The sequence below is a fragment of the Pseudomonas sp. B21-031 genome (assembly GCF_024748985.1).
Classification (GTDB): domain Bacteria; phylum Pseudomonadota; class Gammaproteobacteria; order Pseudomonadales; family Pseudomonadaceae; genus Aquipseudomonas; species Aquipseudomonas kermanshahensis.
The window spans coordinates 4,977,405-5,140,000 of the sequence record NZ_CP087181.1; the positions used below are offsets into that span (position 1 = coordinate 4,977,405).

General features: G+C 61.9%; 144 protein-coding genes, 2 tRNA genes, 3 rRNA genes and 6 pseudogenes (2 of these 155 cut by a window edge). 76 read left to right on the forward strand and 79 right to left on the reverse strand.

What is annotated here, in order from left to right:
* Positions 1–230, forward strand: the 3' end of a protein-coding gene (locus LOY53_RS22210) for a hypothetical protein (RefSeq protein ID WP_252825767.1). Its footprint begins 469 nt before the window's first position; the window shows 230 of its 699 coding nt (coding positions 470–699); its start codon lies beyond the left edge, outside the window; the stop codon is at positions 228–230.
* 57 nt (positions 231–287) lie between these two features.
* Here the strand turns inward: LOY53_RS22210 and LOY53_RS22215 are convergent, their stop codons facing one another.
* Entirely contained in the window at positions 288–1,484 is a 1,197-nt protein-coding gene (locus LOY53_RS22215) for a methionine gamma-lyase (RefSeq protein WP_252825769.1), read from the reverse strand.
* Positions 1,485–1,611: 127 nt separating this feature from the next.
* Here LOY53_RS22215 and LOY53_RS22220 point away from each other — a divergent pair, with 127 nt between their 5' ends.
* The 3 genes and pseudogenes from LOY53_RS22220 to LOY53_RS22235 all read left to right on the forward strand — a co-directional run bounded on the left by LOY53_RS22220 (position 1,612) and on the right by LOY53_RS22235 (position 4,827).
* The gene (locus LOY53_RS22220) at positions 1,612–2,091 is read left to right on the forward strand and encodes an Lrp/AsnC family transcriptional regulator (RefSeq protein ID WP_027595326.1); all 480 of its coding nucleotides are present in this window, start codon (positions 1,612–1,614) and stop codon (positions 2,089–2,091) included.
* Between the two features lie 112 nt (positions 2,092–2,203).
* Positions 2,204–4,567: pseudogene (locus LOY53_RS22230) on the forward strand (S-type pyocin domain-containing protein).
* The gene (locus tag LOY53_RS22235; protein WP_252825771.1) at positions 4,564–4,827 is read left to right on the forward strand and encodes a bacteriocin immunity protein; all 264 of its coding nucleotides are present in this window, start codon (positions 4,564–4,566) and stop codon (positions 4,825–4,827) included. Before LOY53_RS22230 ends, LOY53_RS22235 begins: the two are co-directional and overlap by 4 nt.
* Before the next feature lie 128 nt (positions 4,828–4,955).
* On the opposite strand, the gene cysN is transcribed toward LOY53_RS22235, so the two are convergent.
* The 3 genes from cysN to LOY53_RS22250 all read right to left on the reverse strand — a co-directional run bounded on the left by cysN (position 4,956) and on the right by LOY53_RS22250 (position 8,815).
* Positions 4,956–6,857, reverse strand: coding sequence for a sulfate adenylyltransferase subunit CysN (cysN, locus tag LOY53_RS22240; protein ID WP_085273976.1), 1,902 nt, complete (start codon positions 6,855–6,857; stop codon positions 4,956–4,958).
* A 15-nt stretch (positions 6,858–6,872) separates the two neighbouring features.
* Positions 6,873–7,790: a sulfate adenylyltransferase subunit CysD gene (gene cysD / locus LOY53_RS22245; protein ID WP_003251799.1), complete on the reverse strand. Its 918-nt coding sequence runs from the start codon at positions 7,788–7,790 to the stop codon at positions 6,873–6,875.
* Positions 7,791–8,056: 266 nt separating this feature from the next.
* Complete coding sequence (locus LOY53_RS22250; RefSeq protein ID WP_099455250.1) at positions 8,057–8,815, reverse strand: Nif3-like dinuclear metal center hexameric protein; 759 nt, start codon at positions 8,813–8,815, stop codon at positions 8,057–8,059.
* A 214-nt stretch (positions 8,816–9,029) separates the two neighbouring features.
* On the opposite strand from LOY53_RS22250, the gene algW reads away from it, so the two are divergent.
* The gene (algW, locus tag LOY53_RS22255) at positions 9,030–10,190 is read left to right on the forward strand and encodes a Do family serine endopeptidase AlgW (RefSeq protein ID WP_027595323.1); all 1,161 of its coding nucleotides are present in this window, start codon (positions 9,030–9,032) and stop codon (positions 10,188–10,190) included.
* A 116-nt stretch (positions 10,191–10,306) separates the two neighbouring features.
* Here the strand turns inward: algW and LOY53_RS22260 are convergent, their stop codons facing one another.
* The 4 genes from LOY53_RS22260 to LOY53_RS22275 all read right to left on the reverse strand — a co-directional run bounded on the left by LOY53_RS22260 (position 10,307) and on the right by LOY53_RS22275 (position 14,464).
* The gene (locus LOY53_RS22260) at positions 10,307–11,071 is read right to left on the reverse strand and encodes an amino acid ABC transporter ATP-binding protein (protein WP_003251792.1); all 765 of its coding nucleotides are present in this window, start codon (positions 11,069–11,071) and stop codon (positions 10,307–10,309) included.
* A 10-nt stretch (positions 11,072–11,081) separates the two neighbouring features.
* Positions 11,082–12,179: an amino acid ABC transporter permease gene (locus LOY53_RS22265; protein ID WP_027595322.1), complete on the reverse strand. Its 1,098-nt coding sequence runs from the start codon at positions 12,177–12,179 to the stop codon at positions 11,082–11,084.
* A gap of 10 nt (positions 12,180–12,189) precedes the next feature.
* A complete protein-coding gene (locus LOY53_RS22270) occupies positions 12,190–13,368 on the reverse strand; it encodes an amino acid ABC transporter permease (RefSeq protein WP_252825772.1) in 1,179 nt (392 codons plus the stop codon).
* Positions 13,369–13,435: 67 nt separating this feature from the next.
* Positions 13,436–14,464 carry an amino acid ABC transporter substrate-binding protein gene (locus LOY53_RS22275; protein ID WP_027595320.1) on the reverse strand — a complete coding sequence of 343 codons (1,029 nt, stop codon included), beginning with the start codon at positions 14,462–14,464 and terminating at the stop codon, positions 13,436–13,438.
* Between the two features lie 331 nt (positions 14,465–14,795).
* On the opposite strand from LOY53_RS22275, the gene LOY53_RS22280 reads away from it, so the two are divergent.
* Together LOY53_RS22280 and rhlB are read left to right on the forward strand one after the other, a co-directional pair.
* Entirely contained in the window at positions 14,796–15,452 is a 657-nt protein-coding gene (locus LOY53_RS22280) for an alpha/beta hydrolase (protein WP_252825773.1), read from the forward strand.
* Between the two features lie 101 nt (positions 15,453–15,553).
* The gene (gene rhlB / locus LOY53_RS22285) at positions 15,554–17,017 is read left to right on the forward strand and encodes an ATP-dependent RNA helicase RhlB (protein ID WP_252825774.1); all 1,464 of its coding nucleotides are present in this window, start codon (positions 15,554–15,556) and stop codon (positions 17,015–17,017) included.
* Between the two features lie 160 nt (positions 17,018–17,177).
* Here the strand turns inward: rhlB and moaE are convergent, their stop codons facing one another.
* From moaE to LOY53_RS22310, 5 genes are all read right to left on the reverse strand, one after another.
* Positions 17,178–17,624, reverse strand: a complete 447-nt coding sequence (gene moaE / locus LOY53_RS22290) for a molybdopterin synthase catalytic subunit MoaE (protein ID WP_252825775.1) — start codon at positions 17,622–17,624, stop codon at positions 17,178–17,180.
* A gap of 2 nt (positions 17,625–17,626) precedes the next feature.
* Positions 17,627–17,872 carry a molybdopterin converting factor subunit 1 gene (gene moaD, locus LOY53_RS22295; protein WP_252827460.1) on the reverse strand — a complete coding sequence of 82 codons (246 nt, stop codon included), beginning with the start codon at positions 17,870–17,872 and terminating at the stop codon, positions 17,627–17,629.
* A complete protein-coding gene (gene moaC, locus LOY53_RS22300; protein WP_027595315.1) occupies positions 17,872–18,342 on the reverse strand; it encodes a cyclic pyranopterin monophosphate synthase MoaC in 471 nt (156 codons plus the stop codon). Before moaC ends, moaD begins: the two co-directional genes overlap by 1 nt.
* Positions 18,343–18,463: 121 nt before the next feature.
* On the reverse strand, positions 18,464–19,858 hold the full coding sequence (locus LOY53_RS22305) for a PhoH family protein (RefSeq protein ID WP_027595314.1): 1,395 nt from the start codon (positions 19,856–19,858) through the stop codon (positions 18,464–18,466).
* A gap of 266 nt (positions 19,859–20,124) precedes the next feature.
* A complete protein-coding gene (locus LOY53_RS22310; protein WP_258703292.1) occupies positions 20,125–21,261 on the reverse strand; it encodes a polysaccharide deacetylase family protein in 1,137 nt (378 codons plus the stop codon).
* A gap of 136 nt (positions 21,262–21,397) precedes the next feature.
* On the opposite strand from LOY53_RS22310, the gene yaaA reads away from it, so the two are divergent.
* The 13 genes from yaaA to LOY53_RS22375 all read left to right on the forward strand — a co-directional run bounded on the left by yaaA (position 21,398) and on the right by LOY53_RS22375 (position 39,233).
* Entirely contained in the window at positions 21,398–22,177 is a 780-nt protein-coding gene (yaaA, locus tag LOY53_RS22315; RefSeq protein ID WP_252825777.1) for a peroxide stress protein YaaA, read from the forward strand.
* 830 nt (positions 22,178–23,007) lie between these two features.
* Complete coding sequence (locus tag LOY53_RS22320) at positions 23,008–24,324, forward strand: nucleotide sugar dehydrogenase (protein WP_027595311.1); 1,317 nt, start codon at positions 23,008–23,010, stop codon at positions 24,322–24,324.
* An 81-nt stretch (positions 24,325–24,405) separates the two neighbouring features.
* Positions 24,406–25,887 (forward strand): glycosyltransferase family 2 protein, encoded by a 1,482-nt coding sequence (locus LOY53_RS22325; protein ID WP_172960386.1) that lies wholly within the window; start codon positions 24,406–24,408, stop codon positions 25,885–25,887.
* Positions 25,888–25,923: 36 nt separating this feature from the next.
* A complete protein-coding gene (locus tag LOY53_RS22330; protein ID WP_252825778.1) occupies positions 25,924–27,090 on the forward strand; it encodes an alginate biosynthesis protein Alg44 in 1,167 nt (388 codons plus the stop codon).
* Between the two features lie 150 nt (positions 27,091–27,240).
* The gene (algK, locus tag LOY53_RS22335) at positions 27,241–28,635 is read left to right on the forward strand and encodes an alginate biosynthesis TPR repeat lipoprotein AlgK (RefSeq protein ID WP_252825780.1); all 1,395 of its coding nucleotides are present in this window, start codon (positions 27,241–27,243) and stop codon (positions 28,633–28,635) included.
* Positions 28,632–30,110, forward strand: coding sequence for an alginate export family protein (locus tag LOY53_RS22340; protein WP_085273971.1), 1,479 nt, complete (start codon positions 28,632–28,634; stop codon positions 30,108–30,110). Before algK ends, LOY53_RS22340 begins: the two co-directional genes overlap by 4 nt.
* 22 nt (positions 30,111–30,132) lie before the next feature.
* On the forward strand, positions 30,133–31,692 hold the full coding sequence (gene algG, locus LOY53_RS22345; protein ID WP_252825783.1) for a mannuronan 5-epimerase AlgG: 1,560 nt from the start codon (positions 30,133–30,135) through the stop codon (positions 31,690–31,692).
* A 13-nt stretch (positions 31,693–31,705) separates the two neighbouring features.
* Positions 31,706–33,145, forward strand: coding sequence for an alginate O-acetyltransferase (locus LOY53_RS22350; RefSeq protein WP_258703293.1), 1,440 nt, complete (start codon positions 31,706–31,708; stop codon positions 33,143–33,145).
* Between the two features lie 7 nt (positions 33,146–33,152).
* Complete coding sequence (locus LOY53_RS22355; RefSeq protein WP_252825785.1) at positions 33,153–34,256, forward strand: mannuronate-specific alginate lyase; 1,104 nt, start codon at positions 33,153–33,155, stop codon at positions 34,254–34,256.
* Between the two features lie 190 nt (positions 34,257–34,446).
* Positions 34,447–35,904, forward strand: coding sequence for an MBOAT family protein (locus LOY53_RS22360; RefSeq protein WP_258703294.1), 1,458 nt, complete (start codon positions 34,447–34,449; stop codon positions 35,902–35,904).
* A gap of 11 nt (positions 35,905–35,915) precedes the next feature.
* Positions 35,916–37,073, forward strand: a complete 1,158-nt coding sequence (locus tag LOY53_RS22365) for an alginate O-acetyltransferase (protein WP_099455265.1) — start codon at positions 35,916–35,918, stop codon at positions 37,071–37,073.
* Positions 37,074–37,093: 20 nt separating this feature from the next.
* Positions 37,094–37,741: an alginate O-acetyltransferase AlgF gene (locus LOY53_RS22370; protein WP_027595301.1), complete on the forward strand. Its 648-nt coding sequence runs from the start codon at positions 37,094–37,096 to the stop codon at positions 37,739–37,741.
* Positions 37,742–37,778: 37 nt separating this feature from the next.
* A complete protein-coding gene (locus tag LOY53_RS22375; RefSeq protein ID WP_099455266.1) occupies positions 37,779–39,233 on the forward strand; it encodes a mannose-1-phosphate guanylyltransferase/mannose-6-phosphate isomerase in 1,455 nt (484 codons plus the stop codon).
* A 59-nt stretch (positions 39,234–39,292) separates the two neighbouring features.
* On the opposite strand, the gene LOY53_RS22380 is transcribed toward LOY53_RS22375, so the two are convergent.
* A complete protein-coding gene (locus LOY53_RS22380; RefSeq protein ID WP_252825787.1) occupies positions 39,293–39,715 on the reverse strand; it encodes a hypothetical protein in 423 nt (140 codons plus the stop codon).
* 219 nt (positions 39,716–39,934) lie between these two features.
* A complete protein-coding gene (locus LOY53_RS22385) occupies positions 39,935–40,354 on the reverse strand; it encodes a hypothetical protein (RefSeq protein ID WP_099455267.1) in 420 nt (139 codons plus the stop codon).
* Between the two features lie 177 nt (positions 40,355–40,531).
* Here LOY53_RS22385 and LOY53_RS22390 point away from each other — a divergent pair, with 177 nt between their 5' ends.
* Positions 40,532–40,996, forward strand: coding sequence for a multidrug transporter (locus LOY53_RS22390; RefSeq protein WP_258703295.1), 465 nt, complete (start codon positions 40,532–40,534; stop codon positions 40,994–40,996).
* A gap of 89 nt (positions 40,997–41,085) precedes the next feature.
* Positions 41,086–41,910: an SDR family oxidoreductase gene (locus LOY53_RS22395; protein WP_252825788.1), complete on the forward strand. Its 825-nt coding sequence runs from the start codon at positions 41,086–41,088 to the stop codon at positions 41,908–41,910.
* Positions 41,911–42,041: 131 nt separating this feature from the next.
* Here LOY53_RS22395 and LOY53_RS22400 read toward each other — a convergent pair whose 3' ends face one another.
* The 4 genes from LOY53_RS22400 to LOY53_RS22415 form a co-directional block, all read right to left on the reverse strand.
* Complete coding sequence (locus tag LOY53_RS22400; protein ID WP_258703296.1) at positions 42,042–43,493, reverse strand: efflux transporter outer membrane subunit; 1,452 nt, start codon at positions 43,491–43,493, stop codon at positions 42,042–42,044.
* Positions 43,490–44,551, reverse strand: coding sequence for an HlyD family secretion protein (locus LOY53_RS22405; protein ID WP_186677812.1), 1,062 nt, complete (start codon positions 44,549–44,551; stop codon positions 43,490–43,492). Before LOY53_RS22405 ends, LOY53_RS22400 begins: the two co-directional genes overlap by 4 nt.
* A gap of 27 nt (positions 44,552–44,578) precedes the next feature.
* Entirely contained in the window at positions 44,579–46,120 is a 1,542-nt protein-coding gene (locus LOY53_RS22410; protein WP_252825790.1) for an MFS transporter, read from the reverse strand.
* Between the two features lie 114 nt (positions 46,121–46,234).
* Complete coding sequence (locus LOY53_RS22415) at positions 46,235–47,140, reverse strand: LysR family transcriptional regulator (RefSeq protein WP_252825791.1); 906 nt, start codon at positions 47,138–47,140, stop codon at positions 46,235–46,237.
* Positions 47,141–47,348: 208 nt separating this feature from the next.
* Between LOY53_RS22415 and LOY53_RS22420 the strand changes: the two genes are divergently transcribed.
* Together LOY53_RS22420 and LOY53_RS22425 are read left to right on the forward strand one after the other, a co-directional pair.
* Positions 47,349–47,804 carry a universal stress protein gene (locus LOY53_RS22420; protein ID WP_252825792.1) on the forward strand — a complete coding sequence of 152 codons (456 nt, stop codon included), beginning with the start codon at positions 47,349–47,351 and terminating at the stop codon, positions 47,802–47,804.
* 174 nt (positions 47,805–47,978) lie between these two features.
* Positions 47,979–48,227, forward strand: a pseudogene (locus tag LOY53_RS22425) (RHS repeat-associated core domain-containing protein); the annotation flags it as partial.
* Positions 48,228–48,593: 366 nt separating this feature from the next.
* Here LOY53_RS22425 and LOY53_RS22430 read toward each other — a convergent pair.
* Genes LOY53_RS22430 through LOY53_RS22445 form a run of 4 tightly spaced genes read right to left on the reverse strand, consistent with a single transcriptional unit; the run spans position 48,594 to position 53,373 of the window.
* The gene (locus LOY53_RS22430) at positions 48,594–49,454 is read right to left on the reverse strand and encodes an HlyD family secretion protein (protein WP_099455274.1); all 861 of its coding nucleotides are present in this window, start codon (positions 49,452–49,454) and stop codon (positions 48,594–48,596) included.
* A 10-nt stretch (positions 49,455–49,464) separates the two neighbouring features.
* On the reverse strand, positions 49,465–49,665 hold the full coding sequence (locus LOY53_RS22435; protein ID WP_027595286.1) for a DUF1656 domain-containing protein: 201 nt from the start codon (positions 49,663–49,665) through the stop codon (positions 49,465–49,467).
* Positions 49,666–49,669: 4 nt separating this feature from the next.
* Positions 49,670–51,847, reverse strand: coding sequence for an FUSC family protein (locus LOY53_RS22440; protein WP_258703297.1), 2,178 nt, complete (start codon positions 51,845–51,847; stop codon positions 49,670–49,672).
* Complete coding sequence (locus tag LOY53_RS22445) at positions 51,844–53,373, reverse strand: efflux transporter outer membrane subunit (protein WP_258703298.1); 1,530 nt, start codon at positions 53,371–53,373, stop codon at positions 51,844–51,846. The genes LOY53_RS22440 and LOY53_RS22445 overlap by 4 nt, the downstream gene beginning before the upstream one ends.
* A gap of 191 nt (positions 53,374–53,564) precedes the next feature.
* Between LOY53_RS22445 and LOY53_RS22450 the strand changes: the two genes are divergently transcribed.
* Positions 53,565–54,512 carry a LysR family transcriptional regulator gene (locus LOY53_RS22450; RefSeq protein ID WP_027595283.1) on the forward strand — a complete coding sequence of 316 codons (948 nt, stop codon included), beginning with the start codon at positions 53,565–53,567 and terminating at the stop codon, positions 54,510–54,512.
* 202 nt (positions 54,513–54,714) lie between these two features.
* Complete coding sequence (locus tag LOY53_RS22455) at positions 54,715–55,689, forward strand: D-glycerate dehydrogenase (protein WP_099455277.1); 975 nt, start codon at positions 54,715–54,717, stop codon at positions 55,687–55,689.
* A 9-nt stretch (positions 55,690–55,698) separates the two neighbouring features.
* On the opposite strand, the gene LOY53_RS22460 is transcribed toward LOY53_RS22455, so the two are convergent.
* Entirely contained in the window at positions 55,699–56,595 is an 897-nt protein-coding gene (locus LOY53_RS22460; RefSeq protein ID WP_252825798.1) for a DMT family transporter, read from the reverse strand.
* A gap of 257 nt (positions 56,596–56,852) precedes the next feature.
* Between LOY53_RS22460 and LOY53_RS22465 the strand changes: the two genes are divergently transcribed.
* A complete protein-coding gene (locus LOY53_RS22465; protein ID WP_258703299.1) occupies positions 56,853–57,728 on the forward strand; it encodes an AraC family transcriptional regulator in 876 nt (291 codons plus the stop codon).
* On the opposite strand, the gene LOY53_RS22470 is transcribed toward LOY53_RS22465, so the two are convergent.
* The 6 genes from LOY53_RS22470 to LOY53_RS22495 form a co-directional block, all read right to left on the reverse strand.
* Positions 57,725–60,115: a TonB-dependent receptor gene (locus LOY53_RS22470; RefSeq protein WP_258703300.1), complete on the reverse strand. Its 2,391-nt coding sequence runs from the start codon at positions 60,113–60,115 to the stop codon at positions 57,725–57,727. The two genes, LOY53_RS22465 and LOY53_RS22470, sit on opposite strands and share 4 nt — an antisense overlap.
* 151 nt (positions 60,116–60,266) lie before the next feature.
* Complete coding sequence (locus LOY53_RS22475; RefSeq protein ID WP_258703301.1) at positions 60,267–61,250, reverse strand: FecR domain-containing protein; 984 nt, start codon at positions 61,248–61,250, stop codon at positions 60,267–60,269.
* Positions 61,247–61,822, reverse strand: coding sequence for an RNA polymerase sigma factor (locus tag LOY53_RS22480; protein WP_252825805.1), 576 nt, complete (start codon positions 61,820–61,822; stop codon positions 61,247–61,249). Before LOY53_RS22480 ends, LOY53_RS22475 begins: the two co-directional genes overlap by 4 nt.
* Before the next feature lie 4 nt (positions 61,823–61,826).
* A complete protein-coding gene (locus LOY53_RS22485) occupies positions 61,827–62,153 on the reverse strand; it encodes a DUF3325 domain-containing protein (protein WP_258703302.1) in 327 nt (108 codons plus the stop codon).
* Positions 62,147–63,730 carry a PepSY domain-containing protein gene (locus LOY53_RS22490; RefSeq protein ID WP_252825807.1) on the reverse strand — a complete coding sequence of 528 codons (1,584 nt, stop codon included), beginning with the start codon at positions 63,728–63,730 and terminating at the stop codon, positions 62,147–62,149. The genes LOY53_RS22485 and LOY53_RS22490 overlap by 7 nt, the downstream gene beginning before the upstream one ends.
* Complete coding sequence (locus LOY53_RS22495) at positions 63,727–64,032, reverse strand: DUF3649 domain-containing protein (RefSeq protein WP_252825808.1); 306 nt, start codon at positions 64,030–64,032, stop codon at positions 63,727–63,729. Before LOY53_RS22495 ends, LOY53_RS22490 begins: the two co-directional genes overlap by 4 nt.
* Positions 64,033–64,228: 196 nt before the next feature.
* Here LOY53_RS22495 and LOY53_RS22500 point away from each other — a divergent pair, with 196 nt between their 5' ends.
* The 5 genes from LOY53_RS22500 (at position 64,229) to LOY53_RS22520 (ending at position 69,081) form a co-directional block, all read left to right on the forward strand.
* Positions 64,229–64,723 (forward strand): sigma-70 family RNA polymerase sigma factor, encoded by a 495-nt coding sequence (locus LOY53_RS22500; RefSeq protein ID WP_085273953.1) that lies wholly within the window; start codon positions 64,229–64,231, stop codon positions 64,721–64,723.
* Entirely contained in the window at positions 64,720–65,646 is a 927-nt protein-coding gene (locus LOY53_RS22505; protein WP_252825810.1) for a FecR domain-containing protein, read from the forward strand. Before LOY53_RS22500 ends, LOY53_RS22505 begins: the two co-directional genes overlap by 4 nt.
* A 169-nt stretch (positions 65,647–65,815) precedes the next feature.
* Complete coding sequence (gene fecA, locus LOY53_RS22510; RefSeq protein ID WP_258703303.1) at positions 65,816–68,140, forward strand: TonB-dependent Fe(3+) dicitrate receptor FecA; 2,325 nt, start codon at positions 65,816–65,818, stop codon at positions 68,138–68,140.
* A 180-nt stretch (positions 68,141–68,320) separates the two neighbouring features.
* Entirely contained in the window at positions 68,321–68,668 is a 348-nt protein-coding gene (locus LOY53_RS22515) for an HPF/RaiA family ribosome-associated protein (protein WP_027595269.1), read from the forward strand.
* Between the two features lie 122 nt (positions 68,669–68,790).
* Entirely contained in the window at positions 68,791–69,081 is a 291-nt protein-coding gene (locus LOY53_RS22520) for a DUF3509 domain-containing protein (RefSeq protein ID WP_027595268.1), read from the forward strand.
* Positions 69,082–69,084: 3 nt separating this feature from the next.
* Here the strand turns inward: LOY53_RS22520 and LOY53_RS22525 are convergent, their stop codons facing one another.
* The gene (locus LOY53_RS22525) at positions 69,085–69,555 is read right to left on the reverse strand and encodes a phosphate-starvation-inducible protein PsiE (RefSeq protein WP_027595267.1); all 471 of its coding nucleotides are present in this window, start codon (positions 69,553–69,555) and stop codon (positions 69,085–69,087) included.
* A gap of 232 nt (positions 69,556–69,787) precedes the next feature.
* Here LOY53_RS22525 and LOY53_RS22530 point away from each other — a divergent pair, with 232 nt between their 5' ends.
* Positions 69,788–70,048, forward strand: a complete 261-nt coding sequence (locus tag LOY53_RS22530) for a YebG family protein (protein ID WP_252825813.1) — start codon at positions 69,788–69,790, stop codon at positions 70,046–70,048.
* Positions 70,049–70,152: 104 nt separating this feature from the next.
* Here LOY53_RS22530 and LOY53_RS22535 read toward each other — a convergent pair whose 3' ends face one another.
* Positions 70,153–71,172 (reverse strand): Glu/Leu/Phe/Val dehydrogenase dimerization domain-containing protein, encoded by a 1,020-nt coding sequence (locus LOY53_RS22535; protein ID WP_252825815.1) that lies wholly within the window; start codon positions 71,170–71,172, stop codon positions 70,153–70,155.
* 124 nt (positions 71,173–71,296) lie between these two features.
* On the opposite strand from LOY53_RS22535, the gene LOY53_RS22540 reads away from it, so the two are divergent.
* Complete coding sequence (locus LOY53_RS22540; protein ID WP_252825816.1) at positions 71,297–72,103, forward strand: SirB1 family protein; 807 nt, start codon at positions 71,297–71,299, stop codon at positions 72,101–72,103.
* Here the strand turns inward: LOY53_RS22540 and maiA are convergent.
* From maiA to hmgA, 3 genes are read right to left on the reverse strand one after another with little or no spacing between them, the layout of a single operon-like run.
* The gene (maiA, locus tag LOY53_RS22545; protein ID WP_252825818.1) at positions 72,097–72,729 is read right to left on the reverse strand and encodes a maleylacetoacetate isomerase; all 633 of its coding nucleotides are present in this window, start codon (positions 72,727–72,729) and stop codon (positions 72,097–72,099) included. The two genes, LOY53_RS22540 and maiA, sit on opposite strands and share 7 nt — an antisense overlap.
* Positions 72,730–72,741: 12 nt before the next feature.
* Positions 72,742–74,034, reverse strand: a complete 1,293-nt coding sequence (gene fahA / locus LOY53_RS22550; protein WP_252825819.1) for a fumarylacetoacetase — start codon at positions 74,032–74,034, stop codon at positions 72,742–72,744.
* 3 nt (positions 74,035–74,037) lie between these two features.
* Positions 74,038–75,339 carry a homogentisate 1,2-dioxygenase gene (gene hmgA, locus LOY53_RS22555; protein ID WP_085273948.1) on the reverse strand — a complete coding sequence of 434 codons (1,302 nt, stop codon included), beginning with the start codon at positions 75,337–75,339 and terminating at the stop codon, positions 74,038–74,040.
* Between the two features lie 164 nt (positions 75,340–75,503).
* Here hmgA and LOY53_RS22560 point away from each other — a divergent pair, with 164 nt between their 5' ends.
* Complete coding sequence (locus LOY53_RS22560) at positions 75,504–76,316, forward strand: IclR family transcriptional regulator (RefSeq protein WP_258703304.1); 813 nt, start codon at positions 75,504–75,506, stop codon at positions 76,314–76,316.
* A gap of 409 nt (positions 76,317–76,725) precedes the next feature.
* On the opposite strand, the gene LOY53_RS22565 is transcribed toward LOY53_RS22560, so the two are convergent.
* From LOY53_RS22565 to LOY53_RS22575, 3 genes are all read right to left on the reverse strand, one after another.
* Complete coding sequence (locus LOY53_RS22565) at positions 76,726–77,622, reverse strand: alpha/beta fold hydrolase (RefSeq protein WP_252825822.1); 897 nt, start codon at positions 77,620–77,622, stop codon at positions 76,726–76,728.
* A 176-nt stretch (positions 77,623–77,798) separates the two neighbouring features.
* A complete protein-coding gene (locus LOY53_RS22570) occupies positions 77,799–78,485 on the reverse strand; it encodes an LrgB family protein (RefSeq protein ID WP_252825823.1) in 687 nt (228 codons plus the stop codon).
* On the reverse strand, positions 78,475–78,861 hold the full coding sequence (locus tag LOY53_RS22575) for a CidA/LrgA family protein (RefSeq protein ID WP_252825824.1): 387 nt from the start codon (positions 78,859–78,861) through the stop codon (positions 78,475–78,477). The genes LOY53_RS22570 and LOY53_RS22575 overlap by 11 nt, the downstream gene beginning before the upstream one ends.
* Before the next feature lie 97 nt (positions 78,862–78,958).
* Between LOY53_RS22575 and LOY53_RS22580 the strand changes: the two genes are divergently transcribed.
* Positions 78,959–79,846: a LysR family transcriptional regulator gene (locus tag LOY53_RS22580; protein WP_252825825.1), complete on the forward strand. Its 888-nt coding sequence runs from the start codon at positions 78,959–78,961 to the stop codon at positions 79,844–79,846.
* A gap of 15 nt (positions 79,847–79,861) precedes the next feature.
* Here the strand turns inward: LOY53_RS22580 and LOY53_RS22585 are convergent, their stop codons facing one another.
* Positions 79,862–80,317 (reverse strand): flavodoxin, encoded by a 456-nt coding sequence (locus LOY53_RS22585; RefSeq protein WP_099455297.1) that lies wholly within the window; start codon positions 80,315–80,317, stop codon positions 79,862–79,864.
* Between the two features lie 114 nt (positions 80,318–80,431).
* Here LOY53_RS22585 and LOY53_RS22590 point away from each other — a divergent pair, with 114 nt between their 5' ends.
* On the forward strand, positions 80,432–80,860 hold the full coding sequence (locus tag LOY53_RS22590; RefSeq protein WP_027595254.1) for a PAS domain S-box protein: 429 nt from the start codon (positions 80,432–80,434) through the stop codon (positions 80,858–80,860).
* A gap of 59 nt (positions 80,861–80,919) precedes the next feature.
* The gene (locus LOY53_RS22595) at positions 80,920–81,537 is read left to right on the forward strand and encodes a hypothetical protein (protein ID WP_027595253.1); all 618 of its coding nucleotides are present in this window, start codon (positions 80,920–80,922) and stop codon (positions 81,535–81,537) included.
* Here LOY53_RS22595 and LOY53_RS22600 read toward each other — a convergent pair.
* Positions 81,522–82,472 (reverse strand): MerR family transcriptional regulator, encoded by a 951-nt coding sequence (locus tag LOY53_RS22600; protein WP_258703305.1) that lies wholly within the window; start codon positions 82,470–82,472, stop codon positions 81,522–81,524. The two genes, LOY53_RS22595 and LOY53_RS22600, sit on opposite strands and share 16 nt — an antisense overlap.
* A gap of 218 nt (positions 82,473–82,690) precedes the next feature.
* On the opposite strand from LOY53_RS22600, the gene LOY53_RS22605 reads away from it, so the two are divergent.
* The 4 genes from LOY53_RS22605 to LOY53_RS22620 are packed head-to-tail and all read left to right on the forward strand — an operon-like array spanning position 82,691 to position 84,670.
* Positions 82,691–83,251, forward strand: a complete 561-nt coding sequence (locus LOY53_RS22605; RefSeq protein ID WP_099455299.1) for an antibiotic biosynthesis monooxygenase — start codon at positions 82,691–82,693, stop codon at positions 83,249–83,251.
* Between the two features lie 32 nt (positions 83,252–83,283).
* On the forward strand, positions 83,284–84,030 hold the full coding sequence (gene folM, locus LOY53_RS22610) for a dihydromonapterin reductase (protein ID WP_252825828.1): 747 nt from the start codon (positions 83,284–83,286) through the stop codon (positions 84,028–84,030).
* 9 nt (positions 84,031–84,039) lie between these two features.
* Positions 84,040–84,336, forward strand: a complete 297-nt coding sequence (locus LOY53_RS22615) for a DUF1244 domain-containing protein (RefSeq protein WP_252825830.1) — start codon at positions 84,040–84,042, stop codon at positions 84,334–84,336.
* Complete coding sequence (locus tag LOY53_RS22620; RefSeq protein ID WP_252825831.1) at positions 84,329–84,670, forward strand: HopJ type III effector protein; 342 nt, start codon at positions 84,329–84,331, stop codon at positions 84,668–84,670. The genes LOY53_RS22615 and LOY53_RS22620 overlap by 8 nt, the downstream gene beginning before the upstream one ends.
* 96 nt (positions 84,671–84,766) lie before the next feature.
* Here LOY53_RS22620 and LOY53_RS22625 read toward each other — a convergent pair whose 3' ends face one another.
* The 3 genes from LOY53_RS22625 to LOY53_RS22635 form a co-directional block, all read right to left on the reverse strand.
* Positions 84,767–85,675 (reverse strand): alpha/beta fold hydrolase, encoded by a 909-nt coding sequence (locus LOY53_RS22625; RefSeq protein WP_252825835.1) that lies wholly within the window; start codon positions 85,673–85,675, stop codon positions 84,767–84,769.
* A gap of 181 nt (positions 85,676–85,856) precedes the next feature.
* On the reverse strand, positions 85,857–87,068 hold the full coding sequence (fabV, locus tag LOY53_RS22630) for an enoyl-ACP reductase FabV (RefSeq protein ID WP_252825838.1): 1,212 nt from the start codon (positions 87,066–87,068) through the stop codon (positions 85,857–85,859).
* Positions 87,069–87,187: 119 nt separating this feature from the next.
* The gene (locus LOY53_RS22635; protein ID WP_252825840.1) at positions 87,188–88,051 is read right to left on the reverse strand and encodes a LysR substrate-binding domain-containing protein; all 864 of its coding nucleotides are present in this window, start codon (positions 88,049–88,051) and stop codon (positions 87,188–87,190) included.
* Between the two features lie 135 nt (positions 88,052–88,186).
* On the opposite strand from LOY53_RS22635, the gene LOY53_RS22640 reads away from it, so the two are divergent.
* The 4 genes from LOY53_RS22640 to LOY53_RS22655 are packed head-to-tail and all read left to right on the forward strand — an operon-like array spanning position 88,187 to position 92,336.
* Positions 88,187–89,227: an agmatine/peptidylarginine deiminase gene (locus tag LOY53_RS22640; protein WP_252825841.1), complete on the forward strand. Its 1,041-nt coding sequence runs from the start codon at positions 88,187–88,189 to the stop codon at positions 89,225–89,227.
* Entirely contained in the window at positions 89,224–90,120 is an 897-nt protein-coding gene (aguB, locus tag LOY53_RS22645) for an N-carbamoylputrescine amidase (RefSeq protein ID WP_027595243.1), read from the forward strand. The genes LOY53_RS22640 and aguB overlap by 4 nt, the downstream gene beginning before the upstream one ends.
* Before the next feature lie 2 nt (positions 90,121–90,122).
* A complete protein-coding gene (locus LOY53_RS22650) occupies positions 90,123–91,208 on the forward strand; it encodes an extracellular solute-binding protein (protein ID WP_252825843.1) in 1,086 nt (361 codons plus the stop codon).
* Positions 91,209–91,226: 18 nt separating this feature from the next.
* Positions 91,227–92,336 (forward strand): agmatine/peptidylarginine deiminase, encoded by a 1,110-nt coding sequence (locus LOY53_RS22655; protein ID WP_258703306.1) that lies wholly within the window; start codon positions 91,227–91,229, stop codon positions 92,334–92,336.
* Between the two features lie 22 nt (positions 92,337–92,358).
* Here the strand turns inward: LOY53_RS22655 and LOY53_RS22660 are convergent, their stop codons facing one another.
* Both LOY53_RS22660 and LOY53_RS22665 read right to left on the reverse strand, forming a co-directional pair.
* Positions 92,359–92,898 (reverse strand): cytochrome b/b6 domain-containing protein, encoded by a 540-nt coding sequence (locus tag LOY53_RS22660; RefSeq protein WP_252825846.1) that lies wholly within the window; start codon positions 92,896–92,898, stop codon positions 92,359–92,361.
* Positions 92,895–93,161: a PepSY domain-containing protein gene (locus LOY53_RS22665; RefSeq protein WP_258703307.1), complete on the reverse strand. Its 267-nt coding sequence runs from the start codon at positions 93,159–93,161 to the stop codon at positions 92,895–92,897. The genes LOY53_RS22660 and LOY53_RS22665 overlap by 4 nt, the downstream gene beginning before the upstream one ends.
* 210 nt (positions 93,162–93,371) lie before the next feature.
* On the opposite strand from LOY53_RS22665, the gene LOY53_RS22670 reads away from it, so the two are divergent.
* Complete coding sequence (locus LOY53_RS22670; protein WP_252825850.1) at positions 93,372–94,550, forward strand: acetyl-CoA C-acetyltransferase; 1,179 nt, start codon at positions 93,372–93,374, stop codon at positions 94,548–94,550.
* Between the two features lie 48 nt (positions 94,551–94,598).
* Here LOY53_RS22670 and LOY53_RS22675 read toward each other — a convergent pair whose 3' ends face one another.
* The gene (locus tag LOY53_RS22675) at positions 94,599–95,318 is read right to left on the reverse strand and encodes an SDR family oxidoreductase (protein ID WP_258703308.1); all 720 of its coding nucleotides are present in this window, start codon (positions 95,316–95,318) and stop codon (positions 94,599–94,601) included.
* 71 nt (positions 95,319–95,389) lie between these two features.
* Positions 95,390–96,436, reverse strand: a pseudogene (locus tag LOY53_RS22680) (5-methyltetrahydropteroyltriglutamate--homocysteine S-methyltransferase); the annotation flags it as partial.
* A gap of 341 nt (positions 96,437–96,777) precedes the next feature.
* On the opposite strand from LOY53_RS22680, the gene LOY53_RS22685 reads away from it, so the two are divergent.
* On the forward strand, positions 96,778–98,265 hold the full coding sequence (locus LOY53_RS22685) for a methylenetetrahydrofolate reductase C-terminal domain-containing protein (RefSeq protein ID WP_258703309.1): 1,488 nt from the start codon (positions 96,778–96,780) through the stop codon (positions 98,263–98,265).
* On the opposite strand, the gene yjiA is transcribed toward LOY53_RS22685, so the two are convergent.
* The 3 genes from yjiA to LOY53_RS22700 form a co-directional block, all read right to left on the reverse strand.
* Positions 98,225–99,202: a GTPase gene (gene yjiA, locus LOY53_RS22690; RefSeq protein ID WP_252825855.1), complete on the reverse strand. Its 978-nt coding sequence runs from the start codon at positions 99,200–99,202 to the stop codon at positions 98,225–98,227. The two genes, LOY53_RS22685 and yjiA, sit on opposite strands and share 41 nt — an antisense overlap.
* 78 nt (positions 99,203–99,280) lie before the next feature.
* Complete coding sequence (locus LOY53_RS22695; protein ID WP_027595234.1) at positions 99,281–99,478, reverse strand: YbdD/YjiX family protein; 198 nt, start codon at positions 99,476–99,478, stop codon at positions 99,281–99,283.
* 17 nt (positions 99,479–99,495) lie between these two features.
* Positions 99,496–101,562, reverse strand: coding sequence for a carbon starvation CstA family protein (locus LOY53_RS22700; RefSeq protein WP_012274172.1), 2,067 nt, complete (start codon positions 101,560–101,562; stop codon positions 99,496–99,498).
* Between the two features lie 164 nt (positions 101,563–101,726).
* Between LOY53_RS22700 and LOY53_RS22705 the strand changes: the two genes are divergently transcribed.
* Positions 101,727–102,089, forward strand: a complete 363-nt coding sequence (locus LOY53_RS22705; protein WP_099455305.1) for a PilZ domain-containing protein — start codon at positions 101,727–101,729, stop codon at positions 102,087–102,089.
* A gap of 265 nt (positions 102,090–102,354) precedes the next feature.
* Positions 102,355–103,872, forward strand: coding sequence for a nucleobase:cation symporter-2 family protein (locus tag LOY53_RS22710; protein WP_099430435.1), 1,518 nt, complete (start codon positions 102,355–102,357; stop codon positions 103,870–103,872).
* 85 nt (positions 103,873–103,957) lie between these two features.
* Here the strand turns inward: LOY53_RS22710 and radA are convergent, their stop codons facing one another.
* On the reverse strand, positions 103,958–105,328 hold the full coding sequence (gene radA / locus LOY53_RS22715; RefSeq protein ID WP_027595231.1) for a DNA repair protein RadA: 1,371 nt from the start codon (positions 105,326–105,328) through the stop codon (positions 103,958–103,960).
* A gap of 175 nt (positions 105,329–105,503) precedes the next feature.
* On the opposite strand from radA, the gene mscL reads away from it, so the two are divergent.
* Positions 105,504–105,923 (forward strand): large-conductance mechanosensitive channel protein MscL, encoded by a 420-nt coding sequence (gene mscL, locus LOY53_RS22720; RefSeq protein ID WP_027595230.1) that lies wholly within the window; start codon positions 105,504–105,506, stop codon positions 105,921–105,923.
* Positions 105,924–105,955: 32 nt separating this feature from the next.
* Here the strand turns inward: mscL and LOY53_RS22725 are convergent, their stop codons facing one another.
* Positions 105,956–106,732, reverse strand: a complete 777-nt coding sequence (locus LOY53_RS22725) for a ferredoxin--NADP reductase (protein ID WP_252825856.1) — start codon at positions 106,730–106,732, stop codon at positions 105,956–105,958.
* A gap of 213 nt (positions 106,733–106,945) precedes the next feature.
* Here LOY53_RS22725 and LOY53_RS22730 point away from each other — a divergent pair, with 213 nt between their 5' ends.
* Positions 106,946–107,653: an autoinducer binding domain-containing protein gene (locus tag LOY53_RS22730; RefSeq protein WP_252825858.1), complete on the forward strand. Its 708-nt coding sequence runs from the start codon at positions 106,946–106,948 to the stop codon at positions 107,651–107,653.
* Between the two features lie 96 nt (positions 107,654–107,749).
* A complete protein-coding gene (locus LOY53_RS22735; protein WP_099455307.1) occupies positions 107,750–108,874 on the forward strand; it encodes a methyltransferase in 1,125 nt (374 codons plus the stop codon).
* 155 nt (positions 108,875–109,029) lie between these two features.
* Here LOY53_RS22735 and LOY53_RS22740 read toward each other — a convergent pair whose 3' ends face one another.
* The 3 genes from LOY53_RS22740 to LOY53_RS22750 are packed head-to-tail and all read right to left on the reverse strand — an operon-like array spanning position 109,030 to position 111,642.
* Complete coding sequence (locus LOY53_RS22740) at positions 109,030–109,185, reverse strand: DUF2474 domain-containing protein (protein ID WP_081717522.1); 156 nt, start codon at positions 109,183–109,185, stop codon at positions 109,030–109,032.
* A gap of 9 nt (positions 109,186–109,194) precedes the next feature.
* A complete protein-coding gene (gene cydB / locus LOY53_RS22745) occupies positions 109,195–110,202 on the reverse strand; it encodes a cytochrome d ubiquinol oxidase subunit II (RefSeq protein WP_027595434.1) in 1,008 nt (335 codons plus the stop codon).
* 3 nt (positions 110,203–110,205) lie between these two features.
* Complete coding sequence (locus LOY53_RS22750; RefSeq protein ID WP_027595435.1) at positions 110,206–111,642, reverse strand: cytochrome ubiquinol oxidase subunit I; 1,437 nt, start codon at positions 111,640–111,642, stop codon at positions 110,206–110,208.
* A gap of 354 nt (positions 111,643–111,996) precedes the next feature.
* Between LOY53_RS22750 and LOY53_RS22755 the strand changes: the two genes are divergently transcribed.
* From LOY53_RS22755 to trmA, 3 genes are all read left to right on the forward strand, one after another.
* Complete coding sequence (locus LOY53_RS22755) at positions 111,997–113,217, forward strand: MFS transporter (RefSeq protein ID WP_027595436.1); 1,221 nt, start codon at positions 111,997–111,999, stop codon at positions 113,215–113,217.
* A 321-nt stretch (positions 113,218–113,538) separates the two neighbouring features.
* Positions 113,539–114,834: an NCS2 family permease gene (locus LOY53_RS22760; protein ID WP_085273929.1), complete on the forward strand. Its 1,296-nt coding sequence runs from the start codon at positions 113,539–113,541 to the stop codon at positions 114,832–114,834.
* Positions 114,831–115,916 (forward strand): tRNA (uridine(54)-C5)-methyltransferase TrmA, encoded by a 1,086-nt coding sequence (gene trmA / locus LOY53_RS22765; RefSeq protein ID WP_258703310.1) that lies wholly within the window; start codon positions 114,831–114,833, stop codon positions 115,914–115,916. The genes LOY53_RS22760 and trmA overlap by 4 nt, the downstream gene beginning before the upstream one ends.
* A 129-nt stretch (positions 115,917–116,045) precedes the next feature.
* Here trmA and pcaG read toward each other — a convergent pair whose 3' ends face one another.
* Positions 116,046–116,651: a protocatechuate 3,4-dioxygenase subunit alpha gene (gene pcaG, locus LOY53_RS22770; RefSeq protein ID WP_099430440.1), complete on the reverse strand. Its 606-nt coding sequence runs from the start codon at positions 116,649–116,651 to the stop codon at positions 116,046–116,048.
* Between the two features lie 10 nt (positions 116,652–116,661).
* A complete protein-coding gene (pcaH, locus tag LOY53_RS22775; RefSeq protein ID WP_027595440.1) occupies positions 116,662–117,381 on the reverse strand; it encodes a protocatechuate 3,4-dioxygenase subunit beta in 720 nt (239 codons plus the stop codon).
* A gap of 199 nt (positions 117,382–117,580) precedes the next feature.
* Here pcaH and LOY53_RS22780 point away from each other — a divergent pair, with 199 nt between their 5' ends.
* The 3 genes and pseudogenes from LOY53_RS22780 (at position 117,581) to LOY53_RS26960 (ending at position 120,571) form a co-directional block, all read left to right on the forward strand.
* Positions 117,581–118,468 (forward strand): neutral zinc metallopeptidase, encoded by an 888-nt coding sequence (locus LOY53_RS22780; RefSeq protein ID WP_027595441.1) that lies wholly within the window; start codon positions 117,581–117,583, stop codon positions 118,466–118,468.
* 318 nt (positions 118,469–118,786) lie between these two features.
* Positions 118,787–119,716, forward strand: a pseudogene (locus tag LOY53_RS26955) (methyl-accepting chemotaxis protein); the annotation flags it as partial.
* Positions 119,708–120,571: a methyl-accepting chemotaxis protein gene (locus LOY53_RS26960; protein ID WP_371098230.1), complete on the forward strand. Its 864-nt coding sequence runs from the start codon at positions 119,708–119,710 to the stop codon at positions 120,569–120,571. The pseudogene LOY53_RS26955 and the gene LOY53_RS26960, both read left to right, overlap by 9 nt.
* Positions 120,572–120,718: 147 nt before the next feature.
* Here LOY53_RS26960 and ggt read toward each other — a convergent pair whose 3' ends face one another.
* From ggt to LOY53_RS22800, 3 genes are all read right to left on the reverse strand, one after another.
* The gene (gene ggt, locus LOY53_RS22790; protein ID WP_258703311.1) at positions 120,719–122,386 is read right to left on the reverse strand and encodes a gamma-glutamyltransferase; all 1,668 of its coding nucleotides are present in this window, start codon (positions 122,384–122,386) and stop codon (positions 120,719–120,721) included.
* A gap of 117 nt (positions 122,387–122,503) precedes the next feature.
* The gene (locus LOY53_RS22795; protein ID WP_027595444.1) at positions 122,504–123,400 is read right to left on the reverse strand and encodes a LysR family transcriptional regulator; all 897 of its coding nucleotides are present in this window, start codon (positions 123,398–123,400) and stop codon (positions 122,504–122,506) included.
* A gap of 185 nt (positions 123,401–123,585) precedes the next feature.
* On the reverse strand, positions 123,586–124,176 hold the full coding sequence (locus LOY53_RS22800; protein WP_252825865.1) for an NAD(P)H-dependent oxidoreductase: 591 nt from the start codon (positions 124,174–124,176) through the stop codon (positions 123,586–123,588).
* Positions 124,177–124,371: 195 nt separating this feature from the next.
* Here LOY53_RS22800 and LOY53_RS22805 point away from each other — a divergent pair, with 195 nt between their 5' ends.
* Positions 124,372–124,686 carry a putative quinol monooxygenase gene (locus tag LOY53_RS22805; protein WP_252825867.1) on the forward strand — a complete coding sequence of 105 codons (315 nt, stop codon included), beginning with the start codon at positions 124,372–124,374 and terminating at the stop codon, positions 124,684–124,686.
* Here LOY53_RS22805 and LOY53_RS22810 read toward each other — a convergent pair.
* Positions 124,676–125,440: a sulfite exporter TauE/SafE family protein gene (locus tag LOY53_RS22810; RefSeq protein WP_252825869.1), complete on the reverse strand. Its 765-nt coding sequence runs from the start codon at positions 125,438–125,440 to the stop codon at positions 124,676–124,678. The genes LOY53_RS22805 and LOY53_RS22810 overlap by 11 nt on opposite strands.
* 77 nt (positions 125,441–125,517) lie before the next feature.
* Between LOY53_RS22810 and LOY53_RS22815 the strand changes: the two are divergent.
* From LOY53_RS22815 to LOY53_RS22845, 7 genes and pseudogenes are all read left to right on the forward strand, one after another.
* Positions 125,518–126,428, forward strand: a pseudogene (locus LOY53_RS22815) (LysR substrate-binding domain-containing protein).
* 78 nt (positions 126,429–126,506) lie between these two features.
* Positions 126,507–127,112: a CDP-alcohol phosphatidyltransferase family protein gene (locus LOY53_RS22820; RefSeq protein ID WP_252825871.1), complete on the forward strand. Its 606-nt coding sequence runs from the start codon at positions 126,507–126,509 to the stop codon at positions 127,110–127,112.
* Between the two features lie 30 nt (positions 127,113–127,142).
* Positions 127,143–128,900 carry a bifunctional alpha/beta hydrolase/class I SAM-dependent methyltransferase gene (locus tag LOY53_RS22825; protein ID WP_258703312.1) on the forward strand — a complete coding sequence of 586 codons (1,758 nt, stop codon included), beginning with the start codon at positions 127,143–127,145 and terminating at the stop codon, positions 128,898–128,900.
* Positions 128,897–130,219, forward strand: a complete 1,323-nt coding sequence (locus LOY53_RS22830) for a phosphatase PAP2/dual specificity phosphatase family protein (protein ID WP_258703313.1) — start codon at positions 128,897–128,899, stop codon at positions 130,217–130,219. Before LOY53_RS22825 ends, LOY53_RS22830 begins: the two co-directional genes overlap by 4 nt.
* Positions 130,216–130,647, forward strand: a complete 432-nt coding sequence (locus LOY53_RS22835) for a hypothetical protein (protein ID WP_252825874.1) — start codon at positions 130,216–130,218, stop codon at positions 130,645–130,647. Before LOY53_RS22830 ends, LOY53_RS22835 begins: the two co-directional genes overlap by 4 nt.
* A 10-nt stretch (positions 130,648–130,657) precedes the next feature.
* Positions 130,658–131,281 carry a lysophospholipid acyltransferase family protein gene (locus LOY53_RS22840; RefSeq protein ID WP_027595452.1) on the forward strand — a complete coding sequence of 208 codons (624 nt, stop codon included), beginning with the start codon at positions 130,658–130,660 and terminating at the stop codon, positions 131,279–131,281.
* A gap of 1 nt (position 131,282) precedes the next feature.
* Complete coding sequence (locus LOY53_RS22845; protein ID WP_027595453.1) at positions 131,283–132,215, forward strand: phosphatidate cytidylyltransferase; 933 nt, start codon at positions 131,283–131,285, stop codon at positions 132,213–132,215.
* A 34-nt stretch (positions 132,216–132,249) separates the two neighbouring features.
* Here the strand turns inward: LOY53_RS22845 and LOY53_RS22850 are convergent, their stop codons facing one another.
* Together LOY53_RS22850 and LOY53_RS22855 are read right to left on the reverse strand one after the other, a co-directional pair.
* A complete protein-coding gene (locus LOY53_RS22850) occupies positions 132,250–132,657 on the reverse strand; it encodes a type II toxin-antitoxin system HicB family antitoxin (protein WP_099430452.1) in 408 nt (135 codons plus the stop codon).
* A complete protein-coding gene (locus LOY53_RS22855) occupies positions 132,654–132,881 on the reverse strand; it encodes a type II toxin-antitoxin system HicA family toxin (RefSeq protein ID WP_099430453.1) in 228 nt (75 codons plus the stop codon). The genes LOY53_RS22850 and LOY53_RS22855 overlap by 4 nt, the downstream gene beginning before the upstream one ends.
* A gap of 275 nt (positions 132,882–133,156) precedes the next feature.
* Between LOY53_RS22855 and LOY53_RS22860 the strand changes: the two genes are divergently transcribed.
* Complete coding sequence (locus tag LOY53_RS22860; protein ID WP_003251579.1) at positions 133,157–133,501, forward strand: cupin domain-containing protein; 345 nt, start codon at positions 133,157–133,159, stop codon at positions 133,499–133,501.
* 334 nt (positions 133,502–133,835) lie between these two features.
* Here LOY53_RS22860 and mmsB read toward each other — a convergent pair whose 3' ends face one another.
* Both mmsB and LOY53_RS22870 read right to left on the reverse strand, forming a co-directional pair.
* On the reverse strand, positions 133,836–134,723 hold the full coding sequence (gene mmsB / locus LOY53_RS22865) for a 3-hydroxyisobutyrate dehydrogenase (protein ID WP_027595454.1): 888 nt from the start codon (positions 134,721–134,723) through the stop codon (positions 133,836–133,838).
* 10 nt (positions 134,724–134,733) lie between these two features.
* Positions 134,734–136,260: a CoA-acylating methylmalonate-semialdehyde dehydrogenase gene (locus tag LOY53_RS22870; RefSeq protein ID WP_085273919.1), complete on the reverse strand. Its 1,527-nt coding sequence runs from the start codon at positions 136,258–136,260 to the stop codon at positions 134,734–134,736.
* Between the two features lie 132 nt (positions 136,261–136,392).
* Between LOY53_RS22870 and LOY53_RS22875 the strand changes: the two genes are divergently transcribed.
* The 6 genes from LOY53_RS22875 (at position 136,393) to LOY53_RS22900 (ending at position 142,612) form a co-directional block, all read left to right on the forward strand.
* Positions 136,393–137,343, forward strand: coding sequence for a LysR family transcriptional regulator (locus LOY53_RS22875; RefSeq protein ID WP_258703314.1), 951 nt, complete (start codon positions 136,393–136,395; stop codon positions 137,341–137,343).
* An 808-nt stretch (positions 137,344–138,151) separates the two neighbouring features.
* A complete protein-coding gene (locus tag LOY53_RS22880; RefSeq protein ID WP_258703315.1) occupies positions 138,152–138,652 on the forward strand; it encodes a hypothetical protein in 501 nt (166 codons plus the stop codon).
* Positions 138,653–138,655: 3 nt separating this feature from the next.
* Positions 138,656–139,198 carry a hypothetical protein gene (locus tag LOY53_RS22885; protein WP_258703316.1) on the forward strand — a complete coding sequence of 181 codons (543 nt, stop codon included), beginning with the start codon at positions 138,656–138,658 and terminating at the stop codon, positions 139,196–139,198.
* A 398-nt stretch (positions 139,199–139,596) separates the two neighbouring features.
* Positions 139,597–140,247, forward strand: coding sequence for a hypothetical protein (locus tag LOY53_RS22890; protein WP_258703317.1), 651 nt, complete (start codon positions 139,597–139,599; stop codon positions 140,245–140,247).
* A gap of 640 nt (positions 140,248–140,887) precedes the next feature.
* A complete protein-coding gene (locus LOY53_RS22895) occupies positions 140,888–141,322 on the forward strand; it encodes a hypothetical protein (RefSeq protein ID WP_104962567.1) in 435 nt (144 codons plus the stop codon).
* A gap of 729 nt (positions 141,323–142,051) precedes the next feature.
* The gene (locus LOY53_RS22900; protein ID WP_258704184.1) at positions 142,052–142,612 is read left to right on the forward strand and encodes a recombinase family protein; all 561 of its coding nucleotides are present in this window, start codon (positions 142,052–142,054) and stop codon (positions 142,610–142,612) included.
* A gap of 296 nt (positions 142,613–142,908) precedes the next feature.
* Here the strand turns inward: LOY53_RS22900 and LOY53_RS22905 are convergent, their stop codons facing one another.
* Positions 142,909–143,718: a hypothetical protein gene (locus LOY53_RS22905; RefSeq protein ID WP_258703318.1), complete on the reverse strand. Its 810-nt coding sequence runs from the start codon at positions 143,716–143,718 to the stop codon at positions 142,909–142,911.
* 170 nt (positions 143,719–143,888) lie between these two features.
* Between LOY53_RS22905 and LOY53_RS22910 the strand changes: the two genes are divergently transcribed.
* Positions 143,889–144,011, forward strand: coding sequence for a hypothetical protein (locus LOY53_RS22910; protein WP_258704193.1), 123 nt, complete (start codon positions 143,889–143,891; stop codon positions 144,009–144,011).
* Between the two features lie 100 nt (positions 144,012–144,111).
* Here the strand turns inward: LOY53_RS22910 and LOY53_RS22915 are convergent, their stop codons facing one another.
* Positions 144,112–145,122 carry a hypothetical protein gene (locus LOY53_RS22915; protein WP_258703319.1) on the reverse strand — a complete coding sequence of 337 codons (1,011 nt, stop codon included), beginning with the start codon at positions 145,120–145,122 and terminating at the stop codon, positions 144,112–144,114.
* A gap of 158 nt (positions 145,123–145,280) precedes the next feature.
* On the reverse strand, positions 145,281–146,321 hold the full coding sequence (locus tag LOY53_RS22920; protein ID WP_258703320.1) for a tyrosine-type recombinase/integrase: 1,041 nt from the start codon (positions 146,319–146,321) through the stop codon (positions 145,281–145,283).
* Positions 146,322–146,679: 358 nt separating this feature from the next.
* Between LOY53_RS22920 and LOY53_RS22925 the strand changes: the two are divergent.
* Positions 146,680–146,817, forward strand: a pseudogene (locus tag LOY53_RS22925) (LysR family transcriptional regulator); the annotation flags it as partial.
* Between the two features lie 141 nt (positions 146,818–146,958).
* Here the strand turns inward: LOY53_RS22925 and LOY53_RS22930 are convergent.
* The 11 genes from LOY53_RS22930 to LOY53_RS22980 form a co-directional block, all read right to left on the reverse strand.
* Positions 146,959–147,447, reverse strand: a complete 489-nt coding sequence (locus LOY53_RS22930; RefSeq protein WP_099455320.1) for an OmpA family protein — start codon at positions 147,445–147,447, stop codon at positions 146,959–146,961.
* 4 nt (positions 147,448–147,451) lie between these two features.
* Positions 147,452–148,720, reverse strand: coding sequence for a diguanylate cyclase domain-containing protein (locus LOY53_RS22935; RefSeq protein WP_258703321.1), 1,269 nt, complete (start codon positions 148,718–148,720; stop codon positions 147,452–147,454).
* Complete coding sequence (locus LOY53_RS22940; RefSeq protein ID WP_099430460.1) at positions 148,717–149,283, reverse strand: YfiR family protein; 567 nt, start codon at positions 149,281–149,283, stop codon at positions 148,717–148,719. The genes LOY53_RS22935 and LOY53_RS22940 overlap by 4 nt, the downstream gene beginning before the upstream one ends.
* 78 nt (positions 149,284–149,361) lie before the next feature.
* Complete coding sequence (recD, locus tag LOY53_RS22945; RefSeq protein WP_258703322.1) at positions 149,362–151,437, reverse strand: exodeoxyribonuclease V subunit alpha; 2,076 nt, start codon at positions 151,435–151,437, stop codon at positions 149,362–149,364.
* Positions 151,434–155,111 carry an exodeoxyribonuclease V subunit beta gene (recB, locus tag LOY53_RS22950; RefSeq protein WP_258703323.1) on the reverse strand — a complete coding sequence of 1,226 codons (3,678 nt, stop codon included), beginning with the start codon at positions 155,109–155,111 and terminating at the stop codon, positions 151,434–151,436. Before recB ends, recD begins: the two co-directional genes overlap by 4 nt.
* Positions 155,108–158,590 carry an exodeoxyribonuclease V subunit gamma gene (gene recC / locus LOY53_RS22955; protein ID WP_258703324.1) on the reverse strand — a complete coding sequence of 1,161 codons (3,483 nt, stop codon included), beginning with the start codon at positions 158,588–158,590 and terminating at the stop codon, positions 155,108–155,110. The genes recB and recC overlap by 4 nt, the downstream gene beginning before the upstream one ends.
* A 147-nt stretch (positions 158,591–158,737) precedes the next feature.
* Positions 158,738–158,853 (reverse strand): 5S ribosomal RNA (gene rrf / locus LOY53_RS22960).
* Between the two features lie 128 nt (positions 158,854–158,981).
* Positions 158,982–161,874 (reverse strand): 23S ribosomal RNA (locus LOY53_RS22965).
* Positions 161,875–162,112: 238 nt separating this feature from the next.
* Positions 162,113–162,188, reverse strand: a tRNA-Ala gene (locus tag LOY53_RS22970).
* Positions 162,189–162,212: 24 nt separating this feature from the next.
* Positions 162,213–162,289: transfer RNA gene (locus LOY53_RS22975), tRNA-Ile, on the reverse strand.
* Between the two features lie 87 nt (positions 162,290–162,376).
* A 16S ribosomal RNA gene (locus tag LOY53_RS22980) occupies positions 162,377–162,596 on the reverse strand (it continues 1,317 nt past the right edge of the window).
* The 16S, 23S and 5S rRNA genes sit together here with 2 tRNA genes alongside, the layout of an rRNA operon.

Below are 162,596 nucleotides of genomic sequence, written 5' to 3' on the forward strand. Positions count from 1 at the left end.
CGCTCTTCGAGTTGCTGGATTGCGACAACATACCCATCACTTTCGCCAGCCTTGAAGACCAGGCAATTGTGCGTCTGGCCCCAGCAGGCCGGCAAACGCCCTTGATGTTGCGCACGTTCAAAGGTGTGCCTTACACCTATGTTTGCACGCAAGGCCAGTCTCCTCTTGAGTTGCGCCTGAATATTCTGGAAAGAAACGCCGCGTACCTCAACGACCCTGATGAAGTTTGATCTCCAGGCGTAAGGCCCTGACACGGCTATGCCAATGTCAGGGCCCCTACAGCCGCTTCAACTGCAAACCATCAGCGCCTGGCCAACATCCTCAAGCAGGTCCTCCACATCCTCGAGCCCCACCGACAAACGCACCAACCCCTCCGATATCCCGTGATGTGCCCGCTCCTTCGGCGTATAGCTGGAATGGGTCATGCTCGCCGGATGCTGCGCCAGCGACTCGGCATCGCCCAGGCTCACCGCCCGCGCGAACAGCTGCAGGGCATTCATGAAGCGCCGCCCGGCTTCGATGCCTCCCTTGAGCTCGAACGCGATCATGCCACCCGGCAGGCGCATCTGCCGCTGAGCGAGTTGGTACTGGGCAAACGAGGGCAGCCCTGGATAGTGGATAAACTCGACCTGCGGCTGGCGCGCGATAAACTCAGCCACCTGCTGTGCGTTGGCGCAATGGCGGTCCATGCGCAGCGCCAGGGTCTTGATACCGCGCATCAACAGCGAAGCGTCATGCGGCGACAGCACCGCGCCCGTCATGTCTTTGAGGCCTTCCAGGCGTATCCGGTCGATCAGCGCCTTGCGCCCCACCACCAGCCCTGCGGTGAGATCACCATGGCCGCTCAAGTACTTGGTGGCCGAATGCACCACCAGGTCGGCACCCATTTCCAGGGGCCGCTGCAAATAAGGCGTGCAGTAGGTGTTGTCGACCACGATATGCAAATCATGCCCACGGGCGGCGTCAGCCACCGCCGCGATATCGACCAGTTGCATGTTGGGGTTGGCGGGTGTTTCGAAGTAGATCATCCGTGTTTTGCTGGTGATCGCCGCCTTGAGTGCCTTGGTGTCGTTAAGGTCGACGTGACGGATTTTCACCCCAAACTCGCCAATGCCATGGTGCAGGAAGGCAAAGGTGCAGCCATACAACGTGCGCCCGACAATTAGCTCATCACCCGGCCGTAGCAGGGTCCAGATCGTCGAGGTAATGGCCCCCATCCCCGAAGCCAACGCCAGCCCGGCCTCCCCCCCTTCCAGCGACGCCATGCGCTGTTCCAGCAGGGCCAGCGTCGGGTTGGAAATACGGCTGTAGAAGTGCCCCGCTTCCTCCCCTGCAAAGCAGGCAGCGCCATATTCAACGGTGGGGAAGGCATAGGTCGCTGTTTGATACACCGGCGGCACAAGGGCGCCCCCATGGGAAAGCGGGTCATAACCATGATGGATGGCCCGCGTGGAAAAACCGGTGTTGTTATGGGAGTCGCGCATGGCAACAGCCTCTGGTGGTTTGTTATAAGCTTATGCCACCGAGCTGCCTGAGTTTTTCCAAAATAGCCCACGCAATCGAGCACTTTTTGGAACAAAAACAACAATTATTCGATCAGGAGGGCAAACCATGCCTTCGAGCCTCGACCGCACCGACCGCGCCCTGCTCGCTGCCCTGCAGGACAACGCCCGCCTTACCGTCTCCGAACTTGCCGACCAGGTAGCGCTGACCACCTCGCCTTGCTGGCGGAGGGTCAAATTGCTGGAAGATAACGGCTATATCACCGGGTACCAGGCCATTCTTTCCCCTAAGTCATTGGGGTTTGGCGTAACCGCTTTTGTCAGCATCATGATGGATTCACATACCAAAGACATGGCCTTGGCCTTTGAAAAGCGGTTGATGGAAATACCCGAAATCGTTGCCTGCCATAATATTTCCGGGCGCTATGACTTCTTGCTGGAAATACTGGCGCGGGACCTTGAATCGTTTGGGGAATTCACCCGGGAAGTACTGCAGCGGTTGCCGGGAGTTAAGGAAATTTATTCGAGCTTTTCGTACAAGGCAGTGAAAGAGAGGCGCGTGATTCCAGTGTCGGAGAAGCATATCTGATTCAGACCTTTCCGAACGGCAGGAAGGGTCCTACCGATGGATAGGCCGCAACTGACATACTGCACATTCAATACACGAAAAGCTTTGCCATGTAGTGATCAGGAGAACCTACATGGCACAGGACAAAACGTATTATCTCACCGAAGGGCTTTGGATTAGCGCCGCTGCCCCCACGGGTGCTGAACTCAGGTTAATGGGTGGCGGTGGAGGCGGACCAGGCGGAGGGGGCTGGGGGCTGAGTGAAGGCTACCCTCGCGGTACCAGCCCAACCAAAAATGATATTGCGCGGGTCATTTCAACACGGAGAGTGTTGACAGAGGAATATCAGATCATCGAGAAAGACCACGAAGAAAAATATACTCAAGAGATAAACCAGCTCCCAGAAACGATTGCCGCATTAAAAGCTCAAATCAGATCCGACGCGCAGAACACACCCAACCAATCTTTAAAAGCAATAGTTGAACAACAGGTTTTGACCTCACGTATCAGCCAGATGCGTGAGAACTACCTGCAGATTTAACCCGACGCAAATAGCTATTTTGGCGTACCCGCGTTCTATAAGCGCGGCGATTCAATGATGAGTCGATTTCTCGACCCTGGCTTCATCGAATCAACAACGGGTGAAGCCTTGGGTGTGGAATGGGCCACAAAACTGCAGAGGTCGTGGGACGGCGCCTATCGTTTACACCTGCTAGCCCAGAAGCATCAGTCGCTAGCGGATGAACTCAAAGGGCTGGCAGGACAGGTAGATCAAGAGGAGCTGACCCAGCAGCCTTTAGACCTGCTGAAGGTGATTGCGCGTAGAACAGCGCAGATTCACGTAGAGCGGCAAATTCACTTCGAATGTTTACCTAATGTTATTCAGCATGAGCTCGGGCAAACCGTCATTGGGGACGCGTACACACTCGCCCAAACGTTCAATGCTTACTTGGCCACCGCCTCTGCTCTGGTGCAGAGCAAACAATCGCAAATACCGCAGTACCCAGATCAAAATCCACGGATCAGCAGCCCTCTGTCGAAACCCCAACTGGAAGGGCTGTTACATCTTGTGGATGAGCAAAGATTGCGACGAGCTGGTCAGCGCTGGAAGGAATATCACCAGGCCCTTGCATTGAGCGAATCGATCAGGTTCCTCGATACCTTCACAAGTGCTACGCAGAATCTTAACCAGCGCGCGGCCGAGGTTGAACACTTACAAGCTCAGTTTGCAGCGCAACAGGCGGCGGCTGAAGAAGCCGCTCGGCTACAGGCTGAGGCTGAGCGCCTGGCTGCCGAGGAAGTGGTGAGGCAGCAAGCCGAAGCTGAGCGATTGGCCGCAGAAGAAGCGGCACGCCAGCAAGCCGAAACTGAGCGTTTAGCTGCCGAGGCGGAACGGCAGCAGCTCGAGAAGTTGCTCAAACGTATAAGTTACAACCACGAAGGCCGACTGGCGGCATCGGTCCCTGCAATCATCCCCATCGGTGCTGCAACGTTCGCAATCGCCGAGACCGCCTATACAGCGTTAGGGGCTGCAATATCTGCGGCTTTGACCAGGATTATTGCGGCTTCCACTCCCGCCCTAGCGGTGGGCTCCCTGGCAATGGCCTGGCCGTCGACGTTGGCCAACAGCGAACGTCACTACCTCATCAGCACGCCCCTCGCTAACCTTTCACCTCCGAACGGTCCGGATCTAGTCGCCCTTGCCCTCTCATCAACCAGTATCGATTTACCTTACCTTCTTGCTGGGGCCGAAGACCAACATGGGCTGGATCTCTACGTGGTACCTGGCGCTAAGCCAGTACCCGTTCGCGCCGCGACGTTCGACAGCGAGCGCCAGCTTTACAGCCTGGCACTGGAGAACCCTCAGCGAATTCTGACCTGGACCCCAGCCAGCGCACCGGGGGATGAACAGGGAAGCTCTACCAGTCTTCCACCGGCACCACCTGGGACTGTCGTTTACACCGGCAGCAGCCTTAATCCTGTAAGCACCGAGCAGGACGGTTATCCGGCTCTTGAGCTACTGGATCAAGAACGGCTGATCATCACCTTTCCGCTGGATTCGGGTTTGCCGCCTATTCTGGTGGTGTTCAAGAGTCCTCGATATGAACCGGGGGTGGTTAGTGGGGTAGGCTCAGATATCACCGAGGTTTGGCTTGGCCAGTCTAGCCGTGAAGAAGGAGCCCTCATCCCAACACGAATCGCTGCCCAACTCATAGGTAGGGAGTTCAATAATTTCAATGCTTTTCGGATGGAGTTCTGGAGGTCTGTCTCCCATGATGCAGAGTTATCCAAACAATTTTCACAACAAAACTTAAGCCGCATGAGAAATGGCAACGCCCCAATCACTCGAAAAACTGACGCATACGGTTTGCAAAGAAGCTTTATACTACACCACGTCAGCCCAATTGGAGAGGGTGGAGCAGTTTACGATGTTGACAACCTAAGAGTCGTCACACCGATAGCGCATCAAAAAATTCATTACGGTGACAAGTCATGATCTTAAAAAAAAGTTACAATGATTACACTGAAGCAGAGTTTATAGAATTTCTTGAAGATCTCTATCGCGCCAACGCCATTGAGCCTGACGAAACGCTAGCCCCATTACTAATCCACTTCTCAACCATTACCGAACACCCTAGCGGAACGGATTTAATCTATTGGCCAGACAGTGAAGCACAAGGTGAACTTCAAGCCGTGCTTAACATCATTAAGGACTGGCGCGCAGCTAACGGCAAGCCAGGATTTAAAGCAGAGTAAATCCAACACCCCGCTCATACGGGGTGTTACTCCTTAAAAATTAGTGCGTTCCAGACCTGTGAGATTTGCACGTCCGGACACAAACAAAAAACCCCGCCGAAGCGGGGTTTTTCATGCAGCCTCAGCGCTTAGATCGCGCCACGCTGACGCAGCACATCCAGCACCTGCTTAACGCCTTCATCGACACTGGTGTTCTGGGTATCGATCACCAGGTCAGCGTCCAGCGGCACATCGAACGGGAAGCTTTCACCCGGGATGTTGTCGCCACCGGCAGCATACAGGCCCTGCGGGTCGCGCTCGCGGCAGGCGATTGGCGAGGCCTGGACGTAAACGGTCACCAGGCGCTCCTTGCCGATCAGCGCCTTGGCCTGTTCGCGGCCTTCGGCATCCGGGGCGACGAAGGCGGCCAGGGTCAGCATGCCGGCTTCGTTGAACTGGCGCGCCACATGGGCGGCGCGGCGCCAGTTCTCGGTGCGGCCGGCGCGGTCCTGTGGCAGGCCCTTGTTCAGGTCGTGGCGCAGGTTCTGGCCATCGAGCACGTACACCGCACGGCCCATGTCGAACAGCTTGCGCTCCACGGCGTAGGCCAGGGTGCTCTTGCCAGCGCCGGACAGGCCGCTGAACAGCACGGTGGCCGGCTGCTGGCCGAAGCGCAGGGCGCGCTCTTCGGTGGACACGTGAGCCTGCTTGCCATGCTGGCCGGTGCTGCCGTGCGGCAGCACTGGCTGTGCGATGATCATGCCGGCACCAACGGTGCCGTTGGTCAGGCGGTCGATGACGATGAACGCACCGGTGGTGCGGTTGCTGTCATAGCCGTCCAGCGCGATGGCGCTGTCCAGGGACACCTTGACGCGACCGATCTCATTCAGCTGCAGCGCGCTGGCCGCATCCTTTTCGAGGGTGTTCACATCGACCTTGTGGGTGATGCTGGCGATCGAGCCCGGCACATAGCTGGTGGCGCGCTTGATGTCGTATTTCTTGCCCGGGAGCATGGGCTCTTCGGCCATCCACACCAGCATCGCGTCGAACTGGTCGGTCACCGGCGGGACGTTGTCGGCGTGCACCAACAGGTCGCCACGGGAGATGTCGATCTCGTCTTCCATGGTCAGGGTCACGGCCTGGCCTGGGCCGGCGTTTTCCAGCTCACCTTCGTAGGTGACGATGGACTTGACCCGGCTGCTCTTGCCCGACGGCAGCACGACGATTTCGTCGCCCTTGTGCACCACACCACTGGCGAGGGTGCCGGCAAAGCCGCGGAAGTTCAGGTTCGGACGGTTGACGTACTGCACCGGGAAGCGCAGGTCGGTGAAGTTGCGGTCGGCCGCGACTTCCACGGTCTCGAGGATTTCCATCAGCGCAGGGCCGGTGTACCACGGCGAACGCTCGCTGCGGTTGACCACGTTGTCGCCCTTGAGCGCCGACATCGGCACGAAGTGCAGGCTGCTCGGCGTCAGGTTGATGGCATCGGCGAACTTCAGGTAGTCAGCCTTGATGTCTTCGAACACGCCTTCGTCGAACCCTTTGAGGTCCATCTTGTTGACGGCGACGACGATGTGCTTGATGCCCAGCAACGAGGCGATGTAGCTGTGACGACGGGTCTGGGTCTGCACGCCATAGCGGGCATCGACCAGGATGATCGCCAGGTCACAGGTGGATGCACCGGTGGCCATGTTACGGGTGTACTGCTCGTGGCCCGGGGTGTCGGCAATGATGAACTTGCGCTTGGCGGTGGAGAAGTAGCGGTAGGCGACATCGATGGTGATGCCCTGCTCACGCTCGGCCTGCAGGCCGTCGACCAGCAGCGCCAGGTCGACTTCTTCGCCGGTGGTGCCGGACTTCTTCGAATCACGGGTGATGGCTTCGAGGTGGTCCTCGTAGATCATTTTCGAGTCGTGCAGCAGGCGCCCAATCAGGGTGCTCTTGCCGTCGTCGACGTTGCCGCAGGTCAGGAAACGCAGCAGTTCCTTGCGCTCGTGCTGGGCCAGGTAGGCGAGGATGTCCTCGCTGATCAGATCAGATTGGTGCGACATGGAGTAACCCTGAAATTAGAAGTAGCCTTGGCGTTTCTTGTCTTCCATGGAGCCGGCGCCATCGTGGTCGATGACACGGCCCTGGCGTTCGGACGTACGGGTCAGGAGCATTTCCTGAATGATGTCCGTCAGGGTCTCGGCTTCGGACTCGACAGCACCCGTCAGCGGGTAGCAACCGAGGGTACGGAAACGCACCTTCTTCTTGACGATGCGGGCCTTTTCTTCCTCGGAGAGGTGCTCGAGGATGCGCTCGTCGTCGATCATGATCAGGGTGCCGTTCTTCTCGATGACTTCACGCTCGGCGGCGAAGTACAGCGGCACGATCGGGATGCCTTCGAGGTAGATGTACTGCCAGATGTCCAGCTCGGTCCAGTTCGACAGCGGGAAGACGCGGATCGACTCGCCCTTGTTGACCTTGCCGTTATACACGTTCCACAGCTCGGGGCGCTGGTTCTTAGGGTCCCAGCGGTGTTTGCTGTCGCGGAACGAGTAGACGCGTTCCTTGGCGCGCGACTTCTCTTCGTCACGGCGGGCACCACCGAAGGCGGCGTCGAAACCATGCTTGTCCAGCGCCTGCTTGAGGCCCTGGGTCTTCATGATATCGGTGTGCTTGGAGCTGCCATGGGTGAAGGGGTTGATGCCCTGCGCCACACCCTCAGGGTTGACGTGGGTGATCAGCTCCAGGCCCATTTCCTCGACCATCTTGTCGCGGAAGCTGTACATCTCCTGGAATTTCCACTGGGTGTCGACGTGCATCACCGGGAACGGCAGCTTGCCCGGGAAGAAGGCCTTGCGCGCCAGGTGCAGCATCACGGCGGAATCCTTGCCGATCGAGTACAGCATCACCGGGTTGTCGAACTCGGCGGCCACCTCGCGGATGATGTGGATGCTCTCCGCCTCCAGCTGTTTCAAGTGCGTCAGTTTGTCGACCATGGCTACTCACGAAAAACGATCTTATGGACGGCCTGCGGGCCGTGTTCGAGCGAGCCACTTTATCACAGCGGCTGATTCTATTTAGGAGGCGGGCTAGATCGAAACAATCTAACGATATGACTGGGGGTTTGGGCTCTGGCTCCACCCCACCAGCCGTTGTAGGAGCAGCCTTGTGCTGCGAAGAGGCCAGTGGTGGCACTTTACCTGTACCGGCCTCTTCGCAGCGCAAGGCTGCTCCTACAGGGGCTGTGGGAGATTCGGAAGGGTTAGATCGGGTTCGGGCAATCGATGAACAGATGCTCCACGGCAAAGCGCCGGGCCAGGTAGTCGCCCAGGGCCTGCACGCCATAGCGCTCGGTGGCATGGTGCCCGGCGGCGATGAAGCTGACGCCGTTTTCGCGGGCACTGTGGAAGGTCTGTTCCGACGCCTCGCCACTGATGAACAAGTCGACCCCTGCGGCAATCGCGGTATCGATATACCCCTGCCCGCCCCCGGTGCACCAGCCCACGCGGCGGATCATCTGGTCGCCTTCAACCAGCAACGGCTCACGCCCCATCACCTCTTGCACCCGCCGGGCAAAATCCCGTGCGGTCATCGGCTCGGCCAGCGAACCGACCAAGCCGACCACTTTCGGGTTCTCAGGGTCCAGCGGCCCCTCGACGGTGATATCCAACTGGCGCGCCAGCTGCACGTTGTTGCCCACCTCCGGGTGTACATCCAGCGGCAGGTGGAACGCCAGCAGGCTGATGTCGTGCTTGAGCAGGGTTTTCAAACGGCGCTGCTTGATCCCCGTGATGCACGGGTTCTCGCCCTTCCAGAAGTAGCCATGGTGCACCAGCACCAGGTCGGCCTCGGCCTCGACCGCAGCATCCAGCAACGCTTGGCTGGCCGTGACACCGCTGACAATGCGGCTGACCTGCGGGCGGCCCTCGACTTGCAGCCCGTTGGGGCAATAATCCTGGATCTTCGCACTGCCCAGGTAGCGCTCGGCTTCCTCGACCAGGGTGTTCAGAGCGACGGCCATGAAAATCTCCTCGAAATCTGCGTTTTTGCCGGGTTCAACACCCGTATACTGGCGGCCATTATGAGCCGTCGCCGGCCTTGGGGAAACCGGCGTCAGCCGCCTGGGTGCAGGCCAGACAAGCCTTCGCCGATCAGCGGTTTCAGGTGTATGATCGCGCGCGCTCGCGCCCCGTGGCGCTGCTATCTGGCTCCCGCCCTACTCCCAGGATTCGTTCATGTTCAAGGCTCTGCGTTACTTTGGCTGGCCCCTGCTCACCGGTGTGTTGATCGCCATGCTGATCATCCAGCGCTTCCCGCAATGGGTCGGCCTGCCCAGCCAGGACGTCAACCTGCAGCAGGCCCCGCAAACCACCCGGATCATGCAGGGCCCGGTGTCGTATGCCGACGCCGTGACCCTGGCCGCACCGGCGGTGGTCAACCTGTACACCACCAAGGTGGTTAACAAGAGCGCCCATCCGCTGTTCGAAGACCCGCAGTTCCGCCGCTTCTTTGGCGATAACCTGCCCAAGCAGAAGCGCTGGGAGTCGAGCCTGGGCTCGGCGGTAATCATGAGCCCCGAGGGCTACCTGCTGACCAACAACCACGTCACCAGTGGCGCCGACCAGATCGTGGTAGCGCTCAAGGATGGCCGCGAAACCTTGGCCCGGGTGATCGGCAGCGACCCGGAAACCGACCTGGCGGTGCTGAAGATCGACTTGAAGAGCCTGCCGGCCATCACCATCGGCCGCTCCGACAACATCCACATCGGTGATGTCTCGCTGGCCATCGGCAACCCCTTTGGCGTCGGCCAAACCGTGACCATGGGCATCATCAGTGCCACCGGCCGTAACCAGCTGGGCCTGAACAACTACGAAGACTTCATCCAGACCGACGCGGCGATCAACCCGGGTAACTCCGGCGGTGCACTGGTCGATGCCAACGGCAACCTGATCGGCATCAACACGGCCATTTTCTCCAAGTCTGGCGGTTCCCAGGGCATTGGTTTCGCCATCCCGGTGAAGCTGGCATTGGAGGTGATGAAGTCGATCGTCGAACACGGCCAGGTGATCCGTGGCTGGCTGGGCATCGAAGTGCAGCCGCTGAGCCAGGAACTGGCTGAATCGTTCGGCATGCAGAATCGCCCAGGCATCGTCGTGGCGGGGATCTTCCGCGAAGGGCCGGCGCAAAAAGCCGGGCTGCAGCTGGGTGACGTGATCATGAGCATCAACGGTGAGCCGGCGGGTGACGGGCGCAAGTCGATGAACCAGGTGGCGCGGATCAAGCCCAACGAGAAGATCACCATCGAGGTGATGCGCAATGGGCAGCAGCTGAAGCTGGTTGCCGAGGTCGGGCTGCGGCCGCCGCCTGCTCCGGCGACGACGCAGGAAGAGAAGTAACACTGGGGGTGCTTTGCAGCCCATTCGCAGCGCAAGGCTGCTCCTACAAGGCAATGCGATCCCCCTGTAGGAGCAGCCTTGTGCTGCGAATGGGCCGCAAAGCGGCCCCAACAGCATCAATGCAAAATCTGGCTCAAGAACAACTTGGTCCGATCACTGCGCGGCCGGTCGAAGAAATCATCCGGCGCCGCCTGCTCCACAATCTCCCCCTTGTCCATGAAGATCACCCGGTTCGCCACGGTGCGGGCAAAGCCCATCTCGTGGGTGACACAGAGCATGGTCATACCATCCTCGGCCAGGCCCACCATGGTATCGAGCACTTCCTTGACCATCTCTGGGTCGAGCGCCGACGTCGGCTCGTCGAACAGCATGATCTTCGGTTTCATGCACAGCGCCCGGGCAATCGCCACGCGCTGCTGCTGGCCGCCCGACAACTGCCCCGGGTACTTGTGCGCCTGCTCAGGGATACGCACCCGCTCCAGATAATGCATGGCGATTTCCTCGGCCTTGCGCCGCGGCATCTTGCGCACCCACATCGGCGCCAATGTGCAGTTTTCCAGAATGCTCAGGTGCGGGAACAGGTTGAAGTGCTGGAACACCATGCCCACCTCACGGCGGATCGCCTCGATCTGCTTGAGGTCGTTGGTCAGCTCGACGCCATCGACGACGATGCGCCCCTGCTGGTGCTCTTCAAGCCGATTAAGGCAGCGGATGGTGGTCGACTTGCCCGACCCGGATGGCCCGCACAGCACGATGCGCTCGCCCTGGCGCACATTCAGGTTGATGTCCTTGAGCACATGGAACTGGCCGTACCATTTGTTCACACCCTGCATCTGGATGATGCCTTCGGGGCCAGCAGGCTGCTTGATCGCTTCACTCATTTCGAAACTCCTAACGCTTGTGGCCAGTGTCCAGCTTGCGCTCCAGGTGCATGGAGTAGCGGGACATACCGAAACAGAAAATCCAGAAAACCAGCGCAGCGAACACGTAGCCTTCGGTGGCCATGCCCAGCCAGGCTGGGTCAGCTGCCGCTTGCTTAACGCTGTTGAGCAGGTCGAACAGGCCGATGATGATGACCAGGCTGGTGTCCTTGAACAGGGCAATGAAGGTGTTGACGATGCCAGGGATCACCAGCTTCAGCGCCTGGGGCAGGATTACCAGGCCCATCGCCCGCCAGTAGCCCAGGCCCATGGCCGCAGCCGCTTCATATTGCCCCTTGGGGATGGCCTGCAGGCCACCGCGCACCACCTCGGCGATGTACGCCGACTGGAACAGGATCACGCCGATCATCGCCCGCAGCAGCTTGTCGAAGCTCATGCCTTCGGGCAGGAACAGCGGCAACATCACCGAGGACATGAACAGCACGGTGATCAACGGCACGCCGCGCCAGAACTCGATGAAGGTCACGCAGACCACTTTCACCGCCGGCATCCGCGAACGCCGCCCCAATGCCAGCAGGATGCCCAGCGGTAACGCACCGACGATACCCACGGTGGCGATCACCAGGGTCAGCATCAACCCGCCCCACTGGCTGGTTGGCACGCTTTCCAGGCCCAGGTAGCCGCCATGCAGCAGCGTGTAGGCAAGGACCGGGTACAGCACCAGGAAACCCAGGCCATACACGGCTTTGCGCGGGAAGCGCTTGATGAACAGCGGCGCGGCGCCGAGCACGGCCAGCCACACGGTCAGGTCCACGCGCCAGCGCAGTTCTGTCGGGTAGTAGCCGTACATGAACTGGCCAAAGCGCTGCTGCACGAACACCCAGCAGGCGCCCTCCTTGGTGCAGTCTGCGCGGGTGGTGCCGACCCAGTTGGCATCGATCAGCGCCCACTGCAGCAAAGGCGGTACAATCAGCCACACCAAATAAAGGGCGAACAAGGTCAGCAGGGTATTGAGCCAGCTAGAGAACAGGTTGGCACGCATCCATGCGAGCACGCCGACGGTCTTCACCGGTGGCGGCATGTCAGGTTTGAAAACGTGAGCATTCACAGGCGTATCCTCACCGCTCGATCAGCGCAATGCGCTTGTTGTACCAGTTCATCAGCAGCGAAATGCTGATGCTGATGGCGAGATAGACACTCATGGTGATGGCAATCACCTCGATGGCCTGGCCGGTCTGGTTGAGCACCGTACCGGCGAACAGCGAGACCATCTCTGGGTAGCCGATACCGGCCGCCAGCGACGAGTTCTTCGCCAGGTTCAGGTACTGGCTGGTCAGCGGCGGAATGATCACCCGCAGTGCCTGGGGAATGATCACCTTGCGCAGGGTCGGGCCCTCGCGCAGGCCCAGCGAACGCGCAGCTTCAGTTTGGCCATGGCTGACCGAACGGATGCCAGAGCGCACGATTTCGGCAATGAACGCCGCGGTATAGATCGTCAGCGCCAGGGTCAATGCCAGCAGTTCGGGGATCAGCACCCAGCCACCGACGAAGTTGAAGCCCTTCAACTGCGGCACTTCCCAGTGCACGGGGCTGCCGAACAGCAGCACGCAGAGGCCAGGGATGGCAATGAACAGCGCCAGCCCCACCCAAAACTTGTGAAACGGCTCACCGGTCTCGTTGAAGCGTTTGTTGGCCACACGCACCATCACCACGATGGCCGTGATCGCCAGCGCCAGGGCAATGACAAACGGCCAGAAGCCATCGGCCATCGAGGCGCCGGGCATGTTCAGGCCCCGGTTGCTGATGAAGAACAGGTCGTTGATATTGATGCTGCCCCGCGGCCCTGGCAGGGTCAGGAACACCGCGAAATACCAGAACAGAATCTGCAGCAAAGGCGGAATGTTGCGGAAGGTCTCCACATACACGGTCGCCAGTTTGTTGATCATCCAGTTCGGTGACAGCCGTGCCACACCAATGATGAACCCCAAAACGGTCGCCAGGATGACGCCGATGAACGTCACCAGCAGCGTGTTGAGCAGGCCGATGACGAACACCCGCGCGTAGCTGTCGGATTCCACATAAGGGATCAGGTGCTGAGCGATGCCGAAGCCGGCACTGCGGTCGAGGAAGTCGAAGCCCGAGGTGATGCCCCGGTGTTGCAGGTTGGTTTGCGTGTTGTGGAACAGGTACCAGCCCAGGCCCACCACGAAGACGATCGTGAGAACCTGGAACAACCACGCGCGCACACGCGGATCGTTCAGGGATAGCCCCTTTTGTGCGCCGATTCGATTTTGCATGAAGTGCCCCGGACAGTAGGGATTCGAACAGCCTGCGGCGGCGGGATGCCGCCGCAGGGTGCAGCCATCAGCGCACAGGTGGCGCGTACTGGATGCCGCCGTTGTTCCACAGGGCGTTCATGCCACGGTCGATCTTCAAGTCAGTGCTCTGGCCCAGGTTCTTCTCGAACACTTCGCCATAGTTGCCAACTTGCTTGACGATCTGGACTACCCAATCTTTGGGCAGCTTGAGGTCTTTGCCGTACTCGCCGTCAGCGCCAAGCAGGCGGGCGTTGTCCGGGTTCTTGGTGGATTTGGCCTCGGCCTCGACATTCTTCGAGGTGATGCCGGCCTCTTCGGCGTTGAGCATGGCGAACAGGGTCCACTTGACGATGCTGAACCATTCTTCGTCGCCCTTGCGTACCACCGGGCCCAGCGGTTCCTTGGAAATGGTTTCCGGCAGCACCACGTAGTCGGTCGGCGCGGCCAGCTTGGAGCGCTGGGCGAACAGCTGCGACTTGTCCGAGGTCAGCACGTCGCAACGGCCCGATTCCAGCGACTTGGCGCTTTCGTCGGAGGTGTCGAAGGTGATCGGGGTGTACTTCAGGTTATTGGCGCGGAAGTAGTCGGAAACGTTCAGTTCGGTGGTGGTACCGGCCTGGATGCAGATGGTCGCGCCATCGAGCTCTTTGGCACTGGAAACCCCCAGCTTCTTGTTGACCAGGAAGCCGACGCCGTCATAGTAGGTGACACCGGCGAACACCAGGCCCATGCCGGCATCGCGCGAGCTGGTCCAGGTGGTGTTGCGCGACAGCACGTCGACTTCGCCGGACTGCAGCGCAGTGAAGCGTTCCTTGGCGTTGAGCTGGCTGAACTTGACCTTGGTCGCATCGCCGAACACGGCGGCAGCGACGGCGCGGCAGACATCGGCGTCGATACCGACGATCTTGCCTTGCGCATCAGGTACCGAGAAGCCTGGAAGACCGTCGCTCACGCCACACTGGACGAAGCCCTTCTTCTTTACCGCATCAAGCGTGGCGCCGGCCTGGGCGGTTGTCACAGCGCCCAGCGCAGCGGCAGCGGTCAGGACTGCCAGGGTGGTTTTCAACATCTTCATTCACAACCTCCAAATCGCTCTTGTTGTACCGAGCCGGAATTGCACCGCACCCTTTTGAGGCGTATCCGACCCGTGTTGGCTTGTTATTGGGTCAATGGCGCAATGGGCTGTTCTATGACAGCCTTCACGTGCAAAGGGTGTTACCGTCACGGCCTGGCCCTTGCATCGGATGATTCATAGCAAACGGCGTACCACAGTTGACGGCTAAAGCGTTTAAGCGCTCGTCAAGTAGGGAAAGTTGTATCGTTGCGACATTCTTTTTCCGACAATCATTTGCAGCGCCTTCTTTTTACGCACACGAAAACAAGACACGCACACTTTCGGAGCAGTCATGACCAACCCGCTGATTCTCGAACCGCAGAAAACCGCCGACGCCTGTGTGATCTGGTTGCACGGCCTGGGCGCCGACCGTTACGACTTCCTACCGGTTGCCGAATTCATGCAGGAACGACTGCTCAGTACCCGGTTCATCATGCCCCAGGCCCCTACCCGCCCAGTCACCATCAATGGCGGCTATGCCATGCCCAGCTGGTATGACATCAAGGCCATGACCCCGGCGCGTGCCATCGACGAGGCGCAACTGGAGGAATCGGCCGAACAGGTGATCGCCCTGATCAAGGCCGAACAGGCCAAGGGCATCAATCTGTCGCGGATTTTCCTGGCCGGCTTCTCCCAGGGCGGCGCCGTGGTGCTGCACACTGCCTATATAAAGTGGCAAGAGGCCTTGGGCGGGGTGATCGCGCTGTCCACCTACGCGCCAACCTTCAACGATGCCCACGAACTCAGCGCCTGCCAGCAACGCACCCCGGCCCTGTGCCTGCATGGCGTGCACGACCCGGTGGTGATCCCTTCGATGGGGCGCACGGCCTTCGAATACCTGAATACCTGGGGTGTTGCCGCCCAATGGCACGAATACCCGATGGAGCATGAAGTGGCCATCGAGGAACTGAGCGACATCCACGACTGGTTGAGCAAGCAATTGCAATAAGCCAGGCTCGCCCGTCGTTGTGGGCGTATTCCGCTACGCCGTGTCCAGTTCTTGCTTTACACTGCCCGGCGTACATTCCTTAACCAGTTGATGAGACGATCGTGCTCAAGGCACTTAAAAAAATATTCGGCAAAGGAGACGCCGCGCCTCAGGCCGTCGATCCCGCTGCCAGCGTGAAAACGCCCGCGCCTGCTCCCGCTGCTGTGGCTCAGCCCCAGTCTCAGCCAGCGCCTCAGCCGGCCCCGACACCCGCCGACGCCAGCCCTGAGGCCCAAGCGCCTGCCGCGGCCGATAGACCGGCCAAGGAAAAACCGCGCCGCGAACGCAAGCCAAAGCCGCAGGCCAGCCTGTGGAAGCTGGAAGATTTCGTGGTTGAGCCGCAGGAAGGTAAAACCCGCTTCCACGATTTCAAGCTGTCCAGTGAAGTGATGCACGCGATCCACGACCTGGGATTCCCCTATTGCACGCCGATCCAGGCGCAGGTATTGGGTTACACCCTGCGTGGCCAAGACGCGATCGGCCGAGCCCAGACCGGCACCGGCAAGACCGCCGCGTTCCTGATCTCGATCATTTCCCAGCTGCAGCAGACGCCGCCGCCCAAAGAACGCTTCATGGGCGAACCGCGCGCGCTGATCATCGCGCCGACCCGCGAACTGGTGGTGCAAATCGCCAAGGACGCCGCTGCCCTGACCAAGTACACCGGCCTGAACGTCATGAGCTTTGTCGGTGGCATGGACTTCGACAAGCAGCTCAAGGCCCTGGAAGCGCGTCATTGCGACATCCTGGTCGCCACGCCGGGCCGCCTGCTGGACTTCAACCAGCGCGGTGAAGTGCACCTGGACATGGTCGAAGTGATGGTGCTGGACGAAGCCGACCGCATGCTCGACATGGGCTTTATCCCCCAGGTACGTCAGATCATTCGCCAGACACCGCCGAAAAGCGAACGCCAGACGCTGCTGTTCTCCGCCACCTTCACCGACGACGTGATGAACCTGGCCAAGCAGTGGACCACCAACCCGGCCATCGTCGAGATCGAGCCAGAAAACGTCGCCAGCGAGACGGTCGAGCAGCACGTCTACGCGGTGGCCGGCAGCGACAAGTACAAGCTGCTGTACAACCTGGTGACCCAGAACAAGTGGGAACGGGTGATGGTGTTCGCCAACCGCAAGGATGAAGTGCGGCGTATCGAAGAGAAGCTGGTGCGCGACGGCATCAACGCCGCCCAACTGTCGGGTGACGTGCCGCAGCACAAGCGCATTCGTACGCTGGAGAGCTTCCGTGAAGGCCGGATTACCGTGCTGGTAGCCACCGACGTGGCGGGCCGGGGTATCCACATCGATGGCATCAGCCACGTGATCAACTTCACCCTGCCCGAAGATGCCGATGACTATGTTCACCGCATCGGCCGTACCGGCCGCGCGGGGACCAGTGGCGTGTCGATCAGCTTTGCCGGCGAGGACGATTCCTACCAACTGCCGGCGATCGAAGAGCTGCTGGGGCGCAAGATCAAATGCGAGATGCCGCCGGATGAGCTGCTCAAGCCGGTGCCGCGCAAGCATCATTGAGGCACGCGGAGCCCAGGTAATTCGCGATCTCTGTAGGAGCAGCCTTGCGCTGCGAAGAGGCCGGTGACAACACAGTCATCGTTGCTGTTAGCACTGGCCCTTTCGCAGCACAAGGCTGCTCCTACAGAGGCCGTGCTGCTTCTGAAATACACCGATCGGCTTACCAGCGCCCCGCCGCATCCTGGTCACTCTGCTTCCCTTCTACCCAGCGCGGCCCGTCCTGGGTATTTTCCTTCTTCCAGAACGGCGCCCGGGTCTTCAGGTAATCCATGATGAAGTTGCAGGCATCGAACGCAGCCTGCCGATGGGCACTGGCCACACCGACGAAAACGATCGGCTCGCCCGGCTCCAGTGCGCCAATGCGGTGCAACACCTCGACCTTGAGCAAGGACCAGCGCTGCTCGGCCTCGACCACGATCTTGGCCAACGCCTTTTCGGTCATCCCCGGGTAGTGCTCAAGGAACATCCCGGCCACCTCGCGGCCATCATTGAAATCCCGCACGTAGCCGACAAACCCGACTACTGCGCCCACGCCGACATTCGCGGCATGCATGGCATTGACCTCGACACCCGGGTCAAACGCCCCGTGCTGCACTCGCACCGTCATGCTCAGCCTCCGGTCACCGGCGGGAAAAACGCCACTTCGTCACCCTCTTGCAGCGGCTCGTCGAGCCGGCACAGCTCTTCGTTGCGCGCGCACATCAGGTTCTGCTCTGCCAGCAATTCATATTTTCCGCCCTTGGCCACCAGCGCCTTGCGCACATCATCAATCACCGCGAAGTCACCTTCCACGCGTTCGGCATCGAGCCCGAGCAATTCCCGGTAGCGGGCGAAATACATCACCTTGACCTTCATCACGCGTCCACCTTGTAGTGGCCGCTCTTGCCGCCGAGTTTTTCCAGCAGGCGCACCTGCTCGATCACCATGCCCTTGTCCACGGCCTTGCACATGTCGTAGATCGTCAGTGCGGCAACGCTGGCAGCGGTCAGTGCCTCCATCTCGACGCCGGTCTGGCCGGCCAGCTTGCAGCGGGCGACGATGCGCACTGCGTCCTGCCCTTCGGCGCTGAGCTCGACCTTGACGCTGGTCAGCATCAGCGGATGGCACAGCGGGATCAGGTCGCTGGTTTTTTTCGCCGCCTGGATACCGGCAATGCGCGCCACGGCGAACACATCGCCCTTGGGGTGCTCACCGTCGACGATCATCTGCAAGGTCTGCGGCAACATGCGCACCCGCGCCTCGGCAATCGCCTCGCGCTCGGTCACGGCCTTTTCAGTGACGTCGACCATGTTGGCCCGCCCCTGGGAATCAAGATGTGTCAGCACTGCTCTGCTCCTGTGAAGGGAACACAGAGTGTAAACCTGTGGGTCAGGTTTGAGCAGTGGGATGTACTGTCTGTGCTTGCCCCGCGAAGAGGCCGGGCGGTGCACCGCCCGGCTGGATGGGTTACAAATGCGACTCGGCGTACTCGGCCAGTACCGAGCGTGGCACACCCTGCAGGGTGATGTGCACGCCATGGGGGAAGTCCTTGAAGCGCTCGGTCAGGTAGGTCAGGCCCGAGCTGGTCGCGGACAGGTAAGGGGTATCGATCTGCGCCAGGTTGCCCAGGCAGACCACCTTGGAACCGGAACCGGCACGGGTGATGATGGTTTTCATCTGGTGCGGCGTAAGGTTCTGGCACTCGTCGATCAAGATCAGGCTCTGCTGGAAGCTGCGACCGCGAATGTAGTTCAGCGACTTGAACTGCAGCGGCACCCGCTCAAGGATGTACTCGACGCTGCCGTGGGTGCTCTCGTCATCCATGTGCAACGCTTCGAGGTTGTCGGTGATGGCACCCAGCCAGGGCTCCATCTTCTCCGCTTCGGTGCCCGGCAGGAAGCCGATCTCCTGGTCCAGCCCCTGCACGCTGCGGGTAGCAATGATGCGCCGGTAACGCTTGCTGACCATGGTCTGCTCGATGGCCGCGGCCAGGGCTAGGATGGTCTTGCCCGAGCCGGCGGCGCCGGTCAGGTTGACCAGGTGGATGTCCGGATCGAGCAAGGCGAACAGGGCCAGGCTCTGATGGATGTCTCGCGGTTTCAGGCCCCAGGCTTCCTGGTGCAACAGGGGTTCCTGATGCAGGTCGAGCAGCAGCAGTTCATCATCGCGGATGCCCTTGATCCAGCCGACGAAGCCTTGTTCATCGATGATGAACTCGTTGATGTGCACAGCCGGCAGGTTGTCGATCATTTGCACACGATGCCAGGTGCGGCCCCGTTCCTGGCGGGTGTCGACCTTGCTGACCCGGTCCCAGAACGAGCCGGTAACCGAGTGATAGCCCTTGGACAACAGCGACACGTCATCGACCAACTGGTCGGTGCTGTAGTCCTCGGCCGCGATACCGCAAGCACGCGCCTTCAGGCGCATGTTGATGTCTTTGGTGACCAGCACCACGTCAAGGTCGGTGCGCCGGGCCCGTACTTCGAGCAACTGGTTGATGATGATGTTGTCGTTGAGGTTTTCCGGCAGCAGCTTGTTCGGCTCGTTGCGCGGGGTCATCAGGATGGACAGGAAGCCCTTGGGCCCACTCTTGTTGCGCTGGATCGGCACGCCCTGCTCGACATCGCTGGGCGAGGCGTTACCTAAGGTCTGGTCGATCAGGCGAATGGCCTGGCGGCATTCGGCGGCGATGCTTTGTTTACCGGTCTTGAGCTTGTCGAGTTCCTCCAGCACCGTCATCGGAATGGCGACGTGGTGCTCCTCGAAGTTGAGTAATGCGTTGGGGTCGTGAATCAGGACGTTGGTATCGAGCACATACAGGATTGGCTTGCTGGAGGAAGGGTTGCGTCCTTGGTCATCCATACTCGGTCACCTTATGTCGAAGCCACACGGCGCGGTCTGCTGCGCCGCAGAGTGACTGCCGGTCTTCCCGTATCCGCGTTGCTACGGGCGGGAAGCGAACCTGACACGGTGGATGACGCCACCTGTGCTGCAGGGCTCGGCTGTCTGGTTTCTTCATACCGCATAAACGATGACTAAAAAAAGCATTTTTACGCGCAGGTGAAGTTTATTTTTCCGATTGACGAACAGGGGTTGGCGAGGGGGCAAGTGAGGTCTACAGTCAGATATTAGTCCCCCTGCTCACGATGCCCGTAGGCGTGGCAGCCCTCCCAGCCAATGCCACTCTGCGCGGTGTTGCGCAGCACCCATTCCACCGCCGGCTGCGCCTTGGGCAGGCTGTCGTGGAATTGAATCACGCCCTTGCGCCACAGCAGCATCAGGGTCAGCACACGCTGCGCTGAGGCCTCTGCGCTCAACGCGCCCTCATCCTGGGCATCGATATCCCACAACGACACCTGCAACTGCTGGCTGGCCATGAACGTTTCGCCATCGGCCCGACGCTGGCCATATGGCGGGCGGAACAGCGGCACGTACTGCGCCGGCAGGTCAGCCTGCACCCGCGCCTGGCTGCGCCGCAACGAATCCTGCCAGCCCTGCCACTGGGCATGAGAGCGGTATTCCCAGCCCTGAATGCCCACGCATTGCCCGCGATAGAGCTGTCGCAGAGCCTCAACGGCGGCAGCGTCACGGCGTTGCTGCAGGCGATTGCCAAGCACGAAGAACGTGCCTTCAAGCTTTTGCCGACGCAGGTAATGGGTGAGGGCATCGGTATAGCCCCCGTCTGGCCCTGGGCCCCCCACGAAGGTCAGCAGGAACATGCGATCGTTGAGTTCATCGCCATTGCGTTCCCGGTTGGACAGGCGCTCAACCTCGCTGCTGGTGTTCGGCAACAGGGCTGCCTTACGCAGCTGCTCATCCAGGTAACGGACATGGAAATGATGGCTCGGCTCGATCCAGCCGGTATAAAACGTGCCAACATCTGCAGCGAACGTCGCTGCTTGCGCACGCAACTCCGCCATCGACGTGACCGGGTAGCAGAACGAAGCATCCTGTTCGCAGCTGCGCTGGGCCTGTTGATAACCCTGCCACAAACGTTGCCACAGGCGTGCCCGCACCAGGCGGACCTTTTGCAGGTTGATCTGCCGCAACCCTAACCGGGCTGCCAGTGCGCCATCGTCCAGCAGTTCGCTCTCGTGCAGCACCTGGGCGAACGAGAGGATCTCGGCCCGCGAGGCCACATCGAACAGCGCCGGGCTGTCCAACTGCTCGGGCCACAGGCTACGGTCCAGGCTTGCCTGGGGTGATGGGGCGGCCTGCACGGCCAGGCTCAACAACGTGGCCAGCAAGGCCGATGCAATGCGCACGGTGGGAAGCTCCGCAACAGCAAAACGCGCACTATAGCGCCTGGCTTGGCGATGGTCTGTGACTATCGTCGGCATAGTTTGGACTTGCCAGGCCCAGCCCGTAGAATCCCTGGCAACGATTCCAGGAGCCGACCCGATGCTGACGGTGATTTCCCCCGCCAAGACCCTCGACTACGACACCCCGCCGGTGACCGAGCGTTTCACCCTCCCCCAGTACCTGGACGACTCCCAGGCACTGATCATGCAACTGCGCGAGCTGTCGCCCGCCCAGATCAGTGAACTGATGCACCTGTCCGACAAACTCGCCGGCCTCAACGCCGCCCGTTTCGGCAGCTGGACCCCAGACTTCACCCCGGCCAACGCCAAACAAGCGTTGCTGGCGTTCAAAGGTGACGTGTACACCGGCCTTGATGCCGAGAGCCTTGGCGAAGACGACTTCAGCTACGCCCAGGACCACCTGCGCATGCTCTCTGGCCTGTATGGCCTGCTGCGCCCGCTCGACCTGATGCAGCCTTACCGCCTGGAAATGGGCACCAAGCTGGCCAACGCCCGCGGCAAGGACCTGTATGCCTTCTGGGGCACGCGCATCAGCGAATGGCTGAACCAGGCCCTGGCCGACCAAGGTGATGACGTGCTGCTGAACCTGGCCAGCAATGAGTACTTCAGCGCGGTAAAACGCAGCGCCCTGAAGGCCCGCGTGATCAACGTCGACTTCAAAGACTTCAAGAACGGCCAGTACAAGATCATCAGCTTCTACGCCAAGAAAGCCCGCGGGATGATGAGCCGCTTCGTGATTGAGCAGCGCATCAGCGACCCAGAACAGCTGAAGCAGTTCGACGTGCAGGGGTACTACTACAGTGCCGAGCAGTCGAAGGCGGATCATCTGGTGTTTTTGCGGGATCACGCGCAGGCTTGAAGTTCGCCCCGACGGTGGCGTCGCCGTTGAGATCGAGCGCCGCCCGCGCAGCGCTCGATCTCGAAACCACAGAAAATCCCCGCCATCCCCCCTCCCCCTCACCGGCCCCAATCAAACCGCCATCACGCCACAATCCCGACGCCAAAAAACCACCACACCTCCCTTTATCGCCAAACGCCATAAGACCGTTCGTACCTTTTTTGACGTTTTTTGAAAAATATTTTTCGATACTGGCATTAAAACATCCCCCCTCAATCTCGCCCTTTATATACAGGGACGAAACACCCCAGTGCTATCAGATTGAAACTATTTATCACTGAAGAATTATTTAGAAATCTTTCATCCGGGCAAAACCCAGCCAGGAACTTCTGTCATACAGGATCGCTCATAGTGCCGTAACGAATTTCCTGCCCCAGGGCTGTGAGAGATGACTTACAGATGACAACGGCAGGTATCCACTGCCCGCCACAGTAACTTCGACAGGTATAACGGGCACCCCCAAGAGCCCTGTCCACGCAGGAGAGACGCGCCCTTACAAATCGTCCTAGTGGTTGATTTCAAAGGATTTATCCACTTGAAAAAACAAGCACAGCAGCGCGCCACGTAGCGCACTGCAATAAAGACGGCTGCACGCCAAGGCACGTTTTTTAATAATGGCTTTTTACTGCCAAGTTTGAGCGCATAACTTTTCGCGCTCCGGAATAATTTTGCCTGCGCTCGGCGAAGTGTGCATTCGCCATGGACCCGTGCGCCCAAAAACTGTTGTTAATCAACCTGGCCCGGCTCTTTCCGAAGGAGCCGGCGTGATAAACACACATGAGGTGATAGCGATGCGTATCAGCATCTTTGGTTTGGGTTATGTAGGGGCAGTCTGTGCAGGCTGCCTGACGGCGCGAGGCCATGAAGTGATTGGTGTGGACGTGTCCAGCACCAAGATCGACCTGATCAACCAGGGCAAGTCGCCCATCGTCGAACCTGGCCTGGAAGCACTGCTGCAACAGGGCATCGCCAATGGCCGCCTGCGCGGCACCACCGACTTCGCCGAGGCCATCCGCGCCAGCGATGTGTCGATGATCTGCGTCGGTACGCCGAGCAAGAAGAACGGCGACCTGGGCCTTGAGTACATCGAATCGGTGTGCCGCGAAATCGGCTACGTGCTGCGTGACACCACCCGCCGCCACACCATCGTGGTACGCAGCACCGTGCTGCCGGGCACCGTCAAGAACGTGGTGATCCCGATCCTCGAAGACTGCTCGGGCAAAAAGGCCGGGGTCGACTTCGGTGTTGCAGTCAACCCTGAGTTCCTGCGCGAAAGCACCGCCATCAAGGACTACGACCAGCCGCCGATGACGGTCATCGGTGAACTGGACAGCGCCAGCGGCGACGTGCTGCAAAGCCTGTACGAAGAACTCGACGCACCGATCATCCGCAAGCCGATCGAAGTGGCCGAGATGATCAAGTACACCTGCAACGTGTGGCACGCCACCAAGGTCACCTTCGCCAACGAAATCGGCAACATCGCCAAGGCTGTGGGTGTCGATGGTCGCGACGTGATGGACGTGGTCTGTCAGGACAAGGTACTGAACCTGTCGCAGTACTACATGCGCCCAGGCTTCGCCTTCGGCGGCTCGTGCCTGCCGAAGGACGTGCGCGCCCTCACCTACCGCGCCGCCAGCCTCGACGTGCGAGCGCCACTGCTCGATTCGCTGATGGCCAGCAACGAGTCGCAGGTGCAGAACGCCTTCGAGCTGATCGAAGCCCACGACAAGCGCAAGGTCGCCTTGCTCGGCCTGAGCTTCAAGGCCGGCACCGACGACCTGCGTGAAAGCCCACTGGTGGAACTGGCCGAGCGCCTGATCGGCAAGGGCTACCAGTTGGGCATCTACGACGAGAACGTCCAATACGCCCGTGTTCACGGCGCCAACAAGGACTACATCGAATCGAAGATCCCACACGTTTCCTCGCTGCTCAACGCCGACTTCCAGCAGGTCATCGACAACGCCGACATCATCGTCCTGGGCAACCGTGACGAGCAGTTCCGCGCCCTTGCCCAGCAAGCGCCGGAAGGCAAACAGGTGATCGACCTGGTGGGCTTCATGAGCAAAGCCACCTGCGGCACCAGCCGTACCGAAGGCATCTGCTGGTAACACCCTTGGCCGGGCAGCGCAGGTGCTCCTCAGGGAACACGCGCTGCCCTTCCTTCCCTGATTTCGCGACGGATGCTGAACATGCAAAGGCTCCAGACAGTGCTGTTGCAGTGCGCCGGGTGGCTGCTCTACATGAGCCTGCTCATGTTGATCGCCCTGGCCCTGCCGGCCGATATCTTCGACTCGCAGTCGAAGCACTTCATCTTCCTGGTCGGCGCAGTCGGCATCTGGCGCTACTCGATGGGCGCCACCCATTTCATCCGCGGCATGATCTTCCTGTACGCCGTCTACCCGTACCTGCGCCGCAAGGTGCAGAAGCTGGGCAAGGCTGCAGACCCATCCCACGTGTACCTGATGGTCACCAGCTTTCGTATCGATGCGCTGACCACCGCGCAGGTGTACAGCTCGGTGATCCGTGAAGCCATCAACTGCGGCTTCCCCACCACCGTGGTCTGCTCGCTGGTGGAGATGTCGGACGAGCTGCTGGTGAAAAGCCTGTGGGCCAAATACAACCCGCCGGCACACGTCAAGCTAGACATCGTGCGCATCGCCGGCACCGGCAAGCGTGACGGCCTGGCCTATGGTTTTCGCGCCATCTCGCGGATGCTGCCAGACGAAAACGCCGTGGTGGCCGTGATTGATGGCGACACCGTGCTAGCCGATGGCGTGGTCTGCAAGACCGTGCCGTGGTTCAAGCTCTACCCCAATGTCGGTGGCCTGACCACCAACGAATTCTGCGAAGTGCGCGGCGGCTACATCATGAGCGAGTGGCACAAGCTGCGCTTCGCCCAGCGCCACATCAACATGTGCTCGATGGCGCTGTCAAAGCGCGTGCTGACCATGACCGGGCGCATGTCGATGTTCCGCGCCAGTGTGGTGACCAACCCCGAGTTCATCGCCGACGTCGAAAGCGACTCGCTGATGCACTGGCGCCTGGGCCGCTTCAAGTTCCTCACCGGTGACGACAAGTCCAGCTGGTTCAGCCTGATGCGCCTGGGCTACGACACCTTCTACGTGCCGGACGCCGCCATCAACACCGTCGAGCATCCGCCCGAAAAAAGCTTCCTCAAGGCCAGCCGCAAACTGATGTACCGCTGGTACGGCAACAACCTGCGGCAGAACTCCCGCGCGCTGGGCCTGGGCCTGCGGCGCCTGGGGCTGTTCACCAGCATCGTCCTGTTCGACCAGCGCGTGTCGATGTGGACCAGCCTGCTGGGCCTGACCGTGGCGGTGATCGCCAGCCTCAAGTTTGGCCTGGGTTTCCTGCTGGTGTACCTGCTGTGGATCGGCATCACTCGCCTGATCCTGACCGTGATGCTGCTGTGCTCCGGGCACAAGGTCGGGCCGGCCTATCCGCTGATCCTTTATTACAACCAGATCGTCGGCGCGATGATGAAGATCTACGTGTTCTTCCGCCTCGACAAGCAGTCCTGGACCCGCCAGCCCACTGCCCTCAAACGTGACCTCGCCAGCTTTCAACAATGGTTCAACACCTGGTCCTCGCGGACCATGACCTTCTCGGCGGCCAGCATCTTCGTTGCTGTGCTGTTCATGGTCGTGTGAGCCCAACCGGATCGGATCTAACAGGAACAAACCACCATGAATACCGCCGTGAACGTCAACGTCGTGCATGAGTCCGAAGCCCAGCGCCAACACGCCCGGGTGCGCATTCCAGCCAAGCTGCGCTTCCTGGATAACCAGCGCCAAACCCACGAAGTGAAGGTCGATGACCTGTCCGCCGGTGGCCTGAGCTTCCACACCAAACAGCAACTGTCGGTGGGCGATGTGCTGCGCGGGCGGCTGCAGTTCGTGGTCGACAACCTGGGCCTGTCGATCGACATCGAGTTCCAGGTGCGCTCCTTCAACCCCAGCAATGGCCGTACCGGCGCGCAGTTCCAGAACCTGGAGCCCCGCGACATCGCCACCCTGCGGCACATCATCACCAGCCACCTGTCGGGTGAGCTGATCAGCATCGGTGATGTGCTCAGCACGCTGCAGCGCGACAACTTCACCAAGGCGCGCAAGCAGAAGGATGGCGGTGCCGGCCTGACCGCCTTCGGCCGCCTCAAGGCGGTCAGCGTGTCCCTCGGCGTGTTCGTGATCGGCGTGGCCGCCTTCGGTTTCGTTGCCAAATCGCTGTACGGCATGTACTTCGTCAGCCACGCCGAAGCTGGCGTGGTCGCAGTGCCCACCACCAGCGTCACCATGCCCCGCGACGGCACCGTGAACAGCCTGGTCGAGAGCGGTGGCCAAGTGGTCAAGGGCGCGCCCCTGGCGAGTTTCAGCACCAGCATGCTGGACATGCTCAAAGGCCACCTGGACGACTCGCAACTGGAGCCGGCCAAGGTTGAGGAACTGTTCGGCAAGCAGCTTTCCGGCACCCTCACCAGCCCCTGCGATTGCGTGGTCGCCCGCCAGCTGGTGGATGACGGCCAGTACGCCGCCAAGGGCCAACCGATCTTCCAGCTGATCCCACGCACCACCAACCCGATGGTCGAAGCGCGCTTCAGCTACCGCCAGTTCGACGAGGTCACGCCCGGCACCCGGGTCAACTTCCAGGTGGCCGGCGAAGACGAAGTGCGCACCGGCCAGATCGTCAGCAGCGCCAGCCTCAACAGCGAAGACCTGGCCTCCGACATCCGCGTGCAGATCAAGCCTGACAGCGGCCTGCCAGCAGAACTTGCCGGGCGCCCTGCTTCGGTCAGCAGCGACCGTGGGCCGTCGTTCAACTGGCTGATCGACAAAGCCGTGGCCCGTGGGCTGTAAGAGGACAAGCCGATGACTAGCACACAACCCGATACCTGTGGGAGCCGGCTTGCCGGCGATCGAGTGCGCAGCACTCGCCCAGCAGATGTGTCGCCCACGCTGGCCTCTCGCCGGCAAGCCGGCTCCCACAGGGTCCGAGTGAACCTTGGGATGTGCGCCCTGGCCGCCGCCATCACGCTGGCCGGCTGTGCCGGCCTGCCTGACCAGCGCCTGGCCAACGAAGCCCTCAAGCGCGGCGACACCGCGTTGGCCGAGCGCAACTACAAGGCCCTCGCCGACCTCGGCTACAGCGATGCGCAAGTCGGCCTGGCCGACATCAAGGTCGCCACCCGCGACCCCGCGCAGATCAAGCAAGCCGAGGCCACCTACCGCGCCGCAGCCTCCACTTCGCCACGGGCCCAGGCTCGGCTCGGCCGCCTGCTGGTGGCCAAACCCGACAGCACCCAGGCTGAACGTGAAGAGGCCGAAACGCTGCTCAAACGCGCCGCCCAGCAAGGCGAAAGCAATACCTTGATCCCGCTGGCGATGCTTTACCTGCAATACCCGCAGAGCTTCCCCAACGTCAACGCGCAGCAACAGATCGACCAGTGGCGCGCCGCCGGCAACCCGGAAGCGGGCCTGGCCCAGGTGCTGCTGTATCGCACCCAAGGCACCTACGACCAGCACCTGGGCGAGGTCGAGAGCATCTGCAAGGCCGCGCTCAATACCACCGACATCTGCTACGTCGAACTGGCCACCGTGTACCAGAAGCGCGGCCAGCCCGACCAGCAAGCCGCCCTGCTCGGCCAGCTCAAGGCGGCCTATGCTCGCGGCGCCGTACCGGCCACCCGGGTCGACAGCGTCGCCCGTGTACTAGCCGACCGCAGCCTCGGCCAGACCGACGAAAAAACCGCCAAGGACCTGCTCGAACAGGTGGCGCCGGCCAACCCGGCGTCGTGGGTCAGCCTTGCGCAACTGGTCTACGACTTCCCCGAGCTGGGCGACACCGACCAGCTACTGGCCTACATCGACAAAGGCCGCGCCGCCGAACAGCCACGCGCCGAACTGCTGCTGGGCCGCCTCTACTACGAAGGCAAGACGTTGCCCGCCGATGCGGCAAAAGCCGAACAGCACCTGCAGGCCGCCGCCGACGCCGGCGAGGTCAGCGCCCATTACTACCTGGGCCAGCTGTACCGCCGCGGTTACCTGGGCAATGTCGAGCCGCAGAAGGCTGTCGACCACCTGCTCGCTGCCGCCCGTGGCGGCCAGAACAGCGCCGACTATGCCTTGGCCCAGCTGTTCAGCGAAGGCCATGGCATCCGCCCGCAACCTGGCAACGCCTGGGTGTTCGCGCAACTGTCGCAGGCCAACCCGACGCCACAGTCGGCCGAACTGCTGCAGCAACTCGATCAGCAACTCACGCCAGACCAGCGCAGCCAGGCGCAAAGCTTGCTGACGCAGGAAAAACAGGCACGCGGCAGCATGGCGCAAGGCGCCAACAGCACCCTGGCCCTCGAAGCCCTGCAAGACGACGAACAAGAAGTAGACGGTGAGGACTCGCTATGACGCTCAATCCCTTCGTGAAAGCCGGCATCGGCCTGAGCTTCGCCCTGCTGTGGTCCTGCCCGACCCTGGCCGACATGACCGCCCAGAAAAACTTCGGCCTGGACGTGAAAATCACCGGCCAATCGGAAGACGATCGCGACCTCGGCACCCGGCCCGGCGGTGACGTCAACGGCCTCGGCCTCGACCTGCGCCCCTGGGTGTACGGCGAGCGCGGCAACTGGAGCGCCTACGCCATGGGCCAGGCCGTCGCGGCCACCGACACCATCGAAACCGACACCCTGCGCCAGAACGACGACGGCACCACCACCGACACCGGTGACGACAGCCGCAAGCCGGACAAAAGCTACCTGGCCATGCGCGAGTTCTGGGTCGGCTACAGCGGCCTCACCCAGTACCCTGGCGAGCAACTGCGCTTAGGCCGCCAGCGCCTGCGCAGCGACGACGGCATGTGGCGCGACACCAACATCGAAGCCCTCAACTGGACCTTCGACACCACCCTGCTCAAGGCCGACCTGGGCGTGGCCCAGCGCTTCAGCGAGTACCGCACCGACCTCACCGAACTGGCCCCGGAAGACAAAGACCGCACGCACCTCTACGGTAACGTCGCCACGCAATGGACCCCCGGCCACTGGGTCGGCCTGCGTGCCCACCACACCCATGACAGCGGCAGCCTGAAAAGCCCCGGCGAGACGATCGATGCGCTCGACAAGACCCGCACCGGCGACCTCACCTGGCTGGGCCTGGAAGCCAACAGCGACGCCTACAACTGGCGCAACGACCACACCGTCAACTACTGGGGCAGCCTGACCTGGCTGACCGGTGACCGCGACAAGCTCAGCAGCCAGCAGGTGGGCGACGATCAAGTGGCCACCGGCAAGCAGAGCGGCGACGTCAACGCCTGGGCCACCGACCTCGGCATCCGCCTGCGCCTTGACCCCAACTGGCAAGTCGGTGCGGCCTACGCCCGTGGCAGCGGCGGCGGTGGCGATGACGGCTCGAACAACTTCGAGCAGACCGGCCTTGAGAGCAACCGCTCCAACTTCACCGGTACCCGCTCGCGCGTGCACCGCTTCGGCGAGGCCTTCCGTGGCGAGCTGGGCAACCTGCAGGCGGCCACCCTGTTCGCCTCGTGGCAACTGCGCGACGACTACGACGCCAGCCTGATCTACCACAAGTTCTGGCGCGTCGATGGCGAGCAGAACATTGGCTCCAGCGGCATCAACGCTGCGGTCAACGACAACGGCGTGAACCGCCCGCTGATCAATGGCGAAAAAGACCTCGGCCAGGAAATGGACGTGGTCGTCACCAAGTACTTCAAGCAGGGCCTGTTGCCCGCTTCGATGAGCCAGGCAATCGACGAACCGTCCGCGCTGGTGCGCCTGCGCGCCGGTGTGTTCAAGCCGGGTGACGCCTATGGCAAGGAAGCGGACTCGTACATGCACCGTGCCTTTGTCGACGTGATCTGGCGCTTCTGAGGCCGGTAGAGGATTTCTTGTCATGCCCCTTCACCCGCACCTACGTCACAGCCTCCTGGCCAGCGCCTTGCTGCTGGCCTCAGGCCTTGCCGTTGCCGCAGAACCCACGGTGATCGCCAAGGAACTGCAGCAGGCCAAGACCTACACCGTGTCCAGCGCGCCCACCGAACCGCTGCACATGGACCCACCGAAACTGCCCGACCTCAGCGGCTTCACTGCCGAGGCCGTGCAGAGCAAGATCGACCGCCGCCACAAAGGCAAGGTCAGCGTGCGCCGCATGCTGCAGGAAGAGTCGCTGAAGGAGTTCATCGGTGGCGACAACAAGGCCGCCGAATGGGTGCAACGCCAGCACGGCATCCCCCAGGCGATCTTCGTCGATGACGGCCATGTCGACTTGGTCGAGCTGAGCAAAAAGGTACCCAAGCAGTACCTCAGCGAAGTCGAGCCGGGGGTGTACCTGGCGCGCCTGCCAATCGTGGTCGGGCAGAAGGGCATCCTCGAAATCAACGGCAAGGTCAAGCAACTGCGCCTGTCCCAGGAGGGCGGCGCGTTTCTGGTCAATGACGGCAAGCTGTTCGTCAGCGACACCCAGGTCACCGGCTGGCGCGAGAAGGACAACGGCCCCGCGACCTTCCGCTCGCCCAAGGAATTCCGCCCGTTCCTGCTGTCGTGGGGCGGCACCGAGACCTACATCGTCAACACCAAGATGGCCAGCTTCGGCTACGCCAAGTCCAAGTCGTACGGTGTGAGCATCTCGCAGTACACGCCGAACATGGCCAAGCGCATGGGCCGCCCGGAGCCGACCGGCTGGATCATTGGCTCGGAGTTCAGCGACATGTGGTACGGCTTCTACTGCTACGAGACGCAGGACTTCGTGGTCAAGGACAACACCTACCGCGACAACATCGTCTACGGCATCGACCCGCACGACCGCTCGCACCGCCTGATCATCGCCGGCAACACGGTGTACGGCACCAAGAAAAAGCACGGGATCATCGTCTCGCGTGAGGTCAACGACAGCTGGATCATCAACAACAAGAGCTACGACAACAAGCTCTCGGGCGTGGTGATCGACCGTAACAGCGTCAACAACCTGATCGCCTACAACGAGATCTACCGCAACCACACCGACGGCATCACCTTGTACGAAAGCGGCGACAACCTGATCTGGGGCAACAAGCTGATCAACAACCGCCGCCACGGCATCCGCGTGCGCAACAGCGTGAACATCCGCCTGTACGAAAACGTCGCCATGGCCAATGGCCTGGTGGGTGTCTACGGGCACATCAAGGACTTGTCCGACACCGACCGCGACATCGCCCTCGACCCGTTCGACACCAAGGTCTCGTTGATCGTGGTGGGCGGTGAGCTGGCGGCCAACGGCTCCGGGCCGCTGTCGATCGATTCGCCGCTGTCGGTCGAGTTGTACAAGGTGTCGATGCTCGCGCCGCGCAAGGCCAACGGCATCAGCCTCAACGGCATCCTCGGCGAGCGCCAGGACGAAATCCTCGACCTGCTGGTGCGCCAGCAAAAGGCTGTGCTGATCGACCCGGTCGAACGCCAGACCGAAATGATCGATTAAGGAAGCCCAGACCATGACTCCACACCTGATGAAACTGCTGGGCCTGTCCGCCGCCCTTCTGGCGATCAGCCAGGGCGTGCGCGCCGACGAGGTGAAAGCCCCGACGTTCAGCGCCGAGCCCTGCTGCCAACTGTGCCCCGAGGCGCACGACGCCAGCCGCTACACCACCCGCTACCAGCAGAACTTCACCACGCTGGTACAGGCCCAGGGCGACTGGCTGTTCCGTACCCGCGAGGACCTGCGTACCGAGTTCAACACCACCCCCGCCGGCTACAAACGCCTGCAGCAGGTGCACGACGCGTTCAAGAAGCGCGGCGTGGAACTGGTCGTGGTCTACCAGCCGACCCGTGGCCTGGTGAACCGCAACATGCTTAAGCCGGAAGAAAAAGCCGCCTTCGACTACCAGAAGGCCCTGGGCAACTACCAGGCCATGCTCCAGCGCTTCAGCAAGATGGGCTACAACGTGCCCGACCTGTCGCCGCTGACCAACGAACAACTGGCCGCCGCCGACCAGGGCAAAGACTTCTACTTCCGCGGTGACCAGCACTGGACGCCGTATGGCGCCGAGCGCGCCGCCAAGATCGTGGCCGAAACCGTGCACCACATGCCGGCCTTCGAAGGCATCCCACGCAAGGAATTCGAAACCAAGAAGTCCGGGCGCATGGGCAAGACCGGCACCCTGCACAACGTCGCCGGCCAGCTCTGTGGCACCAGCTACGCCGTGCAGTACATGGACCAGTTCGCCACCGAGCCAAAAGGCGCGAGCGGCGGCGACGACCTGTTCGGCGATGGCGGCAACGCGCAGATCACCTTGGTCGGTACCAGCCACAGCGGCAAGAACTACAACTTCTCGGGCTTCCTCGAACAGTACATCGGTGCGGACGTGCTCAACGTCGCCTTCCCTGGCGGTGGCCTGGAAGGCTCGATGATCCAGTACCTGGGCAGCGAAGAGTTCCAGAAAAACCCGCCGAAGATCCTGATCTGGGAGTTCTCCCCGCTGTATCGCCTGGACCAGGAAACCATCTGGCGGCAGATCCTCGGCCTGCTCGACGATGGCTGTGACGCGCGCCCGGCGCTGATGAGCGCCAGCACCACGCTCAAGCCCGGCAAGAACGAGCTGATGGTCAACGGCAAGGGCGGTGTGATCAAAGACCTGATCAACCGCAACCTGCAGATGGACGTCAAGTTCGAAGACCCTTCGGTGAAGGTGCTACAGGCCACCCTCTGGTACCTCAACGGCCGCCACGAGGACATCAAGCTGGAGAAACCGGAAACCTCCGACACCGACGGCCGTTTCGTCTTCCAGATGCGCGAAGACGAAGACTGGGCCAGCCAGAACCTGTTGGCCTTCGAGGTCCAGGGGCCGGAGAAAGGCACCCAGAAGGTCGAGGCCAAACTCTGCAAACGCAACAACTTCGCCGTGCCTGCGCAAACCGCGCAAGCCGGCCAGTGAGGCGACCATGACCCCATTCAAGCGACTCATCAGCCCCGCCCTGCTCAGCCTGGCCCTGTTCGGCGGCGCCGCGCACGCCGCGCTGGTACCGCCCCTGGGTTACTACGAGGGGATCGAAAAGCTCAAGACCAGCGATGGCAAGTTCCGCTGCGAACCCGCCCCCAAGCCGTACACCGGCGCGCTGCAGTTTCGCAGCAAGTACGAAGGCTCCGACAAGGCCCGGGCGACCCTCAATGTGGCCTCGGAAAAAGCCTTCCGCGACTCCACGGCCGACATCACGACGCTGGAGAAAGGCGTCAGCAAGATGGTCGGCCAGTACATGCGCGACGGCCGCCCGGCGCAGCTCGACTGCACGCTGACCTGGCTCGAAACCTGGGCGCGGGCCGACGCCCTGCTGTCCACCGACTACAACCACACCGGCAAGTCGATGCGCAAATGGGCACTGGGCAGCATGAGCGGATCGTGGCTGCGCCTGAAGTTCTCCAACGCGCAGCCCCTGGCCGCGCACCAGGCCGAGGCCGAGCAGATCGAGCGTTGGTTCGCCCGCCTGGCCGAGCAGACCGTGCGCGACTGGAGCGACCTGCCGCTGGAGAAGATCAACAACCACAGCTACTGGGCGGCCTGGTCGGTGATGGCCACCGCCGTGGCCACCGACCGTCGCGACCTGTTCGACTGGGCTGTGAAGGAATACAAGGTTGGCGCCAACCAGATCGACGACCAAGGCTTCCTGCCCAACGAAATCAAACGCAAGCAGCGCGCCCTGGCTTATCACAACTATGCCCTGCCACCGCTGGCGATGATCGCCAGCTTTGCCAAGGTCAATGGCGTGGACCTGCGCAGCGAGAACAACTTCGCCCTGCAGCGCCTGGGTGAGGGCGTGCTGGCCGGTGCCCGTGACCCGCGCCATTTCGCTGAACGCGCCGGTGCAAAACAGGACATGAAAGACCTCAAGGTCGACAGCAAGTACGCCTGGCTCGAGCCCTGGTGCGCGCTGTACCAGTGCGTCGGCGACACCCTGCAGCGCAAGCACGGTATGCAGCCGTTCGACAGCTTCAGGCTCGGCGGCAACCTGACCCGGGTCTATGACCCGAGCGCGGCTTCGAAGAAATAACGCAAAACCCTGTGGGAGCCGGCTTACCGGCGATGGGCCGCGAAGCGGCCCCTGACTATCGCTGGGCAAGGCTTCGCCTTGCATCGCAGGCAAGCCAGCTCCTACAGGGATCTAGGTAGCCCGCCACATTGCGTGGGGGGTTTGGGGGGCGTTTTGCCCTGGATGCTGTGAACAAATTAGGAGAACCGGGATGGTCTTCTCGTCCAACGTGTTCCTGTTCCTGTTCTTGCCGATCTTTCTCGGCCTGTACTACCTGAGCGGGCAACGCTATCGCAACCTGCTGCTGCTGATCGCCAGCTACATCTTCTATGCCTGGTGGCGGGTGGACTTCCTCGCCCTGTTCGCAGGCGTCACCCTGTGGAACTACTGGATCGGCCTGAAAGTCGGCGCCGCCGGCGTGCGTACCAAACCGGCCCAGCGCTGGCTGCTGCTGGGCGTGGGCGTCGACCTGGCCATCCTCGGCTACTTCAAATACGCCAACTTCGGCGTCGACAGCCTCAATGCGATCATCTCCTCGTTCGGCCTGGAGCCGTTCATCCTCACCCACGTGCTGCTGCCGATCGGTATCTCGTTCTACATCTTCGAGTCGATCAGCTACATCATCGACGTGTACCGCGGCGACACCCCGGCCACCCGCAACCTGATCGACTTCGCGGCGTTCGTGGCGATCTTCCCGCACCTGATCGCCGGCCCCGTGCTGCGCTTCAAAGACCTGGTCGACCAGTTCAACAACCGCACCCACACCCTGGACAAGTTCTCCGAAGGCTGCACCCGCTTCATGCAGGGCTTCATCAAGAAAGTGTTCATCGCCGACACCCTGGCGGTGGTGGCCGACCACTGTTTCGCCCTGCAAAACCCGACCACCGGCGATGCCTGGCTGGGCGCCCTGGCCTACACCGCGCAGCTGTACTTCGACTTCAGCGGCTACAGCGACATGGCCATCGGCCTGGGCCTGATGATGGGCTTCCGCTTCATGGAGAACTTCAAGCAGCCCTACATCAGCCAGTCGATCACCGAGTTCTGGCGCCGCTGGCACATCAGCCTGTCGACCTGGCTGCGTGACTACCTGTACATCACCCTGGGCGGCAACCGCAAAGGCACCTTCAACACCTACCGCAACCTGTTCCTGACCATGCTGCTGGGCGGGCTGTGGCACGGCGCCAACTTCACCTACATCCTCTGGGGCGCCTGGCACGGTATGTGGCTGGCGATCGAGCGGGCGCTGGGCATCGACACCAACCCGCAGCGTTTCAACCCGGTCAAGTGGGCCTTCACCTTCCTGCTGGTCGTGGTCGGCTGGGTGATTTTCCGCGCCGAGAACCTGCACGTGGCCGGGCGCATGTACGCCGCCATGTTCAGCTTTGGCGAATGGCAGCTGTCGGAGCTCAACCGCGCCCAGCTGACCGGCTTGCAGGTGGCCACCCTGGTGATCGCCTACCTCACCCTGGCGTTCTTCGGCCTGCGCGACTTCTACCGCAATGCCAAGCCGACACCCAAGGCAACCCCGGTGCAGGTCAACGCCGACGGCTCGATCGGCCTGGACTGGGCCCGGGTGATGACCCGCGCCCTGGTCCTGCTGCTGTTCGTGGCCTCGATCCTCAAGCTTTCGGCGCAGAGCTACTCGCCGTTCCTTTACTTCCAGTTCTGAGGTTGATGACCATGACCCGGACATTACGCATTACCTATTCGCTGTCGTTCCTCGGCCTGCTGGTCGGCATGGGCGCCTGGTCCACTGGCGGCCTGGAAAGCTTCCAGCGCACCGCGCAGATGACCCTGCTCAACGGCAAGCTGGCCAAGGCCGCCGAGACCCACTACGACGAGCAGTTCCCGATCAAGCGCCTGGGCACCAACCTCTGGGCGGCGCTGGACTTCAAGCTGTTCAACGAAGGCCGCCCGGGCGTGGTGCTAGGCCGTGACCAGTGGCTGTTCAGCGATGAAGAGTTCAAACCCACCGCCGGTGCCGAGCAACTGATGCAGGAAAACCTGGCGCTGATCCGTGGCGTGCGCGACACCCTGCAACAACACGGCAGCCAGCTGGTGCTGGCGATCGTGCCGGCCAAGGCGCGGGTCTATTCCGAATACATCGGCAAGGAGCTGCCCGCCAGCCTGCACGACGACCTGTACAACCGCTTCCATGCCCAAGCCCGCCAGGCCAACGTGTTCGCCCCAGACCTGATGGCGCCCATGGAGCAGGCCAAGGCCCGCGGCCAGGTGTTCCTGCGTACCGACACGCACTGGACGCCAATGGGCGCCGAAGTCGCCGCGCAAGCCTTGGCCGAAGCGGTCAGCCGCCAGAGCCTGCTCAATGGCGACCCGCAAACCTTCATCACCGAAGCCGGCAACACGGCGCCCTACAAAGGCGACCTGACCAACTTCCTGCCGCTCGACCCGCTGTTCAGCAACCTGCTGCCGAGCCCGGACAACCTTCAGCAACGCACCACGCGCCCAGCCCAAGCCGCTGGCGATGCGGGCGACGCGCTGTTCGCCGACAGCCAGATCCCGGTCGCACTGGTCGGCACCAGCTACAGCGCCAACCCGCACTGGAACTTCCTCGGGGCCTTGCAGCAAGCCTTGCGCAGCGACGTCGCCAACTACGCCGAAGACGGCCACGGCCCGTTGCTGCCGATGCTCAAGTACCTGCAAAGCGATGCCTTCAAAAATGCCGCGCCACAAGTCGTGGTGTGGGAATTCCCAGAACGTTATCTGCCCATGAAAAACGACCTCAGCAGCTTCGATCCGCAGTGGATCGCCCAGCTGAAGAACTCCCGTAAATCCGAAGAAAACCTGGCCCTGTCGTCCACCCGGACGAACCACTGATCGAAAGAGAGGAAATGCACATGACTACCAAGACTTCCATTGCCAAAGCCCTCACCCTCGCAGCAGGCCTGTCCCTTGCCTCGATGCAGGCCTTCGCCGGTGCCGACGCCGCGCTGTACGGCCCGACTGCACCGAAAGGTTCAACCTTCGTGCGCCTGTACAACGCCGCCAGCGCGCCTGCCGCCGCTTCGGTCGGCAACACCCAGATCAAGCAGGTCGGCGCCCAGGCCAGCAGCGATTTCAGCTTCCTCCCAGGCGGTGACTACACCGCCCAGGTGGGCGGCAAGAGCGTGCCGGTCAAGCTGGCCTCCGACAAGTACTACACCCTGGTCAACAGCGGCAGCGGCAACCCGCAACTGATCGAAGAACCGCCGTTCAAGAACAAGCAGAAAGCCCTGGTACGCGTACAGAACCTCAGCGACCAGTCGCTGACCCTGAAGACCGCCGACGGCAAGACCGAAGTGGTCACGCCAGTCGCTGCCAAAGGCCGTGGCGAGCGTGAGATCAACCCGGTCAAGGTCAACCTCGCCCTGTATGCAGGCGACAAGAAAGTCAGCGACGTCAAACCCGTCGCCCTGGAGCGCGGCGAAGCTGCCGTGCTGTACGTCACCGGTTCCGGCAGCAGCCTGTCGCCGGTCTGGGTCACCCGCCCAGTGTCCACTAACTGATCCCCTGCCTCATTAACGACCTTATTGGAGAAACATCATGATCCCGGTAATTCTTTCTGGTGGTAGCGGTTCGCGTCTGTGGCCTCTGTCGCGCAAGCAGTTCCCCAAGCAGTTCCTGGCCCTGACCGGTGAGCACACGCTGTTCCAGCAAACCCTCCAGCGCCTGGTGTTCGAAGGCATGGACGCGCCGATCGTGGTCTGCAACAAGGACCACACGTTCATCGTTCAGGAACAGCTCTCGTCACTGAAGCTGAAAACCCAGGGCATCCTGATGGAACCGTTCGGCCGCAACACCGCCCCTGCCGTGGCGATGACCGCGATGAAGCTGGTCAGCGAAGGCCGCGACGACCTGATGCTGGTGCTGCCCGCCGACCACGTGATCGACGATCAGAAAGCCCTGCAGCGCGCCTTGGCCCTGGCCACCGTGGCCGCCGAGCGTGGCGAGATGGTGCTGTTCGGCGTGCCGGCGACCAAACCCGAGACCGGCTATGGCTACATCCGCTCCAGCCAAGACGCACTGCTGCCCGAAGGTGTGGCGCGGGTGGCGCAATTCGTTGAAAAGCCCGACGAGAAACGCGCCGCCGAGTTCGTCAAGGCCGGGGGCTACTTCTGGAACAGCGGCATGTTCCTGTTCCGCGCCAGCCGCTTCCTCGAAGAGTTGAAAAAGCACGACGCCGACATCTACGACACCTGCGTGCTGGCCCTGGAGCGCAGCCAGGCAGACGGCGATGTGCTGAACATCGACGAAGCCACCTTCGCCTGCTGCCCGGACAATTCCATCGACTACGCGGTGATGGAAAAGACGCAGCGCGCCTGCGTGGTGCCGATGTCGGCCGGCTGGAGCGACGTGGGCTGCTGGTCGTCGCTGTGGGATGTGCACGAGAAGGACGACAACGGCAACGTCACCAAGGGCGATGTGGTGGTGCAGGACAGCCGCAACTGCATGATCCACGGCAACGGCAAGCTGGTGTCGGTGATCGGCCTTGAGAACATCGTCGTGGTCGAGACCAAGGACGCCATGATGATTGCCCACAAGGACAAGGTCCAAGGCGTCAAGCAGATGGTCAAGACCCTCGACGAGCAAGGCCGCAGCGAGACCCAGAACCACCTGGAAGTGTACCGCCCATGGGGCTCGTACGATTCGGTGGACATGGGCGGCCGCTTCCAGGTCAAGCACATCACCGTCAAGCCAGGCGCCAGCCTGTCGCTGCAGATGCACCACCACCGCGCCGAGCACTGGATCGTGGTGTCCGGCACCGCCGAGGTGACCTGCGACGAGAACGTGTTCCTGCTCACCGAGAACCAGTCGACCTACATCCCGATCGCCTCGGTGCACCGCCTGCGCAACCCGGGCAAGATTCCACTGGAAATCATCGAGGTGCAGTCTGGCAGCTACTTGGGCGAAGATGACATTGAGCGTTTCGAAGATGTGTATGGGCGTACGTCCACGCCGGTCGAGCGTGGGGTGTCGGTGAAGACCATCGCGCAGTAAAGGCTGACTCGCCCCTGGCCAGGCCAGGGGCGAGGCTGCTAGTTCGCTGGGGAGAGGGATTAGAGCTTGACGTTAAGTTCCAAGATTTTCATCTCGAACTTTGGATCACCGTCCATTCCTTTGAATTTGGACGCCGCAGCCTGTGCACCTAATTCGGAGGCCTGAAATTCGCGGATGCTACCTGAATGAACATCATAAAAAGCACCCTTCCCGCCGATTAATAACCAATTATTCCCACCCAGTTCAACATCCCCATTGGCTGCCACTTCGGCCGACAGAACGACAAAGGCAGTAGGCTCTACAATATCACCCGTATATCCAAAGATGTTTGCGACACCTTCGCTGACATGATACTCCACTTTATCTGAAGTAAAATCCAACGGTCCACTTTTGTAATCTATATAGGCCCTGACTACGCCCTTGGCAGGGATCATTTTCTTTTTGCGGAATTCATCCCATTTTTCTTGAGCTGTAGATTTCATGACAGTACTCCTGTTGAAGGTACGGCAGACATTACGACCTTTCACCCCTTGGCTCTACTGGTAAAAATGTCAGGTCCGCCGTGCTCCCAAAAGGCGTTAGCGTGTCGCTGCAGCTGCATCGAGCGTGGGGTTTAGGTGACGACCTTCGCGCAATAAGTACAGTGCTCGGAATAACCGCTCCCCTTTTAAAAGGGAGCGGTTTTTTTGCGCATGGTGAAATTACACCTTGAGTTCGATGCGCCCATTGGCCATGTTGAACGATTCTCCCCCAAATCGGAAATCAACGTCGAAATCGATCGTCAGTTGCCGACTGTCTTGGTCCCACAGTACGTCCCGTTGATTGATGCGATGCGCCAAGTACGTGCCCGAATCCACGACTGCAAAAACGCTCTGGACGGAGGGTTTGCCCGCTTGATCGTAAAACAGCCGGATGGCCACACCCAGCGCGCTCAGCCCGCCGTTCAGGTCTTTGGTCTGGGTTACCAGAACGAAAATCGGGCGGTCATTGTTTTCGTTGGCATACAGGGTGTCGGCAACGAAGCCGTCATTGTCTTTGATAGACACCACTGCGCAAGCGTGCCCCTCGACACCGTCATGCAGTTCAGCTTCTTCAGCTAGTAGATCAATTACTGTGTTCATCGTGAGTACCTTGTCGTTGTCGATTCATTGAGTGAACGCATCGACGACAGACTAATTTGCTACTCGCCATGCCGGTACTCGCAGGACTACGAGGTAGTTGGCCTTCAAGGCCGTCCTTCAAGCGAGGTCGGTTTACCGCTACGATGGTCTGAATCGCGTACCTGAGGTCACCGACTCATGCTTATCGGCGCCGTTCTCATCCTCACCTGGCTGGTACTGCTGCTGCGTTACCCAGCGAAGGCGTTGCCGATATCGCTGGCCGCCGTCTGCGGCATCGGCCTGGTCGCCCTGTTCGTGGCCTGGCAAGACAACCGCGAAGCCGCCCAACTGGCGCGCCTGGACTTGCGCCTGAGCTATGTCCCGGACCAATGCCCCGCCGACCGTGCGCTGCAAGTTCACATGAAGAACGGCAACAAGGCCCCGCTGACCGAACTGCGTTGGCGAGTGGGTGCGTATGCACCGGGGGATACCGTCAACCTGGCCGAGAACACCTACAGCGCGCCGCGTTACCGGGGGCCGGGTGAGCTGCAGCCGGGTGCCGAGTGGAAGGATTGCCTGCCCTTGCCGCCACTGCGCTCTGGCTATCGGCCGCAGACGCTGGAGTTTCGGGCTGAGCATCTGCAGGGTACATTTGCCAATTGATCTGTCGCCTGGTCGGGCCCTTTCGCGGGCAAGCCCGCGAAGAGGCCACTACAGGCAACACAAACTTACCCGACTCAAGGCCACCTCCCATGCCCACCGTCCTGATCACCGGTTGTTCCAGCGGCATCGGCCGCGCCCTGGCCGACGCCTTCCGCGATGCCGGCTATGAAGTCTGGGCCACCGCCCGCAAACCTGAGGACGTCGCGCAATTAGCCGCCGCTGGTTTCACCGCCCGGCAACTGGACGTCAATGATGGCCAAGCCCTGACTCAACTGGCCGAGGAGCTGGAAGCAAGCCACGGCCGCCTCGACATGCTGATCAACAACGCCGGCTACGGCGCCATGGGCCCATTGCTTGACGGGGGTGTGGACGCCATGCGCCAGCAATTCGAAACCAACGTTTTCGCCGTGGTCGGCGTAACCCGCGCGTTGTTCCCGCTGCTGCGCCGCGCGCGTGGGCTGGTGGTGAATATCGGCAGCGTTTCTGGGGTGCTGGTCACGCCGTTCGCTGGGGCCTACTGCGCGTCGAAGGCTGCCGTCAACGCCCTGAGCGATGCACTACGCCTGGAGTTGGCGCCGTTTGGCATTCGCCTGATGGAAGTGCAGCCGGGGGCGATCGCTTCGCAGTTCGCCAGCAATGCCCAGCGCCAGGCCGATCAGGTGTTGGCTGCGGATTCGCCGTGGTGGCCACTGCGCGAATATGTACAGGCACGGGCGCGGGCATCGCAGGACCGGCCGACGCCAGCGGCGGTGTTTGCCCAAGGGGTGTTGGCGGCTACGCGCAAAACGGCGGTGCCTGCGGTGGTCAGGCTAGGTAATGGCAGCACGGCGTTGCCGCTGATTGCCAGGCTGTTGCCGCGGCGGTTGCTGGATTGGGTGTTGCGCAAGCGGTTTGGGTTGCTGCGGCCGCTTTGATTGATGCTTGGCAGTACTGGCCTCTTCGCGGGTAAACCCGCTCCTACAGGTACTGCACAGTGCTCAAAATCTGTGCGGTACCTGTGGGAGCGGGTTTACCCGCGAAGAGGCCGGTACTGCCACAACACCTATCAAACCTTGTTCGCAGGCTGTGTATCAAACGCCTGCCAGCCACCACCCAGGGCCTTGTACAGCCCCACCAACGCCTGGGAAACCGCCGCCGAGCTGTCGATCCACTGCTCTTCACTGGCCAGCAGCGCCCCTTGCACAGTCAGCACATTGAGAAAGTCCACCGCCCCTTCCACATACTGGCGCTGGGCAGTCTCCAGAGCGATACGGTTCTGCCGCACCGCCTCGGCCAAATGGTCGCGACGGATTTGGCTGGCGTTATACAGGCGCAGCACATCGTCGATTTCATGCCAGGCACCGAGCACCACCTTGCGGTAGTTGAGCGCGGCTTCCTGCTGCTGCGCCTCACGCAGTTCCAGCGTGCCCTTGAGCCGCCCACCTTCAAAAATCGGCAATGACAGTTGCGGGCCAAAAGCGAAGCGGCGCGAGTCCCAGCCGCCGAAGTCAGACAGCTGCATGGCCTGGAAACCCAGGCTGCCCGACAGCCGGATGCTCGGGTAAAAGTCAGCCTTGGCCACGCCGATGCTGGCGGTGGCTGCATGCAGGCGCGCCTCGGCCTGGCGAATGTCCGGGCGGCGCTCGGCCAACTCCGACGGCAGGCCAATGGCGAACTGCTGCTGGGGCGCGGGCAGTTTACCCCCTTCGAGCAACTGTGCCTGAAGGCTGCGGGGCGGCTCGGCCGCGAGCAGGCTGAGGGCGTTGATCAGGTCGTCACGCTTGGCCTCAAGGCTGGGCAGGCGGGCTTCGATGGAGGCGACCTGGGCACTGGCCTGGGCCACGTCCAGGCGGGTGGCGACCCCTTCGGCCTGGCGATTCTCGGACAGCTTCAGGCTGTGCTGCGCCACCTTCAGGTTGTCACGGGTGACGTCCAGGGTGTGCTGCACCGCACGCAGCTGAATGTAGTTACCGGCGGTTTCCGACAACAGCGCCAGCAGCACCCCACGGCGGTCGTTCTCGGCCACTTCGACTGTCGCATCGGCAGCCTCGACTTGCCGGCGTACTCGGCCCCAGAGGTCCAGCTCCCAGCCCGCGACCAAGTCACCCTGCCACAGGTTGAATGCCGATTTGCCCGCGTGGCCCGAAGGGTCACTCAGCCCTTCGGCGCTGTTGCGAGCACGGCTGTAGCCTGCGTTTACATCGACCGAAGGCGCTTCATCCGCTGCTACCGTACTGCGCAAGGCACGGCTTTGCAGCAGCCGCGCACTGGCCATCTGCAAGTCCAGGTTGCGTTCGGCGACGCGCTGGATCAGCGCGCTCAGCCGGGCATCGTGGAAGGTCTCCCACCAGCGCAGTTCCAGGGGTTCGGCCTGCGGCTGACTGGCCGCGGCCTCGCCTTGCAAGCCTGCCCACTGTTGCGGGGCCTGGCTGTCCGGGCGTTTGAAATCTGGCCCGAGGGTACAGCCGGCCATCAGCAACGCCAGCAACACCGGGCTCAAGCGTAATGCCGGCTTCATCGCGCGCTCACCTCTTTGCCTTCGATTTTGTCGCCGCGGGTATCGATGGTGGCTTCCACCGACATGCCCACGCGCAGCCGTGCAAGCAGCGGCTGGCCGTCATCGAACACGATCTTCACGGGGATGCGCTGCACCACCTTGGTGAAGTTGCCGGTAGCATTGTCCGGTTTGACCGCCGCGAAGGTCACACCGGTGGCCGGTGCGATGCTCTCGACATGGCCATGCAGTTGCTCGCCCGAGAAGGTATCGACGCTGATGCTGACCGGTTGGCCGGGCTGCACATGGGTCAGCTGGGTTTCTTGGAAGTTGCCGACCACATAGGCCTGTTGCAACGGCACCACCGACAACAGCCGAGCCCCCGGATTGACATAGGCGCCGACACGCAAGGCGCGCTCGCCGACCATGCCGTCCACCGGTGCGATGATGCGCGTGTAGGACAGGTCGAGCTGGGCTTTCTCCAGCCCCGCTTCGGCCCGTTTGAGCTGGCCATCGGCGCTGGCCACCTGGGCGCTGAGGATGTCCACTTGCTTGCGTGCAGCCACCAACGCCGCCTGAGTATTGGCCAGGCGCGCACGGGCCTGGTCGACCCCGCTGCGCGCCTGCTGGGCGTTCTGCACGGTGCCGGCACCTTGCTCGGCCAGGCGGCTGTAGCGGTTAACTTCATGATCGGCAAACGCTGCTTCGGCCTGGGCGGCTTTCACGGCGGCTTCGGCCTGGGCAATCAAGGCGGCCTGGCGCTCCAGCGTGGCGCGGGCATCGGCGCTCTGCGCCTTGGCCACCAGCAATTGCGCCTGGGCAGCGTCGAGCGCGGCCTGGTAGTCGCGGGCATCGAGGGTCGCGAGCAACTGGCCCGCCGTGACTTGCTGGTTGTCCTCGACCAGCACCTCTTTGATAAAGCCTGCGACCTTGGGCGCGACCACGGTGTAATCGGCGATTACGTAGGCGTCGTTGGTGCGCTGGCGGTGATCGCTGCCCAGCATCCAAGGCCCGACGATACCGGCCAGCACGGCCACGGCGAGCACCGAGCCGATGAAAAGTGTCTTGCGGTTGTTGGTCATTTCTAAGTCTCGAATTCAGTCACGGGCTCAAGCCACCGCACGCGGCGGGAAGATCCGGGTAGGCACGAAGGGAATCAGGCAGATCAACGCGACGGCGATGCACGCCATCACCAGGTACTGGTCGGCCGAGGTCAGTACCTGGGCCTGCTCATGGATACGCCGGGCAAGGCCGGCGGCGCTGTCATCGATCAGCGGCGCATTGCCCAGGCTGTCGACCAGGTGGTTGGAATGGAAATGCCGGCGCACGGTGCCCAAGACATCCAGCAAGCCGCCGGCAATCACCGCCGACAGCCCCTTGACCGTGTTGAACCAGGCCGAGGCGAACGGGCCTTCCTGCGGGGTCATGCCGTTGGTGGAGAGCATCAGCAGCGGCAGCACGGCCATCGGCTGGCCAAACACCTGCAACAGATAAAACGGGTAGAAGTCGCCGCGTATCCACTCGGAGGTCAACAGGCTGCTGCCTACGCACGACAGCGCCAGCATGCCGAGCCCCATCGCCAGTACCCAGCGGCAGTCCACCGCGCGGATGTTGCACAGCGCTGCAGTCAGCGGCAGGGCGATGAGTTGCGGCATGGCCACCAGCAGCATCAGCGGGCTGGTCTGCGCCGGCCGGTAGCCCTGGATCTGCGCCAGGTACGCCGATGGAATGCTGCTCACCCCGGAGAGCACGATCAGCACACCGGCCAGGGTCACCAGGGCGAAGCTCAGGTTGCGCCGCGAGAGCATGCGCAACTGGAAGAACGGCAGCGGTTCGGACCATTCGTTGTACAGGAACAGCACCAGCAACAGCAGGCCGCCGCCCAGCAGCCAGCAGATCAGCGGTGAGTCGAACCAGCCCCAGCGGTCACCCAGCGACAGGCCGAGGACGATGCAACTGATGGCAGGCAGGCCCAGCAGCACGCCACGCCAGTCGAACTGTTTGAAACGCTCCAGGCGCAATGGGTCTTGGGGCAGGCCCCAGCCGACACAGAACATCGCCAGCAGCGACGGCAGGATGATCTGCCAGAAGGCCCACTGCCAGCCGACGTACTCGGTCCACAGGCCCGCCAGCGGTGTGCCGAGGTTCGGCCCAAAGGTGGCGGTGAGGGCGTAGCAGGCCAAGCCATAGACCTTGATGCCCGGTGGCAGAAACCGCAGCGCGACACTCATCAGCATCGGCGGCAAGGCGCCCGAGGCAAAGCCTTGCAGCACCCGCAGCAGCATCAGGCTGTGCAGGTTGGGGGCGAACGGTTGCAGCAGGCCCAGCACGGCGAAAACAGCAATGGCAGACAGGGTGAAGCGGCGCAGGGAAAAGGTCGTCGCAAGCCAGGGTGCAAAGGCCATCGCAGACACCGAAGCCGCGCTGTACGCGGCCAGCAGCCAGGCACCTTCGTCGGCACCGATGCCCATGGCGCCGCGGATATCGGCCAGCGAGATCTTGGTTACCGCCTCGTTGAGGCCGGCGCAGAGTACGGCCAGCAACACCCCAAACAACCCCACCACCACCTGCAGGCCGAATGCCGTCTGCACGGGGGCGGCCGGCGCGGGGGCGGCAGCCAGCGCGGCAGAAGGCGCGGTCAGGGAACTCATGGGAATACATCTCCAGCAACAATTTCAGGGCTGGAGCAAGTCTAAGAAGGTCGAATGCTTACGAAAACTGACTTGTTGGCAGGTTTATATTGCGCCAGACGCAATCGGCTTTGGTTATGGGTCGATACTGCCACACACCTTCAACGTTTGGCGCAGCCAGCGGTGGGCTGGGTCATTGTCGAACCGCGGGTGCCAGGCCTGCATCACGTTGACCTTCTCCAGCGGCACCGGGATCTCGAACGAGCGCAGGGGCAGTTTCAAGCGCTGCACACTGTTGAGGATGTTGGCCGGGATCGGCAGGATCAGGTCCGAATCCGGCAGCGAAAACATCGCCGAGTGGAAGCTCGTGGTAATCAGCGCCACCCGACGTTCGACCTTGTGGTTGGCCAATGCCACATCGATCGGCCCGTTGGCCCGCCCACGGCGCGACACGCTGATCTGCGGGTAGGCGGCGAACCGCTCAGGGGTAATCTGGGCATCGAAAATCGGGTGGCCCTCACGCGCCAGGCCTACGAAGTAGGTGTTGAACAGGCTTTGCACCTTGATTTCCGGGCCCAGCTCGACGGCCGAGCTGATGATCAGGTCGATATGCCCGTTGCGCAGCACCGCATCATCGTCGCCACTGCCCTCGGGCACGAAACGCAGCACCGTACGCGGTGCCTGGGCCAGCATCATGCGCAACAGCTGGGCACCGTACAGAGCGATGAACAGGTCGTTGGTGCGGATATTGAAGGCCCGGTCCAGGTTGACCAGGTCGACATCGTCACGGCTGCGGAACACCTGCCCGGCCTGCTCCACCAGCCCATGCACCTGCTCGCGCAGCGCCAGCGCACGGGGTGTCGGCACCAAGCCACGGCCGGCGCGCACCAGAATCGGGTCGCCCAAGGCATCGCGAATACGCCCCAGGGTTCGGCTCATGGCAGCCGGGCTCAGGTTCATGCGCTGCGCGGCGCCCACCACGCTGCCTTCGTCAAGCAAGGCGTCGAGGGCGACGAGCAGGTTCATGTCCGGGAGTTGCATGGCCGTTTTCCGTGGCGATTGTGGGAAAAGCGATGGTAGCAGGTTGGTGGATTGCGTCAGACGCAATAAGGTCGTGCGTGGTGGGGCATTTATTCCGGGCTTTGGATGGGCCATAAGTGATGCAGTGGCTGTACCGGCCTCTTCGCGGGGCAAGCCCGCGAAGAGGCCGGTACAGCCAGCACATCATTTAGCTTCGACAAGGATTCCCATGCCCACCCCGGTCCTCATCGCCATCGACGCCTCCTCCGCATCCGCTGCCCTGCTCAGCCTCACCCGACGCTACTGCCGCCCCGATGAACACGAGCTGCATGTGCTGCTGGCCATCGACTCGACCTTCGCCGTGCACGACAAGCCCGCCCCCTACACCACCGAAGAACTGGAGGAATACCCCGCCGCCTGCGAGGAGCAGCAGCATGCCGACCACGCCGTAGCCAAGGCCGTGCGCGAGTTGCAGGACGCCGGCTTCACCAGCCAGGGCTGCATGGTGGCCGGGCAGCCGGTCGACGCTATCGTGGCGAAGGCGCAGGCATTGAACTGCGAACTGATCATCATGGGCCACCGTCACCTGTCACGATTAGGGCGGTTGTTGGATCCGTCGATCAGCGCGAAGGTGATTGATCGTGTTGAGGTTCCAGTAATGGTGGGCGTAGCAAACAAACCTTGATGTGCCGGTGGCTACAGATACTCAGTACCTGACAAAAAAGCCAGTAGTCTGCATTGGCCTATTGAGACAGCATCTAAGCATCACCCACCCTGCCATCCAAGGTGAATGCTCGTGCCAAACCATTACCAGGAAACATCGCAGGGCTCCGAACCTCCACACCGCCCGCATTTTAACTATTCCGCCTATGGTCTAAGGAGCACTCACAACCAGCGGGTCACCTTACTTGGTTTCAACGGAGAGCTCGTAGATTCAGTAGCCGTCTATTATTTATTGGGCAACGGGTACAGGGCATTCAATCCGAATCTGATGCGTTTCAACAGCCCGGACAGCTGGAGCCCATTCGGTGACGGTGGGCTAAATGCCTATGCTTATTGTGGTGGGGACCCAATAAACAATACGGATCCAACCGGACACCGCAAATTCTGGGAGAAGATACGTAGCGCGGTTGTATTCCAGAAAAAACGCGCTGTCATTTCAAGCGCCAATCCGGCCTACGGCACAACAGGCCCACGACCAGCCCCCCAGTCGCCACTATCAGCACGCGCAACGCCAACATCTGACATAAGCGATCCAGAACACCTGTATATGTCTATTTCATCGAACTTACATCACTCTAGCAACAGCGTAGGTATACGCAACGGTACTGAACGTTTGATCAGGGTTATCGATTTCCCCCATTACCAGATTGTTAGCAGCATGGATAGATTCGGCACTATAACGACCCGACATCAAGACAAGGTATCGAACGTTGAGTTGCAGGGCCGCATAAGAGGAGGCCAACCGCAATAATCACCCCTCACTCGGCTTCACCACCACCGTACACGTCGTCCCCGCCGCCAGCAAAAACCCTTCCGGCACTTCATCGATGTGGATCCGCACCGGCACGCGCTGCGCCAACCGCACCCAGTTGAAGGTCGGGTTCACGTCAGCAATCAGCTCGCGGCTCTGTGGGTTGTCGCGGTCATAAATACCGCGGGCAATGCTCTCTACGTGGCCTTTGATGCGCTCGCCGCTCATCATCTGCAACTCGGCCTGGTCACCCACTTTCACGTGCGGCAACTTGGTCTCTTCGAAGAAGCCGTAAACCCAGAACGAGTTCTCGTCGACCACCGCCATCACCGCTTCACCGGTGCGCGCATAGTCGCCCTTGTGGATGTTCAGGTTGGTCACGTAACCGTCCACCGTGGCCACGATATGCGTGCGCTTGAGGTTCAGCTCGGCGGCCGCCAGTTCGGCCAGGGCCTGTTGATAATCCGCCTGGGCCGAGTTGGCGATGTTGCTGGCGTCGTCGCGGTTTTCCTTGGAGATCACCAGGTTGTCCATGTCGGCGCGGCGCTTGGCGTTGACCTTGCGCATCTCCCAGGTGGCCTTGCGCGAGGCAACCAGCGCCTTGGCCTGATCGACAGCCATCTGGTAGTGCTCAGGGTCGATCTGGATCAACAGGTCGCCCTTTTTCACCCGCTGGTTGTCCTTGACCGGCACGCCCACCACGTAGCCGGGCACGTCTGCAGCGACGTTGATGATGTCGGCACGCACGCGCCCGTCGCGGGTCCAGGGCGTGGTCATGTAGTGCAGCCACAACTGGCGGCCGATCGCCACGGCGGCCACCAGCACCAGCAGGGTGGCGATCAGGCTGAAGAACTTTTTCATCGAAGGTTTCTCACCAGTAGACAGACAGCGCGAGGGCGCCGAAAAGGCAGACGAACAGGCTCAGGCGCAGCAGCGCCGGGTGCCAGAAAAAGCGGTAGCCGTCATGGCTGGCGATGAAGCGGTCCAGGCCCCAGGCCAGGCCCAGGGCGAACAGGAACATCAAGGTCATGGTGGGCATGTACACGCCATGGAAGGCGATTTCACGGGGCATGATTTCACGGGGCATGGTGCAGTCCTTTCGCCGGTGCCAGCGGCGACTGTGGGTCCAGCAGGGAAGAACGGATGAAGTGCAAGTAGCTTTGCGCGCGGCGCAGCACCGAGGTGTCGAAGTGCCGGGCGAAGGGTTCGTCGGTGGCCTGCACGCGGCTGATGGCATGGTCCACCGCCACCAGTGCGCGCTCGTGGTTGCTGGCGCTGGGCTGCAGGAACAAACGCGCCAGGGCGCGGCCCATGACACGGATGGCCTGGCGCCATGGTTGCGACTCGGCGTAGGCCGGGTGGATCGGGGCGCGGGCCTGTTCCTTGCGCAGCTCGATGATGGCGTGGCCGATTTCCAGCACGGTGAACATCCAGCCCATCAGCTCGCTCTGCACCTTCGGTTTGCCGGCAGCCAGGCCATAGGCTTGGTGCAGCAGGTCGCGGGTGCGGCTCTCGAAGGCTGAACCCAGGCCGCGCAAGCGACCACTGATGGCGAACAGCACCTGTTCACGCAGTTCCTGCTCCAGCCGGCTCCACAGCCAGCGGCTGTTGGGCGGCAGGATGATCGCCCCGGCCGCCGCGCAGACGAACATGCCGATGACCATGCCGATGTAGTCGTTGATGAAGGTGTAAGGGTCGTAGACGGTCAGGTTGTTGGGCACCGAACCGATGGCGAAAAACACCAGCAAACCGATGCCGTAACCGGCATACGCGGGCCGCGAAGACAGGAATGCCCCCAGCACGAAGACCGGTGCCAGGACCATGCACAGCAGCGGGAATCCGTCGATCCAGGGGAACACGAAGAAGGTTTCGAAGAACCCGACGAAGGCCCCGATCGCCGTGCCGCAGGCCATCTGGAACGACATGCGCTTGGGGTTGGGCGAGGCCGCCGACAGGCCTACGGTGACCGTGGCGATCAGCGTCATCATGGCGCCGCTGGGCCAGTCGCTGAGCAACCAGTAACTGCCCAGCAGCAACAGCACCGCCGAGGCGCGCACGCCAGCAGCCAACGACACCAGCCAGCTGGTCTGCGCCACATAGGGCTCGTCCCACTGCTCGCGCTCGTGCTTGTGCACGGCCAGCGAGGCATGGGTCTCGGCGTAGCTGAACATCTCGTCGACAAAGCGATACAGCAGCTCGAAGGCGGTGTGGAAGTCGAGCAGGTCGGACTCGCTGGGGTTGGTTTGCTGGTACTCGGCGCGCAAGCCACGCACCTGGGCTTGCAGGCCCTCCTTGTAGGCGGCCAGCTCAAGCGTCAGGCGCAGCGCGTCGGAGTCGGTCAAGGCGCGGCCCACGTAGGGCTGAAGCAGTTCGACCAAGGTGTCCAGGCCCGGCTCGATGGCGCTGACGATCTGCAGCGGGCCACGGGCGCGCAGGCGTTCAAGCAACCGGTGCAGGGCATTGAAGCGCGTGGTGATGGCCATGAACTCGCTGTTCATGCGCACCAACCGGCCACTGCGCCTGCGCATGTGCGGGTCTTCGAAGGCGGTGACGTTACGCAGGCTTTCCAGGCCAACAGCCTCGGCGATGAAGCGCACGTTGCTGCTTTCAAAGCGGTCGCGCTGGCTGTCACCGCGCAGGGCTTCGACTACGACGCCAGCGAATACACCGAAGCGCTGGTAGAGGGCGTTACGCATGGCGGCGCTGGCCGACTGCGGCAGGATCGCGGCGCTGACGAACGTTGAAACGAGAATCCCCAGGGCGATTTCCAGCACCCGCCACACGGCCGCCATAAAGGCTTGGTCGGGGTGCTCCAGTACCGGCAAGCCGATCATCGCCGCGGTGTAGCCGGCCAGCACGAAGCCATAGGCGCGGAAGGTGCGGTAGCGCATCGCACCTGCCGAACACAGGCCGACCCACAGGGCCAGGCTGGGCAGGAACAGCTCGGTGTTCTGCGGGAAAATGGCGATCAGCGCGACCATCATCGCCGAGCCTGCCAGGGTGCCGAGCACCCGGTAGAAACTCTTGGCGAACACGTGGCCGCTTTGCGGCTGCATGACGATGAACACGGTGATCATCGCCGTACGCGGCTGCGGCAGTTCCAGGCGCATGGCCAGCCACAGGGTGATGAAGGCGGCGGCCAGCACCTTGAAGATGTAGACCCAGGTCACGCCATCGGTGCGCGCCCAGGCAAAGAAGCCCCGGCGCCACTCCAGGCCCTGCAGCCAGCGCACGGGCAGGCTTGAGGTGCTCATTTGGCGTTATCCGGCTGCTTGTCGAAAATGGCCAGGGTGGCCGGGGTTTTCGGTGCGGCCTGGCGCTCTTGCTCCGGCACGTCCTTGCCCGCTTGCAGGCCACCCCCGAGGGCGGTGACCAGCTCGGCATGGGCGATCAGGCGGGCGGCCTGCACCTGCTGCTGTACCTGCTGCTGACGGAACAGCAAGGTCTGCGCGTTGAGCACGTTGAGGTAGTCGGTCAGGCCACGCTGGAAGGCGACCATGGCGATGTCGTAGGTCTTCTGCGCGGCGGCGACCGATTCGGCGGCAAAGTGCGATTGCTCTTTCATCGACTCGCGGCGGATCAACTGGTCGGAGATGTTCTTCAATGCACCGACCACGGTCTGGTTGTAGCGCGCGACGGCCATGTCATAGCCCGCTGAAGCGACGCCCAGTTGCGAGCGCAGGCGGCCGCCGTCGAAGACTGGCAGGCTGATCGCCGGGCCGACGTTGTAGTTGAACTTGCGCCCGGTGAGAAACTCCAGCGGGCCGCCGCCGGTGGCCATGAAACCGAGGCTGCCGACCAGGTCCACATTGGGGAAGAAGCCGGCATGCGCGACGTCGATGCCACGGGCTTGCGCAGCCACCTGCCAACGGCTGGCGACCACGTCTGGGCGCTGGCCGACCAGCTCGGCGGGCAAAGCCGATGGCAGCGTGAGCGGGGCGCCGAGGGTCAGGGTCGGGCGCTGGATCTGCGCGCCCTCCCCTGGCCCCTTGCCGGCCAACGCAGCAAGCTGGTTGCGGGTCAGGGCGATTTCTTCATCGAGGCTGTCGAGCTGGCGATGGGTTTCGGGCAGCGGCGCTTCGGCCTGGCTGACTTCGAAATGGGTGCCGATGCCTGCGTCCAGCCGACGCTTGGCCAGGGCCAGGATCTGCGCCTGCTGCGCCAGTTCAGCCTTGACGATATCGCGCTGGGCGAAGTGCAGGCTTAGCTGGATATAGGCACGCACCACGTTGTTCTGCAGTTCGAGCTGCGCCTGGCGAGCCTCGGCCACACTCATGTGCGCCTGGTCCACGGCCTGCTCGCTGGCATTGCGCTCGCGGCCCCAGAGGTCGAGGGCATAGCTGAAGCCGATGGCGGCGTTGTTGTCCCAGGTATTGGCGCCCGACAGCGCACCAGGCCCGTAGAACTGATCCTCGGGCCAATTGTGGCGCTTGAGTGTGGCCTGGCCGTTGGCTTGCAGCTTTTCTGCCGACTCGACCACACCGGCCATGGCCTTGGCCTCGCGCACCCGCGCCAGGGCCATGGCCAGGTTCGGGCTGCCCTCGACTGCCAGTGCGATCCAGCGGCTCAGCTGGGGGTCGCGATAGGCCTGCCACCACTGCTGGTCGGGCCAGTGCGCGTCGGTGGCTGCTTCGCGTATGGCCGCGTCGGTGGTCAGGGTATTGGCGTGTAATGTCTTGCTTTGCGGGGCAATGCCCCAGGTTCCGATACAGCCGCTCAAGGTGAGGGTAAGGGCACAGGCACTGAACACTTGAAGCGTTCTGATGATGCGACGCGGCACAGCTGCGATTTCCCGAGGAAGAGGTGGAGGGGCCGGGCAATTCTAGGGGGCGGCAGGACTGGCGATAAGCGCATATTCCTGCGAATCTTTGTTACCAAACGCGCGATAATCAGCCTTTGGTCGAAGGCATCTTTTAATAACTTCGTCGTTACTTCGTGACACAATTTTGTCCTCTACCTTGAGAGTGACCCATGGACACCCTGCAAAATATGCGTGCTTTCAGTTGCGTAGCCCAGCTTGGCAGCTTCACGGCTGCCGCGGCGCAACTGGATACGACCACCGCGAACGTGTCGCGGGCGGTCTCCAACCTGGAAGCCCATCTGCAAACTCGGCTGCTCAACCGTACTACCCGCCGCATCGCGCTGACCGAGGCCGGCAAGCGCTACCTGATGCGCTGCGAACAGATTCTTACCTACGTTGAAGAAGCCGAGGCCGAGGCCAGCGACGCCCATGCCCGCCCGGCCGGGCAATTGAAGGTTCACTCCATGACCGGGGTGGGCCAACACTTCGTGGTCGATGCCATTGCCCGCTACCGCGAATCGCACCCGGACGTGACTTTCGACCTGACCATGGCCAACCGCGTGCCGGACCTGCTCGACGAAGGCTACGACGTGTCCATCGTGCTGGCCACCGAGCTGCCGGACTCGGGCTTCGTGTCGCAGCGCTTGGGGATCACTTACAGCATCGTCTGCGCCTCGCCCGACTACATCGTGCGCAACGGCATCGCACACAAGCCTGCCGACCTGCTCAAGCACGCCTGCCTGCGCATGGTCAGCCCGGTGATCCCGCTGGAGAAGTGGCTGTTCGACGGCCCGGAAGGCCAGGAAATGGTCAACATCACTAGCTCGCCGTTCCAGGTGAACACCGCCGACGCCATGAAAACCGCGATCCGCAGTGGCATGGGCGTGGGCGTCTTGCCGATCTATTCGGCCATCGACGGGCTGCGTGACGGCAGCCTGGTGCGGGTGCTGCCCGAGTACCGGCTGCAAGAGCTCAACCTGTACGCCATCTACCCGTCGCGCCAGTACCTGGATGCCAAGATCAAGACCTGGGTCGAGTACCTGCGCAACTCGCTGCCGGAAATTCTCGCAGCGCATGAGGCAGACCTGAAAACCCATCAGGTGCAGATCGCCAACTGAGAAACATGCTGCATTGAGGGGAGGAGCAATGGTAGGTTGCTAACCATTGCTTCCAGCGCCAGGACCATGGGAGGGCGATGCCCTCCATTCGCAGCACAAGGCTGCTCCTACACCGACCTTTGTAGGAGCAGCCTTGTGCTGCGAATGACCGCAACGCGGTCAACTGCCTGGCAGTCCACCCTAGCCTTGCAGAGAGTTGCCGATGAAAAAGACCGTCCTGGCCTTCAGCCGCATCACCCCGGCCATGGCCGAGCGCCTGCAACAAGACTTCAACGTGATCCTGCCGAACCCCAAGCTCGGCGATATCAATGCCCAGTTCAACGAAGCCCTGCCCGAGGCCCACGGGCTGATCGGCGTCGGCCGCAAGCTTGGCCGTGCGCAACTCGAAGGCGCGGCCAAGCTTGAAGTGGTGTCCAGCGTCTCGGTCGGTTACGACAACTATGACGTCGACTACTTCAATGAACGCGGCATCGCCCTGACCAACACCCCCGACGTACTCACCGAAAGCACCGCAGACCTGGGCTTCTCGCTGATCATGGGCTGCGCCCGGCGCACGGCCGAGCTGGATGCCTGGACCAAGGCCGGCCAGTGGCAAGCCACCGTCGGCCCGGCGCACTTCGGCAGCGATGTGCACGGCAAGACCTTGGGCATCGTCGGCATGGGCAACATCGGCGCCGCCGTTGCCCGCCGCGGCCGGTTCGGGTTCAACATGCCGGTCATCTATACCGGCAACAGCCGCAAGGCCGCACTGGAGCAAGAGCTGGGGGCGCAGTTCCGCAGCCTGGAGCAACTGCTGGCCGAAGCCGATTTCGTCTGCATCGTGGTGCCGTTGTCGGACGCCACCCGCAAGCTGATCGGTGCACGGGAGCTGAAGCTGATGAAGCCAAGCGCCTTCCTGATCAACATCGCCCGCGGCCCGGTGGTCGATGAAGCGGCGCTGATCGAAGCCTTGCAGGCCGGCACTATTCGCGGTGCCGGCCTGGATGTGTACGAGAAGGAACCGCTGAGCGATTCTCCACTGTTCAAACTGCCCAACGCCCTGACCCTGCCGCACATCGGCTCGGCTACCGCAGAAACCCGCGAGGCCATGGCCAACCGGGCGATGGACAACCTGCGTGCGGCACTGCTGGGCGAGCGGCCGCAGGATTTGGTGAACCCGCAGGTGTGGAAGGGCTGACCGTTCGCCTTAGCGTGCCAACACCATTACCGGCTTGACCCTAGGCTTGCGAAACACCAGCACATTACCCGCCATGACCGCGACGAGCCCCAGCAACGCTGGGGCCGTCCATTGGTACCCCTCGGCAAACGCCGACACATTCAACGCCACCAACGGGAACAGCACCGTGCAATACGCCGCGCGCTCGGGCCCCATGCGCCCGACCAGGGTCAGGTAGGCAGTGAAGCCAATCACCGAGCCCGGGATGACCAGGTACATCAGCGAGCCGATGTACCTGGTGTTCCATTCCATGGCGAAGGGAATGCCGCTGAACAGGCAATAAACCGTCAGCATCGCCGCGCCATAGACCATGCCCCAGGCATTGGTGGTCATGGGCTTGAGCCCTGCTTTCTGCTGCATGCTCGACAGCATGTTGCCGGCCGAGAAGCACAGCGTGCCGAGCAAAGCCAGGCCGAGGCCGTACAGGGTTTCGCGGCTGGCGGCATGGTGGGACAGTTCGGGCCAGAACAGCAGGCCCAAGCCCAGCAGCCCCAGTGCACCGCCACCCAGCACGTTGGCAGCTATCTTCTGGCCAAAGAACACCCGGGCGTTGAGTGCGTTCCACAGGGTCGCGGTGGAGAACACCACGGCGATCAGGCCGCTGGCGATCCACTGGCTGGCGGTGAGGAAGCACATGAAGTTGACGCAGAACAGGCACAGGCCTTGGGCCAGGCAGATCAGGTGGCCGCGGCGGTTCATCGGTTGCAGGCGGCGGGTGAGCAACAGGATGGCGAACAGGATCAACCCGGCCAAAGCGAAACGGTAGACGATGGACACCGGGATGGCGACCACACCCAGTTGCAGTTTCAGAGCGATCCAGGTGGTGCCCCAGATCAGGACGGTAAGCAGGTACAGGGACAGGTTCACAGGTGGGGCCTCCTCAGGCGTTCGACCATACAACCTGGGGCCGCCTTGCGGCCCATCGCAGGCAAGCCAGCTCCTACAGGAGGACGGCGCCGTACCTGTAGGAGCAGGCTTGCCTGCGAACGAGGGCGCAGCCCTCGCCAGGGCCCCCAGTGTTCCCCCAGGCCACTGCCCTGCGCTTGCACAAACTTGCGCTTTTCCAACCCAGGTAGCTGTCAGCGCACCGCAAGCGCAGTACGATGGCCCCAGAGGAATCGCCCATGACCCCACTCTCCCAGCTGCAAGTCTTCAACGCCATGCACGCCTCGCCCCACGCCCGCCTGGAGCTGAGCGCACACCTGGGCGACGGCTTGGCTGCGGCGCTGTGGCGCAACCGCGACGATGCCCGCGATTACCAGGCGCCCAGCCATCACACGCTGTCGTGCTACATCGCCGATGGCACCGGCACCTTCCGTCGCCAGCGCCCGGCCGACAAGGGGGCACCAAACAAGCTGTGCATCATGCCGGCCGGCCATGAGTCGAACTGGGTGGTCAACGGCGCGATCCGCCTGGCGCACCTGTACGTCAGCGAGGCGCAGTTCGCCCTGGGTTGCGTGCGCCTGCTGGACCGTGAGCCGCGGGAGTTGCAGCTGCAGGAGGCGACGTTCCTCGATGACCCGCAACAGTCGGCGCGCTTTCGCCAGTTGATCAGCCTGGCCTGGGACGAGCCCGGCGAGCGCCTGCTGGCCAGCAGCCTGGCGCATGAGATCGTCGACCACGCAGTGCTCAGCCAGGTTGGGCTACGTCAGGGTCTGCGGCTAAAAGGCGGCTTGGCGCCGAACCTGCGTCGGCAGTTGGTGGAGTACATCGAGGCGCACCTGGACCAGCCCATCACCCTCGGTGAACTGGCCCTGCGCTGCAACCTTTCCGAGTACCACTTCGCGCGCATGTTCCGCACCAGTTTCGGCTTGCCGCCACACCAGTACCTGCTGGCAAGGCGGCTGCACCGTGCTTGCCAGTTGTTACGCTTGGGCCACCTTGCGCTGGGAGAGGTGGCGTTGCTGTGCGGGTTTTCCAGTGCCAGCCATTTCAGCAACCGCTTCCGCCAGGCGCTCGGAGCGACGCCTGGCGACTATCGCACAGCCTGCAGCCCTTAGAACTCGAAGGTGCTGGACAGGCTCACCTGCCGCGCATCGCCAACTGCGACAAAGTACTGGTTCACCGCCGAGCTGTAGTAAACCTTGTCGAACAGGTTCTTCACGTTCAACTGCAGGCGCATGTTGTGTTCGTCGAGCTGGGTCTCGTACGTGGCAAACGCATCGGCAACGGTATAGCTGGGCAAGTCGAAGGTGTTGGTCGAGTTGCCCGAACGCTCGCCCACATAACGAGCCCCAGCACCAAAGCGCAGTCGGTCGCCACCGAACACACGGCCAAAGTCATACACTGCCGAGAGTGAGCCACTGTGCTTGGCCACGTTCTGCAGGCGGTTGCCTTCAAGCTCCGGGTCTTTGGTGACCTTGGCATCGGTAAAGGCATAACTGCCGATCAGGCTCCAGCGTTCGCTGAGCTGGCCAGTCAGGTCAAGCTCCACACCCCGTGAATTGACCTCGCCAGCATTGCTGTAGACCGTCTCGCCGGTACCCGTGTCGAAGTTGGCGACCAGCACATTGCGCTTGGTGATGTCGAACAGCGCCAAGGTGCCGGTCAAGCTGCCTGGCATGTCGAGCTTGGCCCCCAGCTCCCACGACTTGCCCTCCTCGGGCGCTACCGACGCATCCAGCACCACACCGCCGGTCAACGGCGCAATGCTGGAGTTGGGCTTGAACGACTCGCTGTAGCTGCCATAGAACGACAGCTGATCATCGACCTTGTAGACGATGCCGGCATGCGGCACCCAGGCCTGGCCGCTGGTGTCGGTATTGGCTTTGAACGGGCGACCGCGGCCGGCGTATTGGTCGAACTGCTGGAAGCGCGCACCGGCCACCAGAATCCAGTGCTCGTCCAGGTGCAGGGCGTCCTGCACGAACAGCGCGTCGGTGCGCAGTTTGTCGGTCTGGTCGCTGTCGCTGGCGCGCACGCTGCTGCCCTCCACTTCCTGGCCGTAGACCGGGTTTTCATAGCTGAAGGAAGACTGCGCAGTCTGGCGGATCAGGTCGCCACGAAACACCTTGCGGTCTTCGTGATCGAGGCCGAACAACAGGTCATGCTGCAGGCCGCCCAACTCGACGTTGCCCACAAGGCTCAGGGTGGCGAACTGGTCGCGGCTCATGGCGTTGTGCGTGCCGTCGATACTGCGCGTCAGCGTGCCCGTGGCTTCGTTGACGCCCGTCACGCGGACCTGGCTGGCGTCGTAGGTCTCGCGGTTGAAGCTGTACCCGAAGTGCAGCTTCCAATCGTCGGCCAATTGGTGGTCGACCTCCAGGCGATACAGGTCAGAGCGCCCTTCCATGTCGTTGAACGGCTCATCCAGGCGACGCGTGGCCGGAATGTCCAAAGGGTGGCCGTTGCTGCCAAAGGCCGTGCCGCGGTCGAACGGGTAAAGAAACTCGCGGTGCTCGTACGCCACCACCACCTGGGTGTCCTCGCCCAGCCAGGCCAGCGACGGCGCCACCAGCGATTCGCGGTGCACACCGAAGTTACGCCAGTAGTCCTCATCTTCGTGATCGACGATCAGGCGGTAGGCGAAGTTGCTGTCGCCGAGTGCGCCGGTGCTGTCGAAACCACCACCGCTGCCATTTTTGCCGCTGCCGTAGGTCGAGCCACGCACCGTCAGGGCGTTGTACTGCTGCAGTTGCGGGCGCTTGCTGACTACGTTGATGACCCCGCCTGGGTCCTGGATGCCATACAGCAGCGAGGCCGGGCCCTTGAGCACTTCGACCCGCTCGGTGCTGGCATTGAGGCTGCGGCCCTGCACGATGGGCATGCCGTCACGCATGATCGAGCCGTCGCGGTTGTCGCCAAAGCCGCGCTTCATCACGGTGTCGGAAGTGCCGCCAAAGTTGTTGCCTTGGGTGATGCCGCTGACGTTGGTCAAGGCATCATCGAGGTTGCGCGGGGCCTGGTCGCGAATGACCTGGGCCGGGACCACGTTGATGGCCTGGGGAATGTCCTGGATCGGGCCCTGGCCACGCATGATCGAGGCCGTGGCCGGGGGCTGATAGCTGTAGGCGTCCATCTGCGAGGTCACGGTGGTAGCCTGCAGGTTGAGTGCCCCGTCGCTACTCACGGCTTCGAGGGTGAAGGTGCGAGCATCGACGCGGCGCCAGGTCAGGCCGGAAGTGCCCAGCAATTGCTGCAGCGCCTGTTCTGCACCGAAGGTGCCGTTGAGGGCAGGTGCCTGCAGGCCAGGAAGCTCGAGGGTGTACACCACGCTCTGGCCGGTGGCTCGGCTGAAGGCATTGAGCGCCTGGGCCAAGGGTTGGCTTGGCTGGGCAAACGTGTACGCCTGTACCTGCTCGGCCGCCCCGGCCAGCGGTGCGATGGCGATGACAGGGAACACCGAAAGGCCGAGCCAGAGGGGGACGCAACGCGGGGTGAACTTCATGGACGCTGACCTGTAAGTGGGTGTTGATTGCGAATGAATCGCACTTCCACTCATTACACGGATGCCACGTCCTGTTACCTCATCCGTTATTTGAATTTTTTTCCTGGGCCGGCCTCTTCGCGGGCAACCCCACAGGTTCTGGTACAGGTGCCTAGCGGATAATCGTCAACCGCCCCAAGACGGTCTGGCGCGAAAAGCCCATCACGTTGCCCAGTGAGTCGAGCGCTGCCAAAGGCGCTTGCACCGGGAAACTGCCACTGACCTTGCGCTGCCCCAACTCACCCTCGAGCAGCAGGATGCGCCCCGGGTAGTAACGCCCGAGGTCCTCGACCACCTGCGCCAGCGGCACCTGGTAGTAATTCAGCCAGCCCTGGCGCCAGGCCAGGCGGCTCTCGCTGTCCACGCTCACGGTGCTGCCCGCATGGCCATCAACGTAAGCCAGCTGCTGATTGGCCGTCAGTTCACGGGCGACCGCGCCTTGCCCCGGCGTCACCGCGACCCGCCCACTGCGCACCGTCACCTGCGCGCCATCCCCCTGCTCACGCACCTCGAACTGGGTGCCCAGCACCCGCACCTCTCCGCCGGCGGCAGCGACCAGAAACGGCTCACCGGTGTGGGTGACCTGGAAGAACGCCGCCCCGCGCAGCAGCCGCACACGGCGCTCGCCCTGGGCGAAGTCGACCGTGATCGCGCTACCCGCATCTAGTGTCACCTGCGATTGATCGGCCAGGGTCACCTGGCGGACGTGCCCGGCGCTGCTGTAGTCGGCCTGCAGGTCCTGCAGCCAGTAGCCAGGGTGCCACCCACCCACGGTGCCGACCGCCAGCACCAGGCAGGCTGCAACCGCCAGGGCGGCGACGCGTTGGCGCCAACGGCCTCGGTCAGGCGCCTTGGCCATGGCATCCAGGTACCGTTGCAGGCCCTCGCACTCTTCATCGGCCAGCCGCGCCGCTGGCGCCGCGCTCATCTGCCACAGCGCCTGAGCCTGTGCGTACGCCTCTCGATGCCCCGGGTCGGCCAGCAACCAACGCTTGAACGCCGCACTCTGGGCTTGCCCAGGCTGTTCGTTGATGCGGCTCAGCCACTGCAGCGCGGCCTGTGACTGCGCGACAGTGATCGGATTCGGACGGCTCATCGACGGGCGCTCCCTGGCCTGCGTAGGGTGGAAACGGGCTCGGCGACACTCGCCTTGCACGCTTCGAGGGCGCGCATCATATGCTTTTCAACGGCGCTCTGGGACAGTTGCATGGCCGTGGCGATCTCGCTGTACTTGCAGCCGTGGATACGATTGAGCAGGAAGATCTGCCGCGTGCGATCGGGCAAGGCACGCAACGCAGCCTCGATGCGTTGCAGGTCGTGAGCGACCTCCAGGGCTTGCTCAGGTTCTGCAGCACTGGCCTGCTCATCCACAGCTTGCGTGGCTTCGGCCACACGCTCGCGGCTGCCTTCGCTGCGCAGGTGGTCGATGGCAAGGTTGCCGGCGCAGCGCAAAAGGTAGGTGTCCAGCGCTTCCACCTTGACCTCGGGGCGGCGCCAGAAGCGCAGGAACAACTCCTGGACCAGGTCCGATGCCGTGGCCCGGCAACCGACCCGGCGGCTGACCAATGCCTCCATGCGCGCACGCTGCGCCAGAAACACCTGCACGAAGCGCGCACGCCCGCCAGTGTTGTCAGCGTCTGGCTGGCTCACATCACCCGGCTCGCTCAAGGCGTCACACAGCAAGCACGGCCAACAGCGGGCCGAGCACCACGCTGGCGGCGGCCAGGCCCAGCAACAGGCGGGGCTGGTACGGCAGGGCGAACACCCACAAGGTCACCCCCGCCATCAACACCGCTATCCATTCCACCAAGCCATGCGCCCACCCCCGCATGTGCACGCTGAGTACCAGCGACAGCACCAGCAGCAGCCAGCCACCGACGCGCAGCACACGCAGCTGTTGCGCCTGTGGTTTGCGCCCAAGCAGCTCATTGAAGTGTTTTACCATGGCCAGGCACAGGGCGACGAAGCCCGCGAAGCCAATCAGCGCACTACCTAGCATCCGCTCACCTCGCCGCCCTCGACCGTCGGTTTTTTGGCCGCGCGTGAGGCGCGCTTGGTAACAGGCTTTGCCGGGCGCAGCATCTTGCTGGCCGTCCAGGCCAGGAACACGCCGGTGGCCAGCGCCGTGAGGTCGAACCCGGCCATGGCCCAGTCGCCAGACCGCAATGACTGATCGAGGCCCTGGCCTGTGGTCAGGCCGTTGAGCAGCGGCAGCAAGGCGAAGGCCAGCGCGCCCAGCGCCAGTTGCTCGCCCCAGGCGCGGCGCCCAGAACGCAGCACGGCATGCACCAGCGACAGTGCCCAGACCAGGAAGAACGTGTTCACCTCCCAATCGGCGCGGCCTGGGGCCGCCACAGGGATCAGCCGATTGGCCCAGAAGAAGCCTGCCACCGCCAGCAGCAGGCCACTCATGCTGGCAATGTTGAGCACCTCGACCAGGCGCAATTCGCCCGGCATGTGCGCGCTCTTGGCATGCTTGAGCTGACGCTTGCCCAGCCACATCACCAACCCTGTGCCGATCACCGCAGTGCCGGCCACGCCGAAGACAAAGTACAACCAGCGCAGCCAGGGCCCGGCGAAATTGCCCATGTGCAGGCCGGCAAAACTGAAGGCCGTCATCATCGCCCCGCTCTCCGGTGCACCTTGGGTCAGCAGCGCGCCGCTGGCGCCGTCGAAGGTCCAGTTGGTGCTGCGCCGGTAGGCGACGTTGTCGGCCGAGGACTGGGTGAAGGTGACCCGTGCATTGCGGTCACCTGGGTTTTGCAGCTGGATGAAACCGATGCGTGCACCCGGCGCCAGTTCTTCCACTTTGGCGTACAGCGTCGGCAACGGCACCAGGGGCGTCGCGACGTTGGCAGCCTTGGGCGCATCGTCGCGGCCGAACAGCTCGTTGAAGTACTCGCCGGTATTGCCGCCATAACTGGCCAGAATGCCGGCAGGCATCACCATGTACATGAACAGCACCAGGCTGCTGTAGCTGATCATCAGGTGGAACGGCAGCACCAGCACGCCAATTGCGTTGTGCCCGTCCAGCCACGAGCGCTGGCCTTTGCCAGGGCGGAAAGTGAAGAATTCTTTGAAGATCTTCTTGTGGGTGATGATCCCGGTGACCAGGCCCAGCAGCATGATGAAGGCACAGAACGTCGACAGCCAACGGCCGAACGGGTGCGGCATCTCCAGCTGGAAGTGGAAGCGGTAGAAGAACTCGCCACCACGGCTGTCGCGCGCTTCGACCGGCTGGCCAGTCTGCGCATCGAGGCTTTTGCTGACAAAACCGCGGCGCCCCGCTTCAGGGTCGCGCCAGCCCACGTTCAATGCCGCCTCGCGCTCGTTGGGCAAGCGGATCATCCAGCTGCTGGCGTGCGCGGCGTTGGCCTCCAGGTAGCGCTGGGCCAAGCCCAGGCTGTTTACCGGGTCGAGCGCATGGCTGCGCACCTCGGGCTGGGTCCAGTGGTTGATCTCGTCCTTGAAGTACGAAAGCGTGCCAGTGAGGAAGATGGCGAACAGCAACCAGCCGAAGATCAGGCCGGTCCAGGTGTGCAACCAGGCCATGGCCTGGCGAAAGCCTTCTTTCATGGGTTTTTCATCCAGTAGGCAAAACCGCTGACCACGCCCAGCAGCACGCTTGGCAACAGCACGCCACACCAGGCACGCCAGGCGCTACGGCAAGCGAAGCACCAGATGAACGCCAGCACGTAGAAGACGAACGACAACAGCAAGCCCGTGAGGGTCGCATCCACCCGTGGCAAGGGCGCCAGCAGGGCGATGCTGACACTGGCCATGGATGCCAGCAGATAACCGCCCAGCGTTGCAGCCAGGCAGCGTGAGGCCACGGCCAGGCGGTAATTGAGCGGGATACCGGCGGCGTTGCGCTTCATGGCGGAGGTCCGGGCATTTTCGGGGCTGCAATAATAATGATTTCAATTCGCATAAGCAAAATATTGCCGCTGCTTAGCCGCGCATCGCTGACGGGCCGGCGATCCGCCCCTGGAGGATTGCCGAGCACAGGGTCGCCCACTACAATGCGAACAATTATTACTTCCAATCGCGCGTCTTGGCGCCGGAGTATCCACGGTGTCCAGCGCCCTTTCCTCCACGGTCGAAGGCCTCTATCACGCCCATCACAACTGGCTGACCGGCTGGTTGCGCCGCCGCCTTGGCTGCCCGCAGAGTGCCGCCGACCTGGCGCAGGACACTTACGTACGCCTGCTTCAAGCACGCGAGACACCGCAATTGATCGAACCCCGGGCGTTCCTGGCCACGGTCGCCAAGCGGGTGCTGTGCAATCACTTCCGGCGCCAGGAACTGGAGCGCGCCTACCTCCAGGCCTTGGCCCAGGTGCCGGAAGACGTGGCACCGAGCGAAGAACAGAAAGCGATCATCTTCGAGACGCTGCTGGAGCTAGACCGCCTGCTGGATGGCCTGCCAGCGCTGGTCAAGCGTGCCTTCCTGCTGGCGCAGGTCGACGGCCTGGGCCAGGGCGAAATCGCGCGTGAGCTGAACGTGTCACTGGCCACGGTCAAACGCTACCTGAACAAGGCGGCCATGCGCTGTTACTTCGCCCTGTGAATACCCAGTTTTCTCCGCAGGTAGCCGAGCAGGCCGTGCATTGGTTGATTGAGTCCCAGGGTGATGATTTTGACCGGGCCCAGCAATTGGCGCTGGAGCACTGGCTACAAGCCGACCACGAACACCAGCGCGCCTGGGCGCATATTCAGCAGGTCAATCAGCGGCTACGCGGGGTGGCTTCGCCCGTGGTGCATGCGACGCTGCAAGCGCCGCCATCGGCCGCTCGACGGCGTGCGCTCAAGGCCTTGCTGCTGCTCGGCGTGGCCAGTGCCACAGGGTTGGGGCTGCAGCAGCACAACCCGTTGCCAGGGCTGATGGCCGACTACCGCAGCCCGGTCGGCCAGCGTCGGCGGCTGAACCTGGAAGACGGCAGCCTGCTGCAACTCAATACCCGTAGCGCCGCCGATGTGCGCTTGGATGGGCACCAGCGGGTGGTGCGCCTGCTCGAAGGCGAACTGGCGCTGGAGGTGGCCAAGGATGCCCGGCCCTTGCTGCTGCGCACCGGCGAAGCTGCGCTGCAGTTGGACAGCGGCCGTTTCAACGTGCGCCAGTACGACGGGTTCAGCCTGGTGTCGGTGTTCAGTGGCGTCGCCACTGTGTCGGGTGAGGCCTTGCTGGCAGGGCAACAGGCCCGATTGGGGGGCAACGGCTGGCGAGCGGTCACAGCGCTGGACCGCAATGCCGGGGCCTGGGTCGACGGCATGCTGGTAGCGTCGCAGATGCGCCTGGGGGATTTCCTGGCCGAGCTCGGCCGCTACCGGCAGGGGCAACTGGGGTGCAGCGAGCGGGTTGCCGACTTGCGGATTTCCGGGTCTTACCCGCTGGATGACAGTGAGCGAATTCTGCAGATGCTGGAGGTGGCATTGCCGGTGCGGGTGCGACGGTTTACCCGGTACTGGGTGACGGTCGATAGCCTGACGTGAGGTTCCCCGGCCCCCACCTACAACGCCACCCTCGCAATAACTACAGCCGTGGGAGCGGGCTTGCCGGCCATAGGCTGCACAGCAGCCGCAGATTTTTTGCATTCACCTGAGCCATTTCCCAACGTTCGCGTGACAGACAAGGCAAACCCCTTCTCTCAGGACCTCACCCATGCCGTTGCGCCCCAGCCCCCTCGTCCACGCTCTGCTGCTCGCCACCACCCTCGGCCTCGCCAGCCCCGCGGCCCACGCCGAAGCGCGCACTTACCACATCGCCGCCGGCTCCCTTGAAGACGCCCTCAACCAGTTCGGTCGCGAGAGCGGCGCATTGATCTCGTTCGGCTCGCAACTGACCCAAGGCATGAACACCCCGGGCCTGGACGGCCAGTACGACGTGCGCCAGGGCCTCGACGCGCTGCTGCGCGGCAGTGGCCTGCAAGCCCGGCAAGAAACCGACAACGCCTTCAGCCTGCAGCCGCTGAGTGCCGCCAACACCAGCGCCGCCGTCGAACTGGGGGCTTCAACGGTGGTCGGCGACTGGTTGGCAGAAGCCCAGCAAGACAACGTCTTCGAACACCCCGGCGCCCGCGACGTCGTGCGCCGTGAAGCCTTCGAACGCAGCGGCGCCACCACCGCGCGCGAAGTGCTCAACCGCATCCCTGGGGTGAATGCGCCAGACAACAACGGCACCGGCAGCCATGACCTGGCGCTGAACTTTGGTATCCGTGGCCTCAACCCACGCCTGGCGTCGCGCTCCACCGTGCTGATGGACGGCATCCCGGTGCCGTTCGCGCCGTATGGGCAGCCTCAGTTGTCACTGGCGCCGATCAGCATGGGCAACATGGATGCCGTGGACGTGGTGCGCGGCGGCGGCGCGGTGCGCTATGGCCCGCAGAACGTCGGCGGCATCGTCAACTTCGTGACCCGTGCAATCCCTGAGGAGGCCACCTTCAAGGCCGCCATGCAAAACCAGATCAGCCCGTCCTCGAGCCACGACGGTTTCAAGAACAGCGCTAATCTGCTGGTCGGCGGCACCAATGCCAACGGCCTGGGCGGCGCCCTGCTCTACTCTGGCACCCGTGGCGGCGACTGGCGCGAGCACAGCGACACGCAGATCGATGACCTGATCCTCAAGGGCAAGCTGCAACTGGATGAGGCCAACAGCCTGCACGCCATGGCCCAATACTACGAAGGCGAAGCCGACATGCCCGGCGGCCTGAGCACCGCCGATTTCAATGCCGACCCTTACCAGTCGACGCGCCTGAAGGACAAGTTCTGGGGCCGTCGCACGCTGGTCAACGTCGGCTACGACTACAAGCAAGACGACCGCCAGTTCAGCGTCAACAGCTTCTTCACCAAAACCCTGCGCAGTGGCTACCTCGACCAGGGCAGCTTCGTTTCGCTGTCGCCGCGCGAATACTGGGTGCGCGGTATCGAAACCCGGTTCTCCCAAGGCGTTGCGCTGGGTGAAAGCTGGCACGAACTGGGCATCGGCTACCGCTATGTCAACGAAGCCGGCCACGAATTGCGCTTCCGCGAACCGGTCAACGGCGACCTGCCGACCACTGCCAGCCGCAACGACCGCGATACCCGCGGCAGCACCGAAGCCCACGCCATCTACCTGGACGACCGTATCGACATCGGCCGCTGGACCATCACCCCGGGCGTACGCTACGAGATGATCGACTCCGAACAGAGCAACACGCTCAATGGCCAGCGTTACCAAGGCAGCTACAACACCGCGTTGCCGGCGTTGAACGTGATGTACCACCTCACCGACAGCTGGAACCTGTATGCCAACACCGAGGGTTCGTTCGGCAGCGTGCAGTACAGCCAGATGCCCAACCGCGTCAGCAGCGGTGAAGTAAAACCCGAAAAAGCACGCACCTGGGAAGTCGGCACCCGCTACGACAATGGCGACGTGCAAGCGGAGATCGGCGCGTTTCTGATCAACTTCGACAACCAGTATGAAAGCAACCAGACCAACGATTCGGTAATTGCCCGCGGTGAGACCCGGCACCAAGGCATCGAGACCAGCATCCGCTATGCCCTCGACGGCCTGAGCCCGGCACTGGCCGGCTTCGACGTGCATGCCAGCTACGCGTTCGTCGATGCCACCATTCGCGAAGACGGCCCGAACAAGGGCAATCAGGTGCCGTTCTCTTCACGGCACAAGGGCACCTTGGGCGTCGGCTACACCGAAGGCCCGTGGCAGTTGGACCTGGATAGCAGCTTCCAGAGCAGCCAGTATGCCGACAACGCCAACACCGGCCAGGAAAGTGCCGATGGCAGTACCGGGCGTATCCCAGGCTACATGCTGGTCAGCACCCGCGCCGGGTATGACTTTGGCCCGCAGCTGTCGAACCTGAAGGTGGCGGTAGGCGTGAAGAACCTGTTCAACCGCGAGTACTACACGCGTTCGTTCGACGACAACAACAAGGGTAAGTATGTGGGTGAACCACGGACCCTGTACGTGCAGACCTCGGTAGCCTTCTGACGAAACCCGGGGGTCGCTGCGCGGCCCTCGCCTTGCAGTTGCAACAAGAAATTTATTTTCAAAAAGGGCTTGAAATCATTCCGCCGTTGCCTGACCTTAGAGTCAAGAGGCGCAGAAATTCCAAGGGTCTCAAGGGCCTAGGCACGCCTCCATGCGAGCAAGCTGAATAAGGATTGAATCATGCAAATCCAGGTCAACAGCAGCAACCATATCGAAGGTAACGCCCGGCTCGACGAGTGGGTCCGCAGTACGCTGGAAAGCTCCCTCGAACGTTACGAGGACGACCTCACCCGCATCGAGGTGCACCTGCGCGACGAGAACGGCGCCAAACCCGGACCGCATGACAAACGTTGCCAAATGGAGGCTCGCCCGAAAGGCCACCAACCGATTTCCGTGACCCACACCGCCACCTCGCTGGACCAGGCGGTCGATGGCGCCGCCACCAAGCTCAACCACGCGCTTGAACACTTCTACGGTAAGTTGCGTAGCAAGCGCGGCGTGCTGGAGCTGAGTGACCCCGACGCCTGAGGGTGGTAACAAAACGCCCGGCCTAGTGCCGGGCGTTTTCGTTTCTGTCGATCAACGGCGCTGAACCAACGCGCGTTCATGCCGGTCAACCCCTGCACTCAATCGCTGCAGAACGCATGACCATGAACAACCCCTTCGCACAGATCAGCGCCGCCTTCGCCCCCGAGTACCGGGTCAACCTGAGCATCGTCGACCTGGATGGCAGCATCATGCTGACCCTCGCCGACGACGCTGGCGTGGTCGCCAAGCGCCTGATCAGCCAGGCTCAGCGCAACGACCCGGTGCGCTTGCAGCGGGTCATCGACAGCATCCGCCTGGGCCTGGCCATCGAACTGAGCCAGAACCCGATGCAAGTGCTCGCCGCACTCACCCGCGATGCGCAGCATGCACCGCGTCATTTCGTGGCCAACTGAGGGCTACTTGCCCTCGTCCACTTCCTTGCCATTGGCATCCAGCACCTTGGTCGAGGGGTAGCGGTACGACGCGTAGCGCACCACCAGGATCGAGAACGCCAGCAACAGGATGCCACCGCACAGGTACAACAGCCCCTCGTCCGGCGCCTTGTGGTGCGAGACATCGCCGATCAGCAGGCGGGTCAATGCGGTGATCGCCACGTACAGCAAAAAGCGGATGGGCATGTGGTTGGTCTTGAAGTAGATCCCAACCATGGCCCCCAACTCCAGGTAGATGAACAGCAGCAGGATGTCATCGACACTGACCCCGCCCTTGCCGAGCATGTCCAGGAAAGTCATCACCGCCGCATAGGCGGTGATGGCGCCAATGCCGAACAGCGCCAGATAATGGAATGCCTCGACGCAGAGGTTGCCCAGCGAGTCGGCCGAGCCGTGCAGGCCCTTGCGCAGCTTTTCAGCCCATTTGATGTTCACGATTGTCCCATTCCCCGATACGCCATGAAGGATGATGCGTCACCTGTGTGACGCTTGTGCCATGCAGTTAAAGGGCCAGGCCCTCGCCTTGGAAGGCGACCGATTGCCGCAAGGCACCTGTGGGCTACGCTTTTGCCGGAAGATTCTGGTTGCGCAACGATGCCCAATGCCATTACTGTATAAAGATACAGTAAAACGCAACCCAACCAGCAAAAAGGCATAGAGGTGATGAATGGCCGTCGAAGTGGTGTACCGCAGCAGCCGCGACCCGGAGCGCTTGTTCATGGATAAGGCCGAAGCAGATCGTCACGACAAGATGCTCGAACTGGCCGAGCGCCTGGCAGAAGTGCTGCACAAGGCGGTGCCATCGCTGACCGAGCAACAGGTCGAGGAAGCCGGTATCTACATGGCCAAGAACCGCGACGTGTTCGCCCGGGCGTTCAAGAGCCAGCCAGATGCGTTGGCAGAGTTGCTCGAAGGCCAAGGCCTGTAGGAGCAGCCTTGTGCTGCGAAGACGCCCTTGAAGTCGAACAATTAATGCTAGCCATACCGGCCCTTTCGCAGCACAAGGCTGCTCCTACTCGGAAAGCGTCGGACTTAGCCGTAGAGCAACCGCTCCGCCAGCATCTGCGCCACCCGCGCTGGCGAGCGCTTCTCTGCCTGGGCATGGCCAAACACTTCGGTCAGCCGCGTAGGAATCCGCGCCAGGTGCGCGGTGATGGTCCCCAGGTCTGCGCCCCGATGGGTCAACGCTACGTAGATCAGCCCACCGGCATTGATCACATAGTCGGGCGCATACAGTATCCCGCGCGATTCCAACTGGTCGGCAACCTGCAGGGTGGTCAGCTGGTTGTTCGCCGCCCCCGCCACCGCGGCACAGCGCAACTGCATCACGCTTTGCCCGTTCAGCACAGGCCCTACGCCACACGGGGCGAAGATGTCGCAGGGGGTGCTGATCAAGGCATCGTTGGTCACCGGGTGGGCATTGAACTGCTCGACCGCCAACCTCACCCGCCCGGGGTCCAGGTCGCTCACCAACAGCTCTGCACCCGCCGCGTGCAGTTGCTCGGCCAAGGCATAGCCGACATTGCCCAGCCCTTGCACAGCCACCCGCAAGCCTTCCAGGTTGTAACTGCCCAGCCTTGCATACGACGTCGCGCGGATGCCGGCGAACACGCCCATGGCGGCATGGGGCGAAGGGTCCCCTGAGGCCGTAGTGCTGGTCACATGCGGCGTGCTCTGCGCGATGCAGTCCATATCCACCGTCGAGGTACCGCTGTCCACAGCCGTGATGAAGCGCCCCTGCAAGGTATCGACGAAACGGCCGAACGCCTCGAACAGCGCAGCGCGGTTTTCCACATGGGGGTTGCGCATGATCACAGCCTTGCCGCCGCCCAAGGCCAAACCGGCCAGCGCGGCCTTGTAGCTCATGCCCTGGGCCAAGCGGATCGCGTCGACCATGGCACTCTCATCATCGGCGTATGGCAGGTAGCGACAACCGCCCATGGCGGGGCCCAGCTGCTCGCTGTGGATCGCCACCACCGCCTTCAACCCCGTTGGCGGGTCGATGAACAGGTGCAGCGATTGGGTACGGGTGCTTTGCATTAGCGCGAACATCGACGGGCTCCCCAGCGAGGTGCTCCTATCAGTATAGGCAGGCCCAAGTGCGGGAAGCCGCGGTCAGACCACTGGACGAAACCGCGCGCCACAGCTAATAGTTAAACGTGTGTGGAGAAGCCCCATGAAGCCACGTCAAGCCTGCCTGGCCTGCCTGGAACGCGAGCCCGTCGCCCTGCTGGAAGCCGCATTGTGGATGGCCGCCGAGCACGACCGAAGTGTCGAGCCCGCGAACAGCCTTGCCCTGCTGCACGACCTGCACCGCGAGATCAGCGCCAACCTGCCGATGCTGCCCCTGTGCGAACTGGCCCAGCCGCTGCTGCGCCAACTCAATGCACTGGGCTTTCAACAAGACGAATATCACCCGTTACGGCCGCACGCGGCGATGATGGACAAAGTGCTGCAGCGCCGCCGTGGCCAGCCATTGACCTTGGCCATCCTGGCCTTGGAGCTGGCTGGGCGGCTGTCGATCCCGCTGGAAGGCGTTGCATTTCCCGGCCACTTCCTGCTGCGCGTGCCGGGCGCCGACCACCTGCTCGACCCTTGCGGCGGCAGGCGCTTGTACCCCAGTGATTGCCGCGACCTGCTCGCCCGCCAGTTCGGCCCACACGTGCCGCTGAGTGCGGAGCACATGCGCACGGCCAGCCCACGGCAGATGCTGCAACGCCTGTCACGCAACCTGCGCCAATTGCACATCAGCAACGACAACCACCTGGCGGCATTGATCGACGCCGAACGGGTGATGCAGCTGGGCCCGGTGCAAGTCAGCGACTACACCACCCGCGCATCGCTCTACCAGTTTCTGGATTGCCCGCAGGCCGAGCGCTTCGACCTGGAGCATGCCCTGCTACTGACAGACGACCCGGTTCAGCGCCTGAAGCTTTCCGAGCGGATCGGCAAACTCCCGACGGTGAACCGTTCGATTCACTGAGCCGGGGTATCCGGCTGCTGCGAAGGATGCGCCTGGATGAACGCCGGGTGCTGGGCTGCCAGGGCGGCGACCCGACGAATACGCGGATAACTGCCCAGGTCGATGTTGAAGCGCTCGGCAGCGTACACCTGCGGCAGCAAGTACACATCCGCCAAGCCCGGCGTGTCGCCAAAGCAGAAGCCGTGGTCGCCGATCAGTTGCTCGACCGCCGACAGCCCCTGGCCGATCCAGTGCGCGATCCACTGGTTGACCTGAGGCTCGTCCTGACCTGCCTGGCGCAGCAGGTTGAGCACGCTGACGTTGTGCAACGGGTGAACATCGCAACCGATGATCGCCGCCACACCGCGCACCTTGGCTCGCGCCTCGGCCGTGTCCGGCAGCAGCGCAGGGTGCGGATAAACCTCTTCCAGGTACTCGATGATCGCCGGTGACTGCACCAACAGCGCACCGCTGTCGGTGCGCAGGGCCGGTACACGGCCCTGCGGGTTCACGGCGACATAGTCCGCACCGCGCTGCTCGCCCTTGAGCAGGTTGACCGGCAAGGACTGGTAACCCAGCCCCTTCAGCGCCAGTGCAATGCGCACCCGATAGGACGAGGTGGAACGGTAGTAGGTGTACAGCTCCATACCCCTGCCCCCTCAGTTGGCTGCGATGACTTTGCCGCGGCATTCACCGAAGCCGATGCTGGCCACGCCATCGCGCGTGCAACGGGCGCGCAGGATGATTTCGTCGCCGTCTTCGAGGAACTTGCGCACCTCGCCACTGGCCAGCTCCACCGGCTGCTTGCCGCCCTCGGTGATCTCCAGCAGGCTGCCAAAAGAGCCCGGCGTTGCACCCGACAGCGTGCCCGAACCGAACAGGTCGCCCGGTTGCAGTTGGCAACCGTTGACGCTGTGGTGGGCAACCATCTGCGCCACGGTCCAGTACATGCTGCGGGTATTGCTCAGGGTCAGCCGGTGAGCCGCAATGCCTTGCTCGCGCATGCGCTCGGTCAGCAGCAGCACTTCCAGTTCGATATCGAACGCACCCTTGGCCTGGTCACGGGCATCCATCAGGTAGGACAGCGGCTGCGGATCGCCTTGCGGGCGCGCCGGCTGCGCAGTGCGGAACGGCTCCAGGGCCTCGGCCGTCACCACCCAGGGCGAAATGCTGGTAATGAAACTCTTGGACAAAAACGGCCCCAGTGGCTGGTATTCCCAGGCCTGGATATCACGCGCCGACCAGTCGTTGAGCAGGCAGAAGCCAGCGACGTGCTCGGCGGCATCACCCACCGGTATCGACTCGCCCATGTCGTTGCCCTGGCCAATCCAGATACCCAGCTCCAGCTCGTAGTCCAGGCGCGCGCAGGGCCCGAAGCTTGGCTCGGTGTGCCCAGCCGGCAGGGTTTGGCCTTTGGGGCGGCGCACCTCGGTACCGGAGGGGCGAATGGTCGAAGCGCGGCCGTGGTAACCGATCGGCACATGCTTGTAGTTGGGCAACAGCGGGTTGTCCGGGCGGAACAGCTTGCCGACGTTCTTGGCGTGCTCTATGCCGACATAAAAGTCGGTGTAGTCACCGATCTTGGCGGGCACATGCAGTTGGCAATCACTGGCTGGATAGAGCGCGGCGTTCAGCGCCGACTGGTGTTCGCTGTGTTCGCCGAGCAGCGCCAGCAGGCGATCACGCAGGGCGACACGGGCGCTACGGCCGAGGGCGAAGAAGGCGTTCAGCGCACCACCGCGGGTAGCCTCTACCGCAGTCTTGGCCTCGCCGTCGAACAAGCCCGCAGCGAGTACCGCTTCCAGGTCAAGGATGGCATCGCCGATGGCCACGCCGCAGCGCAGCGCTTCACCCGGCCGGCTGAAGATGCCCAACGGCAGGTTCTGCAGCGGGAAATCGCTGTGCCCGTTGGCATGCTCGACCCAGCTACGGGTAATGGCGGTCTGGTTCATGGGTTATCTCCGGTTCGGGTTGAAGGTGCTCGGCAAGGTGGCCCAGCAACTATCGTAGTCGGCCTGCAATTGCGGGCATTCGAGCGCATGGCGGCTCGGGCGCAGCACTTGGCTGGTCTCGAACATGAAGGCCATGGTGTTGTCGATCTTGTGCGGCGCGAGGTCGGCGGCGATGGCCTTGTCGCAGGTCTCGGCGTCGGGGCCATGGGCGCTCATCACCCCGTGCAGCGAAGCCCCGCCCGGCAGGAAACCCTCGGCCTTGGCGTCGTAGGCACCCTGGATCAGGCCCATGAACTCGTTCATCAGGTTGCGGTGGAACCATGGCGGACGGAAGGTGTTCTCGGCCACCATCCAGCGCGGCGGGAAGATCACGAAGTCCATGTTGGCCAGGCCATGCACGCTGGTGGGCGACGTCAGCACGGTGAAGATGGACGGGTCTGGGTGGTCGAAGCTGACCGTGCCGATGGTGTTGAAGCGGCGCAGGTCGTATTTGTAGGGCACGTTGCTGCCATGCCAGGCGACCACGTCCAGCGGCGAATGCTGCAACTCGCAGGCCCAGTGTTCGCCGAGGAACTTCTGCACCAGTTGCACCGGGCCCTCGGCTTCTTCGTAATGCGCCACCGGCGTGAGGAAGTCACGCGGGTTGGCCAGGCCGTTGCTACCGATGGGCCCGAGGTCCGGAATGCGCAGCGGCGCGCCATGGTTTTCGGCCAGGTAGCCACGCGCCTGGCCATCGAGCAGCTCGACGCGAAACTTCATGCCCCGTGGGATCACCGCGATTTCCAGCGGCTCGACGTCCATGACCCCAAGCTCGGTAGCGATGCGCAGGCGGCCCTGTTCCGGCACCAGCAGCAGTTCACCGTCGGCATTGAAGAACACCCGCTCCATGGAGCGGTTGGCACTGTAGATGTAGATGCTCACGCCCGCCGGTTTATCTGCGGGCGCATTGGCCACCATCGGCACCCAGCCTTCGATGAAATCGGTGGGCTCGGCAGGGATGGGTTGCGGGTTCCAGCGCAGGCGGTTTGGGGTGACGGCGCCCAGCGGCCCACTCAGCGGCTGACGTGCCAGGCGCTCGAAGCGTGGGTGCAGTGCAGACGGACGGATGCGGTACAGCCAGGTGCGGCGCAACTCACTGCGGGTCATGGTGAACGCCGTGCCCGAAAGCAGTTCGGCATACAAGCCGTAAGGGGCTTTCTGCGGCGAATTCTGCCCGACCGGCAATGCACCTGGCAGTGCTTCGCTGGCGAACTCGTTGCCGAAGCCGCTCAGGTAGTGAAGGTCGGGGGACGTGTCGCGGTTCATCGATGCCTCCGGGCTCTGGCAGAGCCGTTGCTGGCAGCTGGCTGCTGGGTTGGCAGCACGTCTGCATTGTTTTTATCGTAATCAGATTACGAATAACGTAATTTGCTACGAGCAAGGCGTCAAGCTATAAAGGCGCGACTCGACGAATCCGGATACCTATGCCCATGGCCAAAGCCAGCTCCCCCACCGATAACGGCAAGCAGAAGGTCCGCTCGGCGGAAGTCGGCACCGATATCCTCAAGGCACTCGCCGAACTCTCCCCTTCCACGTCCCTGTCACGCTTGGCGGAACATGTGCAGATGCCGGCCAGCAAGGTGCACCGCTACCTGCAGGCGCTCATTGCCAGCGGCTTTGCCGAACAGGATGCGGCCACCAACCACTATGGCCTGGGGCGCGAGGCGTTGCGCGTGGGGTTGGCGGCATTGGGCAGCATCGATGTGCTGAAGATTGCGGCACTGCCGCTGTCGCAGCTGCGCGATGAACTGAACGAGAGCTGCTTCATTGCCGTTTGGGGCAATCAGGGCGCGACCGTGGTCAGCATCGAGCCTGCGGTGCGTGCAGTCACGGTGGTGACCCAGATCGGGTCGGTACTGCCGCTGCTCAGTTCGTCCACCGGTCTGGTGTTCGCCGCCTACCTGCCGGCGCGCGAAACTGACGAGCTGCGCGACCGGGAGCTGGCAGCGCTGCAGCACAGCGCCAGCGATTATGCGGCCGTGCTGGAGGGCATCCGTGAACGTGGCCTGCACCATGTGCATGGCCTGTTGATGCCGGGTGTGGATGCGCTGTCAGCACCCGTATTCAACGCCCTGGGCCAGATCGCCGCAGTGATGACCGTGGTCGGCCCGACGTCGATTTTCCATGCCGACGAGCACGGCCCTGCGGCGCAGCGGTTGCTGGCTGCAACGCGCGATACCAGCTGGCGGATGGGGTACGCGGCTGAAGGGCGAGCGAGGTCGGCACTGTTGCCCGAAACGTAAAGGTGAATGTCATAAGCGGCTATTTTTCCTACAGGATCAAGCGCTTATTCTTAACTCACTGGCCGGCATGAAGGGCACTACCCCCCCGCCCTTCAGGCCCGCGAGGTTCACCGACGTAGATTTTGAAGCTCCTTGATCTAACGTCTCGATTGGCCGCTGCGATTGCAGCGGCTTTTTTTTTGCTTGATTGCCAGGTGAGAGCGTTAGGGCTGCCAGGGGGATGGCGGTAGATTTTTAGCGCCTATGAGATCGAGCGCCGCCCGCGCGGCGCTTCGCAGCACAAGGCTGCTCCTACATCTGTTTCGGGCCAATTATTCCTGGGGTTTGGGCGCCGCCCATCTCCTGTAGGAGCAGCCTTGTGCTGCGAAGCGCCGCGCGGGCGGCGCTCGATCTCATGGGCGCTGAAAACTCATGCCATGCACTGCAAAAAACTCAGCGGCTGCTCACGAAAGGCCAGGTAATGCCGCAACACCTGCACCGGTGCTTCGGTATGCGGGTAATGACCAATGCCCTGCAGTTGCACGGTATCGGGGTCCGGCACCAGTTGCCGGTAACGCTCGACCATGCGCGCACCGGAAACCGGGTCGACCACGCCGTTGATGAAGCGCAAGGGCACCCCTTCACGTTGCAACGCCCCCACCCAACGCTCGCGGTGCAGGGTGCGCTCCGGCCAGTAGCCGGCCAGCTTGTGCAAAATGCGCGTGCCGCGGTTGGCGGCGATCAGGCTCCAACAATCGTCCAGTGCGCTTTCACTGGGGTGGGTGCAGGGGCCATAAACCTGGGTCACGTTGCGCACCAGGTCGTCACGCCCGAACGAGCGCCCTACCAACCAGCCCAGGCGGCTAAGCAGCAGCTTCTGGATCAGCAGCATACGGCAGCTCTCGGGGAACAGCCCACTGTTGAGAAACACGCAGCTGGCGATGTTCGCGCGCTGTTCGTGGTGCCGCGCCAGCAGCTCCTGGGCCACGCTGCCGCCATAGTCATGGGCCATCAGGTGCACAGGCTGGTTGACCTTGAGGTGGGCGAGCAACGCTTGCTGCAGGTCGGCCTGTTCCATCAGGCTGTAAGCGTGATTGACCGGTTTGGCGGAGTCGCCAAAGCCCAGCATGTCGCAGGCGATCAGCCGAAAACGCTGGGCCAGCGGCGCCCACAGGTAGTGCCAGTCCCAACTGGCAGTGGGGAAGCCATGTAACAGAAGCAGGGGCTCTCCTTGCCCTGCGGTCCAGTAGCGGATGCTCTGGCCCCGGAAGCTGAAACTCTGTCCCCGGGTACGCCAGACGCACAATGGAATCTCGGCCAAAGGCATCAGATCGGTCCCGGTGAAGTTGTGTTGACGGAATAGGGCAAGGCTGCGCTCATTGCATGTCACCTCGGCACTTACATGTGCTCTCTATGTCGAGGCAGAGTCTAGCCAGCCGCCCATGGGCTGAAACTTGCGTTGCCAGCCAGCTTGATGACCTTGCGAGTCAGTGGCACGAACGGTCAGAGGAGCATGGCCAGCAGCGGTGCGGCGAACAGGTTCAGCAGCCCGGTCAGGACCATGACCAAGCCGGCCACGGAGCCTTCTTCGCGGCCCACTTCCTGGGCCCTGCTGACCCCAGCACCATGCGCCCCGACCCCGAACAACGCGCCCCGCGCCAAGGGTGTGTGCAAGGGCAACCAACGCAGCAGCACCCCGCCGAACATCGCGCCAAGTACCCCGGTGAACATCACGAATACCGCGGTCAGTTCCGGCACACCGCCGAGGTCGTGGGCCAGCGGCATGGCGAACGGCGTGGTGATCGAGCGCGGCACCAGCGACAGGCTGATCGCATTGTCCAGCGCCAACAGGTGGGCCAGCCCCCAGGAGCTGGCGATCGAGGCGGTGCTGCCGGCCAGCATGCCCATCAGCAATGCCGGCCAGTGGCGCGCCAACATAGCCCGCTGCTGCCAGATGGGCACCGCGAATGCCACGGTCACCGGGCCCAGCACGCCCATCAGCCAATGCGTGTTGCGCGCGTACTCGGCATAAGCAGTGTGCAACGGCACGGCCACCGCCAGCAGCAGCGCAGGGACCAGGATTAGCGGCGACAGCAGGTAGCGCCCGCTGCGCCGGTACAGCCAGCGGCTGCCCAGGTAGGCCAGCAGGGTCAGCGCCAGCCAGAACAGCGGCATGGGTTCAAGGCTCATGGCGCAGACTCCAGCGGCACACCAGTTCGACGGTGAGCGCAGTCACCACCATGACCATCAGCGTGCTCACGGCAATCACCAGCAGGATGCGCCAGCCTTCCTCGCGCACCAAGGTGCCGTAATCGAGCAGGCTCATCAGCGCCGGAATGAAGAACAGCAGCATTTCCGCCATCAGCCAGCCGGCGCCCAGCTGCAACGTGGCCGGCTTGACCACACCGCTGGCGAACAGCAGCAGAAGCAGCGCCAGCCCCATCACGCCACCGGGGATGGGCCAGCCGAGCCATACAGCCAGCTGGCCGCCGAACAGGAACAGGGCAAACAGGATCGCCAGCTCGACGAGCAGGCGCAAGGCTTTTTTCACTAACGCGGGTTTCATGGGGGACTTCCTCGACAGGCCCTCATTTTAAGATTTGCCTGCCTAGGCCAGAAGCGAATTGTTAGACTGATCAGCATTCCAAAACAGAATTGCGACCATGGAATTCAAACAACTGCGCAGCTTCATCGAAGTGGTGCACCGCGGGGGCTTCACCCAGGCGGCGCAGACCCTGCACATCAGCCAGTCGGCGGTAAGCAAGCAAGTGGCTCAGCTGGAGCAAGATGTAGGCCAGCCGCTGCTTGAGCGGCAGGCCTCGCAGCTGCACCTGACCGCCGCCGGGCGCATCGTCCTAGAGCGCGGCGAAGCGTTGTTGCGCCAGCGCCAGGCATTGCTCAGCGAGCTGGATGACCTCGGCCAGATGGCACGCGGTGAATTGCGCCTGGGCTTGCCAATACTGGGCAGTGACGCCTTGTTCGCCGGCCTGTTCGCTGAATACCGGCGACGCTACCCGAACATCTCGATTCAATTGCTCGAAGGCGGCAGCCGCAGCGTCGAGCAGGCAGTGCGCAGCGGCGAGCTGGAGCTCGGTGGCAGCCTGACGCCCGGTGACGAAGCGTTCGCGTTCCAGCCGTTCTGCAACGAGCCACTCGATGCCCTGCTGCCGGCCGGGCATGCGCTGGCGGGTGAGGCTGGCGTGCATCTGCGGCAACTGGCCAATACGCCTTTCCTGCTGTATCAGCGCAGCTTCGTGCTTAATGACCGGCTGCTCAAGGCCTGCCAGCAGCAGGGTTTTACCCCGAAAGAAGGCGGGCGCAGTGGCCAGGCCGACTTCATGGTGGCGTTGGTGGCAGCCGGCCAAGGCGTGGTGTTGCTGCCCCGTGTGGTGGCAAAGGCGCTGGAGCGCCCTGGGGTGGTGCGCTTGCCACTGCAGTCGCCGGAGGACCTACGTTGGGATATCGCATTCATCTGGCGGCGGGGGGCGTACCTGTCACGGGCGGCGCAGGCGTGGCTGGCGTTGTTGCGTGAGCATGAGGTGCCGCGCTGACCCGTGGGAGCGGCCTCAGGCCTTCAGCGCTTGGGCAAATTCTGCCAACCAGGGTTCGGCATCTGCTTCCGGGGTCACCGTCTCACTGGCATCCAGGCGCAGCATCGGCTGCACTTCACGTACCCCCAGCTCAGCGAACAACTCACGCATCTGCTCGCCGCCGCCGCAATAGGTATCGCCATAACTGGCGTCGCCCAACGCAATTACCGCGCCCGGCAGGCCACGCCAGGCGGCGGGCAGGGTGTCGCGAAGGGTGCTGTACAGCGGCATGAGGTTGTCCGGCAGCTCGCCCATGCCGGTGGTCGAAGTCACCGCCAGTAAAGCCTGCGGTGCAAAACCTTCAAGGTCCTGCAGGGTGGCACGTACAGCATGCCAGGCCTCAAAACCTGCGGCCTTGAGCAACGATTCGGCATGACGGGCGACTTCTTCGGCGGTGCCGTACACCGACCCGGAAATAATGGCGACTTTCATCGGGAAGAGGATTCCGAAACTGAGTGAAAACGTAGGATACTAGCATTCAACGCTGGCAAAAGGCCGCCTCTACCTAAGTACCAGCCCCCTGCCTCTTTGCCCAATGGCCCGAACATGATCAACGCGCAACTGCTGCAATCCATGGTCGATGCGTCCAACGACGGGATCGTGGTCGCCGAACAGGAAGGCGAAGACACCATCCTGATCTACGTGAACGCCGCCTTCGAACGCCTGACTGGCTACACCCGTGACGACATTCTTTATCAGGATTGCCGCTTCCTGCAGGGCAGCGACCGCGACCAGCTGGGCCGTGCGCGCATTCGCAAAGCCCTGGCCGAAGGCCGGCCATGCCGAGAGGTGCTGCGCAACTACCGCAAAGACGGCAGCGCGTTCTGGAACGAGTTGTCGATCACGCCGGTGAAGAGCGACGCCGACCAACGCACCTACTTTATCGGTATCCAGAAGGACGTCAGCCGCCAGGTCGAGCTGGAACGCGAACTGGCCGAAATGTGCGCGCGTCCGAAAAACGACCTACGCTCCTGAACCAAACGCGCTACGCACGGTCAATCCCGTTGAAGAAATCGCCACCTCCGAGTTCGATCATGCAAGCAGATGCGCTCCTGACCCAGGACGAGCTGGATTTCATACAGAACATGCAGCATTCGCCACAGCTGAACCTGGCTGACTCGATGTCCAGCCTGCTGGTCAATGGCGACCGTCGGATCCAGACCTTGCTCACCCGTTTGGTGGCCAACGAGCAGGTCACCTTGCAGGCGCAGTTCAACAACCAGCAGATCAGCTTTCCGCTGCAACTGGTGGAAGACGAGTTCCATGCCCTGCACCTGCAGCTGGGCTCACCGGAAATCTACGAAGACGGCCCGATGCTGCGCCCATGGCGCTTGTCCATGGACCAGCCAAGCGCGTTGCTGGATACACACGATCAACCGAGCGGCCTGTGGGTTCGCGAAATTTCGTTCAAGGGCGCACTGGTCGAGATCCGCGACCTGGCGCAAGCCCCAGCGCGTTTCGAGTTGCATTTCGCACCGGCCGGCATTGCCCCCATCGAGCTTCACGGGGTGCTGCGCCGACGCATTGGCCCTGACCTTGCGGCCTACGATTTAAGCCGCAGCCCGGTCGAAGAAATCGAACGCCTGCGCGGCTATATCCTGCAAGCCCATCGTCAGGCGCACCCAGAGCTGCACAGTCAGGTATCGAGCTGACCGGCCAGAAACTGCCGCAAACGCTGCCGCATCACGCTGCTCTCTGCCCCCAGGCAAGCCACCGGGCTGCCTGCCAGGCTGTCCTGGACCAGCTCGGCCACTTCACCGGCGAGTAACAACGGGCACTCCAGGCCAACCACCAAGCGCTCGAGGCGTTTGCTCAATTCCACGGTCGGCGCCTGGTTGGAGAACATCACCAGGGCATCAGGCTTGAGCCGTTCGCAGATCAGCGTCAGCTCCTGCATGGGTTGCCCAGGCGCCAACACGCTCACCCCCACCTCGTCACTGCCCAGCAACAAGGCGGTTACCAGCAGCTCCAGTTCGTGACACGGCCCCGGCAATGGCGCCAGCAACACCGTGCGGCTGCGGGCCATGCGCGCCAGTTGAAGACGCACGAACACCCGCCCGCGCAAGAACTGATCGAGAAACAGCCAGGCGCTGGCCTGCCCAAACGCCCGCGGACCATACCCCCCCTGGCCTGCTGCGAGGTCATGCCACACCGGCATGAAGATGTCGCCGAACACTTGATCCAGGGTATGGCCAGCGAACACCTGATCGAACAAACGGTGAAGGCTCGCGCTGTCGAAGCGCTGCACCGCCTCGAGAATCTGCTGCTGCCAGGCCAGGCGCACGTCCATCAGGTCGCTGCTTTGCTGCACCTGCGCCTGGCACCGCACCAGGATGCTGCCCACCTTGCTCACCGCCACGCCGCGCTCCAGCCAGCCCAGGATGCTGCGGATATCGTCGATATCAGCCTGGGAGTACAGACGATGGCCACTGTCGGTGCGGGTTGGCTGAATAAGGCCGTAGCGACGCTCCCAAGCGCGCAAGGTGACCGGGTTCACGCCTGTCAGTCGGGAGACTTCCCGTATCGGGAACAGCTCCTGGTGTTCCAGGCCCGCATCGAATTCCGAGGTACGTCCCTGTTTGTTCATCTGCACTGGGTACCCTGTGTGCCGAAGTGGAACCTGTATGTTACTACGACAGCATAGGCCGCCGGTTAACAACCGTTTACCAGCTAACACTTGCCGAACACTGCAATATCGCGATAATTCGCGCCCGATTCTTGCATGCATGCTCGCGTCGCCCACCACCCCGGGCGACGCAGCCAAGGGGCCAGCTACCCGCCAGCCCCGTCGCCAGGAGATACACGATGTCTACCCCACCCGTCACCCTGATGGTGTCGCGCCGCGCCGCCCATGGCCGCTACCAGGACCTGCTGACCTGGCTCCATGAAGGCGAGCAACTGGCCACCGACTTCCCCGGCTACCTCGGCTCCGGCATCCTCGCGCCACCGCAAGACAGCGATGAATTCCAGATCATCTTCCGCTTCAGCGACGAACCTACCCTGCACGCTTGGGAGCACTCCGCTTCGCGCAAGGCCTGGCTGCAACGCGGCAACGGGCTGTTCGAGCGCCCCAAAGAAGCGCGTGTCAGTGGTATCGATGACTGGTTTGGCACCCATACAGTGCAAAAACCGCCGCGCTGGAAGCAGGCCGTCGCCATCTGGCTGGCTTTTTTCCCCGTGTCATTGCTGTTCAACCTGTTGTTCGGCCATTGGCTGGCAGGCCTCGACCTGGTACCCCGCGTGATGCTCAGTACCCTGGCCCTGACGCCGGTGATGGTCTACCTGTTCATCCCCCTCTCCACCCGCTTGCTGGCGGGCTGGCTGAACCCTGCCGCGCCCACCCCAGCAGCGCTGCGCAGCCGCTGAGGGCTGGTCTACAAGAGGGAAACAGTTCGGGTATGCTGGGCGGCAACGAAAGGACAGACAAGTTGACCGCCCCGAACATGAACAGCCCAATTCTCGTTACCGGAGCCAGCCAGCGCGTCGGGCTGGCCCTTGCCCTCGACCTGGCCCAGGCCGGCCATACCGTGATCAGTGCCAGCCGCAGCCTCCAGCCGCAGTCCGCACACCCCAACATCGTGCAGTTCCAGGCTGACCTGTGCCTGGCCGCCGACCGCCAGGCGCTTATCGACTACCTGCAAGGCAACTACGACGGCTTGCGCGCGATCATTCACAACGCATCGCTGTGGCTCGACGATGGCCTGGCCAACCTCGACACCATGTACCGCCTGCACGTCGAAGCGCCCTACCACCTCAACCTGGCCCTCGGCGAGATGCTCGGCAAGGCCGGCAGCGTGGGCAAGGCCGACATCATCCATATCTGCGACGAAACGTCTTCGCGGGGCAGCAAGAGCCACATCGGCTACGCCGCCACCAAAGCCGCGCTGCAGAACATGGTGCTGTCGTTCGCCGAAAAATATGCGCCCAAGGTGCACGTCAACGGTATCCTGCCTGGGCTGCTGATCCTCAAGGAAGGGGGCGATGAAGCCTACCGCCAGCAGACCTTGAAAAAGGCCCTGCTGGAATTCGAACCCGGCGCCGGCCCGCTGATCGAGACGGTCAAATACCTGCTCGAAAGCCAGTACAGTACCGGTAGCCAGGTGGTCATCAACGGTGGCCGCCACCTGAAGAATCGCATGACCTGAGAGAAGCCCATGACCCCGCAACAACAGCTCGAACTCGAAGCCGCCGCGTTCCGGCGCCTGGTCGAACACCTGCAAATACGGACCGACGTGCAGAACATCGACCTGATGAACCTGTCCGGTTTCTGCCGTAACTGCCTGTCCAAGTGGTACAAGGCCGCGGCCGACGAGCGTCAGGTCGACCTGAGCCTGGATGACGCCCGCGAAGCGGTGTACGGCATGCCCTACGCCGAGTGGAAAGCCCAACACCAGAAAGAAGCCAGCGCCGAACAACAAGCGGCGTTCGAAAAAGGAAAACCTCGTGACTGATCTGAACACCCTGCGCGCCAGCCTGGCCAGCGGCGAACACGTCTTTGCCGACACCTTGGCCTTTATCGCCGCCCACTACAGCTACCAGCCGCAGGCCTTCAACAACGGCGGCGTGGAAAACGCCGCTGGGCAGAACGAAGGCTCGTGCAAGACTCTGGGCCTGGCCCTGCTGGAAGGCTTGAGCGATGAAGAGGCCCTGCTGGCCTTTGGTGAGCATTATCGCGATGTCGTGGCCACGCCAGAGGGCAGTGACCATGGCAATATCCGGGCGCTGATCGAGCATGGCCTGGCGGGTGTGAAATTTACCGCGCAGCCGCTTTCGCGCAAGGGTTGAGATTGCTGGGGCCGCTGTGCGGCCCTTTCGCAGGCAAGCCAGCTCCTACAGGGGCAGCACAGGCCTCAGGTATTTCACAGGCCCAGTGAGGGCCAATCAGCTGATGATCTGCCCCGGCCTGGTCGGCAGCAACTCACCGCGCTGCAGCCACGCCAGCGCAATTGGCCACAAGCGCTCGCGGAAGCGGTCATGGAAAAACGCGAAATGGCCTATTTCCTCGACCGAGATATCCACAGGCGCAATGCGCAGGTGCTGACGCTCTGCCCCCTGCAAATACCCTAGCAACCGCTCTGTCGCCGCCACAGTGCCGAATGGGTCATCGGTGAGGCTGATTGCCAGCGTCGCCGCCTGGACGTGCGCAAACGGCACCCTCTCCAACCGGCGCCCGCTTGGCCGGTGCTCGTAGCGTGGCGTACGGGTAGTCCAGTCATGCACCACGCCCGCCGGGGTGTCTTCCATCCAGCCCAGGCGTTTTCCGGGGAAGTAGCCGAAGGCGCGGGTCAGCAAGGGCATCACCACATGCCATTTGCCGAACAGGCGCCAGCGCTGATCCGCCGCATAATCGCGCCAGTAGGCGAACTGTGCGCCCACCATCACGACCCGCCTGACCCGGCCAGCAGACGGCGCCAGCCCCACTGCGCAACCGCCAAAACTGTGCCCCACCACATCGATGGGCTGGCCGGGGAATGCCTGTTCGGCGAGCGTCAGCATGGCTTCGAAGTCCAACTGCCCCCAGTCGCTCCAGGACGCCTGAAAACCACGCAGTGTTGGCGGCCGAGATTCGCCGATGCCGCGGTAATCGTAGGTGAGCACATCGCAGCCCTGGGCGAACAGGTAGTCGGCAAAACGCGCGTAGTAGCGGCAACGCACCGATGTGGCGGCGTTGATGATCACCAGCGGGCGCTGGGGATTGGCCTGGGCGTGGCGCCAGCAGAAGCCGCCGAGGCTGTAGCCGTCGGCTGCGGGGTGGCGAAAGGCGGTGGCGGGTTGGGTGAGGCTGCTCATGGCGCACATCCTGTTGTTGTGCGCCAACGCTAGCAAAAAAATCGGGGGCTGTGCCGGCCTCTTCGCGGGGCAAGCCCGCTCCCACAGGTCTCCACGGCTGTTTGGCTCAGTGGATACCCTGTGGGAGCGGGCTTGCCCCGCGAAGAGGCCGGTACAGCCCCCGACTTTTTTTCAGCCTTGCTTACAGCTCAATGCAGTCGAACTGTACGTCGGTAGCCACGTCTTCGTCGTAGTTGACGTCAGCGCGCTCGAAGCCGAACAGGTTGAGGAACTGCTTCTTGTAACCGGCGTAGTCGGTCAGCTCGAACAGGTTCTCGGTGGTGACTTGCGGCCACAGCGCCTTGCAGGCGGTCTGTACGTCGTCACGCAGTTCCCAGTCGTCCAGGCGCAGGCGGCCTTTCTCGTCGACCTCAGCCGCAGCGCCATCGGCGCGGTACAGGCGATCACGGTACATGCGGTCCAGTTGGTCCTGGGTACCTTCGTGCACGCCTTTCTCCTGCATGATCTTGAAGACCATCGACAGGTACAGTGGCATCACCGGAATAGCCGAGCTGGCCTGGGTGACCACCGACTTCAGCACGGCCACATTGGCGCCGCCTTTGACTTCGCCGGCCAGTTTCTGGTCCAGACGCAGCGCGGTTTCGTCCAGGTCTTGCTTGGCCTGACCCAGCGCGCCGTGCCAGTAGATCGGCCAGGTGATGTCGCTGCCGATGTAGCTGAAGGCCACGGTGCGGGCGCCTTCGGCCAGCACGTCGGCACCGGCCAGGGCATCGATCCACAGCTGCCAGTCCTGGCCACCCATGACGGTGACGGTGTCAGCGATTTCCTGCTCGGTAGCCGGCTCGATGCTGGCCTCGATGATGGTGTCCTTGTTGGTGTCGATGGCGGTCGACTTGTACGGCTGGCCAATTGGCTTGAGCGCCGAACGGATCACTTCACCGGTCTGCGGCAGCTTACGCACCGGGGACGCCAGGGAGTAGATGACCAGGTCGACCTTGCCGCCCATTTCGTTCTTGATCAGCTCGATGACCTTGGCACGGGCTTCATCGGAGAAGGCGTCGCCGTTGATCGACTTGCTGTACAGGCCCTCGGCCTTGGCGAACTTGTCGAACGCGGCAGAGTTGTACCAGCCAGCGGTACCGGCCTTGGTCTCGGTACCTGGTTTTTCGAAGAACACGCCCAGGGTGTCGGCCTTGAAGCCGAACGCTGCGGTAATGCGCGCTGCCAGGCCGTAGCCGCTGGAAGCACCGATCACCAGGACCTTCTTCGGGCCATCCTCGCGCACGCCCAGCTTGCGGGTGGCTTCGATCTGGTCACGGACGTTGAGCTCGCAGCCCTTCGGGTGGGTCGTGGTGCAGATGAAACCGCGGACCTTAGGATGAATGATGGCCAATGTCTGTACCTCGTCAGGTTTATGCCAGGGAAGCGCCGCCACGGGCGATTCCGATTGATCAGAGGGTGAGACTACCCCCGCAGGTTATCGGACACATCTTACGGGGTGTTTGAGGGGATTCAAAACGGCGCTTGCTCCGTCAACTGGCCTTGCAACCACTGCAAAAACCGCTGCGCCAATGGATCATCCTGGCTGTCGCGGTGCACCAGGCAGGCCCACGCAGGCCCCCGCACCTGCTGTGGCGATAGCGCTTGCAAGCGCCCCTGCGCCACCGCCCGCCGGGCCAGCAACTGGCTGACCAGCGCGATACCCAGCCCTTCACAGGCGGCATCCAACAGCAACCCCGGGTCGGAGAAGTTAAGCCCCTTGCCCTGCTGGCCCACGTCTTCACCGCCCTCCAGTTGCCAATGGCTCCAGTCCATTTCCCGCTCACCGTGCAAGGTAGTGCGTGCCGTCGAAGCCACCAGAGAAGGGTGGCAGGCCGGGTACAACGTGTCCTGGTGCAACACGCTGAAACTGCATTCGGCCTGGGCGCTCAGGTCGTCGCGAATGGCAAGGTCGATCGTCTCGGTCGCCATGTCCGGCACCTCGAAACTGGTGAACAGCCACAGGTCGACCTCCGGGCAGCGCTGATGGAAGTCGGCCAGCCGCGGCAGCAGCCAGTGCCGGGCAAAGGCCGGGCTGGTGTTGACCACCAGCTGATTGGGCTTGCGGTACTGCTCGAGGCGGCGGATGCCCACGGCCAGGTGCTGCAGCAGCGACTGGGTGGTACTGAGCAGATCGTGCCCAGCATCGGTCAGGCTCACACTGCGGCCGCTGCGATGGAACAAGGGTTGTTCCAGGTAGGTTTCCAGGCTGCGGATTTGCTGGCTGATCGCCGATTGAGTGAGGTTGAGGGCCTCGGCAGCCTTGTGGAAGCTGCCAAGCCGCGCAGCGGCCTCGAAGCCCCTGAGGGCATTGAGGGGTGGCCAGTGCTTGAGCATGATCGATAAGCCTTGCTAATCAGTTGTGCGCTAAATGTATCGTTTGTCGCTGAACGTTCCTAGCCATAGCATGGCAACCAACACCCGCGACGGCGGGCTTCGTTGATAAAAATCCTTAATAGATCGGAGTTCTCTATGGACCTGTCCCTCGACAGCGGCTGGCGCATGCCCGCCGAATGGGCCCGCCACGCAGCCACCTGGATGATCTGGCCACACAACCAAGCGCTGTGGGAAAGCGGCTGGCACGTACGCCTGGCCGATGTGCAGCAGGATTACGCCCGTGTGGCCGCCGCCATCGCCCGCTTCGAACCGGTGAAAATGGTGGTCGACCCGTCTGCAGTGGAAGGCGCCCGCGCCCTGTGCGGCGCCAACATCGAGCTGATCGAGCTGACCGTCGACGACAGCTGGTGCCGTGACAGCGGCCCAAGCTTCATCTGCCATCCGCAGCACGGCCTGGCCGGCCTGAGCTGGCGCTTCAACGCCTGGGGCGGCAAGTCGCAACACGGCCGCGACCGCAGCCTGGGCCGGCGCATGCTCGATCACCTGGGGCTGGGTGGCTTTAGCACTGCACTGTGCAATGAAGGCGGTGCCATTCATGTGGACGGCGAAGGCACCCTGATCACCACCGAATCGGTGCTGCTGAACCCCAACCGCAACCCCGGCATCAGCAAGGCCGAATTCGAAGCCTGCTTTGCCCGCTACCTGGGCATTCGCAAAACCATCTGGCTGCCTGGCGACCCGCAGTACGTCACCGGTGACATGACCGACGGCCATGTCGACGGCGTGTGCGCCTTCGCTCGCCCCGGCGTGTTGCTGGTCGACGCTACGCGCGAGCAACGCTCGGTGTATGCCGAAGTGGCACGGGAAAACCGCCGCGCCCTGGCGCTTGCCACCGACGCGCAAGGCCGGCCTTTCGAGTTGCTCGACCTTTACGAAGCCAGCGCTGCGGTCGACCAGGACGCTGAAGTGTTCTGCGCGTCCTACACCAATTTCTACATTGCCAACGGCGCAATCATCATGCCGGCCTACGGCATCCCTGCCGACCAGGAGGCTGCCGCGCAACTGGCCGTTGCCTTCCCCGGCCGCGAGATCGTACCGGTACGCATCGACCACATCGCCCACGGCGGCGGCGGCATCCACTGCATCACCCAGCAGCAACCCGAGGTGCGACCATGAGCCTGCTGCGCATCGCCACCACCCAGATGCCATGCACCTGGGACCTGCCCGCCAACCTCGACCGCGCCGAACAGCTGGTGCGCCAGGCCGCTGCCAAAGGCGCCCAGGTGATTCTGCTGCAGGAGCTGTTCGCCACCCCGTACTTCTGCATCGAGCAGGACCACCGGCACCTGGCATTGGCCCAGCCCTACCCCGACAGCCCGATCCTGCAGCGCTTCGCCGCGCTGGCCAGAGAGCTGGGCGTGGTGCTGCCATTGAGTTGGTACGAACGGGCCGGCAATGCCTTTTTCAACGCGCTGACCGTGGCCGATGCCGACGGCCGCCTGCTCGGGGTTTACCGCAAGACGCATATTCCCAATGCCATCGGCTATCAGGAGAAAGAGTACTTCAGCCCTGGCGATACGGGCTTCAAGGTCTGGGATACCGCCTTCGGCCGGCTGGGCATCGGCATCTGCTGGGACCAGTGGTTCCCCGAAACGGCCCGTTGCCTGGCCCTGTTGGGCGCCGAAGTGCTGCTGTTCCCCACCGCCATCGGCTCCGAGCCCGGCGCCGCCGAGCTGGACTCGCGCGATCATTGGCAAATCGCCATGCGCGGGCATGCCGCCGCCAACCTGCTGCCGGTGGTCGCGGCCAACCGCGTGGGCCGGGAGGTGGCCGGCAGCGATGACACCCTGGCGATGCAATTTTATGGCTCATCGTTTATCTGCGACCACAAGGGCGCATTGCTCGCCGAAGCCGACCGCGACAGCAGCGGTATCTGGCTGCACGACCTGGACCTTGGGCGCATGCGCGAAGACCGCCTGACCTGGGGCATCTACCGCGACCGCCGCCCTGACATGTACGCGCCGTTGCTGACCCTGGACGGCCACCACACCCATGTCACGAGGGCCTGAACATGAAGCTGCTACCGCTGGCTGCACTTGCCCTGGCGCTCTGCGCCAGCCACGCCCAGGCTGAACAACCGACCCTGCGCCTGTACAACTGGGCCGATTATTTTGCCGAGGACACCCTCAAGCAATTCACCGCCGAAACAGGCATTCAGGTGATCTACGACGTCATGGACGGCAGCGAGGTGCTCGAAGCCAAGCTGATGTCCGGGCGCAGCGGTTATGACCTGGTGTTCCCCGGCGACACCGTGGCCGAGCGGCTGATGCGCGCCGGCAGCCTGCAGCCGCTCGACCCCAGCCGCCTCAAGGCCCTGGATGACATCGAGCCCGGCCTGCGCACGCTGCATGCCCGCTATCCCAAGGCCAGCCAGGCGACAGTGCCCTACACCTGGGGCACCATCGGCCTGACGGTGAATGCCGACAAGGTCCGCCAGCGCCTGCCGGATGCGCCGCTGGACGACCTCGACCTGTTGCTGAAACCGGAGCTGGCGGCCAAGTTCGCCGACTGCGGCATCTCGATCATCGACTCGCCAGACGAAGTGCTTGCCGTGGTCCTCAACTACCTGGGCCGGGAGCCGCGCAGCGCCAAACGCGAAGACCTGGCTGCCGCCAGCGAGTTGCTCAAGGCCATCCGTCCCTATGTGCGCAAATTCCAGTCGCAACCGGTGACCGAGCTGGTCAACGAAAACCTGTGCCTGTCACTGGGCTACAGCGGCGATGTGATCCAGGCCCAGCGCACGGCTGAGGCCGCGGGCAAGGCGATCGACTTCCAATACCGCGTGCCGCGCCAAGGCACCACGGTATGGATGGACACCATGGCCATCCCCGCCGATGCCAAACACCCGGAATACGCCTATCGTTTCATCAACTTCGTCATGCGCCCGGCGAACATGGCGGCCATCAGCAACTTTACCGGCTACCCCACGGCCAGTGCCAAGGCGCGCCAGGCTGTCGAGCCACGCATGCGCGACAACCCCGACATCTACCTCGACGAAGCCACCTATGCCCGGCTGATACCCGGCCGGGACATTCCCCAGGCCGACATGCGTGCGCGCATGCGGGTGTGGACACGCTTCAAGACTGCACAGGACTAAACCATGCCACGTGGTGCCATGCCAAACCGTAGAACCTTCCTGCAACTGTCGCTGGCCGCAGGGCTGGGGGCCAGCCTCGGCCTGCCGCTGGGCCTGGCCCGCGCCGAGGCGCCGGAGCGCTGGTTCATGCCTGATGAGGGCGAGCCGCAGCAACGCGCCTTTATCGCCTTCGGCGCCCAGCCGGCGATCTGGGAAGACTTCACCTCCGACGTCCAGGCCGCTTTGGGCCGCATCGCCCAGGCCATTACACGCTACCAGCCGCTGACGGTGTTTTGCCGCCCTAGCGAACTGGCGCTGGCCAAGCAACACTGCGCCAGCCCCCACACCCAATTCGTGACCTGCGAGCTGGATGACATCTGGATGCGCGATATCGGCGCCAACTTCGTTGTCGACGATGACGGTGCTTTGGCCGCGGTCGATTTCAACTTCAACGGTTGGGGCAACAAGCAGCGCCACCGCAACGATGCCCTGCTGGCCAAACGCGTCGCCACGCTAGCCACGGCCCACTACCAGCGCAGTGAACTGGTGGGTGAAGGTGGCGCCATCGAGGTCGATGGCCATGGCACCGGGATCATGACCGAAAGCAGTTGGGTAAACACCAACCGCAACCCCGGCTGGAGCAAAGCCGAGGTGGAAGCCGAGCTCAAGGCGCGCCTGGGGTTGAGCACGATCATCTGGTTGCCGGGTATCGCCGGTGAGGACATCACCGATGGCCATGTGGATTTTTATGCGCGCTTCGTACGGCCAGGCGTGGTGATCGCCAACCTGGACAACGACCCTGAGTCTTACGACCATGCCGTGACCCGCAAGCACCTGGAGATTCTCAAACAGGCCACTGATGCCGAGGGCCGCCGACTGCAAGTCCACGTGGTCTCGCCGCCGATGCGCGGCCGGCGCAACAGGTTCAGCAAGGGCAACCCGGACTTTGCGGCAGGCTATATCAACTACTTCGTCATCAACGGCGCGGTCATTGCGCCGCAGTTCGGTGATGCCCAGGCCGACGAGAAAGCGCGGGCGCTGCTGGCGTCGCTCTACCCGGACCGGGACATTGTGCAGTTGGACATCGACGCCATCGCGGCAGGGGGTGGCGGCATCCATTGCGTGAGCCACCAGTGCCCGGCGGTGTAGGTGCTCGCGCAGCGCCAAGCACTCACTGATCGTCCGGCAATCGACGCCTGCCGGTCAGCATCGACAAGGGCAGATTCTCGCGCAGGCGCAGGCTCTCGACGATCGCCGCCAGCACGTGCACGCAGACTAATGCCAGCACCGCGTCGGCCAGGAAGCTGTGCAGGCTCATCGGCCAGTCGGCGCCCCACAGGGCGTCGACCTCCTGCGACGCCCACCCGGTCAGGCCCAGGCCCGCGATCCCGGTCAGCATCAACAGCATCACCAGGGCGCCAATCGGCGAATGCCCCAGGCGATGGTAAGGCTGCCCGCGTACCAGCGCCCGGGTGTGGGCGGCCAGGCGCGTGGGGGTCGGCCAAAAGTCGGCCCAACGCGCGCTTTGCGGCCCGACAAAGCCCCAGACCAGGCGCAACAACACGCACGCCAGCCCGTAGTAGCCCAGCCACTGGTGCCAGTCGTCGCCCTCTTCATTGAAAAAATAATCCGCGAAAAACACCGTGGCCAACGACAGGTGGCACAGCCGCAGGAGGGGGTCCCACAGCTGCACCGTGGCATCAGCCTTCAATCTTCGTACTCGGTCTTGACTGCCTTGCCGCTGACCGGGTCATGGTAGATCTCGACCTTGCGGCCATCCTTGTCGAAACCGTAGATTTCGTAGCAGTTGCCTTTGGTGACCTTGAACTTATTGATCTTGTAGCCCTGTTCCTTGAGCTGGGCCTGGAATTTTTCCGGGTCTTGCCACGTGCTTTTATCTGCTGTGGTGCATTGGGTGGCGGCGAATGCTGTGCTGCTGCCGATCAGGAGGGTGAGAGTAATCAGGATGCGCATGGACATGAGCTCCGTTACGTTGAGTGAAACAGCACGACATCCAGCTTAGACCCAGGGCCAGCGGCTTGCATAAGCGCAAGCGTGCCAGCGTCATTCATTTGTTTTCCAGATCAATCCAAAAGAAAAACAAACTTAACAAATCAACCAAACCCACCGATGCTGAAGGCATCCTGCCCTCGCGGCGCTCACCCTTGCACGGAGAACAACAACATGAACGACGTGGTCATCGTCGCCGCCACCCGTACCGCCATCGGCAGCTTCCAGGGCGCCTTGGCAACAGTGCCCGCCGTCGACCTCGGCGCCGCCGTGATCAAGCGCCTGCTGGAACAGACACAACTGGACCCAGCCCAGGTCGACGAGGTCATCCTCGGCCAGGTGCTTACCGCCGGCGCTGGGCAGAACCCGGCCCGCCAGGCCGCGATCAAGGCCGGGCTGCCCTTCAGCGTGCCCGCGCTGACGCTCAACAAGGTTTGCGGCTCGGGCCTCAAGGCCCTGCACCTGGCGGCCCAGGCCATCCGCTGCGGCGACGCCGAGGTGGTGATTGCCGGCGGCCAGGAAAACATGAGCCTGGCCCCCTACGTCATGCCTTCGGCGCGCACGGGCCAGCGCATGGGCCACGGCCAACTGATCGACAGCATGATTACCGACGGCCTGTGGGATGCCTTCAACGACTACCACATGGGCATTACCGCCGAGAACCTTGTGGATAAGTACGGCCTCAGCCGCGAGCAGCAAGACGCCTTCGCCGCCGAGTCCCAGCGCAAGGCCGTGGCTGCGATCGAGGCGGGCCGTTTCAAGGACGAGATCACCCCCATCGTGCTGCCGCAGAAAAAGGGTGAGCCCAAGGTCTTCGAACGCGACGAACAGCCGCGCGCGGACACCACTGCCGAATCGCTGAGCAAGTTACGCGCAGCCTTCAAAAAGGACGGCAGCGTCACGGCTGGCAATGCTTCCAGCCTCAATGACGGCGCCGCCGCCGTGCTGCTGATGAGCGCCACCAAGGCCAAGGCCCTGGGCCTGCCGGTGCTGGCCAAGATCGCGGCCTATGCCAGTGCTGGCGTAGACCCGGCGATCATGGGCATCGGCCCGGTCTCAGCCACCCAGCGCTGCCTGGACAAAGCAGGCTGGCAGCTGGCGGACCTGGACCTGATCGAAGCCAACGAGGCCTTTGCCGCTCAGGCGCTGGCGGTGGGCAAAGCACTGGAATGGGATGCCGCGCGGGTGAACGTGAATGGTGGGGCGATTGCGCTGGGCCACCCGATTGGCGCATCGGGGTGCCGGGTGCTGGTGACCTTGCTGCACGAGATGATCAAGCGTGATGTGAAGAAAGGGCTGGCCACGTTGTGCATTGGCGGTGGCCAGGGTGTGGCGTTGGCGATCGAGCGCTGATCAGTCATTGATGCCAGCAGGCCCCGCGAAGAGGCCGGGCCTGCTTACTCAGAACCGCTCATCGGCAATGGCCGGCAAGGTCAACTCGCGCACATAACTTGCCGCCGACAGCTCTAGCATCGTCCGCACCATCAGTACCACATCGTGCAGCGGAATCAACCCGCCCTCCCCCCGCGCCGCAGCGTCGGCAACTGGCACATTCAGGCCATCTTCGGTGTTCAGGTATCCCAGGTTCAGGCACGTCACGCCCAGGCGCTGTTCGCGATACCCCTCACGCAAAGCCTCGGCAATCCCGCGCAGGGCGAACTTGGACGCAGCAAACGTCACTTCAGGGCGCCCGCTCTGCGGCAGGCCTGAAGTGGAACCGGTAAGGATGATCCGTGGCTTCTCGCTTTCCAGCAGCATCGGCAGCAAGCGCTTGATCAGCAGGATAGTGGCCGTGATGTTGCAGTCGACCATGTGTTGCAGCTCTGGGTCGTGGTCGTCCAGGAAGCTGTAGTGTTCTGAAAACGCCTCGGCCTCCCACAGCCCGAGGTTGTAGATGAGGGTATCCACGCCTCCCTCGGCCAGCGCCTGGGCAACGGCCTCGACGGCGGCAGCCGGCTGACCGAGGTCGGCCGCAATCCACTGCACCTCGACCCCCTTGCCGGCCACCACCCCTTCGGGGCGCGAGCGGGACACACCGATCAGCGTATCGCCCGGCTTGCCCAACCCTTCCATGAAGGCCTTGCCTAGCCCCTTGCTGGCGCCGACTACCAGAACTCTCATCGCATCACTCCCTGTCGAGTACGTTTCGAGCCGGCATTATAAGCACCTCGTCAAACGGCAGGGATGCGTTAGGCAGCCGCCACGTCGAAAGCCTCTGGCGCTTTGACCGCGTTGGCAAGCACGGCCACTTGTTGGCATTTCTGCACGGCCAGGTCCACCGAGCTGTGCAGCAGCGAGCAGCACGGCGCGACCCACAAGCGGTCACCCAGGCGTTCGGCGGCGTGCTGCAGGACGGTAACGGCTCTTTCCAGGTCGCCGGCCTTGTCGTCATAGCCGTTGACCAAGCCCAGCGACACGATCTTGTAGGCGGGCAGGCGGTCGAGGATGGTGGGGTATTGGTCCGGGGCACGCACCAGGTCGATGTGCAGGCCATCGACTGGCAGGTTGGCCGCCAGGCCGAGGTTTTCTTCCAGGCCACCGAAGTAGGTGGCGATCAGTTTCTTCAGCGGTGCGCGCTGCAGAATGTTGTAGACGCGCTCGTAGGCGTTTTTCCAGTCCTGCGGCAGGTCGAGCACCAGGATCGGCTCGTCGATCTGTACCCACTCGACGCCCTGCGCGGCCAGGCGATTGAAGATTTCGTCGTACAGCGGCAGCAGGCGATCGACCAGCTCCAGCTTGTCGAAGTCGGCGCCTTGCGTGGTGCCTAGCCACAGGTAGGTCAGCGGGCCGATCACCACGGGCTTGACCGCGTGGCCCAGGGCCTTGGCTTCTGCAACCTCTTCGAACAGCTGCTCCCAGCTCAGGGCGAACTGCTGATCGGCGCTGAGCTCAGGTGCCAGGTAGTGAGCGTGTGTGTCGAACCACTGGGTCATTTCCTGGCCACGTGCCATGGCGAACAGGGTTTGCAGGGTTGGCTTGGCACCGTCGTGGCTGCGCAAACGCTCGGGCACAACGCCGAAGGTCAACGAGTGGGTGAGCACCTGGTCGCACCAGGCGAAGTCGCCCACGGGCAGCAGGTCGATACCTGCGTCTTTCTGTTCCTGCCAGTGGGTGGCACGCAGATCACGGCCTACCGCGCGCAGCCCGGCTTCGTCGAGCTCACCGTTGCAGAAGGCTTCCTGGGCTTTTTCGAGTTCGCGGCCGGTGCGCGGGAAACCCAGGGTGTGTGCCAGTGCCATGTCTTGTCCCTCAGAACGCATAAATGAATGAGGGAAATTTTCCCGGCATCGAGTCTTTGAGACAAACTCATTTAATTTGAGATGAAATCAAGATTTACTCATGTTCACGCGAGGTCTGTAGGAGCAGCCTTGTGCTGCGAAGAGGCCCTTACGGCTAATACATCTCTACCCGGCATACGGGCCTCTTCGCAGCGCAAGGCTGCTCCTACACAGAAGCCCGCGAAAACACCGGAGCAGAGCGTGAGGATGTCTTGTTCAGAGCAGCGCCCTACGCATGCGGACATGACCCTCTCGACCATTTGCCGCACAATGCCACCCTGCCCCAATTCGGTGCCCGATCCATGAGCCTGCTGAAAACGGCGCTGCACGAAAAAACCTTCGTCTGCGTCATGGAGTTCGTCCCCAAGCCGTCGTCGGAACGCTTCGCCGCCATGCAAGCGATCATGGCCCGCGGGCACCTGTGTGGCTGGCCGATGACGGTGGCCATCGGTGATCGCGTTGGCAGCCCGCTGGACATGTCGCCCCTCGACGCCCTGGCCAGCTTCAGCTCGCCGGTGCCGGCCTTGCCGCACTTCTCGGGCAAGGACCGCGAACGCCACCACTTGCTCGCGCAACTGCAACGCATGGACGCCGATGGGCTGGACCAGTTACTGCTGCTCACCGGCGACCGCCTGCCCGGCCACCAACCTGGGCAGCGCCCGGTGCGCTACCTGGAATCGGTGGCCGCCCTGCAGATCGCGCGCCAAGCCTGCCCGCACTGGCTGCTGGGTGCCGCGCTCAACCCGTTCAAGTACTGCGAGGAAGAAGGTGGGGCGCAATACTTCAAAGCCGAGAAAAAACTCGCCGCCGGGGCCGATTTTCTGACCCTGCAACTGGGCTTTGATGCCAGCAAGCATCAGGAAGCCCAGGCGTGGATGAACCGTCAGCCCAACCCGAAACCTTTGCTGGCGTGCCTGATGAGCCTTACCCACGGGCGCGCCGCCATGCTCGATCACGTGGCCGGGGTGACAGTCACCCCGTCCATGCGCGACATGCTCGAAGCCGAGGCCGCCGTGTCCAAGGCTCACGCTCAGGCGCGCAGCGTCGACCGCCTGGCCCTGCAGGTCATCGGTGTGAAGTTGATGGGCTACGGCGGCGTGCACCTGTCGGGCATTCACGAACTCAAGCAGTTATTGGCCCTGGAACAACGTCTCGAACATTGGCAAGCGCAGCTCCATTCGCTGGCGCAGTGGGCGCCCGCCTGGGCTGCCAGCTGGCAAGTGCCCGGCCTTCCCGCCGTAGTTTTCCACCCCCCAGCAGCAAGCTGGCGCCAAGGCGAGTCGAAGGTCAGCGCGTCGAGCACAGAAAAAGCGCGCTACCACCTGCTGCACACCTTCCATGCCCTGCTGTTCAGCCGCAACAATTGGTTGAGCAAGGCATTCGGCTGGGCCGTTCGCCAACCGCTGTGGGCCTCGGCCTCGGGCGCCCGCGTGCTGCACGGGGTGGAACGTGCGGTGAAACGCCCGTTGCTGGGCTGCGACACCTGCGGCCGCTGCCGCCTCGAAGACACCCTCTACATCTGCCCAGAAACCTGCCCCAAAGGTTTGGCCAACGGCCCCTGCGGCGGCACCTCGCTGAACCGCTGCGAATTCGGCGACCGCGAGTGCATCCACAGCGTCAAATACCGCACCGCCAAGGCCGTGCGGCAGACTGCCGTGCTGACTGAGCGCCTGATCCCGTGCATCGACGTGCAAACCCGCCACCGCAGTTCATGGCCAGCCTGGTTTGCGGCTCAGGCACCTCAGCGGCTCAAGGCTTGCTCAAAGCCTCGAACCCAGCCCGAATCGTAGCCTCGGGCAGTTCGTCGGCAATGAACACCATCACGCTTTCGCGTGCCTCGCCTGCTGCCCACTCGGCATCCCAGTCGAAGCCGTATAGTTTCAGCACGCCCTGAAACACCAGGCGACGGTCTTCGCCGGCAATGTTCAGCACGCCCTTGTAACGCAGCAACTGCTTGCCATGGGTTTCCAGCAGTTCGTTCATGAAGTCGCTGAGCCGATCGATGTCCAGCGGGGTGTCGGTGCGCAGCACCAGGGTGGAGATGCGGTCCGGGGTGGCCGGTTTGAGCACGGGGCGCAGGGTGGGTTTTAGGCTGACACCCAAGTCGGTATTGAGGTTGAAACCGCGCACATCGAGCAGCTCGGCTAAATCGATGCGCCCGTGCTCGACCACACGCACAGCGGCACGGCCGTTGATGCGCGACAGCCGCTCACGCAGGGCCTCCACCGCCGCCGGCTCGACCAGGTCAGTCTTGCTCAGCAACAGGCGGTCGGCAAAACCGACCTGGGCCTGGGCGATGGCCTGGGTCAGGTGCAACTCGGCATGGGCAGCATCGACCAGGGTGATGATGCCGTCGAGGATGTAGCGATCACGCAGGTCCTCGTCGATGAAAAAGGTCTGCGCCACCGGTGCCGGGTCGGCAAGGCCGGTGCACTCGATGACCAGGCGGTCGAAGGCGATCTCGCCAGCGTCCAGGCGTTCCAGCAGCAGGTACAAGGCTCGGGTCAGGTCGCCATGGATGCTGCAGCACACGCAGCCGTTGGCCAGGGTCATGACTTGCACCGGCTCGTCACCCAGCAGTTGGCTGTCGATACCGGCCTCGCTGAACTCGTTTTCGATCACGGCGATCTTCAGGCCGTGCTCGGCCTTGAGCATGTGTTTGAGCAAGGTGGTCTTGCCGGCACCCAGAAAGCCGGTCAGTACAGTGACGGGGATAGGCGTTTGCACGCAAAGTACTCCTGAAGCTGAAAATGACTGTGGGAGCCCGGTTGCCCGGGCTCCCACAGGTTTACAGGTGTTGCAGGCTCAACAGCACTTGGGCCCGGACTTGCCACCGTAGCGCGCTTCCTGGCGTTCGCGGAAGAACGCCTCGTAGCTCATCACCGGTTTGTCCGGGTGCTTGTTCTGCATGTGTTCGACATAGTTGTCGTAGTCGGGCATGCCGACCATCAGGCGGGCTGCCTGCCCCAGGTACTTACCCAGTCGACCCAGGTCGTTGAACATAGCTGCAGTCCTCTCGTTTACGCGTCAGGCAGCGCCTGGAACGGGGTTTCCTTGTCGGTGCGTTCCTTGCGGCCGAGGGCGGCGTAGCCGACCTTGATGGCGAAGAACAGGATGCTGAAGACCACCAGCAGGAACAGAATCGTCAGGCCCGCGTTAGTGTAGGCGTTGAAGATCACGTGCTGCATCTGGCCGATGTCCTTGGCCGGAGCCAGTACTTGGCCAGCGTCCAGGGCGGTGCTGTACTTCTTGGCCAGAGCCAGGAAGCCCACGGCCGGGTTCGGGTCGAACAGCTTGATCAGGCCCGCGGCGGTGGTGCAAATCAGCAGCCACACGGCCGGCAGCAGGGTCACCCAGATGTAGCGTTGGCGCTTCATCTTGATCAGCACCACGGTACCTAGCATCAAGGCGATACCGGCCAGCATCTGGTTGGAGATGCCGAACAGCGGCCACAAGGTGTTGATGCCACCCAGCGGGTCGATCACGCCTTGGTACAGCAAGTAGCCCCAGAGTGCCACGCAACCGGCGGTGGCGAGCAGGTTAGCGCCCCACGATTCGGTGCGTTTCAAGGCTGGCACGAAGCTGCCCAGCAGGTCTTGCAGCATGAAGCGGCCGGCACGGGTACCGGCGTCCACGGCAGTCAGGATGAACAACGCTTCGAACAGGATCGCGAAGTGGTACCAGAAGGCCATGGTGTTTTCACCCGGCAGCACCTGGTGAAGGATCTGCGCGATACCCACCGCCAAGGTTGGCGCACCACCGGCACGGGCCAGGATGGTGTGCTCGCCGATGTCGCGGGCGACCGCTTCGAGCTGCTCAGGGGTGATCAGGAAGCCCCAACTGCTGACCGTCTGCGCCACCGACGCCACATCGGCGCCGACCACGGCGGCCGGGCTGTTCATGGCGAAGTACACGCCCGGCTCGATCACCGAGGCGGCAACCATGGCCATGATGGCGACGAACGATTCCATCAGCATGCCGCCGTAGCCGATGTAACGGGCGTTGGTTTCGTTGTCCAGCAGCTTGGGCGTGGTGCCCGAAGAGATCAGCGCATGGAAGCCCGATACCGCACCACACGCAATGGTGATGAACAGGAACGGGAACAGGGTGCCCTTCCAGACCGGGCCGGTACCGTCGGTGAACTGGGTCAGGGCTGGCATTTTCAGCTCAGGCGCGATGATCAGGATACCGATGGCCAGGCCCACGATGGTGCCGATCTTGAGGAAGGTCGACAGGTAGTCACGCGGTGCCAATACCAGCCAGACCGGCAGTACGGCAGCGACGAAGCCATAACCCACCAGCATCCAGGTGATCTGCACGCCGGTGAAGGTGAACGCCGGGCCCCAGACCGGGTCTGCTGCGATCACGCCGCCGAGCCAGATTGACGCCAGCAGCAGCACCACGCCGACCACCGAGATCTCGCCAATGCGGCCCGGGCGGATGTAGCGCATGTAGATGCCCATGAACATCGCGATCGGGATGGTCGCCATCACCGTGAACATGCCCCATGGGCTCTCGGCCAGGGCCTTGACCACGATCAGCGCCAGCACCGCGAGGATGATGATCATGATCAGGAAGCAGCCGAACAAGGCGATGGTGCCCGGGATGCGGCCCATCTCCTCGCGCACCATGTCGCCCAGCGAGCGACCATTGCGGCGGGTGGACATGAACAGGACCATGAAGTCCTGCACCGCACCGGCCAGCACCACGCCGGCGATCAGCCAGAGTGTGCCGGGCAGGTAGCCCATCTGCGCGGCGAGTACCGGGCCGACCAGCGGGCCGGCGCCAGCGATGGCGGCGAAGTGGTGGCCGAACAGGATGTGTTTGTTGGTCGGGACGTAGTCCAGGCCATCGTTGTTGAGCACCGCCGGCGTGGCGCGGCGAGGGTCGAGTTGCATCACCTTGGTGGCGATGAACAGGCTGTAGTAGCGATAGGCGACCAAGTAGATGGCCACTGCCGCGACCACGATCCACAAGGCGTTGATCGCCTCACCGCGACGCAGGGCAACCACACCCAGCGCGCAGGCCCCTATGACTGCCAGCGCCAGCCACGGAATATGGCGTAGCAGGCTATTATTGTTGTTCATGGTTTGCTTCCAGCTAGTGGATTGGAAAGACCGCCTATCGAGTCTAGGGCGAGTCATCGCGCATTGCCACACTTGCTTTGGTCTAGAGCCTCTGCGGCCAGATTGCGGTACCTGATGTACCTACCATACTCACTATAGTCAGGTTGTCACCCGGAGAGTCCCCCATGAGCGATCACGACGAACGCCGCCGTTTTCAACGCATCGAATTCGATGCAACGACCGAATTGCGCCAAGGCCTGCAGCGCTGGCCGACGAAGTTGCTGGACGTTTCACTCAAAGGCCTGCTGGTTGAACGGCCGGCGAACTGGGAAGCGGACTTGACCCAGGACTTCGAGGCGATCATCCACCTCGACCCTTCCACGCGGGTAGAGATGCAAGTGGAACTGCGCCACGAAGAACCCTCCCGGCTGGGCTTCGTTTGCCTCTACATCGACATCGATTCGATGACCCATTTGCACCGTCTTGTGGAATTGAACGTGGCCGACAGCACCGAAATGATGCGTGAGCTGCGTGAACTCATCGAATAATGGGATCTTTTAGCTAGCTAACATCCTCCCCACCCCGTGTTTCCTGTCTACCCAGACAGCTTTAAGCCTGGGTAGCAGTGCTTTGTACACACCCCTCTAGTACAGCCTCTGTCGACTTGGTACGCGTTCTGCATTGGGCTCTAGCACACCTTGCGAGCCTGCTTGTTCGCGCTCCGATCAAAATATTGTATACAATTGTTGTGGCAATCATTTGTAGGAAGTGTCTACAGTAGCGGCACAACAATAAACGCAGAGAGCCTGCTCCATGACTACGTCCCCTAGCACGTCTCCCGCCAAGCGCCCCGAGGATGAAAACCTCGGCCTTGGGGCCAACTTGGCCTATGGTCTGCAGCATGTGTTGACCATGTATGGAGGGATTGTCGCGGTACCCCTGATTCTGGGGCAGGCCGCAGGCCTGAACGGTGCCGAGATCGGCATGCTGATTGCCGCCTCGTTGTTTGCCGGTGGCCTGGCCACCTTGCTGCAGACGCTGGGCCTGCCGTTCTTCGGCTGTCAGCTGCCGCTGGTGCAGGGGGTGTCGTTCGCTGGCGTGGCAACCATGGGCGCGATTCTCAGCAGCGAGGGCGGCGGTGGCCTGCCAGGTGTGCTGGGCGCGGTCATGGCAGCCTCGTTCATCGGCTTCCTGATTACCCCAGTGTTCTCGCGCATCACCAAGTTCTTCCCGCCGCTGGTGACCGGCATCGTCATCACCACCATCGGCCTGACCCTGATGCCAGTGGCCGCACGCTGGGTGATGGGCGGCAACAGCGCCTCGCCGGAGTTCGGCAGCATGGCCAACATTGGCTTGGCGGCGCTGACCTTCGCCATCGTCCTGCTGCTGAGCAAGCTGGGCAGCGCGACCATCTCTCGCCTGTCGATTCTGCTGGCCATGGTGGTGGGCACCCTGATCGCTTGGGCGCTGGGCATGACCGATTTCAGCAAGGTCACCCAAGGCCCGATGTTCGCCTTCCCCACGCCGTTCCACTTCGGCATGCCGGAGTTCCACATCGCCGCGATCCTGTCGATGTGCATCGTGATCATGGTGACCCTGGTGGAAACCTCGGCCGACATCCTCGCGGTGGGCGACATCATTGAAACCAAAGTCGACTCCAAGCGCCTGGGCAATGGCCTGCGTGCCGACATGGCGTCGAGCATCCTGGCGCCGATCTTCGGCTCGTTCACCCAAAGTGCCTTCGCCCAGAACGTCGGCCTGGTGGCCGTGACCGGGGTCAAGAGCCGTTATGTGGTGGCCACCGGTGGCGTGATTCTGGTGGTGCTCGGCCTGCTGCCGATCATGGGCCGAGTGATTGCTGCGGTACCGACCCCGGTACTGGGTGGCGCGGGCATCGTGCTGTTCGGCACCGTGGCGGCCAGCGGCATCCGGACCCTGTCCAAGGTCAGCTACAAGAACAACGTCAACCTGATCATCGTCGCCGCGTCGCTGGGCTTCGGCATGATCCCGATTGCCGCACCGACCTTCTACCACCACTTCCCGAACTGGTTCGAGACCATCTTCCACTCCGGCATCAGCTCGGCGGCGATCATGGCCATCCTGCTGAACCTGATCTTCAACCACTTCACAGCCGGTAATTCGGACCAGCAGTCGGTGTTCGCTGCGGCCTACGAGCGCACCATCCAGTATTCGGACATCTCTGCACTGCGCGATGGCGACTACTTCAAGGATGGCAAGCTGTTTGATGCCGAAGGCAATGAAGTGCCGATGATGGAGCTGGACGAGCATGGCAACGAGGCGCCCAGGCGCAGCGCGGTTGCCGAGCATTGACCGCTGATTGAGCGGTTACGCGGGGGGAGCCGATGCGCATCGTCGGCTCCCCTTTTTGTTTGCCCGCCAAGAGGCCGGTGCAGGATTACTCGAACAGGGCGTCCAAAGCCTGCTCCAGCCGAGTCACGGCAATCACCTGCAAGCCCGCAGGCGGCTCCTTCGGCGCATTGCCCTTGGGCACGATGGCACGCTTGAAGCCATGCTTGGCCGCCTCTTTCAACCGCTCCTGGCCGCTGGGCACCGGCCGCACCTCACCCGACAGGCCAATTTCGCCAAACACCAGCAGCCCATGGGCCAGCGGCCGGTTGCGCAAGCTGGACATCACCGCAGCCAGCAAGGCCAGGTCAGAGGCGGTTTCGAGTACCTTCACCCCACCCACCACGTTAAGGAACACGTCCTGGTCGTGGGTGGGAATACCACCGTGGCGGTGCAGCACCGCCAGCAACATGGCCAACCGGTTCTGATCCAGGCCCAGGGTCACCCGGCGCGGGTTGGCCAGGTGGCTGTCATCGACCAGCGCCTGCACCTCGACCAGCATCGGCCGCGTGCCCTCCCAGGTGGCCATCACCACACTGCCCGGCACTTCTTCCTGGGTGCGGTTGAGGAAGATCGCCGACGGGTTCGAAACCTCCTTGAGGCCGCGGTCGGTCATGCCGAACACGCCCAGTTCGTTGACCGCGCCAAAACGGTTCTTCACCGCCCGCAGAAGCCGCAGGCGGCCATCGGACTCACCTTCGAAATACAGCACCGTATCGACCATGTGCTCGAGCACGCGCGGCCCGGCCAGCGAGCCTTCCTTGGTGACGTGGCCGACCAGGAAAATCGCCGTGCCGCTCTGCTTGGCGTAGCGCACCAGCAGTGCCGTGCTCTCGCGCACCTGGGCCACGCCACCGGGCGCCGATTGCAGTTGTTCGGTGAAAATGGTCTGGATCGAGTCGATGACCATGACCCGCGGTTTTTCCACACGGGCCGTGGCGATGATGGTTTCGATGCAGGTTTCGGTCATCACCTTGAGCTGGTCCTGGGGCAGGCCCAGGCGGCGCGAGCGCATGGCCACCTGCTGTTGCGACTCTTCGCCGGTGACGTACAGCGCGGGCATCTGCACCGCGATGTTGCACAACGTCTGCAGCAGGATGGTCGACTTGCCGATGCCTGGGTCACCCCCGATCAGCACCACCGAGCCGTCGACCAAGCCGCCGCCCAGTACGCGGTCCAGTTCGGTGCTGCTGGTGGTAAAACGCGGGATTTCTTCCACACTGACTTCGGCCAGTGTCTTGATCTGCGCCTGCTGCCCGGTCCAGCCGGCACGGCCGCTGCTGGGCGCGGCCGCGCCACCGCTTTCGATCATGGTTTCGACCAGGGTGTTCCAGGCCCCGCATTCACCGCACTGGCCGGCCCATTTGGGAAAGGTCGCGCCGCACTCGGTGCAGCCATACAAGCGCTTGGCCTTGGCCATGGGCGGATTCTCCTGGAAAAACCGCCATGATAGCCGAGCGAGACGTGTCTCGAACGCTTCGAGATGCGACAAAACTATTCGTTCTAACCACAGTCATTAGGCTGTAGATAACGCATGAAGCGTTTAAGTGGCTTACACTGCGTTTACCTCACCATTTGTTACAAAGGAATCGAACATGGGCATGATCAGTGAGTTCAAGGCCTTCGCGGTCAAAGGCAATGTCGTCGACATGGCGGTCGGTATCATCATCGGCGCGGCCTTCGGCAAGATCGTCTCGTCCTTCGTGGGTGACGTGGTCATGCCGCCACTGGGGCTGTTGATCGGTGGCGTAGATTTCAGTGACCTGGCGATTACCTTGAAGGCTGCAGAAGGTGACATTCCTGCGGTGGTGCTGGCCTATGGCAAGTTCATCCAGACCGTGATCGACTTCGTGATCGTTGCGTTTGCCATCTTCATGGGCGTGAAGGCGATCAACCGCCTGAAGCGCGAAGAAGCCGTGGCACCGAGCGCGCCGCCCGTGCCAAGCGCTGAAGAAACGCTGCTGACCGAGATTCGTGACCTGCTCAAGACGCAGAACCAGAATCGCTTGCCCTGAAACGTACTGGGGCCGCATTGCGGCCCCGTGCGTTACCAGTAGTTTTCCACCGCTACCTGCCCCGGCCGCTTGCTTAGGCTCAACTGCAAGTCACGCGCCTTGAGCACCTTTCGGGTTTCATCGATCATCTCCGGGTTACCGCAGAGCATGATGCGTGAATGCTCGGGCGACATTTCCAGCCCCGCCGCCTTCTCCAGCTCACCATTCTCGATCAGCGTGGTAATACGTGCATTCAACGCACCGGGGTGCTGCTCGCGCGTGACCACCGGAATGAACTGCAACTTGCCGGCAAACTCGGCCAGGTAATCACGTTGCTCCAACCCGGCGATGTCGTCCACGTAGGCCAGTTCCTTCGCCTCGCGTACCGAATACACCAACTTGATGCTGTCAAACCGCTCCCAGGCCTCGAAGTCCTGCAGGATGGACATGAACGGTGCGATGCCGGTGCCGGTGGCCAGCAGCCACAGGTCGCGGCCGCCGATGAAGCGATCGAGGGTCAGGAAACCAAAGGCCTGCCGGTCGATCAGCAAGCTGTCACCTGCGCCCAACCGGCTCAGTTCGCTGGTGAACTCCCCGCCCGGCACCACGATCGAGAAGAAGTCGAGGTACTCGTCATGGGGTGCACTGACCATGGAATAGGCGCGCCAGACTACACTGCCATCGGCCTTGGTCACGCCAAGGCGAGCGAACTGGCCCGCGCGGAAGCGAAAACCCGAATCGCGCGTAACCCGCAGGCTGAAGAGGTTCGGCGTCAATGGCTGAACATCGAGCAGTGTCTGGCGGGTGAACTTTTCGGCGCTGGCGGTCATATCGGGCTCCAAGGTTGACGTGCGCACAGTGTCGCGCAAAGCGGCCTGGATAAAAACCACCGGTTTGTAAGGCCTCACCACGCCAAGGCTGGCGATGTCGCAGATAAACCTGATCGCTATAACAAAAAATCCCAACGCTACACTAGGTCTTTTCCTACAATGTTCCGGGTATGCAAACGGATTGGATCCTGTTGCCCCCTTGGAGTGTTACGGATGCATCACTGGAAGCCTGAGCATCTTCATCATTTTGTCAGCGAGCGATCCCCACGGAAGCTGTTCGACATCGCTGTGCACTTGGTGCAGGACCTGGGGATGCAACACCTCGGGCTGAACATCCGCATCCAGATCGCCACCCAGACGCCCCGGGTGTACCTCTACAGCAACTATCCCGCTGAGTGGATCGAGTGCTATCAGCGCGATGAGTTCTACAAGCAGGACCCTGCCGCACGCCTAAGCCATTGCCAGACCACGCCGGTGCTCTGGAGCGACGAGCTGTACCGTGAAGCCCCGCATTTTCGCCAGGCGGCCTGCGAGCACGGCTTGCGCCATGGCTGGACACAGTCGCTGCATGACTTGCAACACAACGAGAGCCAGGTCAGCGTGGCCAGGCCCGCAGAAAAAATAACGATCAACGAACTGTACGAAAAAGGCGGCAGCGTGCAGTGGCTGTGCCACACCCTGCACGCCGTGCTGTGCGAGCACCACCTGAACGCACTCTGCCCATCCCAGCCGAAAATGAGCGAGCGGGAACTGGAAGTGCTGAAATGGTCGGCCGCCGGCAAGACTGCCGCTGACGTCGCCTGCATCCTGTCGCTGTCGCAAAGCACGGTAAACTTCCACATCCGCAGCGTGATCACCAAGACCAACGCCGCCAACAAGGCCGGCGCCATCGCCATTGCCGCCCTGCGTGGGTGGATCTGACAGCCATTTCTGCGACCATCGGCAAAGCCCTGTAGAATTGCGCGGCAAAGCCCGTGGCGATCCGCAACGGGCAGATTCGTACCCGAGCCAGACGCCATGCCCTTGTTGACCACCCCCTACGCCGAACTCGACCTGATCCGCCAGCCGGACCAGGCCAACGACCCGCTGCAGGCCTTCGATGCCGCCGACGAGTACCTGCTCGCGCAACTGCATGAGCAGGCGCCTGACGCGAACTGCCGGGTACTGGTGCTCAATGACAGCTTCGGCGCCCTGGCCGCCAGCCTCGCCGGGCAGCTTGAGGTGGTCAGCAGCGGCGACTCGCACCTGGCGCACCTGGCCCTGGAAAAAAACCTCGCCCGCAACGGCAAGCCGTTCGACAGCGTGCCGTTCGTGCCGGCCAGTGAGCGGTGGCAGGGCCCGTTCGACCGGGTACTGGTGCGCGTGCCCAAGACCCTGGCCTTGCTCGAAGAGCAACTCATCCGCCTGCAGGGCCACCTGGCGCCAGGCGCGCAGGTGATTGCCGGGGCGATGATCAAGCACCTGCCACGCGCGGCGGGTGACCTGATGGAAAAGTACATCGGCCCGGTACAAGCCTCGCTGGCGCAAAAAAAAGCTCGCCTGCTGACGGCCACCGTTGCCGAGCGCCCGACTGCGCGCTCGCCCTACCCTAGCCGCTATCAGCTCGAATCGCCGGCGCTGGAACTGGTCAACCACGCCAATGTGTTCTGCCGCGATGGCCTGGATATCGGCACCCGCGCGTTTCTCCCGCACCTGCCGCGCAACCTGGGCGCCGCCCGTGTGGCGGACCTGGGCTGCGGCAACGGCGTGTTGGCGATCGCCAGTGCCCTGGATAACCCTGAGGCCCATTACACGCTGGTCGACGAGTCGTACATGGCGGTGCAATCGGCCCGCGAAAACTGGCAGGCAGCGCTGGGCGAACGCCCGGCAGTGATGCTGGCCGCCGATGGCTTGGCAGGGGTGGAAAAACAATCGCTGGACGTGGTGCTGTGCAACCCGCCGTTTCACCAGCAGCAAGTGGTCGGCGACTTCCTGGCCTGGCGGATGTTCCAGCAGGCCCGCGAGGCATTGGTGGTGGGGGGTGCGCTGTACATCGTCGGTAACCGCCACCTGGGTTACCACAGCAAGCTGGCGCGACTGTTCCGCGGGGTTGAACAAGTGGCGGCGACGCCGAAGTTCGTGATTCTCAAAGCCCGCAAGTAACACGCTGCGACTGCCTAAATCCAAGCCTGCAAAACCCAGGTAGGAGCAGCCTTGCGCTGCGAAGAGGCCGGTGACAGCAGCGAAATTCTACGTGCTGCCACTGGCCTCTTCGCAGCACAAGGCTGCTCCTACAAGGAAGGGCTAAAGCCCTGTGATCAATGGGTGGTGAGGCCAGCTGCCCCCATGAACAGGCGCATCACGTAGGCCGCCACACCCAGGGCCGCTACACTCATTGCCCAGATCAGCACCAACCAACCCAGCCGCTGCCACAGTGGCTTCTTCTCTTCCAAGCCATGCTTGCCGGTCATCATGCGCGCCTCCTAGTGATAGCCGTCTTCATGGGTCACCTTGCCGCGGAACACGTAGTAGCTCCAGAAGGTGTACCCCAGGATGAACGGCAGGATGAACAACGTACCTACCAGCATGAACCCTTGGCTCTGCGGCGGCGCCGCGGCATCCCAGATCGAGATCGACGGCGGGATGATGTTTGGCCACACGCTGATGCCCAGGCCGCTGTAGCCAAGGAAGATCAGCACCAAGGTCAGCAGGAACGGCGTGTAGTTGGCATTGCGCGCGACTGCCTTGAGCAACCCGTAGAAGGTCACCAGCACCAGGATGGGCACCGGCATGAACCAGATCAGGTTAGGCATGCTGAACCAGCGGTCGGCGATTTGCGGGTAGGCGATCGGCGTCCACAGGCTGACGATACCGATCACCACCAGCAGCACCAGCGCCAGCGGCTTGGCCAGGTCATGCATCTGCAATTGCAGCGGCCCTTCGGTCTTCATGATCAGCCAGGTGCAGCCCAGCAGGGTGTAGGCGACAATCAGGCCCAACCCGCTGAACACGCTGAACGGGGTCAGCCAGTCGAGGGTGCCACCGGCATAGTGGCGGTCAACCACCTTGAAGCCCTCGATGAACGCGCCCAGCGCAACGCCCTGGAAGAAGGTCGCGATCAACGAACCCCAAATGAACGCCTTGTCCCAGATGTGCCGCTTGTCATCCTTGGCCTTGAAACGGAACTCGAAGGCCACGCCGCGGAAAATCAAGCCGATCAGCATGAGGATCAGCGGCAGGTACAAGGCTTCGAGCACCACCGAATAGGCCATCGGGAAGGCCCCGAACAGCCCGGCGCCACCCAGCACCAGCCAGGTCTCGTTGCCGTCCCACACGGGGGCGACGGTGTTCATCATCACATCACGGTCACGCTCGCCCTTGACGAAGGGGAAAAGCATGCCGATGCCCAGGTCGAAACCATCCATCACCACGTACATCATGACGCCGAAGATGATGATCACGGCCCAGATCAGCGGAAGGTCGATACCCATGGCTCAGTTCCCCTTGCTCAGGCTGACGGTGTTGGCCTCATGGCCATCATCGGCGGCGGACAGCGGCCGCGCCGGCGTGCGTTTCTGGCCTGGGCCACCTGGGTTGGGTTCATCCCCCTCGCCCGTCTTCGGCCCTTTGCGTACCAGGCGCATCATGTAGCCAAGGCCGGTGCCGAACAGGGCGAAGTACACCACCACGAACGCCACCAGGGTAAAGCCGAGCTGAACGTAGCTGTGGTTGGAGACCCCTTCGGAGGTGCGCATCAGGCCATACACCACCCACGGCTGGCGGCCGATTTCGGTGGTGAACCAGCCGGCAAGGATGGCGATCAGGCCGGAAGGCCCCATCCACAGGGTCAGGTACAGGAACGGCCTGGAGCTGTAGAGCGTGCCACGCTTGCGCAGCCACAGGCTCCACAGGCCCACGAAAATCATCAGGAAGCCAAGCCCGACCATGACCCGGAACGACCAGAACACGATGGTCGAGTTGGGCCGGTCCGCTGCCGGGAATTCCTTCATCGCGGGCACTTGCTTGTCCAGGCTGTGGGTCAGGATCAGGCTGCCGAGGGCGGGGATCTCAACCTTGAAGCGCGTGGTTTCGGCTTTCATGTCGGGGATGCCGAACAGGATCAACGGGGTCGGCTCGCCCGGCACGTTCTCCCAATGGCCCTCGATGGCGGCGATTTTCACCGGCTGGTGCTTGAGCGTGTTGAGCCCGTGGAAGTCACCGATCACCGCTTGGATCGGCGCAACGATCAGCGCCATCCACATGGCCATCGACAGCATCTTGCGCACGGCCGGGTTGTCACGCCCGCGCAGCAAATGCCAGGCCGCCGAGGCGCCGACGAAGAAGGCAGTGGCGACGAACGCGGCCGTGGCCATGTGCATCAGCCGGTACGGGAACGAGGGGTTGAAGATTACGGCCAGCCAGTCCACCGGGACCACGCGGCCATCGATGATCTCGTGGCCTTGCGGGGTCTGCATCCAGCTGTTGGAGGCCAGGATCCAGAAGGTCGAAACCAGCGTGCCGAGCGCCACCATGACCGTGGCGAAGAAGTGCAGGCCGCGGCCGACACGGTTCCAGCCAAACAGCATGACGCCCAGGAAGCCTGCCTCGAGGAAGAACGCTGTCAGCACCTCATAGGTGAGCAAGGGGCCAGTGACGGCGCCGGCAAAATCGGAGAAGCGGCTCCAGTTGGTGCCGAACTGATAGGCCATGACCAGGCCAGAGACCACACCCATGCCGAAGTTGACGGCGAAGATTTTCGACCAGAAGTGGTAGAGGTCACGGTAGACCTGGTTGTGGGTCCGCAGCCAAAGGCCTTCGAGGACCGCCAGATAGCTCGCCAGACCAATGGTGATGGCCGGGAACAGGATGTGAAAGGACACGGTAAATGCAAACTGGATTCGGGCGAGATCTAAGGCCTCTAAACCGAACATAGTGCTTCCTCTTCAGATAATCCGGCGTTCGGGCTCGTGGCCCTGGCGCCTACTGCCCCCACGGTATCGAGTGCGGCGAGTTGGAATTGTTCTGTGCAATCGCAGGGATTCCGGCCCAAAGGCCACATCGTCGGCTGATCGTTGCATTTACAACGATTGATCCAGGTCAACGACTGACTGGAAGCATAGTCCTGAATGGCCAGGCGGGCCGTGTGGTTGATTGCCGCGTGACCCGTTGCCCCACCCTCTTTCATAAACCGTGAAAAAGTGCCGATTACGGCAAACAGTAACTGCTTGTTACAAACAGATGATAATCTGCCGCCCCCTCTACTGCGCCGAGGCCACAGGTTTCCGATGTCCGATTCCGCACCGCAGTTGTTGCGTCATCATCGCCCCTTCATCGCCTTCTGGCTGGCCCGTGTGTTTACCGCCAGCGGCTTCCAGATGCTCACCGTGGCCATCGGTTGGCACCTCTACCAGCTCACCGGCAATGTGCTCGACCTGGGCCTGGTCGGTCTGGTCGAATTCGCCCCGCGCGTGCTGTTCATGCTGCACACCGGGCATGTTGCCGACCGCTATGACCGGCGCAAGGTCGCCGCCCTGTGCCAGAGCCTGCAGGGGTTGATTGCCCTGGCCCTGGCGGTGGGCAGCGCCACCGACAACGTCAGCCGCGAGCTGATTTTCGCCCTGGCCTTCCTGCTGGGCGCGACGCGTTCGTTCGAGATGCCGGCCACCCAAGCCCTGCTGCCCAACGTCGTGCCGCCGGGGTTGTTCCCCCGGGCCGTGGCGGCCTCGGCCTCGGCGACCCAGGCCGCCACCATCGTCGCCCCGGCGGTGGGCGGCTTGCTGTATGCCTTTGGCAGCATCTGGGTGTATGGGCCAACCGTAGGGCTGTACGCCATCGCCTGCGTGCTGACCTTGAGCCTGGACGCACGCCAGCAAGTGGCCCAACGCGGCCGTGCCAGCCTGGAGTCGCTGCTGGCCGGCATCCGCTTTATCCGCAGCCGGCCAGACATCCTCGGGGCCATTTCGCTCGACCTGTTCGCCGTGCTGCTGGGCGGCGCCACCGCGCTGTTGCCGGTGTTCGCCAAGGACATCCTGCTCACCGGCCCCTGGGGCCTGGGCCTGCTGCGCTCTGCACCGGCAGTGGGCGCGTTGCTGATGTCGCTGTGGCTGGCGCGCTTCCCGTTCGAGCGCAAGGTCGGGCGCACCATGTTCACAGCGGTGGGCGTATTTGGCGTGGCGACCATCGCGTTTGGCCTGTCGACGTCGTTCTGGTTCTCACTGGCGGTGCTGGTGGTGCTGGGTGCGGCGGACATGATCAGCATGGTCATTCGCAGTTCGTTCGTGCAGTTGGAGACGCCGGATGAAATGCGCGGCCGGGTGAGCGCCGTCAACGGCTTGTTCATCGGTGCCTCGAACCAGCTCGGCGAGTTCGAATCGGGGGTCACGGCGCACTGGTTTGGCACAGTACCAGCGGTGGTGCTCGGTGGCGTGGGCACGCTGGTGGTGACCGGGGTGTGGATAAAACTGTTCCCAACGCTGGCCAAACGCGATCGGTTGCACAGCGGCTGATCACCGGCCTCAGGCCCTGCGCGGAGCCTTGTAGGAGCAGCCTTGTGCTGCGAAGAGGCCCTAACTGCCATAAAGCATCGTCTGTCAGACCGGCCTCTTCGCAGCACAAGGCTGCTCCTACACGGTTTTCAGCACAGGCGTTGAGGGTGGCGTGGGTTTGCAAAATCCCATTCCCCAATGGCCATAGGCCCCCGCCATGCATGCTGGTATGATGCGCGGCTTTTTTCCGCCCCAGATAAAACCACGGCAACCGGTACGGTCTGTGCTTTGCTGATGGGGTCGATACAAATCACGGCGCCGGGGGCGCCTTGGGGAGCGGGCATGCTGGAAAGGCTGTTTCAACTAAAAGCACACAACACCAATGTGCGCACCGAGATTCTTGCGGGCGTCACCACCTTCCTGGCCATGGCCTACATCCTGTTCGTCAACCCGAGCATCCTCGGCGAGACCGGCATGGACAAAGGTGCGATCTTCGTCGCCACCTGCCTGGCCGCGGCCATCGGCTCGACGACCATGGGCCTGATCGCCAACTACCCGATCGCCCTGGCGCCGGGCATGGGCCTGAACGCCTTCTTCACCTACACCGTGGTCCTGCACATGGGCCACACCTGGCAGGTCGCGCTGGGCGCGGTGTTCCTGTCGGCGGTGATGTTCTTCCTGCTGTCGATCTTCCGCATCCGTGAATGGATCGTGAACAGCATCCCGCTGCCGCTGCGCTCGGCCATTGCCGCCGGTATCGGTCTGTTCCTGGCGCTGATCGCCCTGCATAACGCAGGCATCGTCGTCGATAACCCGGCCACCCTGGTTGGCCTTGGCGACCTCAAGCAGCCAGCGCCGATCCTCGCCACCCTGGGCTTCTTCCTGATCGTCGGCCTCGAATCGCTGAAGGTTCGCGGCGCGGTGCTGATCGGCATTCTGGCCGTGACCATCGCCGCGATCGCAATGGGCGTGACGCCGTTCGCCGGCGTCGTGTCCATGCCGCCATCGCTGGCACCGACCTTCCTCCAGCTGGACATCGCCGGTGCCTTGGATGTGGGCCTGGTCAGCGTCATCTTCGCCTTCCTGTTCGTCGACCTGTTCGACAACTCCGGCACCCTGATCGGCGTGGCCAAACGCGCCGGCCTGATGGGCAAGGACGGCCACATGCCGAAGATGGGCCGCGCCCTGATCGCCGACAGCACCGCCGCCATGGCCGGCTCGCTGCTAGGCACCTCGACCACCACCAGCTACATCGAATCGGCTGCCGGCGTGAGCGCGGGCGGGCGCACCGGCCTGACTGCCATCGTGGTCGCCGTACTGTTCCTGCTGGCGCTGTTCTTCGCACCGCTGGCCGGTAGCGTACCGGCCTTCGCCACGGCGCCAGCGCTGCTGTTCGTCGCTGTGCTGATGGCCTCGGGCCTGGCGGAAATAAACTGGGACGACGTCACCGAAGCCGCACCTGTGGTGGTGACCGCCCTGGCCATGCCGCTGACCTACTCGATCGCGAACGGCATCGCCTTCGGCTTCATTTCCTGGACCGCCGTCAAGCTGATCTCCGGTCGCCACCGCGACCTGAACCCGGCCCTGGTAATCCTTTCCATCCTGTTCGTCATCAAGCTGGGCTGGTTCAACGCATGAGTGCTGCTTTCGACCCCTCCTCCTACGCCACCCAGCTGGACGCCAAGGTTGCCCGGCTGCGCGAGCTGCTGGCGCCGTTCGGCGCGCCGGAACCGGCTGTTTTCGATTCGCCGCGCGAGCACTATCGCCTGCGCGCCGAGTTCCGCCTGTGGCGCGAGGACGGCCAGCGCCACTACGCGATGTTCGCCCCGGGCGAGAAGCACAAGGCAATCCTGATCGAAGACTTCCCCATCGCCAGCGAGCGCATCAATGACTTGATGCCGCGCCTGAAGGCGGCCTGGCAGGCCAGCGAGGCACTGAGCAATCGCCTGTTCCAGGTGGAGTTCCTCACCACCCTGGCCGGCGATGCGATGGTCACGATGTGCTACCACCGCCCGCTGGACGAGGCCTGGGAAGTGGCCGCGCGGCAGCTGGCCGACGAACTGGGGGTAAGCCTGATCGGCCGCTCCAAAGGCAAGCGCCTGGTGATTGGCCGTGATTACGCGGTAGAGCAACTGGACGTGGCGGGCCGTGTGTTCAGCTATCGCCAGCCGGAAGGCGCATTCACCCAGCCTAACGGCGCGGTGAACCAGAAGATGCTGAGCTGGGCGTTCGACGCCATGGGCGAGCGCGAGGATGACCTGCTGGAGCTGTATTGCGGCAACGGCAACTTCACCCTGCCACTGGCCACCCGGGCGCGCCAGGTGCTGGCCACCGAGATCAGCAAGACCTCGGTCAATGCTGCGCTGAGCAACCTTGATGAGAACGGTGTGGATAACGTGCGCTTGGTGCGGCTGTCGGCTGAAGAGCTGACCCAGGCGCTGAATGACGTGCGCCCGTTCCGTCGGCTGGAAGGGATCGACCTGAAAAGTTATGCGTTCGGTACCGTGTTCGTTGACCCGCCGCGTGCGGGGATGGACCCGGATACCTGCGAGCTGACCCGGCGGTTCGAGCGGATTCTGTACATCTCGTGCAATCCGGAGACGCTGGCGGCGAACATCGAGCAGTTGCAGGACACACACCGCATCGAGCGTTGTGCGTTGTTTGACCAGTTCCCGTATACCCATCACATGGAAAGTGGGGTTTTGCTGGTTCGGCGTTGATTGGTAGACATTGGGGCTGCTTTGCAGCCCTTCGCGGCACAAGGCCGCTCCTACAGGGATCACGCGGTCCTTCTAGGAGCGGCCTTGTGCCGCGAAGGGTCGCAAAGCGGCCCCCGTTTCTATCAGAACTCAGAAGTCGAAGAACACCGTCTCCCCTTCCCCCTGAATACGGATATCGAAACGGTACGCCGTTTTCCCATCCACTTCGCAACGCTTGGCAATCAACGTCTCACGGCGCTGCGGCTGCTCGATCAGGTTCAGCACCGGGCACTTGGCGTTGGCCTCGGCTTCATCATCAAAATACAGGCGCGTGTGCAGGTGGATGTTGATGCCACGGGCAAACAGGCTGATGTTGATGTGCGGCGCCATCGGCACGCCGGCCGCGTTCTTCACCACACCCGGCTTCACCGTTTGCACGGTCCACTCACCAGCATCGAAGGTGGTGGCGGTACGGCCGAAGCTGTTGAAGGCGTTTTCCAGGTTGTATGCATCCTGGTACTGGCCGGCGGCATCGGCCTGCCACAGCTCCAGGAACGAATCGCGCACCAGGTGCCCGTTACCGTCATAGACCTGGCCGATCAACAGGATGTGTTCACCCGGCGCCTCTGGCTTGGCCAGGCGGTTCCAGATTTCCTGGTCGCGGGTCGGGTTGCCGGCCGCTTCCAGGGCCAGGCCGATATGCACGTAGGGGCCGGCAGTCTGCGAAGGGGTTTCCGGCAGCAGTTCGATTGGCATGGCGGGGTCCTCAGCAGTTTTCGAAGTGGGTCTTGCGCTGGCCGCGCAGCACGATGTCAAAGCGGTACGCCAGGCAGTCCATCGGGTTGGCGTTGCTCATGTCGAGCTTGGCGATCAACTGCTGCACGGCTTCTGGGTTGGCGATCGACTTGACGATCGGGCACATCGGGATCAGCGGGTCACCCTCGAAGTACAGCTGGGTGATCAGCTTGGTCGCAATCGATGGGCCGCTGATGCCGAAGTGGATGTGCGCCGGGCGCCAGTCGTTCGGGCCGTTGCGCCATGGGTATGGGCCCGGCTTGATGGTGCGGAAGCTGTAGTAGCCGTCGCGGTCGGTCAGGCAACGGCCGACGCCACCGAAGTTAGGGTCCAGCGGTGCCAGGTAGCGGTCGTTCTTGTGGCGGTAGCGGCCGCCAGCGTTGGCCTGCCACATTTCCACCAGGGTATTGGGCACGGGCTTGCCGTACTGGTCGACCACGCGACCGGCAACGATGATGCGCTCACCAATCGGCAGGCCACCGTTGTTGAAGTTCAGCAGCAGGTCATGGTCGTGGGCGCCGAAACCCAAGTGGGTGAAGTCCGGGCCGGTGGTTTCGCTGATCGACTGCGGGATGCTGACCAATGCCTGGCGCGGCGAGCGGGCAATGGAGGTCTTGTAGTCGGGGGTCAGGGCTTTGGGGTGCCAGTTGCGATCACGGATCACGAAGCGGCTGGTGTCCTGGGCGGGCATGCCGTTTTCCTCTCTTGGAATTATCTGGACGCCTTGCAGGGCAGGCGGACTTACAGTTTCGGATAAGCCGCGCGGGATGAATACTGAAATCAGCCCTCATATACATAACCATATGGTTATGGGTTAACACCTTTGTCTGACACCCTCCCCGTTGGTGAACTAATCTTTGTCTTCTTGTTTCACGCTCCGGAGAGCATTCATGGAATGGCGAAAAGGCCGACGCAGCGACAACGTGGTCGATGCCCGAGGCGAAGGTGGCGGTGGTGGCGGCATGCGCTTCGGCGGCGGCAAGGGCCTCGGGCTGGGGGCCATCCTGCTGATCGTGGGCATTGGCTGGCTGACCGGGCAAGACCCGCTGCAGATACTCGGCCAACTCACCGGGCAGATGACCCAGCAGCAACAGGCGCCCAGTGGCGCAGGCGGCAAGGCGCCGCCGGCCAATGACCAGCAGGCCGACTTCGTCGCCTCGGTGCTGGGTGACACGGAAGACACCTGGAAAGCGCTGTTCTCCCAGGCGGGCAAGCAGTACCGCGACCCTAAACTGGTGCTGTTCAGCGGCCAGGTCAACTCGGCCTGCGGCTTCGCTTCGGCGGCCGTCGGCCCGTTCTATTGCCCGGCCGACCAGCGGGTGTACCTGGACATGTCGTTCTTCCGCGAGATGGAAACCCGTTTCGCCGCCGCGGGTGACTTTGCCCAGGCCTATGTCATCGCCCATGAGATCGGCCACCACGTGCAGACCCTGCTCGGCGTGTCGGCCAAGGTCGATGCCGCCCGCCGCAATGGCCAGCGCATGGAAGGCGACAACGGCTTGCTGGTGCGCCAGGAGCTGCAGGCCGACTGCCTGGCAGGGGTGTGGGCGTACCAAGCGCAGAAACGCCTGAACTGGCTGGAGCCGGGTGACGTCGAGGAAGCGCTGAACGCGGCCAATGCCATCGGTGATGACCGCCTGCAGCAGAAAGGCCAGGGGCGCGTGGTGCCCGACTCCTTCACCCACGGCACCTCGGCGCAGCGTGTGCGCTGGTTCAAGGCGGGGTTTGCCGAAGGCGAAGTGAACAGCTGCGATACCTTCAGCGCCCGTAACCTCTGACACGCCCTGGGGCTGCCTGGCGGCCCCAGCTTCACTTCAACGACAAGTTACAAATCTGCTGAAAAAGCGTTTCAGCTTCCCTGATCATTGCCGATAACCCCTGCACGAATCAGCGGGCATCCAGAACAACAACGCCTTGCGATCGACGATCAAGAGAGCGAAAACAACTTCTGGAGTGCGTGCATGAACAGCTGGTTTGCCAACATCAGCGTCAACCTCAAACTCGGCCTGGGCTTCGGCCTGGTGCTGATCCTCACCGGCCTGCTGGCCCTGACCGGCTGGACCAGCCTGGGCAGCCTGATCGACCGCAGCAACTGGATGAGCGATATCAGCCAGCTCAACAAGGACCTGACTGACCTGCGCATCGCGCGTCTGCAGTACATGATTGCCAACGGCGATGATGCGGCGGCGGCCAACACGCTGAACAAGCTCGATGCCTTCAGTAACCAGCAACAACGCCTGGTCAGCACGTTCAAGAGCCCGGACAACGTCAAGCTGCTGCACGAACTGGGGCAGACCATCAGCCAGTACAAGGTCTCGCTGGCCACCATGCGCACGGGCTACAACGCCACAAGGGCCGCGCGTGATGCCATGAATGCGTCGGGCGCCAAGGCCGACCAGGCCATGGACGCCCTTAGCCAGGAAGTCATGGCACGCCCCGAAACCGATAGCGTGCGCCTGGCTCAATATCAGCTGATCAGCAAGGCCCGCCAGCAACTGCTGCAGGTACGCATCGACGTGCGCGGCTACATGGCCGATAACAGCGCGACCAATGAACAGGCCGCCCTGCGCCAGCTCGAAGCGGCGCTGGCCGAGGCCGACAACCTCAAGCGCCGGCTGCCAGCCGCTGACGCGCGTCTGCAGCAGTTCGAACAATCGGTGCTGGCCTACCGTGACGCCGTGCGCCAGTTCCGTGATGCGCTGGCCAGCATTACCAGCGCGCGCGCTGAAATGACTGTCCAGGGCGCCGACATCGTCAAGACCAGCGACGCGCTGTACAAAATCCAGCTGGAGCGCCGCGACATCGAGAGTGCGCAGGCCCGTAGCCTGCAGGCCATCGCGACCTTGCTGGCGTTGCTGGTCGGCGTACTGGCCGCGGTGCTCATTACCCGGCAGATCACTCGCCCCCTGCAGGAAACCTTGCAAGCGGTAGAGCGCATCGCGGGCGGCGACCTGACCCACGACCTGCGCGTCACCCGCCGTGATGAATTGGGCGTATTGCAACAGGGCATCGCCCGCATGGGCACCACCCTGCGCGAGCTGATCAGCGGCATCCGCGACGGCGTCACCCAGATCGCCAGCGCTGCCGAAGAGCTGTCGGCGGTCACCGAGCAAACCAGCGCAGGGGCCAACAGCCAGAAAGTCGAGACCGACCAAGTCGCCACTGCAATGCACGAAATGGCGGCCACGGTTCAGGAAGTGGCGCGCAACGCCGAGCAGGCCTCGCATGCCGCCACCGGTGCCGACGATGAAGCCCGCGCGGGTGATCAGGTGGTCGGTGAGGCGATCAGCCAAATCGAACGCCTGGCCGAAGAAATGCACCGCTCCACCGAGGCCATGAACCTGCTGCAACAAGAAAGCCAGAAAATCGGCAGCGTGATGGACGTGATCAAGTCGGTAGCCGACCAGACCAACCTGCTGGCACTCAACGCCGCGATCGAAGCGGCCCGTGCCGGTGAGGCGGGCCGTGGCTTTGCCGTGGTCGCTGACGAGGTGCGTGGGTTGGCCCAGCGCACGCAGAAGTCCACCGAAGAGATCGAAGAGCTGATTGCCAGCCTGCAGCACGGCACCCAGCAAGTGGCGACAGCCATGCAGGGTAGCCGGACCCTGACCGACAGCAGTGTCGAACTGGCGCGCAAGGCCGGCGCCTCGCTGGAAAGCATCACCGGCACGGTGTCGAGCATTCAGTCGATGAACCAGCAGATTGCGGCGGCGGCGGAAGAGCAGAGCGCGGTGGCCGAAGAAATCAGCCGGAGCATTCTGAATGTGCGAGATGTGTCCGAGCAGACGGCAGCGGCCAATAACGAGACAGCGGCGTCCAGCGTTGAGCTGGCGCGGTTGGGCGGGCAGTTGCAGATGCTGGTGAGCCAGTTCCGCGTTTGATTCAACCACGGCGGGCGCACACTCCGTGCGCCAAACCCAGGTAGGAGCAGCCTTGTGCTGCGAGGAGGCCAGTGGCAGCACCGCAGATTTACTGGGCTGCCACTGGCCTCTTCGCAGCACAAGGCTGCTCCTACACAGGTGCGATCGTTACTTGACGATCATCCCCACCCCACGCCCACGTGGATCGGACGCCGTTTCCAGCTTGTCCCCGTTCACCCGGATCGCCTGGATATCGCCCATCTCCCAGCCCTGGTCCTCCAGCACATACCCCATTTTCTTCAAGTCTTCCGCCACCGCCCCGGTCAGCGGCGCATAGCTGTCGAAGTAGATAGTGTCTTTAGGCAGCAACTGATGGTGCACACGCTGCGCTGCTACCGCCTTTTCCAGCGGCATGTCGTAGTCGTACAGGTTGTTCATCACCTGGAAGATCGAGGTGAAGATGCGCGAGCCACCTGGTGTGCCGATCACCAGCTCGACCTTGCCATCGCGGGTCATCAGGCTCGGGCTCATGGATGACAGCATGCGCTTGCCCGGCTCGATGGCGTTGGCATCCCCGCCGACCACGCCAAAGGCGTTGGCCGCACCCGGCTTGGCGCTGAAGTCGTCCATCTCGTCGTTGAGCAGGAAGCCGGCGCCCTTGACCACCACGCCACTGCCGTAGTCGAGGTTGAGGGTGTAGGTGTTGCTGACCGCGTTGCCCTGTTTGTCGACGATGGAGAAGTGCGTGGTCTGGTGCGGCTCCAGCCCTGGCTTGACGTCATCGGTGACCGAAATGGCCTTGGGGTTTACCTGCGCGGCGCGCTTGGCCAGGTAATCCTTGGCAATCAACTGATCGACCGGCACCTTGGTGAAGGCCGGGTCGCCGAGGTAGTCGGCACGGTCGGCAAACACGCGTTTCTCGATCTCGGCAAGCAGGTGAATGTACTGCGCCGAGTTGTGCGCCACGCCCTTGAAGTCTGCCGCGCGGTCTTCCTTGATGCCCAGCAACTGGGCCAGGGCGACGCCGCCAGAGCTTGGCGGCGGCGCGGTGTAGACCACGTTACCGCGCCAGCTCAAGGCCATCGGCTCACGCCAGACCGCCTTGTAGTCCTTGAGGTCTTGCTTGGTGATCAGGCCTTTGTCGGCCTGCATCTGCGCCACCAGCAGGTCGGCGGTCTTGCCCTGGTAGAACTCGCTTACGCCCTTGTCGGCAATGCGCTCGAGGGTCTGGGCCATTTCTGGCTGCTTGAACAGTTCGCCGACCTTCATGTTGCCGAAGTAGTCGTTGAAGTTGGTCGCCGTCTTGAACAGGCCTTGGGCATCGTTGCGGTACTGGTACTGTTTTTCAGCAATCTTGAAACCGTTTTTGGCATAGCCGATAGCCGGCGTCAGCAGCTCGCTCCAGGGCAACTTGCCGAACTTCTGGTGCGCCTCCCACAGGCCCATCACCGTGCCGGGTACACCTGCTGCCCGCACACCGACCAGGCTGAGGTTCTCGATCACCTCGCCTTTGTCGTCCAGGTACATGTTGCGGCTGGCAGCCTTGGGCGCCACTTCGCGGTAGTCGAGGAAGTAGGGCTTGCCGTCGACGAACAGGGTCATGAAGCCGCCGCCGCCGATGTTGCCGGCTTCTGGGTAGGTCACCGCCAGGGTGAATGCCGTGGCCACGGCGGCGTCCACGGCATTGCCGCCTTTTTTCAGGATATCGGCGGCAACCTGTGCACCATATTGATCGGGCGCAGCCACCGCGCCACCTTCCAGGGCGGCTGCATAGGCCGAGGAACAGCTCAGGATCGCGGCTCCGAGGGCCATGGTCGGGAGCAGGACAATACGCATGACACTTCCTTGGTGTTGTTTTTGTCGATCACTCAGTAAGGCCGAAGCGTGTCGACTGTGCAATCCAACGTAGGAAGTTTCGCCGCCTTTGGGCAGGATGTGTCGCGTTCAGGCAACTCAGCAGGCGTACATCGCCAGCTTGCGCTGGATAAAATCGAGGAAGCACTGGATGCGCAGCGCCAACTGAGTGTTGCGGTAGTACACCGCATGGATCGGCTGGCGATAGCCGTTGTTGGCGTCGCCCAGCAGCACCTGCAGGCGGCCGCTGCGGATGTCTTCGTGGGTCATGAAATGCGACAGGCTGACGATGCCCTCCCCGGCCAGCGCCAGCTGGCGCAGGGTTTCGCCGCTGGAGGCGATCAGCGCGGGGCGGATCGCCCAGCGGTCGCCCTGGGCATGGCGCAAGGGCCAGTGGTTGAGCGACTCGGGCTGGCTGAAGCCGAGCAAACAGTGGTTGGCCAGGTCTTCGACGCGCTGCGGGGTGCCGTGGCGCTCCAGGTAGGCGGGGCTGGCCAGCACCTGCACCGGGCTGCACCCCAGGTTGCGGGCGTGCAGGCTGGAGTCGGCCAGCTCGCCAATACGGATCGCCACATCGGTGCTCTGTTCGAGCAGGTCGATGATCAGGTCGTCGGTGTTGAGCTCCAGCTCGATGCCGGGGTACTGGCGGCGGAACTCGCCGATCCAGGGCAGGATAGCGTGCAGCATGAACGGCGCGGCGGCGTTGATGCGCAGGCGCCCGGTGGCAGTCTGGTGGTTCATCGACAGACGCTCTTCCATCGCGTCCATCTGTTCCAGGATCAGGCGCGAGCGCTCAAGAAAGAAGCGGCCTTCTTCGGTCAGGTCCATGCGCCGGGTGGTGCGGTTGACCAGGGTGGTGCCGAGCTTGGCCTCCAGGCGCGACAAGGTGCGGCTGACGGCTGACGGGGTCTGTCCCACCTGCTCGGCAGCAGCAGAGATCGAACCGCAGTCGATCACAGCGACGAATACCTGGAGTTCTTCGGATCGGGTTTTCACGCGCTTGGCCTTGGCTGGAGTGTGCCGTGATTCATAGCGGGTCGGTGGGGTCTGTGCAAGGGGAGCCGCTGCGCGGCCCAATCGCTGGCAAGCCAGCTCCCACAGGGTTCGGATTGTCGTCGAACGCACTGTGGGAGCCGGCGTGCCGGCGATTGGGCTGCGCAGCAGCCCCTTTCACAGGCAACTTACACAGCCTTGCCAAGCACCTTGTCCAGGTGCGCTTCATACGCTGCCAACGCCGCTGGCACATCCGGGCGCTTCATCACATCCACCGCCAGGAAGGTCGGCAAGCCGGTCATGCCAAGGAACTGGTTGGCCTTGTGGAATGGGAAATACACGGCGTCCACACCCTTGCCCTCGAAGAAATCGCTGGGGTCGTCAAACGCCTGCTGCGGGGCGTTCCAGGTCAACGACAACATGTACTGCTTGCCCTGGATCAGGCCACCGCTGCCGTACTTCTGCGAGGCATCCGAACGGGTCCGTCCGTCGTTGGCGTACAGGCTGCCATGGCCTTCGGTAAAGACGTCATCGATGTACTTCTTCACCGTCCACGGTGCGCCCATCCACCAACCGGGCATCTGATAGATCACCACGTCAGCCCAGAGAAACTTCTCGACCTCTTCCCGCACATCGTAGCCGCCATCAATGAAGGTCTGCCGCACGTCGAAACCGGCACGGTCCAGGTGCGCGAGGGCCGCTTCGTGCAGAGTCGCGTTAAGGCGGCCATCGGAGTGAGCGAACTGTTTTCCACCGTTGAGCAGAAGGATGTTTTTCATGCTGGCCTCGATTTGGCGATGTCGATCCGAGGCCGTGCTGCCTCGATCGAGTCAAATTGGATGACCGGCAGATTAGAGACTCAACGGCAGGGGAAACAGCGGCCATGAGTCAAAATACAATTGCCTTCAAATCACGAATGGCCAGCTAATTATTGCCTTAGAATCGGTTCATCATTCACCAGCGAGTAGCGATCCATGAGCGAGCAGTACGCTTTTATCCTCAAAGCCAAGACCCGCCCGGAAATGGCCGAAGCCTTCGAAACCCTGTTCCGCGCCTATGTCGAACCCAGCCGCCAGGAGCCGGGCTGCATCGAGTACCACATGCTGCGCGACAAGGCTGACCCGAGCCTGTTCGTGTTCTACGAAGTGTGGGCGGACAAAGCCGCACTGGATGTGCACTCGGCCCTACCGCACATGGTCGCGTTCTTCGAAAAGCGTATGGACTACCTGGAGCGCGAGTTCGATATCCAGTTGATCGACATGCTCAGCACCTCGTCTGCTAACCGTTGATCAGCAGATGGCCGCCGAGCACGGCCAGGCCAATGAAGAAGCAGCGTCTGAACAGCGCGGCGCTGATGCGCTGACGCAACCACTGCCCCGCCAGCATGCCCACCAGTGCTGGCGCCAGCATCAGCAATGAAGCCCCCAGCGCCTGGCCGCCCAAGGCATCTTGCCCGACCAGGCCCAGGGCCAGCGCCAGGGTCGAGACCGTAAACGACAGGCCCAAGGCCTGGATCATCTCGTCGCGGTTCAGGCCAAGGCTTTGCAGGTACGGCACTGCCGGCATCACGAATACTCCAGTAGCTGCCGTCACCACGCCCGTCACCAATCCGCACAGCGGCCCCAGCCACCCTTCCCGCGCTTGCGCCACGCGCAACCCTGGGCCCATCAGCCCATACACCGCATACACCAGCAACGCGGCGCCCAGCGCATGCGCGGCCCACGCGCCACTGTTGATGCCCAGCCATGCGCTGCCAACCAGGGTGCCGACAAAGATCATCACCAGCATCGGTCCCAGGCGACGCAGCAGCGCCCACAGATGACCACCGGCAGCCAGCTGCCAGAGGTTGGTGAGTGTCGACGGCACGATCAGCAAGGCGGCAGCCTGCGCAGGCGGCATAGCCAGGCCCAGCAGGCCCATGGCGATGGTCGGCAAGCCGAGGCCGATGACACCTTTGACGGTGCCGGCCAGCAGAAAGGTGATAACCACCAGCAGCGTCAGTGCCGGGCCAATGTGCTGATAGAACGCGATCAAGGTATTCATAGGGCCATGATGGCGTGCGTCAGGCTGGCTGAAAATCTGCCATATACTCAGCCTGACTATTGCCAGGACAGAGGCACATGCATTTCGACCTGATCGACCTCGCGCTTTTCCGGCACACCCTGGAATGCGGCAACATCACTGCTGGCGCCCGGCGCAGCCATCTGTCGCTGCCGGCTGCCAGTGCGCGCATCCGCGCGATGGAAGGGTCCCTGGGCACGCAATTGCTAGCGCGCAATCGGCGCGGCGTACAACCGACGCCTGCCGGGCAGGCGCTGTTGCAGCATGCCCGCCTGATCGCGCAGCAAGTAGAGCGCCTGCAGTTCGACCTGAGCCAGTACGCGCAAGGGCTGCAGGGCCAGGTGCGGCTGTTGTGCAACACCGCGGCGCTGACCGAGTACCTGCCCGAATTGCTGGCCAGTTATCTGGCGCAGAACCCTGGCGTCAGTGTCGATGTCCAACAGCTGCCAAGTTTGCGCATCGTGCAGTCGATCACCCAAGGCATCGCCGACCTGGGGATCATTTCGACCGCGGCGCCCAGCGAGCTTTTGCAGACCCTGCCCTTTCGCGATGACCCACTGGTGTTGGTGACCCCCCTTGCGCATCCGCTGGCGGCACACCCTGCGCCAAGCTTCATCGACAGCCTGGCCCATGGTCATGTCGGGCTGGGAGCAGACAGCGCATTGGCCTTGTACCTGGAGGAACAGGCACTGCGTGAAGGCTTGCGGATGCGCGTACGGGTGCGAGCCGATGGCTTCGATGGGGTGCTGCGCATGGTCGCGGGGGCGCTGGGGTCGGCGTTGTGCCCTTGGCTTCGGTGCAACGCTGGCAAGGGCTGTTGCCACTGCACTGGGTGGCGCTTCGCGAGGACTGGGCCAACCGCCAATTGATGGTGTGCGCGCGGGACTTTGCAGCGTTGCCCGGGTATGCGGCGGGGTTGGTCAAGCGCTTGGTTGGCGGAACAACACCCTTACACCCCGTTCAGATGTGAGCCATCTCTCACCAACCCGCTTGCGGCCACTGGGGCTCTTTGCCCACAATCACGCTGCACCACGAAAAGGAGTTCCAAGTGCCCTCGATCTACCAGCTCAAACCCCGCTTCCAGGCCTTGCTCCGGCCCGGCGTCAAGCGCCTCTACGACCGTGGCGTCACCGCCAACCAGGTCACCGTCGTCGCCGCCTTGGTCTCGGTCCTGCTGGGCCTGCTGCTGGCCGGGTTCAGCCACATCACCTGGCTGTTCATCCTGATCCCGCTGTGGATGTTGCTGCGCATGGCGCTCAACGCCGTGGACGGCATGCTTGCGCGGGAATTCGACCAGCAATCCAGGCTCGGCGCCTACCTCAACGAACTGTGCGACGTGATCGCCGACGCCGCGCTGTACCTGCCTTTCGCCCTGCTGGCTGGCGTCTGGCCCAGCCTGGTGGTGCTGGTGGTGCTGAGTGCGACCTTCAGCGAATACGCCGGCGTCATGGGCCCGCTGGCAGGCGCCTCGCGCCGCTACGACGGCCCGATGGGCAAGAGCGACCGGGCATTCGCCTTTGGCGTACTGGGCACCGGCGTTGCATTCGGCCTGCTCAACGCCACCTGGCTCAACGGCCTCTTGCTGGTCATCTTCGCGCTCTCGCTCTATACCCTCTACAACCGGGTTCGCCAAGGGCTGGTCGAAGCCCGCTGAGCCCATCGCCGCCGGACAAGGATTCTCGCCATGCGCCAAGCGCAATCGCTGCATTTCTCTACCCATGACGGTGTCGAGTTGCACTACCGTCATTGGCCCGCGACACGCAATGAACACCAGCCACGCCGCGCCGTGGTGATGTTCCACCGTGGCCACGAACACGGCGGGCGCATGGCCCACCTGGCCGACGAACTGGACATGCCGGGCTACGATTTCTTCGCCTGGGATGCCCGCGGCCACGGCCAATCGCCGGGCGCCCGCGGCGACAGCCCAGGGTTTGCCACCAGCGTGCGCGACGTGCAGACCTTCATCGAGCATCTGCAGACCGTGCACGGCATCGCCGAGCACGACATGGTGGTGCTGGCGCAAAGCGTCGGCGCCGTGCTGATCGCCACCTGGGCCCACGACTACGCGCCCAAGGTACGCTGCCTGGTGCTGGCCTCGCCGGCGTTCAAGGTCAAGCTGTATGTGCCCTTCGCACGGCCCGGCCTGAAGCTGCTCAAGGCCGTGCGCGGCAACTTCTTCGTCAACAGTTACGTCAAGCCGCGCCTGCTTACCCATGACCCCGAGCGGGTCATGTCGTACGTGGCCGACCCGCTGATCAGCCGGCCGATTTCGGTCACCATGTTGCTGGGCCTGTACGAAGCCGCCGACCGTGTGGTGGCTGACGCCCAGGCTATTCAGGTACCGACGCAATTGCTGGTTTCTGGCGCGGACCTTGTGGTCGAGCGCAAACCGCAGGAGCGCTTTTTCGAGCGCCTGGGCAGTGCACGCAAAGAAATGCACATCCTCCCGGGCTTTTTCCATGACACCCTCGGTGAACGCGACCGCGCCCATGCGCTGAAGCGCATCGAGCGCTTCGTCGCACATTGCTTCGACAACCCTGTACCCGCGCCTTCGCTGCTTGATGCCGACAAGGTCGGTGCCAGCTGCGCCGAAGCCGAAAGCCTGGCCGCGCCCTTGCCACGCAACTCGCCCCGCGACCTCTACTGGCGCGCCACCCGTGCCAGCCTGCGCCTAGGCAAAGGGCTGGCCGAGGGCGTGAAGCTGGGGTTTGACACCGGCTTCGACTCTGGCAGCACCCTCGACTACGTCTACCGCAACCAACCGACGGGCAAAGGCAAGCTGGGCCGCATGGTCGACCAGAACTACCTCAACGCCATCGGCTGGCGCGGCATTCGCCAACGCAAACTGCACGTCGAAGAGCTGCTGCGCGAGGCCATTGCTCGCCTGCGCGCCGAACAGCGGCCGGTGCATATCGTCGACATCGCCGCCGGCCACGGCCGTTACATCCTCGAAGCCCTGGAGGAACTCGAACAACGGCCGGACTCCATCCTGCTGCGCGACTACAGCGAACTGAACGTGCAACAAGGCAGCGCATTGATCGCCGAAAAAGGCCTGGCCGAGATTGCCCGCTTCGTCCAGGGCGATGCCTTCGACCGCGCCAGCCTCGCGGCGCTGCAGCCTGGGCCTACGCTGGCCGTGGTGTCTGGCCTGTACGAACTGTTCCCCAGCAACGCGTTGGTGAGCAATTCCCTGGCCGGCCTTGCCGATGCCGTCGAAGCAGGCGGTTACCTGGTCTACACAGGCCAACCTTGGCACCCTCAACTGGAGATGATCGCCCGTGCCCTGACCAGCCATCGCGGCGGCGAGGCGTGGGTGATGCGCCGGCGCAGCCAAGCAGAGATGGACCAACTGGTCGAGGCGGCGGGCTTCCGCAAACTGGCCCAGCGCATCGACGAATGGGGCATCTTCAGCGTCAGCCTGGCGCAACGGGTGCGTGAATGAACCCAACGCGTGAGCCCGGGCTGATTCGGCGGGGCGTGTTCTGGCTGTTGCTGCTGGGGCCGTTCTTCTTCCTCAGCTATGGGCTGGTGAACACCCACACCGCCAGCCGCAGTGATGTCGGCAGCCTGGTGTTCGGCTGGGAGCACGGCATGCCGCTGTGGCCCTGGACGATCATCCCCTACTGGTCGATCGACCTGCTGTACGGGTTGTCCTTCCTGCTGCCACGCACGCGCCAGGAGATGGACCGGCATGCCCTGGCGCTGCTCACGGCACAGGTGATCAGCGTCAGTTGCTTCCTGCTCTGGCCGCTGCGGTTCACCTTCGAACGGCCAGAAATGGCTGGGCTGTTCGGCTGGCTGTTCGATGTGCTGATGGGCTTCGACAAGCCTTACAACCAGGCGCCTTCGCTGCACATCGCGTTGCTGGTGATCATCTGGACGATGTTCGCCCGGCACGTGCAGCGCCAGCCCTGGCGCTGGGTGATGCATGGCTGGATGGCGTTGATCGGCGTGTCGGTGCTGACCACCTGGCAGCATCACTTCATCGACGTGCCCACCGGCGCATTGGCAGGGTTTGTCTGCTTATGGCTATGGCCGTGGCAAGGTCGCCTGCCATGGCAGCAGGCCTGCCTTGCGCACGATGGCAAATGCCAGCGGCTGGCGCTGTGTTATGGCGTTGGGGCCTTGCTGTGCGCGGGGCTGGCGTACGCGGTGGGCGGTGCCGGGTTGTGGCTGTCTTGGCCAGCCGTGGCGCTGTTGTGGGTGGCACTGAACTACGGCTTGTTCGGCGCGGGTGGTTTTCAGAAGGGCGCCGGTGGGCGCTTGTCCAGCGCCGCGACCTGGCTGCTGCTGCCCTATCTGATCGGGGCGTGGATCAATTCCAGGGTCTGGACACGGCGCCATCCGCAGGCGGATGAGGTGTGTGACGGGGTATTCCTGGGGCGGATTCCTGGCCGTGGTGAGGGCGCGCAGTTCGCTGCCATCGTCGACCTTTGCGCAGAGCTGCCGTGCCGCACTGGGGCCGCTCTCACCGCTCAGAACTACCGCTCGCTTCCCACACTGGACCTGATCGTGCCCGACAGCAACCTGTTGCACGAAGCTGCAAACGCCATCGAGCAGTTGCGCCAGCAAGGCCCTCTGCTGGTCTGTTGCGCCCTGGGATATTCGCGCAGCGCCAGCGCCGTGGCGGCCTGGCTGGTACTCACGGGGCGTTGCGCCGATGCCGACCACGCTGAACAGCGGATACGCAGCGCACGCGCTGGCGTGGTCTTGCACGCGGCCCATCGACAGGCCCTGCAACAACTTGGCGCACAGCGATGAACCTGCAGCTGACTGCCAGCCTACTGGCCCGGGGCCGCCAGCTGGAGCGCCTGTCGGACGGCATCACGCTGCTCGCCCTGGGCGTTGGCCTGGCGCCCTTGCTGGGCGCAGCGCTGCCGCCACTGGGCAGCCTGCTGTGCGCGCTGCTGCTGGCGCTCGGCGTGCTGCACAAGTACTGGGCCATCCGCGTGGCCCTGGACGCCGACCTGTTCGCCCACCTTGGCGCCAGCCAAGACCTACCTGCAGACACGCAAGCGCTGGACCGTGCCTTGTTCGACCTCAACCTCAAACCGCACGCCAAGGATAGCCGCGACTGGCCCGCTCGCAGCCAAGCCGCATTGGCCCTGCTGCGCCGCCAAGCCATGTGCCTGGGCCTGCAACTGTTGCTGGCCTTGGCTACCCTGCTGACACTGCCCTTTACCGGATGACCACCGCCCCATGCTTGCGACCTTGACCGCTTTCGTCATCACCTCGGCCGCCCGGCTGATCACTGGCGCCCGTGCGTTATGGCTTGGCTGCACACCACAGCCGGTGCAACGCCTGTACTTCGCCAACCACAGCAGCCACGGCGACTTCGTGCTGCTCTGGGCCTCGCTGCCAGAACCTTTGCGCAGGCGCACCCGCCCGGTGGCCGGGGCTGACTACTGGGCGAAGCCCGGTATTCGCGACTTTCTCATCCGCAAGGTGTTCAACGGCGTCTTGATCGACCGCCAGCGCGCAGAAGGCCAAGGCAGCCCCCTGCAGCCGATTCTTGAGGCCGTGGCCCAGGGCGATTCGTTGATCTTCTTCCCGGAAGGCACCCGCAACCTGGGCGATGAGCCGCTCATGCCATTCAGAAGCGGCCTGTACCATTTGGCTGCGGCCAACCCCGACGTCGAGCTGGTGCCGGTGTGGATCGCCAACCTCAACCGGGTCATGCCCAAGGGCCGCGCCCTGCCATTGCCGCTGCTGTGCACGCTGAGCTTTGGCGAACCTCTCCACCTGCTGGCTGATGAAAACAAGCAGGCCTTTCTCGAGCGGGCCAGCCAGGCCCTGCTGAACCTGGCGCCGAAGGATGCCTGACATGGACGACAATACCCTTTCGCTGTTCGCCGGCATCGGCGCCCTGCTGCTGCTCGCCAGCGTGATCGGCCGCCTGCTGAAATGGCGTGCCGGCCCCGCGCCGCATGCGGTGATCGACAACCTCAACGCCCGCATCAACGCCTGGTGGGTGATGGTGCTGGTGATCGGCATCGCCTTCCTGTTCGGCAAGTACGGCGTGATCGTGCTGTTCTACGGCGTGTCGTTCTATGCGCTGCGCGAGTTCATGACCCTCACCCCGACGCGGCGCAGCGACTACCCGGCGTTGGTGGCGGCGTTCTATGTGGCGCTGCCGGTGCAGTACGTGCTGATCGCCATGGACTGGTATGGCTTGTTCAGTATTTTCATCCCGGTGTATCTGTTTTTGCTGCTGCCGATCCTTGCCAGTTTCGGCGGCGACACCACGCGCTTTCTCGAGCGCGCATCAAAGGTGCAATGGGGGCTGATGATCGCGGTGTATTGCGTGTCTTCGGTGCCCGCACTGATGACCCTCGACATCCCCGGGTTCGAGGGCCGCAACCTGCTGCTGATCGCCTGGCTGATCCTCGTGGTGCAAATCAGCGACGTGCTGCAATACGTGTGCGGCAAGCTGTTCGGCAAACGCAAGGTGGCGCCCAACCTGTCGCCCTCGAAAACCCTCGAAGGCCTCGTCGGTGGCGTGGCACTGGCCACACTGATCGGCGCCCTGCTGTGCTGGATCACCCCGTTCAACTTCTGGCAGGCGGCACTGATGGCCCTGACCGTGAACGCCATGGGCTTCTTCGGCGGGCTGGTCATGTCGGCGATCAAGCGTGACCGCGGGGTGAAGGACTGGGGGCACATGATCGAAGGCCACGGCGGCATGCTCGATCGGATGGACTCGGTGTGCTTTGCGGCGCCGGTTTTTTTCCACTTTGTGCGGTATTGGTGGGCTTGAGACATGGCCATGCAACTGTCTCCCCCACCTTAGATCAGTGTGCGATTGCCAGCTCTCGCAACGCTGCCGATGCTAAAAATCCGGAACGCGATGCATACCTATGGTCGCGCTTTACCTTCTCATCGATCCGTTGCAACAAATTTTCCGGCAGCGTCGCATTGAATCGCACTGCCTTGCCAAGGTAGGGGGTCACATCGAAGTCCACGACCGCCCAGACCCCACCTTGGTAATCGGGGTTAGCCACATGAACATCGATCTCTTGCGCCTGCGGTAACGCTTCGTTATCGGCAACCAGACCTTCAAAATGTAACGCCAGTGCCTCCTGAACATTCTCCAACGCCTGAGAGACACTGGCGCCTGCTGAAAAGCAGCCAGGAACATCAGGAACGGTCACCCCGTAGTCCGAATCAGCGTCTTTGTGCAATACGACCGGAAATTTCATTGCGTGTCTCCACTGGTACTTGAGCTGTTGGAGCCATTAGGCTGCTTCAGCCCAGCTTGCTTCAAAATGCTATGTACAGTGCCCTTAGGCAGATCGCTCTTAGGGTGGGGAACCGTCACCCTCCCCCTTTTGGTTGGGTGCCTGAACTGGTGATGGCTGCCCTTCACCTCTACTTCGTACCACCCATCTGCCTCGATAAGCTGAATTACTTCACGACTGCGCATTCAATCTTCCTTCGGCAGTCGATGTGTATGGTACACATCGAATAGACCAGAACAAAGCGCAGTACACACTATGCACACCTTAGGCGACCAGCGGATGGGTCCGGTGCGCAAGTAGGCACAAACCTATTGCCGTGTAGGATTTACCATCGCTTGATTATCGTGGCGCCATTTACATATAGCGCAGTCAGGCACTTGGACGTCGAGCCCAGGCAACTGCGGCGCGGCCAATGGCCCTATGGTGTCGAGTCATTCAGCCAGTCACCAGGAGTTGTGCCATGTCCGATTTCATCACCGTCCTGCGCGAAACCTGCCCGACGCCGGTCGTGGACGCCACCAAGTGGAAGCGCATCGGCGGCGATCCGCACACCGTCAACCTGAACGCCTACCTGTCGGCCGACGGCAGCAAGATCATGGGTACCTGGATCTGCACCCCGGGCAAGTTCGAGGTCAACTATGACAAGTGGGAGTTCTGCCACTTCCTCGACGGCTACTGCATCATCACCCCAGAAGGCGAAGAGCCGAAGCACCTGAAGGCCGGTGATGTGTTCGTGATCGAACCTGGGATGAAAGGCACCTGGGAAGTGGTCGAAACCGTGCGCAAGTACTTCGTGTTCGCCTGATCACCTAGGCTACACATCCCCCTGTAGGAGCAGCCTTGCGCTGCGAAAGGGCCAAACCAGGCATGGCAATTGTGTTGCCTTGGCTGGCCTCTTCGCAGCACAAGGCTGCTCCTACACATCCCCCTGTAGGAGCAGCCTTGCGCTGCGAAAGGGCCAAACCTGCCATAGCAATTGTGTTGCCTTGGCTGGCCTCTTCGCAGCACAAGGCTGCTCCTACAAGAGCATTCAGGCCAGCACGTTCAGGGCAAAAAAATCGCGGAGCAGGTGCCCTTCCCTCTGGTGCGCAGTTACAGAGGGAAGGCCGCCTGGCCCGCGATGAAATACACCTCGCTCGTCAATCCTGCTTGCGGTAACCCTCGACGATGGCCGAGAAGTCTTTACCCCCCTCCCCGCGCAGGCTCATTGCCTGATACAGCTGCTGTGCCACGGCACCCAGAATCACCGGTTGGTGCGCCTGGCGTGCAGCTTCGGTTGCCAGCCCCAAGTCCTTGAGCATCAATTCGGCGCCAAAGCCGCCGGTGTAGCCGCGTGAAGCCGGTGCGGTCTCGATGATGCCAGGCCATGGGTTGTACGTGTCCGAACTCCAGCAACGCCCGGTCGAGCTGTTGATGATGCCGGCCAGCACCTTGGTGTCGATACCCAGTGCGTTACCCAGGGCCATGGCCTCTGACACGCCGATCATCGAGATGCCCAGCAGCAGGTTGTTGCAGATCTTGGCGATCTGCCCAGTGCCGACCTCACCACAGTGCACGATGTTGCGGCCCATCTGCTCCAGCACCGGTTTGAGCGTGGCAAACAGCTCGGCACTGGCACCGACCATGAAGGTCAGGGTGCCGGCCGCCGCGCCGCCCGTACCACCGGACACCGGCGCATCGCCCATGTCGACGCCCTTGGCCGCTGCGGCCTTGGACACCTCGCGGGCGGTTTGCGGGTCGATGGTGCTGCAGTCCACGGTCGGCGTGCCAGGGCGTATGCCCGCCAGCACGCCATCATCGTTCAGGTAGACGCTGCGCACATGGGCTGCGGCCGGCAGCATGGTGATCACCAGCTCACTGTTGGCCGCCGCTTCCTTGGGTGACGGGCTGACCTGCCCGCCCAGTTCGGCGAGCTCGGCCAGCACGGTCTTGTTCAAGTCAAACAGGTTCAGCTGATGCCCGGCCTTGATCAGGTTGCGGGCCATGGGCGCGCCCATGTTGCCCAGGCCGATGAATGCAATACGCATGGCGAACTCCTTAGCGCAGGCTGATGGTGGTGTTCACACCGTCATTGACGCTGTCGTCATCGAACCAGCGGGCGGTGACGGTCTTGGTCTGAGTGTAGAACTGCACCACTTGCTTGCCGTAAGGGCCGAGATCACCCAGCTTGGAGCCGCGCGAGCCGGTGAAGCTGAAGAACGGTACCGGTACCGGGATCGGGATATTGATGCCGACCTGGCCGATGTCGATCTCGCTCTGGAACTTGCGTGCAGCCGCGCCGCTCTGGGTGAACAGGCCGGTGCCGTTGCCGAACGGGTTGCTGTTGACCAGGGCGATGGCTTCATCGAGGGTGTCGACTTCCAAGGTCACCAACACCGGGCCGAAGATTTCCTGGGTGTAGACCTGCATGTCGGTTTTCACCCCAGAGAACAGGGTCGGGCCAACGAAGTTGCCTTGCTCATAGCCCGGCACCGTGACGCCGCGGCCATCGAGCTCGAGCTTGGCGCCTTCCTTGATGCCGCTTTCGATCAAGCCCAGCACCCGCTCCTTGGCCCGCTTGGACACCACCGGCCCGACATCGGTGCCCGGCTCAGAGCCGGCATTGACCTTGAGCTTGCTCGCGGCCTCTTTGATGTCCGGCAGCCACTCGCGGGCCTTGCCCACCAGCACCGCCACGGAGGTTGCCATGCAGCGCTGGCCGGCAGCGCCAAAGGCCGCGCCGACCAAGGCGTTGACGGTTTGGGTGCGGTTAGCGTCAGGCAGCACCACCGCGTGGTTCTTCGCGCCCATCATCGACTGCACACGCTTGCCGTGCTGGCTGCCCAGGTTGTAGACGTGGGTGCCCACTTCGGTAGAGCCGACGAACGAGATCGCCTTGATGTCTTGATGGGTGCAGATCGCATCCACTACCTGCTTGCCGCCATGCACCACGTTGAGCACACCGGCCGGCACGCCGGCTTCCAGCGCCAGCTCCACCAGCATCATGGTCGACAGTGGGTCCTGCTCGGAAGGCTTGAGCACGAAGGTGTTGCCGCAGACGATGGCCATGGGGAACATCCACAGCGGGATCATGGCCGGGAAGTTGAACGGGGTGATGCCCGCGCACACGCCGATTGGCTGGCGCAGGGTGTAGGTGTCGACGCCGCCGGCAACGTTCTCGGCGAACTCACCCATCTGCAGGGTGCCGATCGAAGCGGCGTGCTCGACCACTTCCAGGCCGCGGAAGATGTCACCTTCGGCATCGGCGAGGGTCTTGCCCTGCTCGGCGCTGAGGGTTTGGGCGATGCGTTTAGTGTGTTCGCGGATCAGCGCCTGCAGCTTGAGCATGATGCGCATGCGCGCGCCGATTGGGGTGTCACGCCAGGTCTTGAAGGCGCGATGGGCAGCGGCCACGGCAGCGTCGACTTCCTCGACGGTGGCGAATGGCACCCGCGCCAACACCTCTTGGGTGGCCGGGTTGACGATGTCGCGCCATTCGGTGGTCTTGGATTCGACCCATTGGCCATCGATCAGCAGCTTGACCTGCGCGACCTTGGTCTGGTCGGGGGATTGAGGTGCGTTCATCTGGGTTCTCCTTGGAATTATTGTCGGGTCGAGATCGCCAGCGCCGTGCAAACGCGAGGTGGCGTCCTGGGGCTTTTTTCGAGTATAGATGTGCAAACATCCAACAAGAACGCACAAAAAAACCGGATCATCATGCAAAAAGACCTCACATCCCTGAGCGCGCTCAACTGGGACGACCTGAAGTTCTTCCTTGAAGTGGCACGCACCCGCAAAGCCAGTAGCGCCGCCAAGCGCCTGAGCGTCGACTACACCACGGTGTCACGGCGCATCACCTCGCTGGAGGGTGCGCTGGGCACGTTGTTGTTCGAAAAATCCCGGACCAACGGCTTCGTCCTGACCGCCGAAGGCCAGCGCCTGCTGGGCTATGCCGAGTCGATCGAAAGCACTTTGCACATGGCGTGCGAGCAGGTTTCGGGGTCGGGCGTGGCGTTGTCGGGGCATGTGCGCATGGGCTGCACCGAAGGTTTTGGCAGCTTCTTTGTCACGCCGCAACTCAGCCACTTCGTCGATGCGTATCCGGCCATTTCGGTAGACATCTTGCCGTTGCCGCACTTCATCAGCCTGTCCAAGCGCGAGGCGGATATCGTCATCGCCCTGGAACGCCCTGAACACGGCCCCTATGTGTGCTGCAAGCTGTGCGACTACCGGCTGCGGCTGTACGCCACCCAGACATACCTGGATAACCACGCGCCGATTCGACAGGTTGGGGACTTGGCGAAGCACCCGTTCATTAGTTATGTGGATGACCTGGCGTTCAGTTCGGAGCTGTTGTACCTGGCCAACCTGATTCCCAATGCCAACGCGCATTTGCGCAGTACCAGCGTGATTGCCCAGTACACCGCAGCATTGCAGGGGCGTGGGCTGGCAATCTTGCCGTGTTTTCTGGCGGCGCAGGACCCGCGGCTGGTAACGGTGTTGCCGGAGGAGATCGAGGTGACGCGGCAGTTCTGGATGTATTGCCGGGAGGACTTGAGGAAGCTGAAGCGGATAACCCTGTTGTGGGATTACATTCGCGAGGTGACCGAGGCGAATGCGCCGTTGTTGATGGGCGAGACGCGCGAGATGCGGTTTGCTCAGGGGTAGATCGACAAGGAGTAAGGGTGGTTCATCGTACCTACGGTAGGGGTGCTAGAGCAACGACTTGTGACAAAGGTTGTGACAGTACTTGTGACACCTCTGGCGTTCCCCCGATGGCAGCTAAAGGACAACCGCCAACACCTCTAGGAGCCGCTTATCAACAAAACTAAAATAACACTTGCATTAGTGACTGAATTATGATTGACAATTTGGCTGGATCTGCTATACTAGACGCTTCTTTTGAGATGTTCTGTCTCAAGCTCTCGCAACACTCTTTCCTAAATTGTTAACACTCACTGGCAGAACTTACAGGCGATGCTTGTGCGTGTTGCATCCTGTTATCAGTCCAGGCAAATGACTGAATTTTCATTGGGATAGTTGTACTGGTTAGTAGGCGACCTCTGCTCCGCTCACTTCAAGGTATTTCCCGGCCAGGGGAGCAACGATACTGGCCACTAATTCTAGTTTCGCCCGCTCGGGCAAACCTCCGCACTTACACTCAAGTGCAATTGCAATACCCACCTACTGCTAAATGCCCTTTACCCCCGAACCTCTCACGAGCAACGGGGTTATTTTAATCAGCATAAGACTCTAATTCATTGAGAGATACCCCTATGGCTCAACGCCCACTAAAACGTAACACCTGTGAAGGCTGCAACCGCACTTTCTATTCTCGCAGTCCTCTAAGCCGGTTCTGCAACTCGACCTGCCAGAGTCGCACCTGGCGTAAAAACAACATTGCCAGCCAGGCTGAGCTAGAACAACAGTTCATCGCCCAGGAAGCAACAAAGCAACAAGACAAGGAAGCCGCTTGATGGCCGATAAGATTTACTTGGAAGTACTCAAGAGCAACGGCGCCCTTATCAGCTATTGCGACCACTTCCCAGGCAACACTGCAAAATACGAATATGTTGAGGCAACACCAGCAGAACTGGCCTGGCTCAACAACCTTGAAGACAACGTGCTTCCTGCCGGTATGGTTGCCACCCTCTCAGACTTACTCGACTACCGGGCGAAGGCAAAGAACATCGCCCAACTCCAGGCAAAGCTCACACAGTCAAGAGTCGAGTATGGCAAGGCTCTACTGGCCAATCAGAAAGCACAGACCAAACTAGATACGTTCCTGGACAACGCCGCAAAAGAACGTGGCATCACTAGGGCAGAACTTCTAGCAGCCCTGGAAGCCCGTAAGAGCGCTGTAGAGAGCCGCAGCATCACAAGCAGTAACCAACTACCAATTGCCGATGATCGCTTCAGAGAGAGCATCGCAGATATGTTTAAACACCCTCGCAAATACAAGCTACCACGGAAATAAATTATGACTACGAAATACAAATACGGAATCGACGTTGCCGAGTGCTTCACACACAATGCCGATGAACTTAAAAAGCTAGTGGACCAACGTACCGCACAGTATTACCGCCACTCGCAGTCGCCAGCTTACCCACAGCTAGGCGTCCACGTTGATTGGTTCAGCGACAAGCCGCTTACGTATGCTCTCAATGATCTACTAGAGTGGACGAACAAAGGGTATACCATCGCCGGTGCATTCCATGAGCCGCTGCACTTCAAAGCTCACCTGAAGAAACCTCAAGCAGATATTGACGCCGACCTAGCCGTCCTTGCAAAAGAAGTAGCAGAGGCATATGCCGAAAGCCGCTATGCCCGCAACGTTGCAGAGACTGCCCGCCAGGTTGACATCACCCTTGCCCGTGAAATCCGTGAGCAAGAGGCAGCGGCAGCGAAAGCCCTGGCCGATAAGGTGGAAGCAGCACGCCAGAAAGCACACGCCGCCTTGATAGCTGAATATGCCAAGCCTGCAAAGGGTAAGGCCAAGCCTGAAATGGAGACAGCAGCGTGAGTGACCAGTACGAACACACTAAGGCATTGGGGGTCAGCTTCAATGCCGTTGACTTCCACTCACTTAACTACCACGCACGCAAACACAAGATGCCAGTTCGAGAGTTCATCGAGTGGGCGATGCGGTGTTACGTCAAGTCGATGCGGGCTGAGGAACAGATGCGGGCGAAGTAGTCGCCCCTATCAACTTGATGCAAAAATACGATTAGCCATTCCCTCCAGCCTCACCATAATAGCTACCTCCTCACGACGAACGCCCGGAAGATCAAGCCAATAAGGCCGCTGAATTCATCAGGCTTCGTGCATCCAGCAATTAGGATCGCGAACTCCTAGCATCAGCTCCCCGGGGCACATATGGAGTCTTGACTATGACCTGAACTACAACAAGGAATAATACTCATGGAGAGCAGAACCTTCACACCAGTCATCATCGACACCCCCAGCCACCTCAGCATTGATGGACTCATCATCGACACACGCACTGGCGAAATTCTTGGACACGATGACACACCATCAGTATTTACTGGCTCTACTAAATACAAATGTGAACTCGGTAAGTGCCGAAGCATTGACGACTTCGAGGAACATCTAAGCTTTGTTGATCGGCGTAAACTACCGCCCCACAAACTGCATTCACTACGAAATGAAGTGGACTATGCTCATGGTGAATGGCGCCGTACTAATACCGACTGCCGCATCACCATTCCGCAACTGCGGCTGCTTGAACAACTTCACGGACTTGTTCTTTATCGCAACATTATCATCACGACCCAGGCCGACCTTGCGAAATCACTAGGGACTGCCGAATCAAATTTGATGAAGAAGTTAAGAGTGCTGACTGACAGCCAGATGCTACGAGTCTTCACATCACGAAACAGTGACATCCGCAGGGGCGAGATAAAGCTCAGTTTGAACCCTCGATTGATTTTCAGGGGGACTGAGCACGAGCAGGACAGATACATCAATGCCTGGTATCGACCTGCCGCCCCTCAACAAGCTGGAATGAACGCCTCAGCCGAAGCACCGGACTCTTTCGCTATAGCCGCGTAAATCTTGCGTAGGTATTTTCAAAAAGTTACGCAAGAATCGCTCTGCAAACCCCGGAGCACAAGGCGGTCGAGAAAGTCCTAATATTAAAAGGAGTGACCACTTCTGCCGTGAGACAGGATTGGGCACAATCGCCAAAGCGGAGCTTTGAGATTATTGACCTTCTCAAATTTACCATTGTGGCGTAGCCGCCACAGCATAATAACCTGTGCCTGAGGCACGATAACAACTCTACAGTAGGGGGAGAGAAGGGGCAACCAAGCCCCTCCCCGCTCTTGATCTTGATGTTAACCTTGCTGAGAACTGTAGAAGCTATTACAACGTGACGGAACGTCACCATGTATCTGCACAGTTAAAATCAAAAGCTTTGGCGGGCTTTTCTGCCCCGCCCCCTGATGACAGATATGCCGTGAGGCAAGATAGCAATTCTATTCAGAAGGGTGGATAGGGGCTCAGCCACCACCCGCTCTTGCTCTTGCTGTTAACCATGCCAAGCGGCATAGGTTGATAATCGCGTGACGGTACGTCACCTATTACTGTGCAAGACAACACGCTGTACGGGCGTGATCCCCAGGGGCAGCGGATGAATACAGGACGGCAACGAGGTGAGCTCACGCTACTTGTCAATAAGGACAAAACATAAATGAGAATGACAAAGAACAAACGGCAGGTGCTAGAAGCCCTGGCCTGTATATATACCGCAGAGAACGTATATCCGCCCCACCACGCGACACGCGTACAAGAGCTGCTGAGGGACAACCTGGGCTACGGTGACTTTGACTTGGCCAACCTGACCCGCACCTTGAAGGCCCTTGTGGATCAGGGGCTGGTCAAATTCTCTACCAGATCGGCGGATGTCTCTGGTGACACTTTTGGCTGTATCTCGCGAAGGTACGAACGGGAGATGGTTCAATACTGGCCAGCGGACTTGGACCTTGAGGCAATGCGAGTGCAATACAAGATCACCTCGGAAGACAGGGACTTAAGATTTCACAATTTCTTCCAGCGGATGGACGGCCTACCAGAACTCTCAATGGACGAGTTCCGGGCATTCAACGCTCGAAAGACAGCAGCGTGATGAGATGCCAGGGCCAATTTCTTTTTCCTCAATTTGAGGAGAATGAATCACCCAGGGGGCAGCAAGTCTGTCATTACCCTTCCCAGACCGAGATGAACGCAAATCTGCGTCGGTCTCCTGGATTTCCAGGACACCCCGAACTAATAGCCGATCTAGCCAGTATCTAATCGCCCTCGGGCGCCTGCCTTGACTCTCTCGTACCATCACACCCCTACAGGCCCCTATCTACGCGGGGGTGCGAGTGGATTATCTAAGCAGATGCCGCCCCACACAGCCTATATCCATTTTTTATATGGATTTACACCACAGGGCCTACCTTTCAGAAAAACACTGATTTGCACCACAGCCCCTACAGGGAGATGCATCCATTTCTGGAGGCATCTTTCACCCGCCTCAGACTTTCCCTCACCGTTGAGGAAATCTCCCAACTGCTCAGGACGCCCCACTTTTCGGGACTCCTCGTTTCTGAGGAATCCGATAGACCAAACCACTTTTGGATCGGTCTCCCCCAAGCCCGCCATGTGCGGGCTTTTCTTCGCCTGGAGGAAAGCCCCGCAGAAAGATCACCTCAAGATTGAGGGCATCTGTATTCAGTTGAGTACACCCTTGAGAACACAAAGAAGTGAATACAGGGCACACCTAGAATCCGTATTCATTAGCGTTGCTTTTTGTTTTGAATACAGCCATACTCTCTGTATCTAGAGGCAAATGAATACAGAGGGCAAGGAAATGGCAAAGGTCGGATACATTCGCGTTAGCTCCGTTGACCAGAACACAGACCGCCAGCTCGACTGCATCGCCCTGGACAAGTTGTTCACTGAAAAGGTGAGCGGAGCGACCACAGACCGTCCCCAGCTCCAGGCGATGCTTGAGTATGTCCGTGAAGGGGACACTATCGTAGTCCACAGCATCGACCGCCTTGCCCGTTCCCTGGCCGACCTGCTGAAGCTGGTAGAGGACCTGAACAAACGTGGTATCCATATCCGCTTCAACAAGGAACAGCTTGAGTTCACTGGTGAGGACAACCCAATGCAGAAGCTGATGCTCTCGATGATGGGCAGTTTTGCTGAGTTTGAGCGCTCAATGATCAGGGAACGCCAAAAGGAAGGCATCGCCAAGGCCAAGGAGAAAGGCGTCTACAAGGGCCGTACTAAGACCGTCGATGACGCTGCTATCCGTGCTGCTATTGCTGGTGATGGCGTAACTAAAGGCTTGTCGTTCCGTGGGGCTGCTGAGCACCTTGGGGTTAGCCTGAGTACCGTACAGCGTGCAATGAAAGCCGCTGTGTAACGCTATAGGAAGCGACTACTGCAGTTATGGGGTGGCCTGCTCACCCCTGTCGATAGTTTGATTTTTGCCGCTGATGCTCTCTGCTGGCCCGCAAAGGGTATTAGACACCGACCGCCCGTTTCCAGGTTTTAGCCTATCGGCCAATTTCAAGCTGTCGCAGTGCGACACCTGAAAATCCCCCCTCTGATAGTTTGCCCAGAGAACGCAGACCGTTTTCCGAATAGGGCAAGGTGCCGAAAAAAAAATTTAAGAAATCTGGCCATTGGAAACTACTTTCCTCATCTCTGATCACGTTTCTATGGCCACCGCCGCTTTCTGAGAACATAGTTACGATCATCCCAAATCCACTCTAGAAACTCCCCCATTAAAGGCACCGCCGGGCTGGGAGAATCGTTTTTGTAAAAGGCCACCGCACTGATATCGCTCAATAAATCTCGGATTGGTGCAAAAAACTTAACTAGCCGCAATATTACAAAGCGGACACCTTGCTCGTGTAGTCCAGGTATAGCTAACGCGTCCTCCAATGTTAACGGCTTTTTACTCAATCCCACCATATTTACTAAGGTGCAATCCTGGATGGCGGTTGAGACACTGCGAGCATCACAAAGAATCTTATTTATACGCTTGTTTGAGACATCAGTCTCGATAACCCTTACTAAAATGTTGCCCCAAGATTCCAGCGGGTCAATTCTGTTGGTCGGGGAGCACAATGAATCGAGATTATGATAGCGACTTTTGTCAGCAAATTTGTTAAGTGATCGCAATATCTCTTTATCTATCGAATTCAGATCACCACAAGGCCTTAATGGATTATGTCGCTTTATCGAAATCTCGACACAACGACTGTAGAGCTTGACAATATTGTGCCTATAAGGAAGAAGAAGCTCCTTCTCCGGGGCCGCCATTGAATTAGCCAACATGTAATCGATGATTAAAACGACCTTCAACAATCGTTCAAGGCCGATTGACAAGTTGAAAAGGGCCGTATAAAAGGCACCCTTGTTGTGAACATCCGCTTTTCGGAGCTCCGTTAACCCTGTAGCAAGACAGGAGCTAATCAAATAACCTTCCTGAGAAAGTAATGAGTACGTATCGACCCTATTCATTTTCCCTTGTCCCCACCTTATGCCATCGACCTGATAGAGTAGTTTCGGAATCTTGGCGCAAGAGTCATATTTTAACTGCCGCAGCCAGATGGTGTTCCCCTGCGAGCAGCCTGAGCAACCTGTAAGCTGTTCCGACCGTGCATCACCGCCAGCATAAGGGAATCTTCGATATGGACGACAAGGCCGCTGCTACCGCTGATGCTTTAGAGCTGCTGATGATGAATCAGACAGCCCTCAGAGCCGCAATTGAGGAGCTGAGCACCTGGATACGCCAGCGTGGCTCTGAAATGTAGCAAAGGTAAGCCCGCCGCAGCGGGCTCGAAAGAACATTCCGTATAGCACCCTCTAAGTGAAGAACGCGAAAAATGCTCTCAACCAAAACTCGTTAATAAATCAAGACCAATAAGCCTTGATCCCATCAATAGTGGAAACAATAGACTGAATTGCTGAGACCACCTTACCTGCTCTTCCTGCAACATCATCAGCAGCATGAACGGCACTTTCAACACCAAGAAGTATTTTCTTCGCACTACTAACCGCTTGCTTGGCATCCAAAGTGGAAGTCGTCAAAATAGCCTGGTCCATTGACTGGACCAGCTCATTTATCTCTCGATACAGACTTGGCTCCAACTCCAGCAACTGAACAATTTGAGCCTTTACTATTTCTAGACTTGCTTTGTCAGACAGCATTTGCGATCTATCAGAGTACTCCTGGCATACGCATACAGCCTTTTTACAAACTGGGCAATTATCGACATAGTAATCAATTAGGCAGTCCGACAGAGAATCGTTCTTCTGATGAATACCCCATGCAGACAATAGCCATGCCGTCACATCGGCCAACTCTTCCTCTAAATTAACAATACTGCCAGTCTTTCTAAAGCTCGAATAAGCCTCATGCACTTCCCCCAACTCTTCAAACAGCCTGGAGAAATGGTAGAAACTTCCATAGGCATTCCAAATGGCTTTATTCGCAGGGTATATAGTCGCTACAATCGCAACACCCTTGTCTAGTGCCAACTCTGGAAACGCACGCTTTTCATAGTTATATCTTTCCGTCAGCTCAGACCTTACCGCATGAAGTGGCAAATTGTTGATAGGAGCTCTGTGAGTTTCAGCACACTGACACACCGGAGCTACACAATATGGGCAAACTTTAGGAAACTTCCTCCTAAAAGCCTCACCCAAATCAATTTCCATCTTATTAGCTGCCGCGAACAACCACGAAAAAGATCTGACAAAGAAAAGCTTAGCATCACCATTACGAAGTAATGATCTCGACAAATAAGAGTTACTTCTACAGAGATAAGAGTACATGTACTCAAAGTCTCTTTTCTTATTTACTTCTCCGTAAAGCTCGTTAATTTTGCTTGCAAACGACGTAAAACTCAAAGCTTCCTGCATAGGGTCTACTCTTATACGAAACAAGTGGTTTAGACATCCGTGGAGATATCAGCACGACGAAGAAGCTAAAAATCACGATCTGCCGACGCAGGCTGATGGCCATCATAGGAATGTACTACATCAGTGCTGCTCCTAAAAGGCCGCCACTCATCCACAAGTCAGATGCAGACACCATTGAACAACTCTCTGAGCAATCGCGCGATGGTCTCGACCGGAACCCCTGCCCCATAGGTATCAAAGGTAATAGTGCCTGAGGCGTGCCCCATGATGGCCTGAGCGTGAGTTATCGCCACTCCTCTGGCCTGCATCAGTGTTGCCAAAGAATGTCGCAGTGAGTGGAAGACCAAACCACGTTCGTAGGCGTCTCCTAGAGCAGCAGGGATCGCGTGTTGGTTGACCCACTCACCCGAAGGCCTGTAGCCGACTTGGGCTAGTGATCCGCTCCCACTAGACCGGGCTACATCGACGTACCTCAGGAACGCTGCTAGGTCGAAACCATAGGCACCGTCAGTAAGCGGTACTAGACGCTCGCTCTGCTTGTTCTTGATTGACTTCCCTTCCCCGGCCTCGTTGATGTGGATGGCAACAAGGCCAGACTCCGTTGTCACAACGTCACTTGTAGTCAGTTGGCATAATTCCTTCAGCCGCCCGCCAGTGATGATTCCCAGACTGAGCAGCCATCGTTTCCATGAGTTCTCTGGGAGACCGTTTGCATAATCCATCAGCTTGCTCACCTGGTGCTGGGTGAAAGCCCTACGGGTCGATGCAACCCCCTTTGTCAGCTTCAGCTTCTTGTCGTAGGTCTTGCTCAGGTGCCCGTTCTCGACGGCCCAGGTAAAGACAGCCGAAAGCTTCACGATCAGTTTGTTCACAGTCGAAGGCATCCGCCCCTCTGACAAACGCTCTCGGAACTCCACGAGGTCTGCCCTGGTGTGGTTCCTCAAATCCAACCCATCCAGATTCTCAGAAATCACCTTGTGGCACAGAGTCGTCTCCTTCAAGGTCGTGGGCTTCTGGTCCCCGCCACGATCAGCCATGTAAAGCTGCGAGAGCCCATCGAAGGTCATCGGGGTAGACGCTGGTTCAGTTGCCGTACTCGTCACCTCACTACGCGGTGCGAATATCGGCATCGAGTTAACAGCCACGTTGCGGTACAGGTCCCCCCAGTGGCGTAGTGGGTGGCCGTCATCAGAGGACATAAGCGTACTGCTCACCAACATCAACAGATGCTCCCTCAAATCGCTCCATGAGGCATCAGGGCGTTCTAGGTGGAACGATTGAAGCGATGCCGTGAGACGACCAGATGCTTGCATTGCCCATCTGCGATCAGTGGTCTTGAGGGAGACAGACACCGTGCGACTCACACTGCCAGTCACACGAAGGCGGAGGTAGTAGATACCGTGTCGTCGGTAATGGTACGGACTCGCCAGCCGACACGTTGGCCTCAAGGGAAGCGTGCGGTTTGTGACAGCACTTGTGACAGGGTGCTCCTGTGGAAGGGTATTCATGGTGGTTCAGCCCCTGTAATCACTGGGTTAACCCTTTCCCTCTTTGTCGTTCTGGATGTACTGCCGGGAGGATTTGCGCAAGTTGAAGCGGATTACCCTGTTGTGGGATTACATTCGCGAGGTGACCGAGGCGAATGCGCCGTTGTTGATGGGTGAGACCCGCGAGATGCAGTTTGCTCAGGGCTGACGCCGCCCTCAGCCACAACCCCGTACAGGTCGGCGCTGGATTGTCGTGGCAACGAACCGCTGCGATCGGCCGCAACGCGGCCCAAGGGCTACGCCCTCGATCGCAGATAAGCCACCTGCTACCTGGGTTGGGTGGGTCTGTTCAGTAGGACGCCACGATGATCGATACGCGTCGATTTTCGGTGCGCCCGGCGCTGCTGCGGTTGTCCGCCACCGGCTGGGTGCTGCCCAGGCCGCGGGTCTGGATGTTCTGCGCGGGCATGCCGACGCTGATCAGCGTTCTGGCCACGCTCTGTGCGCGGCGCTCGGACAATTGCTGGTTATAGGTGGCCCTGCCCGACGCATCCGCGTGGCCATCCACCCGCACGCGTTGCAGACCTACGCCGAGCAACGCTTTGCCAATTCGCTCGACGATCGCCTGGCTCTGGCCATTGAGGCTGTCCAGGTCACTGCCGAACAGTACCTTGCCGGACAGGTCAAAGGCCCAACCTTCATCAGTCGGGGCAAAACCTTCGCGCTTGAGCACGGCGATTTGCTCGGCAGTCAGCCCCTTGGGTGTGGTCTGGCAACCAGTAAGCGCCAGCATGGCGAGCAACAACGCCCAAAGGGGAAAACGCAAACGATGAATCACGGGTTCAACTCCTGTTCTTGATTTCGGTGGCGGACCGTTCCGTCTGCGCCACTTGCCAATGGCCACGGTGCTTACGCTTGGCCTGGTACATTGCCGCATCGGCGGCGTCGAGAAGGCTGGCAGGGTCAGTGCCATCCTGGGGGTAATAGGCGATGCCGACACTCAGCGAGGTGGCAATGCTGCTGCCACTGTCCAGCTGTACCGGCAGTTTCATGCTGGCGACGATTTTCTCGGCGATGTGTTCGGCGTCTGAGCGCGACTGCAGGGGCGTCAGCAACACCGCGAACTCGTCGCCGCCCAGGCGCGCCACCAGGTCATGCTCACGCAGTTGGGCGCGAATGCGGTCGGCCACGCTGATCAGCACTTCATCGCCCACGGCATGGCCGAGGCTGTCGTTGATCTGCTTGAAGTGGTCACTGTCGAGGAACAGCAGCGCCAGATGATCTTGCTGCCGCGCAGCGTTGCGCAGGCTGCGGCTGAGGCGCCCTTCGAAAAAGGCGCGGTTGGGCAGGCCGGTCAAGCTGTCGTGGCTGGCCTGGTGAGCGAGGGTCTGGTTTTCGCTCTGCAGGTGGCTGTGCCACACCTCCAGTTCATCGAGCAAGGCGTTGAAGTCGTTACTCAGTTCGTTGAGCTCGGCAATCGGGGCTTCTGGCACGCGGCGGTCGAAACGACGTTCACGGCGGGCTGCATGGGCAACGCTGGCCAGCGCACGCAATGGGCGAACGATGTCGCCGAGCAGGCGCCGCGATAAATACAGGGCGATGACGGCGCTGAGTACCATGCACAACAGGATCCCGCCCAACCCACCGAGCAGGAACAACAACAGGCTACGGCCTTGGCCAATCAGTTCGATATGCCCGACCTTTTGCTGCTGGTGAATGATCGGCAGGTTGACTGGCTCGTCCAACAGCGCGGTGGCGACCTGGGTTTCCAGGTGCGCGAGCATGCCGCTGTCGTTGCGTTGCCAGTGGGCCAGTTGCTCGCCTTCATTGTTAAAGACCTTGGCGTCGGCCACCTCTTCGGTACTGGCAATCAGTGCCAGCGCCTCACTGGCCGCAACGCTGTCGTCGAACACCACGGCGGCTTCGACGGTGTAGGTGATCGAGCGAGCGATCAAGTGCAGGTTGTGGTTGGCATAGACCTGCAGGGCAAGCACGCCCAGCACGGTCAGCGAAATACCGACCAGGCCCACGGCGAGCAGGGCGACACTGAGGTGCCCACGGCCGAGCACCGAACGCAGGGTCGGGCGAATACGCCTGTTGGTCGTTTTCATGGCTGCGCACCTCGGCGCCGCGACAATTGCAGCACGCTGGGGTGGATGCGTACGCCGGAACGGGCCACGGAATCGAGGTTCACTTCAAAGGCCACCTGCTGATCGCTGACCCGCAGGCAGAACAGGCTGCCGACCGTACACGGGTCGTCGGCCTCGCTGATGCTCAGCACTGGGTGACCGCTGACACGCTGAAACAAGCGGTCGCGCTGGCCCTGATCGAGTTTACCGATGTAGATGGCATCACAGGCCTGGGCAACCTGCGCATCGTCAGCCAGCAGTCGACGCACCTGCAGCGGCCGCCCGGACTCTTGCACATGGCCCTTGATCAGGTCGTCTGCGTATTCGGTGGGGCCGATCAGGCACAGGCGCAGGGGCGTAGGCTCGACGGGCCAGCGGGCGTAACTGAAGATCCCTAACACCACTTGGGTGACAGCCTTGGCGCGTTGCTGTGCCTGCACAGCGGTTGCTGAAGTTTCCGCCCAGGCAGGGCCTGCCAGTAGTAACAGGACCGCCAGCAACAGCGAAAGCGTACAGCGCGTCACTCGCCTTCCGGCCACGGTCATGTGGGAAATCTCTCGAAGTCCTTTCAGATGTTGGCGCAACGATAGCACATGGCCGCCAATCGTACCTGGCGGCCAGTGTCAGACCTGTTCGAGCATCAGGCCGGAAATGCGCCGCACCTTGCGCGACACCGCCTCCTCGAAGATGCCCTGCCGTGGTTCGATCAGGCTAAAGCAATGCTTGGCCCGGGTGATGCCGGTGTACACAAGCTCCTTAGTCAGCACCGGGTTAAGCGCGTCCGGCAGCACCAGGGCGGTATGGCTGAACTCCGAGCCCTGGGACTTGTGCACCGTCATGGCGAACACGGTTTCCACTTCATTGAGCCGGCTTGGCAAGACGAAACGTACCCCACCGTTGCCGTCGTTACGCGGGAAGGCAACCCGTAGCAGGGGCTCGCCCCGCTCGTCGGGCAGGCGCAAGGCGATGCCGATGTCGCCGTTCATCAGGCCCAGGCCATAGTCGTTGCGGGTCACCAGCACCGGCCGGCCCTCATACCAGGGCTGCTGAGCGTCGATCAGCCCAGCGTTGTGCAGCACCCGCGCCACCCGTTCGTTAAGGCCCTCGACACCCCACGCGCCCCTGCGTACCGCGCACAGCAGCTGGAAGTCCTCGAAACTGTGCAGCACCTTGCTGGCCCATTGCTCCCAGAGCGGGTCATCGAACGCGGTGCCCGGAGCCGGCCGATAGCGGCCCAGGGTCCGCAGGTAGCTGCGATAGCCTTGAGGCCCTTCTGCGCCGCGGTTGAGGCCGTCAAGCAGCAGACGGTCGAAGGCTCGATCGTGTTCGTTCTTCAGCGCCAGGCCGTTGACATCCGGCGGTGGCATCGCGAGCAGATTACGCGCGGCATGGGATTGCTGACGGTTGACCAGCCGCGCTAACTGGCCAATCCCGCTGCCTTCGCCGAAGCGCCGGGAGAAACGCAGCATCACTACCTGCTGGGCCAGCGGATTGCGCTGCGCATCACCGGCTTTGAGACCACTGCCCTCCAGCGACTGGCCACCAATCTGCTCCAGCCACGCCTGGGTCGCGGGTGAGTAACAGCCCTCTTCCGCATCCCGGCACAGGTCGCCCAATACCGCCCCCGCCTCGACCGAGGCCAACTGGTCTTTGTCACCCAGCAGGATCAGCCGTGCGCGGGGTGGCAGGGCATCGAGGAGGTTGGCCATCATCTCGAGGTCGATCATCGAGGCTTCGTCGACCACCAGCACGTCCAATGGCAACGGGTTGCCGGCGTGATGGCGGAAATGCCGCGACCCAGGTCGGCTGCCCAGCAGCCGGTGCACGGTGCTGACCTCGGTGGGAATCTGCCCGCGCACGGCGGCACTGATTTGCAGGCGCTCGACCTGCTGGCCAATGGATTCGGTCAAGCGCGCAGCGGCCTTGCCGGTCGGCGCGGCCAGGCGAATACGCAGAGGCCTGCCCTGCTCCACCGCCGGGGCCTGCAGCAAGGCCAGCAGGCGCACCACCGTGGTGGTCTTGCCGGTGCCAGGGCCGCCGGTGATGATGCTGAAGCCGGCGCGGGTCGCCAGGGCGCACGCCAGCTTTTGCCAATCAACCTGACCGGCCAGGGCACCCGCGTCGAACAGCTGTGCCAGGCGCGCCGGCAAGTCAGCCGGTGCGGCTTCGTCCTGGCTCAGGCGCTCGCGCAAGTTCTGGTCGATGCGCCGTTCGTAGTTCCAGTAGCGGCGCAGGTACAGACGCTCGCCACTGAGTACCAGCGGCCGAGCCTGCTGGCCTGGCGTGTCGCCAGCGGCCACCAGTGGGCTGGCAGCGATGCGCTGGCGCCAGGCCTGAAGGTCCAGGTCTGCAAGCAATTGCGAAGGCAGCAGCAAGGGGCCGATCAAGGCGTCGCCTTCTGGCGGCAGCGACAGTGCAAAGTCCGGTTCGGCCAGGGTTTGCTGCAAGTCCAGGCAGACATGGCCGTGGCCCAGCTGATGGCTCGCCAGGGCAGCCGCCAGCAACAGCAAGGGGTCGCTGCCTGGGGCACGCTCTTCGAGAAACGACACGAACGCGCGGTCGAGGGCTCGCAGCCAGCCACGCTCGACCCAACGGTCCAGCAGTTGCAGCAGGTCAGCGCTGACACGCTGCGGCGCCAGGGCCAGCAGGTGTTCGGCGTGCAGCGGCGTGGGCAGCAGGTCGGTGAGGGTTCGGCTCATGGCGCAGCTCCGGCAAACAGGTCTTGCTGTGCGGGTGCATGCTCGCCACGGAACAGCGCATCAAGGGCTTCGATCAGTGCCCGCGGTGGCTTGACGAAGTACACGCCATGACCGCTGCTGTTGGCACCGCGCAGGAAGATGAACAGGGCGCCGCCGACATGGCGGTCGTAATCGTAGTCAGGCAAGCGGGCGCGCAGTTGGCGGTGCAGGGCCAGCAGGTAGAGCACGTACTGCAAGTCGTAACGATGCTCGAGGATGGCCTTTTCCATGGCTTGGCTGTCGTAGGACTGGATGTCCGGGCCCAGCCAGTTGGATTTGTAATCCGCCACGTAATAGCGCCCGTCCAGCTCGAAGGCCAGGTCGATAAAGCCCTTGAACATGCCGTTGAGCAGTGTCGGCTGTGCCGCCGGCCGCGCCTGGCCTGGGTGCGTATAACGCGCCACCAGTTGATCGAGCTGTTCGGCGTCGACCTGATGGCTGGCGAACCAGAATTCCATTTCGATCTGGTAGTGACGCAGGTGCGCCAGGGTGAGGCTTACGTCGTGGGCCAGGACAGGCAGCGGTTCGTTCAGCAACTGGCGCAGCCACGGCGTCAGCGTCGGGATCCAGCCAGTCCAGTCACGGCGATTGCAACGCTGGCCGACCGTGCGCTCGATCAGCTCGGGGTCGCCGCTGACTTCGGCGAAGCCTTCTCGACCAGCCCATTCCAGCAGGCCATGCAGGAAGGTGCCGGGGTTTGGCCCGCGTGGGAAGCGGTGGATATCCCCCCCTTCAGCCGGCACCTCGCGCAGCAGTTGCGCATCGAGGACTTCGTCATCCAGTAGTTGCTGGGCCTGTGAGCTGTCGGCACCGAGGGTCTGGTCACCGACGCGCAAGGCACTATAGGACGCAATCCACCAGTGCTCGGCGGCCGCTCGCCGAGGCTTGCGCGCAGGCAGCAGCTCACGTTCGGCATGTGGCGTACGGTACAGCCGATCGTCGGCCAGCGGCAGCGGCGGGCACTCAATGTGCGGGCAGGTTGATGCCAACGCCTGCAGCCAGTCGGCCAATTGCCCGGACCCCGGCAACGCAAGGCCACCGCCAAGCAGGTAACCGAGGGCTGAGCGGTGCAGTTGCGAGCTCTTCTGGTTGCCGCGCTTGAGGTCGGCGACGCCAAGCCAGCACGCATGCTGGGCGCGGGTCAGGGCCACGTAGAGCAGACGCAGGTCTTCGGCCAGGCGCTCGTCGTCGGCGCGGGCGATCTGTTCCTGGTCAGGGGTTAACGTCAGGTGCGCGTTGCCTAGGCTGTCATGCCAGGCCAAGGGCAGACGGGTACCGTCCACGGGCTTGCTGGTGCAGATGAACGGCAAGTAGACCAAGGGGTATTCCAGGCCCTTGGACTTGTGGATGGTCACCACTTTGACCAGTTGCTCATCGCTCTCTAGCCGCAGGATCTGTTCTTCACCGGCCTGACCGGAGCTGGCCAGGTGTTCGGCCAGGTGACGGATCAACGCTTGCTCGCCATCGAGCTCGCCCGCCGCCTGTTGCAGCAGCTCGGCCAGGTGCAGCAGGTTGGTCAACACACGCTCGCCGTCACTGCGGGCGATGAGCGTGCGCGGCAGCTGGAAGTCGTGCAGCAGGTGGCGCAGCATCGGCAGCACGCCTTGGCGCTGCCAGGTATCGCGATAGCGCCGAAAACGCATGACCCAGTCTTCCCACACCCGTTCGTCCTGGTTCAGCTTGTCCAGCGCCGCCAGTGACAGGTTGAGCGTAAGGCTGGCCAGCGCGGCCTTGAGCAGGCGCTCCGAATCCGGCTCGGCGCAGGCCTTGAGCCAGGCCAGCAGGTCATGCGCCTCTTGGGCGGCGAACACCGAGTCCTTGTCGGACAGGTACACGCTGCGCACATCACGCGCGGCCAGTTCGGCACGGATCATCTGTGCCTCGTGGCCGTCGCGCACGAGAATGGCGATATCCGAAGGCAGGCAGGGGCGCAGTTCACCTTCGCCGTTGCGGAAACCCGCCGTACCCTGCTGCCCACCGTTGAGCAAGGCGACGATATGGCTGGCGCAGCTGGCAGCCAGGTGCTGGCGGTAAAGGCTGCTCGATACCGGCTCTTCGCTCTGCAAGTGCCAGCATTGCAGGGCTGCGCTTGGCTGGCCGTCCACCAGCAGGTGCTCGCTACGGCCTTTGGCGCGGACCTCGATGAAGGGCAACGGGTTGTCTTGCGCTTCACGGAACAGAAACGCCCCTCGCCCCTGGCTTCTGGCCTCGGCCTGGAGAAACACCTGGTTGACCGCCGCGACCATGGCCTGGCTCGAACGGTAGTTGGTGTCCAGGCTGTGCAGGCGCCCGGTGGTGGCGCGCCGGGCGGCGAGGTAGGTATAGATGTCGGCACCGCGGAAGGCATAGATCGCTTGCTTGGGGTCGCCAATCATGAACAGCCCGGTTTCAGGGCGGTTCTCGCTGATCTGGTAGATCCGCTCGAAAATCCCGTACTGGACCGGGTCGGTGTCCTGGAATTCGTCGATCAGTGCCACCGGGAACTGCTCACGAATCAACCCGGCCAGGCGCTCACCGGCCTCACTGGCCAAGGCATGTTGCAACCGCAGCAGCATGTCGTCGAAGCCCATCTCGGCGCGTCGGCGCTTTTCCACTTCGAAGCGCGCCGACACCCAGCCAGCAGCGTGTTCAAGCAACTGTGCATCCGGGCTGGCCAGGGCCTGCAACTGTTGCTGCAGCGTCTGCATGGCGTGCAGCCCGGGGTGTTCGGGTGGCTCGCCAGACTTCCAGGCCTCGGCCATGCCCGCTGGCGTCAGGCGGGTGAAGCCGGTGCCAAGATCGAGCTCCACGGCCTGCTCGTCGGTGGCCCAGGCGCACAGCTTGTCGAACCAGGGTTCAAAATAGCGTGCCTGCATTTTGCGCCCGTCAGCCCGCTTGGCGGCCACGGCATCGCGGCAGATCTGCCGCAGCTCATCGGCCCATTGTGCCCAGGGTGCCTTGAGCGCAGCCAGCTGCTCGGTGCGTTGCCCAAGCGCGGTTTGAATCAACGCTTCGGGCGCTTGCTCGTCCTGCTGTGCCCGTACCCGGCCGAACAGCGGGCGAATCCGCGGCAACAGCGCGTCGGGGCTCCCCCAATGCCCACGCACCCAGGCCAGGGCCTCACCTTGCATGCCATAGCAGAACCGGCGCCAGTAATCGCGCATGACCTGGCCCAGCAAATCGCTGTGATCGGTCTCGAGTGTCTGGGTGAACAGGCTGCCGCTGTCGAACGCGTGCTCGCGAAGCATGCGCTGGCACCAACCGTGGATGGTCGACACCGCGGCTTCGTCCATCCATTGCACGGCGATTTCCAGGCGGCTGGCGCAACGTGGCCAAGCCTCTTGCGGGTAATCGTCACGCAACTGGTGCAGCAGTGGGTCAGCAGCGTCAAGCTCGCCACGGAAGAACCGCGCCGCCTCGGCCAAGCGGGCGCGGATACGTTCGCGCAGCTCTTTGGTGGCGGCGTCGGTGAAGGTCACCACCAGAATCTGCGGGGGCAGCAGCTCACGGCCGAAGGCCTGTTCGCCCCCGTGCCCGAGGACAAGCCGCAGGTACAGCGCCGAGATGGTAAACGTCTTGCCGGTACCGGCACTCGCCTCGATCAGCTGGCTGCCGTGCAAGGGGAAACTCAGTGCCAGGGGACGGTCCTGCGTCATGCGCCACTCTCCGGGTTGCCCAGGGCCTGCCAGGGTGCGTTGAACAAGGGGCGGTACAAGGTTTCGCACCAACCTTCAAAGGTTTCGTCGGCGGTGAGCGCGGCGAAGTCACGGAACTGCCGCGCCAGGGCGATGCTCTCGCTGCGCTCGCCAAAACTGTTGCGCTCATCACCTTCATAGGCCCGAACAGCCGCGGCCAATGCTTTGTCGGCATCGTCCTGCGCCAGCCAGGCGAAGGCCGTTTTGGCGGCCACCGGCAGCGGCGCATTCATGGCGGCCTGGCGGGCAACCAACAGGTCGCCAAGCAATTGCGCCGCCTGGTCTTGCGGTAAAGGTGCAAGGAGCAAGGTCAGGTCACTGGCCACCAGCGCGCTGTTCAGCGAATAACCTGCAGCGCAGGCAGCCAGGTGCATGACCCAGGGTGCGATCAACCGGTGCCATTTATAGTTGTTGCGCCCGGCACTGATGGTGTTCGGGACAGTGGTGATGCTTAGCAGGCTTTGATCATCAGCCTGGTAAACCCGGCCTAGCCAGCCTTCCAGCCGGTGCGTGCCCTGTTCGTAATGCACCGGCAATGCGCCTTCGACCAGGTGTGGCCAACGCTGCAACAACTGACGATGGCGTTGCAGCAGGTCAGGCAGCGGCTGAATCAGATCGGCCTGCAACAGTGCGCCAAAACCGGCAAGCGGCAACACGCCACACGCTTGCAGGCGGCGTGCCTGCACTTGCAAGGCCTGCTCGGCATTCGCCGGGTCGGCCAACGCGGCATTCAACAGGGTTTCACTGGCGCTGTAGCGTTGCAGCGTATCGAGGACGAACGGCTCTTCATCCGGTGTAGGCGCTTCTAGGGACTCGAAAAACACCTTCAGGCGCTGGCTGAAGAAGTGCCGCACCGGGTGGCGAAGAAAATCGTTCAGCTGCGTCAGGCTCAGTGCTTCGTCGTCGACGTAAGGAGGCAAAGCCGGCTCGACCTGCGTGGCGTCCTGCCCTTGTCGATGCAGCAGCTGCCACTCATGGGCGAAGCTAAACAAAGGGCTGCCCTTCTGGAAGTAGCGCGGGCTGAACGGTTGCAGCGGGTGCTCCTGGGTCAGGGCGTGCAGCAAGCGCTCATCCGGCCCTTGGACTGGCCCGTCATCTGCACCGGCCAACCGCCAGCCGGCAGCTACATGATCACGCAACTGGCCGATTAACACCGAGGCCGGGCGCTCGCTGTTGTCGCGGATGCTGCGCCCGACCCAACTGACATAAAGCTGATCCCGTGCCGACAGCAGCGCTTCGAGCAACAGGTAACGATCATCTTCACGGCGCGAGCGATCACCGGGGCGGTAGTCGCTGGCCATCAGGTCGAAGTCCAGCGGCTGCTGGGCGCGGGGGTAGTCACCATCGTTCATGCCCAGCAGGCAGACCACGCGGAACGGGATGGCGCGCATGGGCATAAGGGTGCAAAAGTTCACCGAACCCGCCAGAAAACGCTGAGACAGCTTGCCTTGGTCAAGCCCCGACAACCACGCTTCGCGGACCACCGTCAGCGGTAGCGCGTCTTGCAGGCCGACGGTTTCGCACACTTCCAGCCAGGCGTCGCGCAGGTCCTGCAACTGCATCAGCAGAAATTCGTCGTGCTCACCCTCAGCCAGGAAAAAGACCTGCAGCAAGGCATTCAAGCGCTCGCCCCACTCGGTGACGGTCGCAGGCTGTGCCAGTGCCTGGCAGGCCACCTCAAGGGCATCCAGCAAGGCTACCAAGGGGCCGATCAGTGCCGCATCGAGGCCGCCGATTTCGTCATAGGGTTCAATGCCATCACACCCCTCACCCACGCCTACGGCATAACCCAACAACATCCGCCACAGGCCGAAACGCCAGCTGTTCTGTTCCAGGCCTTCAGGCAGGCCGAGGCTGGCCCGTTGCTCGGCGTTCAGGCCCCAGCGGATACCGGCACCCTCGATCCAGCGATGTAGCGTGGGCAAATCGCTTTCACGGATACCGAAGCGGGCGCGTACAGCCGGCACGTCCAGCAGGTCGAGCACTTCACTGACCGCAAAACGGCTGTCTGGCAGCTTGAGCAGGTGCTCCAGGGCAATCAGCAAGGGCTCGCGACCGCGCTGGCCTTGGTCGGTGAGGGTGAACGGGATGTAGCGCGGGTCGTTGCGCTGCAATTGGCCGAACACGGCGCGGATATGGGGTGCGTAAGTGTCGATTGCCGGCAGCATCACGATCACATCGCGCGGGCGCAGCGTAGGGTCGGCGCTGAAGCGGGCCAGTAACTGGTCGTGGAGAATTTCCACCTCGCGTTGCGGGCTGTGCGCGACATGGAAGCGCATCGAACGGTCCTGCCCGAGGTCGACTTGCGGCCAGCGTTCGCGGGTTTCGGCCAGAGGGCGCAGTTCGAGGATGTCATCCTGCAGTTGGTTGAGCAGCGTGGTCGGCGAAGCTTCGCTGAACAGGTCGATGCGCCCTTCGCTGAATACGCCGCGGTAGCTGCCGGGGTCGTCATAGCTGTCGAGCAGGTTGATGTAGTCACGGCCCTGCTTGCCCCAGGCGGCCAGCAGCGGGTGGGCATGCTGGTGTAGCGATTGGTCATCCAGCAGGAGCGGCATGCCTTGCTTGCGTTGTTGGCGTTTGTACTGATGCCGCAGCAGGTCTTTGTCGGCGACGATATCGGCCCAGTGATGGCGACACGGGTTGTGGACGCAAAGCAGTACCTGGCTGAACCGGGCAAGCCCCGCCAAAGCCTCCAGTGCTTGTGCTGGCAAGGAGGAGATACCAAACACGATCACGCGCGATGGCAGGCCGACAGGTGCCTGCTCTAGGTTGTTGATACGCTCGATGAACCGTTGATGCACACCTGCACGGCTCTGCGCCATGCCCTGCTCGCCGACATCGTCCAGCAACGCCCGCCACAATTCGGCCTGCCAGCGATTACCAGGGGGCAAGGGTTTACGCTCACCACGGGCGGTATTAAGGATGTGCTCGCCGGCAGCCCAGTCCTTGAGCCAGTCGGCTCGGTAGACTTGGTACTGGTCGAACAGGTCGGCCAGGCGCTCAGCAAGCTGGTAACGCTTGCGCAGGTCGCTATCGTCGGTGAGAAAACGGCGCAGGGGCTCGAAATGCGGGCGCTCGATCAACGCCGGAAGCAGGCGCATGAGGCGCCAGGTCAGCGGTGCTTTGTCGAGCAGGGAAACTTCGGGGATCTCATCGCGGCCCAGGACTCGCCGGTAAAGCTGCCACATGAAGCTGCCAGGCAGCTGTACATCGATCGCGGCGGCAATACCACAGCCGCCTAGGTCACCTTCTTCAGGGTCTTCAGCCAGCGCCAGTTTTAGCCACTGGGCAATGCCGTTACTCTGCACCAGGGCGATTTCGTTTTCCAGTGGCGCTAACGGGTAACGGCGCATCCAGCTCACCACCAAGCTGCGCAAATCGTCGAGGCGGTTGCCATGTACGATCATGAAGCCGGGATGGAGGGCGGTGGTGTTGACCATTGAGCATTCCCTGGAAGCGGTGGGTTCTGATGCGGAACCATATCACGGGGCATGCCCGGGGTTATGGCGGGCATGGCGACAAATCTTTTCCAGCCCAAAAGACAAAACCCCTACCTGCTCGCGCAGATAGGGGTTTTGCGAAATGAATCTTGACGATGACCTACTCTCACATGGGGAAACCCCACACTACCATCGGCGATGCATCGTTTCACTACTGAGTTCGGGATGGGATCAGGTGGTTCCAATGCTCTATGGTCGTCAAGAAATTCTGTAGCCAGAATGTCCAGATGGACAGCCCAGCGAATTCGGATATGCGATTTTGTGGTTACGAACTTTCGGGTCTTTCGTCTTCACCACCGCAATTCGCGCTAGCAAATTGCTTGGGTGTTATATGGTCAAGCCTCACGGGCAATTAGTATTGGTTAGCTCAACGCCTCACAGCGCTTACACACCCAACCTATCAACGTCGTAGTCTTCGACGGCCCTTTAGGGGATTCAAGATCCCAGTGAGATCTCATCTTGAGGCAAGTTTCCCGCTTAGATGCTTTCAGCGGTTATCTCTTCCGAACATAGCTACCCGGCAATGCCACTGGCGTGACAACCGGAACACCAGAGGTTCGTCCACTCCGGTCCTCTCGTACTAGGAGCAGCCCCTCTCAAATCTCAAACGTCCACGGCAGATAGGGACCGAACTGTCTCACGACGTTCTAAACCCAGCTCGCGTACCACTTTAAATGGCGAACAGCCATACCCTTGGGACCGGCTTCAGCCCCAGGATGTGATGAGCCGACATCGAGGTGCCAAACACCGCCGTCGATATGAACTCTTGGGCGGTATCAGCCTGTTATCCCCGGAGTACCTTTTATCCGTTGAGCGATGGCCCTTCCATACAGAACCACCGGATCACTAAGACCTACTTTCGTACCTGCTCGACGTGTTTGTCTCGCAGTCAAGCGCGCTTTTGCCTTTATACTCTACGACCGATTTCCGACCGGTCTGAGCGCACCTTCGTACTCCTCCGTTACTCTTTGGGAGGAGACCGCCCCAGTCAAACTACCCACCATACACTGTCCTCGATCCGGATAACGGACCTGAGTTAGAACCTCAAAGTTGCCAGGGTGGTATTTCAAGGATGGCTCCATGAGAACTGGCGTCCCCACTTCAAAGCCTCCCACCTATCCTACACAAGCAAATTCAAAGTCCAGTGCAAAGCTATAGTAAAGGTTCACGGGGTCTTTCCGTCTAGCCGCGGATACACTGCATCTTCACAGCGATTTCAATTTCACTGAGTCTCGGGTGGAGACAGCGCCGCCATCGTTACGCCATTCGTGCAGGTCGGAACTTACCCGACAAGGAATTTCGCTACCTTAGGACCGTTATAGTTACGGCCGCCGTTTACCGGGGCTTCGATCAAGAGCTTCGCTTGCGCTAACCCCATCAATTAACCTTCCGGCACCGGGCAGGCGTCACACCCTATACGTCCACTTTCGTGTTTGCAGAGTGCTGTGTTTTTAATAAACAGTCGCAGCGGCCTGGTATCTTCGACCGGCATGGGCTTACGGAGCAAGTCCTTAACCCTCGCCGGCGCACCTTCTCCCGAAGTTACGGTGCCATTTTGCCTAGTTCCTTCACCCGAGTTCTCTCAAGCGCCTTGGTATTCTCTACCTAACCACCTGTGTCGGTTTGGGGTACGGTTCCCAGTTATCTGAAGCTTAGGAGCTTTTCTTGGAAGCATGGCATCAACCACTTCGTCGCCTAAAGGCAACTCGTCATCAGCTCTCGGCCTTGAGATCCCGGATTTGCCTAAGATCTCAGCCTACCACCTTAAACTTGGACAACCAACGCCAAGCTGGCCTAGCCTTCTCCGTCCCTCCATCGCAATAACTGGAAGTACAGGAATATTAACCTGTTTTCCATCGACTACGCTTTTCAGCCTCGCCTTAGGGACCGACTAACCCTGCGTCGATTAACGTTGCGCAGGAAACCTTGGTCTTTCGGCGTGGGAGTTTTTCACTCCCATTGTCGTTACTCATGTCAGCATTCGCACTTCTGATACCTCCAGCAAGCTTCTCAACTCACCTTCACAGGCTTACAGAACGCTCCTCTACCGCATCACCAAAAGGTGATACCCGTAGCTTCGGTGCATGGTTTGAGCCCCGTTACATCTTCCGCGCAGGCCGACTCGACTAGTGAGCTATTACGCTTTCTTTAAAGGGTGGCTGCTTCTAAGCCAACCTCCTAGCTGTCTAAGCCTTCCCACATCGTTTCCCACTTAACCATGACTTTGGGACCTTAGCTGACGGTCTGGGTTGTTTCCCTTTTCACGACGGACGTTAGCACCCGCCGTGTGTCTCCCATGCTCGGCACTTGTAGGTATTCGGAGTTTGCATCGGTTTGGTAAGTCGGGATGACCCCCTAGCCGAAACAGTGCTCTACCCCCTACAGTGATACATGAGGCGCTACCTAAATAGCTTTCGAGGAGAACCAGCTATCTCCGAGCTTGATTAGCCTTTCACTCCGATCCACAGGTCATCCGCTAACTTTTCAACGGTAGTCGGTTCGGTCCTCCAGTCAGTGTTACCTAACCTTCAACCTGCCCATGGATAGATCGCCCGGTTTCGGGTCTATACCCAGCGACTAAACGCCCTATTAAGACTCGCTTTCGCTACGCCTCCCCTATTCGGTTAAGCTCGCCACTGAATATAAGTCGCTGACCCATTATACAAAAGGTACGCAGTCACCTAACAAAGTAGGCTCCCACTGCTTGTACGCATACGGTTTCAGGATCTATTTCACTCCCCTCTCCGGGGTTCTTTTCGCCTTTCCCTCACGGTACTAGTTCACTATCGGTCAGTCAGTAGTATTTAGCCTTGGAGGATGGTCCCCCCATATTCAGACAAAGTTTCTCGTGCTCCGTCCTACTCGATTTCATTGATAAGAGATTTTCGTGTACGGGGCTATCACCCACTATGGCCGCACTTTCCAGAGCGTTCCACTAATCTCAAACCAACTTAAGGGCTGGTCCCCTTTCGCTCGCCACTACTAAGGGAATCTCGGTTGATTTCTTTTCCTCAGGGTACTTAGATGTTTCAGTTCCCCTGGTTCGCCTCTTGCACCTATGTATTCAGTACAAGATACTCAGCTTATGCTGAGTGGGTTCCCCCATTCAGAGATCTCTGGATCACAGTCTGTTTGCCGACTCCCCAAAGCTTATCGCAGGCTACCACGTCTTTCATCGCCTCTGACTGCCAAGGCATCCACCGTATGCGCTTCTTCACTTGACCATATAACCCCAAGCAATCTGGTTATACTGTGAAGACGACATTCGCCGAAAATTCGTTTTGCTCTTTCGAGCCCACAAATTTTACCTTAGCCTGATCCACTACCAGTGAAAGTAGTGTTCAGTCTATTTCTATCACATATCCGAATTTTTAAAGAACGATCTGACAAAAGTCAGAAATCAACATTCATCAACGAATGTTCATTTCTAAGTTCTGACACGTTACTGCGTACTGCGAAAATTGGTGGAGCCAAGCGGGATCGAACCGCTGACCTCCTGCGTGCAAGGCAGGCGCTCTCCCAGCTGAGCTATGGCCCCGTATTCTACGGCTGAACCATGTAATGGTAGGTCTGGGCAGATTTGAACTGCCGACCTCACCCTTATCAGGGGTGCGCTCTAACCAACTGAGCTACAGACCTATAACAGGGTCGCGTTACAGCATCGTCTTTATACAAGTGAATCAAGCAATTCGTGTGGGAGCTCATCAGCAGGCTGATGTCGTCGATTAAGGAGGTGATCCAGCCGCAGGTTCCCCTACGGCTACCTTGTTACGACTTCACCCCAGTCATGAATCACACCGTGGTAACCGTCCTCCCGAAGGTTAGACTAGCTACTTCTGGTGCAACCCACTCCCATGGTGTGACGGGCGGTGTGTACAAGGCCCGGGAACGTATTCACCGCGACATTCTGATTCGCGATTACTAGCGATTCCGACTTCACGCAGTC

Excerpts from the sequence above, each read along its gene's own strand:
- LOY53_RS22595 (WP_027595253.1), top strand. The coding sequence starts at position 80,920 with ATGCAAGCAGATGCGCTCCTGACCCAGGACGAGCTGGATTTCATACAG.
- LOY53_RS22370 (WP_027595301.1), top strand. The coding sequence starts at position 37,094 with ATGACTACCAAGACTTCCATTGCCAAAGCCCTCACCCTCGCAGCAGGC.
- LOY53_RS22400 (WP_258703296.1), bottom strand. The coding sequence starts at position 43,493 with ATGAAGCCGGCATTACGCTTGAGCCCGGTGTTGCTGGCGTTGCTGATG.
- mmsB (WP_027595454.1), bottom strand. The coding sequence starts at position 134,723 with ATGCGTATTGCATTCATCGGCCTGGGCAACATGGGCGCGCCCATGGCC.
- LOY53_RS22875 (WP_258703314.1), top strand. The coding sequence starts at position 136,393 with ATGCAAAAAGACCTCACATCCCTGAGCGCGCTCAACTGGGACGACCTG.
- cysN (WP_085273976.1), bottom strand. The coding sequence starts at position 6,857 with ATGTCGCACCAATCTGATCTGATCAGCGAGGACATCCTCGCCTACCTG.
- LOY53_RS22650 (WP_252825843.1), top strand. The coding sequence starts at position 90,123 with ATGAAGCTGCTACCGCTGGCTGCACTTGCCCTGGCGCTCTGCGCCAGC.
- LOY53_RS26960 (WP_371098230.1), top strand. The coding sequence starts at position 119,708 with ATGGGCACCACCCTGCGCGAGCTGATCAGCGGCATCCGCGACGGCGTC.
- LOY53_RS22440 (WP_258703297.1), bottom strand. The coding sequence starts at position 51,847 with ATGAGCACCTCAAGCCTGCCCGTGCGCTGGCTGCAGGGCCTGGAGTGG.
- LOY53_RS22850 (WP_099430452.1), bottom strand. The coding sequence starts at position 132,657 with ATGAAATTTCCGGTCGTATTGCACAAAGACGCTGATTCGGACTACGGG.
- fahA (WP_252825819.1), bottom strand. The coding sequence starts at position 74,034 with ATGAACCAGACCGCCATTACCCGTAGCTGGGTCGAGCATGCCAACGGG.
- LOY53_RS22585 (WP_099455297.1), bottom strand. The coding sequence starts at position 80,317 with ATGAAAGTCGCCATTATTTCCGGGTCGGTGTACGGCACCGCCGAAGAA.
- recD (WP_258703322.1), bottom strand. The coding sequence starts at position 151,437 with ATGAGCCGAACCCTCACCGACCTGCTGCCCACGCCGCTGCACGCCGAA.
- LOY53_RS22235 (WP_252825771.1), top strand. The coding sequence starts at position 4,564 with ATGATCTTAAAAAAAAGTTACAATGATTACACTGAAGCAGAGTTTATA.
- LOY53_RS22280 (WP_252825773.1), top strand. The coding sequence starts at position 14,796 with ATGACCAACCCGCTGATTCTCGAACCGCAGAAAACCGCCGACGCCTGT.
- LOY53_RS22855 (WP_099430453.1), bottom strand. The coding sequence starts at position 132,881 with ATGCGCAGTCGTGAAGTAATTCAGCTTATCGAGGCAGATGGGTGGTAC.
- LOY53_RS22260 (WP_003251792.1), bottom strand. The coding sequence starts at position 11,071 with ATGAGTGAAGCGATCAAGCAGCCTGCTGGCCCCGAAGGCATCATCCAG.
- mscL (WP_027595230.1), top strand. The coding sequence starts at position 105,504 with ATGGGCATGATCAGTGAGTTCAAGGCCTTCGCGGTCAAAGGCAATGTC.
- LOY53_RS22750 (WP_027595435.1), bottom strand. The coding sequence starts at position 111,642 with ATGTTCGGTTTAGAGGCCTTAGATCTCGCCCGAATCCAGTTTGCATTT.
- LOY53_RS22805 (WP_252825867.1), top strand. The coding sequence starts at position 124,372 with ATGAGCGAGCAGTACGCTTTTATCCTCAAAGCCAAGACCCGCCCGGAA.
- radA (WP_027595231.1), bottom strand. The coding sequence starts at position 105,328 with ATGGCCAAGGCCAAGCGCTTGTATGGCTGCACCGAGTGCGGCGCGACC.
- LOY53_RS22305 (WP_027595314.1), bottom strand. The coding sequence starts at position 19,858 with ATGGATGACCAAGGACGCAACCCTTCCTCCAGCAAGCCAATCCTGTAT.
- moaD (WP_252827460.1), bottom strand. The coding sequence starts at position 17,872 with ATGAAGGTCAAGGTGATGTATTTCGCCCGCTACCGGGAATTGCTCGGG.
- LOY53_RS22560 (WP_258703304.1), top strand. The coding sequence starts at position 75,504 with ATGGCCAAAGCCAGCTCCCCCACCGATAACGGCAAGCAGAAGGTCCGC.
- LOY53_RS22435 (WP_027595286.1), bottom strand. The coding sequence starts at position 49,665 with ATGCCCCGTGAAATCGCCTTCCATGGCGTGTACATGCCCACCATGACC.
- LOY53_RS22635 (WP_252825840.1), bottom strand. The coding sequence starts at position 88,051 with ATGCTCAAGCACTGGCCACCCCTCAATGCCCTCAGGGGCTTCGAGGCC.
- LOY53_RS22915 (WP_258703319.1), bottom strand. The coding sequence starts at position 145,122 with ATGCAGGAAGCTTTGAGTTTTACGTCGTTTGCAAGCAAAATTAACGAG.
- LOY53_RS22590 (WP_027595254.1), top strand. The coding sequence starts at position 80,432 with ATGATCAACGCGCAACTGCTGCAATCCATGGTCGATGCGTCCAACGAC.
- LOY53_RS22415 (WP_252825791.1), bottom strand. The coding sequence starts at position 47,140 with ATGCAACTCCCGGACATGAACCTGCTCGTCGCCCTCGACGCCTTGCTT.
- LOY53_RS22755 (WP_027595436.1), top strand. The coding sequence starts at position 111,997 with ATGTCCGATTCCGCACCGCAGTTGTTGCGTCATCATCGCCCCTTCATC.
- LOY53_RS22920 (WP_258703320.1), bottom strand. The coding sequence starts at position 146,321 with ATGTCCTCTGATGACGGCCACCCACTACGCCACTGGGGGGACCTGTAC.
- LOY53_RS22670 (WP_252825850.1), top strand. The coding sequence starts at position 93,372 with ATGAACGACGTGGTCATCGTCGCCGCCACCCGTACCGCCATCGGCAGC.
- LOY53_RS22330 (WP_252825778.1), top strand. The coding sequence starts at position 25,924 with ATGAATACCGCCGTGAACGTCAACGTCGTGCATGAGTCCGAAGCCCAG.
- LOY53_RS22735 (WP_099455307.1), top strand. The coding sequence starts at position 107,750 with ATGCCCTTGTTGACCACCCCCTACGCCGAACTCGACCTGATCCGCCAG.
- LOY53_RS22430 (WP_099455274.1), bottom strand. The coding sequence starts at position 49,454 with ATGAAAAAGTTCTTCAGCCTGATCGCCACCCTGCTGGTGCTGGTGGCC.
- LOY53_RS22420 (WP_252825792.1), top strand. The coding sequence starts at position 47,349 with ATGCCCACCCCGGTCCTCATCGCCATCGACGCCTCCTCCGCATCCGCT.
- LOY53_RS22520 (WP_027595268.1), top strand. The coding sequence starts at position 68,791 with ATGAACAACCCCTTCGCACAGATCAGCGCCGCCTTCGCCCCCGAGTAC.
- LOY53_RS22375 (WP_099455266.1), top strand. The coding sequence starts at position 37,779 with ATGATCCCGGTAATTCTTTCTGGTGGTAGCGGTTCGCGTCTGTGGCCT.
- LOY53_RS22615 (WP_252825830.1), top strand. The coding sequence starts at position 84,040 with ATGACCCCGCAACAACAGCTCGAACTCGAAGCCGCCGCGTTCCGGCGC.
- LOY53_RS22220 (WP_027595326.1), top strand. The coding sequence starts at position 1,612 with ATGCCTTCGAGCCTCGACCGCACCGACCGCGCCCTGCTCGCTGCCCTG.
- folM (WP_252825828.1), top strand. The coding sequence starts at position 83,284 with ATGCTGGGCGGCAACGAAAGGACAGACAAGTTGACCGCCCCGAACATG.
- LOY53_RS22730 (WP_252825858.1), top strand. The coding sequence starts at position 106,946 with ATGCATCACTGGAAGCCTGAGCATCTTCATCATTTTGTCAGCGAGCGA.
- pcaH (WP_027595440.1), bottom strand. The coding sequence starts at position 117,381 with ATGCCCGCCCAGGACACCAGCCGCTTCGTGATCCGTGATCGCAACTGG.
- LOY53_RS22705 (WP_099455305.1), top strand. The coding sequence starts at position 101,727 with ATGAGCGATCACGACGAACGCCGCCGTTTTCAACGCATCGAATTCGAT.
- trmA (WP_258703310.1), top strand. The coding sequence starts at position 114,831 with ATGAGTGCTGCTTTCGACCCCTCCTCCTACGCCACCCAGCTGGACGCC.
- LOY53_RS22465 (WP_258703299.1), top strand. The coding sequence starts at position 56,853 with ATGACCCCACTCTCCCAGCTGCAAGTCTTCAACGCCATGCACGCCTCG.
- LOY53_RS22800 (WP_252825865.1), bottom strand. The coding sequence starts at position 124,176 with ATGAAAAACATCCTTCTGCTCAACGGTGGAAAACAGTTCGCTCACTCC.
- LOY53_RS22570 (WP_252825823.1), bottom strand. The coding sequence starts at position 78,485 with ATGAGCCTTGAACCCATGCCGCTGTTCTGGCTGGCGCTGACCCTGCTG.
- LOY53_RS22515 (WP_027595269.1), top strand. The coding sequence starts at position 68,321 with ATGCAAATCCAGGTCAACAGCAGCAACCATATCGAAGGTAACGCCCGG.
- LOY53_RS22825 (WP_258703312.1), top strand. The coding sequence starts at position 127,143 with ATGCGCCAAGCGCAATCGCTGCATTTCTCTACCCATGACGGTGTCGAG.
- LOY53_RS22910 (WP_258704193.1), top strand. The coding sequence starts at position 143,889 with ATGGACGACAAGGCCGCTGCTACCGCTGATGCTTTAGAGCTGCTGATG.
- LOY53_RS22900 (WP_258704184.1), top strand. The coding sequence starts at position 142,052 with ATGGCAAAGGTCGGATACATTCGCGTTAGCTCCGTTGACCAGAACACA.
- LOY53_RS22760 (WP_085273929.1), top strand. The coding sequence starts at position 113,539 with ATGCTGGAAAGGCTGTTTCAACTAAAAGCACACAACACCAATGTGCGC.
- ggt (WP_258703311.1), bottom strand. The coding sequence starts at position 122,386 with ATGCGTATTGTCCTGCTCCCGACCATGGCCCTCGGAGCCGCGATCCTG.
- LOY53_RS22320 (WP_027595311.1), top strand. The coding sequence starts at position 23,008 with ATGCGTATCAGCATCTTTGGTTTGGGTTATGTAGGGGCAGTCTGTGCA.
- LOY53_RS22890 (WP_258703317.1), top strand. The coding sequence starts at position 139,597 with ATGGAGAGCAGAACCTTCACACCAGTCATCATCGACACCCCCAGCCAC.
- recC (WP_258703324.1), bottom strand. The coding sequence starts at position 158,590 with ATGGTCAACACCACCGCCCTCCATCCCGGCTTCATGATCGTACATGGC.
- LOY53_RS22870 (WP_085273919.1), bottom strand. The coding sequence starts at position 136,260 with ATGAACGCACCTCAATCCCCCGACCAGACCAAGGTCGCGCAGGTCAAG.
- moaE (WP_252825775.1), bottom strand. The coding sequence starts at position 17,624 with ATGACGGTGCGAGTGCAGCACGGGGCGTTTGACCCGGGTGTCGAGGTC.
- LOY53_RS22530 (WP_252825813.1), top strand. The coding sequence starts at position 69,788 with ATGGCCGTCGAAGTGGTGTACCGCAGCAGCCGCGACCCGGAGCGCTTG.
- recB (WP_258703323.1), bottom strand. The coding sequence starts at position 155,111 with ATGACGCAGGACCGTCCCCTGGCACTGAGTTTCCCCTTGCACGGCAGC.
- LOY53_RS22340 (WP_085273971.1), top strand. The coding sequence starts at position 28,632 with ATGACGCTCAATCCCTTCGTGAAAGCCGGCATCGGCCTGAGCTTCGCC.
- LOY53_RS22940 (WP_099430460.1), bottom strand. The coding sequence starts at position 149,283 with ATGACCGTGGCCGGAAGGCGAGTGACGCGCTGTACGCTTTCGCTGTTG.
- LOY53_RS22455 (WP_099455277.1), top strand. The coding sequence starts at position 54,715 with ATGAAAAAGACCGTCCTGGCCTTCAGCCGCATCACCCCGGCCATGGCC.
- LOY53_RS22325 (WP_172960386.1), top strand. The coding sequence starts at position 24,406 with ATGCAAAGGCTCCAGACAGTGCTGTTGCAGTGCGCCGGGTGGCTGCTC.
- LOY53_RS22360 (WP_258703294.1), top strand. The coding sequence starts at position 34,447 with ATGGTCTTCTCGTCCAACGTGTTCCTGTTCCTGTTCTTGCCGATCTTT.
- LOY53_RS22880 (WP_258703315.1), top strand. The coding sequence starts at position 138,152 with ATGGCCGATAAGATTTACTTGGAAGTACTCAAGAGCAACGGCGCCCTT.
- LOY53_RS22380 (WP_252825787.1), bottom strand. The coding sequence starts at position 39,715 with ATGAAATCTACAGCTCAAGAAAAATGGGATGAATTCCGCAAAAAGAAA.
- algW (WP_027595323.1), top strand. The coding sequence starts at position 9,030 with ATGTTCAAGGCTCTGCGTTACTTTGGCTGGCCCCTGCTCACCGGTGTG.
- LOY53_RS22695 (WP_027595234.1), bottom strand. The coding sequence starts at position 99,478 with ATGTTCAACGACCTGGGTCGACTGGGTAAGTACCTGGGGCAGGCAGCC.
- LOY53_RS22905 (WP_258703318.1), bottom strand. The coding sequence starts at position 143,718 with ATGAATAGGGTCGATACGTACTCATTACTTTCTCAGGAAGGTTATTTG.
- LOY53_RS22600 (WP_258703305.1), bottom strand. The coding sequence starts at position 82,472 with ATGAACAAACAGGGACGTACCTCGGAATTCGATGCGGGCCTGGAACAC.
- LOY53_RS22625 (WP_252825835.1), bottom strand. The coding sequence starts at position 85,675 with ATGAGCAGCCTCACCCAACCCGCCACCGCCTTTCGCCACCCCGCAGCC.
- LOY53_RS22355 (WP_252825785.1), top strand. The coding sequence starts at position 33,153 with ATGACCCCATTCAAGCGACTCATCAGCCCCGCCCTGCTCAGCCTGGCC.
- LOY53_RS22605 (WP_099455299.1), top strand. The coding sequence starts at position 82,691 with ATGTCTACCCCACCCGTCACCCTGATGGTGTCGCGCCGCGCCGCCCAT.
- cydB (WP_027595434.1), bottom strand. The coding sequence starts at position 110,202 with ATGGGTATCGACCTTCCGCTGATCTGGGCCGTGATCATCATCTTCGGC.
- LOY53_RS22840 (WP_027595452.1), top strand. The coding sequence starts at position 130,658 with ATGCTTGCGACCTTGACCGCTTTCGTCATCACCTCGGCCGCCCGGCTG.
- LOY53_RS22495 (WP_252825808.1), bottom strand. The coding sequence starts at position 64,032 with ATGAAGCGCAACGCCGCCGGTATCCCGCTCAATTACCGCCTGGCCGTG.
- LOY53_RS22885 (WP_258703316.1), top strand. The coding sequence starts at position 138,656 with ATGACTACGAAATACAAATACGGAATCGACGTTGCCGAGTGCTTCACA.
- LOY53_RS22845 (WP_027595453.1), top strand. The coding sequence starts at position 131,283 with ATGGACGACAATACCCTTTCGCTGTTCGCCGGCATCGGCGCCCTGCTG.
- LOY53_RS22390 (WP_258703295.1), top strand. The coding sequence starts at position 40,532 with ATGCTTATCGGCGCCGTTCTCATCCTCACCTGGCTGGTACTGCTGCTG.
- LOY53_RS22565 (WP_252825822.1), bottom strand. The coding sequence starts at position 77,622 with ATGCCTTTGGCCGAGATTCCATTGTGCGTCTGGCGTACCCGGGGACAG.
- LOY53_RS22470 (WP_258703300.1), bottom strand. The coding sequence starts at position 60,115 with ATGAAGTTCACCCCGCGTTGCGTCCCCCTCTGGCTCGGCCTTTCGGTG.
- pcaG (WP_099430440.1), bottom strand. The coding sequence starts at position 116,651 with ATGCCAATCGAACTGCTGCCGGAAACCCCTTCGCAGACTGCCGGCCCC.
- LOY53_RS22725 (WP_252825856.1), bottom strand. The coding sequence starts at position 106,732 with ATGACCGCCAGCGCCGAAAAGTTCACCCGCCAGACACTGCTCGATGTT.
- LOY53_RS22580 (WP_252825825.1), top strand. The coding sequence starts at position 78,959 with ATGGAATTCAAACAACTGCGCAGCTTCATCGAAGTGGTGCACCGCGGG.
- LOY53_RS22835 (WP_252825874.1), top strand. The coding sequence starts at position 130,216 with ATGAACCTGCAGCTGACTGCCAGCCTACTGGCCCGGGGCCGCCAGCTG.
- LOY53_RS22395 (WP_252825788.1), top strand. The coding sequence starts at position 41,086 with ATGCCCACCGTCCTGATCACCGGTTGTTCCAGCGGCATCGGCCGCGCC.
- LOY53_RS22215 (WP_252825769.1), bottom strand. The coding sequence starts at position 1,484 with ATGCGCGACTCCCATAACAACACCGGTTTTTCCACGCGGGCCATCCAT.
- LOY53_RS22655 (WP_258703306.1), top strand. The coding sequence starts at position 91,227 with ATGCCAAACCGTAGAACCTTCCTGCAACTGTCGCTGGCCGCAGGGCTG.
- LOY53_RS22540 (WP_252825816.1), top strand. The coding sequence starts at position 71,297 with ATGAAGCCACGTCAAGCCTGCCTGGCCTGCCTGGAACGCGAGCCCGTC.
- cysD (WP_003251799.1), bottom strand. The coding sequence starts at position 7,790 with ATGGTCGACAAACTGACGCACTTGAAACAGCTGGAGGCGGAGAGCATC.
- LOY53_RS22700 (WP_012274172.1), bottom strand. The coding sequence starts at position 101,562 with ATGAACAACAATAATAGCCTGCTACGCCATATTCCGTGGCTGGCGCTG.
- LOY53_RS22485 (WP_258703302.1), bottom strand. The coding sequence starts at position 62,153 with ATGCTAGGTAGTGCGCTGATTGGCTTCGCGGGCTTCGTCGCCCTGTGC.
- LOY53_RS22935 (WP_258703321.1), bottom strand. The coding sequence starts at position 148,720 with ATGAAAACGACCAACAGGCGTATTCGCCCGACCCTGCGTTCGGTGCTC.
- LOY53_RS22710 (WP_099430435.1), top strand. The coding sequence starts at position 102,355 with ATGACTACGTCCCCTAGCACGTCTCCCGCCAAGCGCCCCGAGGATGAA.
- LOY53_RS22810 (WP_252825869.1), bottom strand. The coding sequence starts at position 125,440 with ATGAATACCTTGATCGCGTTCTATCAGCACATTGGCCCGGCACTGACG.
- LOY53_RS22410 (WP_252825790.1), bottom strand. The coding sequence starts at position 46,120 with ATGAGTTCCCTGACCGCGCCTTCTGCCGCGCTGGCTGCCGCCCCCGCG.
- LOY53_RS22895 (WP_104962567.1), top strand. The coding sequence starts at position 140,888 with ATGAGAATGACAAAGAACAAACGGCAGGTGCTAGAAGCCCTGGCCTGT.
- yaaA (WP_252825777.1), top strand. The coding sequence starts at position 21,398 with ATGCTGACGGTGATTTCCCCCGCCAAGACCCTCGACTACGACACCCCG.
- LOY53_RS22780 (WP_027595441.1), top strand. The coding sequence starts at position 117,581 with ATGGAATGGCGAAAAGGCCGACGCAGCGACAACGTGGTCGATGCCCGA.
- LOY53_RS22385 (WP_099455267.1), bottom strand. The coding sequence starts at position 40,354 with ATGAACACAGTAATTGATCTACTAGCTGAAGAAGCTGAACTGCATGAC.
- LOY53_RS22270 (WP_252825772.1), bottom strand. The coding sequence starts at position 13,368 with ATGCAAAATCGAATCGGCGCACAAAAGGGGCTATCCCTGAACGATCCG.
- LOY53_RS22665 (WP_258703307.1), bottom strand. The coding sequence starts at position 93,161 with ATGCGCATCCTGATTACTCTCACCCTCCTGATCGGCAGCAGCACAGCA.
- hmgA (WP_085273948.1), bottom strand. The coding sequence starts at position 75,339 with ATGAACCGCGACACGTCCCCCGACCTTCACTACCTGAGCGGCTTCGGC.
- LOY53_RS22250 (WP_099455250.1), bottom strand. The coding sequence starts at position 8,815 with ATGGCCGTCGCTCTGAACACCCTGGTCGAGGAAGCCGAGCGCTACCTG.
- LOY53_RS22275 (WP_027595320.1), bottom strand. The coding sequence starts at position 14,464 with ATGAAGATGTTGAAAACCACCCTGGCAGTCCTGACCGCTGCCGCTGCG.
- fecA (WP_258703303.1), top strand. The coding sequence starts at position 65,816 with ATGCCGTTGCGCCCCAGCCCCCTCGTCCACGCTCTGCTGCTCGCCACC.
- LOY53_RS22350 (WP_258703293.1), top strand. The coding sequence starts at position 31,706 with ATGACTCCACACCTGATGAAACTGCTGGGCCTGTCCGCCGCCCTTCTG.
- LOY53_RS22475 (WP_258703301.1), bottom strand. The coding sequence starts at position 61,250 with ATGAGCCGTCCGAATCCGATCACTGTCGCGCAGTCACAGGCCGCGCTG.
- maiA (WP_252825818.1), bottom strand. The coding sequence starts at position 72,729 with ATGGAGCTGTACACCTACTACCGTTCCACCTCGTCCTATCGGGTGCGC.
- LOY53_RS22685 (WP_258703309.1), top strand. The coding sequence starts at position 96,778 with ATGAGCCTGCTGAAAACGGCGCTGCACGAAAAAACCTTCGTCTGCGTC.
- algK (WP_252825780.1), top strand. The coding sequence starts at position 27,241 with ATGTGCGCCCTGGCCGCCGCCATCACGCTGGCCGGCTGTGCCGGCCTG.
- LOY53_RS22830 (WP_258703313.1), top strand. The coding sequence starts at position 128,897 with ATGAACCCAACGCGTGAGCCCGGGCTGATTCGGCGGGGCGTGTTCTGG.
- LOY53_RS22365 (WP_099455265.1), top strand. The coding sequence starts at position 35,916 with ATGACCCGGACATTACGCATTACCTATTCGCTGTCGTTCCTCGGCCTG.
- LOY53_RS22640 (WP_252825841.1), top strand. The coding sequence starts at position 88,187 with ATGGACCTGTCCCTCGACAGCGGCTGGCGCATGCCCGCCGAATGGGCC.
- LOY53_RS22535 (WP_252825815.1), bottom strand. The coding sequence starts at position 71,172 with ATGTTCGCGCTAATGCAAAGCACCCGTACCCAATCGCTGCACCTGTTC.
- LOY53_RS22490 (WP_252825807.1), bottom strand. The coding sequence starts at position 63,730 with ATGAAAGAAGGCTTTCGCCAGGCCATGGCCTGGTTGCACACCTGGACC.
- LOY53_RS22450 (WP_027595283.1), top strand. The coding sequence starts at position 53,565 with ATGGACACCCTGCAAAATATGCGTGCTTTCAGTTGCGTAGCCCAGCTT.
- LOY53_RS22860 (WP_003251579.1), top strand. The coding sequence starts at position 133,157 with ATGTCCGATTTCATCACCGTCCTGCGCGAAACCTGCCCGACGCCGGTC.
- algG (WP_252825783.1), top strand. The coding sequence starts at position 30,133 with ATGCCCCTTCACCCGCACCTACGTCACAGCCTCCTGGCCAGCGCCTTG.
- LOY53_RS22575 (WP_252825824.1), bottom strand. The coding sequence starts at position 78,861 with ATGAAACCCGCGTTAGTGAAAAAAGCCTTGCGCCTGCTCGTCGAGCTG.
- aguB (WP_027595243.1), top strand. The coding sequence starts at position 89,224 with ATGAGCCTGCTGCGCATCGCCACCACCCAGATGCCATGCACCTGGGAC.
- LOY53_RS22675 (WP_258703308.1), bottom strand. The coding sequence starts at position 95,318 with ATGAGAGTTCTGGTAGTCGGCGCCAGCAAGGGGCTAGGCAAGGCCTTC.
- LOY53_RS22405 (WP_186677812.1), bottom strand. The coding sequence starts at position 44,551 with ATGACCAACAACCGCAAGACACTTTTCATCGGCTCGGTGCTCGCCGTG.
- LOY53_RS22740 (WP_081717522.1), bottom strand. The coding sequence starts at position 109,185 with ATGATGACCGGCAAGCATGGCTTGGAAGAGAAGAAGCCACTGTGGCAG.